Raw genomic sequence first — 230,686 nt, 5'->3', positions numbered from 1 at the left:
ACCGTAGAGAAACAATTCTCAAGAACCTAACACTCGCAACCTCTCCGCCGATAAAGCCCCCATGCTCTCAAAGCCGAAGTTCTCCGACGGAAGATTCTGCCCCCACTGCAACACCGAATCCCTGCATCGCTCCCACCGCCGAGGCTGGGACTGGTTCTTCCACTACCTGGCTCTGCGCCCAGTTCGCTGCACCGGCTGCTGCCAGCGCTTCTATGCCCGCCGAACTGCCTATGGCCCCCACATCCGCCCCCATACAGGTCATTCGCGATAAACTAGAAGGGACATGATCCCTACCCTCGAATGGCTCCCCACCGGCGTTAACTTCCTCGATCAAACCAAGCTGCCCCTCGAGGAGACCTACGTCCTCGCCACCGACTACAAGCAGGTCGCCACCGTCATCCGCGACATGATCGTCCGCGGAGCCCCAGCCATCGGCGTCTCTGCCGCCATGGGCATGGCCATCGGCATCGACCGCAGCACTGCGACCACCCTCCCCGCCCTCACCGAAGAGGTCGCCCTCATCGCCAAAACCCTCGCCGAGACCCGCCCCACTGCCGTCAATCTCTTCTGGGGCATCGACGAGATCCGCAATCTCTACATCGCACTCGCCGCCAAAGACACTCCCATCTCCGAGATCAAGTCCGCCATAGTCGCTAAGGCCCGCCGCATGTACGACGAGGACATCGCCGCCTGCAAGCAAATGGGCGCACACGGCGCATCGCTCCTTCCCAAAGAAGGCACCGTCCTCACCCACTGCAACGCGGGAGCCCTCGCCACCTGCGGCTACGGCTCGGCCCTCGGCGTCATCCGCGCTGCAATCGAGCGCGGCCACAAGATTGATGTCTTCGCCGACGAGACCCGTCCCTTCCTGCAAGGCGCCCGCCTCACCGCATGGGAACTCATGAAGGACAACATCCCCACCACCGTCCTCTGCGACAACATGGCCGCCTCGCTCATGCGCCAGGGCCGCATCCAGGCCGTCATCGTCGGTGCCGACCGCATCGCCGCCAACGGAGACGTCGCCAACAAGATCGGCACCTACGGCGTAGCCATCCTCGCCAAAGAGCACAACATCCCCTTCTACGTCGCCGCCCCCTGGTCCACCCTCGACCTTCAAACCGCCACGGGCGACCTCATCCCCATCGAGCAGCGCGACGCCCGCGAAGTCACCCACTCCAACGGCAAGCAGATGACCCCTCACGGCGTAGCCATCGAGAACCCAGCCTTTGACGTCACCCCCGCAAAGTACGTCACCGCCATCATCACCGAGCGCGGCGTCCTCACCTCTCCCTACAACGACTCCATCCGCGCTATGTCCAAACAGCCTGAACCCGAGCTCACCGCAGTATAAAAATCTCACTGCGACTAAAGTTGCCATCGGATGAACCAGCAGACTCCTCTGGGTGTGTTCCCCTCGCTTGGACACACCCAGTCATCACCACAACCAACTCCGCAACGATCTCCCGCCATTATTGCAATCAGCTTTTGCCTGCATCAAAAATGAAGCTCAGGCAGGCCACTGCCGCTCCTCCCAAAACTAGCGCCAAACTCCGCACGCTCGTATCCTTAAAACAGACACACCCTACGTGAAATATCCCCTCTTCAATCCGCGTGTCCACTCTCTTCTCCGCGGCAGCCTTCTGGTACTCCTCAGCCTCGCCGTAGCTCTCCTCCTTTCCGACTTCCCCCACAACCGCGCCACTCCCCTCCTCATCCTTCCCGTCCTCTTCGCCATCGCCGGCACCGCCGACACCGTCCGATGCATGCAGCGCCGCTGGAGCTTCTATCACGCCGGCGTCATCCTCTGCATCTACATGGACCTCATGGCCCTCTGCATGATCCTCTTCTTTCTCCTCTACCCTTACGCCCGCTGGATAGCATCTTCCCAATAACAAGCCTCCTCCCAATAGCCAACCCCAGCTCCTCCCCCCTCAACTACCCTCTAGCCTTTAAAATCTCCTGCGGTATACTCCCCGCACCGGAACAAGCAGCGATCAACGGTTCCATGCACGATCAAACTAGGAGATTGACCTCATGTTCAAAGGATTCCGCGATTTCATTCTGCGTGGTAACGTCGTCGATCTTGCCGTCGCCGTCATCATCGGAGCCGCATTCACCTCCATCGTCACCTCGCTGACTGAGAAGATCATCAATCCCCTCCTGGGCGCAGTCATCGGCAAGCCCAACTTCGGCTACCTCATCGCCCACGTCAACGGCGGCGAGATCCGCTACGGCGACTTCATCACCGCCATCATCAACTTCCTCCTCATCGCCGGCGTCGTTTACTTCTTCCTTGTACTGCCCATTCAGTACCTCCTGAAAAAATTCCACCCCACAATCGCCGAGCCACCTGCCACCAAGCCCTGCCCCCAGTGCCTGGGCGACATCCCCATCCCCGCCACTCGCTGCAAGTTCTGCACCCAGCCCGTATAGCTCTTCGCTCAAAAATCCATCGCAGCGGCTCACATCCATCGTGAGCCGCTTTATCGTGTCCGCAACAAATCACTGAGACTCAAAATCTTCGAGGGAACCCTCCGCCAGAAACCTCTGTCCACAGAACCTCCCCGGCAAAGATCCTGCCCAAACTCAATTCTGCGATACCCTGATATCTCGACAACCCACATCGAGGCCCACGACTTGACTCGTCTCCGCACCGTAGCCTGCCTGCTCCCCCTCGCCGCCCTCACACTGGCCCAGTCTCCCACCCCCCAGGTCTTCGGATATCGCGACTTCGCCCAGCAGTCAAAGTGGGACAAAATCTTCATGGCTGTCCCCGACGCCGCACTCGCAGGCCAGCACCTCAAGACCCTCACCGCCGCCCCCCACTGGGCCAGTTCACCCGAGGACTACGCCACCGCCGTCTACGTCGCCGACAAGTTCAAAGCCGCCGGCCTCGAAACCCAGATCGTCCCCTACAAAGTCCTCCTCACCAAACCCGTCAAGATCCTCATCGAAGCCTTCGATGCCGACGGCAAAAAACTCATGTCCGGTCCCACCCCAGAGCACGTCGACCCCAGCAAATTCGGCGGCGACCCCTTCCAGGACGATCCCCGCATCCTGCCCGCCTTCAACGGCTCCTCCCCCTCGGGCGACGTCACCGCCGAGGTCGTCTACGCCAACTACGGCACCCTCGCCGACTTCCAGCAGCTCACCAAACTAGGCATCAGCGTCAAAGGCAAGATCGTCCTCGTCCGCTACGGCGAAAACTTCCGCGGCATCAAGACCTACATTGCCCAGCAGTACGGAGCCGTCGGCGTCCTCATCTACTCCGACCCCGCCGACGACGGCTACTTCCGCGGCGACATCTACCCCCGCGGCCCATACCGCCCCGAGACCGCCGTCCAGCGCGGCTCCATCCAGTTCCTTCCCATCTACCCCGGCGACCCCACCACTCCCGGCATAGCCTCCACACCCGACCTCCCCGACTCCAAACGCATCCCCGTCGACAAGCTTCAGAACAATCAGCCCACCATCCCCACTAACCCCCTCTCCTACCACGACGCCGCCCCCATCCTCAAAGCCCTCGGCGGAGCCGAATCCCCCCGCGACTGGCAGGGCGCACTCCCCTTCACTTACCACCTAGGAGCCTCCAGCAATCTCGGAGCAGGCGGCACTCACGGTACGCCTCCTAAAATCACTGTCCACATGCACCTCGATCAGGACATCGCCCTCCGTACCATCTGGGACGTCACCGGCACCATCGACGGAACCGACTCCACCCAGAAAGAAGACTGGGTCGTAGCCGGAAACCACCGCGACGCCTGGGTCTACGGCGCCGTCGATCCCAACTCCGGCACTGCCGCCATGCTCGAAACCGTTCACGGCCTGGGCGAACTCCTCAAGCAAGGCTGGAAGCCACAACGCCGCATCGTCCTCTGCAGTTGGGACGCAGAAGAAGAAGGTCTCATCGGCTCCACCGAGTGGGCCGAGCAGCACGAAACCCACCTCGCCCACGCCGTAGCCTACTTCAACACCGACGTAGGCGTAGCCGGCCCCAACTTCGACGCCGCCGCCGTACCCTCGCTCAAACAGTTCGTCCGCGAAGTCACCAAAGAAGTCGCCAGCCCCAAAGGCGGAACCGTCTACGAACAGTGGAAGGCCGACCAGGCAACCGCCCCCACGCGGCGCACACACAAGCCAACCGAATCCACTGACTCCGACGTCCACATCGGCACCCTCGGCTCCGGCTCCGACTACACCCCCTTCATCCAGCACCTCGGCGTCCCCTCCACCGACATCGGCTCCGAAGGCCCCTACGGCGTCTACCACTCCGTCTTCGACAACTACAACTGGTTCACCAAATTCGCCGACCCCACCTTCGTCTACGAGCAGCAACAAGCTCGCGTCTTCGGCCTCGAGATCCTCCACATGGCCGACGCCGACGTCCTTCCCTACGACTACCAGCTCTACGGCAAAGAGATCGTAGGCTACCTCGAGGCCGCGCAGAAACAAGCCACCGCCAAGAACCTCACCCTCGACTTCACCGCTGCCCAGGCCGCCGCCAACCGCTTCGCCGCCGCCGGCACCGCCATCCGAGCCACCCAGGCCGCGCCGTCATCAAACCCCGTCGCACTCAACAAATCCCTGCGCGAAGCCGAGGGCGCTCTTCTAAACCCCGAAGGTCTCCCCAAGCGCTCCTGGTACAAACACACCATCTACGCTCCAGGCGAGTTCACCGGCTACGCCGCCGTCGTCATCCCCGGCGTGAACGAAGGCATCGACGCCCCCGACGCCCCGAGAGCCCAATCGCAGCTAGCCGCCTTGGCCGCCGCCCTCAACCACTCCGCCGCCATCCTCGAAAACGCAAACAAACAAGCCACCAAATAACCACCAACCCACCACAGACCACCATCCTCAACACCATAAGCGCTAGCCTCCGACCAACGGGAGGACCACCCGAAGGGGGTATACAAGTCACGAAGTGACCGCCCCACGCGTAGTGGGCCCGTCCGGCAGGACCTGAGCATTAAAAAGAAAAACCATCCCCCAAAAGACGCATCTTTGCTTCCCGAAGTGGGATGTCCCCATTTAGTCACCTGCCGCATGATTACTCTCAAGACGGTCAAAGCCGCCCAAAGGAGACTCCCCAATGGTCCACGATCTCGTTCTAGCTTTGGTTTTTCTCGCAATGATTATTGCTCCTGCACTTCTTGCCATGCGATCTGACAAACAGGAGAAAGATATTCTCTAGACTCACCGCTGTGCTGCCGCCCCACGGAGTAAGTTGTTGCCAGCCCACACCAACCCGCATCCTCCACCGCATCGCGGGCATGGCCTTCAACTTCAGCGCTGACCAATTCGAGCCGTCCTTCGACTCCAGCTCTGAGCTACCCCTTGCCGCCCCGCAGCGCAGTACCATTCGCCCCCAACGCAACAGACTCCCAGCTAACGCTCCGAGCCAACCGAAACCAGTTTCCTCCCCAAAGAGATAGGCCGCCTCCCAAACCAGGGACACGGCCTTTTTCTATAAACCACCAATACCCCTTGTCATTCTGAGCAACGCGAAGAATCCCCGTATTTCGCATTTGCTCTTGTCTTTGCCGTTGCTGTTGCCTTCACCGTACAACCGCACTTCCGGCAACCGCTACCCCCGCAACGCCATCTGCTCCGTAACGATCTGCGTCAGGTCCTGCTTATGCAGCCCATGCTCCTTCGCATTGAACTCGTCCACCTTGCTCGACCAGTTCATGCTGCAGAACTTCGGCCCGCACATACTGCAGAACGCCGCTTCCTTGTAGTAGTCATCCGGCAGCGTCTCGTCATGCATCCCTCGTGCCGTCTCCGGGTCAAGCGACAGTGCAAACTGCTTATCCCAATCAAACGTGTACCGAGCATGCGAGATCGCATCATCCCGATCCCTCGCGCCCGGCCGATGACGAGCCACATCCGCCGCATGCGCCGCAATCTTGTAAGCGATAATCCCGTCCTTCACATCCTTCTCATTCGGCAGTCCAAGGTGCTCCTTCGGAGTTACATAGCAGAGCATCGCCGCACCATGCCACCCAATCATCGCCGCGCCAATCGCCGACGTAATGTGGTCATATCCAGGCGCGATATCGGTCACCAGCGGTCCCAGCACATAAAACGGAGCCCCATCGCACAACTCAACCTCTTTATCCACCTGTAGCTTGATCTGGTCCATCGGGATATGCCCCGGCCCTTCGATCATCACCTGCACATCGCTCTTCCACGCCTGTCGGGTCAGCTCACCTAGCGTCTTCAACTCCGCAAACTGAGCTTCATCGCTCGCATCCGCCAGACACCCCGGCCTTAGCCCATCGCCCAGCGAGTAGCTCACGTCATACTTCACCATCACCTTCGTAATCCGGTCGAAGTTCTCATACAAAAAGTTCTGCTTATGATTCGACGTCATCCACTGCGCCAGAATCGCCCCACCCCGGCTCACAATCCCAGTAATCCGCTTCGCTACCAGCGGCACATACTCAATCAGCACGCCCGCATGAATCGTAAAGTAATCCACTCCCTGCTGCGCCTGCTCCTCAATCACCTCAAGGTAAAGATCAATATTCAGATCCTCCACCCTCTTCACTCGCGAGAGCGCCTCATACAACGGCACCGTCCCAATCGGGACCGGCGAATGCCGCAGAATCTGCTCCCGAATCATCGAAATATCCCCACCCGTCGACAGATCCATCACCGTATCCGCGCCAAAGTGCACCGCCGTATGCAGCTTTCGCAACTCCTCATCCACATTCGACACCAGCGCCGAGTTCCCGATATTCGCATTGATCTTGCACAGGGACTCCACCCCAATCGCCATCGGCTCCAGCTCCACGTGGTTGATGTTTGCCGGGATAATCATCGTCCCCTTCGCCACCTCGCTCCGTACCAGCTCCGCCGAAATCTTCTCCCGTCCGGCGACATAGGCCATCTCTTCGGTGATCATGCCCTTCCGCGCAAAGTGCATCTGGCTCATATTCATATCGCCAGTCCGCGCCGCCTCGGCCTTGCGCTTCACAATCCACTCCGCCCGCCCCGTCGGCACCTTGTAGTCGTTGCCGTGCGAGTGCGCCCCACTGCCATTGCCGTTTGAAGCCGCCCCGTTCCCGTTTTCGCTCATGTCTCTCCCCTACCCGTTCAGCCGTCTTACGAGTAATTAGCCGTGTTATCGAGTAAGTATACGATGCACGCAACTTCGCCAAAGCTTCTCGCAAACTTTGCGCGCTAAGCTTCCCGCTCACCAGCAATCTCGAAGGCCGCGAAACGCAGCCCCAGAATCAGCCCGCTTCAAGCAGCACCCTTCCAGCATCCCGAAGTGTTAAGCGTTACTTAAGATCACCAGCATCACCATCGCAAATCCCGCTTGCGCCTCGAAAAAAACCCGCACACAGGCCCTCTTCCAGAGGCTTCTCACTCCATTCACCCGATAGGAATTAGCTAAACCTCCCAGCCAACCCTGTCTGCAACCTCGCATCCTACTCAGCAGAACGCAGAACGACCGTGAGCACCCCGGCTTGAACGTTCGCCGCTCTCACCCACACCTTCCACGCTGCACCAAATGGCGCCTCTGTGCGCTAACGAGACATCTCGCGAGTTTCCAAAGGAGCCACACCCATGAAGCTATTCTCCGAAAACATCGAAGACCTCCGCACCCTCTATATCGCCAACCTCAAAAAGGCCCTCGACATGGAGCAGAAGATCACCAAAGCCCTCCCCACCATGATCGAGAAGTCCACCGACCCCCAGCTCGCCTCCGCCTTCCGCAACCACCTCACCGAAACTCAAACCCACGTCGCCAAAGTTGAAAGCATCCTCCGCGACGCCACCAACGGCAACGCCGACACCTCCACCTGCAAAGCCATCTCCGCCCTCGTCACCGAAGCCGAGGACAACATCAAGGACGCAGCAGACACCAGCATCCGCGACATCACCCTCATCGCCTCCGCGCAGCAGGTCGAGCATCATGAGATCGCCGTCTACGGCACCCTCCGCACCTGGGCCGAACTCCTCGGCGACGACGACGCAGCCGATCTCCTCGACAGCATCCTCGACGAAGAGAAGAACGCCGACGAACTCCTCTCCACCATCTCCGACACCGTCAACACCACCGCAGCCGAACCCAAAACCGTAACCGCCACCAGCGTCTAGTTCTGCTACATAGCAACCGGCGCTCAACTAAAGAGGCGGAGACTTCACAGTGTCTCCGCTTTTTACTGTTCAAAGGTGCATCAGAATCACTGCCATTCTGAGCGCAACGAGGACCACGGTCGCTTTTGTAGCTGCTGCTGTTGCTGCTTCTGTCGCGGTTGCTGCTTCTGTAGCCGTTGCCTGTTCCTTTGCTTGTCATTCCGCAGGGATCTGCTGTTGCTTCTGCCGTTGCATTTATTTTTGCTCTACTTCCTCTAGCCTGTCATTCTGAGCGCAGCGAAGAATCTCCGCATTTTGCCCTTGCGTCTGCCAGTCATCATCCATCCACCGCGAAGATAACCCTTACGGTTTCCCAGCCCGATCCGCCTCAAAATAAACATTGCAAACCGAAAACACCAGCCGGTCGCTATCCTTCATCATCACCACATCACCCGGCATCTCCATACTGCCGCCAGCCGACCCGTCCTGGATTGTGACGTCTGGATGCTCGATCGTGATCTGCTGTACAGTTGGCGTCGCGATGCCCAACTGACTAAAATCCACCTGAGAACTCTGGCTGCCCCTACCCGAGTTGTCTTCAGCAAATTGCTTCGCTTCGACCGTTGCCGCCGTACTGCCAAGGTTCCGCACCGTCGTCGTCTTCCATCGCAGGCTATCCGCCTTGTACTCCAGCTCAGTGCCTATCATTGCATCGGCCTGCTTCTGGTCCCAGCACGCGATCGTCTTCGTAGGAAGCACCTTCTTCACCATCCATTGTCCCCTAATCATCTCAGGAATCGGACTGCCCGCCTTGGCCGCGGGATCGTTCTGCTTCACCTGCGTCTCAAAGTAGTCGGCGTGCGCCTTCGTCGCCTGCGTCAAACACCCAGCGTCCTTCCCGCACTGCTGATCCCGCTGCATAATCCAGTCGCGCTCCTGCTTCCGCAGCGCCGTCAACCCCTTCGGATCGGCCCGCAGCTGCGCCACTCTCTGTTGATACACACTGTTCAAACGGCTGTCTTCCTGCACCAGAGTCTTGTCCTGCCCATTCGCATCCTGCCCCCACAGAGGCGCAGCCACGGCCACCACCAGACCAACACCTATCAACCTCCGCGCTATAAACATAAGCCAGCCTCATGTAGCAAAATTTTAATCCACGAAGCAGAGATTAGTTCCACGAAGGGCGGAGACATTCAAATATGCCGCCTTCCGTTGCGCCTCAAATAAACTTCGTACACCGAGAACAGTCTTTGTCCAATCGCACCATTTGACCTTAGTTGGCTGGGTCTCCAACCGTTTTATTCGCGACGCGAATACTCGGCCGCAATTTCACCGACATCGTGTGGTTTGGAACGCCGTTCGCACTTGAAGGAGCCTTCAGGAAGGCTCCAGCCTGAACATCGTGTTTTAGATAAAAGCCTAGGAACGCTCTCGTGTAGCGCATCACCCAGGAATATCCGACTAAACCGTCTGCACGGTTGTAATCTGCCACTTGTAGATTCGGAAGCTCCTTTTCCCATAGCTCTTCATTTCGATATGCAATTGAGCAGAACTCAGGATGAAAGAGTCCCAACATCCGAATGGTGATCAGATCCCCATGTACCCACTGATTGAGTACACTCGGTCCATCCGCGTGAAAGCGACGATTAAGTAGATCCTGATCTTCCAGCGATTGGTCGCCCTCTTCGAAGTAGATTAGCGGAATGGTCATTTGGTCGGGGTGAACAGTCTTGGACGCTTCAACCAAGCCCGGAAAGTAGCGCTCGCTACCATCAAGAGAGACCAACGCCTTGATTCGATTGTCTCTCGAAGCTGCGAACAAGTCGGCCAGTCCTCCCCAGCTAAAGCCAATGGCAGCTACCCCCGTCATGTCGGTGTCTGGAAGTGAGGCCGCATACTCGATCAGAAACGATACGTCACTGGCCTGAGCGTTGACTCCCGACAGATCATGAGTAGATTCACGAGACTTCTCTCCCATGCCTGGACTTGCAACCACGACATAGCCGTTGCTCGCGAGATATTCACACAGATCAACATTCTCCCAAGACCAGGAAGTGAAGCTTGGAGCGTAGATCACCACCGGAAACCGGCCCGTCTCAAGGCCCGCATCCCGTACAGCTGACATCGATTGTCCAAGGGATGCTTGTAACCACGCCTTTAGTACATCGCCATCTCGCGTTCTCTGGGGTTTACCGAAGCTCACCTCTGTGTCCATCAACGCGACGTAATCCCCCATGGTCATGGTCTTCCGACCAGTCCTCTGCGCGGGGTACCAGACGAGCGTCTGCAACGGCCGGCCACGTTCAGTTTGGGTCGCTGGGACAGTTTTTTGATCAACTGCCGATCCAAAGTCGCGCGCACTGTCATAGTGCTCGACGACTCTGATCCCGACTGCGTGCGGTCCCGGTTTTTCGAGGAAATTCACCGCGGCATAGTCTTCAGCCAAAGCGAAGTTGAGCGCTCCGAGGATCACGTAACAAAGTAATGCTAGTTGACGCAAAGGCACGCTAGACCTCACTTCCTGCATTTAGCTGCTTGCGTTGCTTTACGTCCAACTCGGAGGACTTGTTCCGTCGTATTGAAATCTCTCAAATATCGCTTGTCTTCAGAGACGCTGATCAAACCCGGTTTCGTAACAGCCTCGAATCTCCCAGAACCTCCATCGTCCTCCTTTTCCACCTATCCTGAATCCTCACATTCGGGTGTTGAATCGATATCAAAAATCTCAAATGCCCGAAGTCGGCCAAAAACCTAACCGAACGATAGTTCAGCCGTGCTGCCTTGAACGAAACCTGCTTGTCTCAATTATTGAGCTACCCAAATTCTCTGCCGTTAAATCTTGTCAAGCCCCAAAGTGGCTAAAACCCACGCCCAGAGCGGCTTTTGTCGTGGCGTATTACCCCCCGCCAATCGTCTAAAATAGAAGTAACGAACAGAAATCGAACAGACACACACCATTCACACGACAAGGAGTGTAACTGCAACAAATCAAATATTTTGCACGTAAGCCCTTTGAATGCAATATTTTACAGACACACCCCCTCTGTAAACCACTCATTAAATAGGCTTACGCCCAAGATACCCAAGGGGGGAGGGGGGGTATACCCCAACTCGTTGACTATCCAAATCGAACCCGCGAACGTAGACTGAAAGACGAACAACATGGCAAACGCACCCCAGAAGAGCCCGGTCAAATTCATCGTCGCCACTCTCATCATTGTGGCCACCATCGCCTATCTCTCCTTCACGGGCGGCCGCGACAACAAGAGCTACTACGTCACTATCGGCGAGCTTCAGGGTATGGGGAACAAAGCCTACGTCCGCCACCTCCGCGTAGCCGGCAACGTCGCCCCCGGAAGCATCCATCGCGCAGGCACCAGCGCCACCTTTGACCTCCTCGAACAAGGCCGTAAACTCTCCGTGGTCTACCAGGGCTCCGAGCCACCCCCCGACACCTTCAAGGACGACGCCCAGGCGCTCGCCGTCGGCACCTACGGCCACGACGGCGTCTTCCACGCCACCCAGCTCCAGGCCAAATGCGCCTCCAAGTACGCCCCGGCCCCCGCCTCTGCAACCCCGGCCACCACAGCTGCCGCAACCCTTCCCGCAACCCGCTAACCGCCGCGCACGAAAAAATATGACGCAGACGGCAGAGACAACTCGCAGCACTCCGACTCCATCCGCTGCCGGCAGGGACTGCATCGCGCTCGACTCCGTCTCCAAGATCTACGGCACCTTCGCCGCCCTCCGCAACGTAACCACCAGCTTCTGCACCGGCTCCTCGACCGTCATCCTCGGCGAAAACGGAGCCGGAAAATCCACCCTCCTCCGCATCATCGCCGGCCTCATCACGCCCACCCGCGGCCGCGTTACAGTCTTCTCCGGCTCCCCTCACCAGCAGCGCCGCCGCATCGCCTACATGAGCCACTCGCCCATGCTCTACGACGAGCTCACCGCCATCGAGAACCTGAACTACTTCTCCTCGCTCCATCGCGAAGGAGGCTGCGCCTGCGTAGGCAACCCCGAGATGGCTCTCCGCGCCGTAGGCCTCGACCCCAAGCTTAACCGCCCAGTCGGCCAGTACTCCCAGGGCATGCGCCAGCGCACCTCCCTCGCCCGCGTCCTCCAGACCGACCCGGAGATACTCCTGCTCGACGAGCCCTTCTCCAACCTCGACGCCGCCTCCGCCCGCCACATGGTCGAGCTCCTCGCCGACTTCCGCACCTGGCCTGTAGCTCCGGTCAACGGAGTATCCGGTGCCCGCACCATCCTCCTCACCACCCACCAGTCCACCCTCGCCGAACCCATCGCCGACCGCACCCTCACCATGCGCAACGGCCAGATTCTGGACACTCACTGGCAGACTCCCCGGACCACGGACTCCCCAGCCGAGGCCGCTGGGTGAAGACGCCCGCCCCAGCCAAGACCAACGCCGCCCGCCTCCTCGACACCCTGGGCATCCCCTACGAACTCCGCCCCTACGAGGTCGACCCCGACGACCTGACCGCCATCTCCGTCGCCCGCAAGATAGGCCTCCCCCCCGAGCAGGTCTTCAAAACCCTCCTCGCCCACACCAACACTATCGCCGGCGGCCCAGCAGGGATGGACCACGTCTTCGCGGTCATCCCCGGCGACGCCGAACTCGACCTCAAAAAACTGGCCCACGCCGCCGGAGCAAAAAAAGCCGACCTAGCCTCCCTCAAAGAAGTAGAGCCGCTCACCGGCTACATCCGTGGCGGAGTCACCGTCATGGGAGCCAAAAAGCCCTTCCCAGCCTTCGCCGACGAGACCATCGAACTCTTCGACCAGATCTCCGTCTCCGCCGGCCAGCGAGGCCTCCAGCTCCTCCTCGCTCCCTCAGACTATCTCCGCGCCGCCAACGCAACCCTGGCCGATCTCACCAAGGATCAACCCAAGGCATGAAGTATCTCCATCACGTCTGGGACCACCTCCGCAAAGACCTCCGCCTCGAGTGGCGCTCCCGCGACTCCATCAACGGGATGCTCTTCTTCTCCCTCCTGGTCGTCGTAGTCTTCGGCCTGGCCTTCGACCCCACCAGCTACCCCACCATGGCCCGCCAGATCTCCGGTGGAATCCTCTGGGTGGCCCTGCTCTTCGCCTCCATCACAGCCCTCAACCAGTCCTGGACTCGGGAGCAGCGTAACAACGTCCTTGAAGCCCAGCGCATGGCCCCCTCCCCCGCCTCCGCCCTCTTCCTCGGCAAAGCCCTCGCTAACATGTTGTTTGTCTTGGCCGTCGAGGCGGTCTTGGCTCCTATCTTCATCGTATTTTTCAACCTCCACGCGCTCGGCAACGTCTGGCTTCTCGCTGTCATCCTGCCGCTTGGAACTTGGGCGCTGGTTGTCAACGGCACCTTCTTCGCCGCCTTGGGCCTGCGCGCCCGCAACCGCGAACTGCTTCTCCCACTGCTTCTCCTCCCCATCTCCCTCCCCGCCCTCCTGGCCATGGTGCAGGCCACCACTGGCGTACTCACCGCTGACCTCGACCCCATCCAGATCAACACCTGGATCAAGCAGCTCCTCGGCTACGACATCATCTTCACCACGGTCTGCATTCTGCTCTTCGAGACTGTCCTCAACGCCGAATGACGGCATTCGGGATAAACTAGATCCATGGAGCAGCGCACCCCCACTCTCCGCAGCGTCGCTTGGCTCTGGTTTGGCATCAGCATCGCTGTGCTCGCCGTCGGCTTCCGCCAAGCCATCTTCCTCGTCCCCACGGACGCAGCGCAGGGCAACGTCGGGCGCATCTTCTACTACCACGTCCCCATCGCGATGTTGAGTCTGATCTTCCCCTACATCAACTTCGTAGCCTCGCTCTTCTATCTCTACTGGCGACATCGCGAACCGCTCAAGGCCCTTGCCGCAGATGCCTTGGCGCTTAGCACTGCCGAAGTGACAGTTGTCTACTCCAGCATCTGTCTGCTTACTGGCATGCTCTGGGGCCGCGCCACCTGGGGCATCTGGTGGACCTGGGACCCCCGCCTTACCAGCATGCTCCTCCTGTGGCTGCTCTATGTCAGCTATCTGATGCTGCGCCGCTTCTCGTCTACTGGGCAGACCCACACTCTCGCCGCAGTTCTCTCAGTGTTTGCCGCGGTGGACGTTCCCATCGTCTACATGTCCATTCGCTGGTGGCGCACCCAGCACCCTGCGCCGGTCTTCGGGGGTGGCCCCGACTCAGGGATTGACCCCTCCATGCTCCCCGCCTTCTATTGGAATCTCGCCGGCTGGACCGTGTGGGGTATCTGCATCGTTCTCTTCCGTTTCGCCCTCGAGCGTCGTCGCCAACTAGCCGAGCAGGAGGCCGCCCTGCAGGCCATCGAAGCTTCTTTGGAGATCCCGCAATGACCTGGCGTTCTTTCTTCGATCTGAGCACCATGCCTCACCGGCACCTGCTCTTCGCCTATGTGGCTGTATGGGTTATTCAGGGAGGGTACTTCGCATGGACTGCCTGGAACTGGGTTCATGTGCGGGATAGCCGCCGCTAAAAATCAACGAAGCCGCAGGGGGACCGCAGCTTCGTTGTCCGAGTAGGAATTGCACGTGATGCTGTAAATCGTCCTTCGATAAATCAGCATCGTCAACTTAAACACCAAATGGTATACAGAAGTTTCTGCGAATAGCGAAAAACTCTTCGCGGGCTGCACTCCCCTTGCCCCCCTTGGAACACCTCGATAGACTCCGAACAGTGCCCACGCCCCACCCTTATTCCTTTCGTTTTGTCACGCTCGCAGCGTTTGGGCTCCTTAGCCTCTCAGGTTGCCGAAGGAGCAGCTTCCCCGACGTTCCAGTCGGCTACCGAGAGTATGCCTACATCAGCAACGGGGGATCGAACACAGTCACGGTGCTCGATCTCGTTTACCTGCGTCAGGATCGCACGCTTCAGGTGGGCGCGAACCCAACCAATCTGGCCGTTAATCCGGCTCGAAACGAGATCTACGTCGCCAACGCTCAGTCCGGCACCATCTCGGTAATCGACGCTGAGGTCAACCGTGTCGTCGCGACGATTTTGGTTCACCGCCAGCCATCCTTTATTACCGTCGACCCTACTGGACACCGGGCCTACGTCGCCAACTACGGCTCCAACAGCGTAAGCGTTCTTGATCTTGATCGCCGACGCGAGGTTTCTGTGGCAGGCGCCGGCGAACAACCCGTCCAGGCGCGCATCTCGCCGGATGGCCGCACGCTTGTTGTGACGAATCATGGCAGCGGCAGCGTGTCTCTCTTTGATGTAACTCCTTACGACTCCACCAAGCCGTCATCTGGAGCCACCCTGCATCTTCGTTCGACATCTTCCGGTTGTCAGGGAGCTTCGGACACCGTCATTCTGCCTGACTCTTCGAAGGCCTTTGTGGCCTGCTCTGCGGGACATCAGGTGATGGCGGTTGGTCTTGCGGCAGCGCCTGGATCGTGGGCGGCTAAACAAAATTCGTCACTAACCACGGACCATATGCTGGCGTTGCTTGATGTTGGAAAGACGCCGGTTCATCTTGCGATGAAGCCGGATGGTGGGGAGATCTTCGTTTCGAACTTTGATTCGGACAGCTTCTCTGAGATTGCTACGTGGACTAACGAAGTGGGGGGGACTTATGCGATTGGCAACAGGCCAGCTCAAGGGATTGTGAGCGGCGATAACAGCATGCTCTGGATCTCGAATCAAGGTGCTGACTCTATAGGGCTTTACAGCATCGACGATGGCAAGCTGGCGGGCAGTGTGCGTACGGGCTCTGGGCCGGGTGTGCTTGCGTTTTCGGAGGATCAGCATCTTTTGCTGGCGGCAGATACACATTCGGGCGATGTTGCGGTGATTCGGACGGCAGGAAAGCAGGGGCCGGCGCTGTTTACTATTCTTCCCGCTGGAATCTCCCCCAACTCGATTGCGATTAAAGCGATCCATAAAAAATAGAAATCTCCGAGAAAAAATTTGGCGTGGTGGGCGGCTGGATTTCTGTTGTGTTGCTGGGTTTTTTGAGGGTGTTTTGGAAAAAGTGCGTGTTTGATCGTGGTTTTTTGCTGGTGCGATCGTGGTGGAATGCGTGGTGGAGATGGTGTGCTGACAACGTGTTTTTCGTCGGTGAAAAATGCGCCACGTTTTTCAACTATTTTTTAGGAGACAGCGTCCTGCCGGACGGGCGCCCTGCGCGGGCGGCGGTCACTTCGTGACGTGTATACCCCTTCGGTTGGCGTTCCCGTTGGTCGCGGGTAGATCTCGTGCCGACCAACGGGAGGACCGGGCGAAGCTCTAAAAAGGCGTGCGAACGCCCGCCCTCCGCGCAGGAGGCCCGTCCGGCAGGACAGCTTCTTTTGTCAGGTCTTGCGGGCCAGGACGAGGGTGATGTCGTCGGGTTGCTCTTCGGCGCCGATCCAGGCGTCGAGCGCCAGCATCACCTGGCCGGAGATCATGTGCAGGGGCTGATCGCGGTAGCGCGCGACGACCTCCATCATGCGCTCCTCACCAAACTCGCCAAAGTCGTTCTCTGGCTCGGTTACGCCGTCAGAGTAGGCGACCATGATGTCTCCCGGCTGCATGTGGAATCGGTCTTCCTCGTATTGCATGCCGTCCATGAGCCCCACCACGGTGCCTCCCTTGTCGAGCCGGCGGATCTGACCGTCGCGACTGAGGACCAGAGGCGGAAGCTGACCGGCGTTCGAGTAGGTCATCATGGCCGTGGCGACGTCGTAGTGCGCGAGAAACAGGGTGGCATACTTCTCCGGCTGCGTGCTGCGATAGAGGTGCCGGTTGAGCAGGGAGAGGATGCGTCCCGGCGATTGGAACAGCTCGTCGCAGTCTCCGCCGCGGCCTTCCCTGCTGGCCATGAGCCCGGCCACACTGGATTCGCTGTAGACGAGCTCTTCGCTGGCGAAGCGGTAGGCCCGCACTGCGGAGTGGAGGGTTGCCATGAGCAGCGCCGCGGAGATTCCCTTTCCGCTGATGTCGCCGATGGCGATTCCGACACCGGTCTCGCGGCGGTTCATCATGCCTGCATGGGCTTCTTCGTGGAAGACGAGGAAGTCGTAGTAGTCGCCGCTGACCGAGCGTGCCGGCCGGCAGACTCCGTGCAGATCGAGCGTCGCGAGTCCCTGGGCGTGAAGCGGAAAGAGGTTGGCCTGCACCTCCTGCGCGATGGAGATCTCGTTCTGCAGGCGCTCTTTTTCCTTCTGTTCTTCAAGCAGGCGCTTCAGCGATCCCGACATGGTGTTGAAGGATCGGCTGAGCTCGGCGAGCTGGTCGTCGCTCTTGACGCCGATGCGATAGTCCAGATCACCATCCTCGATGTGTTCCGTTGCGCTGTAGAGATCGGCCACCGACGAGGTGATGGTGCGGCTAAGAGCGATCGCCATCCACAAGGCCAGCATCTCAATGAGCGCGAAGAGCACGCAGAGCAGGATGATGGCAATACGCAGAACGCTGGTTACAATTCCGCCGAGCGAGGAGCCGAAGAGCTGGTTATAGAGCAGAGACGGCCGGGATTGAACCGCGATGAGAACGTTGTCCCGCTCTCCTGTATCCCAGTCGACAATCGGCTCGGTTGAGGTGAAGCTGACGCGGGCGTCGGCGAGGTTGACGGCGGGCGGCTCGGTGCCACCGACGACCCAGCTGGACCCGCTGTTGATGCCGTCGGCTCCTACGGCGAACCGGACCTTTTGACTCGATTTTTTCGCGGGAGCAGGCGCGCCGTTTTTGTTCTCCTGACTGATCTCGTTGGCGGTTCTTCCTGCGCGCTGGGGCAGCAGGCTGGCTTGTCCCAGGCCGTCAGAGGCCAGCTTCAGAAAGGCGCTGTCCACCGGCAGGCTCGACATCAGAGTGAAGATGCGTCCGCTGTCCCACTTTTTCTGGTGAAGCGCGACGAGGTAGAGATCGCGCCCATCGAGAACCAGACCGGAGAACTCCCCACCCGGCAGTTCCGTCGCCCAGGGAGGAAGGCCGAACGGGGCTTTACCGCGATAGTTGGGGCCAAGGTCGATGGGAGCACCATTCATGAAGACACGGGTCTCGCGATGCAGCCTCATACGAGGCATGTCGAGACGAGCTACCTCTCCGGCGCTTTCGATGTTCTGGACTGCACCGCCGATCTGCTGCGCTGAGTCCTTGGGGCGTTCGGCGACGAGGGCAGTGGTGAGGTCGGCGCGGTGGCCGCTCTCGTTTCTCATCTGGATCAGCTCAGCCTGCAGCCGCGAGTCTGTGAGGTGGATGGCGAACTGCCCCGCGGCGACGTAGGCCAGAACTCCGACGAGGGTGAGGAACAAGATCACCGGGGCGAGACCGATGAGCAGATAGGTGAGCACCAGTTTGTTGCGCAGGCTCCACAGCAGATTCCGGCGCACGAACTGCCAGGCAAGGGGAATTGCGACTGAGATCAGCGCAATTCCAACAAAAAACTGCAGCACTCCAAGGAAGGTTCCGAATCCGCCCGGAATCCAGCGGCGGACGAACAGCACACAGAACCACAGTCCAAGCCAAGCTGCGGCGCCGGCAAGTCCTGTCGGCAGCCGTTCTCTCAGCAGGCTGAGAACGCGCGGCCGGGTAGGGCTATTCGGGTCTTGCATCGTTCGCAGCCTCCAGGTCCGCCTGCCGTGCCAGCTTCAAGGTATAACGGGTTGCGGAAAAATGGGCTCCTGCCAGCAAGAGCAGGCCGGAGAGAAACGCCCACATCATCAACCCTACCGAAATATAAAACGGTCCGTAGACGGACTGAAAGTCCAACCAGGGAAGAGCCTTGATATAGAGGTACTTCGCCAACTGCCAGAGCAGGCCGACGACGATGGCTGTAGGCACCACTGCTCGCGCCGGAATCTTTCTGTAGGGCAACACCCAATAGATTAGAAAGAACATCAGGATGCTCGCAAGCCCGGCGCAGAGCTTGAGGAAGGCGAAGGAGATGAAGTGGAAGACGACATTTTCGGTGTGGCCGAAGAAGACCCAGGCGAGGATGGTCTGCTGGCTGGCAGTGGATGCTACCGAGGCCATGGCCAGGACGCCGACCGCGAAGGCCAGTCCGAGGGATACGGCCTGGTTGTGAAGATAGCTTCGATTCTGGCGAACTCCCCAAACCCGGTTCAACGCAACCTCGAGCGGTAGAAAGACACCTGTAGAGGTGATCAGCAGCATGACCAACGAGAAGAGCTGGGTCCCCTTGTGGGGGTGGGCCAGCAGCTGCATGTTGCGCATGACGAAGTCCTGGCCGACAGGGAGGAGGTTCTTCATCATGTCGCCGACGATGGCCTCCATCGAGCGCGAGTGGAAGACGCTGCGGCAGAGGGTCAGCAGGAGCACGATGAACGGAAAGAGCGAGAGGATGACGTTGGCGGCGACGCTGAAGGCGTAGGTATGGACCTCGGTGCGGCCCATGTAGCGGGCTAACGCGACGATCTGTCCTGAGAGGGTGTCGTCGCAGACTACGGGTGTGACCTCCTCGATCGGCTTCGGCGGCAGATCCGGGTGGCTGGTGTTCGCGGTCGTGTGCGCTTCGGGTTTGTCGGGAAGAGTTGACGGCATAGGAGAGTTCGATGCAAGATCCGGCGAGCGGCGGCCGGGCAATTCACTCCCGATGCTAGCAGAGGGTGTCGGTTTTCGGTGGCTGTTGATGTTGGCCTAGGAGGGCTGGGGGGTTGGAGTGTTGGTGAGGCCGTGGATGCGCGCGATGGCCCACTGCGACGACTCGGCAAGCACGGGGTCTTCCGCTGCGCTCCATTGCTCCAATTGTGGGAGGAACTGCGCTTCGCCGCTGTTTCCCATGGCGATAGCGACGTTGCGATGCAGCCGCTTCAGGCGCGTGCGTTCGAGAGGCGATCCCTTGAACCATTGCTTGAAGGTTGCGGAGTCCAGTTCGGCGAGCCAAGACAGCGATGGGTTGACCAGCTGTCTTCGTGGGAGCATTCCGTCGCTCTGCGAGATGGGAGAGCGGCGGTTCCAGGGACAGACGTCCTGGCAGATATCGCAGCCGAAGACCTGGCGGCCCATCGGTTCTCGCAGCTCTTCAGGGATTGTGCCTTTTTTTTCGATGGTGAGATAGGAGATGCAGAGCGAGGCGTCCATCTGGTGTGGCGCAACCAGCGCGTCGGTGGGGCAGGCATCGAGGCAGCGAGTGCAACTGCCGCAGCGGTCCACAGCGACTTCGAGCTCGAACGTGGGGGAGACCGGGATTGACGTGACGATGACGCCAAACAACAGCCAGGAGCCGAGCTTCTGATCGAGGACGCAGGTGTTCTTGCCGACCCAGCCGATGCCGGCCTTTGCGGCTGCGGCTCGCTCCACCAGGGGGCCGGTGTCCACATAGCAGCGGGTCTGGCAGGCGAGGCGCTCGTGGAGTTGTGACTCGATTTTTTTGAGGCGGCTTAGCAGCTCGTCGTGATAATCGGTGGGGGCGAGTTCGCCGGGTTTGGCGGGGTCGGTGCGGCCGCTCCAGGCGTAGCGGGCGATCCATCCGGTGGCGGGTGAGGATGGGTCAATGGAGAGTGGGGCCGCGGCGTTGTAGTTCAGCGCGCAGACGATGACCGAACGCGCCCAGGGCATTGCGATCTGCACGTCGCTTCGCAGCAAGACTCCGTGCTCGTCACGGCGCTTGAGGTAGTCCATCTCGCCTGCTCGGCCGGAGTCGATCCAGGCTTCGAATCGTTGCGCGTCGAGTGGCTTATCGTCTTCGGGATTGCCTGTGGCGACTGGCGCTACTCCTACGGTGTCGAAGCCGGAGTGCGCGGCTGACTCACGCAGCCATTGCCTGAGGTCGGAGGTCCATGCTGCGGCGGGTTGTGTTGTCTGCGCCATTCGGCTTGTTATCCTGCTCTGCATCCTTGCTGAGAGGAACGCTTCCGGTCGAATCTAAAATGCCGGTGGGCTTGCAAGGATCGTCTCGTACTGGCCGATCTGGTCGAAGGTGTAAGCCTGCATGTCAGCGCCTGCTTCGTGCGCCTTGTACCAGCGGACGAGCCAATCGAGTGCGTCGGAGAGATGGAGGCGGGGCGTCCAAGCCAGGTCTGCGCGAGCCCGGCTCGCATCGAGTTTGAGATAGCCGGCTTCGTGCACGCTGGGGTCTTCGTCGAGAACCCATGAGGCGCCGTCGCCCCAGGTGCGCGTCATGCGCTCTGCGATCCAACCTACGGGACGTGCGTCGTCGTCTGCCGGGCCGAAGTTGTAGGCTGTCGCGTACCTCGCGGGGTCGGCGGAGAGCAGCTTTTCGGCGAGGCTCAGATAGCCGTGGAGCGGCTCAAGCACATGCTGCCAGGGACGTATCGCGTGCGGACGGCGGATGGGCACGGGCTTGCCGGAGAGAAAACCTCGGACGAGGTCGGGGAGCAGGCGGTCGAGCGACCAGTCGCCTCCGCCGATGACGTTGCCGGCACGTGCGGTGGCGATGGCTACTCGGTGACTGGCGATCTTGTCGACCGGGAAGTATGACTGGCGGAAGGCGGCGGAGACGATCTCAGCGCAAGCCTTGGAGCTGGAGTAGGGATCGTAGCCGCCGAGGGGATCGGTCTCGCGATAACCCCACACCCACTCTTTGTTCTCGTAGCATTTGTCGGTCGTGACCGAGACTACGGCGCGAACCGACGGCGTACGGCGAACTGAGTCCAGCACGCGCGCTGTGCCGATGACGTTGGTCTCGTAGGTGGTGATGGGATCGTCGTAGGAGAGACGCACGAGAGGCTGAGCGGCGAGGTGAAAGACGACCTCCGGGGCGAAGTCCTTCATCGACTTCTCCAGGTGGGCTGCGTCGCGGATGTCGCCGCGAATGTCTTCTACACGGCTGCCTATGCGTGCTGCGTCGAAGAGGCTGGGGATCGTGCAGGGATTGAGCGAGTAGCCTCGCACCTCTGCGCCCAGACGAGAGAGCCACAGAGCGAGCCATCCCCCTTTGAAGCCGGTATGCCCAGTGAGAAAGACGCGCCTTCCGGCCCAGAACTTCGCATCGTGCGACATGAAACCTCCGCGTCTCCTGGTTTAAGCTTCTTGGTTCTAAATTCTTCGCCTCTGATTGCAAATTCGCAGAAGGGCAGTGAGCTTGGTGGTGGTTGGCGAGCGATCTACCAAGTCTTCCAAGGTGCCTTGCCCGTCTGCCAGAGCTCTTCCAGATGCTGCTTTTCGCGGAGGGTATCCATCGCCTGCCAGAAGCCGCGATGGAAGAACGCATGCACCTCTCCTTTGTTGACGAGCATCTCGATGGGCTCCCGTTCGAACATCTGTGAGTCATCGGTCACCGCATCGATCGCCGACGGTTCGAGCACGAAGAAGCCGCCGTTGATCCAGCCTCCCTCGTCAGACGGCTTCTCCTGGAACGAGTAGATCTGCGTGTTGTTGAGTCCCAGTGCGCCGAAGCGGGCGATAGGCTGAACACTGGTGAGAGTGACAGCTTTCCGGTGCTGCTTGTGAAATGCGATCGACGCAGTAATATCGACATCCGCGACGCCGTCACCGTAGGTCATGCAGAAGGGTTCGCCTGGATCGAGGTACTGCTTCACGCGACGTAGCCGGCCGCCTGTTCCGGTCAGATCCCCGGTATCGACCAGCGTGACGCGCCACGGTTCGGCGACCGAATTGTGGACCTGCATCTTGTTGGTCTGCATGTCGAAGGTGACGTCAGACATGTGGAGGAAGTAGTTCGCGAAGAACTCCTTGATGACATAGCCCTTGTAGCCGCAGCAGATGATGAAGTCGTTGATGCCGTGCTGGGAGTAGATCTTGAGAATATGCCAGAGCATCGGCCTGCCGCCGATCTCCACCATCGGTTTGGGCCGAAGCGTGGTCTCCTCCGACAGCCGTGTTCCAAGTCCACCCGCGAGGATGACTGCTTTCATGCTTTGATTTCCTCTTTTTGTCGACGCAATATGAATCGATAGCCTTCGTGACCAAGTGTCGTGCTAAGTATCTATGTTGTCTCTATGTTTCGCCAAGTTACGCTCAATTCCCTCTAATTCCCCGACAAACTATTTGTAACCGTGGGCGTCAAGGATAGGTTATCCCCGGCCGTCACCCCGGCCACATCTTCAATGATCGTGAGAGGTTGCTTCTTCAATTGTTGATACATCCGGCCAAGATATTCACCGATGATGCCGAGGAGCATCGCATTGATACTGATGGAGGCCAGGCTGAGAGCTGCCAGCGTGGCAAAGCCCGCCGGCCATTGCGAGCGGAAGATCAGCTTTGCCGAGGTGTAGCCGATGATCGAGATCAACGTGATCACCGACACAACGAGCCCGAAGTAGGTGGACAGGCGGAGCGGCACCACCGAATGGTTCAAGATTCCATCGAGCGCGAGCGACACAAGCTTCGAAAACGGAAATTTACTCTCTCCGCGAAGCCTGGCATTGCGGCTGTACGGTATTCCAACCTGTTTGAAGCCCATGGTGGCGATGGTGCCGCGCAGGTAGGGTTGAGCGTCTTCGAAGCTTTTGAGCAGATCGATGATGCGCCGGCTAATCAGGCGAAAGTCGCCCGCATCGACGGGAATCTTCTCTTCGCTGAGACGGTCGATCAGACGATAGAAGATGACTCTTTGCAGATTGAGGAGCCAGGACTCCTGCCGTTTGATGCGAACGCCGTAGACGACATCAGCTCCCTGCCGCCACTCCTCTAAAAAAGTAGCGATCAACTCGGGAGGATCCTGAAGGTCAACGTCAAGCTGGATCGCTGCGTCGCCACGTGCGCGTGTGTAGCCGGTCATGATCGAACGCTGGAATCCGAAGTTTCTCGAAAACCGATAGGCCTGAACCCGGCTATCGCGCGCGGCGAGATCCCGCAGGAGGGGAAAGGTCTGATCGGAGCTGTGATTGTCGGTGAAGACAAATTCGAACCGGTATAAGTCCGCCAGTTTTTCTGTCTCAACGCACACCGCGTCGTAGAAAGGAAGGATGTTCACCTCCTCGTTGAAGACAGGCACTACGATTGAAATAAGCGGTTTTACCGGGATCAAAGAGGCTCTCTTCCTGCTCTCTACTTTAGTGTGGTTTCAGCTAAAGTCAACAATCTCGAAGGGCCTCCCAGGTTTTTGCAAGGCCTTCTTCGAGAGAGATGGCAGGCCGCCAGTTGAGAGCCGAAAAGGTTCTCTCTGCAATCGGTTCGTAGGAAAAGATCTCGCCTGTCTTATACGGAAGAGCGCCGTAGCGAATGAGCCCGTGGCGGCCGGTGATGCGCTCGATCCGCTCGAGACAATCTCTCACGGTCACCACCTCGCCTGATGCCAGGTTGAAGGAACGACCCTCGACGCCCTCGCTGACAAGAGCGTGGACGACGCCCCTGGCCACATCTTGTACGTGAATAAAGTCGCGCGTCTGCCTGCCTTCTGTGACGGAGACCGCTTTCCCTTCGAAGAGAGATTGCAGCACCTGCGGGATGAGCATGCGGGGAGCCTGGAAGGGCCCATAGACGACCGAGGGCCTGAGCACCACGACGGGGAGTTGAAAGGCGCGATGAAACATCCGGGCATACGCAGTGACCGCTGCCTTGCTGGCGCCGTAGGGCGAGGCAGGATCCGGTGCGGTGTCTTCATCGAAGGGGCCGGTGACAGGACCGAACTCCTCTCCTGAGCCGATGAGAATGAGCCGCTTCACCTGCATCTCTGCGCAGGCCGTCATCAGATCGAGCGAGGGCAGCAGGTTCGTCTCGAGCGTGCTGCGAACCGCTGCCGCGCTGCGGTTTGTCGTCACGGCTGCGTGAAGATGGACCACGTAGTCGGGTTTCGCGGACTGAACCGACTGTGCCAGCTGATCCGGTTGGTCGAACCAGAGCGTTTCGATGGATCGAGTGGGATGTTCGGGACGACGAGCAATGCGACTGCGGTCGGCGACGGCAATGGTGGTTGCGCCGGCTCTCTGAAGTTGGTCGACGACATAGCCTCCAAGGAAGCCGGTTGCCCCGGTAACGACAACTCTCTCTCCGGAGAGGTCTTCACTTCTCAATATCTGCCTCCACCGACTATGGCTTCGAAGATTTCTAAAAGGAGGCCCATCTGTATCTCCACGCTCTCACTTTGCACACTCGCACCATATTAGATGAACAGATGCTATGCACCTGGGCGGAAGCGATGAGATAAGGCGGCATTGCACCAGACCCGCCTTTGCCGGTAGACTTGTTCTAGCTGGGCAGGATCTCCGAACCTTTCTGAGAGATGCCCGGTCACAGATCACTATCGATGAATATGCTCTTTTGCATCGCACGCCTGCTGATGTTGCGGGTGCCACCGATAGGTTAGTTGCAGTTCCTCAGACTGCAATTAACGCTGGCACACCTCTGCTTTGGCCACGCCAAAAACAAGGGTCCAGGCTGATTGAAAATGCGGAGAGTTGGCAGAGCCCGGTTGAATGCACCTGACTCGAAATCAGACATAGGCGTAAGTCTATCGGGGGTTCGAATCCCTCACTCTCCGCCATTCAACCTTCCAGAGGTATCACCTAGATCTCCGAAGTTTTAGATTTTTCTCGTCTGCTAGTTTGACGGTGCAGCAACAGTGGCCGACACATTACTGATGACTGTCTGCTCAGTGAAATCGCCGGTTGATGCCGTGAAGTAAAGATAAGCGACAGGGGGGACCGTGACGCTGCCTGAAAAAACCTGCAAGCCATCGATCGTGACAGTCATCGCCCCCTGCACGACGGAGACGACGTAATCATGCGATACCGTCGCTCCCGGCGTGGCAAGGGGAGGGACATTTGTGTTGAGGAAGAAGTACGGGTTGCGGAACAGGTTGGTCTCTCCCCTGGTCACGGCGATGTAAGGAACGGGTGGATCGTTAGTATCGTGGTAATCATCGAAGACGACCACGACTCCAGGAATACCTTGAGCGCCCAGACCGCTTCCAAAGGCACCGTTCTTGCTCAGCGTTGCTCCGAGAGATGGGTCGCCCAGGACCATGGCATAGCCGTCCGCAGGGGGAGTGGTTGCATTACTGGTAGCAACCGTAAAACTGATCCGAAGGTTGCCCGTAGGAATAAGGCTCGGCCAGACAATCGCGCTGGTTTGATTGTTTGAAGCTGTGGCAAAAAATTGAATGGCGCAGGGTGGAGGGGAAGGCGGTTGCGCACTGCCAACTGCGGTCCAGCCAGTGCAAAGATTGCCGATAGTAGGCAGAGCTCCGACAAATAGCGAAGCGGAACTGCTGGTGACAGACGCAGTGGATCCGTTGCTAACCACGACACGAAATACCGAGCCGGAGTCCGTGGTGGCAGTAGAAGCCTGCGTGTAGGTCGCGCCCGTCGCCCCTGCGATTGCGTTGAAGACGGTGGTTCCGGGAGCTGCCCTATACCATTGATAGGTCAGTGGGGCGGTAGAAGTCGCGGTTACGGATAAGGTCGCCGACGCTCCCGCGCTGACGTATAGGGTGACTGGCTGCTGCGTAATTACGATTCCAGCGCCAATCGCAAGGATGGCTGATTGAGATACAGCCTGCCCGTAACTGTTCGAAACAATGACATAGTAGCCGTCCTGGTCGTTGGTGGCAGTAGTACTTGTCGCTGGCACAGTGTAGGTGGCAGCGGTTGCGCCCGAGATTGGAGCGGCGCTCGCGGTGCCGGTGGTGCTTCCCGCTGGAATGCGATACCACTGGTAGGTGAGCGTACCAGGCCCGACGGCGGTCACGCTAAACGTTGGGGTGCTGCCAACGGCTGCGGTCTGGCGCACAGGCTGCACGGTGATGGTGGGCGGCACATTGCCCGCGGTGACCGTGAGAGTAGCCGAGGTGCTGGTGAGAACGGTCCCGCAAGTATCCGTCACCGTCACGTAGTATTGCGAGCCGCTGGAACCAAGTCCCTCTACCGGGGTGGTATAGGTGCTCGCGGTGGCACCGGCGATCGCAGCTCCCGTCGAACCGCCAGGAGTAATTATGTACCACTGGTAGCTGAACGGAGCATCTCCCGCTGCCGCGACGGAGAATGCGGCGGTCTGGCCCTGAGCAATCGAAAGGCTGGCAGGATTCGACGTGATCGATGTTCCTACCAGGACTGTGGCCGCCTGCGAGGTGACGCTGCCCGCAGCATTTGTAACCGTTACGGTGTAACTACCGGCATCGATTGCGCTGGCGCTGGCGATAAAGTAGCTAGAACTCGTGGCGCCCGTAATCGGCGATCCGTTGAGAGACCACTGGTAGGTACCGGCGTTGGTTGCTGTTACAGAGAGCGTCGCCGAGGCGTTATCGCAAACATTCACGCTCACCGGCTGGGTCGTAATCACTGGCAGGCCAATCGTCACCGTAAGCGTGGCAGGATTGCTGTTGGCCGATCCAGAAGAATTAGATATAGTCACCGTGAACTTCGAGCTGTTGTCTCCGATCGCAGTTGCAGGAGTGGTGTAGGTGCTTGAAGTGGCTCCCGCGATCGCTGTTCCGTTATTGGACCACTGATAAGTGAGTGGCGCGGTTCCAGTGGCGGTAACGCTGAACGTAGCTGTTTGTCCCACAGTCACGGCCTGATTCGCGGGCTGCGTCGTAATGGTGGGGCTTTGAGAAGAGTTGCTACCCCCTCCTCCTCCGCCGCAGGCTGTCATCACCAGCAGCACCAGGGTGGCGGTCAGAAGCTGGATGCATCCCGACCGGAGCATACCCAAGCGGCTTGATCGTGGTGCACTCCCCACCATGACGCGGCGCGAAGGAAAGAGTGACGAAGCGATAAGCGAATCAAAAGATGCTGCTACTTTTTGCATCGAGCTCCTGGATACAATTGCAAATTTTCAGCTCGGGTCCATCATCTCTGATGGGCCGCTCGACAGATGCAGAAAGGCGAGCAAGCATACCAGCCGGCCCCAACGAATGAGGAAAAGGGTGAGTCACTCCAAGATATCTGTAAAGATTCGTAAGTGTACTACACCTTTCGTGCTATCTCGCCATCCAGATCGCGGAGCACCGCCATCGCAGCATTGCGCCCGTTGATGCCGATCACACTGCCGCCAGGATGGGTACAAGCGCCGCAGAGGTAGACGCCCTTCATCGGAGTTCTCGCGGCGAGGCGCTTGCTCCACATATAGGCAGGAAGGCACTCGCCCTGGAAGATATGCCCGCCGGTGAGGCCGACCTTCTGCTCGATGTCAGGTGGTCCCATCACCTGCGCGTCGACAACGGCGTCTTGCAGATTGCTGCAATAGCGACCAATCGAGCGCAACGCCAGAGCCTTTGCCACGCTGCGACGCTCCTCCCAACTGCCTGACGCAAACTTGTAGGGAACATACTGCGCGAAGACGCTCATGGTGTGCAAACCTGATGGAGCTACGGTCGCATCGTGCACACTCTGGAAGTAAAGTTCACACCAGAGCTGCTCCGGAAAGGATCCCGCACGAGCTGCTGCATAGCCGGCCTTCCACTCCGCTTTCGTCAACGGAGCGTTGATCTGACCGTAGTGATGCGGCTCGTCAACTCCCGGTCGAGCGGTAAAGTTCGGCAGTTCGCGAAGCAATACGTTCAGTTTGACGGTGCATCCTTCGATCGGCACCGAGCGCACCCTGGCAGCCCAGGCTGGGTCTGCGCCGCTATCCAGCATTCGTAAGGTGCGGATCGGGTCTGCATTGGATACGACCACCCGCGCGGTGATGCGCTCTCCACCTTCCAGCAGTACGCCCTCGCCGGGAAGAATCTGCGCCACGTTGACGCCCGTGGCCACTACGGCTCCAGCCTCGCGGGCAGCATCGCAGAAGTAAAACGACACCATCCCCATGCCACCCTTCACATAACCCCACATCCCCGGCATGCCGCCGAGCCGACCGGAGGAGTGATGGAACCGAATGGAGGCCGTGCCGGCATCGAATGGACTCGCGTTGGTGCCGATCACGCCTTGCCCCAGATACGCCGATTGCAACCGCTCATCGACAAGATAGCGCTCGACAAACTCCGCCATCGACCAGCTGAAGAGTAGATGGTGCGCTTCGGCGTCACCCTCGAGCAGATCTTCGAGTTGCTCTTGTGTGGGCGCATCGCCAATCCACAGATCGCGCCCGCCCGCGGATGGATTGTCGCTAAGGATGCCGTCTGCCGGACGAAGCGCATCTCGCAATCGACGGACTACGTCGTTCATCGCGCGCCAGCCTTCAATGTCGCGCGGCGAGAAGCGGCGAACCTCTTCTTCACATCGCGCGTCATCATCCCAAAGCTGAATGCTGCTGCCATCCAAAAACGGCACAAACAGTCCGTTGACGGCGGGCGTCCACGTAAAGCCGCGGCTCGACAAATCGAGTTCCTCGATCACCAGCGGATGCAGCAGCCCCGCAAGATACGCACAGGGGGACATGCGGACACCGGGAAATGGCTCTTCCACCGTGCAGGCTCCCCCGACTCGCTCGCGGCTCTCAAGCACAAGCACGCGCTGACCTGCCCGCGCCAGGTACGTCGCACATGCCAACCCATTGTGGCCCGCCCCTACAACGATTGCATCCCAGTGACGCGCGGCAATCTCTTTGAGCGGCAACGGAAGCCCGACTTTCCCCAAGATAGCCGCTGTCGCAGACATACAGGCCAGTATCCACTTCGCAGTTCTAATAGCAAAGCAAAAACAGATCGGTGCTCTGACACAGTCCGCGAGCTGCAACCAGCCAGCGCAGCCATGGAGCATTCCGCTTCCCTGGTCTCCCCTGCGAGACAAAATCTTTAGCGGAGAATATGGTTGCAAGTAGTGGTCAACTTCATCATGCGAGGACAGGGGCACGTGTTGAACCGTAGAAATTTCCTGAAGGCCGCGGGAACAGCAACCGCGGAGACGTTGCTGGGGTCGAAGTTGCTGGAATCAAGGATGTATGCGCTCACAACAGCTCAGACCAGCCCCGCCGCGCCGGTTCCAGCCAACGATCACATCCAGTTCGCATTGATTGGGGCGGGCATTCAGGGTCAAGGCGATACAAAGACCGCCGTGCAGGTTCCGGGCGCGAAGCTGGTGGCAGTAGCAGACTGCTACGACGGCAGGCTCGAGCGCAGTAAAGAGCTATGGGGCAGCGATCTCTTCACAACACGTGACTACAAGGAGATCCTGGCCCGCAAGGATATTGACGCCGTCCTCATCGCCACACCGGACCACTGGCACAAGCAGGCAGCCGTCGACGCCATGAACGCGGGCAAAGACGTTTACTGCGAGAAGCCGATGATTCACCTCTACTCCGACGGGCCCGAGATCATCGAGACCGCCCGCAAAACAAACCGCATCCTCCAGGTCGGAAGCCAGCGGGTAAGTTCGATCATCTACGCGAAGGCCAAGGAGCTTTTGGCTTCAGGCGCCATCGGCCAGCTCAACATGGTCACTGCGCGCTGGGATCGCAACTCCTCCATGGGTGCATGGAACTACACCGTGCCGCTCGACGCATCGACCGAAACCTGCGACTGGCAGCGCTTTCAGGGGACTGCGCCCAAAATCCCTTTCAACGCCGAGCACTTCTTCCAGTGGCGTAAATGGAAGGCCTACGGCAGCGGCGTAGCCGGCGATCTCTTCGTGCACCTCTTCAGCGGCACTCACTTTATCACTGGCTCACATGGCCCCACGCGAGCGATGGCAACCGGTGGCCTGCGGTTCTGGAAGGATGGCCGCGACGTCCCCGACGTGATGCTTGGCCTCTTTGACTACCGGGAAGGATTCAACCTCAGCCTCCGCGTAAACTTCGTCGACGGCGGCGAGGAGAGTGAAGGCCTGATCTTTACCGGATCGGAGGGCACCATGGAGATCGCAGGAAACACCGTCAGCGTCAACCGAGTGCCTCTCCAGAAAGAACCCGGCTATACGATCGGAACCTTTACCGATGCGATGCAAAAGCGCATCCTTGAAGACTACCGGCAGAAGTATCCGGTCACGCATCCATCAGGCGGTCCATCCGCTGGGTTTGAAAAATTTGTAGCTCCCGCCGGATACAGCGACAGCTACGACCACTTCAGCAACTTCTTCTCTGCGGTTCGCACGCGGAAGCCTGTCGTGGAAGATGCGGTGTTTGGCTTCCGCGCAGCCGGCGCTGCCCTGCTGAGTAACCTGAGCATGGAGCGCGGCGAAGTCGTGAAGTGGGATCCGGAAGCGATGAAGCTTCTATAAAGTCAATCTTAAACACGCGAATCCTTTGCAAAAAGATGACAAGCTGAAACGTTTTTATAGGGCGAAAACAGTCAACACTCCTTGATTGACAAGCGACTGAAGCCAGACTATTGTTGCCGGCGCAATCCACCCCATGCGTACGGAGTTGCCAACGTGACATACGGAGCAAGCAAATCTATCCCTGCGAAGCCAGCCTTCGCCCGCCTCATCGGAACACTTCTTTTAGCCGCAGGTGCACTCACCAGTTCAGCCGTCGCTCAGAACACATCCAACCTTGGCCCCAACGTTTACGTCTTCGACCCCAGCATGTCGACGAGCCAGATTCAGGCAACGGTTGACTCCATCTCCAATCAGCAAATAAGCAACCAGTTCGGAACTCAGCGCTATGCCCTGTTATTCAAGCCCGGTGTCTACGGCAGCGCCGCCACGCCCCTCAACTTCAAGGTAGGCTTCTACACTGAGGTCGCCGGATTGGGCGCTTCGCCGGACGATGTGGTCATCAACGGCTCCATTGATGTCTACAATCAGTGCGACAGCAATGGCTGCACCGCACTCGACAACTTCTGGCGGTCGCTATCGAACCTCGCGATCAACGTCAACACGCCGAACTTTGGCTGCTACTCCGGCGAGTTCTGGGCCGTATCGCAGGCCGCCCCGATGCGTCGCGTCCATGTCACCGGCAACAGCACGCTCATGGACTACTGCACAAGCCCCTCGTATGCGAGCGGAGGCTTCATCGCCGACTCTGAAACCGGCTCCATCGTCAATGGGTCTCAGCAGCAGTTTTACGTACGCAACAGCAACATCGGCACCTGGTCGAACGGAGTCTGGAACCAAGTCTTCTCCGGCGTCACAGGTGCGCCGGCGCAAAGCTATCCGAATCCTACCTACACGACCCTTCCGAGCACGCCGGTCAGCCGCGAGAGACCATTCCTCTACAGCGACAGCGACGGCAACTACAAGGTCTTTGTTCCCAAGCTGCAGAAAAACTCGTCCGGTGTCAGCTGGTCGAGCGCAAGCACGCCCGGCCATTCAAGGTCCATCAACAACTTCTTCATCGCGACTCCCTCGACCAACGTAGAAGCTATTAATCTCGCACTACTCTTTGGCAAAAGTCTCATCCTCACGCCGGGCGTCTATCAACTCAAAGACACCATCCGCGTCCTCTATCCCAACACCATCGTGCTTGGCCTCGGCTTTGCCACGCTTGTTCCGCAGACTGGTCGACCAGCGCTCACCGTCACGGATGTAGATGGAGTCGAGATCGCCGGTCTCATCGTCGATGCCGGTCCCGTCAACTCCTCCGCGCTGATTCAGTTAGGCTGCTCCCGACTGAGAGATTTGGATGACCGCTTCGGATTTAATCTCTTCGGGAATCACGCTTCAAATCCGTCGTCCTTGAGCGATGTCTTCATCCGGATCGGCGGAGCCACCGTTGGAAGCGCCACTACCAGTATCGAGATCAACAGCAACGACGTTCTGCTCGACGACATCTGGGCATGGCGCGCGGACCACGGCAATGGCGTCGGCTGGATCGTAAACACCGCGGATCACGGCCTGGTCGTCAACGGCGATAACGTCACCGCAACCGGCCTCGCCGTGGAGCACTACCAGAAGGAGCAGGTGCTGTGGAACGGTAGCGGCGGCGAAACCATCTTCTACCAGAGTGAACTGCCCTACGATCCGCCGAGCCAGAGCGCATGGACCGATGGCACTGCCAATGGCTATCCGTCCTACGTCGTCTCCAACTCAGCGACCACCCATCAGGCGTACGGCCTGGGCATCTACTCCTTCTTCAACCAAGGGATCAACATCATCGAAGACAACGCGATGACCGTCCCCGACAAAAGTGGAATCGCGATTCATGACGTCGGGACCGTCTTCCTGAATGGCAGCGGGCAGATCACCCATGTCATCAACGGGCAAGGCGCAACCGCCAACAGCAGCAATGGAGGCAGCCTGAATCCTGTCGTGCTCTACCCGTAAGCACAAAAGCACAAACGTGCATCCATCATTCTTGAGGGGCAGCAAAGTTCATGCTGTCCCTCAAGTTTTTGTTCCTTCGCATTATCTAAAAAAGTGCAGCTCTCACAGGCTCAGGCGTCGAAGAAAATTATGTACTCACTTCCAACTCGTCGAACCTGCGCCACTTGTAGAACCAGATCGAGACGATCCAGCTCAAAGCAAAGAGTCCGATGATGACGTAGCCTAGTGTGCCAAAGTTTTCATTGAGAGTGCCGACCCAGGACCAGAACGTCCCATGAAAGTGAAACTGGTCCGCCATCAGTCCGAGCGCTTCGATGCCGCCCACCATCATTGCAACGATCACCGAGATCAACGTGATCGTCATGTTGTAGTAGATCTTGCGAATCGGCTTCACGAAGGCCCACCCATACGCGCCCAACATCAAGATATTGTCCGTGGTGTCGATCAGAGACATGCCCGCCGCAAACAGCGCAGGAAACACCAGAACCGACCACAGCGACAGCCCTCTGGCGGCCTCGGAGGCCGAGAGGCCAAGCAACCCAATCTCCGTCGCGGTGTCGAATCCAAGGCCAAACAGAATGCCGAGCGGATACATGTGCCAACTGTGCCGGATCAACGCAAACATTGGCCGAAAGAGACGAGACAGAAATCCGCGGCTGCCCAGCAGCAGATCGAAGTCCTCCTCAACATAGCGCTCCCCTCGGCGAACCCGCCGAAAAGCAAGATACACCGACCGCAGAACGGCCATATTCACGATCGCGATTCCGAAGAGAAACAGCGTCGAGACCAGCGTCCCAACCACTCCGCCGATATGTCTCGCGGCATCCAGCCGATGTTGCAGCGATAGTGCTGTAGCCGAGATCGCAATCGACCCCAGAACTACAATCGTCGAGTGCCCGAGCGAGAACATGAATCCCACTGCGACAGGACGTTTGCCCTCCTGCATCAACTTCCGCGTTACGTTGTCGATCGCTGCAATATGATCGGCATCCACCGCATGACGAAGGCCGAAGCTGTAAGCCAGAAACGCCGTACCCAGCAACACCGGATAGTGTCGAAACGCAAGAAAAGCCCACATCCAGGCGGCAACATTCATCAGCAGCAAAAGGCTGTAAATAGCGAGGACCTTGCGCCTGGTATTGGCCGCAATATGGTCAAGCACGCCGCTAAGCAGATCTTTCATTCAGTCCTTATCAAACAATAGAATCACGGTACAACATCAGATAGAGCAGCGTCTCATCCGCCGGAGAAAACATCTTCAAAGAGAGAATCCAACTCAGCGAACAACTCTAGTTAAAGCCGTAATCTCCTCAACAAACTCGGGCCACGCTTCACACAGCTCCTTACGTTCTCCGGCGTCATAGTCCTCGAACTCAAATCCGGGGCTCACGGTACACCCCAGCAGCGCCCAGCGTCCTCCCGCTACCAGGCGCGAGCCTTGCCACACGCCACGCTCCACCACCACCTGCGGCCTTTGGCCTCGCAACAGATCGTTCCCGATCACGACTGTCTGGCCCTTCCCCTTCTCGACCAGCTGCAGCATCTCCACCGCGTCCCCGGCATAAAAATGAAACACCTCATCCGACTTCAGCCGGTGCATCTCGCTGAACGTCTCCGGCTCCAGCAGATAGTAGATCGCAGTTCCAGTCCGTCGCGTCCCTGCATATCTCTTATCGCCAAACGCTTTGGCGTCCACCTTCTCCGTAGCTTCGTACGTCCTCACGTACCACCCACCCTCGCGCGGATGCGGCTGCAACCCAAGTAATTTCTTCACATCCTCTGCTGTCATCCAAGCCCTCTCACGCTATGCTGGTACTACTCCATCCATTCTAGTTTCCCGCCTCACAGGAGCCCTGACCTGATGCACCTCCGCACTCGCCTGGAGCACTACTTCGGCTTCTCTGCACATGCGACCAACTGGCGAACAGAAATCCTTGCCGGCCTTACGACGTTCATCACGATGGCGTACATCATCTTCGTGAACCCATCGCTGCTCAGCAAAACCGGCATGCCGCTCGCCGCCGTCACTACCGCCACCTGCCTCTGCGCGGCCTTCGGCAGCATCCTCATGGGAAGCATCGCCAACTACCCGCTCGCCCTCGCGCCCGGCATGGGCCTCAACGCCTACTTCACCTACACCGTTGTCCTCGGCATGGGAGTCCCTTGGCAAACGGCACTCGGCGCGGTCTTCCTCTCGGGCATCATCTTCCTCGCCCTCACCTTCACTGGCATCCGGCAACGCCTTGTCGCAGCCATCCCTCATCAGCTGCACGCTGCAGTCGGCGGAGGCATCGGCCTCTACATCGCCTTCATCGGATTTCGCAACGCGGGCATCATCGTTCCCAGCGCCGCCACCACGGTCACCCTCGGAGATCTCCGCTCTCCAGGCACTGCGCTGGCAATCTTCGGCCTCTTGCTCATCGCAATCCTGCAAGTACTCCGCGTGCGAGCCTCCATGCTCATCGGCGTCCTCGCCACCACGTTCCTCGGCATTCTCTGCCATCAGGTCCACTGGGAACCGACGCACTACGACCTATCCGCAATCAAGTCCACGGCTTTCCACCTCGACATCCTCGGCGCGCTCCACATCGGAGCCTTCGAGATCATCTTCGTCTTCCTCTTCGTCGACCTCTTCGACAACATCGGCACGCTTGTCGCCGTCACCCAGCGCGCCGGCCTCATCGCCCCCGACCACACCATTCCCCGCCTCAACCGCATCTTCCTCGCCGATGCCAGCTCCACCATCCTCGGCTCCCTCGCGGGCACCAGCACCGTCACAAGCTACATCGAGTCCTCCGCAGGAGTCGCCGCAGGAGGTCGCACCGGCGTCACAGCTATCGTCACCGGCATCCTCTTCTTTCTTTCGCTCTTTCTTGCACCACTCGTCGGAGCCATACCCACCTTTGCCACAGCGCCCGCGCTCATCCTCGTCGGCGGCCTCATGCTTACCGGCCTTGGCGAGATCGAGTGGGACGATCCGCAGATCGGCATCCCCGCCTTCCTCACCGTTGCGACCATCCCACTCACCTGGTCCATCGCCGACGGCCTCAGCTTCGGCCTCACCAGCTACGCCCTCCTCCAACTGCTCACCGGCCGCGCCCGCCGTCAGGACTGGATGCTCTATCTCCTCGCCACACTCTTCCTGCTCCGCTTTGTCTTTCTCATCCGCAAATAAGCCACGCCTGCCAGTCACAACCCTTTATCTCTGGCTCCACTCCTGCGAAAGAGTCGAGACAGAAGCTGAGGAGAAGCTGATTCGTAGACGAGCGAGCCGGAGACGTTGAGCTCTACCTCCGTCCCGGCACCAGCCTCACTCCAAACCGCCAGCCGCGCGCCAATCCGCTTTGCACGCTCTCGCATTCCAGGCAGTCCCCAGTGGCCCGCGCGCTCTCCCTGCTCCAGAACCTTCCGGTCGATTCCCTTCCCATCGTCGCGAATCCGCACGCGCAGCAGCCTCTTCCCATACGTAATCTCCGCTTCGATCTTCTGCGCCTCACTATGCTTGAAGGAGTTCCGCAGCGCCTCTCGAACGATGTGGTAAATATCGTCCCGGAAGATCGAATCCAGTGGCTTTGCAGTACCCTCCTCGACGACAGAGAACCCAGGCCTCATTCCCTCTCTGAGACTGCCGCCTAACTCTTCTCCCAGCGCCGTGATCATGTGCGCGAGATCGTGGTCGACCAACGTAGAGGATCGTATGTCATAGATTGCGTTTCGCCCCTCCACCATCGCCTGGTCCGCGCTCTGCAGAGCCGAGTCAAGATTCTTCTCCGCCTCCGACGGATCTCTCGGAATCAGATCCCGGGCGGTCTGGAAGTGAAGAATCAACCCCTGAAAACTCTGCAGCAGAGTATCGTGCAGCTCGCGAGCAATTCGCGTTCGCTCCGACAGCCGCTCGATAAACTGCAGGTCCATCCGCGAAGTCACCTGTCCGACATGCCACTGATAAACAGCCCAAGCCACGGCTGCCACCGCTGCCGCGCACAACAGCAGAAACCAACTCGTCTGGTAGAACGCCGGAACAACCGTAAGATCCAGCGATGGCCCATCCAGATTCCAGACCCCATCGCTGTTCGCGGCGATTACGCGAAACTTGTAAGACCCCGGACCGAGGTTGGTGTAGAAGGCATCCCGCACTTCGACCGGCTCACTCCAGCCTCGATCGAATCCATCCAGACGATACCTGTATCGAACCCGCTCCGGCAGTGCAAGATTTACACCGGAAAAACCGAACGTAACCCGCTGGCGAGCCGAGGGGATACGAACCGCTGTCTTGATATCAACCAGATCTCCATCGACAGCAACGGCATCGATCTTCGCCAGAACCAGCGCGGCGCCCCGCGCAGCTCGAATCGGATCGACGACCGAGAGCCCGTGGTTCATCGAAAACCAGATCCGTCCCAGCGAATCCTCGACAACGGACCGCTGCCTCTTCACCCCCTCGACTCCATTCAGGCCATCGGTCGTCCCGTACTCCCGTTCGTCGCCCTCCGCGATCGAACCGTTCAGCAGCTTATCCCGCCTCACTCTCAGAACGCGATTTGAGGTCGCAACCCACAACCATCCGTTGGTATCCTCCGCCACTCCGAAGATCTGCTCCTGCAACGCCACCGGCACATTGCGTGGAATATGGCCCGCACCGCCACTAAAATACGCGAGGCCCGATGTCGTCCCAACCCACAACACGTGATTCGAATCCTCGAGCAGACAATTGATATCCGGTGAGGGCAATCCCTCCGTCTCTGTGTAGGTTCGCAGCTGGCCATGCAAGAGCTGAGTCAGGCCAACCGGCGTTGCGACCCACATGCTTCCGTCCGCCCCCTCCGCCATCGCTGTCACCGTATTCGAGGGCATTCCATTCGCCGTCGTGTACGAGGTAAACTTGCCGTCCCTCAGCTCACTGACCCCGCCGCTGAGTGTTCCAGCCCACACCGATCCGTCGCGGTTCTGATGAACCGCGTACACGCTGTCCTGAAGCAGTCCGTCCGCATGCGTGTAGGTCTTTGTCTCGAAGCCGCCCTTGGCAACACGCAGCCGCGTAAGTCCGCCCCGTTGTCTGCCCACCCACAACTCATCCTGGCTTCCCGTGATGGAGTAGACCACATCTCTGTCCAGACCCCCTGCCGTAACCTTCTCGGCCACTCCATCTTTCAGCCAACGCAATCCGCCGTCGAGAGGAGCGAACCAAGTGCGTTCCCCCGAATCGATGTAGACCGGACCACCGCTGGTCGATCGCAAATCTTCGTCAACCGCAAAGCTCACAAAAGTGCTGTCGCGAAGCCTCTCCAAACCTCGTGGCGTCCCAATCCACAGATCCCCCTCTCTATCCTCAAAAAGAGAGTTCACCGCCAGATTGGAGGCCACCGTATCGTCCTCATCGGAGGAGACACCGCGCGCGTTGAATCGAAGCAGTCCATGAGACGTGCCGATCCAGATGTTTCCATCCCTGTCGCGAATCGCCGACAGAGCCGACACCTTCCCAAGCTCCGAGGGCACGCCTTCGCGAGTAACTTTCGACCCCGTCCAGCGCAGAACGCCTCTGTCGGTTCCAATCCACAGCTCTCCGTTCTGCATCGGAAGCAGGCAGTTGATCCTTCCCTCTACCCGAGGTGCTATGTCGTGAATCTGCCCGCCTCCTAGGTAGAAGAGACCTTTATCGGGCGTCCCCAGCCACACAACGCCATCGCTGGTCTCAGCAATCGCCGTCACCGAAGTATTCGGCTTGGCGAATCGATGAGTCGCCACGCCCGTTGCCCAGCTTAACCGGCTCGAAAGTTCATCGTTCATCACCGCCGCCTGAGCAGGATCGGTCCTCCCCGGCGCCTGCGCTGCAGTCAGCACATCGAACTTACCTGCGTGATATCCAAGCGGCCCCAGGGCCAACGACGAGAGAAGCGCCGAGCCATCCCTGCGCCGCCCAATCGATGTAATTCCAACCTCTGCTTGGCTGTGCCCAGGGTCGAACATCCCGGCGTGATATCGCAGGATCGTAGTATTCGTCAGCAGTATCCACAGATTCGATTGAGAGTCGGTAATCAGCTCTTGAACAGGTCCTATCGGAAGCGCCGTCGGAGCCTGTTGCTGAAACTCCTGAAAGCTCATCCCGTCGAAGCGAAACAGACCCTTCTCCGTCCCGACCCACAGATACCCATCAGGCCCCTGGGCGATCGAGCTTACCGCCCCCCCGATAAAACCTCTCTCAAGCCCCCAGTTCTCCCGCATGTACTGCGAGATAGCCCGATTCGGATCGACCGCATAAACCGTCCGGGCAAAACACATCGCAACCAGCACGGCCACCAATTTTCCGACCAGCCGATAAACTTTCATAGCCCCATCACGGAAGATACTCGAACTTCTCCAGAACAACTTCGCTGTCCTTCTGCATCGGATACTTATCGCTCGCAACCACGTAGAACAACAACTGCATCTTCTCGTGGCCAGGCGACGGCACGCCCGAGGTAAAGACATGCTCCGCCACCGGAGCGCCTTTGTCAGCTGAGTCTCCGCGCACCGTCACAAACTTCACGCGCCCAGGCTCCCAGTGAAACGAGTGAGTCAACTTCCCCGCAGGCTCCGTGAACGGCGCCACATTGCCCGGAACATAGAAAGGCTGAATGCCGAACTGCGCATTTTCCTTGCTCGTCCCATCGCCCCACTGACTCATCTCAACATCCACCTCACGGTAGTTCTGCTCTCCTCCAAAATCGTCGAAGGTGTTCAAACTCAGAACCGCAGCCGGCTCCAGGTGAGCCGTGTCTCGCACCGTAAAGATATACGTTCCATATCCCAGGCTTCGCGCCATCTCCACCTCCGCGCAAGACCACTTGTTCCCCTTCTTTCTGATGCGAAGATGCAGCGCTCCCTCCGGATCGACCCATGCGTTATCGCCCTCATACGGAAGATTCAGTCCTCCGCGATCCGATGCAATCGTTCGAACTCCCCAGTCATAGCCGCTGAATTTAATCGGCACCGTCGGCGCAATTTGAGCTTTGCCTACACCATCGACAATTGCCAGCGCCACCACTGAACCGCCGGCCGCCGGAGCTACATCCATCGTAGGCGCTGGCTGATATCCCGGGTCCACCAGCATCGCGGCATACTTGAACCCAAGATGACTCGTCGCACTCCACGTTGAGTCGGCCTGGATAGGAATAAACGGCTGATCCGGCCACGGCTGAACCCACCACGGTCCGCTCATCGCGTAGATGACGATCCGCTGGCCAGGCCGCGCGCCATGGACACGTCCCGAGACTGTATCGACCCGTTCTCGGCCGCCCTGCGCGGCGGGAGGAATCTTCGTAAACTCCACCGTCGGACCCGCAACGCCCTGCCCGGAGCGGCACCCGGTCAGCAAAAGCAGAGACACCGTAAGGCAAATCGCATAGCCCATCACAACGGACAACACCGCGCCAGAGCGATATCCCGGAAGACACCGGAAGAAAAAGCCATCTCTGAAAGCGATCGCATAAGACTGGCCCACTGGAACCCCCGGGGATTATTCTTCGTTGAGATAGCAATGATAGTCCATCCCCCTCTCCCCTCCCACACAGCCGGTGCGATCTTCCTTGCACGCACCCCAACACAAAAAACACCACAATTTCATGGCCTCTCAGGGCGCAAACAGCCTCGGCAAGTGAGGATTTCGGACCAGCGAAAGCCCACCCTCGCATGGTGTAAGATATGGTCTTCCGCCCACGTAGATGCGGTTGGATCGTTGTAGAAGATCCGCAGCTTCGACACGAAGCGGATACAGTTTATGCACCAAAGTGCCTTCGGGCAGCGTTCCACGGCACGCACCTGAAACACCACCCAGGGCAGCCACCTCACTTTCGTAAACAAAACCGGAGTTCTTCACATGGCAAAAGGCGTCAACAAAGTCTTCCTCCTCGGCAACGTCGGCAAAGACCCCGAGATCCGCGCCACAGCCGGCGGCATGACCGTCGCAAGCTTCTCGCTCGCCACCGCCGACCGGCAAAAAGACGCCCAAGGCAACTGGGCCGACAAGACCGAGTGGCACAATATCGTCTGTTTCCAGCGCACCGCAGAGGTCGTCCGCGACTACGTTAAAAAAGGCTCGCAGATCCTCATCGAAGGCAAGATCCAGACCCGCTCCTGGGACGATAAGACCAGCGGCGAGAAGAAGTATAAGACCGAGATCCTCTGCAACGAACTCACCCTGCTCGGCGGCAAACCCGCTGGCGAAGGTGCCTCCGCCGGCGGCTACTCCAAGTCCAACACAGCCAGCTACGACCAGCGCACCCCGTCCAGCCAGCCCGACTACGCCGACGTAGGCATCACCGACGACGACATTCCGTTCTAAAATCGCTTCTTCGCTGCACCGCTCCTCCCAAAGAGGAGCGGTGCAGGCCGGTTCGTCCTTCTCCATACGACTTCACATGATGCAATTAAAAGACTCGCATCTGACCTCCTGCTGACAACTCCCCTCCCCGCTCTCTCTACTCTTCAACTTGACCGGACCCGTCTTCACCGGCAAGCAATTCTGCCTCACGCAGAGAAAAGAGAAAGATCATGCCCAGCAAATCTTGTTCAACGGCCCCTGCCACAAACAAACTCACCTCGCGTCGCGGTCTTCGCACTCAAATCCGATCGAACGTAAAAAATCTTCTTGCTCTTCTCCTCGCAACCTCGTCTCTTACCGTTGCGGCCTCAGCACAAACCGCAGGCTCTTATCAAACCACCAACATCCTGTCCGACGGATCGGTAACCGCCACCGTTACAGATCCACAGTTCATCAATCCCTGGGGCGTCTCCATCGGGCCCGCGTTCTGGATCAACACCCAGGCAACCGGGCTCGACTACCTCGCCACAGCGACCGGAACCATCCCCTTCAAAGTAACCATCCCCACCGGCGCTGGCACCGGCACAGGCTCTCCCACCGGTACTATCTTCAGCACCTCTAAGACCAACTTCAAGCTGCCCAACGGCTCCGCTGCCGCCTTCCTCTTCTCCACCATCGACGGAACCATCAGCGGCTGGAACTCCGCTCTCGGCACCACCAACAGCGTTGCCCAGATCGCTGTCAATAACAACGCAGCGGGCGCCGACTACACGGACATCGCCCTCCTCACCAACACCACAGGAACCTTCCTCCTTGCTGCAAACTTCGGAGCAGGCTCTGACATCGAGATCTATGACACCAACTTCCACGCCGCCAAACTCGCCGGCGCCTTCACCGACACCAACCTCCCCGCCAACTACGCGCCCTTTGCCGTGCACGTCATCGGCAACCAGGTCTTCGTCACCTACGCCCTTCGCAGCACCAACACCTCTTCCCCTGCTTCACCCACTCCAGCACCCGCCCCCACACCAACCCCAACTCCCGCACCTGCCCCTTCGCCAATCGTCGGACCCTATGCCGTCTCCGCCTCCGGACCACGCGCCGCGGCTACCAGCTACGTCCAGACCGTAGGCGCGGGTAACGGCATCGTCGACGTATTCGATCTTAACGGCAACTTTGTATCCCGCGCCGTCACCGGCGGCAACCTCAACGCGCCCTGGGGCGTCGCCATCGCTCCCACAGGCTTCGGCGTCTTCGGCGGCGACCTCCTCATCGGCAACTTCGGCGATGGCCTCATCAATGTCTACAACCCCACCACCTTCGCCTTCCTCGGCCAACTCACCGACGCCAACGGCAAGGCTCTCTCCTTCCCATCCCTCTGGGAGATCGTCTTCGGAGAAAGCAACGCAACCCCTGCAGGCGCAGGCGATCCCAACACGCTCTACATCGCCGCTGGTCTCACTAACGAAATCCACGGTCTCTTCGCCGGTATCGCCAACACCACAGCCTCCACCGCCCCCGCAGCCTTTGGCTTCAGTGCTTCAACCTCTGCCGCCACTGTCACTGCGGGCAAATCGACTACGGCAACCATCAGCGTCGTTCCAACCAACAGCTTCACCGGCAACGTGTCGTTATCCTGCAGCGGCCCGGTCGGCGTCACCTGCACCTTCTCCCCCAGCACTCTCTCCGTCACGCCCGCGGCAGCAGCTACCAGCACTGTCACCATCCAGACCGCAGCCAGCATGGCGCATCTCCAGAAGCACACCCCCTGGACCAAACACACAACCGGCATCACGATTGCATTCCTCCTGCCCTTTGGCTCTCTCCTTGTCTTCACCCGCAGACGCGCCCTCGGCAACTCTCATCCCTTGCAGTTGCTGAGTCTCTTCGCGCTTCTTATCCTCTCTACTGGCGTCGTCGTCGGCTGCTCCGGCTCCTCAAACGCCGCCACGACACCGGTCGCCTCCGCACCGGCTCCCACCGCGCCAACAACTCCGGCAACGCCCGGCACCCCGTCTGGCTTGCAGATGGTGACCATTACGGCCACCTCCGGCAGCCTCACACAAAACACGATCATTGCACTCACCGTGCAGTAGTCAACAGAGGTCCTTCCTCACGGCCGCCTGCACATTGGGCGGCCGATTTTTTGTCCGCTCGTTCTGAAACTGTCTTCCCTTCTACGCTGCCTTGGCTTAATCGGTACGCAGCGCCGTCATCGGGTCAATCCGTGTCGCTCGTCGCGCCGGAATATAACAGGCCACCAAAGCCACTCCCATCATCACCACAACTACGACGAAGAAGGTCCACGGGTCATAAGGCCGCACCCCATACAGCAATGAGGAACCTGCGATCGTCCGAGTCAGCGCCAGCGCAACGATCAATCCACACCCGGCGCCGATCAGCGCAAGCCTGCTGCCGCGCCCCAGCACCCATCGAAGCACATCCCTGCGATCCGCTCCCAGCGCCATGCGTATCCCGATCTCGCGCGAACGTTGTCCCACAAGATAAGAGATCACGCCATACATCCCAATGCTCGCCAGCACCAGCGCTGTACCTGCAAACACCGCCAGCAGAATCATCGCGAACCGCCGCGTAGCAAGCGTGTCGGAGATAACGTCTTCCATCGTCTCCGGGTTATAAACCACCTGCTCCTGATTCATCTGAGTTACCGATCTCTCGATGCTCTTGAAGCTCGGAGTACCACCGGACTTCGAACGGACCACCGTGTCCATTCCGTGGACAACCATACTCAACTGGACCTCCGACAACTGCAGCATGGATTGGTACGTCTCGGCACGAAGCGAACTTGCCAGGTCGCTATCAAGCCCCCATTGATTCACATGCCCCACAACTCCCACCACCAGCGCCGGATCATTAAACTGATCCAGAGCAATGCGCTTGCCGATCGGATCGGCATCCCCGAAAAACTTCCGCGCAAACACATCATCAATCACAATCACACGCTCCGATTTCTCATCATCGGTGTCCAACAGAAATCGGCCCCGCAGCAAAGGAATCCCCATCACCCGCAGATAGTCGGCTCCAACCAGATACCGTATCGCCGAACGCATCGTATTCTGGCTTGCCGGCTTCGGCTCTCCCTCCAGCCAGAAGAACTGCTCATCATCAGACATCATCGGCAGCGCGGCCCATGAAAACGATACCGCTTCAACATCAGGCGTAAGAGCGATCCTCCGCCGCGCCTCGCGCAGATAGGCTCGCACCGCATCGGGGTTAGCGCCCTTCATCTCCGGCGCAGCCTCAAGACCAAACGTCATCACGCCCTTCGACCGGAAGCCTGGGTCTACGTTCGACAGCTTCACCATGCTGCGAATCATCAACCCCGCACCGATCAACAGCACCAAAGCCGAAGCCATCTGAAGGATGACCAACGAGTCCTGCATGCGGTGGCTTGCGACACCTGTCCCGCGTCCCCCGGACTTCAGCGCGCTCTGTACATTCTGTTTAAACATCCTCATCGCAGGCGCAAAACCAAACAGCGTCCCCGAAGCCAGCGAGATCAACGCCGTAAAGCACAGCACCAGCCAGTTCAGATGAATCTCCGCAGCTCGCGGCAGTCCCTGCGGCACCATCTTCACTAGCACATGCGTTCCCACAGCAGCCAGCACAAGGCCCAACCCTCCACCCAGCACGGAAAGAATTAGACTCTCCGTCAGCAACTGCCGCAGCAGCCGTCCCCGGCTTGCTCCCAGAGCCGACCGCACCGCAAACTCCTGTGCGCGGACATTTGATCTCGCCAGCAACAGGTTCGCAACGTTGACGCAGGCAATCAGCAGCACAAACACGACAGCCCCCATCAAGACCACCAGCAGCGGGCGTACTTCGCGTACCAGCGACTCCTTGAACGGCACCAGCCTGGCACGAATCCCCTGATCCTCTGCCGGGAAAGCCGCCTCAACGCCTCGCGAGACTCTCTCCATATCCGCCTGCGCCTGCTCCAGCGTCACTCCAGGCTTCAGCCTCGCGATACCGTGTATGCCAAGCCCCGCGGCCCGATCGCTTAGCGCAGGATTTTGAAACTGACCGATCGGCACGTAAATATCACTGGCACGAAAGTTATTGATCGCAAGGTTGAAGCTCGCAGGCATTACCCCGACAACAATGTAGTCACGTCCATCCAGCGTGAGCGCCTTCCCGATCGCATCAGGCCGCCCTCCAAGCTTCCGCTTCCAGAACCCCGCGCTGATCATAGCCACAGGACTCTGCCCAATCTCATCCTCATGGGGAGCAAACAGCCGCCCCGCCACCGGCTTCACTCCCAGAAGAGAAAAGAAGTCCGAAGAGACAAGCTCTCCTCGCACCTCCTCCGAAGCGCCTGTACCAGTCAGGATGTACCCGGTGCCCCGCGAAACAGCCAGCGCACTCAAGGTCTTGTTATCACGCTGCCAGTCGCGAAAGTTCAGGTAGGAGATGGAGCCTTCATTGAAGTTCTGCTTTGCTGCATGGACTGTAAGCAGCTCCTCCGCGTGAGGATAAGGAAGCGGATTCAGCAGCACCGCATTGATAACCGAAAACAGAGCCGTGTTCGCTCCTATTCCCAGCGCCAGCGTCAGCACCGCCACGACCGTAAATCCACGACTCTTCCCCAGCACACGCAGGCCAAACCAAACATCCTGCCACAGCGTCTCGACACCAGGTAGCCCCTGTCTCTCGCGATAGGCCTGCCTCGTCTGCTCCAATCCCCCAAGCCGAATCAAAGCCTGCCGTCGCGCCTCCTCTGACGACATCCCAGACCGGACATTATCTTCGATGTGCATCTGAAGATGGCTCTCCAGTTCGTCGGCCAACTCCGTGCCTCTACCCCCACTTCGCAAAGCCCCAAAAACCCTCATCCAGAACGCGCGCAGCCTTCGCATCAAACCTCCTCCACAATAGAGAAGCAACCTGAGACCAGAGCCAGTGTGCACTGTCCTGCATTTATCGTAGTCTTGCTGACTCTCAATGGACCGCTCCTATTGCCAACCCATACATATTCTCACTTCCCCTATGGCATAGCAATAGGTATCTCAAAAAGACTGCGGGAAGACCCTCAAATTCAGAAGCCTCTCTGCAAGCAAATCATAAGACTGATAAACACTGCTACGATAGAAGCATGGGAATGAGGTCTCCCAAAACCGCCGTAAACACCCGGCTGATGACCTCTGCCAATTCGATCTTCGCAATCTGAGGAACAACGAGGCAGACGATGTCCTATCTCTGGGTCACAATCGGCAGTGCACTGGGTGGCCTGCTGCGTTACGCCATCACGCGTCTCACACTCACCTACAGCATCGGATTTCCCTTCGGCACGATTCTCATCAATGTGCTCGGGTCATTCGTCATCGGCTACTTCGGTACCCTCACCCTGCAAAGCGGCCGCTATCCTGCATCCGAGAACCTCCGCCTCTTCGTCATGATCGGCATCTGCGGAGGCTTCACCACCTTCTCCTCCTTCAGCCTGCAGACCTTCGACCTGATGCGATCCGGTGCATGGGGCCGAGCCCTCGCCAACATCTTTCTCTCCGTTATCCTGTGCGTCGCCGCTGTAGCCGCGGGCCATCTCCTCGCCCACCGCACCGTCCCGGCCCAGGCCATCGCCGAAACAGCCCGGGAAGAGTACACCGGCTAAAAGAAAGTACACCGGGTAAACTAACCTCATGATCGACGAAGCCACCTTCCGCCGCGAATCCGACAAAGCCCTCGAGTCCCTCAAGCAGTCCCTCATCGCCGCAGAAGACGACGGCGCCGGCTTCGAGTTCGAAGACAACAACGGCGTCATGAACATCATCTTCGAAAACGGCTCCAGCAAGTTCGTCATCACGCCCAACACGCCCATCCGCCAGGTCTGGATCTCCGCGCAATCCACCAGCTTTAAACTAGACTGGGCCGAAGCCACCGCCGCCTTCACCCTCACCAAAACCGGAGAAAACCTCAAGACCCTCACCCAGCGCCTCCTCCGCGAGCATCTCAAAGACGCCACCATCACCCTCCCCTGAGAAGTAGAAAAAATGAATCTCCAACTCGCAAAAATCGTAATAAACTAAACCCTTCAAGCGGCCATCCCGGCCACTGAGCATAAAGCACAACCAGAGATCTTCGCTCCCGTACTTGGGAGGATGGGATAGCCATCATGACGCCGAAGCTGTCCGTAGCGATCATCACGCTCAACGAAGAGGCCAATCTGGCCCGCACCCTCGCCAGCGTTCAATTCGCCGACGAGATCATTGTCGTCGACTCCGGCTCCACCGACCGCACCCTCGAGATCGCCGCCGAATTCAAGGCCAAGCTCTTCCTCGAGCCCTGGCAGGGCTTCGCCGCACAGAAGAACTTCGCCATCGAGCGCTGCACCGGCACCTGGATCCTCTCCCTCGACGCCGACGAAGCCCTCACCCCCGAGCTGCAAGCCGAGATCAGCGCTCTCCTCGCCGCCTCTCCCACCGCCGACGCCTACCTCCTCCGCCGACGCAATCTCTTCCTCGGCCGCTGGATCCGTCACGGCGGCTTCTATCCCGATCCCCACCTCCGCCTCTTCCGCCGCCACTCCGCCAACTTCGCGCCCCCCGCCCGCTTTACCGATCGCCCCGTCCACGAGACCATCGCCCTCGACGGCATCACCGAGACCCTCAAACACGACATCGTCCACCACGCCTACCCCACCCTCGAGAGCTACATCGAAAGCCTCAACCGCTACAGCACCCTCGGCGCGCAGACCGTCATCGAAAAGGGCCACACCAGCTACTCACGCCTCGCACTCCTCCACAACGTCCTCATCCTCCCCACCCTAACCTTCTTCCGAAACTATCTCCTCCGCCTCGGCTTCCTCGACGGCCGCGAAGGTCTCCTGCTCCACCTCTACCACTCCACCTACACCAGCTGGCAGTACGCCAAGGCCTGGCAGACCGCTCGCTCTCGTTAGCCCCGCGCGCTCTGGTGTAAAACAAAACCATGCCCAAACGCATGACCCTGGCCCTCCTCGCCATCTCCGCATTTTTTTATGCAGCTATTCCGGTTACAATCTCCGCGCAGACCATCGCCGCCAAGACCTCCGGCATGAAGCACCTCGACGGCTACCTCCCGCTCGACTGGGACGCCAAAGCCGGCAAGCTCTACCTCGAGATTCCCCACCTCGATCCCTCCGGCCGCAGCCCCGACCTCCTCTACACCCACTCCCTCCCCTACGGCACCGGCTCCAACGACCTCGGCCTCGACCGCGGCCAGATCTCCTCCGGCGAGATCCTCCACTTCGAGCGCACTGGCCCCAAAGTCCTCCTCGTCGAACCCAACCAATCCTTCCGCTCCAGCTCCACCGACCCACTCGAGCAACTAGCCGTCCGCCAATCCTTCCCCGAGTCCATCCTCTACGGCTTCAAAGTCGAGGCCGAAGACCCCAGCGGCGCCGTCCTCATCGACGCGACAGACTTCTACCTCCGCGACGCCCACCGCGTAGCCGAAACCCTCACCACCACCAAGCAAGGCACCTACAAACTTGACGCCGACCGCTCTACCATCGCCCTCGACGCCACCAAAGCCTTCCCCAAAAACACCGAAGTAGAATCCATCCTCACCTTCACCACCGACGACCCCACCAAAGCAGAGTTCGTCACCAACGTCACGCCCGACCCCCACGCCATAACCCTCCGCGAACACCAGTCCTTCATCGAACTCCCCGGCCCCGGCTTCACCCCTCGCCGCTTCGACCCCCGCGCCGGCTACTTCCCCACCACCTACAGAGATTACGCGGCGCCGTTAGGCGCGAATTTAGACCAGCAGTTCATCATCCGCCACCGCCTCATCAAAAAAGATCCATCCTGCAAACAAAGCTGCGAAGCCGTCACCCCCCTCCAGTACTACGTTGACCGCGGCGCCCCTGAGCCCATCCGCACCGCTCTCCTCGAAGGCGCGCGCTGGTGGGATCAGGCCTTTCAATCCGCAGGCTGGGCTAAAGGCACTTTCCGCGTCGACATCCTCCCCGCCGACGCCGACCCCATGGACATCCGCTACAACATCATCCAGTGGGTCCACCGCTACACCCGTGGCTGGAGCTACGGCTCCGCCGTCGCCGACCCACGCACGGGCGAAATCATCAAAGGCAATGTCACCCTCGGCTCCCTCCGTAGCCGTCAGGACTACCTCATCGCCGAAGCCCTCCTCAGCCCCTACGTCAACGGCAAGCCACTCCCACCATCAACCGATCCCATGCTGGCAATGGCACTAGCCCGCACCCGCCAGCTAGCCGCGCACGAGACCGGCCACACCCTCGGCCTCGCGCACAACTTCGCCGCAAGCTCCTTCCCTCACACCCCCGAAGAGTCCGTCTCCGTCATGGACTACCCCCATCCCTACATCACCCTCAACAAAGAAGGCATCCCCAGCCTCACCGAAAGCTACGGCGTCAACATCGGCATCTGGGACAAGGTCGCCATCGACTACGGCTACCGCGAATTCGATACCAATAAACATCCGACCGAAGACCCCGCCGCTCTAAACAACATCCTCGAAGCCAGCGAAAAGACCGGCCTCCTCTACATCACTGATGAAGACGCGCGCCCCCTCGGCGGAGCGCACCCCCATGCTCACCTCTGGGACAACGGCATTGATCCCGCCGACGAACTCGACCGCATCTTAACCATCCGCACCGCCGCCCTAGCCCGCTTCAACGAGAACGCCATCACCACGGGCACCCCCATGGCGCAGCTCGAAGACACCCTCGTCCCCCTCTACCTTCTCCACCGCTACCAAACCGAAGCCACCATCAAAGAGATCGGCGGCCTCGACTACCGCTACAGCCTCCGCGGCGACGGCCAACCCAACCCCGGAATCGTCTCCTCCGCCGAGCAGAAGAAAGCCCTCACCGCCGTCCTCAAAACTCTCTCCCCCGAGACCCTCACCCTGCCCGAGACCCTCCTCAAAATCCTCCCACCACGCCCACCCGGCCTCCCCCGCACCCGCGAGTCCTTCCCCTCCGAGACCGGCCTCACCTTCGACCCCATCGCCCCCGCCGAGTCCGCCGCCGACCTCACCCTAAACGTCCTACTCGACCCAGCCCGCGCCTCGCGCCTCGTCCAGTACCACATGCGCCTCGCCGACGCCCCCTCACTCCGCGGCGTCCTCGAAGCCATCTCCAAGACCACCGCCGAGCGTCCAGAAGGCGGACACACCATGTCTTCGGAAGTAGAACGCGCCGTAGAGTTCCGCGCCCTCGAAGCGATGCTCTCTCTCGCTGTCAACCCGCAAGCCTCCACGCAAGCTCGCGCCATCGCCCGCTCCCACCTCAACGATCTCCTCAAGCAGTGGACCACCGCGGCCCCGCTACCCGACACCGCCGAAGCCATCCACCGCGCCGCCCTCATCGACCGCATCAACGACTTCAACCGCGACCCCGCCAAGTTCATCCCCGCTAAACCCATCGAAGCCCCACCCGGCATGCCCATCGGCGACGAAGACAACTTCTAGTTCAACCAGACAACTTATCTCAGTCATGCGCCGCATTGTCCAATCTTCGCAACACACAGATATACTCGCTCTTTAATGCCTAACAAGCCTCCAATCCGCGTTCTCGTCGCAAAACCCGGCCTCGACGGCCACGACCGCGGCGCCAAAATCATCGCCCGCGCGCTCCGCGACGCCGGCATGGAAGTCATCTACACCGGCCTCCGCCAGACCCCCGAGATGATCGTCTCCGCCGCCATCCAGGAGGACGTCGACTGCATCGGACTCTCCATCCTCTCCGGTGCCCACAACGTCATCGTGCCCCGCATCACGGCTCTCCTCCGCGAGCAGAAGGCCGAAGACATCCTCCTAGTCCTGGGGGGCACCATCCCCGACGAGGACCAGCCGAAATTAAAAGAAAACGGCGTCTCGGCCATCTTCGGACCGGGAACGCCGCTTGAAACCACCATCACCTTCATCCGCGAAAACGTAAAACCTCGAACTTTTGCACTCTGAAAAACTTGGTCGCAAACTAGAGTCAGTGCCGACCAACGGGAGGTTCCGCGCCGATAACCTGCCCAAACAAGGTATACACGCCACGAAGTGGCCGCCCCACGCGCAGTGGGCCCGTCCGGCAGGACAAAGCACCTACCAGGGCAATGCCTTGCCAAGGTGAAGGAACTCACCATTCGGCCCGCTGTCCTGCAGCGTCGCCAGCTCGACCGAGGTCTTGGCACCGGTCTCGATGTCGAGCTGTGCGCCCTCGCCGCCCATCTCCGTCTTCACCCACCCCGGATGCGCCGAGTTCACCTTGATCTTCGTATCTTTCAACTCATGCGCAAGGTGAATCGTAAACGAGTTCAGCGCCGCCTTCGAAGCGTCATAAGCAAACGTCTTCGCATCGTAGATAAACGATCCTGGCGTTGCATGCAGCGTATTTGAACCCAGGATGCTCGAAAGATTTACGATCCGCCCACCCAGACTCTTCTTCAACAGAGGAAGCAACGCCTGCGTCAGCCCCACCACTGCAAAGAAGTTTGTATTAAAAGTCTTCTGCAGAATCTCCTTCGAGGTCTTGGTGGTCTCATTTCCCTTCCGACCGTCGAGAAAAATACCGGCATTGTTGACCAGAATATCCAGCCGTCCATAGTCCTTCTCGATCAACTTCGCCACAGCCGCATAGTCCGCCGAATTATCCATATCAAGCTTCACCGCCCGCGCTTCGACGCCATCCTTCTTCAGCTCTGTAACCGCAGCTTCACCCTTAGCTTCATCGCGAACGCCAATCAGCACCGTAATCCCAAGCTTCCCAAGCTGCCGAGCCGTCTCGAGGCCAATTCCCTTATTCCCACCCGTAATCAGCGCAATCTTCTTGTCAGTACTCATCCAACCTCACCTCATCACCGATCTGACTGCAAACCATCTACTCCATCGGATGCATGAGCCTTAAGATAAGCCGCAAAACGTTCCGCATACTTTGGCGGCAGACCTCTCTTCTTCATCTCCTTGCCCACCACCACATGCACCGTTTCGCCCTCGCACAGCAGCGTGCCATCTCCAATCCGCAGCACCCTATACCCGAACTTGATCACCGCTCCACGAGCCGCCACCAACCTCGTCTCCACCACCAACTCATCGTCATACCGGGCCGGCGAGCGATATCGCACATGCACGTCCACCACCGCAATCCCGCAGCCCTCTTCCACTTCCATCCGCTTATAGTCCAGCCCCATGCTGCGGATCAGTTCCACCCGCCCCACCTCAAACCAGATCAGGTAGTTCGAGTGATACACCACGCCCATCTGATCGGTCTCGGCATACCGAACCCGTATGCGGGCCTCCCCCACACGCTTCTCTGCAACTACTTCAGTCATCCAGACAGTCTACCTAATCTGAACGACAATTCAGATCGACGAACCTCCAGCGGGCAGCGGCTGGGATCCCCACACTATCAGTCCCTGCCCCAAACCGGCTTCCTCTTCTCCAGAAACGCCGCCACACCCTCGCGAAAATCATGCGTCCCTCTGGCCTCCGCATTCGCCGCCAACGCCTCCGCAATCGCCGCATCGAGCCACGGCTTATTCTGCGCCCTCAGCAGCCGCTTGGTTGCCGCCATCGCCTCCGGACTATTTGCCCGCAACATCCCCACCAGCTCCAGCGTGCGCGCCGTCAGCTTCTCCGCGTCGACAACCTCATTCACCAGCCCCAGCCGCGACGCCTCTTCGCTGGTAAAGATCCGCCCCGTCAGCAGCAGGTCCCGAGCCGGCTTCTCCCCAATCTGCAACACCAGAAAAGCCGACACCACCGCCGGCACAAATCCAATCTTCACCTCCGTATATCCGAACTTCGCCCCCGGCACCGCCAGCGTGAAGTCGCACATCGTGGCCAAGCCGGTCCCACCCGCAATCGCCGCTCCATGCACCGCCGCAATCGTAGGCTTCGGCAGCTCATACAAAGTCCGAAACAGCCGTGCAATCCGCTCCGCATCCGCGGTATGTTCCGCAGCGGACTTATCATTCATCCCCTGCAGCGCGCTCAAATCTAATCCCGCACAAAACGCATCTCCTGCGCCAGCGAAGACTACCACGCTGCAGTCGCTAGAGGCAGCCTCTTCCATCGCCTGAATCAGCTCCTGCTGCATCTCGGGCGTCATCGCATTGCGCCGCTCCGGACGATTCAAAGTAATCATCCGAACCCCGTCCACATCAGCAACCAAAATAGTTACATAACTCACAAAACCTCCTAACTCTACTCGATCAGGCTGCTGACGCTGACTTGCTAACTCGCTGACTCGCTGCCCTACTGCACTCTCTCCCCATACTTCCGCAAGATCTCCGCGCTCGCCGCCAGCAACCCATCCAACGGCCGCAGCGGCTCCAACTCAGCACCCAGCCCCTTCAACTCCGCCAGCAACACCTCCGTCGCGACATTCCCCACCAGCGCATCCTGGGCAAACGGACACCCGCCCAGCCCGCCAATCGCCGCATCGAACCGCCTGCACCCAGCCTCATACGCCGCCCGAATCTTCTCCGCAGCCTCCTCCGGCCTCGCATGCAGATGCACCCCAATCTCAATCCCCTCATGCACCGCCATCACATCCGCCACCAGATCGCTCACCTGCTTCGGTGTCGCCAGCCCCACCGTATCCGCCAGCGAGATCTGCGTCACGCCGTTATCCGCCAACAGATCGCAAGCCGCCACCACCTCGTCGATATCCCACGCCTCGCCATAAGGATTCCCAAACGCCATCGAGATATACGCCACCACATCCATCCCCGCCTTGTACGCTAGCGTGCCAATCTTCTCTAGCTCCTCCAGCGCCTCCTCCGGCGTCTGCCCCTGATTCCTCTGCAAAAACGTCGGCGACACCGAATAAGGAAACCCCAGCGTCTGCACGCTCCCCGTCTTCACCGCCCGCTCCGCACCCTTCGCATTCACCACGATGCTAATAATCTCCACATCATCCGGAGGGTCCAGATACTCCAGCACCAGCTCAGAGTCCGCCATCTGCGGCACCGCCGACCGAGAAACAAAGCTCACCGCATCGATGTGCTTGAACCCCGCCGCAACCAACACCCGCAGGTAGTCCGCCTTCACCTCCGCCGGCATATTCTTCGGCAGCCCCTGCCAGGCATCCCGCGGACACTCAATAATCTTTACCATTAGCTCTCAACTTTCGAACATCACTGTGACACTACTTACACCGAAAATGCCGATGACCTTGAGCAATTCCATGGATTTGATCCCTTGAAAAATTGTTAAGCTGCTTCCATACTCGGCAGCGCGAACAAACTTTACTGTCGATTCCATTCTTTCGAACGATTTCCATAAGCACCCCTACATCCGCAACAACCACGATTCGATGAGTGTCGCAGTCTCTGCTGAGAGATAGATGGAGTCATTCCAATCATGAACAAAGAACCCATAGAAAGTATCGCTGTCTAAACCTCTCATGTTCGGTACGCTCAGTGAATCTTCAGTTGGTTTGAATCCCTGAACCTTCATCCAGCAATTTAGATTTGGGTAATTTTTCATGCTTCCAAAACTGGTCAGATGGATTCCTCGAAGCCCTTCCAGCTGTATAGCGATCTCTCTATACAAAACACCTGTTTCTTCTTCCGTGTCCGGAAGACTCGTTAGTATCTTCAACCTCAGTGTCGCGCTAGAAGTGAGGAAATCTACTGCGATACTGCCTATTTGTGCGTCATGAAAGCCGTTGGGCAAAGTGTCTTCTAGTTCTTTGAGAGTCATCCTTTACCTCGCGAAATCACGTCTGCAAAACCCCCGGATTAAACCGCGCCACCTCAGGATTCAAACTAGCCGCTTCCAGCGCCGTCATCAGCACCTCCCGCGTCTTCACAGGGTCAATAATCGAATCAATCCAAAGCCTCGCGGCCCCATACCTCGGATCAGCCTGCGCATCATACGACGACTTGATCTCGTCATGCAGCGCCTTCTTCTCCGCATCCGACAGCACTTTTCCCCCACGCTCCATCTGCTTCGCCCGTACCTCAGCCAACGTATTCGCCGCCGAAGCTCCGCTCATCACCGCATACCGAGCCGTAGGCCACGCAAACAAAAACCGCGGATCATAAGCCTTCCCGCACATCGCATAGTGCCCCGCCCCAAAGCTCCCGCCTACAATCACGGTTATTTTGGGCACAACCGAAGTACTCACTGCCGAAACCATCTTCGCGCCAGCACGAATAATCCCGCTCCACTCCGCATCCTTCCCCACCATGAACCCATTCACATCATGCAGAAAGATCAGCGGCACCAGACTCTGGTTGCAATCCATAATGAACCGCGCCGCCTTCTGCGCACTCTCCGTATAGATCACCCCGCCAAACTCCGTCCTCTTCTCCCCAGCCTGCGGTCCCACAGCCACCGTCTGCGACTGGTGCACCTTCTGATTCGCCACAATCCCCACGGCCCGCCCGCCAATCCGCGCATATCCACACAACACCGTCCGCCCAAAATCCGCCTTATACTCATCAAACTCCGAGCGATCCACAATCCGCGCAATCACCTCGCGCATGTCGTACACATTGCTCGCAGCCTTCGCCGGATCGGGATCGATCAACCCATACAAATCCTCCGCCGCATACTTTGGAGCATCCTTCGCTGCGTCGTACCCCACAACACTAAACGGAGCCTTCGCCGGCGAACCAATCTTCCCTACCAGAGAACGTAACCGTGCCAGGCACAGATGATCATTCGGCTCCTTGAAGTCCACGGTGCCCGAGATCTCCGCATGCATCGCCGCCCCACCCAGCTCCTCGGCGTCCGTCTTCTGCCCAATCGCCGCCTGCACCAGCGACGGCCCCGCCAGAAACAACCCCGACCCCTCCGTCATCAACACCGTATCCGTCATCACCGGCAGATAAGCCCCACCCGCCACGCACATCCCCATAATCGCCGTAATCTGCGGCACCCCCAGCGAACTCATCACCGCGTTATTGCGAAACACCCTGCCAAAATCATCCGTATCCGGAAACACATCCTCCTGCAGCGGGAGAAACACCCCCGCCGAATCCACCAGATACAGCGTAGGAATCCGGTTCTCCAGCGCAATCGTCTGCGCCCGCAGCACCTTCTTCGCTGTCATCGGAAAAAACGCCCCTGCCTTCACCGTCGCGTCATTCGCCACGATCATGCACAGCCGTCCACTCACCCGTCCCAGCCCAGTCACCACCCCAGCCGCCGGCGCACCGCCATACTCGCCATACATCCCATGCGCCGCCCACAGCCCAAGCTCCAGAAACTCGTTGCCCTCATCCAGCAGCAACGCCAGCCGCTCCCGCACCGTCAGCCGCCCCTTGGCCTTCTGCGCCTCCGCTGCCTTCGCCCCACCACCCAGCCGAATCTCGTCCTCCGAGACCCGCAAAGCCGCCATCAACACCTGCAACGCTGCACAATTCGCACCGAACCGCGCCGCCTTCACATCCAGCTTCGAACCCAACGAACTCTCCAACTTCCATCCTCCGATAACCGGCCATTCACAAAATCGCGCCAGCCTAGCATCTTAGCCGCACAATACGTTCACCGTCTCCTCCGAACCCGTGTACCCTATCTTCGAACTGAATCCAGAGATAGTTCAGACCTCTACCACGGAGACACAGAATGAACCTCCGAACCAAACTCGTACAACTAATCCTGATCTCCGGCGCACTTCTCCTGCCAGCCCGCGGCATCGCTCAAACTCCCACCACGGAACTCGACAAATCCATCGACCTCTCGGTCGGTAGCCACGCCAAAGTTCAGCAGCTTCTTTTCAACCTCCAGCAAGCCGTCGCCCAGCACAACCCAGCCGCCGTCGCCGCACTCGTTCACTATCCCATCAAGGTCAACCCCGGAAAGCGTCCCATCACCATCAAATCCCCCAAGGCCTTCGTCAAGGACTACGACCGCATCATCACCCACGATATCTCCTCGGTCATCCTGAAGCAAAAATACGATGCTCTCTTCGTCAACTCCCAGGGCGTCATGCTAGGCGACGGCGAAGTCTGGATCACCGGCTTCTGCCTCGACAAAAACTGCAGAAGCTCCGACATAAAAATCGGCACCATCCAGGACACCACAAACCTCAAACCGTAAGCATGAGCGCTGGCAGCAATGTCAGACTCATCTTCATCTTCGATGACGCCCGGGTGCCCCATATCTCGATTTTGAGATGTGGCATCGTCCGCAGGACGGCCGTACTCATCCCTCGTTGCACTACCATCAAGTCACGATGCAACTCCAACCCACCGACGCCCTTCTCGTCATCGACGTTCAGAACGACTTCATGCCCGGCGGCGCATTGCCCATCAAAGACGGCGACGCCGTAGTCCCAATCATCAACGCCCTCGCAAAAAACTTCGACCACGTGATCCTCACCCAAGACTGGCACCCACCACAACACATATCCTTCGCCACCACCCATTCAAATAGACAACCCTTTGAAGTGATCGAAGCCCCCTACGGCCCGCAGGCCCTTTGGCCCGAACACGTCCTCCAACACACCGACGGCGCAGCCTTCCATCCCGCTCTTCACATCCCCCACGCCGAACTCATCCTCCGCAAAGGCTTCCGCCGCCACATCGACAGCTACTCCGCCTTCCTCGAAAACGACCACACTACCCCCACCGGTCTTGCAGGGTATTTAAGAGAACGCAACCTCACCCGCCTCTTCCTCTGCGGCCTCGCCTACGACTTCTGCGTCCGCTACTCCGCCCTCGATGGCCACGCCCTCGGCTTCGAGACCATCGTCCTCGAAGACGCCACCCGCGCTGTCAATCTGTCAGCCTCCGTCGCCGAAACTGACGAAGCCCTTGCCGTCGCCGGCATTCCGCGCATCACATCTAACAATCTGTGACCAAGCAGCCTGCGACCGACCAACCCTGGATCGCCACCGAAGCAACCGTCACTGCTTGCCGCTACCAGTCTCCCGGCCTCAGCACTCTCGCCTTCGGCTTCCAGACCGGCGAAAAGTTCCGCATAGCCTTCGACTATTACGCGCACGGCCGCCTCTACTCCGACGAGTTCCAATCCCCTACCGCCATCCCCCAGAACGAGCACATCTCTATCACCTACAACACGCTACACCCCGAGCAAAACAGCCGCGGCCAAGGCTCCGGGACCGCATTCAAAACAACCCGGCCGCTAATCCTCATCATCGGCATCATCGGTTCTATCTTCCTATCGCTCCTTTGGCTCGTCGTCCTCCATAGCTGCCGCTAGACAAGCAGGCCGAAGACGGCAATGACACAAAGCTAACCCTGGCTGGCCTGGCCCTCCAGCCCCAGCTCCCCCGCCCGCGCCTGCATCGCCCGCAAGCAATTCCCCACATGCTCCTCCACACTCAACCCCAGCAGCTCCGCACCATCCGTAATATCCTCCCGCTTCACCGCCCGCGCGAACGCCTTATCCTTCATCTTCTTTTTCACCCCCGCCACCTCAACCTCATGAATCGACTTCGAAGGTTTCACCAGCGCACATGCCGTCAAAAAACCAGCAAGCTCATCGCAGGCAAACAGCGCCTTATCCAGGTGCGTCTCCCGCGGCGTTCCCGAGTAGTCCGCGTGCGCCAGAATCGCATGCACCACCTCCTCCGGCCATCCCAGCTCCCGCAAATGCGCCACTCCAACAAACGGATGCTCCTCCAGCGAAGGATGCCGTTCATAGTCCATATCGTGCAGCAGCCCCGCACTCGCATAACGCTCCACAAACGACGAAGCCTCTTCCCCTGCAAGTCCCAACCGCGAAGCCTCCATCACTCCATAAGCCTCCGTGCAAACCGATACCGCCAGCCCATGCTTCCGCAGGCTCTCGCCCATGGTCCACTCCTCCAGCAACACCAGCGCCTGCTCTCGCCCAAAACCATCGCTCATGCAAAACTCCTCTTCAACAATCTAACGCGATCGCGAACTATCGCCTTCCCGCATGGTAAGCAAGTTACCAACTTGGTTCCTATTCGGTTTTTTTAGGTCTTTCTGTGTAAATCTGCGGCTTTCTTCTTGACTCACACTCGATACGGGTGTCAATCTAGGCACATCATATGTTCCGTTATCGGACATGTGCTGGGTCCTTGCTCTGGGTCCCTTCGCAACAACACAACTTATGGCAACCATGATGGCACCTGTCGAACAACGTGAGGTACTACGTTGCGACCACTGCAGTTTGGTGCAGTTTCGGACAGCCAATGCGCTGTGCCGCCGCTGCCACAAATGCCTCGAGGTCGAAGAGCCCGAACCAGCTCCCGCACCGCTGGCGCTGGTTCCCCCACCATCAACCCAGGAAGGCGGCCTGCAAGTTGCCCACGCCGTGCGAGACCTGCGCCATGTGCGCAATCTCTCCCAGCGCCAGCTCGCAGCTCGCATGGGAGTGCCACGCACCTACATCTCCAAGATCGAGAATGGCAAGGCCATGCCGACCCTGTCCTCCCTCGATCGCCTCGCCCGCGCCCTCCAGGTTGACATCTCCGCCCTGCTGCGCGACTCGAACACTCGACATCGCGACGAGACCGCAGTCCTCATGACCGATCCCTTCCTCGCAGAGATCGCCATGTACACCTCGCAGCTTGACGAACTACAGCGGTCCATCTTCCTGAATCATGTTCGGGAGTTGGCAGCGGGACGCCGTCGTACTGCGTAAATAGCGTCCCTGCAACACCGGCCCGTAACACCGCCCCACGACCTCCAGGGAGGCGTCAGCACTCATCGTGACGCCTTCCTCTCCTTCTTCCCTCAACTCCTCGCCTCTCACGCACGAAAGATGTATAGGGCGTTCATTGCGCGCCCCCCAGCGGTGTGCTAGCGTCAATATCTGCGAGGTCGCTTTGCGCGCATCAACACCCCTACCGAACTCCAGCCGCGTCCCCAATCGCAGCCATGAGCTCTCTGCCGAAGAGCAGAGCGTCTACCGGCAGCTGGATCCAGCCAAAATTCCGCAACACGTCGCCATCATCATGGATGGCAACGGCCGTTGGGCCGGAAAACGCGCCCTCAAGCGCTTCCTCGGCCACCAGAAGGGCGCCGAGTCCGTTCAGTTTGTCGTAGAGACTGCCTCGCGCATCAACCTGCCTTGGCTCACCCTCTACGCCTTCTCGCTCGAAAACAATCTCCGCCGCCCCAAATCCGAAGTCAGCTTCCTCATGAAGCTGCTCAAAAGCTACCTCGTCGGCAACGTCAAGCGCATGAACGATAACAACGTCCGTATGGCCTACATCGGTCGCACACACGACCTGCCGCAGGAGGTTCAGGACACCATGCAGTGGGCCTCCGAGTCCACCGCCAAGAACACCGGCACCACCCTCACCCTGGCCCTCAACTACGGTGCCCGCTCCGAGATCGTCGACGCCGTCCGCACCATCCTCACCGACCTCACCACCGAAGCTCACACCCGCGGCTGCTCCGTAGATGACCTCCTCGGCGCCGGCGCCCTCGAGTCCCTCGACGAGCCCACCATCGCACGCGCTCTCTACACCGCGCACATGCCCGACCCCGACCTCGTCATCCGCACCTCCGGCGAGCAGCGCATCTCAAACTTCCTCCTCTGGCAGATCGCCTACTCCGAGATCTTCGTCACCGACCGCCTCTGGCCCGACTTCAACGGCCTCCATCTCCTCGAAGCCATCAACGCCTATCAGCATCGCGAGCGCCGCTTCGGTGGTCTGGGCGAAAGCTTCACCGACGAAGACCTCAACAACCTCGAGCCCGCCGAAGAGGTAGCCGCCGAGATCAAGGACCACCTCATCCCCAAATCGGACGCCAAAGCCGAGAGCAAATCAGAAGCAAAGCCCGACGCCGTCCTCACCCGCCGCTAACAGCTAACAATAGTCTTGGCGCATCTCCCCCGACCAAGGGAAGGACCACGCGAAGCAGTAAAAAGGCGTGTGAACGCCCGCGCCGCGCGTAGCGGGCCCGTCCGGCAGGACACACGCTCCGCATCCCCTAAGCCTAAAGCAACCGACCCGGACCGTCAGAACCAACGGTCTCAGGCTGCTGCCTCAATTCACGCACAAACTCCCCCAGCGCCGGACGAATCGTCGCAAACATCGGGTCGTTGCGCTGCATCAGCGCCACCTCCGAGAACAACTTCAGCCCAACTCCCAGCGACGCGACCGTATCGTTATCGAATGGCAACCGCGTCTGCATCCGCTCCACTATCCCTAGAATATCGTCATGATTCGCCGCCTCGAACGAGAGCGTCCGTCCTTCCACCGGCTCTCCCTTCGCGCCGGTCAGCGCTTCAACCGTAATCTTGTACCGGTAAGAGTTCATCTCACGCCCTCTCAATCTGCTTGGCAGCAGCGTCAATGATGTCTGTGATCGCGTGAGTCTGTTCGGTCGTCAACGGACCCTTCTTCATCCGCAGCGCCATCCGAAAGTTCTCCACCGCGCGTTCGATCTGAGGAGAACGACCACTCCCCTGCTCACTTCGAGCATGGTCCATCCTCGCGAAGATCGCATCTACCATCGCCTTGTTCTCAGCCAGCGACTTGGCCCCTTCCTCCGTGATCGTATAAAGCTTCCTCGCGCCCTCGGAGACCACAGTCGCATGTCCCATCTCCTCCAGCATCGTCAGCATCGGATACACCACGCCCGGACTCGGCGCATACATTCCGCCCAGCCGCTCCTGGATCGACTTGATGATCTCGTAGCCATGGCTCGGCTTCTCCGCAATCTGCTGCAGGATCACATAGCGAAGGTCGCCGGCCCCGAAGAATCGCATCGGACCTCCGCGCCCCCCGCGAAAACCATGCCGGCCTCCGCCAAAGTCGCCAAAACCGCCTCGTTGATCGTCCCTGTGTCTCTCACCACGGCCTTCTTCTCCGCCGTGGCAACCTCTGTAATGTTCGTGTAAATGTTCATGTAGTTTTCTCATGCCTGAATAGTACTAAGATATATCTTGATAAGTCAAGATATGAAATAAAATAATCTTCTCTTACCCAATATGTAGCCCGATATATCCTGTTCAGGACTTCATGAAACGCATTCTTACTGCCTTAGTTCTCATCCTCGCTGTCTTCGCCCTCATCTTCTTCGGACAGCTGTGGATGATCACCCTCTTCAGCGCCATCGTCGCAGAACTCGCCGCCTACGAGTACCTCAAGCTGGCCGCAGTAGGGGCCGAAGCCCACGGCGCCAAGCTCCGCATCCCCACCTGGTGGATGATCCTCGGAACCGCCCTCGCCTTCGTCGTCACCCTGCCTAACTTTCCAGTGGAAGCCCAGCTCCCCGTACTCAGCGCACTCACCCTGGTTCTCTTCGCCTGGAACGGCTTCCGCGCCCCCCTCATCCAGGTCCTGCCAGACACCGCCCAGGGCCTCTTCGGCCTCATCTACATCGCCTACCCGCTCACCCTCGTGCCTCTGCTCTGGAAGCAGGAAGACGGCCCCGCCCTCGTGCTCTTTCTGATGGTCTGCGTCTGGGCCGGCGACATCGCAGCCCTCTACATCGGCCGAGCCTTCGGCAAACGCAAGCTCGCCCCCCGTCTCAGCCCTGGCAAGACCTGGGCCGGCTCCATCGCCTCCATCGCCGGCAGCATGATCGCCGGAGGCATCGTCATCGCCATCGCCGACACCCTCACCGCCCACGGCAACACCCTGCTCCACGTCTCCGAGCCGATCTGGCAATCGCTCCTGCTAGCCGCGATCCTCAACATCGCCGCCCAGCTAGGCGACCTCCTCGAGTCCGCCATCAAACGCGGAGCAGGCGTCAAGGACTCCGGCACCATGCTCCCCGGCCACGGCGGCATCCTCGACCGCATCGACGCCCTCCTACTCGCCGCCCCGGTCCTCTGGTACATCCTTCTCCTCAAGGACTACTTCGGCCTAGGCCGCTTCTAACCCCCAAAACGGTTCTGTCCTCCAGTAGTGGGTCAGTTTGAAAGTCCGGGGCAACCAGAGTTACCTACAACCCCGTTTTTCAAGGAACTACGGAACGCCACTTGTCCGATAAGCCGACTATTTAGACAAGTAAAATTCCGCGTATTTGTAGGTGAGTGACTTGGCGATAATTCACTCATTGACACCCTGTGGAAGATCGAAGGATCGCACTTGAGCTTTACTTCTTGGGCCGCGACTCCGGCGGCACAAGCCCTGCGAGGCGGTAGTACACAACGAGCTGGCCGTAGTGTTCTCCGCTATGCTCGATGATGCCGTATGCAATATCGATAACGCGAGCTTTCTGCTGAGGGTAATAAACAACCTTCGTCATCAGGCCCCAAACCGGCTGTTTTTTTCTGAGAAGATCGGCGTCGCGCAACACCAACCAACCCCAACAACCCCGTTCCAAACAGGCTTATAGAAGATGGCTCAGGTGTAACTTGAGTGATCGAAAGAGTGGTGGAGCCATCTACTGTGCCATTGGGGGTGACATCTTCGCCATTATATGTGCCGAGAGAGGTAAGAAGAGTGCCATACTCTTCTGCTATCCCGAGACCATCGGCAAAGCCAACTTGCACGCACCCGAAAGGATCTGACGTTCCAAGAGCCCCGCATCCAGTTTCACTTACAGGATCGAGGATGAGATCAATAATTCGCGCGCCGGCGAAAACCTCCGTGGTAGTCAAAGAAGCCCCCGAAATCTCGGTCGTCGTAGTCAGGATGGATGGTTCGACAAATGTCGCAGTCCCGTTAAACTCAGATAGAAGAGTTCCGGGGGCACCTGAGATCGTAAAGGTATAAAGAACGTCTGCTTGAGCGACAGTGTTTATCGCAAACAAACATACAGCGACAAGAAAAAGACGCAAGCGCATAACCCCTCCCAGGATAATGATCCACGTGCTTGTACTTGCTGGACGGCAACCTATGGTGGCCCCGTCCCGAGTTCGTGTCAACGGGAAAGAAAATATCCCGGCGCGTGCAAGATTGTGCACCTATGGATTGACGGCCTTACCTCGCACGGCTTCTATGGCACGACTAGATGGTTGTCAATGAATTACTGCCCTTGATTGAGGCGTATGCGCGAACTCTGCGTGTGGCGCGAAAAATTGATTCTTCGCGGCTACTTCTATTCGAGACCGATCTGTTGAATGGTGCACGTAAGAGATGGAGGATTGACGAGCAGGATATGAAGTAAGAGAAGCTGACCTCGGAGTGTCAACTGGCGACAACAGGCCATAGCACTCATTGACCTAATCAGAGCTATCTGCCTCTTGCCAAGTGGCCGGTGAACCGGCTTTTCGGAAGTTGATTCCGAGCCTCCCCGAAAGCCATTTTCGGCAACCTCAGTCATTACACTCCCAACTGAACCACTACCTGTACTTCAAGCCAAATCCTGTCAACCCCCAATGCCCCTAAAACCCGCGCCAATCAGGAGAATTCGCGTGGCGTATTAGTTTCCCTCAACCAGCTATACTTGAAGTAGTTTTGAAAGTCGCTCCGAAGCAAACATTGACGTTTACCAGGGATGCGACGTAACTCCTTTGTTTGGAATAATCTGCAAGTAACCCTTTGTATATGAATATTTTACGAGACGCCACGACCTCCATCTCCATGCAAAGAAAAGACTTACGCGCCGGTAATAGGAGGGGGGGGGCCGCCCTCCTCCGGCCAGCCGTGCTGCACGCCGCCAGCCACCTTGAGTACCCGAAGTACCCCATAGCCCCCGAGGCCCACGCCTCGTGAAAAAGCTCGCAATCCTCGGCTCGACCGGCTCCATCGGCCACAGCACCCTATCCATCTGTGAATCCTTCCCCGACCGCTACCAGGTCGTCTCCCTCGCCGCAGGCACCAACATCGACGACGCCTTCGCCCAGTGCCTCCGATGGCGCCCCAGGGTCATCTCCCTCGCCACCGAAGCCCTCGCAGCCACTCTGCTGACGCGCCTGAAAGCCGCAGGCATCACCAACATCGAAGTCGTCCACGGCAGCGCAGGCACCATCCACGTTGCCACCTTGCCCGAGGTCGACTTCGTAGTCTCAGCCATCGTAGGCGTAGCCGGCCTCGAAGCCACCTACGCCGCAGTCTGCGCCGGCAAGACCATCGGCCTGGCCAACAAGGAGTGCCTCGTAGCCGCAGGCGAGCTCATCCTCGCCGCCGCCAGGCAGCACAACGTAGCCCTCCTCCCCATCGACTCTGAACACAACGCCGTACATCAGTGTCTGCGCGGCGGCACCGCAGCCGAAGTAAAGCAGATCTGGCTCACCGCATCCGGCGGCCCCTTTCGCAATACGCCCCTGGCCGACTTCGAGCACATCACCCCACAACAAGCTCTCAAACACCCCACCTGGGTCATGGGCCAGCGCATCACCATCGACTCAGCCACCATGATGAACAAAGGCTTCGAGGTCATCGAAGCCTGCCGCCTCTTCAACCTCCCGGCTGCCCAAGTCCGCACCACCATCCACCCTCAATCCACGGTTCACTCCCTGGTCGAGTTCGTCGACGGCAGCATCCTCGCCCAGATCTCAGTCACCGACATGCGCCTCCCCATCCTCTACGCTCTCGCCTACCCGGAGCGGGTCGCCGTGACTGAAAAAGAGTCCCTCACCTTCGACCTCACCACACTCTCGCAACTCGACTTCTCTCAGCCCGACCTCACCCGCTTCCCCTGCCTTCGACTTGCCTACGAAGCAGCCGAAGCGGGCGGAAAAGCATGCATCGCCCTCAACGCCGCCGACGAAATTGCCGTAGCCGCATTCCTCGAAGGACGTATCCCCTTCCTCGGCATCCCGCGTACAATAGAGGCTGTGCTGCAGCTAACTTCCGGTCAATCTCCAGCGTCTATCCTCGATGTGCTTGATGCAGATCTTGCCGCGCGCGCCTCTGCCCGCGAAGTGATTGCCCGCCAACTCACCGGCGCCCAACGGTAAGTCTGCAGCTAACCAGGTAACGAGGTCCTTCCGAACTTCATGGCAACAATCGTCCAGCTCCTCATCGTCCTCGGCATCATGGTTCTGGTCCACGAGTTCGGCCACTTCGCCGTCGCCAAGCTCTGCGGCATCCGCGTCGAGGTCTTCTCCATCGGCTTCGGCAAGCGCCTCTTCGGCTTCCGCCGCGGCGACACCGAGTACCAGATCGCCGCAGTCCCCCTCGGCGGCTACGTCAAGATGGCCGGTGAGATGGGTTTTGCCGGCAATGAACTTACCCCCGGCAGTGTCGCCCCCACCGATCCTGGTGACTTCAACGCGCACCCCCGTTGGCAGCGTATCCTCGTCGCACTCGCAGGCCCGTTCGCCAACTTCCTGCTCGCCCTCGGCCTCATGACCGGCGTCTCGATGCTCCACAACGAGGTGCAGGAGTTCATCGACGGCCCCGCCTACACCGATTACATCACCCCCAACACACCCGCAGCCCGCACCGGTATCCATAGCGGCGACACCATCATCCACTACGACACCATCGAAAATCCAACATGGGACCAAGTCGGCACCCGTTCTCTTCTAAACCTCAACCAGACCGTTCCCTTCTCCTTCCTCCACGACGGTCAGCGTGTCGACACCAAACTTTTTGTCGAAAACAAGGGCGCTCCAGACGACTTCTCCCTCGACAATCTGGGCATCATTCCGAAGATGCAGACGACGCCGGTTCAAGTCGACTCGCTTGAGCCCAACATGCCTGCAGTTCGCGCCGGCCTCAAGCCACACGACAAGATCGTCAGCATCGACGGGCTCCAGATGCACTCTGTTCCTGCGCTACTGTCCTACCTTCAGGATCAGGCTGGCAAACCCGCAGACCTTGTGATTGAACGCACTGCCGCCGATGGCGCAACGCAGACGCTGCCGATTCAAGTGACTCCGGAGCTAGCGGAGACGCCTGGAGGACCTAAGCAAAAGGACTATCGCCTAGGGTTTGTTGCAGTGCAGCCACCTGTTAAGGTGGAGCGGCTGCCGCTAGGTAAGGCGATGGTTGCTTCGTGGGAGTTCAACAAAAAAGGTTCCTTGCTGATTGTTGAAGTGCTCAAGCGGCTGTTTACGCGGCAGGTTTCGGTGAAGAGTCTGCAGAGCCCGATTGGGATTGGACAGCAGATTCATCAGGCGGCGCAGATGCCCGGATGGATGCCGCTGATTGGGTTGATGAGCTATATCTCATTGAATCTTGGGATCTTCAACCTGCTGCCGATTCCGATTCTCGATGGCGGAATGATCCTGTTTTTGTTGATCGAGACGATCATGCGGCGGGATGTGAATCAGCAGATCAAGGAGCGCGTGTATCAGGTTGCGTTTGTTTGCCTGCTGGCGTTCTTTGCGTTTGTCATCTTCAACGACCTGACAAAACTCAACCTGTTTACGAAGCTTAAACCTTAAGAATTTAGAAAAAATAAACCCCGGAGCGAGCATGGTTCGCTCCGGGGTTTTGTGTGTTTTGCTGATGTTTTTGAGGGGTGTTTTAGAAAAAGAGCGGTTTTGGCGTGGTATTTTGCTGGTGAGAACGTGGTGGAATGCGTGGTGAACGTGGTGCGTTAGCCGTCACTTTTTCGCGACCGAAAAATACGCCAACTTTCTCAACTATTTTTTTCATGCCCGGTGGAAGCTGCTTGCAGCTCAGCCACGATCTCGCCGACGGCCTTTCGCGCTTCGTCTTCCCGATCAGGGGGGAAGCTGATTGCGCCTACACGAGCGTGTCCGCCGCCGCCATAGCGCTCGCAGATGGCAGCGAGATTGACCAGTTCGGAGGTCATCCGCTTGGTCCACGGGTTAGTGCCAACCGACACCTTGGTACGAAAGCTCGACTTGCTAAGTCCCACGTTGTAGGTTGCGTCGGGATGCATATAGTACGGTATGAACTTGTTATAACCCTCGGTCGGCTGGTCGGTGATGTCGAAGGTGATCACACCATGGTCGACGGTGGCTCGCTGTTTGATCAGCTCGAGCGCTGCCCAGTGGCGGTCCATTAACGGACCCAACAGCGCCTGCACGATCCCTTGGTCCAGTACCTGTTGCAGACTCATCTCGGTCAAGATAGGAATCAGTTTCGGCACCAAGGTCGGGTCCGAGGAACTTTCGATCACCATCGTCAGCTTCATCGCCGGGGCGGCCATCTCTACCGCAGCCTTGGCGCTCTCGTACCGTGCACCGTCGACGATGTCGGCCCACTGGATCAGCTCCAGCACGGGGGCTGTGTTGAAGCCGAAGTTTAGCTGCGCGATGTCTGCGATCAGGCTGGTGCAGGAGATGTAGTTCGCGTTGAAGAACTTTCGCATACGCTGCGATCCATCGGCCTGTCCTGTTTCAAAGTTCTTCTGGTCTTCTGGCGTCAAAAACGCGCTCTGGTGATGATCGAACCACCACGTCACTTTGGGTGAGGCCGAGTATTTGAAGTCCACGATTGCATTTTCGCCGCTGCCGAAGTCGCCTTCGTCGAACAGCGCGCCGGTCCGGTGCACGAGTCCGTGATAGGAGTACGTGGTCGCCGTCTTCACGCACTCCCGGTGGAACCGCGTGAACAGCGAAGCCGAACAGGCTCCATCGAAGCACTTATCGTGATAAAAGATCTTGCAGTCCAAAATCGGCTCTCTCCCGCGCTTAACACCTTTCCGGAAGGTGTGAAGAGTCCAGCATAGCGCACCTGAATGACTGCTGATACCTATCGCTTCGCGGAACTTTTCGCGAGATCTTCTCGTACTTTAATCCATCTCCACGAGGATTCCCTTGCAGACCGATACCCAGTCTCCATCGTCCGACAATCCGCTGCCTCCCAGCCCGCAATCTACGATCGAGCGCCCCTCGCCAGCGCGCCATGTGTTCTTCGGCACCGACGGGCTTCGCGCCGGCTGGAGCATCCTGCTCTTCATTGCTATGTTCGCGGCGTTTATGTTCGTTGCGCACCTCATTGCAGTGAAGATTCATCCACCGACACATCAGAACTCACCAGACCACACCATCCCTTTCTACTTCATGTTTCTGAACGAAGCCGTTCCGCTGTTGGGAGTTGGAATCGTTACCTGGGTCATGTCGAAGGTGGAACGCCGCCCGGTTGGCGTCTACGGGCTTGGAGGCACCAGGAAACTTCCTCACTTTGTCGCGGGCCTCGCCTGGGGCATCATTTGCCTTACGCCGTTCATCCTCATCCTCTGGAAGGCCGGTTTTCTTGTCTTCGATAGCCGTCTTCTTTTTGGCAGCGACATACTGCGTTACGGTGCGCAGTGGCTTGCCATGTTTTTTGCGGTCGGCCTGCTGGAGGAGTACGTCACTCGCGGCTATCTGCAGTACACGCTTACTCGAGGGTTGGCCGGCCTCTTTCGATCGGTCTTCAAGACCGCGCACAGCAACGTGCTCGCCTTCTGGGCTTCGGCACTTTTCTTTTCGATTCTCTTTGGCCTGGTCCACGGCAGCAACCCTGGTGAGTCGCCCGTCGGACTGCTGACTGCCGGGCTCGCTGCGATGATGTTCTGCCTTGTGTTGTGGCGCACGGGCTCTCTCTGGTGGGCGATCGGCTTCCATACCACCTGGGACTGGGGCCAATCGTTTCTTTACGGAGTAGCCGACAGCGGCATCATGATTAAGCATCATCTGCTCGCTACCCATCCCGTCGGCAAGCCTCTGCTGAGTGGAGGCACGACGGGTCCTGAAGGCAGCATCCTCATTCTGCCGATCATCGTGCTCATCGTTGCCGTCATCGTGTTTACGCTGCCTCGCACTAATGCGGGCTATATCAGGCTGCCGGAGCGATCCGCCGAGTCATAAAATACTGTCCTGCCGGCCGGCAGGACAGCTTCTACGCGATCGGCGTTCCCTGATATCGCGTCTCTGCAAGGTCGAGCTCGCGCTCCATCGTTCGGAGCACATCGTCTCCAATGCGTCCGTTATCCCGCAGAGAGATGAGCGTGCGTCGCTCGGCCTGCAGGGCATCTTCCATAATGCTTCGCAGTCGCGTCATCGTCTCCTTATCAACAGCCTCCAGATCCCCCTCAGCGCCGCCGCCGACGGCTGCGAGTTTGTGCCGGTAGCGATGGATCAGGTCGTCGTATAAATGCTCCGCATCATGGCCATCACGCTTGCGCCCTTCTTCGAGATGGTGAACAGCCGCCCGTAGAACGATGCGCCGCGCCTCCTTCTCCTCAGGATCCATTCCCGCGTTTCCTGCAAGGCCCAACACTCGAATCAAAGCGGGCAGCGTGAGACCCTGCAGTACCAGGGTGACGAGGATCACGCAGAAGGCGAGGAACACGATCAGGTTTCTCGTCTCGGACCTGCCGTCTCCGAGTATCTCGGGAACTGAGATTGCAGCTGCCAGCGCGAGTACGCCGCGCATTCCTGTCCAACCCACCACGAAGACCTCGCGCGGCTGTAACTCCTCTTCCTTGTGTTTCATCCAGCGCCGATCGACAAAGGCTGCGATCTTGAAGACCGGGAAGACCCATACCATTCGCAACACGATCAGCACGATGCTGAAGACGGCTCCGTAAAAGATCAGCGTTCCCTTGCTGAACCGTCCGTGGATTCCGGCCAGCACATAGGGGAGCTGCAGGCCGATGAGCACAAAGACCAGCCCATTCAACATGAAGGTCAACGCATCCCACGCCCCAACGACCTGTAACCGCACTGCCGGCGAGAAGAACTCTGTACTCTTGCGGCTCATGTAGATTCCGCACGCGACTACAGCTAAAACTCCCGATGCCTTCGCGTGCTCTCCTGCGAGGTAGGCTGCGTAGGGAACGACGAGACTGACGACCAGCTCGACCGGGCCGTCGTCGATGAACTTCTCCAGCCAGCCGACGATAATGCCGATCAGCAGGCCGATGAAAAGCCCTCCGATGACAAGATACAGCAGTCTGAAAAGACCGCCGCCGAGAGTTGGCGTCTGTCCCCCCTGGATGATGCCAATGCCTATCTCGAGGGCGAGCAGGCCGGTAGCATCGTTGAGCAGACTCTCCCCTTCGAGGATGTCGACGATGCGTCGGGGAAGGCCGATGGACTTTGCGATCGAGGTGGCTGCGATCGCATCCGTTGTGGCGACCACGGCGCCGAGCAGAAAGCCTGCCTTCCAGTCGAGCGCGGTGATGAAGTGGTCGGAGAAGAAGGCGACTCCCCAGACGGTGAAGCCGACCAGACCGAACGCCAGCAGGCCGATTACTACTCCGTTGCGGCGAAACTCGCGCCAGGACATCGACCAGGCGGAGGAGTACAGCAGCGGCGGCAGAAAGACGACGAAGACAACGTCGGGATCGAGCGGAACGCGTGGCATGCGTGGCAGGAAGCTGATGATGAGCCCCGCCAGCACCAGCACGATGGGATAAGGCACTTTGAGCCGCCGCGCCATTGCCGCAAAGCAGGCGACCAGCATCAGCAGCAGCAGAATGACCGTCTCGACAGCATGAAGACTCGATCCAGCTTCCATGACACCCCCGTTCATGACACCCCGGTTCCAGGCCCGCACCGCGTTCCAAACCAGATCACATCTCGTGTTGATGTAGCTGATGCTAAGTAAATCAGATTAAATGACGTGCGCAGTGATCTGTCGAGTTTGCGCGTCGATCCCGCTCTCCATTTACACTTCGATCAAAGCTATGAATCCGTACGAATCGATCGCCGCAGCCTCCCCGGAAGAAGCCCGCACAGCCCTGCAGGTTCGACGCAGACGGATTTTTTATCGACTTGTGGTTATTTTTACTTTGCTTGTATTGATCTTCGGCCTGGTTGGTTTCTTCTATGCGCGGCACTGGACGCGCAAGGCAATGCGGGATGCTCTGCCGCAGGTGGATGGAGCGATCTCTGTCGCGGGGTTGTCCGCGCCGGTCTCGGTCGAGCGCGATGACCACGGAGTTCCGCATCTTCGGGCGAGTTCGCTGGACGATCTGGTGATGGCGCAGGGGTACGTGACGGCGCAGGATCGGCTGTGGCAGATGGATGCGCTGCGCCGGCATGCGTCTGGCAGTCTTGCGGAGATACTTGGAGCGACGCTGATTCCGCATGATCGGGCGCAGCGTACTCTGCGGATTCGCGCCTCCGCCGACCGTGCACTTGCTTCTCTTCCAGCTGATCAGCTTCATCTGCTGGAGCGGTACTCCGCTGGCGTGAATGCGTCCATCGCCGACCAGAGCGCACATCTGCCGCTGGAGTTTCGCCTGCTGCGATACGAGCCCGCGCCGTGGACACCGCGGGACAGCCTTCTGATTGGGCTGGTGATGTTTCAGGATCTGACCAACAGCTTTCCGCAGCAGCTGAATCGCGAGGCGCTGACTGCGCGGCTTCCGTCGCATCTGGTTGGGGATCTCTATCCTGTGGGCTCGTGGCGCGACCACCCGCCGGCTCTGCCTATGGTTGATCTCACAGCGCCGCAGCAGGATATTCCGGACATTCCGCTTGATGAATCGCAGACGAAGCTTCGCAGGCCGGAGCTTTCTCCGGTGAGTGCGGAGGATCTGCTTGCGCTGCAGGAGACGCTCAAGAACCCCGTCTGCGAGGGCTGTTTTGCAGGGTCGAACGACTGGGTTGTCGCGGGCGCGCATACGGCTACCGGCAAGCCACTGCTCTCAAATGACATGCATCTGACGCACAATATTCCGGGGATCTGGTATCAGGCGGATCTCGAAGCGCCTGCGCCTAATGGAGATCTTCACGTCTCCGGCGTCTCGCTGGCAGGGGTCCCGTTTATCATCGTCGGCCACAACGCCCATGTTGCGTGGGGGTTCACGAATCTCGGCGCCGAGGTGCAGGACGTGTATGTCGAACACACGCGTGGCAGCGGCGACGCGATGGAGTATCAAGCGGCAGACAACAGCTGGCATCCAGTGATTCATCAGCAGGAAATTATCCATGTCAAAGGCGCGAAGGATGTTGTTCTTGATGTGCCTGCCACGCAGCATGGCGGCGTAAAGACGCCGATCATCTCGGGCATCTTTCCCAGCGAGAAGCGCAGCCTCTCCCTCCGCTGGACGATCTACGACCCTGCAAACATCACACCGTCGTTTTTGGCCATCGATACGGCGACTGACGGCGTCGGCCTGGTCGCTGCTTTCTCCAGCTTTGGCGGCCCTGCGCAGAATCTCGTCTATGCGGACGATCAGGGTCACATCGGCTATCATGCCGTCGGAAAGATTCCGATTCGCGGCAACATCGCGACACCAAGCCCCATCAGCCCGGTTCCCAGCGACGCGCTTGACGCTACGCAGGACTGGGCCGGCACCATTCCCTACGAGATGCTTCCGCGTGCGGTGGACCCGCCCAACGGCATCCTCGCCACCGCCAATGCACGTGTCACCGGCGACGACTACCCCTATCCGATCACCCTGAACTGGGCCGCTCCTTATCGCAACGAACGCATCTGGAAGGTTCTTACGGCACGCGCCGCCGAGACGAAAGACCACCTCACGGCGGCCGACATGCTGGCGCTCCAGACCGACGTCTACTCTGACGTCGATCACGTCATCGCGCAGCGTCTTGCCTACGCCATCGATCACGTCACCAAGTCCGAGTTCACCACAGAAAAGACCGCCGCGAAGCGTCTTCATCAGGCGGCGGATCTCCTCCGCGATTGGAACGGCAACGTCGATGCGGACGCCGCAGCTCCCGCCATCGTGGTCGCCACTCGAGCCGCGCTGTGGTCGCTCCTGCTCGACCCGCAACTCAGCGCGCAGCCTCAAACCAAATCGGATCTTCAGCCTGGCGGCCCTCGCACCGGAGCAGCTCTCTATACCTGGGGCAACAAGGCTTACGCGGAAGAGTGGCTCATCATGCACACGCCCGGCCGCTGGCTTCCCCCGGCGTATCCCACCTGGGATGACCTGCTCACCGCCGCCGTCTCAAAGGCCCTCGCCGACAACCACGCTCCCGTCGACCTCGCGAAGTGGCGCTATGGTCAGTTCCGTCCCATCTCCATCGAACATCCTATCTACAGCCAGTCCCCGATCCTTCAGCGCGTACTCGGCCTCCCCACCAGCCCCGGCATCCAGCCCCAGAGCGGCGACGACGTCACCGTCAAGCAGGTAGGCCGCAGCTTCGGCCCCTCCGAGCGCTTCACCGCCGACCTCTCCGACCTCGACCACAGCACCTTCAACCTCGTCCTCGGCGAGTCCTCTAATCCGATGAGCGCCTGGTTCATGGATCAGTGGCCTGCCTGGTACCACGGCACCACCTTCCCCATGCCCTTCAGCCACGCCGCAGTCGATGCGGCCACCACCCACACCCTGACCCTCACGCCAAGGTAATGCCGCGCCTATTTCCCCCGACCAACGGGAGGACCAGCATCGTCCCCCCAACCAAGAAAAGGTACACAAGTCACGAAGTGACCGCCGCCCGCGCAGGGCGCCCGTCCGGCAGGACCTTGGAACGTTGTTGCCACACGTCTGTCGATCGTCTCCGAGTTAGCTCTTCGGCACCTTCTAACCGCAGACGAACCCGTCATACACTAATCAGCAGATGCGATCCTCTCACCTTTTTCTGGCCCTCACTCTGACGACTACACAAGCTGCAAGCTTGGCCTACGCACAGTGGGATATCGAAGAGTCCCACACCACGGCCAGCCTGCGTGGCATTCACAACGTCGGCGGAGGAGTCGCATGGGCCAGCGGCAGCAACGGCACAGTGCTCCGCACCGAAGACGGCGGCTATCTCTGGCAGACCTGCACGATCCCGCCCGGCGCAGACAAGCTCGACTTCCGCGGCGTCCAGGCCTTCGACGAAAACACCGCCATCGTCATGTCCAGCGGCCCCGGCGACCAATCCCGCCTCTACAAAACCACCGACGGCTGCCAAACGTGGAAGCTGGTCTTCACTAATCCGGACAAAGATGGTTTCTGGGACGCGATTAAGTTCCAGACAAATTCCTGGGGATGGATACTCGGCGATCCAGTGAACCATCAGTTCATCCTGCTCGCGACCTTCGATGGCGGTCTTCACTGGCAGTCCGTGAAACAGCCCGGGCTCGCCGAACCGGAGGGCGGAGGCGGAGCCTTTGCTGCCAGCAACTCCTTGCTCGTCGCTCAGCTGCCTCTCCTATTTGGTACAGCCCGTGGATGGCTCTATGGCGGCGGCTCTACCTGCACGATGGGCCTCGTACAAGATCATCCTCAGTCCTGCATCGATCTCTTCGATTTTCAGAAAGCGCGCCTACCCATCGCTCATGACAGCGACTCTGCAGGTATCTTCTCTCTCGCAGCATTCAACTGGACACAGATCGCTGTTGGTGGTGACTACAAACTACCTGATCTCTCCGTAGGAACCGCCGCGTTCTCTCCAGACCTTGGTCAACACTGGCATCCCGCCCAGACTCTGCCCCACGGTTACCGTTCAGCCGTAGCCTACGACGCCACCCAAAAACTATGGATCACCGTAGGCCCCAACGGCACTGATATCTCCACCGACGACGGAAAGAACTGGCGTCCGCTTACACCCTCATCCACTGATCCTGCGGATGCTGACAAGAACTGGAATGCGCTCTCGCTTCCCTTCGTCGTAGGTCCGCATGGACGTATTGGCCGCCTGCGCGCTATCGATCAAAAGACAATCGTGACAAAGAAACCGTAGTCGCCGATGACGACGATTCCCGGCCCGCCATCGAGCCGCAAAGAACTACTGAGGCTGTTGTGGCGTAGTCGGCGTCGTTGTTCCACTCCCTTGCGTACCCGAAGTCGGAGACGATCCGAAGCTCGAACCCGACGACGATCCAAAGCTTGAGCCTGAAGAAGAGCCGCCAGTAGAAGAGCCAAACGCCGAACCTGAAGAAGATCCGAAACTCGAGGAACCAGACGAGCCGAAGCTTGAGGTTCCCGTCCCTGCACCTCCAACCCCGGAGTTCAGTGAACCGGCAGATCCCAGACCCTGATTCCCTCCGCCCAGCAGCCCCGCTGCCGCCTTCATCTGTTCAATCCGGGGATCGTAGATAAACTCCCACGTGTTGTACGATGTCTGCTCATTCAACACCTTGATCGAGGTCCCTTCTTTTGGAATGCCTACGCCGACGAACGGCGCGCCGCCTCCCGAAAACCCACCGGACGACTGGCTGGCAATCCCGGCTGCCGACCCCAGTGTGCTGGGAGCACCCGTCCCAGTCGAGGCCGTTCCTGAGTTATCCGTTGACCCGGTGGTCGCTCCCGTCGCCGTGCTCCCTCCCGCGCCTGAGCCAGAAGCTCCAGCTCCCGCCGTACTCCCCAAACTCGCTCCGGCGGAGCTTGAGCCTCCTAACGTAGATCCGGAAGAGCCACCGAAGGCGCTCGACCCGCTCGACCCGGACGAACCGAATGCGCTTCCACTCGACGAGCCAAAGGCGGAGTTCGAACCAGCGGCCCCTGCACCAATACCTCCCGTCGAGGCCTGTCCCGCCGCCGAGCCCAACCCAGGCGCAAGGCCCGTCAGCGGCTGGCCAAAGAATCCCTTCACTGTCGTCTTCGCCTCGCCCACGTGAATCAATCGCCAGTCCGACTTGCCCGTAAAGGGGTCTACATACTCCTGACGCAAATACTTTACGGGAGTGCCCTTGGCCAGCGCATCCATGGTGCCGGGATACGTGTTGTTCTTGCGATAGTAGAGCTGGATCGCGCGCACATACTGGTTTCCGCGATGCACGGCCTCCACCTCTTTCTCGCGGCGCAGCCCCTGCACCGCCTTTGGAGCGGCAATACTCAGCACGAGCAGAATGATGAAGATCGCGACGATCAGCCCCACCAGCATAAAGCCCTGTTCCCCTTGCCGCTCGTCGGCGCACACAACATCCTGCGCAAGATCGCGCGGGATACGATCCTCGAGAAAAAACCGGGAGCAAAGTCTCTTCATCACATCTACCTCAGGCGTCAGCAGCTTCACCGCGCCAGCAGTGGCAATGTCTGCGTGTTGTTATTCGCCATGTCCTCAACGACTACCGAGTTGGCTGAGATCGTCACAACCTTATACCGCCGCTGCACGATGTCGCCATCGGAGGCCAGGAACACATCCTCTCCATGCAGAAGAAACGCCCGGCGGGTTCCATTCGCGGCAGTCGCTGTGCCGAAGAACTTCAAGTCGATTGGAGGTGGCGGTGGCGGCCCTGGAGGCGGTGGCGGTGGACCCGGCGGCGGAGCCTTTACCGCTCGCACCGACGCTATCGGCTTCGGAATCTCCACCGGCGCCGAGTTCGCCGAGAAGATATTTCGTCCGCTGCCCGAGTACACCAGCGACTCAGTCACCAGCATCGCATCCATTCGCAGCGTCGGATCAAGCTGTGCCGAGGTGGTCCCAAGCTTCTTCGCCGCCGCTCCCGCGATGTTTCCCGACGGCAGTGCGACGACCGCTCCCGCAGCAGGAGCAGATCTCGCAGGAGCCGTCACGACAACAGGCGGCGCGACCGGCGCAGGGCTGTCGTCACGCAGCTCGTAGTACAAAATTCCTGCCGCAACCAGCACGAACGCGCCGATGATACCGCCCTTCTTCTGTTGATCCGCAGTCAGCCCCATCATCGCCGGCCTCCCGCAGCAGTACCTTCCGAGGCGCTGTCAGCCGCCTTCTCCTCCGCACCCGCCAAAATCTTCTCCGAGCCTTCGGTACCTACCGGCGACCGCAGATACGTCGTCAGCCGCAGCCGCAGCCCCACTGTCCCGCTCTGCTGCCCGGTCAGCGTCAGCCCGGTGATCAGGAAGAACATCTTGTCCCGCTCCAGCGAGTTGATAAACACCACCAGCGGCCGGTAGTCTCCGCTCAAACTTGCATCCATGCGCGCCTCGGTCAGTGCGCCGGCGGTCCCATCCATCACCGGAGAGTAGGCATACTGTACCCGCGTTAGCTTCACCCCTTGCTTCTTCGCCAACGCACCCAGCTCGCCGGCCACCTCGGAGTTCGCAAACGGCAGGCGCTGTTTGTAGAACTTGTCTGCATCCTTGGTGGCCTGCGCCAGCTTCTCGTCCAAACCTTCCAGTGGCTGCTTCGCAATCTCAGCTGTCTTCATCTGCACAGTCTGGTCCGCAAGCGCCGCTGCATCTTCGCTGTTCGCTGCTCTCCACGCAAACGCCATATGTGCCAGCAGGTATAGATTCACCAGCCCCAGCACCACCGCTCCCGCGATGTGGAAGTTCTTCAGCGTGCCCAGACGGCTTGCCTTTTCGGCCCACTGCTTGGCCGCAACTGCGGACCGTTTCTTCTCGGCTACCGTTGTCATCGTGGCGCTCCCTTCTGCGTTGGAGCCTTCACGCCGGTCCTTGGAGATGCGGCAGGAGAAACACTCTTCAGAGCTCTCTTCTTCTTCACGCCCTCCGCAGACGAACCACTCTCTGCTGTGCCGCCTTTGACCTTAGCTGCAACATCTTTCGTTGATTTTTCCGGCAGCGGGTTATATCCGCTCAACACATCAAACTGCACCGCGCCCGGAACCGTCACCTGCGCCGCACTCCGATTTCCCTCCTGCGTCTGCGCCTGCTCCGACGCCAGCCTCGGCGACAGGAACCGTTGCGACGTCTCCAGATTCCTCACCAGCTGCACTGCCTTGTCGCGATCCCCACTGACCCGCAGCCGAATATTCACATCGCCTTCCTTCGTAATCACAGGATCGATGCTCGTCACCTGCACCCCAACCGGAAGCACACGTTCAAGATCCATCATCACGGCCGTCCAGCTGAAGCTCTTCTCCGCAAATATCTCATTCAGATATCGCGATCGCTCCAGGACTGCCATATTTTGCGGCTGCCGCATCCTGGCCTCGTTCGCCTGACGTTCCTGCTGGAACCTCTGCGTCTTCGCCTTCAGCGCATCCATCTGCGACTGCGCCACCTTCGCCTTCGCATTCAACGAGTGCAGCGCAAACCCCAGCCCCACCGCCAGCAGAGCCAGCACCACCATCGCCAGCCGCAGCTTCGCAAACAACGGCCTCAGTTCAATAAACGGTCGATTCGCAAGATTGACAGAGATCCGCATCAGTTCTTCAGCGCTCCCCGGACGCCGGCCAGCCAGCCTCGCGGCACACTCGCCGTCACCGCTCCCGCCTCCATCATTCCTGCGTCCATCATCTCGCGCACCCGAAGGCCCTCCAGCCCATTCTCTTCAGCCGCCGTCGTCAGCGTCCCCGCATCCAGCGTTCCCGCCATCAACAGCTGCTCCGGTGCCGACTGCAACGAATCCTCAAAGTAAGCTGCCGCCACACTCACCGCCTGCGCCACCTCTCGCGCTGCCGCCTGGGCCTCAATCTCCCGCACCAAAGCCGAGTTCATCACCGAAGGCGGCATCGCAGACGGCGCATCAAATTGCTCCCATCCCTCCGGCCCCAGCGGCTCTTGCCGCGCCCACTCCTGCACCGAACTCTCCCGGTCCACCAGCGGTAACGCACTCCCAACAAGCTCCATCGGACCACCAGCCCCCGCGCCCAGATCCACCGACCGATGCAGCAGCAGAACTCCCGCCTGCACGATCGCCGTCGTCACCGAACCCAACCCAGCATTGACCACCAGCACCGGCGACGGCGTCTCATCGAGGCCAGCCAGCGCGGCCAGCGTACTCGGCAGCACCGCGCCCGGCAGATACCCCGCAGCCAGCACCATCGCCTCATACTCTTCAAGCACGGCCTTCGGCATCGCAACCGCCAGCAGCCGGATCGTTCCCTTCTCGCTGGACATCACCTGGTAGCTCACCATCGCATCGTCCGCATCGAAGGGCAGCAGCTTCTTCAAACGAAACCGCACCAGCGGCAGCGCCTCGGCCGCCTTGGTAGGTAGTTGCTCGAAGTCCAGAAACAGCACCCGCACCGCCGAATCCGGCACAATCAGGGTCACATCGCGCAACCGGCCCGCACCTCGCTCCGCCCGTTCCACCCCACGGCCCGAGACCGTATCGAGCGCCTTCTTCACCGCAGCAGTCACCGAACTTTTGTCGACGAGATTGCCCGCCTTCAGCCCCGGCGCAACCACACCATTCGCCAGATCCACTCGTGCCACAGAGGTCAGCAGAGCCGCCGCATCCTCGGCCCGCGCCGCCACAACGCCCTCTGCGCGAACCTCAACCGCCAGCCGCGGCCGCGTGCCCAATGTCTTCGGTAAAATTTCCATTCCGTCCTAGACTACCTTGCTCTATCGATTGTCACTACGTCACCAACATGGTGCGCTGTGTCAAATCGTACTTCGCGGCCCGCCTGTACCGTCCCGCCCTTATCTTCCCGCCCTACCGTCCTGCCTCGATAAACGTAACCTTGTTGATCTCCTTCAGCGTCGTAATCCCGTCCCTTACTCTCTCCAGCGCCGAATCCCTTAGAAAAGCCATCCCTTTCTGCTTGGCCTTCTTGCGAATCTCGCTTCCCGGCTTCTTCGCCAACAGCATCTCGCGAATCTCGTCATCCAGCTCCAGCAGTTCGTGGATCGCCGACCGACCGCGATACCCCGTCCCGCCGCACTCAATGCAACCCGGTCCCTCGCGGAAGTTGAACCCGCGCCACTCGTGCAGATCCAGACCGCTCGCCAACAGTTCGGCATCGCTATAGTGCACGTCTCTCACGCAAAATTCACAAACCTGCCGCACCAGCCGCTGCGCCAGAATGCAGTTCAACGCCGAAACAAAGTTGTAAGGCTCAACACCCATGTTCAAAAACCTGCCCAGCACATCGACCACGTTATTCGCGTGCACCGTTGTAAACACAAGGTGTCCCGTCAGCGCGGAGTTGATGGCAATCTGCGCCGTCTCCGCATCGCGAATCTCACCGACCAGAATCTTGTCCGGGTCATGCCGCAAGATCGACCGCAACCCTCGCGCAAACGTCAGCCCCTTCTTCTCATTCACAGGAATCTGCGTGATGCCCCGAATCTGATACTCGACCGGGTCTTCAATCGTGATGATCTTATCTTCTTCCGATTTGATCTCGTTCAACGCCGCGTAAAGAGTCGTCGTCTTACCCGAACCCGTCGGCCCCGTCACCAGCACCATGCCATACGGCTCTTTGATGTACCGCCGAAACCGTTCAAGATCCTTCGCCGCAAACCCCACCACATCCAGCGACAGCGACTTAAACTTCTCCGACATCGACTCTTTATCGAGCACACGCAGCACAGCATTCTCGCCATGCACCGTCGGCATAATCGACACACGAAAGTCGATCAGCCTGCCCTTATAACGAACGCGGAAACGTCCATCCTGCGGCACGCGCCGCTCTGCAATATCCAGCTCGCTCATAACCTTGATACGCGAAAGAATCGTCTGATGATGCTCCCGCGCAATCGGAGCCATCGCCTGCTGCAGTACGCCATCGATGCGGTACTTCACCAGCAGCGAATCATCGAAGGTCTCGAGGTGAATATCCGAGGCGCGCCGCTCCAGCGCCGTAAAGATCGTCGTATCCACCAGCCGGATAATCGGCGAGATATCGTCCTCGCTGGTCAGCCGCTCAATCGAGATATTCGAGTCCTGGTTCTCATCGCCGTGCAACACATCGAACGCCAGACCCTCACTGGCTTCATCCAGCACACGCTGGCTCTGCTCGGTCTTCTTCAGCAGTTCGGTGATCTGGCTCAGGGTTGCGACCCGGGTCACCAGCCGCTGCCCCAGCAGACCCGAGATCTCATCCAGCACCATCAGCTTCGAAGGATCCGATACCGCAATCGCGAGCTTGCCCTCCATCTGCTCCAGCGGCACAAAGTTGTACCGGAACATCATGTCCACGGGCACACTCTTGAACAGCTCATGCGAGATCTTGAAGTTCTTCAGGTCCACGAAATCAGCACGATAGCGCCGCGCCAACAGCTGCGCCCGCTCCACCTCGCCCATCCCCGCTTCATTGATCGGTATTGCCAACGGTGCCATTGCCATATCCGTAAGACTCCCTTTGTAACTAACCGTCACTCACACCTTCGCGTCATTCACAGTGTGTTCAAACGGCTTTTTCTACGCGAACCGTTTCTACGAAAACTCCGTCCAAAATCCAGGACTCGTTCAAGACGAAAACTATGGCCCAGTCTTCTATTATTCAGCAGAATCACCTCTTATGGTATCCTCCGCCCAACTACGTTTGGGCTCAGCAACCTACGTCTTTTGGAGGACTACTCTATGAGTACCTACCCGCCGACCCTCTCCGCTCTCGCTCCAAAAGCCATCAACTGGTCCATCGCCCTCAGGATTCTACTGATCCTGGCCGGCCTCTTCGCGATCCTCGTTCCGCCCCTCTCCGGCCTCGCGGTCACCCTCATCTTCGCGTGGGCCATGATCATCAGCGGAATCACCCACTTCGTCTTCGCCTTCAAGACCCATACCACCGGCGGCGTGCTCTGGGAGCTGCTCGTCGGCGCCATCTACCTCTTCACCGGAATCTATCTTCTGCTGCACCCACTCGACGCGCTCATCGTCCTCACGCTGATCCTTGCCGTCTACCTGGTCTTCGAAGGAATCGTGGAGATCATCCAGTCGTTCCAGCTTCGCCCCCGCCACGGAGCGAGCTGGCTGTTGTTCGACGGCGTCATCACGCTGATCCTCGCCATCATGATCTGGCGCTCGTGGCCTGCGAGCACGGTCTGGGTCATTGGAACGCTGGTCGGCATCAGCATGATCTTTAGCGGCTTCTCGCGCCTCATGCTCTCGCTCGCTGCCAAACGCGCGCTTAATCAAAGCCTCTAAAAGATAGCGTCCTGCCGGACGGGCCTCCTACGCGGAGAGCGGTCACTTCATGACGCGTGTACCCCTTCGGTTGCTCCTCCCGTTGGTCGGAAGGAAGATGACGCCGAGCATCGCGAGGCTCCCATGCTGATGATCCTGCCAGGACCGGTATACAAGTCACGAAGTGACCGCCCCACGCGCAGTGGGCCCGTCCGGCAGGACATCATCTTTTAAGGCTGATCCGCATTCAAAGAATTAATCAACGTATCCGCCTGCGCAATCGACGCATCCAGACTCACCATCAGCACATCTACATCCGTCGACATCTGAGCCGAAGTCCCCTTCAACGACCCAATCGCCCGCGCATTCAAATTGTGCTTCAAAAACGTCACCTGATCCCGAAACGCCGTAATCACCGGCGTCATCCGCGCCTCCGTCTGCCGCATCGACTTGATATACCCCGCCTCACTCAGCCGCGACTGCCGTAGCATCACCGCCGACTGCGCCTTCAGCTTCTTGTTCTCCATCCCATCGATCTCCTTCTGCCACTCCTTGAAGAGATCCCCCGAAACCTGATCGATCGAGTCGATGCGGTTATGCAACTTCTGCGCACTATCCGCAGCCTTTTCATACTCTCCATTCAACTTCTTGTAGTTCTTCTCGAGCGACCCACCCTGAAACCCGGTCAACGCCTGGAACGACTCCATCGTCGTCTTGATCTGTTCCTTCGCCTGCTGTTGATCCTTCTTCGAGTCCTTCACGCGCGACACCAAAATGTCCCGCTTCTCTTTGCCAAACGTCTTCATCGCCTTGTAGTACGAGCTCGTACACCCACTCAGCAACATCAGCGGAGCCACCGCCGCCACGCCTCGCAACACCCAACGCCGAGAGATCACAGTCAACTCCTCCACCCGTCCAAGCTTGACGAATTGTAACCTCTCCCCCGAATCCACCCGAATCTCTTGAATCAACGGAAGATCAGCCCGAATCAATCTCTAACCTGCAACAGGAAGCCGATTGCCCCTCGAGCGCAGCCACAGTTCGATAGCAATCGTGTTGATCGAAAATCCAATCCAGAATGCAATGCCGAAGAACTGCGCCGGCTCGAGATGCGTCAACCGGCTCGTCGCAAAAAACACACCCATCACCGGCCGCGTGGTTGCAATGCCAAGAAGGATCGCAATCGCTCTCAACATCCAGCGCATCTTCACAAGCGCCTCGCCCCGCCTCGCCGCAACAAAGGCCATCCCAAGCGAAAACAAAAAGAGGCTATTGAACAGCAGCACCGCGGATCGCTCCACCCAGCCTCCCACCGGATAAGCACTCATCGCATACGCGGTCACTCCCACCCAGGCTCCCAGCGGAAAGAACAGCCGCTCCGCCCACATCGCACCGTCCCGTTGCATCAGCACAAACGGAGTCAGCAAAACGAACGCCATCGCCGGAACAATATGCGCAAGCGTCAAAGCAGCGTGCGACGCAAACACCGCATCAAGGGCTGCCGTAGGCGACAATCCACCAGACCCACCCTGCCCAGGATGAGCAAGCACCGCCACTCGACGCAGCACCACCGCAACCGCAATCACAACGCAGATCCAGAAGCCCACCTTCAGCCACGCAGGATAGACACCACGAGCCACCCCTTCTACCGGAGCATTAGCGCTCATATGCCCTCCTATCCTTGAGCTACAAACCCCCGCGCAGACTTGCGAGGGCAACCAGAATACGCAGCGAAGTACCTTCAGGTGCGCCCTGCGCGGGCAGCGGTCACTTCGTGACGTGTATACCGGCTTCGCCCTAGACCTCCCGATGGTCGGCACATAGATTTCAAGCGACCACCGGGAGCAGCGATCCAAAGGAGGTATACCCGTCACGAAGTGACCGCCCCGCGCGTAGCGGTCCCGGCCGGAAGGCCAAGATCATCTACTGGCCGCCCGAACCACCCGCACTCAAACTGAAGATCGGCAGATAAAGCGCAATCAAAATCGTCGTCACCACCAGCCCCATCATGATCAAGATCAGCGGCTCAATCAGACTCATCGCCGCCGTCAGATTAGTCTGCACATCCTCCTCAAAGAACTCCGCCACCGAGTTCAACATCTGCGGCAGCGCACCAGTCGACTCGCCCACCTCGATCATCTCGATCGCCAGCTCCGGAAATACCTTCGTCGCCTGCAAGCTCACCGACAAGCCCTTGCCCTCGCGAACCGTCTCCACCGACTTGTAAACCGCACTCGCAATCTGCCGCGAATCAATCGACTTCGCCGCCGTCTCAAGCGAAGGCACCAACGGCAAACCACCCGTCAACAGCGTAGACAGAGTCCGCGAAAACAACCCCACCTGATACTTCAGCCATACACTGCCAAACACCGGCAGCTTGATCCGAATCTTATCGATCAGGCTCGCCCCAGCATCCGTCTTCGACCACCGATAAAGCAAAAATCCAACCGCCCCCACCACCACCGCAACATAAATCCCGTAAGCCTGCGCCTCCCGCCCCAGGTCCAGCAGAAACGTAGTCAGCGCCGGCAGCTTCGTCCCCAGCTGGTCATAGAGCTGCGCAAACCGCGGCACCACAAACGTGATCAGAAAGATAAACAACCCAATCACCATCACTACCAGCAGCGCCGGATAGATCAAACTCGCCTTCAGCTTCTTGCGGAACGTCAGCGACACACGCTGAAAGTCCAGAAACCTCTGCAACACCTCTTCCAGATTTCCCGACCGCTCCCCCGCCAGCAGCGTCGTCGTATACACAATCGGAAATCCGCCCTGCGCCTCAAACGCCTGCGAGATCGACTCCCCCGTCTTCACCCGCGCCGCCACGTCCTCCAGCTGCGCGCGAAAGTGCGGAATCTTCTGCCTCTTGCCCAGCAGCTCCAGCGACCCCAAAATCGGCAACCCAGCCTTAATCAACGTCAGAAACTGTTGATTGAAGACCAGAAACGTCTCCAGCTTCACCTTCTTCTTGCTAGCCCCCAGCGCGCTCTTCGCCTTCACGGAATAGACGAAGTATCCCGCATGGGTAAACCGCGCCTTCAGCTCCTCCGCCGTAGCCGCCGCATGGCTCTGCTCCATCACCCGTCCACGCTCATCCGCCAGCTTGATCACAAACTCAGTCATAAACCCTACGGCACCCGTCTCCGCTCAAAGCTACTCGTCCATCTTAGACGTTCCCGCAACCAAAACGCGTCTCCGAAGGACACACGTTACTATCCCCCAAACAGGTCACAAGATTCTCAACGACCGCAAACCCCGCTCCTGTATTATCTGGGATGACATTTCGTCGCCATAAATAAACTTTTTGGCGGCATGACGCCGCATAAACGCACAGTACGAGCTTCACAAACCCGTTCCCGCTGAGCATCTTTTGAAGGACATGCCACAATGACTGCGACCCCTTGGTGCAAGACCCCCTCCGGAGCCCGATCGCTCCTCGCCTCTCTGATCGCCATTCTCCTCACCGTCCCCGCCATCGCTCAGACTCAAACTCCCATCTTCCCAGTTCTTCCGTATAACTTTGCCCTTTCCCCGCAGCCCAATATGGCCCTGGGCGACTTCAACGGCGATGGTCGAATCGACGAAGCTACGTCCAACGGCATCAACGCCATGGGTATAAGTCTGAACAACGGCCCGACGTCGTCACCAACTCTTACAAGCATCCCACTGTCATGCACCCCGCAGTATGTTCTGGCGTCAGATCTGAACAACGACACTAAGCTTGATCTCGCATTCTCGTGTGGAGGTGGATACATCGGCGTGCTGCTCGGGAACGGCGACGGCACCTTTCAACCGGCGTCCTACTACGCTGTCACAATTCCAGGCGCGGCTGCTCCCATCTTGACCCAGGTAATTGCCATCGACCTGAATGGAGACGGCTATCTTGATATTGCCGTTATCGCGAACAGCGACGAAGTTGGTGTACTGCTGAACCAAGGCAGCGGAAAACCAGGATCGCTCTCTTCGTCCGTCTTATATTCCGCCCCAACAAATGTCACCTTCAGGTTCATCGGCGCCGGTGACTTCAACGGTGACGGCAAACAGGACATCATCGCAGGCAATGCGCAACTAGCGGTCTACTACGGCAAGGGAGATGGGACATTAAACTCTCCACAGCTTATAACCGCGAGCGTCGCTACAAATTCAATAGGCCAGAGTTTCGTCACTGGAGATTTCAACCGAGACGGACTGGCAGATGTTGCATATCTCAGCTCGGACCCACAGAGCCAGGACCCGTCAGCTCCTGCCATATCACTTCAGATTTTACTTGGGGATCCAAGTAAAAACTTTACGACTGGCGCGACCCTTGCTCTCAACCCGTCCATGAATTATGCGCAGATCGTTCCCTTCCAGAACACAACTACGAGCAGCGTCACGAACTTCGCCCTGGTCGGCGGTGTTACCTCCATCGCTATCACTGACGGGAATGGTGGCCTCTCCATGGGAGAGAGCTATAGCTTGTCCACCTATGCCGTAGCCTTGTCGGGAGCCAACGGCAATATCAACCTCTACTTTCAGTCAAATGTAGAATCGGTAACCGCTGTCGGCAACGGAAACGGCACCTTTCAAGCATCCCCAGCGACCGTTCTGCCGTACGCATCGACATCGACACAACAAATCGGAACTCCTATCACTGCGGATCTTAACGGAGATGGCCTCACCGATGTGCTCGGTGTTGACTTTGGCGGAAATTTGATAGCCGCCTTGGGGCGCGGAAACGGGAGGTTCGCGGTCACCACGCAAAATACCGGGAGCACCCAACCGCCGCAATATATAAAGAACCCGCCAGTCATCGTCACAGGAGATTTCGATGGCGACGGCAAGCCGGACGCGATCATCATCCTGCCCGGATCACTTGACTCCCATGGGGAAGTCATTACCGCAAACGCACAGATGTTTTTTTACAGCGGTAACGGCGACGGCACCTTCAAGGCGAGTCCCGCCCCAGCAGCTCTGAGCTTCTATGGGGCAGGCACACCTGCAGTCGGCGATTTCAACGGCGACGGCAAGCTCGACCTTCTTGTACCTTACGGCGGACTCGACGCCCACGAGAACCCCGCTTTTCCCACAGGAACTTTCTTTTTTGCAGGCAAGGGAGACGGAACCTTCGCCGCTCCCATAGCGGTTTCGGCACCCCCGGTCGGGTACGATCAATCCACTCTTGGACAAGTCGTAGACGTGAATAACGACGGGAAGCTCGATATCATTGGCGGCAATACCCTCAGTTTGGGAAATGGTGATGGCACCTTCCAGGAACAGCCCTGGCCCACTGGAGGGGTTGTTACAAGCGATCTGAACGGGGATGGGATCCCCGACCTGCTTGCCGGAGGCGGGATCTATGCCGGAAACGGTGACGGAACCTTTCAGACGACGCCCTTCTTTACAAAAGCTGGCTTTGGCACAGCGGTCGGCGACCTCAACGGAGACGGACACCTCGATCTGCTCAACCCTGCGACAGGTGGCCTAAATTCATCTGTCACCATTTATTTCGGAGATGGTAAAGGCAACTTCACTGCTGACCCGAACACCTATCCTGTCAATGTCGGTCCTCTCGGTCAACTCGCCCGGTTGAATAATCAGGCGCCAAACCTGCCAGGCGACAACAAATTGGATTACCTCAGTTTCAGTGGCCAAGCATACTCGCTTGGCCAAGCCGTGTACTCGCTCCTGAACCAACTCAACCCTGCGTCGACTCCTCCAGCACTACTTCCCTCCAAAACCACACTCGCGGCCTCAGATAACAGCGCAGCACCCGGTCAGCAACTCACGTTTACCGCCACGGTCACAGGAGCCACACCAACTGGCACGGTCTCCTTCGCCAGCAATGGCAAAGCACTCGGAACAGCGTCCATTATCAACGGAAGTGCCACACTCGCCACGTCCTTCGCGACGGCAAGCACTTACCCCGTCATCGCCAACTACACCGGAGACACCAACAACACATCAAGCTCCTCAAACGCAGTTTCGATCGTCGTCGCTCCGGTAAGCTCGACGAACACTCTCTCCGTCTCTGCGGCGAGCGCCGGAACGAACCAACAGCTCACCCTCACCGCGTCCGTCTCAGGACTCAATCCGACCGGAACGGTAACCTTTGCCTCCGCAACCGCGATCCTTGGCACAGCTCCTGTGACCAACGGAGTAGCAGTCCTGCGCTTCACCTTCACAGCCGCTGGCATTTACACCGTCACAGCAAGCTACGCAGGCGACATTGCCAACCTGAGCAGCGTCTCCGCACCGGTCACCGTCACCATCGCCGCTCCGGACTATACCGTCACCGCCTCCCCGTCCTCCGCAACCATCAAGGCCGGACAATCCGCCACCACCACCCTCACCGTTACCCCTGTGGGTGGCTACACGGGCACGGTCAAGTTCTCCTGTGGTACCCTGCCCACCGGAGTGACCTGCAACTTCGCTCCATCCTCCATAACGCCGTCCACCGGCTCGGCAACCTCCACTCTAACCATCACGACAACCGCACCACCGACTGCCTTCCTGCGTAACCTATCCGGTCCGCTACAAGGGATCGCCTGGGCCAGTCTCCTCTTGCTGACCCTATCCCCCCGCCGCGTATTCGGATTCAATCGCCGCCTCGCACGCGCAAGCCTGCTCACACTCTTGTTGGCCGCTGGTCTGCTGTCGTTCTCAGGCTGCAGTTCTTCCTCACCCTCTAACCCTCCCACCAATCCGGGCACCCCAGTAGGTGTCCAGACCGTCACCCTGACCACGACAGACTCCTCCGGCAACCTTTCACACGCCATCAACTTCCAGGTGACGGTCCAATAACCGGCACCTGATCGACAGCGAAGAATAAAGTCGCCACCAAACCTCCGCCAAAAAAAATCCCCGAGATTCAATCGGGGATTTTTCCTGTCCACGAATCGCCTCATCACTCCGCCACAATCTGACCCAGCATGATCTCAAGCCCGTCCCTCGCGTCTTGTACCGCCACCCGATTCCCTTCCAGACGGCTGATCATCAATGCGCCTTCCAACGTCGCAATGATCACGTTCGCAACCCGCCGAGGCTGAACCTCACCCCGAATCTCCCCATCCGCAATCCCATCCTCCACAATGCTCGCCAGCCGAGCCTTCCACTCCTTCATCGCAGCGCACACCAGGCTCCGCAGCAGCGGATTCCCATCATCCGCATCGATCGCCGTATTCATCAGCGGACACCCCCCCGGAAAGATTCCCGGAGTCTCCGCAAACCGCCTCACCGAGTACCTCAGCTTCTCCACCGAACCCGGAATCGCATCCTGCCCTTCCCGCCGCGCCTTCGCCACCCGCGCCCACGCATACCGAAACGCCTCCGCCGCCAGCTCCTCCTTGCTCTCGAAGTGACGGTACACCCCACCCTTCTCCAGCCCCGTCGCATCCAGCACATCCTGCATCGAGCACCCAGCAAACCCCCGCTGATTAAAGATCGGTGCCGCCTCTTCAATGATCCTCTGCCGCGTTAACTCCCCTTTTCCCATATCTCTATCCTCACCCTCGCGCCCGCCCCGAAATCCTACAGCAACAAAACGAATCAAGCGGCGCCTCTCCTGAATCAGATGCTTAAAGAAACCGTTCAGTCTCTTTTTTGAGACCGCACCCCAGAACGCCGTCCCAAACCGAGAGGAGATCCAGAAGTCCATGGCCACCGCCACCCTCATCGAGCCAGTCCAGGCCGCTCCCCGACAGCCTGTAAAGTCCGCCGCCCAGCGTCCAACCCGTCCCCTCATCAACCCCTGGGTCGTCGCCCTCACCGTCACCCTCGCCACCTTCATGGAGCTGCTCGACACCTCCATCGCCAACGTCTCCCTTCCCTACATCGCCGGCGGCCTCGGCCGCTCCTACGACGAAGTCACCTGGATCCTCACCACCTACCTCGTCGCCAACGCCGTCGTCCTGCCCATGTCCGCGTGGCTCTCCCGCGTCTTCGGCCGCAAGACCTACTACATGGCCTGCGTCACCCTCTTCACCATCACGTCCTTCTTCTGCGGAATCGCCCCCACCCTCGGCATCATGCTCCTTTCGCGCGTCCTGCAAGGCATCGGCGGCGGCGGCCTCGCCCCGGTCGAGCAAGCCATCCTCGTAGACGCCTTCCCTCCCGCCAAACGCGCCTCCGCCTTCGCCCTCTACACCGTCGCCATTGTCACCGCCCCCGCCATCGGCCCCGTCCTCGGCGGCTGGATCACCGACAACTACAACTGGCGCTGGGTCTTCTTCATCAACATCCCCGTCGGCATCCTCTCCCTCTTCCTCACCAACCGCTTCGTTCACGATCCCGAGGGCTACGCCGAAGAGCGCAAGACCGTCCGCGGCCCTGCCCTCAATGGCAAGCCCGGAAAACTCCGCGTCGACGGCATCGGCATCGCCCTCGTCGGCCTCGGCTCCGCAGCCCTCGAAGTCCTCCTCGACCGCGGCCAGATCGACGACTGGTTCGGCTCCCCCTTCATCATCTGGTGCTTCGTCATCGGTATCGGCTGTCTCACCGCTGCCGTCTTCTGGGAGCTCCACGTTCCCGACCCCATCATCGACTTCCGCCTCCTCAAGATCCGCAACTTCGCCATCGCCAACTTCTTCTACTTCATCTTCGGCTTCGGCCTCTTCGCCTCCACCACCATGATCCCGCAGCTCCTCCAGTCCCTCTACGGCTACCGCGCCATCGACGCCGGCCTAGTCCTCGGACCCGGAGCCTTAGTCATCACCTTCCTGGCCCCCGTAGGCGCGCAACTGGTTCAGCGAGGCATCGTCAAGCCCCGCATCCTGCTCTTCGGAGCCGTCATGATCGTCGGCATGTCGTTCCTCCACTACAGCCACTTCAACCTCGACACCGACTACAAACACTACGCCCTCGCCCGCGCCCTGCAAGGCCTCGGCTACGGCTTCTTCTTCGTGCCGCTCTCGGTCATCGCCTACTCGCAGCTAAGCCCGGCACAAAACAACAAGGCCTCCTCCCTCACCAACTTCTTCCGTAACTGGGGTGGCAGCTTCGGCATCGCCTTCATCACCACCATGTCCGACCGGCGCCAGAGCTTTCACCAGGAGCGCGTAGGTTCAAACCTCGCCTCCTCCAACGGCACCCTGCAGCAGAACATCAACCAGACGGCCTCCTACCTGCAATCTCACGGCTTCTCCCCAGCAGACGCCATCAGCGCAGCCTACGGACGTGTCTACGACCAGCTCCACGCCCAAACCCAGCTCCTCGCCTTCATGGACTGCTTCCACATCATCGGCATCATCACCCTCATCGCAGCCCCGATAGTCCTGCTCACCAAAGCCTTCAAACCCAGCGGCAAGTCCGAAGGAGCCCACTGACCTAGTCTTGGATCGACAACAATTTCGCATAGCTCCTGCCGGCTTGTCGGGACTCCTCAGTGGCATGGAACCAGGAACCGGGCGCAAGAGTCGCTATCTGAGGAACTAGGCAACTGGTAGTTCCCTGATTCGCCGACGCCGGCCACAGGAGCCCACCATGAAGAGTAACTCCGCCCTGTGTTTAAGTCGTGACGACTGCCCGGGGCACGCCGCTGCTGCCGTGCCTCCGGACTATAAGACACCTACTGACAAGGCAACTCTTTCGATCTCTCCTCGTCCGCTAATTTGACGGTGCGCCAACTGTGGCTGAGAAGTTGCTGACGGTTGTCTGTTCATAGTATCTGCCGGTAGCTGCGCTGAAGTAGAGGTAGGCGACAGGAGGAACAGCGACGCTGCCTGAAAACAGCTGCTGGCCATCCATCGTGACAGTCATCATCCCCTGAACGATGGAGACGACATAATCATGTGAGACCGTGGCCCCTGCCGTGGCAAGCGGAGGGATATTGCCATTGATGAGAGTGTACGGCTTTTCCCACAGCGCGCCCTCTCCTCGACCCACGGCGATATAAGGAACGGCTGGATCGGGGCCATCACGGTAATCGTCGAAGACGAGCACGACTCCGGGAATTGTCTCAGCTCCCAGGCCGCTTCCCGCCGTTCCAATGCTGCTGGTCGTTGCTCCGAGAGAGGGGTCTCCCAACGTCATGGCAAAGCCATCCGCGGGCGGAGTGCTCGCATCGGTGGTCGTGAACGTGAAGCTGAGTTGAAGGTTGCCCGTGGGGATAAGGTTCGGCCAGACGATTGCCGAGCTTTGATCGTTCGCAGCTGAGGAAAGTTGGACCTCGCAGTTAGCATTAGGGGTAGGGGTAGTTGTACTGCCAGCCACCGGTGCCCATCCAGAGCAAAAATTGCTGATACCTCCTAGAGGTCCAACGGAAAGTAAGACAGAGGTGCTCGTGACAGGAGTAGAAGACCCGTTACTGACGACCACATAAAAGACCGAGCCGGAGTCGGTGGTGGCTGTCGTAGCCTGCGTATAGCTCGCACCCGTCGCCCCTGCAATCGCGGTGAAGGTGGAGGTTCCAGCCGCGGCTTCAAACCATTGATAGGTCAGGGGCAGCAAAGAAGTCGCCGTTACGGAGAAAGTAGCTGGTTGCCCCGCGCTGACGTATACGCTCACTGGTTGCTTCGTTATCTGAATTCCATTGCCAATCGAAAGAATGGCTGTCTGGGATGTGGCCTGTCCGTAACTGTTCACTACGATGACATAGTAGCCATCCTGGTCGTTGCTGAGGGCAGTACTCGACGCAGGAACTGTGTAGGTGGTGCCGGTTGCGCCAGAGATCGCTACCCCGTTGATCATTCCTGCCGGAATGCGATACCACTGGTAGGTAAGCGTTCCAGGTCCGCTAGCAGTCACTGTAAAGGTTGCAGTGCTGCCACTGGCGACCGTTTGGCTAACAGGCTGCGTGACGATGGTGGGCGGCACATTGCCCGTAGTCACTGTCAGGGTTGCCGAGGTGCTGGTAAGAGCATTCCCGCAGGTATCGGTCACCGTGGCGTAGTAGTTTGAGCCGCTGGAACTAACGCCCTCTACCGGGGTCGTATAAGTGCTCGAGGTCGCACCGCTGATCGCAACTCCACTCGAAGTGCCGGAAGCGATAAGGTACCACTGGTAGCTAAACGGAGCCTCGCCCGCAGCCGCAACCGAGAATGCTGCAGTCTGACCCTGGGCGATCGAAAGGCTCATAGGATTCGTCGTGATCGACGTTCCTACTGAGACCGTGGCCGCTTGCGAGGTGACGGTACCCGCAGCATTTGTAACTGCCACGGTATAGCTGCCGGCATCTGTTGCGGCGGCGCTGGCGATGAAGTAGCTCGAACTCGTGGCGCCCCCAATCGGCGATCCATTGAGGAACCACTGGTAGGTCCCTGCGTTCAGCGCCGATACAGAGAGCGTTGTCGAAGCATGAGTGCAAACATTCACGCTTGTTGGCTGCGCCGTAATCGCCGGCGGCACGCCAGCCGTGACCGTAAGTGTGGCAGGATTGCTGGTAACCGACCCGGAAGTATTGGATACAGTGACGGTAAACTGAGAACTATTGTCTCCAGCCGTCGTGGCAGGAGTGGTAAAGGTGCTTGAAGTGGCTCCGGCGATTGCGGTTCCCTTATCGAACCACTGATAGGTTAATGGCATGACCGTCGAGGTCGCGGTAACGCTAAACGTAGCAGTCTGTCCAACAGTCACACTCTGATTTGCAGGCTGCGTCGTAATCATTGGCAGGCCAACCGTCACCGTAAGCGTGGCGGGATTGCTGGTAGCCGACCCGGAAGTATTGGATACAGTGACCTTAAACTGAGAACTATTGTCTCCAATCGCCGCGGCAGGAGTGGTGTAGGTGCTTGAAGTGGCTCCTGCGATTGCGGTTCCGTTATCGAACCACTGATAAGTGAACGGCATGACCGTCGAGGTCGCAGTAACGCTGAACGTAGCCGTCTGTCCTACAGTCACACTCTGATTCGCAGGCTGGCTCGTAATGGTGGGGAACTTAGCGAACGGGTCTTTCGCACTCTTGCCGCAGGCTGTCATCACCAGCAGCAAGGTGACCGCCAGAAGCTGGCTGCACGACCAAAGCATAGCCGAACGGCTTGATCGTCCTCCGCCACCTGAAATGCCGCGGGGCGAAGGGAAGAGTGACGAAGAGGTGAGCGAATCAACATACGCAGCTGGTTTAAGCACGGGGGCTCCTGGACGGAACTGCAATTTTTAGCTTGGGCCCATCCCCTTGGTATATGGCTCAACGTCCAATGAGGAGCGAAAGATGAATCTCTAGCCAAGATAGCCGCAAAGATCTTCGAGATTACTACACCTTCCGTGCTATCTCATTACCCCAATCGGAGGGTTCCGCCGACTGCTCTTTCTGGCTTTCTTGGCCGCTTCCCGACCGATACCCCGAGATCTGACTCGAGCTCCTCACCCCAGAAGACCCTGAAAATAAACCTGAAAGCCGTGGCGTATTTTTCGGACCTCAAAATGTGACTGCTAAAACACCATCTTCACCACGCAAGCCACCACATCTACACCATCAAAACACCACGTCGAAACACCGCTTTTTCCTGAAACACCCTCAAAAAACGCCCATTAAACGCAGAAAAATCCCCGGCACCAGCCGGGGATTTTTTTCTTACCTTTTTCTAGAATTTCAGGTGAGTCTTATTAGACGCTGAAGCTCGAACCGCAACCGCAGGTGCTCTTCACCGCGGCATTCTCAAACTTGAAGCCAGCCGCCTCGAGCGTCTCCACATAGTCCACTGTGCAATTCTGCAAATACATTGCTGAGGTCGCGTCCACAAACACTTTTAGATCCTCGAACTTATAGACCTTGTCCATCATCCCGCTCTGATTTTCGAACGACATGGAGTACTGGAAACCCGAGCATCCGCCGCCAACCACACCAATCCGAAGCCCTGCAGGAACCGGGGTTTGCGTTGCCATAATCTCCCGAACCTTATTGATCGCAGCCGGGGTCAGGGTCACAGGCGTAGTCGAAACTGGCGCTCCAACAACAACTTCGGGGGTAACGGATGCAGTAGCCATCAGCAAATCTCCTTGTCTCATTCAGACATCTTTAAGTGTATGCGCCCGCCACCGCTCCGGCAAGCCCTTGTGTATAAGATGCGTCGCAGCTTGTTCCGATTCAACTGCTTGCCTAAGAATCCTGCAACGATTCCCCGGTAATTCCATCTAATCAATGTGAAGCTCCTCCTCTTCATCTCGAACGCTTTCATCAACACCATGGGCATCACCCAGCCCTCTCCCAAGGCTGCAAATCGTGCAGCATGGTTCATCTTCCTCATGCTGTCTGCCGTGCTCACTGTAGTTGTGACCATTGCACTTCTGGCCATCCGCTGGGCCTCTCAGCACTAACGTTTCAGGCTCGTTATAAGTTAGTCTCCCCCCGAAAAACCCTGTCGAACCGCACCCTCCAGAGCGTATGATTGCGGCGGACGGCCTGCTCCGAAACATCGGGAACCATCGCTCCATCGGAACGCATATCGCCCGAAAAAAGAACGTCGGCCCTGTAACAGGGCGGAGGAACCGCTATGAGCGTTTTACCTGTTCTCCTAATCGTCTGGGCGGTGTTTTCAGCCTGTTTCCTCGCGCTTCTCGCCTACAAGGGACAGCTCACCCGCTATGAAGAGGACCAACTGTTCCTCAGTGACGGCGTCTCGGCTCACTCTCAACAAATGCAGACCGAGATTGTCCGCAAGGTTACTAAAATCGCCCCATTTGTTCGCGTCTTTGGCGTTGCGGCAGCCGTTATGACCGCAGGCATCATCGGCATCTTCACCTTCGACGCCTGGCAGCACCTAAGGTAGATCGCCAACACACATGCCGACCCGTCCCGCAAGGACTGTGTCGTCCTCTCTGTCGCCAGCCAGCTAAATGCCTTGGAAAATCGTTCCAGAAACAACGGGAGGTAGAGCCTTTCCTGTAGGAAGCTCTACCTCCCGGCGGCTGAATGTGTGTCCTCAAACGCCTACTACATACTTTGCGGCAACGAGCCTACTTCCCTCTCACTGCAATCACTTCTATCTCAATCAACGCCCAGGGAGCAGCCAGTGCCGCCACCTGAAAAGCACTCCTCGCTGGCTTATTCGGCTGATCCTTCGTGCCGAAGAACTGGGTATACGCCGCCTGCAGACCCGGAAAATCCAGCTTGCCGCCCTTCTCCGGATCTCCCGCCAGAAACACCGTCATCTTCACGACATCCTTCATATCCAGCCCCTGCTCTTTCAGTAGCGCCTGAATTTTGTTCAACGCGCTCAAGGCCTGCGTCTTCGTATCGCCGTAAACCGCAGCAGTTCCCTTCGCCTCATCCGCAGGTGTCACCGGCGAAGCCAGCTGCCCGCTCAAGTAGAGGGTATCGCCAGCCCACACGCCATTCGCGATAGGCGACTTCTCATTTGGCTGTAGATGCTTCACCACAACCTGTGCCTGCACTCCACATGCAACAGCCATCAGCGCTGCCGCCATCACACCAGTCTTAAGCTTCATCAATCACTCCCTATGCTTGCAGAAAAATTTAGCTGAGCACTGCACCAGTGGCAGCACCGGCCAGTCTCGCTGACTTCACTTTTTCAGAGATCATTCCAACCGCACGACGAGCACTCAACGCCGCACCCTCCTGCCATCCCACAATGTGGCTGGCCGTGTCGCCGGCAAAGTAGATCGGCCCATCCGCCTGGATGATCACGTCATACCCGCTCTTGCCGCCGCCATATTTGTTGATCCACGAGCCCTCATTCCAAGGCACTCGACTCCATCCACAGAACACGGGATTCATCAACTCTTTTCCATGGCCCGGATGAATCTTCTCGATCGAAGCTCGGGATGCCGCAAATTTTTCATCTAGAGTCATATCGTAGAACGGTGTATTCAGCTCATCTGTATAACCCGATACCACCACACCCGTCTGGTGCATCAACCGCGACGACGGATACCAGATCGGGCTTGGACCCTGCATCAGATACGACAGCCCACCGTAGATGTTGTAGTCCTGCTCCCAGAACCTTCTGCTCTCCCACGCAATCTTGTAGGCGCCGCCCATCGTGCTCTCGTCCACAACCCTCTTGAACGCCGGGGACAGGTCATTCGGAGTCTTCTTCAAGATTGAAAACGGCATCGCGATAATACAGTAAGAAGCATCCACCTGCTTCGTCTCGCCGCCCTGCGTATACGACACGCGAACGCCATTCGATGTCTTCCGAATCTCGGTCACCGGCGAGTTGTACTGCACCACCGGTCCCAGCGCCTTCGCAAAGGCATATGGGATCCGATCCATCCCGCCCACCGGCTGCATCATCGTCGCCTGCCAGTCCCAAGCTTCTTCCGTAAACAGATCAAACCAGAAGTTCTCATCCAACAACACCCGCATATCCATCGGTGCTTCCGGCACAGACACCTGAGACCCCGCCCCCGGCGGCGTCTTATATCCTGCCCTGTCGGAACCCGTATACGCACCCTTATCGTTCAGCGGTCCGTAGACCTTCAGAAATGCCGTCATCCGTTCACGGTCTTCCTTGGTTAACTCCGAGTCCAGCGCCCCATGCGCAATGCACTTCGAAAGCAGCTCCGAAACATGCCCGCGCGTATCGTTGATCGCCTTCCTCTGCGGCACTGGCTTCCCATCATTCGCCCGGTCGTTCTGAAGTAGGGTGGAACGCGATGTATTGATCTCCACCTCCATCGGAACGCCGAGCTCGCGACAATATCCAAGCATCGTCCAATGAGTGCTAGGCAGCCGCGCGGGGCCGAGGTTCTGATAGTTTCCCTCTTCCCAGTTGATCGCCTGTTTGCTTCCATCGCAGAAACAAACCTCCTGTCCTGCCCTCCCAGTCCAGTTACGCCCGCCCGGACGCTCGCGTGCCTCCAGCAAAGTCACTTCGTATCCCAACTTCTGCAGCTCATAGGCTGAGACCAGGCCCCCGATCCCACCGCCCAGTACCACCACCTTCACGCCCTTGCCGGACCCAGCCGCCGCCTGAATCGGCTCAGCCTCCGCGCCCTTCATCGGCATCAGCCCGAGAGACTGCATCGTTGCAAACGCGGCACTGTAGCCACCCACCTGACCCACTCGCATCAGAAAATCGCGTCGGGAGATTCCCATCATGCCACCTCTTTCTTCCAATGAATTCAACTCCTGATGCAGCTGCAAGAGAACGAACATCCTGGCGGAACGGAAAGGAATGGAAGCTCCGCAAAGACTTCGCGGAAGCCGCATCGCCTGAAGCACGGAGCTAAAGAAACCAGTTTTCGAAAAGATATGTCTACTCTATCGCAAAACTTCGATACTGGTCAGCAAATTTCAGCAATGAATGTAACGCCGCAAGCGCCACATGCGACAAAGATGATGATCGTCATAAAATATCATCCGAACTTCAATCAACTTCAGGGTCGATCTTCGATGAGAGTAAGCCGAATCCAGGCAGCGCAGAACCGCGAACGAATCCTTGACGTTGCAACCAAACTCTTTCGAGAGCACGGCATCGACGGTATTGGGGTTGCCGATCTCATGAAGAGCGCCGGTCTCACCCATGGCGGATTCTACGGCCACTTCAAATCAAAAGAAGATCTCGTCGCACAGGCGTGCGGACGCGCTGTCGCCCGGATGCGTGACAACTGGATCCGCACCATGGATCACTCGAGTGCTCCCCTAGAAACTCTCGCGAATGAGTATCTCACTGCCAAACATCGGGACAACGCTGGCCGGGGCTGTCCCATAGCCGCCCTCGGCTCCGAGATTGCACGTCAAGGTTCGGTCGCGCGACACGCCGTGACCGAAGAACTGAAGCCTTTCATCAACTACCTCTCCGAAATCGTTCAGGGCAGATCTGCAAGTCTTCGTCGCGAACGCGCCATCGCACTTTACGCCAGTCTCGTCGGCGCTGTCGTCATCGCCCGCGTCGTCGACGATCTCGAATTTTCCAACGAAGCCCTTCATGCCGTGGCTAACGCGATCCACGGAAGAGGACGAAACGGAACACTCCGGCATCTCGGATCCCCGCGCCAAGCAGTAAGGAAAAAATTGTCTCCCGCGCTCTTCGCGAAACAAAAAAGTAGTTCACGCATCGATGCCCTCATTCTCAGAAAGGAGTAGGCCAGCCTCCGGTTGCGAAAGTGAGATAACTTGAAGCTCGGCAACATATAAGATAGGGCCATCGCAGCTTCGACAGTGAGGTTTCATGGCTTCCTCTACCTTCCCAATTCCGTACGCTGATAGTGCGAAGGCCGCGAGCGTTCCCTGGTATATCTGGTGCGGCGCGCTTGCCGTCACCTCCTCCTCGATCGGCGGAGCGTGGGACGTCTCCTGGCATCGCTCCATCGGCCGGGACAGCTTCTGGACTCCAGCACACATGGCTATCTACGCCTGCGGAGTTCTGGCCGCGATCATTTGCGGCTATCTCATGTTGGTCAATACGTTCGGGCGCTCTTCACGAGGGAGCGCAGCCTCAGTGAATGTTCTCGGCTTTCGCGCCCCTCTTGGCGCCTTCATCGCCGCCTGGGGTGGTATCGCGATGATCACTTCGGCCCCGTTCGACAACTGGTGGCACGCCGCGTACGGCCTTGATGTCAAAATCGTCAGCCCACCCCACACGCTGCTGATTCTCGGCATTCGTTGCGTCGCAATCGGCATACTTTTTCTGATTCTCGCCGCAATGAATCGAGCCTCCGCTGAAGAATCGAGCGAGCGCACCTTCAAAACTCTCCAGCGTCTCTTTCTGTATGTCGGCGGACTATTCATAGGCGGCCAGATGTTTTTCCTGATGGAATACACCTGGGACGTGAAGCTTCACTCGGTAAGTCCTTACGTCGCGATGGGAATCGCTCTCCCAGTTATCTTCGCAATGCTCTCGCAGGCGTCGCGGTACAAATGGGCCGCGACCTCAACCGCCGCTGTGTACATGATCGTCGCTATCTGTGAGATTCTCATCTTGCCTCTCTTCCCGGCGCAACCGAAGCTCGGACCTGTTTTCTATCCAGTCACGCACATGGTTCCTGCGAAGTTCCCTATCCTGATCGTTGTTCCTGCACTCGCACTTGATCTCCTCTGGCAACGCACCCGCGAATGGAAGCCCTGGATGGTCGCTCTGGTCTCCGGCTTCTTATTCATCGCGGTCCTCATGGTTGTTGAATGGCCGTTCGCAAACTTCCTGCTATCCAAAGCATCGGAAAACCGGTTATTCGGCACCGGCTACTTCGACTACAACTCCCGTCCCAATGGCGTCGACCGCATGCGCATCTTCTTCGAGCCTGACCATGGCACCGTCCTATTTGGCGGTCTGCTGCGCGCTGCTGTCTACGGTTCCATCGGAACCTGGATCGGACTGAGCTTCGGTCGCTGGATGCGGAGCGTGCAAAGGTGAGCCCTTTGTCCAGCCCGGTTCGCCTTCTCCTGCTCTCGATACTTTGTCTCTTTGCCGCTCCTCATTTAGCCCACGCCCACGTCGGCAGTAAGGACGTCTTTGAGCAGATCAACGCCGGCCCTTACAAGCTCTTCGTCACGATTCGTATGCCGACTGTGATACCCGGCGTGGCCTCGGTCGAAGTACGTTCCAGCGGCGCCACCGTCAGAAACATTCACATCACGCCGCTTCCCATCACCGGCGAGGCATCGAAGCATCCTCCAACATCAGACCCGATGACGAGCTCTACTGCTGATCCCGCGTTCTTCACTGGCAGCATCTGGATGATGGCCTCCGGTTCCTGGCAGGTTCGCTTCGAGATTGCAGGAGATGCCGGAGATCAGATCACGTCGGTTCCCGTGCCAGCTGTCGCCATCTCGACTTTGAAGATGCAGCACGGCCTTGGTCTCACACTAGGAATCCTTGGCCTCTTTCTAGTTGTCAGCATGGCGGGTATCGTTGCTGCGGCCGTCCGTGATGCGCGACTTGAGCCCGGCGCATCTCCATCGCCTAGTCGAAGACGAAAAGCCATTCTGGCTACTGTCGGCAGTCTCGCATTCATGGCTCTTCTGATTTGGGGCGGCGCGATCTGGTGGAACGTCGAGGCCGCAACCTATTCCTTGAATGTCTATCACCCCATGTCAGTCGAGACAACGCTTTCTGGCAATCTGCTCAATCTCAAGGTAGTCGCCGACGAGGGCGGCAAAGAGCGAAGCTCGCGCTCCAATAGGGATCTTCTCCTCGATCACGGCCACTTGATGCATCTCTATGCCATCCGTGAGCCTGAGATGGATGAAGTCTTCCACTTGCATCCCGAACTAACAGCACCAGGAGACTTCCGTATTGCATTGCCCTCAATGCCAGCTGGAGATTACAAGCTCTATGGCGACATCGTCCACGCTAATGGCTTCCCTGAAACGTTAGTCTCTGCCATCACCGTTCCTCTGAATATGCCAGGCGGGCCACTTGGTCCCGATGATGCGAATGGCTCTCCTACGCCTCTGAGCCGCGGCGAGCTTGGCAACTCATACAAACTACCCGATGGATACGTGATGGTGTGGGATTGCCCCTCAACCATCAGCGCGAGCACTGCATATGCTTTTCGATTCCATCTGCTGGACGCGAATGGTAGACCCGCTCCGGATGTCCAGCCTTACATGGGCATGGCAGGTCACGCGGCATTTGTTAAGACGGACGGCACCGTCTTTGCTCACACTCATCCTGAAGGGTCCGCTGCGATGGCTGCGCTCATGCTCGCGAACGGTAGGGACGCAAGCGGCCACGGAGATATGAGTATGGACATGAGTACGGACATGAGTACGCACAACGAGCCGCTCTCCAACATCGTCGTGTTCCCGTATGGGTTTCCCTCCCTTGGCCGCTATCGAATCTTCATCCAGATGAAGCACGGCGCGACCATCGAGACCGGAGCCTTCGACGTCATCGTTCCATAAGCGCTCCTCGATCTGCATCCAGCCGCAAACGCTAGAAGTTCAATCGCAACTGGAACTCCGTGCTCCGAGGCCCACCGATGTCTGATGTGCCTGAACCACGCTGGACGCGATTTTGATCATGATCACTAAAACTATTAGGCCCATTTAGCAGGCCGCTCGAATTGCCAGTGGTGGTATTTGCCAAAGTGCCGTTTTGATAGTCTTTGAAGTTCGAGAAGTTAGCGACGTTGTAGAACGCGATGCCGGGCACCAGGGACAGACCCTCCCGTATGCGAGTGAGACGAATCGGATAGGAGAAGTTAACATCGAGGGCACGGTAGGACGCGTTCTCGGGCCCATGAGCCTCCGGCACTGGGACGATAGGCTGCTGTGTCGCTTGGAGAGCAACCAACTGCTGCTGACTAAATAGCCCGGCTGCAACGAGAGCCTGTCCAGCTGGTGTCAACTGACCGGCCTGCGTCGCGTTGTATTGGCTAATCAAATTATTGAGGTTCGTGCCCTTGTACTGGTGCATGAAGTATCCGGGATTCGTTCCGGGTACAAGATCACCGATCGTGCCGTCACCAGTTACGTCGGACTGGAAGATACCAGCCGTTGGACCGCCGCCGGTTCCGCCATTATCAAGATTCAGATCGGTGGCCGCCGCGGAGTAAAAGTGACCGATGATGCCGACCTGTGGTCCATACTTCAGTGTTGCCGAACCGCCAAACGAGATCGCGTGCGTGTGATCCAATCCATTCCGGCCTATATATTGCGTAGGATTGTCCCAGTCATACGACGGCGAAGCAAAGAACTGGTCCCCCACACCTGTGTTGCCGTTGTTGATGGCAGGGTTTGCTGTCGAGACGATGCGGGAAAGTGAGTAGGAGATCTGCAGATTAGAGGACATAATGCCAGGAGCCGGATGGGCCTTCTGCTCACGGAAGACCACCTGCAGCGCATCATAGCCAGATCGCCCGACGGGTAGCAGAAAAAGCCCCTCTCCCAGCAAAGGATTGGCACCGGGAAACGCCGCCCCGGTATCGGGGGTGAGTCCGTTGTAGGATGCCGGGTTGGTGTTGTTAAAGGTTCTCCCCGAATCGACACCGTTCCCCGCGAAGTCCAGGATCGAAGCTCCCGCTCCGATGGAGCATGTGATTGCCGCGCTTGTGGATCCGCCAGCGCATCCGAAGCCGTTGGTGGTCGCTGCTATGGCGTGTCGGGCTGCGGCGGGATTGAGATAGCGAGCAGCCCCGACATGATTCACATCAACCTGTTGAACGATCTTAAGGGTTGAGTTATGAATGTAATCGACTGAGAGGATGCCGCCCTTGAAGAGCTCCCGCTGAATACCGCCGTTCCACTGTTCGGAGTACGGCGTACGGTAAGGCGCCCCATAGATGGCAGTAGCCGTCAGTGTATTTCCGACAAATTGACCATTGTTGGCAGGCCCTACAGATGCGGTCACCTTCTGGAAGAGATTCGAAAGATTGAGGAAGTGCTGACCTGCTTGACTGATTGGTTCTGTGCAAAGAGTGGCGATGGAAACGCCGCCATCGCTCGTAACCACGCTTCCATCCGGAAGCGTCAGCGAGTTGGTCCCGCCGCAGATCGTGTGGTTTGCATCGTTGAAGAGACCCTTTTGGAGAAGTGGGCCACGGGAGTTGAGAGTATTGTTGAAGACGTCACTTTCGTAGAAGATGCCGAATGCTGCACGAAGCACTGTCTTGTGGTCGCCAGGGCTGAAAGTGAATCCAAGCTGAGGACCGAAGTTTGCATCCGGCTGGTGAACCTTCTTACCAAGCCCAGGCTGAAACTGATCGAACAGAGGGGCGTTTCCGGAGCACGGTGACAACAGCCCAGGAGCGACATCCGAGCACAGAGGGGTCGCCAGGTCCTGGTTGGCCCGGCCGGTATCCACACTCCAGCGAAGACCGCCTGTAAGCGTGAAGCTGGGACTGATCTTCCAGTTATCCGAGATATAGGCTCCCTGGCGCCAATCAGTGAGGCCGCCACCCGGAAGGTTAAAACCAGGATTCTCCGTGGAAAAGCCCTCTCCGTTGCCAAAACGCACACTGGAAGGGAAGTACCCATTCACGGGATCAGAGGGGCAGGTTCCGGGGGTGCCAGTCCCGCAATTTGCGACCAGATTGCCGGCCAGGAGACTCACACGAGGAGAATCCTGAAAGAAACTGGCGAATCCGCCACCAAGAATACGATTCAGGCTATATCCGTACCGGATCAGATGGGAGCCTCTGGTCCAGGATCCGTCGTAGCGTATTTGTTTATCCGACTGGTAGGTATTCTGAGGAGCATCAACGTTCGGACCGGAGTATAGACCTAACGACGCAAGACGGAAGTTTAGGTTCTGTCCGTTCGCCCCTTGGAATCCGTTATATACGCTGGTGTTTCCCGCAGTGCCGTCGACCAAAAGATTATGAAACTTTTCATAGCTGCCACGGAAAGAGTGAGTGAAGTGTCCCGTCGTGAAGTCCGCGCCACCTGCAAGACCGGGCGTATTGTCGCGGTTGTTGTAGATCTCATAGCCCGCACCAAAGTTTGAGCTGGACTTGTTGACATCATAGTTCGCACGAACAAAGTAGTGCACGCTCAAGGGTCCGTTGTAGTCCAGGCGAACTGTCGAATACGTTTCACGATAAGGAGAAGGAATGGTAGGGTGCGCCTGCTGAATCGCAAGGAAGATTGGGGCCATAGTGATCGAAACGGGAGACTCCTGCTTGATGCGCTCCGCATTTCCGAAGAAGAACAGCTTGTTCTTAATAATCGGTCCGCCGACGCTTCCACCGTACTGGTTACGCTGGAAGGGAGTATCAATCCCTCCAGCAGTGTTCGCAAACAGCGCCCGGTGATCTTGGAAGTTATAGAAGGCCTGCCCGTGAATCGAGTTGGTTCCGGAGTTTGTCGATACCAACACCTGGCCGGTAGACGTCACGTCACCCGAGACATCCTGCGTCGAGCGGTTCAACTGAAAGTCGCCGATCGCACCTTGAGAGACGTTGAAGATCGTAGTTCCAACATTCTCATCCGTGATGTCCTGACCGTCGAGAAGGATACGCGTGGTGCGGCCCGAAACGCCGCTCGTCGAAATCGCGGAGTAGCCGGCCTTCGTCGGGTCAAACGACTCGCCACTCTGCAGGATGACCCCCGGTTCGATCTGCGCAAGATCGAGAAAATTGCGACCGTTGACCGGCAGCGAGTCTATCTGATCCTTCGTGATGACGTCACTAACCCCCGCCTGATCCGTGTTGATCTGAAGCGCTCCGGCGTTAACCTCTACCGTCTCGGTTGAGGAGCCGATCGCGAGCTTGAAATTTCCATTCGTCGCCGTTCCCGTCCGAACTACAGTCTTCACCGTAAGCTTCTCAAACCCAGCAGCACTTACCGTGACCGTATAAGGTCCGGGAGTCAAAGGCCCCAGGCTATAGAAACCACTGCTATCAGACTTCAGAGTCTTCGAGGAATTGGTGTCATTGCTGAGAATAAAAATTGTCGCATCGGGCACAATCGCTCCGGTGCTATCTGTGATAGTTCCTTGGATTGATCCACCGTTAACCGAGATCGCCTGCCCCGCTCCCATCACCGCAGTGGCAAAAAACAGTACTAGCAACCCACATAGTGTCTTCATGATTCGTCTCCTGTGCCTCGCAAAAATAATCAAAAAAAGGCGATACCGCGACGCATCACCGCGGATCGACAAACTAAATTTCGGCCGGCCTTTCGCAAATTCAACGGCAATTTACGCGGTCGTTTTTAGATAGGCATGTGTTCCATCACGTCCACTACGAAGGAATGTCGTTGACCGGACGGATACAGCCCCTACCGGACGCACTCTTCGCTCACGCACGAAAGATCTTTAATCCGAGATGGAATGGATCGTCATCACGCCTGGGATATCTATGCTGCAACGCTATGAGGGTGAGATTTGTTCAAGATGTACTGACATGTTGTGGAATCTTTTCGAAGAACTGCGGACCATATAATCTTCCTTCTAGATTCGGAATATTTGACGATACAGGTTCGCATTCGAAAATGTAGAAAGTCAGATTTGAAACACCCTTTAAGCCATAAACTACTTTGAAAATAATTGACTCGATACTTCGTACGACTGACTTTAGGGGAACGCGGTGGGATCTGCTATGGCCGCCTCTAAAAAGTTTTCCATAGCCACTCTTCCAATCTTCGCAATCAATAATTCAAGAAGCTCGCGAAGTGCGATGCGCCTCTCCGCGAGCTATATTTTTTTGTAGCAACCGCCATTCACCTAAGCGCATGCCTCAGAAAAAACTTGGACTGCCTCGGACGCTCAATGGCGCTTGCAAACTTTTGAGCAGCGATCTCCGATGCTGCTACATCAGAGTTAAGTGATCGACTACTCAGCTGCTTGAGTGGATCTAAATTTCGTTCATTGGTATTCGCTTGAGTTAAAAGCGGTAGCCGATGGAGAACTGTAGCTGACGGCCTGCGAGGGCTGCGGTGGGGTGCTCGAAGAGTGAGGAGCTTAGCGAGCCGATGTAGTTGGTGTAGTTGGTGCGGTTGAGGACGTTGAAGGCGGAGATGCCGGCGGAGAGAAATTTGGCTTTGTCTCCTTTTTCTTTGGTGAGGCGGAAGTCGTGGTTGTAGAGGAGGTCGAGCGAGGCGACGCCGCCGGCCTGGAGGGTGTTGCGTCCGACGCCCGGGGGGCGGGCGTTGCCGAGGCCGGTGTGGAAGTCATCGTTGCCGGTGGTTTCGGTGTAGGGCGTGCCGGTGTAGAGGGTGGCGATGACGCCGAGCGAAAGCCAGTGGTCGGGGTTGATGTTGCCTACGAGGTTGAAGCGCTGGCGGCGGTCGAGATCGGCGCGGCCCCATTCGTTATTTGGGTCGTACTGGTTTTGCGGAAAGGCGTTGATGCCTCCGGTGTTGTTGTCGTAGCGGGAGAGGGTGTATTGGGCCTGACCGGAGAACCAGCGTCCGGCCTGCCCGCGGAAGGAGAGGTCGAGTGCGTTGAGGAGACCGCGGCTGCCGGATTCGATCTGCTGGATCTGGCCGTAGTTGAGATTGGGGCGCGGGTAGTTGGCGGAGAGGTTGGGGTCGGGCGGGAGGATGGGGGCGTTGGCGTCGCGGGAGCGGAAGGACTTTACGCCGACCTGTCCGCGATAGGCTGCGGTGACGGTGACGGTCTTGTGGATCTGGCGTTCGACGCCGAAGCTGTACTGGATGGCGTAGGGTGTGCGGATGTTGGGGGCGAAGCGAACGAGGTTGGTGGGGATGGTGTTGTAGTCGAAGTTGGGCGGGAGGGGGTAGGTGGGGTTCTGGATCTGGATGGAGTGGAGGACGACGCCGTTGTGGAGGACGACGGTGGCGGGATTGTCGCCGCCGGTGCGATCGTAGAAGATGCCGGTGCCGGTGCGGAAGATGGTCTTGCCTTTTCCGGGGGCATAGGCGAGCGAGATGCGCGGGGAGAGGTTGTTGTAGTCGTGCAGGAAGGTCTGCCAGTCGTAGCGGAGGCCGAGTGAGGCCTGGAGATGCAGAGTGAGCTTGACCTGATCCTGGATGAAGGAGCCGAGTTCATTGATCCAATAGAGGCCGCGGCCGATGCCCTGCTGCGCGGTGAAGACGTAGGGGGTGTTTGCGGCGTAGTTGTCGAGGGAGGCGAATTTGGCGGTGCCGAGGCGGTTGGTGTGGTCGTCGACGGCGCGGCGGCTGAACTGGGGGAGTTGAACGCCGATGCGGAGGTAGTGCTTGCCGTGGCTCCAGGTGAGGATTTCGTTGAGGTGGATGGTGTTTTCGGTGCGTGCGATGTCGGCCTGCGCGCCGCCGCCGATGAAGGAGCCGCTGACCTGGACCGCGGGGGCATTTGTAACTGATTTGGTGACGTCTTCGTCCTTCTCGAAGGTGATGAGGAGCTGGTTGATGAGATTGGGAGAGAGGATGAGGCGGTCGTTGAAGATGACGTCGTCTTCGCGGGAGTTGAGGTTGTAGCCGGCCTCAGGGAGGGTGATGCCGCCGACTCCGGCGTTGGTGCTGGAGAAGCTTTCGAAGTTGTAGCCGATGGCGAGGCGATGGTTGGGGGAGTAGTCGTGGGTGAAGCGCATGGAGTACTGCGAGTTGCGGTTGGGGGTGAGGACGTTTTCGCTTATGGTGCCGTTGGGGCCGATGGCGTTGACGACGGAGGCGGTGTTCTGCTGGCGGTAGGAGGCGGAGGCTATGAAGCTGGTGTGTCCACCGTGTCCGACGGGGCCGCCGAGGTGGCCTTCGTAGATGCGGCGGGCCTCTGGCGGGCGGACTGGAGAGAAGTAATTTTTTGCGTTGAAGATGGCGTCGCGAAAGATGAAGTTGGCCTCGCCGTGGAAGATGGGGGAGCCGGGTTTGGTGGTGATCTCGATGCGGCCGCGGCCGGGGCGGGTGAACTCTGCGGAGTAGGGGTCGTTGTTGATGCGGACCTCCTGGATGGCGGAGGCAGAGACGCCGACGGACTTCATCTCGACGCCGTCGACGATGATGGTGGCGCCGCCGGAGGAGCCTGCGGAGGAGTCGAGGAAGGGGGTGAGGGTGGCGACGATGTCCTGATCGAAGACGGGGAGTTTGCGGAGGTCGTCGCCGGAGACTGCGACGGTGTCTTTGTTGGCGGAGGGGTCGGTGGAGAGGGACTGGTCGGTGTCGCCGACGTTGACCTCCTGATTGATGGACTGGGTGAAGAGGGTGATCTTGAGGTTGGCGATGCTGGTGGTGAGGTGGAGCGGGGCCGCGTGGGCAGCGAAGCCGGAGTAGGCGGGGACGCTGAGAGAGTAGTTGCCGGGAGAGAGATTGCTGAGGAGGAAGTTTCCGCGGTCGTCGGATGCGGATTGGGCGGCGAGGGTGCCGGTGGTAGTTTCGAGCTGCACTGCGGCTCCGGGGATGGCTGCGCCGGTGGGGTCGAGGATGGAGCCACGGACAGAGAGCAGGGTCTGCGCCAAGGAAGAGCAGGAGAGCGTGAGCAGAAGAAAAAGCAGCAGGTGACGCGGCGCCATCTCTCCATGTTAGTCAGTCAAGCTTAAGGATTGCTGAATGGGTTTCTTGAGGTGAGTCGCGGGCTGCCGAGCTTCTCTTAAGGTCCACTTAATGCCAGATTTGTAAGCTCTTCTTCATGGCAGATGCCAGCTGCTCCCTTTATCGAATCAACCGGGCTCTTCTCTTTTTCGTACTGAGTGTTGGGCTGCGCGGATTGGCTGGCACTAGCTTGCGGGCGCAGAGCAACGAAAGTCTTGAGAGTGTGGTGAGGTCGGTTGTCAGCGCGGAGCGAGAGGCTGCCTCGCAGAGACCGCCTTTTGTCTACACTTCGATTGAGACCTCCGACCGGACGAAGGGCCATGTGTGGACAGAGCGTGTCGCGGATATCTGGGAGGGGAGGCTGCGGTACCTGATTGCGGAGGATGGTCATCCGCTCTCTGCCAGCCGGCGTGCAGAGGAGATTGCACGAATCAGGGCGATTGCAGCTGACCTGACTTCCCTTCGAAACAGCAGACAGGACCAGCAGAGCGACGAGAACCGCGCGCGGCAGATGATTTATCTGCTGCCTCGAGCTTTCGTGTTCGAGGACGGCGGCCGCGAGGGGGATTGGGTTCGCATCAACTACAAGCCCAACCCGAACTACGTACCGCAGACCTTCGAGGAGCGGGCGCTCCATGGCATGAAGGGAACGCTGATCGCTGACAGCCGATCCCGGAGGCTGCATCAACTCAGCGGCGCGCTCGACGATGACGTTTCATTTGGATACGGTTTGCTGGGCACCATTCATCGAGGGACGAACTTTACGACGACGCGCGATCTTGTTGGGCCGAATGTCTGGAAGACTACTGTGCTGGACGTAAAGATCGATGGACGGATCGCAATTTTTAAAACGATAGGACGGCAGCAACACTCCATCCATCGAGACTTTCACGCGCTGCCTGTGGACATCTCGCTTCCGCAGGCGGTCGCACTGCTGGTGCAGTGAGGAGTTTGAGGTGATTCAGGATTTCGGCGTTACTCAGGGTGGGCGAGCTGCTTTCCCGTGGGACCGACCTGAACTTCGCCTTTGTGGTGTCCCTTCAGGGTTGCGGCTTCGTAAGCGACGAGAGTGCCCTGTTTGGTTAAGGATTCCACCTTGGTGATGTCTGTGCCTGCTGCTTTTTTTCGCAGAGCTGCCTGAACGTCGGGAGGGAGAGAGTCTATGGCAACTTCTTCTTCGATTTCGTTCAGGGTTCCATCCTTTGCGATATGGATGTCTTTGGTGTGGCCGTCCACGATCATCTCGGCTTCGTAGACGGTCTTTCCGTCTTCCCGCTCGGTGACAAATCGTTTGATGGTGGCTCCCTGGGATTGGGCTTGGACGGTCTTCTCAACGGCGGGTGGTAGCTGCGACCGGGTCAAGGTCTTCTCCTGTCCCAACCCGATGAAGGGTTGGAAGCGTTGCGATAGTCTTTGTATTGAAGTGGGTCTTCGACGCACAACCTCTTTGCGATTCGAGCGTCTTAATGCTCAGTTAAGTTTCAGAGTTCATCATGATGTATGAAGTTACGGAGCATGGATTTGCGAAAACTCCCCTTGTGCTCCCTGGCGTTTTTTGCCAGTGTCTGCGCAGCCCAAAGCATTACGGTTCCTGCAGGTACCCCTTTTCCGGTCCAGATTGAAGATCATCTCCCCATGCGGGTGGGCCAGGCGATAAGCGCAGAGTTGATCTACCCGATCTACATCGACAACACGGAGGTTCTTCCGGCCGGGACGGTTGTCTCCGGCATGGTGGTGGGTCTGCACGCGAACCACTCGCAACGGGTTAGCGCTCGCCTTCGCGGAGACTTCACACCGTTTCGAACTCCTGTGGTTCGTTTTACGGGCGTCACGCTGGCCGATGGGACGACGGTTCCTCTTGTGACCGGTGTCGCGACCGATGGCGCGCCGATCTATCGCCTGGTTGCGCCGCCGCCTCGTCAAGGGGGCTTTGTGCATCAGCAGTGGGACAACGGTAAACAGATTTTGAAGGACAAGCTTGCGATTGTGACTGGGCCGGATAAGGGCGACCGCCTGAAGCAGTTTCTTTATACGCAGCTTCCGTGTCACCCTCAACGAATCGAGAAGAAGACAGCGTGGACGGTTGAGACCTCCGAGCCACTATCTCTTTCGCAGACGGCTGTCGAGACGGTGGCCAAGGCGCAGCCTGTTGCGGCGACGCCTGCGCCGGCAGAGACGGACAGCAGGACGTGGATCATCCAGGCTTATCTTGGCGGAGGGCTGAGCTCGGCTACGTCGAAGTCCGGTGAGGCAATCGAGGCGACGGTGGCCGAGCCTATCTACAACCCGGACCACACGATCGCCGTGCCCGAGGGGGCTACCATCGTGGGAGCGGTGACGGAGGCCAAGCCTGCCCGCAGCTTTGGCCGTGGCGGAACGCTGCACTTCGACTTTCGGCAGCTGATTCTTCCCAGCGGGGTGACGCAGAATGTTCAGGCGTCGCTGACGGGAGCCGATTCTGCTGCGCCGGACAAGCTTGCGCTCGACTCAGAGGGCCAGGTGAAGCCAAAGCCGCAGGATAAACTTCTGGTTCCCTTCACGCTGCTGGTCCTTGCTGCGCGGCCGCTTGATGTGGACAAGGGTGAGGGAGCGGGCGGCGGGTTCGGCAAGAATGCAGTCGCCTCCAATAGTCTTGGCGCTATCGGTTTTATTGTCGGAACTGCTTTGCAGCAGCGAAATGTGGCGGCAGGACTCGGCTACTATGGCGCGGCGATTTCGATCTATGAGCGGTGGATCAAGCGTGGGCGGGATGTTACGTTTGCTCGCGATACCCGGCTGGTGCTTCAGACTACGCCGCGCAATTCGACGATGCTTCCGTCGCCGAAGTTGTGAGTTGCGTGATTGAGCTAGTCAGCGGAGTTAGCGTGCCAGCGAGTCAGTGGCGGGGGTTCCGGTGTTGGGTTCGGTCTATTCATGGGTGGTTTCGCGAGGGTTGGGAGGAATGTGTACTTTTTAGGTGTGTGCGGGATCGGGAGAATGCGGTTCGCGTGGCGCGAATACCCCACCCTATCGCGCTGAGACTGCGAAAGGATGGGGCACCCGAATTCATCACACCCCGATTCATCACCACCCGGATTCGTCACCACCTGGATCATCACACCCGGATCATCGTTGGCTGCTGTAGGGATAGATGTCTAGTTGACGGAGATGTTTTAGTTGACGAAGTTCATTCGCTGGAGGAGGAGGTTTTGGAACTTCGGGTTGCTTCTTAGATTGTCGAATCGGGGATCGACGTCGAGGAAGACCATGCTGTTGGAGCGGTCGGCGTAGGCTTTCTCGAGCCACTCCATGGTGTGATTTTCATCTTTCAACCCTGCATAGACGAGGGCGACATAGAAGGGAGAGACGTATCCAGTGCTTGATTCGGACTGGAGCTTCTCGAGAGTCTTGCGGGCGTCTCCGGCTCTGCCTGCAACGGCGTAGACGTGTCCGAGAGCAGCGATGACTGGGGGACTCTGGTGCGACATGATCGCAGTCTTCTCCAGCTCGGCGATCGCCTTCGGGTAGTCTCCCTTCTGCTCGTAGGTCTGTCCGAGGACGATGTGGGGGAGGACGAAGGATGGATCCATCTCGATGGCATCGTTGAGCTGCACGAGGGCGCGATCGTACTCACGCGCCATGTAGAGCCGCCATCCGAGGCTGAAGTTCATGCTGACGGAGAGCGGGTCGAGAGAGCGGGCGCGCTCCATCTCCTGCAGGCTTTCGCTGCGACGGCCCATGGCGGTGAGGTAGAGGGAGTAGCGCTGATGGGCGGTCGCGTAGTTGGGGTTCAGCTCGATGGCCCTGCGGAAGCCCCTTTCGGCGGCCTTCCAGTCCCACTTGTAGTTGAACTGAACGGTGGCGAGGGTGGTCTGGGTCTCGGCGAGAGAGGAGTCGAGCTCGACGGCCTTCATGGCGGCGGCTTCGGCTTTGGGTGCAACGTCGATGGTAGGAACGGTGCCGACGATGGCTGCGCCGAGGATGCCGTAACAGTCGGCAAGACCGGCGTAGGCCAGGGCGTACTGCGGGTCTTTGACGATAGCCGATTGGAAGTAGTCGATGGCTTTGAGGAGATCTTCGCGGGAGCGCTTGTTCCAGTAGAACAAGCCTTTGAGGAAATCCTCGTAGGCGTCAGGTTTGACGAGACGTCTGCTGGCCAGACGGCTTTTATCCTGCGAGGTGAGCTGGATGCGGATCTGCTCCACGATGGCCGACGCGACGCGGTTTTGCAGGGTGAGCACGTCATCGAGCGGGCTCTCATAGGTGTCGGCCCATAGATGCCTGTCGGTGGAGACTTGAATGAGTTCCGCGGTGATCCTGACGCGATCGCCGGAGCGAAGAACGGTGCCTTCTACGACGGCATCGACGCCGAGGTCGCGCGCGATCTTTCCGAGCGACTCGTGAGAGTCTTTGTACTCCATGGCGGTGGTTCGAGAGAGCACGCGGATGGAACTGATTCTTGCCAGGCTTGCAATGAGTTCGTCGGTCATGCCGTCGGCGAAGTACTCCTGGCTCTTTTCGCCTGAGAGGTTTTCCATTGGCAATACGACGAGAGAGGTGATGGGCTTAGAGGAGGCGTAGGAAAAGATGCTGTTGGAGCGGAGTTTGAAGAAGATCGATGAGACGATGGCCGTCAACAAAACGAGAACCACGACGAAGATCAGCGCATGAAACAACGAAATCTGAAGATTTTTCCTGATCCAGGCGACAGGATGGGTGGTGTCTTCGCTAGTGATGGGATCGAGGACTTTCGATTCGTTTGCCGGCGGAAGAGTTGCATGATTGCCGTCCGGAGTGGCGACGGAGTCGGTTGCGGTCTCGGGCCTGACCAGGTGCACCGGAGCGACGAAACGGTATCCCTTTCGCGGTACGGTTTCGATGAAGCGGGGATTCTCGGAGGAGTCGCCGAGGACTTCCCTGAGCCGCATCATGGCGGTGTTGAGGCTGTGGTCGAAGTCGACGAAGGTGTCTGGCTGCCAGAGTCGATGACGCAGCTCTTCACGTGTTACGATCTCGCCGGGCCGCTCGATGAGCACTCGTAAGATATGCAACGGCTGATCCTGAAGCTTAATGCGTAGGCCCTTCTTCCGAAGCTCGCAGGCTTCAAGGTCGACCTCGAAGAGGCCAAATCGGACGATGCGGAAGGGTGCTTCGACTTGCTCGGAGATCATGAGAGATAAGCCCGCGTTTATTAAAACTTGGCGACAGCGTCGAACTATAAGCTCCCGTTCTGTGCCATGTCAATTAGAAACGCGAGGCCAGCGGGCTGTTACCCTCCGCTGAAACTTACTCAATTCAAAGGAGTAGAAGCGTTATCTCCAAATGTTTCGCAACTGATACGCAAGCTATTGCCTATGTGAGACCGAGGGTTCAATATTCACGCACTTGCAGAGTCCTGAACTGTGCCGCGAGCACAGAAATTTACTTTCTCAATGAGGCAGTTGGAGGCGCTATGACGTTTGGAATCGACTTCAGAAAGTTTGGGTCACGTTTGCTGGTGGGCGTGTTGAGTGCACTGATCGCGTGTGGAGTTTTTGCGAAGCCGGCAGCGGGACAGGTATCGGGGGCGACACTTTCGGGGGAGATCTCTGATAACTCGGGCGCTGTGGTGCCGGGAGCGCTGGTGACGGCGCAAAATAGTTCGAACGGGGCGAGTCGATCCGCCACAACCAACGATGCCGGGTTCTATGTGATCCCGAACCTTCTTCCAGGGGATTACACGGTGAAGGTCGAGGCGAACGGCTTCAGCACAGTTCTGCAAAAGGGGCTGGTGCTGACCGTGGGCGCGCAACAGACCTACGATGGCAAGCTGTCGGTCGGCAAGATCTCGCAGACGGTGGTTGTAACGACGATTCCACCTTCGATTCAATCGTCGTCGTCCGGGCTGAGCGCGACGGTGGATTCGAGGACGGTGCGGGAGCTGCCGCTGAACGGCCGAGACTGGACCTCGCTGGCGACGCTGGAGCCGGGAGTTGTCAGCATTCCGAATCAGGCGACTACCGGCTTCAGCGCGAACAAGGGAAACCGTGGGTTTGGTAATCAGTTGAGCGATGGCGGGCATCGCGCCAACGAGAATACCTACCGGGTGAACGGCATGGTGACCAATGACTACTCGAATGCGGCACCGGGCGGGGCGACGGGAGTGAATCTTGGCGTTGATGCGATCGGCGAGTTCTCGGTGCTGACCGCGAACTATACGGCGGAGTATGGGCGTACCTCTGGCGCGGTTATTAATGCGATCACGAAGTCTGGTACGAACGAGATTCATGGGACGGCGTACTTCTTCGATCGCGATAGCATCTTCGATGCACGCAACTACTTTGATGGTCCCAAGATTCCCTCGTTCCGCCGGCTACAGTTTGGCGGTTCCGCGGGCGCGCCCATCGTCAAAGACCATAGTTTCATCTTCGTGGACTACGAGGGGATTCGGCAGAGCCAGTCGAGCTCGGGCACGATCCATGTCCCGGACGCTGCCTCGAGAGCAGCCGCGGTGCCTGCGATTGTTCCGTACCTTGCGTTGTGGCCGGTGGCTCCTGCGGGCGCGCCTGACTTGAACGGGATTCAATCGCTCAATGTGTCGACGCCTACGCATGCGTCGGAGAACTATGTCATCACCCGCTTCGATCAGAAGATCTCTAATCGTGACAATCTTGATGCGACTTATTTCTTCGATTCGGGGCCGCAGACGCAGGCTGATCCGCTTAATAATGCGGTGCACAGTGTCTTCTCCCGGAGGCAGCTCTATACCGCGGAGGAGACTCACGTCTTCAACCCTTCGTTCGCCAACACGGTGCGAGGCGGCGTCAGCCGGATTATCGGTAAGATCAATACGCCTGTCTCCGGCAACGCTGTAGCGACGGACGCTGCGCTTGCGATTGCGCCGGGGTCGAAGGCGCCGCCGCAGCTGCCGGTCGCCGGCCTTACGACGGCTTACGGGCTGAATGGATTTAATAAGTTCAACCACGCGTGGACTTCAGGTCAGATCTATGACGACGCGTTCCTGACGAAGGGCACTCACTCGATCAAGCTGGGCTTCGGGTTTGAGCGGATGCGGTACAACGTGCTCGAACAGCTTAGCCCGAATGGAAGGATGAACACGTATTCCACGCTGGCGAAGTTTTTGAGCAACCAGGCGGATCAGCTGAATGCGCTTGCTCCGGGTGGATCGACCGAGGTGGGTCTGCGTGAGAGTCTTTTTGCTGGCTATGTTCAGGACGACTGGACTGTAAGCAAGAACTTCACTCTGAATCTGGGACTGCGCTACGAGGCGACGACCAAACCCACCGATGCGAATAAGGTACCCGGTTACACGGTGAATGGTTATACGGTGGCGTCCGCGGGCTTCCAGGAGATTACGACGCTGGTCAACTGCGGTGCCAGCAGCACGGCGTGCGGACCGGTGGGCGTGGACAGTCCCATCTCGTCGAACCCGACGACCAAGAACTTTGAGCCGCGCGTGGGATTTTCGTGGGATCCGTTTCGCACCGGAAAGACAGCGGTGCGTGGAGCCTTCGGAATGTTCGACGTGCTCCCTCTGCCTTATGAGTTTGGGTTGAATACGGCCGCGACCGCTCCCTTCCAGATTATTGGCGCCGATCCGAACGCAACGCTGGGGACTGGTGTGATCGACGGCAATGTCAACTTCAACCAGCAAAAGATTCGAAATCGTTACATTGACATTCATCCAAAGCGCGCAGCCGTTTATAACTGGAACGTCAATGTCCAACAAGACCTGGGGCAGGGGTTCATGATGACCCTCGGCTATGTGGGCTCTCGCTCGCTCCACCTGTCAGCGGCAGCGGACGATGTCAACCTTGTACCAGGGACCGTGGTGAGCGGGGTCGGCATCGTCTTCCCCTGTGACCCGTCTTCTCTAGGCGCAGGAGGTACTTGCTCCAGCAGTCAGACGGGCACGCGGGTCGACTCCAACTGGGGCGGCGGCGCTGGGATTCGTCCTGTGTTGTTCGATGGGGCAGCTAGTTATGAGGCATTTCAATCTCAACTGAAGAAGGCGGCCGATCACGGCATCCAGGGGCAGTTGTCTTACACGTTCAGCAAATGCCGCGACCTTAGCTCCGCTCCGGTTACGGGTGACACCTATTTGAATTCGATCGCTGTTCCTCTTCTGTCTTTCAAGCAGGCGAGGGTTGGGGCTTGCGACTTCGACATCAGACAGGTGTTGACTGGCAACTTCATCTGGGAGATTCCAGCGCCGAACTTCTCTTCTTCTTTTGCAAACTTCGCAGTCCACGGGTGGGAGATTGGAAGCATCGTTACGGCTGAGACGGGCGCACCTTTCACGGTAACCGTAGGAGGAGGAAATGACCCGCTCGGAACGGGCTTCAACGGCGACTACTCCATGGACTTTGCGGATGTGCTTCCCGGTTGCAAGCCAACCGGCGGAAAGGGATTGGCCTACATCAATAACAACTGCTTTACGCCACCGACGGCGCCGTTATCGCTTGGAGTTGCGACTGCTGCGAATCCTCTGGGATGTGCGCCTAACTCCTTCCTCAACTATTCCGGACCTGCGGCTCCTTCGGGGCGTCAATTCTGCTCTAACGTTGTCGGCAACTCGGGGCGCAACAGCTTCTATGGTCCGCATCTGACGACTGTCGATTTTTCTCTCTTCAAGAACACCAAGGTGCCGCGAATATCGGACGCCTTCAACGTGCAGTTCCGGGCGGAGTTCTTCAACATACTCAACCACACGAACTACCTCTCTCCCGGCTTCTTGAACACCTTCGGGCAAAACAACTCTGTCTACGACTTTGATGGAAGCTCTCTTCCCACGGCTCTCAATCAAACCTCTTCTAGCTCCCGGCAGATTCAACTTGGAGCGAAGTTTGTCTTCTAACCCTAAGCGCGATGGCGGACACGAGACGCCGTCGCGCTTTTCTCTTCGATGGTTTTCTCCCCATCCTCTGTTCCGAGTAGAAAACGCAGTTTTAGCATAGAAGTCTGCTGGGGTACTGCAGACGCCGGCAACATCCATGCCAGCGAGGGCCTTGCATGCATATTGAAGACGAGTTGACCTATTCGCAAGAGGAGCAAAGCACGCCCGGCTGGCAGTTCGCGGTGGCCTCCGGCCTGCTTGGTTGGGTGCTGGACGCCTTCGACTTTTTTGTCATTGTCTTTCTGTTCGACACTCTGGCGAGCCACTTTCAGGTGGAGAAGAGAGCCATTGTCTTTACGATTTCGATCACGCTGGCGATGCGTCCGGTGGGCGCGCTGATCTTTGGAGCACTGGCTGACCGGTTTGGACGCAGGAAGCCGCTGATGCTGTGCGTCGTCTACTTTTCGATTGTCACGGTTCTGAGCGGATTCTCTCCTAACTACGGATTCTTTGTCGCGATGCGAGCTCTGTATGGGATTGGCATGGGCGGTTACTGGGGCATCGGGGCTTCGTTCGCGATGGAGAATGCGCCGAGAAAGCTGCGGGGTCTTCTCTCCGGCATGATGCAGGGAGGCTATCCGTTCGGATATCTTCTGGCGGCAGTGGGGATGTTGACGATAATGCCGCACCTGGGCTGGCACGCGATGTTTCTGGTGGGGACGTTGATGGCGGCGGTGATCGTTGTGCTGACACTGCTGTCGCCGGAGTCTGAGGCGTGGAAGCTGCACCGCATGGGCTCGGTCACAACGATCTTCAAGACACTCTTTCAGCACATGGGGAGTTTCTCGTATCTCCTGCTGGTGATGGTTGTGATGTCGTGCCTGTCGCATGGAACGCAGGATCTCTATCCCGACTTTCTGAAGAGCATTCCTTCCATCGGGAGCTCGCTGGTGCTGGGCATGAAGCCGCTCTATGGGATTCCGATTATCTACAACATCGGAGCTATCACGGGAGCGGTCTTCTTTGGGTATCTCTCGGAACGCGTAGGCAGGCGGCGTGCAATTATGATCGCGCTGGTTGTCAGCCTTGCGGCGATTCCGGCTTGGGCGTTTGGCGGGACGGTCCTGGTGCTGGTGGTTGGATCGTATCTGATGCAGACCGGAGTGCAGGGAGCCTTTGGGGTGATTCCGGCACACCTGAACGAACTCTCTCCGGATTCGGTGCGCAGCCTGTTCCCTGGCTTTGTGTATCAGCTTGGGGTGTTGATCGCGTCGCCGGCGGTGTCGATCGAGTTTCTCCTGCGCGATCACCTGGGGTATCCTCTAGCACTTACGATCTTTGAAGTTTTAGTGATTGTGATGCTGCTGTTTATCTTTGCTCTAGGACCGGAGAGACGTGGAAGAAGCTTCCGCGCCAAAGCCGGTTGATCGGCCTGTACGCTGTCGAAAAATCACTTGCCGAGGGACAGCTTCAGGCTGTCTTAAGCTTTATGTGTTGAGATCTATTCATGCGTGTCCTACTGGTTGAAGACGAGATTCGCCTGGCTGAAAACGTGGCGCATGCTCTGCGCGATGGGCCGGGCTTCGCGGTGGACCATGCGGAGGATGGGCAGACGGGGCTGGATCTGGCTGAGAATGCCTGTTACGACCTGATCATTCTCGATCTAATGCTGCCGGGGCTGGATGGCATGACGGTGCTTCGCCGGCTTCGCGAACGAGGCGATAGCACTGCAGTACTGATTCTGACGGCGCGCAGCGAACGGTCTTCAATTATTCAACTGCTGAACAGCGGAGCGGATGATTATTTGAGCAAACCCTTCGACCTGGGAGAGGTGATTGCGCGGGCAAAGGCGCTGATTCGCCGGGGCAAAGGGATGGCGAGTCCTGCGCTGCGGCTGGGCGATCTGGAGCTGCACACCGGGGACCAGAGCGTCTTTCGTGCGGGCAACCCGATTGTGCTCTCTCCCATGGAGTATCGGATTCTCGAGTACCTGATGCATCGGCCGCGCGCAATCGTCTCCAAGCGAGAGCTGTTGGAGCATATGTACGACTTCAACTGGGTGCATCACTCCAATGTGATTGAGGCGCATGTTTCGAATTTGAGACGGAAGCTTGGAGAGGGGTCAAATCCGCCCACAATTGAGAATCTGCGCAATCGGGGTTATCGGCTTGTGCTGGAGTATGGCAGCTTCAAGGACGCCGGGGACGAATCGGCATGAAGGCCTACTCGCTGAGGCGCGGGGAGCGTGTTTGTGGTTTAACTGGGCGGTAGAATCCAGTTTTTTCTGCGCGAGGATATTTTGCGATTTTCCTAGGGGTTTTGGAGAAATCGGGTGTTTTGACGTGGTGTTTTGGTGGTGAAGCTGTGGTGTTTTGCGTGGTGGATGTGGTGTTTTAGCAGTCACTATTTCGGGCGCTAAAATTGTGACACGGATTTGAGATTTATTTGGGGCTTCCCACTTCGGGGGAGGTTTCGGTGAGTTTTGGTATGGTAGTGCGACCGGGCCCAGAACACAGTTTGTGTCTTTGGAGGCGTTCATGGAGAAGGTCGATGTGGTCAATGCCGTTACTTCCGCGCCGGGGCTGCCGGCCAGTCCTTTTGGAGCCACCGGGTCACCCTCGGTCGCAGTGCCAGCCGGGGGGCACCTGGTCGTCGAGACGCTGAGTCTCCAATTGGATGTGACTCCACCGGGGAGCAAACTTGAGGCCTTCGTGAACTACATCTGCGGGGGCGTGAGTGTCACTTTGTTTGTTCCGCTGACCTTTGCGTACGCCCAGAGTTCCAATGGCTATGACTTTTATGTCGCTCTGCAGGCGGTCCGCCTGTACGCCGATCCGGGGACAACGATCTCTGTAACGGCGACCAGTCCGCCGGGTAGCTCAACGGGTACGCTGTTTGTAACGGTGTCGGGCTATCTGGCCTAGCCCAAGTGCTCTACAGATCATTTCAAAAATGAAATGAAAACTTTCACACGCTTTGTGGATGCCTGAAAGGCAGGCGATCTATACGGCAAATGCCCACCCCTGCGCCTCGGTGGCAGGGATGGGCATTCCTTGTTTGAGCTGAATCACTCTACAACTTCCCTACAGCTTCTTTTTCAGGTCGTAAGCCATGTTCTTGTGGGCGGCTACGGCTGTCTTTCCTTTGATGACCGCGGCGCGAAATTTCACGTCTTTGGTGTCTTTTGCTTCGGAGGTAAAGGCGCTTAGCGCTTTTGAGTGATCGGTCACTATCTGGCTCATGTACTCCTTATCGAAGTCATTCCCAGAGAGACCATTGAGCTTATCGAGTTCTTTCTGGTGGTCAGCATCGGGGCCGCTCGGAGGTGTAAGGCCCCACGAATCGGCGAAGGGTTTCATACTTTCGGTCATGTTCGTGTGTTCTTTGACCATCTTGCCGGCGAATGCTTTTACCGCGGGATTTGTGCCCTTCTGGTCCGCCAGCTGGCTGAGAGCGATCTCATTCTGGTCGGACTGCGCGGCGGTCGCGAGGAACTTCTTGTCGTCGTCTGTTGCGGCTTTGGCTTTGGCTGGAATAAGAGTTGCCGCAAGGCCCAGCGTCGCACAACAGATCCACTGCGTGGTGTTTTTCATCGGTTCTCCATGTTGCGGCTTAGCCGCGAGATTCGTTCACGGTGTGAGAGGCCGTTTCAGGCTTCGACGTTGTATATAGATGCGCCGTGGCAAGACGGGACCTTGATGTGTTCAACAAAAATTTTGTGACTCTTTCAGTAACTCATTTCTCTGCAACACTGGCGTTAGCGACTACTAACTTCTCGATGGTGGCAGGATGAAGTTAGCGGATGAGCTTTAGCATGAGTTGCTCGTGAACGAGCTTTTGCGATACGAGCTGACCGCTGGGCCCCATGGTCAGGACTACGACCCAATCGTAGACGTCATCGGGCCAGCGGCCATTGGGGAGGAGTTTATCCGGCGATGCTCCGAAGGCGGTGAGGAGGGCGGGCATGTCGCCGTGACGCCAAGAGATGAGCGGGCAGTGGCCGTGCGGATGAGATCTGAGTTCGGCGACGAGGGCGGCGGAGTCCTTTGAGCTGATGGAGGAGTTGATGGGGAGGTTGGTAGCTTTGCTGAGCGGCTCGAGGGTTAGCCTGGGGCGGATGCTGCTTTTGGAGTCGGCTCCGGCGTAGAGGCTATCGACTTCGATGGGCGGCTGCTGATCCTGAAAGGGCTGGAAGTATTTGATGTAGAGGCGAGCGCGCTCTTCACCCTGGGCGGATAGACCGTTGCCGGTCTCGGGCTTCTCCGAGTGACGGATGATGAGGACCGTGTTGTTGGCGAGATGGTCCTGGAGATGGTCCTGGGGCTGCTGCACCGGCGCCGGCTGGAAGGAGACAGAGCTGAGAGCAGAGATCGCGAGGAGAACTACCGAGAGAGAACGCATGGGAAGTCCTTTTGAACTGCTTCCATTTTATGGCGAGCGAAAGGGCAAAGTTGAATGGTGATGAAAAAGAGGCCGTGCCGGTTGGAGACTCGCCGACACGGCCGTGATGGAAGCTCTCGTTGAAGTTGGGAAGGAACCTTAGTGCTTTGGAGAGTAGCCAAAGATCACGGAGAGGATGACGCTTCTTCCTGGCATAAGGGTTGGGTTGTCGGCGAGGTTGACTCCGTTGGCGAAGCCGGTGGGCGCTCCCGAGGGGAAGGCGGTGGAGGTGGTGGTGGTTGCGTTGAAGGGATCGGTGTACTTGAAGCCGCCGGAGGTGAAGGTCTTGGTGACGAGCGCTCCACCCAGGGTGTCGCTGGTCTGGTTGTGAGAGTCGAAGAGATTGGTGAAGCTCAGCCGAAACTTAGTCTGGTTGAAGCGTGACTCGTTGCGGATGGTGTAGTTGATGTAGGCATCGGTGCCGGAGAAGGCGTCGACGCGCTGCTGGTTGTGGTAGGCACCCTTGTCCTCCCACTGCGAACCGACACGCTTGTTGAAGATGCTGAGATTCCATTGATGATTCTGATAGGTGACGCCTTCGGATTCGGTGTCAGAGGGTGTTCCGGCGACCCACAGACCCGAGGGAGCCTGGACGACGAGCGGATTTAAGGCGGAGCCTGCAGGACTGTTGACCGTGAGGCTGCCTGTGTATTTGGCTGTGCCTCGAGTGGCGTTGAGATAGGCGCTGAGTCCGAGACCGAGGTAGAGGTTGCCTTCGAACTCGACGCCCTGGGTGACGGAGTCGGGCGAGGCAAAGTAGATGGTTTCACCAGTCTGTGCATCGCCCGAGTTATCGACGGTGGAGGAGAAGCCGTTTTGGAAGTGAATGTGATAGTAGTCGGCGTCGAAGGTGACACGCTTCAGCTTGAGTACCGTTCCGGTCTGATAGGTGGTGTTGGTCTGCGGCTTGGGTGGGACGGCGACCTGTCCACCGGCTACGTCGAAGACGCTGGTGGGAGGGATGACACTGCCGGTGGCGTATTGACCGTAGACAGACCAGTTGGGCAGGATGCGATAGTTGCCGTCAACTGAAGGGAGCCAGGAGGTGTAGTTGGCATGGTTGAAGATGAAGGGTTTGCCGCCGATGCTGCCGATCTTGCCGCCATTGTCTGCGTACTGCTTGAATCCCATGGTGTAGTACGCGAACTTGAGACCGGCGGTGACGGTGAGCTTGCGGGTGGCGTGGAATTCGTATTCGCCGTAGGGCTGGAAGGCGTTGGTCTGGTAGGTTTCGTTGAAGTTGGGGAGAACGTCGTCGACTTTGGTGAAGGGATTGGAGGGAGTCTGATGACGATTGGTGTTAGCCCACTCGTACCAGAGGCCGGTGCGGAAGACGCCGTACTTTGAGGTCTGGCTGACGGCGGAGGTTTCGCCGTACTTGCGGTAGCTGTTGTACTTGTCGACGGCGCAGGGGCTGATGCCCTTGGCCACGGTCGAGGTCTGGGCACAGTTGACGGGATTGATCGGTGCACCGCCCTTGGGCTGCTTGGAATAGTACTCGGAGTTGTCGTAGTTGTAGGTGTAGGGTTTGACGTCGACGCGCCAGCCGCGGCCGAGCTCGGAGTCTACGCCGACGTACTCGAAGTCGGTGGGCACATGGTAGTAGTTGTAGAGATAGTAGTTGGCCTGGGTGGTGTCGGTCTTCTGCAAAAGGTAGTTGTCGCCGTGGGTGATGAGTTGTTGACGGGTGGAGGCGAGGTTGGGGGTGTTGGCATCGACCCAGACGACACCGCTGAAGCCGGTGAGGACGGTCTTGGCCGAGAGCTGATATTGATACTTAAGCGAGCCGGCGTTTCGATTTTGGAGGTTCAGGGTCTGGTAGCCGTCGGACGAGGTGTGGTGCACGTCTACGAAGAGATTTGACTTTTTGCTGTCACCGCCGAAGTTGCCGGAGTTGTATGCGCCGTCGAAGAGGAAGGTGTTGAAGGAGCCGTAGGAGACGCCGCCATGGATGTTTTGATTGGTGAAGAGATCCTTCGAGAGAAGGTGGATAGAGCCGCCGAAGGGCGTGGGTCCGATGGTGGAGGCTGAGCCGGGGCTGCGGTCGAAGTCGATGCTGCCGATCCACTGCGAGGGGAAGAAGGCCCAGGAGTGGTGGCTGGGAGTGTTGGTGTCGAAGAAGGGGACGCCGTCGAAGTCGATGTCGAAGTTGCCATCGGGGAAGCCGCGGAAGGTCGTGGTGCTCTGGCCTAGGCCGACGCCGTTCTGGCTCTGGGTGAAGGTGCCGGGGACCATCTGGGTGAGCTCGCCGAAGTCGGCGATGGGCGAGGCGTAGTTCTGAATGTAGGTGGAGGAGATCTCGGTGCGCGCGGAGGTGGCGCTGAGGAGGGCGTCGAGCGGGGCGTGTTGCGCGGCGAGCGAGTTGGAGGCGTTGGCTTCGACGTTGACCTGCTCGGAGACGTTGCCGATGGTGAGCGCGAGGGATAGATCCTGCGACTGGCCCTCTGCAAGCTGCAGGCCGGTTCGTGCGGCGGAGGCAAAGCCTGGCGCCGTGACCTGGACGTTATATTTGCCGGCGGGCAGACCGCTGACGGAGAAGTGACCCTGGCCGTCGGCGGTGGCTTTGTGAGCTTGCGTAGAGGCTTCACTGGTGACGGCGATGAACGCGCCGGAGACTACGTTTCCCTTGGGATCGAGAATTGTGCCGGTGATGGTTGCAGATTGCTGCGCGTAGGAACGCGGGGAGAGCGTGGTTAGAAGAAGAACCAAGGATAGTTTTGCGGCCAAGCGTTTCCAGGAGAGGAATTGGGTGCGTTTCACGTGTTGCCTCCAGTGCAGGTCAAGAATTGAGTTGTCGTTTTGCTGTTGCAATTTGTTCAAGAGGGCGAGACGGCGGTGGGAAGCCCGAGGCGGGAGCGCGTCTCTTCGCGTGCGGCTGCAAGCTCTTTCTGAAACTGCGGGTCGGCGAGCATGTATCCGAACATGAGATAGGCGATGTCGCGTCCGGCGTCGAGGTCGCTGGGGTAGTGAACGCCGCAGACGATGCGGTTGTGGGCGTAGTCCTCGGCGCGCTTCATGATCTGCGCCTGCTTCTCCGGGACGATCTGCATGAGGGTGAAGGCCATGAGGTATCCGGAGATGGTGTGGCCGCTGGGGTAGGAGTTCGGCTCCTTGCTGAGGGCGCAGACGGGTTTGAGCGTGCTGTCGGATTGGAAGGGGCGGGGCCGGGCGAAGGTGTTCTTGAGCGGTTTGGTGACGACGCCTTCGTCGTTGTGAATGTGGCGGGAGAGAGCGGCGGTGAGAGGCAGCTTTTCGGCGGTGAAGTCCTGGCCGAGGGAGTCTTTGAAGATGAAGATGTCCTGCTCCTGATCGTCTGCGCGAGCGGCTGCGATCTGCTGGGCGGTGCGGGTCTGTTCGACGCGGTGGATGAGGGCTAGCTCGGTTTGAGTTGTGGTGGAATCGGGTGCTGGAGGCGGAGCAAGGAGCAGAGCTACGTCGAGCGTGGATGGGGTGGCGAAGTAGGCGGCGTGGGGAGCTTTGCTCGATTGCTGTGGGATAGGATCGGACTGCTGCTTCTGAGCGCCGATGAGCGAAGGCGTCAGAAGGAGCAGGAGCATCCCTGCAGAAGATTTATGTCGCATAATGGAAACCGAGCTTAGGGTCGGTTTGTGAACTTAAGGCTTCTGGCCTGTTACTACAGCGTGAATATGAGGCCTAAATGGCCCGCATTTCCATTTTTTTGTTGATATTAAGGTTTCTTTAAGGCTAATTTCAGCAAACTTTAAGTTCGTAGTTTGGGTGGTTCAACGCGATGCGTGAACGGTGGTTGCAGGGTTAATTTCAGACATGATGGGGAAGCGGATCTGAAAGGCAGAGCCTCTTCCCGGGGTGCTCTCGACGGTGAGATCGGCGCCGTGGGCGTCTGCGATCCATCGGCCGATGGAGAGGCCGAGGCCACTGCCTGCTTTGGATTTTCTCTCGCGGAGATCTGCCTGATAGAAGCGGTCGAAGACGTGTTGGCGCACATCCTCGGACATGCCGACGCCTGTGTCGCGCACGGTTACGATGGCGGCGTTGTCGAGGAGGAGGACCTCGGCGCGGATCTGGCCGTGGGCCGGGGTGTAGCGGATGGCGTTGTCGAGGAGGATGCCGAGTAAGCGCTGGAGCAGGAGCTCGTCGCCCTGGATGAAGGCCGGTTCGGGGGGAAGGTACCAGTCGAGCATGATGTCGCTGGACTCGGCGAGGTCTTCGACGCGCCGGCAGCCGCTGACCAGGAGTTCGCAAAGATCGATCTCCTTGAAGGCGACCTCGTGGATGAAGTTGTCGCTCTGGGCGAGGGCGAGAAGTGCGTCGAGAAGGGTGGAGGCGGTGCGGCACTCTGTGACGATCTTGTCGAGATCTTCGCGGTACTCGTCCTCGGAGCGGCGGCGATGAAGCGAGAGCTGTGCCGTGGCGAGGATGACGGTGATGGAGGTTCTGAGATCATGGGAGGCGTCCGCGGAGAACTGGCTGAGGCGGGAGACGGCGGCGTCCAGTCTGGCGAGGAGCTGGTTCCAGGCGATGGCAAGCTGTTGGATTTCGTCCTTGGCCTTCGGAACTGGAAGCCGCTCGGAGAGATTGCCGATGCCGATGCCTAACGCGGCGCGGGTCATGCGGTCGACGGGTTTGAGGGCGTGGCCGCTGAGGAGGTAGCCGCAGAGAGAGGACAGGATGAGCAGGCCGGGCATCAACAGCAACAGGGCGTTGCGATATTTTTTGAGGATGTCGACCTCTTCCTCGAGCGATCCACCGATGTGAAGACGCACGGGGTGGCCGTCGAGCAGGATGATGTGGCACATCATCATGGCTGGTTGGGGGTCGAGGATGGCAGAGCGAAAGACCGGGTGGGCGCAGTCTTCGCCTTTGGGCAAGGGCCAGTCGGGAGCAATGCTCTTCGAGGGAAAGAGAGGGGTGCCGTCCAGGTTATGGATCGCGAATAGATTTCCTTCGTGGGTGACGAGCGCATAGTTGCGGAGTTCTTCTTCGAGGCTGACGGGATCTTTTCTTGCGTTGTTTTCGCTGAGGAGGCTGAGGAGGCGGTCTTCCCTGCCCTGCAGGTGGGTCTTCTTCGCTTGCAGCAGCGTGTACTGCAGCACGCCGAAGCTCATAAGCCCGAACAAGAGAAGGCCGGTAAAGGTGACCAGGAAGTAAAGGAACATCAACTTCGCACGGACAGAGAGAGCGTGCATGCGGTCAGGTCGCCTCAAACATGTAGCCGGTGCCGTGGACGGTTCGGATGAGAGGCTCGCCATGATCGAGCGGGCTCTCAAGCTTGGCTCTGAGTCCGTGGATGTAGACGTCGAGGGTATTCTCTTTGACCTCGGAGGCGCGTCCCCAACCGGCTTCGATGAGCTGCTCGCGGGAGGTGATGAGGCCGCGGCGCTCCATCAAAAGATTCAGGAGCTCGAACTGTTTGCGCGTGAGGGGAATGTCTTTTCCGTGGCGGGTTGCGAGGCGGCGGCTTGGGTTGAGTGTGACGTCGCCGACGCTGACGATGACCGGTTCGGGCCTGGCGACTCTTCGTGCGATCGCGGTGACTCGTGCCAGCAGGATTTCGAGGATGAAGGGCTTGACGAGGTAGTCGTCGGCACCGAGATCGAACGCGTGCAGGATCTTGGGAACGGCATCGACTGCAGTGAGGACCAATACGGGGGTCTTGCAGTGCTTCATGCGGACTCGGTGCAGAACCTGGAATCCGTCGATGCCGGGAAGCAGGATGTCTAAAAGTGCAGCATCGAAGTTTCCTGCGATTAGTCGGTCGGCGCCCTCCTGACCATCGTGGGTGAGAGTGACTCTGTGACCGTCTTCCGTCAGGGCACGTTCGACAAGGGCCGCAATCCGCTTGTCATCTTCGATGACTAGTACATTCATGAGTGCAGCACTTAGGCTACAACTGGTGGTGGTACTAGAATGTGAACAGATGATTACATAACCAGATTCATCGGGACTCGCGGACGATGCCTGAACTATTAGGGACTACGCCCTCGAAGCGTGATCGTTTTATCTTCATCCCGACCCAAAACAAAACCCTGGATACCGGAGACGACGTCTTTCGAGAAAAAGCTGCTTAGATGGTTAAGAATCAGTTATCCGATGTGCTGCATGGGAGCAGTGAATGAACCGGGTCGAACTGACGTTCGATCTCTTCGAGAGTCTTTCCCTTGGTTTCGGGAAGAAAAAATGCCGCGGTAATGAAATAAACGACTGTGCAGCCCGCCCAAACCAGAAACATCAGGTAGTAGCCATACGTCGAAACCAAAGGAAGGAACACGCCAGCGATGAGAGTGGACACTCCTTGATTGAGGAGCAACGCGATGCCCATTCCCGCAGAGCGGATGCGAGTCGGCATTAGCTCAGATAAGGTAAGCCAGACAACCACACCCGGGCCGATGGAAAAGCAGGCAATAAACAGTGCGAGCCCGAAGGTGATGAACCAACCGGTACGCTCTGCAGGAACATGGCTCAAGAAGGCGCGTTTGATATTCAACTGTTGCGTGGGAAATCGGGGGTCAGGAACTAACGACAGAGTTTCGGCGTAAGTGCTGACCAGGGTTGCCATCCTGTCGCCGGTGCCGTAGGAATAAAGAACCGTCAGAGCCGTTGCGCCCGATTCTTGAGGCGACCAGGTTTTAATATCACTCGAAGGCAATTTCAGACTGTTTTCACGAACCTCCCTTTGCACCTCGGCGGTGATGTCCTGGCGATGAGATTCGAATCCGTAGAAGAAGAAGGCTATTGCCAATAGCGCGAGGACAATACCACCTGTCCCTAGAGTGAGCAAAAACTTTCTGCCCTTCCTGTCGATTAGCGCAATGGCAACAATGGTCATGACACAGTTGAGAAGCTTGACTGCCAGATCCCCTTGCGCGGCATGATTCGCAGACATGCCAGCCTGCTTCAGGATAACGATCAGATAACTGAGAACCGAGTTGATGCCCGTCGCCTGATTACAAGCCAGGATGACACACGCCAGAACGAATGGAACGACATATTTACGTTGCAAGAGTGACCCTGTGTGCGTAGCAGCCTGCGTGTTTTCAAGCGCAAGCTCTTCCATCTCACGCATCTCCCGTTGGGATTCCGCTTCCGATGAGGCACGCCGTAGCGCGATATTCGCCTCTTCTATGCGGCCCTGACGGAAGAGCCAACGCGGGGTTTCGCTCAGGAAGAATGCACCGGCAAAGAAGATAACGCCAGGGTAGATGACCGACAGAAACATCCCGCGCCACGCATGGTCTTCAGCCGCCCGGACCAGCGCGGGATCATTTGCGGCTACATGAATCGCCGCCTCAGCCTGATGGATATAAAACCAGCCGATGAAAGCTGCAGCGAGAATGCCAAAGGTGAGCATGAATTGAAAGACCGCTGATCCCCTGCCCCTGGTGTTTGCGCTCAAACATTCAGCTAGATAAAGCGGAACCACGACAGCAATCACTCCACCGCTAAAACCTTGCAGCAGTCGCCCAAGAAGAAGAGAAACAAAACCATGTGAGAGCACGATGAGACTGACACTCGATACGAATAACAGACCGCTCAGGATAACCATCTTCTTACGGCCAAACCATTCGGCGAAGAATCCGGCGATCAGCGACGAGAGCATGCTGCCACCGAGCACGGCCGCGACGATTGCCGATGTCTGACGGACTGTCAGATCAACAGTCTTGCCCAGATAGAGCAAAGCTGCGGAGATGATACCTATATCGATTCCGTAGAGCAGGCCGCCCAACCCGGCGATACACAGGAGAAATCTATTGTAAAAAATGGGGCTAGTTTTTACTGAAGAAGCTGGGTTCATGGATTCCCTTGAGAGAATTTGGACAGAATCGAAAGGCTTGAGGTAACGACTTGAGTAGAACTCTCTTCCAAAGAACCACCATAACGGACTCTTCGCTAGAGAGCTTTGTTAGACTCACATTCCTTTTTGAAACGACAGCAGGAGTGCCTCTGGGCAGAAATGGCTCGTTGAACATCTTGACGAGAACCAACTGGAGTTGTAGTGTAATCGAAACAAAACGTAATAAAAAGATACAAATCGATTGAGGCTATGGTGAAAGGTTCTGAAGGCACCTCGGACAAGTTCGTTAGCATGGTAAGCGCTACCGCAGAGGTGGATCTGCGTTTGAGCGATTTTCATCCACGTTCCACTTTGAACAGCAAGGTGCATAGGGTGGAACGCGCTCGATTTCCGGTGATCGACTATCACAATCATCTCGACTCCATGAACCCTCATGACGTTCTCTCCATCATGGATCAATGTGGTGTAGAGCATGTAGTCAACATCACCATGCAGGTTGGTCAAAGAGCATTGGATATGATGGACCGATATCATGCCGCTGCTCCAACGCGCTTCTCGACGATTGGATGGATGGATTGGAGCGGTGTAGAACGCAACGATTTTACTCAGGTAACCCTGGACAGGCTGCATCGGATGATCGATCACGGCGCATGCGGAATCAAGTTTTGGAAAGACCTCGGACTAACATTGCGCGACAGTGACGGTATTCTATTGCGCATTGATGATGAACGGTTTTCTCCCATCTTTGACGCGTGCGGGAAGCTCGGTCTCCCTGTGATGTTTCACACCTCTGATCCCACTGCATTCTTCGAGCCGATCGACGCCGAAAATGAACGATACGAAGAGTTAGCTGCACATCCTGACTGGGGGTTTCATCAACTGCCGGTCACGAAACGTGATCTGCTTGAACAGCGTAACCGCGTCATCGCGCGGCATCCTTCTACTACTTTTGTTGGTGCGCATTGCGCGGAAAGCGGGGAAGATCTGGAGTATCTAGCTGAGCAATTGGATGCTCTTCCCAATCTACAGATCGATATCAGCGCCCGCACTCCCGAGCTTGGAAGACAGCCTTATAGCGCGCGCGCATTCTTCCTAAAATATGCAGACCGTATTCTGTTCGGCACAGATCTGCTGCCTGAGCCTGAAATGTATCGCCTCTATTTTCGTTTCCTTGAGACAGCGGATGAGTATTTTGAGTATCCCTCGCATGCCTCCAGACAAGGACGCTGGAACATCTACGGCTTGTTTCTACCGGAGGAGGTTTTGTTGAAGGTCTATCGAGAGAATGCTCTTCGACTACTGCCGCGGCTTCAATAGTCGAAGCCGCTTCCAGTGTCGCAGATTGGTCCGGCAATGCTACAAAGACATTTCAATTCAAAACTCTAATGAATACTGGCAAAAAGCTTTGAGTATGTTTTTAGAAATTTCCACCGCTGTTTTGGGAGAGAAATCGCTCTCTAAGATTTTTGTCTCGGAAAGCCTCTGTACCGCCCGGTGCAAGTGTAGAGAGTGCGCCCGTTACATTACCCATATGTGCCGCTTCATTTACCGATGCGCCGCGGAGATAAGCGCTTAGGAAGCCCGCATTAAAGCTGTCCCCTGCTCCTATTGTATCGACGGGAGTTACAGTAAGCCCCGGGATGTGCTGCCGGATGACTCCATCCTGCGCAAGAGCTCCTTTAGAGCCGCACTTAACGACAACCACGCGAACCCGACGGCCAACGATCTCCAATGCCTCTTCAACGGTGGAGACTCCAGCAATACGGATCAGCTCATCTTGACTGGGAAGAAAAATATCAACAAGATCAAGGATCTCATCGAGCACACCTGCCCACTTATCCTCCGGATCGTCATTTGTATCTAGAGAGATGGTTAAACCAGCTGACTTCAATTTGCGAAGCAAGTCGGCGAGACCGGGTTGCAAGCCACGCTGGAGATACAACGAGGACAGGTGAAAATGGCGGGACGAAAGTAGGTATTCCATCGGAAGGTCCTCTACGGTCATCTCCGCGATGGTCCCCAGGTACGTCAAGATATGACGCTCTTTCCCATGAGGCAGAAGAACGGTCACTCCGGTACCGGAAGATCCGGATTGAACCTGCGACAGATCGACTCCACTTTCGGCCAGCCTGGCAAGCGCCAGCTTCCCAAGATCATCGGGGCCAACGCGTGTCACAAATCCAACTTTTACCCCAAGTGAAGCGAGATTGTGGGCGACAATGGCAGACGAACTTCCAAGGGTTAAGCGGAAGTCCGAGGCCAATAGCTCTCTCTCAACCGGCATTTCCTTAGCTAACCCATAGAGAATAAGATCCAGGTTGATCTCACCTGCAATGGTCACATCGAAGCGCGCTTGCGAAATCGATCCGTCAACAATCATCTCAACCTTATTTACTGCTTTCATAATTAGTTTTTATGTTACTATTCCTTGTGTTTTGTTTCTTTTGTTTTTCTATTTTAGTTTTATCTGGAGGACTGATCCCGTGGGTGCCCTAACAACTTTGCTTGATCTGCCGACCTCCGAACAGGAGTCGCGAGGGCTGATTTTTACGCCGCGCGAGATCGCGCAGCAGCCTGAGACCTGGCGCAAGACAGCGCTGTTCTTCGAGGCACAGCAGGAGCGGTTTCGGACTTTCCTCGAGAAGACGGGAGTAACCGGTCCCCTCGAGAAGCGCCCGATCGTAATGCTTATTGGCGCGGGCACCTCTGACTTCATCGGAGAATCTCTTGCACTCCTGCTCAGGCAGCGCTGGGGTTGTGAAGCAACGGCGGTTGCGAGCACAGATTTGCTGCCTGGTATGTCGGAGTATGTCATCCCCGGACGCCGCTATCTTTGGATCTCATTTTCACGCTCTGGCGACTCTCCCGAGGGGGTCAATGTTCTCGAGCAGGCTCTGGAGATCTATCCCGAGATCTCGCACCTGGTAGTCACCTGCAATCCTAACTCCCGGATGGCAGGACTTGCTGCAAATCATGCCCATGTCTGTACTGCGGTGCTTGACGATGCCGTCAACGACCGCAGCCTGGCCATGACCAGCTCCTTCACCAACATGGTGGTTTTGGGGCACTGCCTGGCGCATGCCTGGAGCTTTGCGGAGTACAAGCCTATTCTCGACGGCATGATCGATGCGGCAAACAAGTTCCTGAGCGATTCTGCTGAGCTTGCGCAAAAGATGGCCCGCCGCCACACACAGCGTATCTGCATGATTGGTTCGGGATCGCTGGCGGCTGTCGCCCGAGAAGCCTCGCTCAAGGTACTGGAAATGTCTGGCGGCCAGGTCAAGACCATGCCACAGACTTCACTGGGGCTTCGTCACGGCCCAATGGCTGCCCTTGATCGTGATACCGATCTGATTTGTTTTCTGTCGTCGGAGCGAACTCGTTTCCGTTACGAAGCTGACCTGCTCCGTGAGATAAAAGCGAAGAACATCACCGCAACGTGTGTCGTTGTAGGTTTGAGATCGTCCGAACGGGAAATTGCTCCTCTTTGCGATACATATCACGCTATCGATGGACTGTTCCCTGACGCCTATCGGCCGCCTGTAGATGTCATCTTCGGACAACTTCTCGGCCTTTATTATTCCATCGCTTTTGGTCTGAGACCAGACGCACCAAGCCCGGCAGGTGTGATCAACCGCGTCGTGAGCGACTTCACGATCTACCGCTAAAGATGTCTTCTATTCTCCAGAATCACCTCAGATTGCGGGAAGATGGAACTCGATCGGGGATTTACTCAGTATGTTCGGCACATCCGCTTGTCTTGCGTGCCGCTGCGGAACAGGCCGTAGCAGATCGAAGTCTTTTGCTAATAGAAGCGACGAGCAATCAGGTTAATCAGATGGGCGGATACACCGGAATGCAGCCTTCCGATTTCCGTCGCTTTGCCGAAACGATTGCAACTGCCGCGCATCTTGAGCCACAGAGACTTGTCCTCGGTGGAGATCACCTCGGGCCGAATCCGTGGCGACATCTGCCAGCATCTGAAGCGATGCAGTACGCAAAAACCATGGTGTCCGCCTATGCCAAGGCCTCTTTTAGCAAAATACATCTAGACGCGAGCATGTCGTGTCTAGATGATCCCGCCATACTCAGTGATGAAGAAGTTGCGCATCGAAGTGCAGCGCTCTGCACCGAAGCAGAGGCAGCGTATGCTGATGAAATAACCAAGCCGGTCTATGTCATCGGAACTGAAGTTCCTACACCTGGCGGGGCTACACATTCGCTCAATAATCTCTCGATAACTCCGCCTAAGTCAGCGTCACGCACTTTATCAATTCATCGACAGGTTTTCATGAAGCATGGTCTGGGAGACGCGTGGAAGCGTGTGATCGCGATGGTCGTGCAACCGGGTGTGGAGTTCGATCATGACAGCGTAGTTCACTATCAACGCTCGAAGGCAAAAGCGCTTGTTGAATGGCGACAACAAGAGAACAGCGACATCGTCTTTGAAGCACACTCAACCGACTATCAGCTCCCACATGCTTACGGTGAGTTAGTACATGACGGATTCGCCATTCTAAAAGTCGGCCCTGCAATGACTTTTGCTTTACGCGAAGCAATGGACGCATTTGCTGCGATCGAGGAGCTGTTGATTGCACCTGAAGAGCAGTCAAAGTTATTGCAGACTCTCGAGCAAACTATGATCGCCAACCCTCAAGAATGGCGCCCTTACTACGAAGGAAGTCCTAGCCAGCAACAACTTCTTCGGCGCTTTAGCTACAGTGACCGGGTTCGGTACTATTGGCACAATCCTGAGGTTGTAGCTTCTGTAAGCCGGCTCATTCGCAATCTCGAAACAACGAAGATTCCTGAGAGCGTTCTCAGTCTTTTCATGCCCGCTCAATATGCGCGTCTACGGCTTGGGCAGATACCCTACGATCCAACATCGCTGATCGTAGACAAGGTCAAGGATGTCCTGCGCGTCTATGCTAAGTCTTGCTCACCAGGTCGCTGAGCCTAACTGGAGAGGCAACTCCACTTTCGATACCACGAACGAAGGTTTCTTCGCTGATCACTTCAGTGAGTCCGGCAATTAGAAATTCAATAGTCCAGGAACGAGTTTGATTGGCCTCAAGCACGGGTGCCACCTTATCGCGGATCGCGTTCTCAAGAGAGCCCCGTGCGGCGACGGTAGGCTCGAGTGCGATTGCAAACTGGCGTCTCTCGGAATCATCTGGCCATCCACCGTAGCAGAGCCACAGACCCAGATAAGGCAGTTGTGCATGATCGAAATGAAGCACAACGCCTCGACCAACTGCAGAGCGAAAGAGGCCACAACGTCCGTACGCCAGTGGCCCCGTATAGAGCATGTCGGCAGTATTAGCGATGGAAGGCAGCGTCACACTTAAATCGATGGGGCCCGATGCATCGTGTGTGATTGGCCAAGAGATCGAATCACCTTGATTGCCCAAGCGATTGCGGGCGGAAGACTCTACCCGTAAGGACGAAACACTCTTCGGTAAGACGATGCGGTCCCCTACGTCAATCGAAAGCAAAGGGTGACACGCATAGAGATACTCGACAGGCTGTGAGCCTAAATTCTGAACTACATAATCAATCCGCAGAGACGTTGGATAAACCTCAAGCCGCTTCGTAAAACGCAGCGGTCGGCTGGTCCCATCAGCTGTGATAGTGACAGAGTGTGCAGTGGCTGGCTCCTGGAGTGTCCACGGAATTGCCCAGAAGTCTCCATGATCGGGTACTTCAAGGTCTGGTATGCCAATTCCCGATCTCGCAACTGTCGGAAGACACTCGTCGATCCCTGAACAGGCCCCATCCTGAAAACTTATGCCTGGAGTCATCCGCTCATAAGGGTTGCGTGGACCGGAATCCACCGACTGGAGCAGGAATTCAAACCCCGCGCCTTGCAGCGACTCGATTCTGCCGCCGCTGCCCGGCAGCAGAACTACTTTTATCGGACCGTTCTCCAAAACAATCCGATCGTTGTCTGTGTTCATGCTGTGTCGCACCAATTCTAGTTCGACCGCGTTACTAGACCTGCGTCGCGATTGCCGAGACCTTTCGCTCCCGCCACTTGCCTCGCGTGAAGTCGGGAAATTCCATCGGTGCACTACCGCGACTCACAGAAGCAATACTAAGCGGAGTTACCGAGGACCATGCAGCGGCATCGTAAACATCCATATCAGGCGGCAGACCCTCGCGGACACACTGGAGCAGGCGATAAAGCATGATGTAATCCATGCCTCCGTGACCTCCAATTTTTTTGGCGATCTCTCCTTCTTTCTTCCAGAGTGGGTGCTCATACTCCTTCCACGAGTCGATTGGTTCCCACGATTCGTCTTTGTTCTGACCGTCGAGATAGATACGTGGAGGATAGTCTTCGAAGATCCCCTTCGTTCCAGCTATGAGATTAATGCGGTCGTACGGATGCGGAGTAGAAACCGTGTGCTTTACCGTAATCGTCAGACCATTAGCTGTCTTGATCAATGACGTGTTCATATCGCCTGTGATGTATTTTTCTGTCATTCGAGGATCGCTCGCCTGCAGGTGCTCTTTACGGTATGCATCCAAGCCGCGCTGAGGAGTGCTCATCGAAACGATATAGCCAAAACGGTCGCCACGCTGAACTCCCATGTAATTCGCCACGGGCCCGAGGCCATGGGTCGGATATAAGTTACCGTCACGTTTGGTATGCTCTGTCCGTCTCCAAAGCCCCTCGCCAGCGTTAGAAAACAACTCTTCTCGAAGATCGTGAAGATAGGCGCCTTCACCATAAAGCAGATCACCAAATTTACCCGCATGCACCATGCGAAGAATCAGCGTCTCGTTGTAGCCATAGCAGCAGTTCTCAAGCATCGTGCAGTGTTTGCGGGTCTCTTCTGATGTTTTAACGATCTTCCAACAGTCCTCGATCGTCGTGACGGCGGGCACTTCCACAGCAACATCCTTGCCGTGTTTCATGGCAGAGACAGCCATCTCTGCGTGCCAATTCCACGGGGTTGCCACCACAACCAGATCCACGTCCTGTCTGCCTAACATCTTTTCGAAAGCGTGCGGGCCATCGGTATATAACTCGGGGCTCTTTTGACCTGATCCCACAACCAACGAAGCGGCGTGTTCGGCCTTCTCTTTTACCACGTCACACAGCGCTACTACTTGAGCATCCGCGGCCAGCAGATTTTCAAGGAGATTCGTTCCGCGTCCGCCTGTGCCGATCATAGCGATCCTTGGATTACGCTTTTCAAAAGGAACGTCGATCATGCTGGCCGATCCGCCCGCTTCTGCCTGTGCCAGGCTTCCAAGGCTTGCACTTACGGCACTGGCTGCGCTTATCTGCACAAATCGGCGTCTAGTCCACGATCCCAATCCGGTAACCTTTTCGTCGAAACTCATGTGAATTCTCCTTGGATTTCAGATCGCAGAGCATTGCCTGAGTTAAATCAATTCGCAAGCAATCGAAATGTTTAATCTTTCACATCAGAGTATTTGAATTAGACATTGAGTGTCAAAGCCATAATATGTCGCCGCAGTGAAGATATATGAAAGATAATGAAGCCTATTCGTGCTAGAATCGGCACACCGCGACACACCAGTAAACCTCTTGGCGTCTGTCGCATTAGAAAATGACTCCGGGAGATCCCGCTTATGGGTGCATCTGTCGACATAATACCGCCGCAGCGTAACGTTGCCGTCGATGCCTATCGCGGTCTTGTCATGCTTTTGATGATGGGCGAAGTAATGCAATTTGAGACAGTTGCCCACTCCTTCCCAAACAGCACCCTATGGCGCATCCTTTCCTTCAATCAGACGCATGTCCAATGGGTAGGGATGGGGCTTCACGACATGATTCAACCATCTTTTACCTTCCTTGTCGGCGTCGCGCTTCCCTATTCTTTGAGAAGCCGCCACCGAAAAGGTGAAACATTTCAGCGGATGGTCGGCCATACGATTTGGCGAAGCTTTCTTTTGGTAGCGCTCGGGATCTTTCTGAGGTCCATCCACAGCGAAATGACGAACTTCACCTTTGAAGACACTCTGACCCAGATCGGTCTTGGATACACCTTTGCATTTCTCCTTACTTTTGTCCGACCTCGCTGGCAGTGGACCGCCTTTGGAGTGATCCTGTTTGGCTACTGGTTGGCATGGGCTCTCTATCCGGCCCCTGGACCGGCCTTCCCTTATGCTTCTGTCGGAGTGCCTGACGACTGGCATCAGCATCTCTTGCACGGATTCGCTTCACATTGGAACAAGAACAGCAACCTTGGTCAGGCCTTTGATCTATGGTTCCTGAATCTGTTTCCGCGGCCAAGTCGGTTCCTCTTCAATGACGGCGGATATCTCACTCTCAGTTTTATTCCTACGCTCGGCACTATGTTGCTCGGCTTGGCCGCGGGCCGTTGGCTGATTGCGGACAAACCGAATGTCCCATTGCGCAAGTTTTTGACCGCAGCTGTCATCCTGATAGCTGCGGGCCTCCTGCTGCACTTCACAGGAATTTGCCCCATTGTCAAAAGAATTTGGACGCCTGCATGGACACTTTTTAGTGGCGGAATGTGCTTCCTTTTTCTTGCCGCGTTTTCATGGATCGTGGACGTCAAGAAACATACGCGTCTTGCATTTCCTCTTGTCGTAATTGGCATGAATTCAATCGCAGCTTATCTAATGGCTCATCTTTTCGAGGATTTCGTTGAGAGCAGCTTCCGCATCAATTTGCGCATGGCGACGCTCAATATCTTCGGCACTGCTCTCGAGCCCGTCACACTTGGGCTCCTTACGCTCGCAGTTTACTGGCTTATACTTCACTGGATGTTCCGGAATAAAATATTTCTTCGCATCTGATCACGAGGGATGCTCAAGCTCTTTTGAAGAAAATGACCTGCCGTGGCCCGGGTTGTCTCCGATATGCTGTACTTATTATTCCGGCTTCGATCTCGCGTAGACTTTGCACTGAGAGCAGCGCGGCATCTTTCAGGAGAGCGGAGTGGGTGAAATGAAGAGAGAAGTAGCTGAAAACCATACAGGCGAGTCGCGCGTAGAGGAGCCTTTGCAGGAAGGAATGATGGCAGAGGAGCGCCGAATGCAGATTCTCCAGATCCTGAGGTCTGAGGGCCGGGCAAAAGTAAACGAACTCGTGCGCCGCTTCAATACCTCGGCGGTCACCATCCGCAGCGATCTCAATGAATTAGATCAACGAGGCCTTGTGCAGCGTTCACACGGCGGCGCGGTCATCCAAGACACTGTATTTCGCGAGTCTCCTGTACACGAACGCATCAAGAGCCAGTCAAAAGAGAAACAACGCATTGGCGCAATGGCGGCTACGCTCGTTCGAGAGGGCGAGACGATCATCCTCGATTCAGGCACCACAACGCTCGAGGTCGCTCGGCATCTCAAGAATATCCCGCATCTTCAGGTCATCACAAACGGAGTGAATATCGCAGCCGAACTTCTTGGTTCACGCAACACCCAGATCATCATGATGGGTGGCACTGTACGTAACGATTCAGCCTCAATCGTTGGTCGGGCTACCGAAGATATGCTTGAACAGTTCTCAGCGGACAAACTATTCCTGTGCGGCGCAGGCTGCGATCCCGACTTCGGCGTGAGCGGCACAAATCTGGAAGAGACAATGGCCAATCGCGCAATGCTGCGTGCGGCACGTGAGATCATCGTGGTCGCCGATGCTAGTAAGTTCAGCAAGCGCAGCATGTCCTTGATAGCCTCATTTTCAGAGGTTGACATGGTTATCAGTGATGTAAGCTTGCTACCTGAACTTCAGGAAAGAATTCGATCTTTTGGTTGCAAACTGATTCTGGTTTAAAAAACGTTGATTAGGTATGCTCTGCGCTGGTGCAGATAGAGTTCTTCTACCCATTTTGCTAAGTTACGTAAAAAGACCGCGTCGATTCAACTTTCGCGGTCTTTTCTCATTGCAAAGAGACTAGTAGTAGAACTTCGCGCCAATCTGAATAAGCCTTGGGTCTCGCGCTGCGGTCACAACACCAAAGTTTGTTGAACCGAAGGTAGTAGCGTTATTGGAATTCTGTGGACCTGGGGCCGCAAAGAGAAAGTTCGGATGATTGAGCGCGTTGTAGAACTCCCCACGCAGTTCAAAGCGGCGAGCCTCTCCGACAGGAATTGTTTTTAGCACCGAGATATCCCAGTTCTTCACGCCTGGACCGTTGACTGTGTTAAGCGATACGTTTCCAAAAGATCCGAATGCAGGATCCTGAAAGGCACATGTATTGAAAAACGTACCAGCAGCGCACGGTTTGCCGGAGGCTTTCTGCCCGGGGACAAAATCAGGTCGTTGTTGCCCATCGGAGTTTGCAAAGTTCGCATTGGAGTCGGTAACCGTGTACCAGGTGCCTGAAGATAGCGTGGCTATACCAGACAGCTGCCAGTGCCCAATAATGTAATCCAACGGACGTCCGGCCGATCCGGCGAACTCTTTCCCTGTCCCGATTGGAAGATCCCACGAGTAGCCAGTCGTAAAGCGGTGCCGGACATCGAAGTCCAGATTTCCATACTCACCTACAGTCCTGCCGTCACGGAAGGAGTCGTTATTCTGTGCCCCTAAATTGGCGTTTGAGGAGTTGCCAAGACCGTGGCTGTACGTATAGTTAACGATCGCAGCTACGCCATGACTCAAGTGCTGCTCGAGTTTAAGTTGGCCGGAGTTATAGTTGGTAAAGCCATTCGAGCGCAGCCATCCAATCGACGTGTCCAGCGTCGGAAAAGGACGGCGTGGGGCAGACGGAGCGGACGAGTCTGCAGTAGGTGCAGCCTGATTCACGTTTGCAAATGTATAGAGATGCGTTCCCTTGGATCCGACGTATGCCACTTCGATGGTTGTGTGTGGAGTGATCTCATGTTGCACCGTCAAATGCCATTGTGCTACGTAGGGTGTCTTCAACTTATCTTCGGAGAAGAGATTAGGTGTATTCGGGTCGCTAAGAGCGTCAGATGGGAAGCCATCCGACAACGTGCGTAGGCCTGGAATCGAACAGTCCAGCACGGACGCATACGATGCGAGACTACAAGGCGCAACATAATTCTGCGAGGCGAAGTAAGGTGGGTTAAAGCCGGGACTTGGGTTACTGTATGGCCCGCTCTCTTCCCCATTGAAGAAAAGACCAGTACCCGCACGCAAGACCCACCCTTGCCAAAACTGAAGCGCCAGACCGAAGCGCGGAGAAACATTGGTATAGATTGGCGGAATCAATCCGTTCGAAGCCGTTCTATTCACAGTAAGCAAACCTGCAAGCGTAGGGGTTAGCACCGCGTTGTTACTGCGAGGGATGTCGAGTTGACCTGTGATCGGATTGAAGTTGGCCTGCGAATTATGACGTTCGAGTATGGCGGAGAAGAAGTCGTAGCGAATTCCCGCATTGATCGTCAGCTTCGGTGTGGCACGCCAATCATCCTGCAGGAAAATCCCGAAGACCTTCCTGTTGTAGTCGACGTTGTTGAGGTTGTTAATCCCACCACCATCCGGCTGTCCGGTGAGCAGGGTAGCAAAACCACTTCCACCAGTTCCCTGCGCGGCCGGATTATCTGTGAACTGTGTCCCAAAGGTTAAGGTCCCACGTGGTGCTGCAGGTTGGAAGATTGTGAACTCTTCCGGCCGTATCTCACCGCCAAACTTAATGCTGTGATCATGCACAATGAGAGTAAAGGTGTCGGACAATGAATAGGTGTTCTGAATTTCATTCGAAGGAAGATAAGTAGGGCTTCCAAGGGTCGCCACATCATTGAAGAACATCTGTGGCAATCCACCATTGTCCGTGCCTGCCTGATACGGGACTCCAGGAAAGCCAACAGCCGCTGAAACATTGGTATTAGAGTTGAACTGAAATCGGTTCGTATGAAGCCGGTTATAGCCAATGCGGATTTCGTTTACGCGCGTCGGAGAAAATACATGTGTTTCACTCACTGCAATGGAGTAGGCACGATTATCTCCCACCCCTGTAAAGAAGCCGCCGCCGTCCGCAATGCCGGGGAATGTAGCTGGAATCGTTGAAGGTGCACGGCTTATGCTGAACCGGTAAAAGATATTGTCACTATGCGTCATTACCTGATCGACTCGAACATCACCCTGATTCGCGTTTCGTATCAGCTTGGGATTCGAAACATAGTTGTAGCCTGAGCCGTTCGCGTTTGGCGCGGGGTATAAAGCGGCCAACTTGGCTCCTAACGGATCGATAGCTGAATTGGGAATCACGTTTGACGGTGTGCCATCCGCGTTATAACCAAACGGAACGCCGCAATAACCAGTCGGACTCGCCGCCGAAGCCTGGGTTTTTTTGGTATCGAAGAGCTCTCCGTTATAGGTTGGATTGCCGTTACAGTCATTTACTCCCGTGGCCGAAGTAAGGTCAAGCTGACTCGAAAAATCTCCTGCAGTCTGCGCGGCGGTTGGGACCAGTGCAGTGTAGGTCTGTCCCTGCGACAATCTCAGGCCTTCATAGTCAGCGAATAAAAACAACTTGTTGTGAATGATAGGAAGACCAATGGTCGCTCCGAACTGATTCTGATGATAAGGAGGCAACGTTTGATCGAAATAGTTACGCGCATCAAACGCCTGGTTACGCAAGAACTCATAAAGGACTCCATGAATATGATTCGATCCACTCTTGGTCGTAGCATTCACAACAGCGCCAGTAGCGCGGCCGAACTCAGCAGAATAAGAATCAGTCTCAAACCTGAACTCTTGAAGGGCATCCACTGACGGCATCACTACATAGTTTGCTTCGTTCAAGAGATCTGGCAGGTTCGAGTTATTGTCTATGCCATCCAGCAAAAAATTATTTTGCAGCGACCGCGCACCATTCGCGCTGAAACCGTAGCCCTGTTCGTCGCGGGCACCCGGCTCGCTGACCGTCACGCCTGCGGACAACTGCGCAAGTTGAACCGGATTTCTTCCATTGAGTGGAAGGGTTTGCATCGTGCGGCTGTCGATGAGTTGGCTGCGCTCTGAAGTGGCCGTCTCAAGCACTGGCGCAGTATCCGAGACCTCAACAACTGCGCTCACCGAACCAGTTTGCAACGCAAGATCGAACTGCTGCCGCTGTTGAACACTCAAGGTGAAAGGGCCGGCAACTGCCTGGCTGAATCCCGTCGCGCTAATTGCCAATCGATACGTGCCAATATGAACCGGGCTAATCGTCCACTCGCCGTTTGCAGAACTCTTGGCGTGATAAACGAAGTTAGTTTCAGTATTTGTGACTGTCACATCTGCCATTGGAACAGTGGCTCCGGTCTTATCGGTGACTCTGCCCGCTACGGTTGCAGTATCGATCTGCCCCTGCAAAAGCGGGACCGCGGCCAGAAAGATCACAAGCAGAATGAAACCTGATACCTTCACATTCCTTCGCATCTGCATATGAGCTTCCCTTCAGCTTCATGAATTTTCATTTGTTTACGTATTGTTGTGAATAATCAGGGAAGATCAATGAATTGTCAATCTATTTATGTTTCCCCGAACCCGAGAAGACTTCCAATATGCGAAGTCGGGATTTGATCAGGTTCATGATCGCAACAGATCGTTGAAGACTCTAAAAGTAACGAGATCATTGCCTCGACCGTCATTTCCGGACTTGTGCAAAGAGCAAAATACAAGGAATCGTCTTGGTATTCGCGAGCTTTGTTTCTTTCGGTGACCGTGGTCAGTCTGAAGGCAACATAGACTTCGGAGGGCTACTTTTAAAACCGATGCTCGTTCGGAATGGCCAGGTGTCTTAGGCGTGACGGCAGGCCGGATAGCTTGTCCTGACGGATTTTTACCTCAGGCCAAGAGACCGGATGAGATTTTCGAGGAAGAATTACACGCCTGACGCAGATTCGGCTTCGACCTACACAGGGCTACGGTACCCTACCTGACAAGTCTGACCCTACACCCAAGAACGTCAACTGATGTAATAGATTGTGGGTTATTGGTGCCCGGAGGGGGACTTGAACCCCCACGACCTGATAAGGGTCTGCGGATTTTAAGTCCGCTGTGTCTGCCGATTTCACCATCCGGGCTTGCGAGAGATTATGACCCGCCTTCATCATCTTAACGCATTCCCGAAAGATCTCCCGCCAGGGAACCTCCGTTGGCATCTTTGCGTATCTGCAAAGAGTTTGCATCCTATCCCGGGTCGGTTACTCCATGCCTCTCCACGAAATCCTGATGCAAACCTTGTCTGCTCTCTGGGACACCAAGCTCCGCAGCTTTCTTACAATGTTCGGCATCGTCTGGGGCATCACGTCGGTGATCCTGCTCGTTGGCCTTGGCATCGGCTTCAACGTGGATCAAAAGGAGCATCTCCGCACGATTGGCACCGACATCGCAATCATCTTTGGCGGCAAGACCGGTGCCCAGGCGGGAGGATACGCCGCAGGCCGAGACATTCATCTCACCGTCGATGACGCCATCGCGATCCAGCAACAAGCGTCTCTGGTAAAGACCGTAAGCCCCGAACTCCGCCGCAGCGTCGCCGAGGTCAGCCAGTGGAATGCAGCAAACCGGCCCGTGCGTGGCGTATGGCCGGAGTATCAACGATTCCGCTCCCTCACCGTTGAACAGGGACGGCTCATGACCGCGCAAGACGAAACCGAAGGGGCACGCGTCATTCTACTTGGTGCCGAAGCAAATCGGCAGCTCTTCCCTGGCAAGCCAGTCATCGGACAGCCGTTGATGGTTAGCGGTTATGAATATACCGTCATCGGTGTGCTTGCAAAAAAGAAGCAGAATGGCAGCTACGGCAGCGGCCCCGACAACACACAACTCTTCACAACCTATTCGGCCATGGCCCGCGACTTCCCGCCAACCGAAGGTCCCGGCGTCATCCGCGGATACGTCAACAACATCGTCGTCGAGCCCGTATCCCCCGGCATGCACGAAAGAGCCCTGGACCAGGTATCGCGAATCATCGCAGAACGTCACCACTACGATCCCAACGACAAAGAAGCTCTCTGGATATGGGATACCCTCGAAGGCTCGAAGTTTACCGAACGCATCTTCAGCGTCATGACATTTTTCTTCGGCGCAGTAGCGCTGCTGACACTCGCCCTCGGTGGTATCGGCGTCATGAACATTATGCTGGTCGCAGTCACCGAACGCACTCGCGAGATCGGCGTTCGCAAAGCCCTCGGCGCCACTGCCATCGATATCAAACGCCAATTCCTCGTCGAGTCCGCAATCATCACCCTGGTCAGCGGACTCGGCGGTCTGGCACTTGGAGTCGGAGTCTGCGTCGTTATGCGTTATGCCCCACTTCCCGACTTTGTGCCGCACCCAGTAATCTCTCCAATGGCCATTGCCGCATCGCTCACCACCCTGGCAGCCATCACTGTCTTCGCAGGAATGTACCCTGCTCTTCGCGCCGCTAATCTTAGCCCCATGGAATGCCTGAGGACAGAGTAGAGATGAGCCTTCTTGAAATCATCCGCCAGAGCCTGGACTCGCTCCTCCGCAACCGGCTGCGCTCTGGCCTCACCATGCTCGGGATCATCTGGGGACTTGTAACCGTCGTTCTTCTGCTGAGCTATGGCAAGAGCCTCGGCGAAGGCGTACTCAACGGCTTCATGGGCCTCGGCGACAACGTCATCATGGTGTGGGGCGGTCAAACCAGCATGCAGGCTGGCGGCGAACGATCCGGTAAAAAAGTAAAGTTCCTCGATGGCGACACCGAAGCAGTACGCGACGCGGTTCCCTTCCTCAAAGCAGTCAGCTCTGAGACCGACGACGGCTTCAGCTTCAAGTACGGCTCCAAGGTCGTCAACATCCAGAGCAAAGCAGTCGACTTCCCCTACGGAGGAATGCGTCGGCTCAACGTCGATCAAGGCCGCTACTTCGAAGCAGCCGACTTCACCGATCATCGCCAGGTCGTCATCTTCGGCCCGCACGCCGCACAAAAGCTTTTCAACGGCTACCCTCCCGTCGGCGAGTCGGTCCAGATCGAAGGCCACGTCTTTCAAGTGATCGGCGTTCTAAAAAACAAAATCCAGGACTCCTCCAACAACGGCCCCGACAATGAAAACGCTTTCATCCCCTTCGACATGATGCGCCTACTCCGCAATCAGCGCGACCCAGACAGCATCGTCTTCCAGCCCAGCGCACCCGAGCTCCATCTCAAGGCACTCCAGGCCGTTCGCGCCGTGCTCGCCCAGCGACATCATTTCGATCCCAAGGATGACAAGGCCGTCCCCAGTTGGGACACAGTCGCCGACTCAGCCGAGATCATGCAGTTCAGCACCGCGCTCGACCTTCTCCTCGGTATCATCGGCGCCATGACCCTTGGCGTCGGCGGAGTCGGCGTCATGAACATCATGCTCGTCTCGGTCACCGAGCGCACCCGCGAGATCGGCCTGCTCAAAGCTCTAGGAGCACGCCGCAAAGACATCCTCACGCAGTTTCTCCTCGAAAGCCTGACCCTGACCTTCCTGGCAGGCATCGTCGGAATGATCGTGGCCGTCGTCGTCGCCTACCTTATTCCGCCGATGCCGCTCTACTCCGACATCTACAAGACAGCCAACCACGAGGGCGACATCCTCCTCCGCGCCTCCCCAACCATCATGCTCGTCTCGTTCGGGATCCTCGCCTCTGTAGGTGTCATCTCCGGACTCCTCCCCGCAGTACGAGCCTCGCGCATGGACCCCGTTGTTGCCCTCCGCCACGAATAGCCCGGTCCTCACGACCAACGGGAGGACCAGCACCGTTCACTCCGCCGTAACAAGGTAGAGGAGTCACGAAGTGACCGCGCGAATCGGGGTCCCCCCGAACAAATTTTCGTTCGTGGGGGCAAGCGAAGTGGGCCCGTCCAGCAGGACACACGCCCTAACTAGCCAGCCGATACCGAATCGCCTGATCCTCAAGAAAATACTCTGCCGAGCAGTCCAAAGCCCCACAGATCATAGCCTCCAGCCCAGCGCACTGCTGCTTCGTAATCAGCCCCAGCGATCCGCACGACGGACACGCCAGCACCGCCCAGTAAGGGTTATCCGCCTTACCCAGCTCGCCCGCTTGCTCCAGCAGAAACAACGTGCCCGGCTGCATCTGCTCCGGGATCCACACTTCAAGTAGGTTCAATTCCGCTACCATGCTTGCCTCTTCTCCCAACGGTTGTCTGCGATTCACGACTCACGCGTTCTAGCGCCAATACCGAATTGTCACGCTGCGGAAGAGACCTCCTGGATGACTTTATGTCATGTCGTCCTGTGCACTACTTCTGGTGCACAGAATAACGGAATTCCCGCTCCTGTCAATCCCGCATTTTGCACAATAAGAAGAAAAGAAGACAGCGTGGTTCGCCGCCCTACTGCACCGCATACAGAGCGCGATAGATCTCACGGTTGCGCAGAATCGCCTGCACATACTCCCGCGTCTCACTGTAAGGAATCGACTCGACGAACTCGGCGATATCCTTGTAGTCTCCGACCTCCATCCATTGCCGCACCGGCACGTCCCCTGCGTTGTAAGCAGCCAGCGCATACTCAGCCTGTCCGCCGAACCTGTCCATCACCTCGCGCAGGTTCAGTGTGCCCAACTGTAGGTTTGTCGCCGGGTTCAACAGCATATTCGCATCGAAGTGTTTGATCCCCTGCTTCTTCGCCGCCGCCTTCCCCACCGAAGGCAGCAGTTGCATCAGCCCCCAGGCGTTTGCATGACTCACTACACCTGCATTGAACTCCGACTCCTGCCGAATCAGCGACGCCACCAGGAAGGGATCCAGACCGTTCTTCCGAGAGCTCGCCGTCAGATCTGCCCAGTAAGGCTGCGGAAACAGAAGCTTCCAATACACCGTCGGAACCTCATCCAGCGGCAGCGAAAAAAAGGAGATCCCGCTATGCTTCATCGATTGAATCGCCCGCGTCGTCTCCCCATACGACGCGTAGATCTCCGCCTGGGCCAGAGCGCCCCATTCGCTCGAGGTTTCGCTCGCCTGAATCTCCGGCCCGATATATTCATTCAGCGCCGCATTCGCCAGCAGCCGCGCCTTGATCAGATGAGGCTCGTTCTCCGGCAACTCCCCAGTCAACTCCGGAACCACCGGCACATGCACCGCGCTCAAAGCCGCGGCCGGAGCGACACTCGCCGTCTGCGTCTTCAGCACATTCAACCGTTGCCTTGCCAGCCCTGCATAGTACGAGTTGATATACGAGCCACTCAGCGCACGATAGTAGTTCGCAGCCTGCCCGAAGTTCTTTTCTTCATCCTCATAAATTCGCCCGCGCCAGTAGAGAGCCCCAGGAATTTCGATCCCCCCGCCAAACATCTGGATCTGCTCCTCCATCAACCGCGCCGCCTCAGCATAGTTATGCTGCCGATAGTTCATCCACGCCGCCCGCCAGTGTGCCGAAGGCGCATATAAACTCTTCGGAAACAACTTCACCAGCAGCGCATAGTGATAGGTCGCCTGCTGCGCATCATGCTTCAGCAGATACATATTTCCGCCTGAATACAGCGCCTCCTCCAGCCACCGGCTCGTCGGAAAATCTCTCACCATCTGCGCGATCAAAGCGTCATGCGCGCTTTGATCATTCTCATTACGCGACAACTCAGCCAGCAGATACAACTTCAGAGCCGCACTATCGTCTTTTGTATCCGGCAGCTTCTCCACCTCTCGCCGGCTGATTTTCTTCAACCTCATATCGGATGCCGCGGCATAGATCAACAGCGCATCATGGTCCGCCACGCTCAAACCCGAACCATCCCGCTCGATCGAGTGATACTCCTCTCCAGCCTCCGCGTATCGCTTCGCGTTGAACAGTTGGTCCGCGTGAACCTTACGTTCTGCAGCAGTAGGAGGCGTATTCATCGCCTGCAACTGCGTACGCGCCTGGGAAGCCTCAACGCTCAAAGGAAACCCAGCATAAATTCTGCTGTAAATGGAAGCCGCATGTGCCGTGTCACCCGAGGCCTGGTAAGCCCGCGCCAACGCATAACGAAAGTCGACATGCGACGCCTGCGCCGAATCCACCAGCGGCACCAAAACCTTCAGCGCGCCCTGCGGATCATTTTGTTGCAGATGAGCATTCGCCAGCAACACCGGCGCACTCGCGTCGAAGATGCTCTCAGGATGCCGTTCCGCGAACCGATCCAGTAACCCATACGCATCCGCCCCATGCCCACCCTGTATCGCCGCCTGCGCCCCTAGGCAATCCGCGTAGTCATCCAGCGCCGTGCCGCTCACATTCGCCTGTCGATAGCTGCCCACCGCATCGTCATACCGATGATCCAGCATCGCAGCATGCCCCAGCGCCAGGTAAGCCGCAGCCGCGCCCTCTCCTGGATGCTGCCGCGCATAAGCCTCTACCCCGCTATAAGCCGCTGCCGACCGAGTCGCCGCCAACTGCTGCGCCATCGGACGAAGCAGCTCCGAAGCCTTGAACGCGCTCGTCAACCGAATCGTCTGCGCCGTTGGCTTCCGCGAGACCACGTGGCGCTTCCGGCTCGCAGTACCCTTCTTCCCCGTCGTCTTACTGCCCGACGTCTTGCCAGATGCCCCCGCCCTCGCCTTCCCGCTCGCCCCCTTCGTCTTCGATCCCGAGGCCTTCCCTGCGCCTGCAGAGGATGTCCCGGACTTGGGCGGTGTCTTCGGCGCCTTCTTAGACTGCGGTTTAGATTGCGCCGTCGCCGGTGTTGTGGCCTGTGCCTGCCCGACCGTGTAGCCCGCAGAACACGGCACGCTCATCCCAATCGAAGCAGCGGCAACCACCGCCAACCAGACCTTACCGCCGATGGTCACCATCGTTCCCTTGTTTCTCCAACCCACATCTCCACTCTAAGCTGAGCCGCTCCGGCTCCGCAGCACCAATCGACCGCGAACCACCCCAGATACCACTCCAGTTACTTCATAGGATGCGTCCGACCTGCGCCTCCTGCCCTTTTATCGGCGCCGAGCGCTCCTGAGATTACTAGTTGCCGGTCTTTTTTCACGAGAAGAGTAAAGATCTTCCCCTCAAGGCCGAATAGACGAATAAGACTGCAATATGCAGGTAAGTGCGTACGCATATCTCACTCATGTTGTCCCGCGAATGCATTCTCTCCCTCCAGAAAGAGTCTCCAGATTGCCTCTGAGGAAGTACGAGGAATACTATGCGCTTAAGCCTGCACGCCCTTGCCTCTCTCCTTGCCCTCGCTTGCATCCCTCTCCTCGCCGACCCTATCCCCTACGCAAACGTCGGGCAACTAGCTCCGGACCAATCGTTTACAGCAACCGGCAACGGGATAGTAACCGCCTACTTCTACTCTTCCAGCGCCAGCAACGACGACAAGATCATCCTCTGGGACAAGACCTCCGGCACACGCACCGTCCCCTCTCTCGACAACCACACCTCCGCCGGCGGATCCTCTGTCTCACTATCTGTCAAAGCCGGTGACTCCCTCATCTTCGTCTTTGACGACGTCACAACCGACCAATACTTTAGCTCAGTCGACTACTTCGGCACAGCCTCACCCGCAAACTACAACGACGACGGCTACAACCACGCCTACTCCACCGCCTCCTCCGGCGGAGTAGGCGGTATTCCTGCAGGCATCTATATCGGGATGGAGGATCTCGGAGCCACAGGCCTCAAGCCGCTCACCCTCTCCGACCTCGACTACAACGACGACAGCTTCATCGTCACTAACGTCACCACCGCACCCACTCCCGAGCCAAGCACCATCATCCTCTTCGGCACCGGCCTGGTCGCAGCAGCCAGCGCCCTCCGGCGAAAGTTCGCCCGCGGCTAAGTCCCTTCGCCATCAACGTTCGGCAACACCATCGAGCATGATCCGTCAAGCCGTGTTCTCCGGGAACCTCGCTTCGGGAACCGCCTCTTCCGGCAACAAAAATTCCTCTCCGCAGATCTCTTCCAATCCATAACTTTGCTCTCTGCCTCACCGACATTTACTATGTTGTAGATACTGATCTCAGCCCTCCTTCAACCGGACGATTTCAGTACCTGTTTTCCGCACCTTTTCACTCATGCCCGCCATCCAATCCCCAGCCACGGAAGAGGTACACCCCGACGTAGCGCTTGTAGCGCGCGCAAAGGCGGGGGATACCGCAGCATTCGAGCAACTGGTTCGTCAGTACGAGCGCCAGATCTTCCGGGTAGCGCAGCATATTACTCAAAACCGTGAAGACGCCGAAGACATCACGCAAGACGCATTCCTCAAGGCCTACGAGAAGCTGGAGCAGTTCCAGGGAAACTCCAAGTTCTCGACGTGGCTCGTCCGCATCGCGGTCAATGAGAGCCTCATGCGGCTGCGCAAGCGCAAAACCAGCAAGACCGTCTCCATGGACGAAGACGTTCGGACCGAAGAAGGATCTATTCCTCGCGATTTTGCCGAGTGGCGGCCAAACCCCGAGCAGCAGTACAACCAGGCTGAGCTCGCCGACATTCTCCGCAAGACCATTCAGGGTCTCCCCCCAGGATTCCGCACCGTCTTCACTCTCCGCGACGTTGAAAATCTCTCCACGGAAGAGACTGCGGAGGCACTCGGCTTGAGCGTCCCCGCGGTGAAATCAAGATTGTTGCGTGCGCGGCTTCAACTGCGCGAACGTCTCAGCCGATACTTCCGGCAGAAGCAGGAGGGCCAGCCAGCATGAACTGCACGGACCTATTGAGCCATCTTTCCGACTACTTCGACGACCAGCTCACTACCGAGCTTCGCGAGGAGATCAGCGAACACACCGCTGGCTGCCAGCACTGCCGCGTCGTTCTCAACACCACCCACCAGACCATCGAGGTCTACAAGGGTAACGAGATCTACGAGGTCTCTCCCGGACTGCGCGAACGCCTTCACTCCGCCATCATGGCCAAGTGCCTCGCCAAAAGATAGCCCCATTAAAACATCCGTCATCCTCGCCAAAGATAATCCCGTTAGACATCCGTCATTCTGAGCGCAGCGAAGAATCCCCGCATTCTTCCGAAGTGGCACACCTCTCTCTTAGAGCAATTTGCCTGTTGGTGCAGCGCTCCTCCTTTTTGTTGTCATTCCGCAGCGTAGCGGAGGAATCTGCTGTTCGCTTCACCCACATCAAACAATCAGCCTGAGCGTCCCAACCACCCACTAAATCCGCCCCGCCGCTCTAAGAGCACCAATCTCCACATCCGTGAACACCCTCGACCGGATCAGAAACCGTACCCCTTCTCCGTTCTCCAGCGAAAACATCCCCCCGCGTCCCGGCACCACATCTAAAATCAGCTGCGTGTGCTTCCAGTATTCGAACTGGCTGCCGCTCATATAAAACGGAGTCTCCCCCAGCGTCGCCAGCAGCACATCGCCATCTCCCACTAAAAACTCCCCCCGCGGATAGCACATGGGGGAGCTGCCGTCACAGCAACCTCCCGACTGATGAAACATCAGCTCCCCATGTTTGTTCGACAACCTGCCCATCAACTCCTCAGCAGCAGGCGTCGTCACAACCTGTTCCGGTAAACCCATCTTTAACCCCATGTCCTGCCGGACGGGCCCACTGCGCGTGGGGCGGTCACTTCGTGACGCGTATACCGGTCTCGGCAGCACTAACAGCATCGGTCCTCCCGTTGGTCGGAGATGATCGTTCCCGACCAACGGGAGGAACCACGGAACTCAACCCGCCAAAGAAGGGTATACAAGTCACGAAGTGACCGCCCCACGCGCAGTGGGCCCGTCCGGCAGGACATCTCCTCTAAAAAAATCCCATAGCATTCGGGCTATAGCTCACCAGCTGATTCTTAGTCTGCTGATAATGCTCGAGCATCATCTTGTGATTCTCCCGCCCAACACCCGACTGTTTATACCCGCCAAAGGCCGCATGAGCCGGATACAAGTGATAGCAGTTCGTCCAAACCCGTCCTGCCTCAATCTCCCGCCCAAAGTGGTAAGCGCGATTCATATCCCGAGTCCAAACTCCCGCGCCTAACCCGTACAACGTGTCATTGGCCAGCGCCAACGCCTCCTCCTCATCGTGGAAGGTCGTCACCGAAACTACCGGCCCAAAGATTTCCTCCTGAAAGATGCGCATCTTGTTGTTACCTTTGAAGACAGTCGGTTCAATATAAAATCCCTCGGCCAGATCGCCACCCTGCGCAGCGCGCTTCCCTCCTGCTAGCACCTCCGCACCCTCCTGCTTGCCGATGTCGAAGTAGGAAAGAATCTTCTCCATCTGCTCGCTCGAAGCCTGTGCTCCAATCATCGTCGTCTTATCCAGCGGATTTCCCTGCCTGATCGCACCGACGCGCTTCAGGGCACGCTCCATGAACTGGTCGTAGAGCGTGTCCTGAATCAGTGCGCGTGAAGGGCAGGTACACACCTCGCCCTGGTTCAATGCGAACATCGTAAAGCCTTCCAACGCCTTGTCGAAAAACGCATCATCCGCGCTCGCCACATCTTTGAAAAATATATTCGGACTCTTCCCCCCAAGCTCCAGCGTCACCGGAATAATGTTCTGCGAGGCATACTGCATAATCAGCCGCCCCGTCGTCGTCTCCCCTGTAAACGCAATCTTGTTGATGCGCTTGCTCGAAGCCAGCGGCTTCCCAGCCTCCAACCCAAACCCATTGACGATATTTACCACTCCCGGCGGCAAAATATCCTGGATCAACTCCATCAAAACCAGGATCGACATAGGAGTTTGCTCTGCCGGCTTCAGCACCACGCAATTTCCTGCGGCCAGCGCCGGCGCCAGCTTCCACGTCGCCATCAGGATCGGAAAGTTCCACGGAATAATCAGCCCAATCACACCCAGAGGCTCATGGTAGTGGTACGCCACCGTATCCTTATCGATCTCCGAGATCGAACCCTCCTGTGCACGAATCACCCCGGCGAAGTAACGAAAGTGATCGACAGCCAGAGGCATATCCGCCGCCATCGTCTCGCGAATAGGCTTGCCGTTATCCCACGTCTCCACCGTCGCCAGCATCTCCAGATTGTCTTCGATCCGCTGCGCAATCTTCTCCAGCATGCGTCCGCGCTCAGTTGTTGAAATCTTTCCCCAGGCCTTCTTCGCCGCATGCGCCGCGTCCAACGCTCGGTCTACATCCGCCGCATTCGACCGCGCAATCTCGCACAGTACCTGCCCCGTCACCGGCGTCACATTCTCAAAGTATTGCCCAGACAGCGGTGCGACCCACTCCCCGCCGATGTAGTTCTCATACCGTTTCTTGATCTGAACCGGAAACCCATAGGTCCCTGGCTGAAGCGCAGTCATCGTAGCCATAGTGTCCACTCCCTCGAGATCCTTACCTTCACCGCGCTCGAAATTGTAGTCCTCCTCGCCGATTCCTGTCACAGCGAATCAGGCAACCCAGATCGTCCGTTCTGTTTACTGAACAAATGAATATAGGCATACTGCAACAGCATGATGGTCTTGCCGTCCGCGATTTCACCCCGCCCGATCGCCGCCATCGCATCTTCAATCGAAAGCTCCAGCACCTCAATATCCTCCCCCTCGTTGAAGTTGCCGCCTCCCTGCGCTACCCGACTCCCGCAGTTATACTCCGCTAGGAAGAAGTAGAGCTTTTCGGTCACCGAGCCTGGACTCATAAAGGCTTCAAAGATCTTCCGCACATGATCGACGCGATACCCTGTCTCCTCCTCCACCTCAGCCTTGATTCTGTCTTCAGGGCTCGCTTTATCCAAAAGGCCGGCCGCCGTCTCTATTAGCATCCCGGAGTGTCCATTCACAAAAGCCGGAAAGCGAAACTGTCGTGTTAACACAACCGTTCGCCGCTCAAGGTTGTACAGCAGGATCGTCGCGCCATTGCCCCGGTCGTAGGTCTCCCTGCTCTGCTGCTGCCAGGTTCCATCGCTCCGTTGCAGTTCAAAAGTAGTCTTCTTCAACACATACCAATCGTCCGAGAGCGTCTCGACCTTCGTGATCCGCACGCGCTCTTTCATGGAAGGCGCTTTAAGAAATTCAATCATGCTGAAACGTTATCGTGCATTTTCGTGCAAAGTCAAGTAATATCGTGAACAATGCTAACCGATCACAGAAAACAACAGCTCCTCTCGATTCTCAAAAAGAACGGACAGATTATCGCAAAAGAAGTCAGTCGCGCTATGGGTGTCTCAGAAGACACCATCCGACGCGACCTGCGGGAGATGGCCCAGCAGGGACTTCTTCAGCGCGTCCACGGCGGAGCCCTCCCTGCCTCCCCCGCGGTGGCAGACTTTGCCGGACGGGAACGAATCGCTTCTGATGGAAAAGTAGCAATCGGTCGCGCTGCGGCAAAGATGATTCAGCCCGGACAAGTCGTAATCCTCGATGGCGGCACCACTGCAAGGCAGATTCCACGCCACCTTCCCTTAGACCTCAAAGCGACCATCATCACCCATAGTCCGACCATCGCTCTCGAACTCATCCACCACCTTAACGTTGAAGTGATCCTTATTGGAGGACGCCTCTTCAGGCACTCCGTCGTCGCCGTCGGGGCTGCAGCCATCGAGACAATTGCTCAAATCCACGCCGACATCTACTTCATGGGAGTAACCGGCATACACCCAAAAACCGGCCTCACCACAGGCGACTACGAAGAGGCGGCGGTAAAACGCGCATTGAGCCACGCCGCGGCAGAGACCATAGTGCTCGCCTCCTCCGAGAAGCTCAATGCAGCCTCTCCATACGTCGTCGTCCCTTTCACGGAGATCAGCGGCATCGTCACAGAACGGTCTATAGAAAAATCAGTCTTACGACCGTATGAAAAACTCGGAATCACCGTAACTCGCGCATCGTAGGCGCACACTATTCGCCGCTGAAATAGAAAAGCCCCGGAATCACCGGGGCTTCTTGCGTCGTGAAAGGGCTACCTGCCGACGACTCTAAAGTCATCCGGTTCATGAGCAAGCGGCGTATCCCACCCGCAGCACGGAACGATATTTTTTCCAGCTTCTGGCGGTCCCCACGTATGCGGCTCGTAAACATAAACCGGCGTGTCCTCCTTAAGAACAGGATCAACAATACGCCAGGCTTCTTCAACGTAGTCCTGCCGCGCGAAGAGCGTTGCATCACCCGCGATCGCATCGGTCAGCACCCGCTCATAGGCCTCCATCTCCTGTGGGCTCGGATGGCGGCTGGCAATCAGTTCCACCGACTCGCGCCCAGTGCCCTCCAGTTCGTTCGCGATGGAAACCGACATCGCAACCGTCATCTCGGGACTGATGCGGAAGCGCATATAATTTTGCGCCGTATTCGGCTCTGTGATGTTCGTCGTCGGTGGTTTGCGAAACCGCGCCATCACCTCCATGCATGTCACCGGAAGGTTTTTCCCCGCACGAATGTAAAAAGGAACGCCATCCCACCGCCACGATTTAATCTCAAGCTTCAGGCAAGCAAACGTCTCGACTTTCGAGTTCGGCGCAACGCCCTTCTCCTCCAGATAGCCGCGAAACTGTCCACGAACCAGATCCTTCGCTTCAATCGGAGGAATAGCCTTTAATACCTTCACCTTCTCGTCGCGCATCGATTCCGCATCACCGCGCGCAGGACACTCCATCGCAAGATTACACATCACCTGAAAGATGTGGTTCTGAATCACGTCGCGAATCGCACCAGTCTGGTCATAGAAAGCCCCGCGCCCCTGCACGCCAAAGTCCTCCGCCATCGTGATCTGAACACTCTCAACATAATCGCGGTTCCAGATAGGCTCCAGGAACGTATTCGAAAAGCGAAAGGACACCATATTATGGACCGGTCCTTTCGCAAGATAGTGATCGATGCGAAAGATTGAAGACTCTGGAAACGCCGAGAGCAAAATCCGGTTCAGCTCTTGCGCTGAAGCCAGATCATGTCCGAACGGCTTCTCCACAATCATTCGAGCGCCCTTCGCCGAGCCAGACTTAACAAGTTGTTCGACTACCTCCTCGAACAAAGAAGGAGGAATCGCCAGATAATGAGCTGGCCGCTCCGACGAACCGAGAGCCTTCCGCACTGCAACAAACGTCGACGGATCCACGTAGTCCCCGTCGACATACTGCAGCAGCGCACTCATCTTCGCCCATGCGTCAGGATCCAGTCCCCCGTGCTTTTCGAGACTGTCTTGAGCACGCGCTTTGAACTGATCGAGATTCCAGCCAGCCTTTGCAACACCAATCACTGGAACATTCAGCGTGCCCCGCTTCACCATCGACTGAAGCGCAGGAAAGATCTTCTTGTAAGCGAGGTCGCCGGTCGCACCAAAAAATACCAGTGCATCGGAATGAGTTTGACTCACGAGTTTTCTCCTTCAAGTCCAGACTATTTTTCGTGCGGCTTCTCAAGATGGCCGCCAAAGGCAAAGCGCATCGCAGACAAAAGCTTATTTGAGAAGTCAGCTTCTCCCCGCGAACTGAACCGCGAATAAAGAGCCGTCGTCAGCACCGGAGTTGGAACGCCTTCATCGATCGCAGCCTTGATTGTCCAGCGGCCCTCACCCGAATCCGAAACCCTTCCGCCATACTTCGAAAGCTCAGGGTCCACAATCAGCGCAGACGCCGTGAGATCCAGCAGCCATGAAGCAATCACGCTCCCGCGACGCCACACCTCGGCAACATCAGGCAGGTTGAAGTCGTAAAGATAGTGTTCAGGATCGCGCAACGGTGTCGTCTCAGCATCGATCTCTGCCGTGTGCTTGCCGATATTGGCAGCCTTCAACACGCCTAATCCTTCTGCGTAAGCCGCCATCATCCCATACTCAATTCCGTTATGTACCATCTTGACGAAGTGTCCGCCGCCGCTTTCACCGCAGTGCAGATAACCCTGTTCCGCCGTCCCCCCAACCTTCTCACGGCCAGGGGTCTTCGGAATATCGCCTATACCAGGGGCAATCGTCTTGAAGATCGGGTCAAGATGCTCCACCACCGACTTTGGGCCGCCGATCATCATGCAGTAGCCGCGCTCCAGGCCCCAAACGCCTCCGCTCGTGCCCACATCCACATACTGAATCCCCTTAGGCTCAAGCTCTTTGGATCGCCGAATGTCGTCAATGTAGTACGAGTTTCCACCGTCAATCAGGATGTCGTCCTTCTCAAGATGCGGCACGATCTCCGCAATTGTCTGCTCGACCACTCCCGCAGGAATCATCAGCCAGATAGCGCGCGGCTTGGATAGCTTGCTCACAAAGTCCTCAAGCGAACTTCCCCCCGTGACGCCCTTCTCCTTCGCAAGATCAGAGACAGCCTGTTGCGACCTGTCGAAGACAACGCATTCATGCCCATTCTTGGCCAACCGCTTCACCATGTTGGCTCCCATTCTGCCCAGGCCTATCATTCCAAGTTGCATTTAACGCTCCCTCCAATAGTTATTGGTTCACTGAACATCAAAAACGGTGCAGAGTTTTCTTGCAACCGCAGCCGCCGGGCCTTATTTGTTCTTCCTATATCTCCGAATCAAATTCGTCGTAGAAGTATCATGCGAAAGCGCGGGCTCCGTCTTGCTCTCCAGCTCTCCAATAATCTTCTGCGCCAGCACCTTGCCAAGCTCAACCCCCCATTGATCGAACGAGTCGATGCTCCAGATAGTACCCTGCGTGAACACCGCATGCTCATAAAGAGCGATCAACTTACCCAGCACCTCCGGGGTCAGTTGATCCGCAAGAATCGTATTCGACGGACGATTGCCTTCGAACACCCTATGCGGAACCAGCCAGTCCGGCGTCCCCTCAGCCTTGACCTGCTCCGCAGTCTTGCCGAACGCCAGCGCCTCAGCCTGCGCGAACACGTTCGCCATCAGCATGTCATGATGCTGGCCCAGCGGATTGAGCGTCTTATAAAATCCAATAAAATCGCAGGGGATCAACCGCGTCCCTTGATGGATCAGCTGATAAAACGAGTGCTGTCCGTTAGTCCCAGGTTCGCCCCAGTAGATCGGCCCAGTCACTGTAGCAACGCGCTCTCCATCGAGCGTCACGTGCTTGCCATTGCTCTCCATCGTCAACTGCTGTAGATACGCCGGAAACCTTTTCAGGTACTGTTCATAGGGCAGAACCGCAACCGTCTGCGCATCGAAGAAATCCGTATACCAGACCGTCAGCAGCCCCAGCAAAACTGGCAGATTGCTGGCGAAGGGTGCGGTGCGGAAGTGCTCATCCATCTGATGAAACCCATCCAGCATCGCGCGAAAGTTATCCGGTCCGATCGCCAGCATCGTCGATAGCCCGATCGCCGAATCCATCGAGTAGCGGCCGCCGACCCAATCCCAGAACTCAAACATATTCGCCGTGTCAATGCCGAACTTCGCAACCTCCTTCGCATTCGTCGAGATCGCGACAAAGTGCTTTGCAACAGCTTTCTCATCGCCACCCAGTCCAGCCAGCGACCAATCCCTCGCCGAATGCGCATTCGTCATCGTCTCCAGCGTTGTAAAAGTCTTCGAAGCGACGAGAAACAGCGTCTCATCTGCATTCAGATCCTGCACTGCCTCGACGAAGTCCGTCCCATCCACATTTGAGACAAACCGGAAGGTAATATCGCGCTGGCTATAGTGCTTCAACGCCTCATACGCCATCACCGGCCCAAGATCCGAACCGCCAATCCCTATATTGATGACGTTCTTGATTCGCTTGCCGGTATGCCCCTTCCACGCCCCACTCCGAACCCTATCCGCGAAGGCCGCCATCTTGTCCAGTACCGCATGAACCCCCGGCACAACATCCTCACCATCAACGACGATCTTCTCACCCTGCGGCGCGCGCAACGCAACATGCAGCACAGCCCGGTTCTCGGTGATATTGATCTTGTCCCCGCGGAACATGGCGTCGATCCGCTCCCTCAACCCCGACTCCTCCGCTAACTGAAGCAGAAGTTTCAGCGTCTCGTCCGTAATGCGATTCTTCGAGTAGTCGAGAAAGATGCCCGCAGCCTCAAGGGTAAACCGCTCTCCCCGCCCAGGATCCTCCGCAAATAGTTGTTTCAGCTGCGTGTCTCCAATCTTCTGATGATGCGCACTCAGCGCCTTCCATGCCGAACGCTCGCTAAGCGGCGTCAATTTCGTCGTCATCTGCATACTCCTTGCATCGCTGTTTGTTCCCGCCAGACCAGACTACTATTCATTCCCGTTACAGATATTGCGCTGAGGAGTGAAGGTCGAAAAACCTTCAACATTCCTACAATTTTAACGAAGATCCCCGGCAGCTTACACAAATCTATAGTTCCAACACCAGCCTCTCTGCTATTGATGTTCGAAAGACAAACAGATATTCCAGAAAAAGCTGCCCTTATTCATCGCTCATCAGACAAGTTCGGCGGCATAAAGTTACCACTCTCCGGAAGAACCCTCAAACCAGCTCGGGTTACTAAACTTCTCGCCGCAATTGGTTAGATCCAGTCCCTCAGATCCCGATCTCGGTCCTTATCGCGGCCGCAATCGTATCGGCATGATGCCGCATCAGAGGCTCAGATTCCGCTTCGATCATCACGCGAGCCAAAGCCTCGGTGCCGCTATAACGAATCACCACTCGGCCCGAATCAGCCAGTTCGAACTCGGCGGCGCGAATCGCTGCAGCCACATTCGGAATCTCCTCAAGCGGTCTCTTCTCGCGTACTTTGACGTTCACAATCACCTGCGGAAACACCTTCAGATCTGCTACAAGCTCGGCCAAAGACCTCCCGCTCCGATGGACGACATCCAGCAACAGCAGCGCCGTCAGCAGCCCATCCCCCGTCGTGCTGCGTCCGCTAAAGATAATATGGCCGGACTGTTCTCCTCCCAGAGCCGCACCGGTCGCAATCATCTGCTCAAGAACATACTTGTCGCCTACCGCGGCACGTAGCATCTCGATCCCGCTGCGTTTCAGCGCCGCCTCAAGCCCCATATTGGACATCGTCGTCGCAACCACCGTCGAGTTCGTCAAAAGTCCGCGGCGTTGCAGATCGCGTGCCGCCAACAGCAGGACGGCATCCCCATTCACAACCTGGCCATGCTCATCTGCAAAGAGCGCTCGGTCGGCATCCCCATCAAACGTAATCCCCATCGACGCCTTGCAGTTCTTCACCTGTTCGGCAACAATCTCAGGATGCAACGCCCCGCAAGCCTCATTGATATTTCTTCCGTCGGGACTGGCATGAGTGATCAAAACCTCTCCGCCCAGGTCGGAGAATAACTGAGGCGCGACCGACGAAGCAGCTCCGTTGGCGCAATCGATCACGATCCGCTTCCCATCCAGTGACAACTCAGGAGCAGACGCCAGCAGATAGCGGACGTACTCTGCGCGATCGGTCTCATTCACCGCAGGCGGTTCAGTCCTTTGCGGAGCATTCGTTGACACAGCAAGTTGACGGAAGATCTCTTCTTCGATCGCAAGCTCAACCGCATCCGGGAGCTTATAACCATCCGGCCCAAAGAGTTTGATGCCGTTGTCCTGCCACGGATTGTGCGAGGCCGAGATGACGACGCCAGCTGCAAAGCCATGGGTATGTGTGAGGAATGCAATCGCCGGAGTCGTAATCACACCAGCGCTCTCAACAGATGCTCCGCCCGCGTCCAGCCCGGCAGTCAGCGTTGCGGCAATCCACCCGCTCGACTCGCGAGTATCCATACCGAGCAACACGCGGGGTCTCGGAGTCTTCACGCCAAGAATATGCGCCAGGGCAAGCCCGATAGCGTATACCGTGGTCGCATCGAGGGGTGACTGCCCAGCGACAGCGCGGATGCCATCGGTTCCAAAGAGCTTCTTCATAACTTGCCGGTCTCCGTTACTTCGTCCGTATCAGTTTGAGTTATTTTGGCTTTTAGCGTCCCATGCGCAAGCCGCGCACGTATAGTCTGGCCCGGCGTAGCATCTGCAGAAGAACGCAGCAACGTGCTGTCTCCAGCGCCGCTTTGCAGGTACACCAGGGCATAGCCGCGTGACAAAACGGCGAGCGGCGACAGGACATCAAGCCTCGTCGAAGCCCTTTCAAGCCGTGTACGCCGGCCGACAATGCTCTCCATTGCAACACGCTGCAACCGCAGCGTGTCAGCCAGCAAATGATTGCCCGTAGCTGCGATTCGAACGGAGATATCCTGGCGGCGGAGTCGGTCGCTCACCACATTCAGCCGTTGGGCGGGAACACGAAGACGTTGTTGTACAGCGGCGTCAAGACGAAAGCGGAGTTCGTCGAGCCGCTGATCCCTCCGGCTGACAGCATCTCGCAGTCTATTTAACACTGCCTCCGCTGAGAGTCGTGCGTAGCGCTGCCGCGCATGCATCAGATGGAATCTTCCGGCCCGCAGCACTCTTGCGCCCAGCGCAGCGACCTGGTCTTCGATGCGATGTTGAGCGGAAGTAATCAATTCAGCAGCAGCCGACGGCGTCGGCGCCCGAAGGTCCGCGACGAAATCAGCAATCGTGAAGTCGGTCTCGTGGCCAATTGCCGAGACCACAGGAAGTGCGGACGCCGCAATCGCGCGCGCCAGCGCCTCGTCATTGAAGCCGGCAAGATCTTCCATTGAGCCGCCACCCCTGGCAATCACAATCGCATCAACCAGCGAGGAGTTGGCGTTGAACCAGCGGATTCCCCCAACAACAGATTCCGGACTGGAAGCACCTTGCATCGTAGCGGGATATATCAGCAGATTCAGCCGCGCATGACGACGGCGAACGACCGTAACGATGTCACGAATGACCGCGCCGGACAGCGAAGTAACGATGCCAATGCACTTCGGAAACGAGGGCAGCTGGCGTTTACGCGCCGCGTCGAAGAGTCCTTCTGACAGCAATCGCGCCTTCAGTTGTTCAAACGCAAGCTGCAGCGCACCGGCGCCGCGGGGCTCCATCGTCTCCCCAATGAGCTGGAGCTGCCCTCGGCTCTCATACACTGAGACACGGCCCCTAACCAGAACCGCAAGCCCATCTGCAGGCCGGAAGCGCAACAGTCCTGCCTGGCGGCGAAAGAGCACTACCGGCAACTGAGCCTCGCCATCCTTCAGCGTAAAGTAAATGTGGCCAGAGGGTGCCGGCCTGCAGTTGGAGATCTCACCTTCGACCCAGAGATCGCTATAGGTCGTCTCAATCTGCTGTCTTGCGTTCATCACCAGCGCGCGAACGCTCCAGATATGGCGCTCCATCGCTGGTTCGCTCACGCCAGAGATTCTTCGCCGAGCTGGCTCTATCGCAATCTTGCCAGACTCTTCGCTGCCAGAAACCGGCTCAACAGAAGCAACCGCTAACGCACTGTCTTCTTCATAAAGGGAGAATAGCTCCGATTGAAACAACGTATCCGGCACCGGAATTGTCGAGGCCTTCGACGACGACCTTCTTTCGGTCCGAACCTTCCCTCGCCGCGCTCGCAGGCTGGCCAGTGTCGGCGGATTGTCTTCCCTTTCGGACATCTTGCCTGAGTCTAGCATCGCAGCGCAGCCAAGTAGACTGTCAGCGGCGCAGCCGTCCCATGACCCAAAGAAGTACGCTTAAAAGAACACTAATCAGAATTGAAGTTGCAATTGGAAATGAAACCGACCATCCCCTCCCCCGCCAGCTAAAGTCACCGGGAAGACGCCCAAGAGGAAGATTCAGGCGATTCAACCCAAGGATGAGGGCACCTGCCAAAGCCAGCAGCAGCCCGAGGATGACAAGAGTACGGCCCAGCTCAGACATGCTGCACCACTCTCAAGCAGTCGCCAGCAGCGCGGCAGCCTCACGCAGAAGCTCCGAAGGCTGACACGGCTTGGTAAGAATGCCTACAGGCCGCGACAAAGTACTGGCCCGCTCCCGCACACTCTTCAGATTGGAGTAAAAACCGGTCAGCATAAGGATCCGACATGCCGGCAACTCCCGCGTCACATCGTTCACCAGCGAAAGTCCATCCCGCCCAGGCATCGATACGTCGCACAGAAGAAGATTTGGCTCAAAGTCGCGAGAGTATTCCAATCCCTGATCTGCGGAGTAAGCGGCCTTTGCCTTGAAACCGCTCCTCTCAAAGATGAGAGTCAGCGTATCGGCCACCAAACGGTCATCATCAACCACCAGAACTCGCTTCATGGGGCCCTCCGTGCGAATCGTTCGGGTTGCGTGCGTTCACATGCCTGGCAAACCTAGACTAGGCTTCAAAAAGCATTTTTGTCGAATCAAAATTCAATGATTTCATCTCTGAACATTAGACTCCGCTTTTCAGGCGGAGTCACAGATAAGGCTGTGCAAAAGAAAATCTGCGAACCAACAACCTGTGACTTCATCCACACAAAATCGCAACTTCAGTCTCTGGTAAGGTTTACGACAGAACGCTGACTCCGAATCAATCAAGGACATCACCTTGCACGTCGCCGCATTCATCGCCGGTCTGCTCTTTTGCCTGGGAGTCGCCCTCGACGCCTTTCAGACCATTATCCTTCCACGCCGCCCCACCGGACGATTTCGAATCACCCGCATCTTCTTCATCGGCACCTGGGTCCCCTGGGTGCTGATGGCCGAACGCGTCGCCAACAAGAAACTCCGCGAGCAAATCTACAGCATCTACGGCCCGCTCTCCCTTCTTCTGCTTCTCCTCTTATGGGCGCTTCTTCTCATCTTCGGCTTCGGAATGTTTTATTTCTCCATGCATTCCCCTTTTGGTGACGCCATGATGACCCACACCAACAGCCCTCTGGCTCAGTTCGGCACCGACCTTTACGTAAGCGGAACGACCCTCTTTACCCTCGGCTTGGGAGACGTTGTCCCCCACAGTCTTCTCGCTCGCGCCTTCATCATCTTCGAGTCGGGCGTAGGTCTCGGCTTCGTTGCCCTCGTTATCGGCTATCTACCTGTGCTCTATCAGGCATTTTCCCATCGCGAGATCAGCGTTGCCCTCCTCGACGCGCGCGCCGGCTCTCCGCCTAATGCCGCCGAACTCCTTCGGCGCCACGCCTTCGAAGGAAGCGAAGAAGCCCTCATCGATCTGCTGGAGGAGTGGGAGCGCTGGTCCGCCGAGATCCTAGAGTCGCACATCTCCTACCCCATTCTCTGCTTCTATCGTTCGCAACACGACACCCAAAGTTGGCTGGCTGCCCTTGTCTCCATCCTCGACACCTGCGCCCTCCTGATCTCGGTCATTGAAGGCAGCCATTCCCGCCAGGCCCAGCTCACCTTCGTCATGTCCCGCCACGCCCTTATCGACATTGGGGAGGTCTTCGAAGTCCTCGAACGCAACCCAGGGAAGCCTCGAACCGACCCCGACCGACTCCCGTCCAAAGACTTCTACCATCTCTGTGAGGCGCTCGGCGAAAATCAGCTCCGACTCTGTGGCGATCCCGCAGCGGCGAAACGCCTCCACACCATCCGTGCTCTCTACGAACCTCACGCTCACGGCCTATCCGAGTACCTGCGGATACCACTCCCGGTCTGGGTTGCGCCGCCAAAAGTAAACGATCAGTGGAGCATCCTCACCCGAATGCGAACCGACGCCGCGACAGCAATGAGATCCACAGGAGACGGCATGCCCTTCTTTCCCGACGAAGACCACGGTTAATCCACTCCCTAACGCAGATTCGGGATGCAAGGCGTACAGCCCTCGCATCCCGAACTCTTTCCAAATCTGTATCTAACAGGCTACTGACCTGCAGGTCCCGCAGGCGCAGGATTCAGCTTCTGAGCAGCCAGCGTCCCCGCCGCGCCCTTAGCGTCTTTATCCTTTAACTGCGCATAGATCTTCTTCGCCAGCTCAGGCTTCCCCTGTGCTTGATACAGCTCCGCAAGCTGTAGTTGTGCCAGCCCGGAGGGTACCGTCGTTGTTGGCTTTGCAGTCAGCTCGTTATATATATCCACGGCCTGGGAATCGCGCCCTGTCTGCCGGTAAAGCTGCGCCAGCGAGAGCTTCGCGAGCGCCGCAAGATCCCCATTCCAACCACCTGCCACCTGCTTCAGCGTGCTCTCAGCCGGGCCGTTCTGCCCTTCTTCCATATAGGTCAGCCCGCCAAAGTAGCGAGCCACCTTGCCGTCCGGTGTCATGCTGTATTTGTCTGCGACGCCCATGAAAAGATCATTAGCAGCCTTGGCCCGTTCCGTTGGAGACGCATACGTCTTCACCCCCGCAGGCACCGGCTGTCCGGGTGCTGCCAGCGGAGTCTGATAGGCCTGCATCGCTGCGCCAAAGGCCACTGACGCCTGATTCGCGCGGCTGTTATAGATCAGAAAGCCACCTACCACCACCAGGATCGCCGCAAGGACAATGGCACTGGTAGCGATTACGGAGCGGCGGTTTTCGCTGGCCCACTCAAGGCCATGCTGTGTGGTATCGACGAACTGGTCATGCTTTAGAGCTTGTTTGGTCTGCTGGTCCACTTTGTCTTGTTCTTCCTTTTTGCTCGTCACGGTCGTGCCGCGTTGAGGAAACTGGTAGCGCGAAGTCACAGCGCAGAACTTTAAGTCTATCAGCGCGGTAATCGAAGTGCGACTGGTTCGCACCTGAATCGCCTCAAAAATCAACAACCCATGCAAAATGAACCAATTCGAGCGCACTCCACGCAAAGCTCCGTTTTCTGCGGCCGCTTATCGCCGTATACCATCTACGGAGGGTTGACAGCCCCACAGTAGAGGCGAAGACTTGTACCCGAAGGAATTGCGCCCACTTATGAAGACCGTAGCCGTCGAAACTGCCATTGCAGCCCCGCCCACTACCAACAAACACCTCATCCGTTGGGTCGAGAAGATGGCCGATCTCTGCCAGCCCGACCGCATCCACTGGATCGACGGGTCGCAGGCGGAGTACGACTTCCTCTGCAACCAGCTTGTCCACGCCGGCACCTTTACCAAGCTCAACGAAAAGCTCTGGCCCGGCTGCTTCCTCGCCCGCTCGGCACCTAACGACGTCGCCAGAGTCGAAGATCGCACCTTCATCTGCTCCCTGTCGAAGGACACCGCGGGTCCAACTAATAACTGGGAAGATCCCTTCGTGATGCGTAAGAAGCTCAAGGCCCTCTTCAAAGGAGCTATGCGCGGCCGCACCATGTACGTCCTTCCTTACTCCATGGGCCCCATCGGCTCGCCCATGTCGCAGATCGGCGTTCAGCTTACCGACTCCGCCTACGCCGTAGTCAACATGCGCATCATGGCTCGCATCGGCGCGCCCGTCTTTGCCGAGATCGACAAGGACGAAAAGCGCGTGGTTCCCTGCATGCACACCGTCGGCGCGCCTCTCGCCCCCGGCCAGCAAGATGTTCCGTGGCCCTGCAACGATGAAAAGTACATCGTCCACTTCCCCGAGACCCGCGAGATCTGGTCTTACGGCAGCGGTTATGGCGGCAACGCCTTATTAGGCAAAAAGTGCTTTGCCCTCCGCATCGCCTCCAACATCGCCCGCGACGAAGGTTGGATGGCCGAGCACATGTTGATTGTCGGCGTTGAATCGCCCAAGCGTCCCGACGGCACCACCGAGAAGACCTACGTCGCTGCTGCCTTCCCCAGCGCCTGCGGCAAGACTAACTTCGCCATGATGATCCCACCCGCCGGTTTCGAGGGCTGGAAGGTCTGGACCGTAGGCGACGATATCGCCTGGATCAAGCCCGACAAGGATGGTCAGCTTCGCGCCATCAATCCCGAGGCCGGCTTCTTCGGAGTCGCGCCTGGCACCAGCACGAAGACTAACCCCAACGCAATGGCCACCCTGGCCAAGAACACCATCTTCACCAACGTTGCGCTCACCCCCGAGGGTGGCGTCTGGTGGGAGGGCATGACCGACACCCCACCCGCCGAACTCATTGATTGGCGCGGTAATCGCTGGACCCCGGCCATCGCAAAGGAGACCGGCACCCCTGCCGCACATCCAAACGGACGCTTCACCGCGCCTGCTTCGCAGTGTCCTACTATCGACCCTGACTGGGAGAATCCCAATGGGGTTCCCATCTCCGCGTTCATCTTCGGTGGCCGTCGGCCTACCACCATGCCTCTTGTCTATCAGGCGTTTAACTGGTCGGCGGGTGTTTACATCGGGGCTACGATGGGGTCGGAGACCACTGCTGCAGCGGGCGGCGCCATCGGCAAGGTGCGGCGCGATCCTATGGCCATGCTGCCCTTCTGCGGATACCACATGGGCGACTACTTCCGGCACTGGCTTAAGATGCAGCGCAACCTCTCGGCTACGCCTCGGGTGTTCCATGTCAACTGGTTCCGCAAGGGTCCTGACGGGCAGTTCCTCTGGCCCGGGTATAGTGAAAACATGCGTGTTCTCAAGTGGATTGTGGATCGGGTGCGGGGCCGCGCGCTGGGCAAGGAGACCCCCATTGGCTGGACGCCCCACTTCGACGACATCAACTGGAAGGGGCTGGAGTTTCCGCGCGCGACCTTCGATGTGCTTCAGACCGTGGACAGGGCGCAGTGGAGACAGGAGGTCATGGGACATGAGGAGCTCTTCCTGCTGCTCCACGACCACCTTCCTCCCGAGATGATCTACGAGCGGGAGCTCCTAATCTGCAGACTTTAGGAGCTCCCGGTACGGTTTTTTTCTGCGTGGTGGCGCATGCGTTTTTGCAGGGGTTTGTGCGAAATCGTGGTGCCAAAACGTGGTGTTTTGGATGGTGCAACGTGGTGAGATGGTGGTGAAATGCTGGCTGAAAACACCACGATTTCCGATCACGAAAGATACGCCACGTTTCAGCACTTTATTTTTCCTCTCCCGTCAGGAACCAGATTCTCCCAAGAACCGGTTTCCTTTGAGCCGTGATTCACCATCAAATAAGTCTCAAGGAAAGCAGTACCCGAGAGAGTGAAGCAGGATCTATGTCGAATCAGCACGCAGCACCAATCAACCCTAACCCGCAGCCGTCGGTGGCTGAGCCCAGCCACGCTGAACGCGCCCGCACGCTGCTTCACCAAGCCAGCGTTGCCACGCTTTCGACCGTCTCCCGCAAGCAACCGGGCTTTCCTTTCGGCTCGCTGATGCCGTATGCGCTCGACGCTGGGGGCCGGCCCCTGTTCCTGATCAGCACGATGGCGATGCACACCCAGAACCTGAAGGGGGACCCACGCGCCAGCCTCTTCGTCACGCAGCCGGCCGTCGATGGCGACGTGCTTGGCGCGGCACGAGTCACCCTGGTGGGAGCGGTCCACCAGATCGTTGAGAAGGAGAGGGCGGGGGCTCGCGAGCTCTACCTGAAGGCCCACCCGAACAGTCACTACTGGGTGGACTTCACCGACTTCTCCTTCTTCCGTCTGGAACCGATAGACGTGTACTACGTTGGTGGCTTTGGCGTCATGGGTTGGGTAACTGCGGCGGACTACGCCTCAGCCTCTCCTGACCCCCTTGCCGGGGCAGCGCAGGGCATTCTGGACCACATGAACGCCGATCACGGCGACGCGCTCGTTCTGCTGACGAAGACACACGCCCAACTCGAAGCCGACTCGGCGACGATGACCTCGGTCGACCGGCTAGGGTTCCATGTTCGGGCTGTTACGTCGGCAGGAGTCAAGGGTGCGCGCATCACTTTTTTACGTGAGGCGAAGACGGCTGGCGACACACGTTCCATTTTGGTCGAGATGGTCAAAGAAGCCCGTCAGAAGAGCACTCTGCCCACAAATGCCTATTGACTCCTATCCCCTTTCCCTTTATGTTTAATGAGTGGCAAGACTCCCTTCGGGTTGAGTCAGTCATAACGAAGTCCACCCACTTCGTTGCTTTACTGGAATACCCACGCAACAGCCCCCACCGCGCTGCGTGGGTTTCCTTTTTAACATCCCTTTCGTTGTTTTGATTGTTGTCCTGGCCCAAGGCCAAATGGAAGAGCAGATCCCGCTTGCGGAGGATATCTCCCGGCTTCCGGCTTACCTACATATCAAGTTCGAGGGGCCGACTTTGCAGAACTACCAGATCGTCTCCGTCGGGTTTCTGGACGCGTGCCGGTTTGCTTGCTCGCTCCGTAACGCAGGCCATCCACCAGCAGTTCGACCATTTTTCGTGCATAGACGGGCTCTTCGTCGTGAGATCCGCGGCATAGGGTTGCGACTGCTCGCAGCAGATCGCCGGCTTCAATACCCGGGCGCACTTCTCCCGCTGCAACGGCCGCTTCGAGCAAAGTTTTGAGTGCCGGCATGAGGCGTTTATTGAAGTAACCCGGCAGAGCGCTGTAGGCCGGATCGCCTGAGTGGAGCGCTGCTGCAAGCCCTCGCTTGGTAGAGATAAAGTCCACGAAGCGTTGCATCCAGCGAGCCAATGCCTCACCGGGCTCGTACTTGCCCGCGAGGACATAGGCCGCATCCGCGCAGGCATCCACGTGGGTCTGAAAGACGGCCTTGATGAGATCCGAGCGCTGCGGGAAGTGACGGTAGACCGTGCCCAGGCCGACGCCTGCCTTCTCCGCAATCTCACGGACTGGTGCGTCTACTCCTGACTTTCGAAAGACCTCCATCGCTGCCTGGAGCAGTGAAGCCATCTTGCGCTGTGCATCGGCACGCATGGGGCGAGGCGTGGCGTCTTCAGGCTTCTGGTCGTGCGTTCGTTCTATGACTTTTTTTTTCATATGCAGGCCTTGCAATCGGAACAATGTTCCGTTTACTATATGGAACATGGTTCCGGTTGTCTTTCAAGCATAGCAGGATGTCAGCAACACACAACATGTCCGCAACACAACATGTCAGCAAAACAACATGAGGAGAGCAAAATGCAAAACAAACCCGTCGCCCTGGTCACCGGGGCTAATCAAGGAATTGGTCTTCAGATCGCAAAGGATCTCGTGGCCCATGGCTTCACGGTACTGGTCGGGTCGCGCAATCTCGAGCGGGGCGAGGCTGCGGCTAAGGAGATTGGGCCAGACGCTCTCGCGCTCCAGCTCGACGTGACGGATCAGGCTTCGATCGCCGCGGCGGCAGAGCGCGTCCGAACGGAGCTTGGCCGCCTCGATGTGCTCGTCAACAACGCGGCCATCTCGAATACGAGTAAGCTGCCCGGCCAAACTATCGCAGAGTACGCCAAGTTTACCCGCGCGAGCAACGTGTCTCTGGATGAGGTGCGCGCGGTGTGGGAGACTAACGTGTTCGGCGTGCTCGCCGTGACCCAGGCGCTGCTGCCGCTGCTGCGCGAGGCGCCGGCAGCCCGCATCGTCAACGTGTCGAGCGGCGTGGGCTCGCTGACGGAAAACTCGGATCCGGCCTTCCCCTATCGCTCGATCTTCGGCCCTTGCTACTCTGCGTCCAAGACGGCTCTCAACGCGATGACGCTCGCCATGGCGATCGAGCTGGAGTCGACCGGGATCAAGGTCAACGCCTGTTCCCCGGGCTTCATCAAGACGAACCTGAACAACTATGCAGGCACGGGAACTGTCGAGGAGGGTGCTCGCGAGCCGGTGCGCCTCGCGCTTCTTGGCGCGGATGGCCCGACGGGCACCTTCTCCCGCACAGAAGGTGTGATTCCGTGGTGATGTAGTCGCCAAGCGCATTCCGGCATCGACAAACGCCGGCTCTTACACCAATCGCAAGGAAGAGAGCGTCAGTTCGGGACTGACACTCTCTCCCTTGCGGATACGGATTAATTCCGTGCAGGCCTGTGCGTTTTAGAAATTCAGCTTGAGGGCCAGTTGTATTAAGCGCGGATTGTTGACGGTTGAGGTTACTTTTCCGAAGGAATCGGAGACCTGGCCCTGAGGCGGTGCAGCGAAGTTGATGTCGGCGATTGGCGATCCGTATTGCGGATGATTGAACAGGTTGAAGAATTCAGCGCGGAAGTTCAAGCCCATCTCCCGAGGAAGGCGAAATTGCTTGATGAGTGAGAAGTCCGTGTTGACGAAGTCGGGTCCCGAGACGGGAACACGATTGGCATCGCCAAGTTCGCCAGCAGCCGGGAAGGCGAAGCACTTAGGGTTGATCCATAGGTAGTTGGGTGCACTGTGACTTGCGTGCGTATTGCAACCGGGAATCTGGTCGGGCCGGTTGTAGTTGTTGCCGTTGCCACCGGCATTGAAGCCAGCGCCCGACTGGTTGCTGCTGTCGATCAGAGGAACCGGGAACCCTGAGGAGATTCTTTCAATCAGCGTGACCTGCCAGTTGCCGATAAGGGTGTCACCGACAGTACCCATATTGCTTCCGAACGCTTTGCCCTTGCCGAAGGGCAGGTCATAGATGATGCTTGCAGTGAAGCTGTGATTCAGGTTGATCTGCGAGAGGCCCCAGTCGAGGTTTTCCCAGTTGGGCAGAGGGAAGTACGGGGCGCTTAGCAACGAGCCCAGGCCGTCGGTTAGACCATTGTCGTATGTCTTCGAGTAGGTGTAAGCGATCAGCGCGTAAAGACCGTGTTTGGGCGTCTTGGTCTCTGCTTTGATCTGCAGCGAGTTGTAGTGGGTCTTGCCAACGTCGCCAAAAAGCAAGATCGCGTTGAACGGAAGGTTGTACGGAGCGATGTAGGGTGCGCCGCCAGGCAGGCAGCCGAGCGTATAGCTGGATGTTCCGACGCAAGCAGAGGGACTGCTGACGTTGAGGTCATTGCCGCTTACCAGGATGTGGCCGCCGACTGCGCCGGCATAGCCAGCGGTGAGCAGAACATCGCCCGGCAGCTGGCGTTCCACGTTGACGTTATATTGACGAACCCTGCCCGGCTGGAAGTTGCGTGGCTGGTAGTAGAACGTGCCTTCGAAGTTGCCCACAGTCGGCGGCGTGGGCGGAACGGCAAAGCCGGTGGAGAGGTAAAAGGTTCCCGAAGGTGTCTGGCCGTGAGTAGCACAGTATGAAGTTGCAAAGGCGCAGCCTGCGCCGGCGAATTGATCGGTCTCGCCGAGGTTTGGCGGATTTTGCCACAGGCCCTGCGCACCCTGGCTCCAGACCGAGTCGTGATAGATGCCGAAGCCGGCGCGGAGCACCGTCTTGTCACTGCCGGCAACCTTCCATGCGAGGCCAAGGCGGGGTTCGTACGCGCCCCCGAACTGATTGATGCCTGCCGATCGGCTTACTCCGTTCTGGCCGGCGATCTGAAGCTCTCCGGTCGATGGGATGTAGTTGGCCATCCGATTGTGGACCTCGGTGATCGGAGTGGTGATGCCCCAAGCCAGGCCCAGATTGAGGGTCAGCGAGGGGATGATCCGCCAGTCATCTTCGACGAAGGGCCTTATGATCTTCCAGCGGCGGCCGGTGACTGCGCCATCGTAGGTCTGGTCGTGGATGGCGCCTCCGCTAATCCCCATCAGAAGGTCGGCTTCGGGATCGCCGGGCGCATTGACGCACGCGCTCGAGGCGTCCTTTGGGCAGGTGAAGCCGCTGAAGTTTCCGGTGGCACCCGGGAGCAGGAAGCCGGAACTAAAGGCTTCTGTACCCACATTCATCTGATTGGCACGGAGATCGATGCCGACGTGAATATCGTGTTTGCCGCGGATGAGGTCGAGATCGTCTTTGAAGGAGAAGATATTGGTTCCACCCTGGAAGGGAGAGTAGCCGCGATCGCCGAGTGCCCAATATCCGCTGGTGGGCAGGACGGAGACCACACCTTGACTGTAGGCGCCTCCGGCAAGAGGGGTACCGCTGGCCGAGCATCCGAGATCGGCATTGGGAATGCCCAGAAGGGCCGATCCACAGCTAGAGTTACCCAGCGAATTGATGTAGTTGAAGATGCGATCGTACCCGAAGGAGGCCTGGTTGAGCGTGGTGGCCGCGAAGACGTGGCTCCAGCCGATGCCGACATTGCGTGCGTGGTTGACCAGGTTTTCATTGCTGCCGAAGGCATTGGCTTCGGCAAGGGTGGGGGCGCCGCCGGGCGCAAAAGAGAACGCTTGGTCGTAGCTGAAGCGGCCAAACAGGTTGTCGTTGGCCGTGAGGGTCTCGTCCAGTCGCACATCGAATTTGGTCTCGTTCAGGATGCGGACAGGCTCGTTGACATAGTTGTAGCCACTGCCGGAGGCGTTGGGCGCAGGATAGATATCGAGCAGGCCCTGGCCGGCGCTGTTGATCAGGTTTTGCGGAATCTTGCTGCAGTTGGTTCCCGGTGCCTGGCTGCCGTCGGGGTTGGCGGTTATCGGATTGCCGGAGGCATCGCATTGGAAGTAAGGGTTGGATGAGCCGAACACATTAGGGTTGGCGATGCCGAGACCTGTGGGTGCGGGTTTACCGAAGGCGTCGGCCGAGAAGTCGCCGTTGCGCATGGCCAGGGAAGGAACCACACCGGTGAAGGTGATTCCCTGACGCTGATACTTCTGCTCGCCATCGACGAAGAAGAACAGTTTGTTGTGGAGGATGGGCCCCCCGATAGAGCCGCCAAACTGGTTCAGATTGAACTTCGGGGTTGTCGTGTCAAAGTCGCCTTTGGCGTCGAAGGCGGTGTTGCGGACGAACTCGAAGAGCGATCCGTGGAAGTTGTTGGTGCCGGATTTTGTGGTGACCAGAACGGTGGGGCCCGCGCGGGAGCCGTATTCCGCGGAATAGCTGTAGGTGAGCACCTTGAATTCCGCGATATCGTCGATGGAAGAAAAGACGCCAATTCCGCCTGCCGTCAGTTCGTTATTGTCGACTCCATCGAGGAGCCAATCGGTGCTGTTGGGCCGGGAGCCGCCGACCGACAGAGAGAAGGACCCGCGCGCGGCCACCTCGCTGTCTGTGCCGGAGGTGAAGAAGCTGTTGGGGTTGGTCTCTGCCGTGGCGCCGGCGGTGAGGGTAGCGAGTTGGACGAAGTCGCGACCGTTCAAGGGAAGCTGCGAGACCTGCTGCGAGGTAATGACCTGGCCGAGAGAAGGGTTATTGGTCTCGGCAGTTACGGCATCACCGGAGACTGTCACTGAAGTGACTACTGTCGCAGTTGCGATGGAAAAATCGAGTTCACGGGCTTGATCAACATCGAGTTTCAGATTCCTGGACTCTGTGCTTTGAAAGCCCTGCATGTCGACGCGCACGGTGTAGGTATCGACAGGGAGCAAAGGAATCAGATAGTGGCCGGCGCTGTCGGTCTTCGTGTCTCGACTGAGGCCGGTTGCCTGAGACGTAGCTTTGACGGTGGCTCCAGAGATGCTCGATCCGGATTTATCGAGGACATTGCCGGAGAAACTTCCAACGGCCTGGGCGTGGAGTGCAGGCGGGATCGCCAGTGCGAGGACACAGATAACAAGGAAAAGTAGTTTGTGGGATTTCGTATCGGCGGGGCCTGCCACCGATTTCGGACACGTCGCGCCGACCATCGTGAGTTTCATAATTAAACCCTTTCGACAAACTAGGGTGGTTCTTGCATCGACTGCGTTGCGTTGGCTTGGATGAATAGACTGTAAGAATTGGTCAATGGAAAGTCAACGCAAGTTTTGCGGTTTCACAGATTTCGAGGTTTTCCGGGAAGTTTCAGCGTCAAGAGTACCGCGGAGTTGGCTGGCTGAGCCGAACTGGCTGGATCCGCTGCATAAAAGCGCACGAAGGATACTATCGACTCGCGGGTTCCGTAAACTAGTCGTAGCGATGCCACTTGAATCTCCCAATATTGTTGCTGAGCCTCCGATCGTGGACAAGTCCAACGGCTTCGCTCCGCTGAAGATTCCTTTGTTTCGGGATCGCTGGATTGCGAGCACGGTCTCTTCGGTAGGGACGTGGATGCAGGATACGGCGGGTACGTGGCTGATGACCTCGCTTACGACGTCGCCGCTGCTGATTGCGCTGATGCAGACCGCGGCGAGTCTGCCGGTGCTGCTGCTGGGGCTGCTGGCTGGGGCTACGGCAGACATCTTCGACCGGCGCAAGCTGCTGATCTTCTGGCAGGCGTGGATGCTGGCTTCGGTAGGCGTGCTGGCGGTGTTGACGTTTGTGGGCTATATCTCGCCCTGGGCTCTGCTGGCATTTACGTTTCTGCTGAATATCGGGTCAGCGATGAACAACCCCGCATGGCAGGCGATTGTGCCGGAGCTGGTGCCTCGTGAACTGATTCCGGATACGGTGTCGCTGAATGCTGCGAGTAATAATCTGGCGCGTGCGGTGGGGCCTGCGCTTGGCGGATTGATGGTTGCAGGGTTTCAGCGGGTTTATACGGGTGCGGGATCGGTGTTTGCGCTGAATGCGGTGTCGTTTGCGGGCGTGATCTGGGTGCTGGTGAACTGGAAGCGGATTCCGCTGTTCAAGTCGGCGCTGCCGTCGGAGCGTATTGCGGGTTCTATCCGGTCGGGGCTGCGGTATGTGCGATACGCGCCGGATCTGCAGTCTTCGCTGGTGCGCGCGTTTACGTTTACGTTCTTCATCTCGGCGATCTGGTCGCTGCTGGCTGTGGTGGCGAAGCGTGACTTGAAGCAGGGTCCGCTGGGATACGGAATTCTGAACGGCTCGCTTGGGCTTGGAGCGGTGATCGCGGCGACTACGCTTCATCGGGTTCGGCAACGATTTTCGGCAGACCAGATTCTGGCGACTTCGACGCTGTACAACGTGGTTGTGCTGCTGGTAATGGCGTTTGTGCGCAGCCCTTCGATATTGATCGCGACGCTGATCTTGTCGGGCGCGGCGTGGACGAGCACGATGTCGACGATTAATGTCTCGGTGCAGCTGTCGGTTCCGGCATGGGTGCAGGCTCGCGCGTTGGGCACCTATATGACGACGTTTCAGGGGGGCATGGCGCTCGGGGCGATTCTGTGGGGATACATTGCGGAACATACTTCTACGACGATCGCGCTGACTACTGCGGCGTGTGGCTTGTTGATTACGTTTCCATTTGCGCGGCGGTTTCATATCCTTCAGGGTCCGCTGCCTGACCATACGCCTTATCAGGCGAAGCATCCGGCACCGCAACTGGCGCTCGATACGGATCCTACGGACGGGCCGGTGCGGATCTCGGTTGACTACCGCGTGCCGATTGAAAACTATGCGGAGTTCACCACTGCGATTCACCAGCTTCGCGGCGTACGTCTGCGTGATGGGGCGATACGATGGGGCATCTATCGCGATGCGATCGATCCGACGCAGTTGAACGAGACGTTTGTGATGGAGTCGTGGCTGGATTACTTACGTTCGCGCGAACGCATTACCGCGGCGGATGAGGTGATTCGCGCTCGTGTGCGAGCGTTACATCAACATGACGAGCCACCGAAGACGACATACCAGATCTATGCGCGGGAGGTTGCGAATCCTGTGCCGTCGCACTCGCCTGCGAGCGCCATTGAAACGAAGCCGTAATACTCAACCCCAGAGTTTTCTTTTGTCCCTGCAGGTTTTTGCGGTTATTTGCGAGATGGGAGATGAAGTTCCTAAGAGGCCAGTCCGCAAATCTTTGAAAATAATGGCATGGTGTTTTCGGGAGAGCCGGAAAGGTGTTTGGCCGTCGGCTTGCTACTTACTCCGGCGGGCCCCTTCATTGAAAAACTTTCCCGAGGTCTCACAATGAGGTTAACGCTACGTGTGTTTTGCGCTACATCCTCGTTGGTCGTTGCGTTATTTTTTGCGAAATTCGCTTCTGCCGACACCATCCCTAACCCGCTTCTCGAGATACAGAACAACATATCCTCAGTGCCGCCGCAGATAGGCAGCGGCTCGATAGTAACTTACTCCGTATCAAACGGCTCCGTCAGCCATAACGCTTCCAAGGGATCTCTCGAGACGGAAGATTCTTTCCTTCCGCTCTCTGAGGAAGACTACGATGACGCATTTGTCTTGAAGGCGGCTGCTCCTGCTGCACCCGAGACGCGCAACTTTGTCTTGCTGGGGAGCGGGCTGCTGACCGCTGCGGGCTTTATTCGCCGCAGAAAGGTCGCGGTACAGGCCACCGAATAAACTTCGTTACCAGAACGACCGACGGGCACAGCGGAGATCATGGCTGTGCCCGTGGATTTTTTTAGCATCGATGATGGCGATTTGCCTGGTGATTTAGAGACTGCAGACGCAGATTCCCTTCGGGAATGACAAAGAGAAAAGCGAAATTGACTTCACACTAACTGCAGCGTTGATCAGACTGCGGCGTTGTTAGACTGCGGTGCCGAGTGCCAGGTCGATGAGGGTTTTTTCTTCGATCTCGTGCGCCTTGGCTGAGCCGGTTGCGGGGGTTGCGCTGGCGCTGCGCTTGACGCTGAGGACTGCGCGGTCGCCGGCCATGCGGCGCAGGAGCGGCATGACGTAGGAGAAGGCTCCCATGTTGGCTGGCTCTTCCTGGACCCAGATGATCTCCTGCGCTTCCGGATGTTGGTCGAGCGCGGCCTGGAGCTCCTGCTCGGGCCAGGGGTACATCTGCTCGAGGAAGATGATACCGACACTGAAGTCTTTGCGCTTTGCACGCTCGACGCGGAGGTTGTGTCCTATCTTTCCGCTGCAGACGAGAAGACGGCGGGGATTTTTTACGTCGTTGTCGGGAAGGACGTTCTGAAAGTGTTCAATGGCAAAGTCGGCGAGGGTTGAGGAGGCATCGGGGTGGCGAAGCATGCTCTTCGGGGTGAAGAGAACGAGTGGCTTGCGCCACGGCCGCAATGCCTGCCGGCGCAGGAGATGAAAGTACTGCGCTGCGTTGGAGGGTTGGCAGATCTGGATGTTGTCGTTGGCGGCGAGCTGGAGGTAGCGCTCGATGCGCGCGCTGGAGTGCTCAGGGCCCTGGCCTTCGTAGCCGTGCGGGAGAAGCATGACGAGGCCGGAGAGGAGACCCCACTTGGCTTCGCTGGCGGCGATGAACTGGTCCATGATGATCTGCGCGCCGTTGGCGAAGTCTCCGAACTGCGCCTCCCACAGGACGAGGGCTTCGGGGTAGTCGCGGGAGAAGCCGTACTCGAAGCCTAGGACTGCGGCTTCAGAGAGAAGCGAGTTGTAGACCTCGAACTTACCCTGCTTGTCACTGAGATGGGCGAGGGGGATGTAGCGGACTTCGGTTTCGGTGTCGACCATGACGGCGTGGCGCTGGTTGAAGGTGCCGCGCTGCGAGTCCTGTCCGCTGAGACGGACGGGAACGCCGGCTTCAAGGAGTGACGCGAAGGCGACCAGCTCGGCCATGCCGTAGTCGAAGAGGCGTGAGCCTGCGCCCATCTCCTGGCGCTGCTCGAAGAGCTTCTTCACCTTGGGATGGATGTGGAAGTCTTTGGGGTAAGAGGTGAGCGAGGTGACAAGCTGGTTGATGCGCTCGGCAGGGAGGCCGGTGGAGACGTTGTACTCGGGCTCGCATTCACCGCCTTTGTAGGGGTCCCAGTAGGCGGGAAGCTGGGCCAGGTGCGGCTTGTGGTCGGCCTGGGTCGCGGTCTTTTGATCGTCGAGGAGCTCTTGCTGGATCTTCTGGACTTCGGCGGTGGGGTCGACGCCGATCTGTTTTGCGTAGAGCTGATAGAGTGCGGGGCGATCCTTGATGATGGCGTAGCGGCGGGGCTGGGTGACGGTGGGATCGTCAACTTCGCTGTGCCCGTGTTTGCGATAGCCTACGAGGTCGACCACGATGTCGGAGTGGAAGCGATTGCGATACTCGGCGGCGATGGTAGCGACTCGCACGACCGCGTCCGGATCTTCGGAGTTGACGTGGAAGATTGGGATGGGAAGGCGCTTTGCGATGTCGGTGGCGAAGCGTGAGGAGTTCGACTCTTCGGGGAGGGCGGTGAAGCCGAGGAGGTTGTTGACGATGATGTGGATGGTGCCGCCTACGTTGTATCCGTGCAGGGTGGCCATGTTCAAGGTCTCAGCGAGGATGCCTTGACCTGCGAAGGCGGCGTCGCCGTGAATGATCAGCGGCAGAACCTGGTCGTTGCCGTGTTTGCCGATGCGTTCCTGCTTGGCGCGGGTGCGTCCGAGGACGACGGGATCGACTGCTTCGAGGTGGCTTGGGTTCGAGGCGAGATGGAGCGAGATGGTCTTTCCGTCGGGCGAGTGGTATTCGCCGGTTGCGCCGACGTGATACTTCACATCGCCGCCGCCCATGGTGCTGCGCGGATCGACGTCTTCGAACTTGGTGAAGATCTCGGAGGGAGAACGGCCGATGGTGTTGGTCATCACGTTGAGGCGGCCGCGATGACTCATTGCGATCATGCCCTTGGTGACACCGGTGCCGGCGCTGACGGCGAAGATGCGATCGAGGAACGGGATCAGCGCAGTGATGCCTTCAAGCGAGAAGCGTTTGGTGCCGAGGTAGCGTGATTGAATGACCTGCTCGAAGAGGTCTGCGTGGATAAGCTGCGTGAGGATGAGCGCTTGATCGGGCTTGGCTGGGATCTGTTCGATGCGCTCCTGGAGCCATTGCCGCTGCTCGTTGCTGGGGATGTGCATGAACTCTGCGGCGATGGTTCCGCAGTAGTAGCTGCGCGCTTCTTTCGCGATGTCGCCTTCGGGTGCGGGAGTTGGAAATGGCTCGGGAGGAAGATACTGGCCGAGAGGGTCGAGGGATGCCTGGAGGTAACCCCAGCGGCGGAAGATATCGAAGATTGTCTCTCGTTCGTGTTGTTCCATTGCAGGAGTTGTTGCAGTCAGTGCCTCTGCCTTCGTGGCCATTGCTTCCTCACTTCAGGTCGATTCGCGGGTGGTGCGCGTCCTTTTCTATGCTAGACCTTTCGGAGGTTGGGTGCACACTCTTGAGCGGCCTGCGGGGGCTTTGACCATAAAGTTGCACCTCTCAATTGTGGTCGTTTTGTGTTGGAAGAGCTGCAGTAAACGCTTCTCCTTCTCGAAGGTTTTGTGGGCTTTTTTTGTAGTGGGTTTGGGGAGGATTGCCGATTATCGGACGGGCCTGGAGGAGCAGAGTCGCGAAGGGCCGCTTATAGTGGGAAGTTATGGTGGTTGAGGCTCGCAGGGTTCTGGTTTTGCTCGCTGGGATGGGATTGATGGGTTTGCCGGAGTGGTCTGCTCTGCCTCTTCAGGGTCAGGCTGGCTCAGTCACTCAGCCTTCGGGCGCGGATCCGGCACTACGGCAGCCTGCACCACAGGAGCCAGTACAGAGTGTTGCGCCTTCTGCTGCGGCAACGCCTTCTGATCCAGCATCAGAGAACGTGGCTGGGGAACGTTCGCTGCCTGATGTTGCGGCTTTGATGCATGACGTTGAGACGAATCAGAGAGCCGCGGAGGCGATTGAGAAGGACTATCTGTACCGGTCGCTGGTGACAGAGCAACAGCTGGATTCGCATGGTGGACTAAAGAAGACCGAGACCAGGGAGTTTGAGGTCTTTTGGGAGAATGGGGTGCCGGTGGGCCGGCTGGTCAAGAAAGATGGGAAGGAACTGAGCGCGGAGGAACAAAAGAAAGAGAACGAACGGATTGATAAGGACTCCGAGAAGGCCAAGGAGAGACGACAGAAGGCCGATGAGGAGGGAAAGGAGTCCGATGCGCGAGGGCATGAGTTGATGACGGCCTCGCGGGCGCTGGAGTTGGGGAGCTTTACCAATCCGCGGCGAGTGCAGCTGAATGGCAGGGATACGATTGTGGCGGACTATGCGGGTGACCCGAAGGCAAAGACGCGGACAAAATTCGAAGAGGTGGTTCGGGACATGATGGGCACGGTTTGGGTGGATGAACAGGACCGTGTGCTGGTGAAGGCGGAGGGACACTTCGTCAATAACTTCAAGATTGGCGGAGGGCTGGTGGCGAATATTCAGAAAGGGACCAGCTTCGGCATGGAGCAGAGAAAGGTGAATGGCGAGGTGTGGTTGCCGGCGAGATTTGAAGGACAAGGGTCTGCACGAGCCTTGCTGTTTCTGGGTTTCAACGGCCGCGTGGAGGCGGTGGAGTCGGACTATCGGAAGTTCAAGGCAACTTCGAAGATTGTGCCGGTGGAGAGCCCGGGTACTCCGGCGTCGGTGCCGAAGTGATCTTCAGGTTTTGGCGGGGTCGGTGCGTGATTTGCCTAAAAGATGGTCGATGCCGACGAGAAGAAGTCCCAGAATCCAGAAGCCCAGCAACAGGAGAGCGGTGTTGAGGAGTGCGCGTGGATAGCCAAGGATGGTGACGTCGGCAAAATGATAGGGGTAGAAGCCGGTGAGTGCTCCGCGAAGGATGCAATAGGCAACGTAAAGGAGAGGATAGACGAGCCAGAGAAGGGGTAGGTTCCAGCGCAGGGTGCCTTTGGGAACGAAGAAGAACCAATAGAGGACATATAGGACCGGCGTCACATCGTGTAGGGCCGTGTCCAGGACTGCATTGAGACCGGTTGGACTCCAAATCGCGCGAAGCAGGAGCGTGTAAATAAGCCCCACAACGAAGATATAGAGCGCGACAGCCGACTGCGTGGAGGGACGGGTAAGGAGAGAGTCAGCGTCCCCGCGAAGAAAGCATGCGGTCGTTACCATGGCGACCAGTAGGTTTGTGAGGATCGTGAAGTAGCTGAGTGTGTTGACGACCCCGAGGATTAGGGAGCGGCCATCGGCGACCGTTCCTTTTGCCGCTGAAACGATCTGTATGAGGACGGCAAGCCACGCGATGACGGCTATGAGGATGAGGGAGGCCTGTTTGAGTGTTCCCGTCTTCGCCATCGCGCCACAACGATAGCAGAAAGGGGAAGGAGATCTTTAATTTTTCAGAAAAGCATGGGTCAAAAACGCGCAAAGGGATAGCCGAGGCCATCCCTTCCGCAAAACTTGGTTGTTGCTGTAGTCGTAGTGCTAAAGATTAGAGAGGCTGAACGTCAGACGCCTGCCAACCCTTGGGTCCCTTTACCACGTTGAACTGTACAGCCTGGCCCTCTTGAAGGCTCTTGAAACCGTTCGAATTGATCGCCGAGTAGTGTACGAATACATCCTCGCCGTTCTGACGGCTGATAAAGCCAAACCCCTTGGCATCGTTAAACCACTTCACTGTTCCCTGTTCCATATCCGTTATTTCCTTATTGCTGTTGAATTTGCCGCTAGATCCAAATCGGGGTTCGTACAGTACGAGCTTTGCAGAAAACCAATCTGTTTCAAACGATGTGTGAAGGTTAGCACAGTTGCCAAGTTTTTTTTACATATTCTCCTAAATAGTTACATTTGCACTATTTGTAGTGCAAAATATGTGAATTTTCCGGTCTAAATGAGGATATTGGGGTTCAGCGGATTCGACAAACGTTGGTCCACAATGCTAGTTATCACGCAGGGTCATGCTTTGAGGTGGGTTCGAACGATCTCTTCGGCCTGCTGGAGCACCTCAGCGAGGGTCATTGAGGTGGAGTCGAGGATGACGGCGTCGGTGGCGGGCCTGAGGGGTGATTCGGCCCGATTGCGGTCGCGGTAGTCGCGGTCTTTCAGCTCGCGAAGGACAGCCTCCTCATTAACACGCTGCTGTTCGGCGGTGACGGGATCAGGAGATTGACGGCCGTTTTGGCTGTCGGTGGGCTCGGCAGAGTTCGATGTGGGAGCGGCCTGGCGGTAGCGGCGATTGCCGCGAACTTCGGGGGCAGCGTCGAGGAAGATCTTGACTTCGGCGTCGGGAAAGACGGCGGTGCCAATGTCGCGGCCTTCCATGACAACTCCGCCAGCCTGGCCGAGCAGGCGCTGCTGGTGGACCATCCAGGCGCGAAGTTGCGGGTGGACGGAGACTTTAGAGGCGGCGTTGGTGACGTCGGTCTCGCGAATGCGGCGAGAGACATCCCGACCGTCGAGCAGGACGCGGTTGCCTTCGAGTTGCGGCTCGAGGGTGATGCGGGTGTGGGCGGCGAGGTCCATGAGGGGCGCCTCTTCATCGAAGTCGTAGTCGTTGTCGATGGCTTTAAGGGCGAGCGCGCGGTACATGGCACCCGTTTCGAGATTGAGGAACCCGAAGCGGCGGGCGAGATGGGCGGCGAGGGTGCTTTTGCCGGCGCCGGCGGGCCCGTCGATGGCGATGACGGGGCGCTGGCGCTTGTTGGTTTCAGGCGGCGTTGCGGGTGCGGAGTCCTCGTGCGGCTGCGTCATCCGGCTTATTCCCCTTCCTCACGTTTGAACTTACGGGCGGGAGGCCGATTGCCAAAGGGCTTCTTGTTGCCCTTGAACTTATCGAAGGTGCTGGCGGGTTTGCCGATTCCGGCGGCGGATTTGCTATAGGACTTCTTGCCGGCAAAGCTGCCAGACGCCGATTTCCCGGCGAAGCTGCCGCTGGATTTGGTATATGGCTTCTTGGCTCCGAAGCTGCTGCCGGTTTTGCTGTAGGGCTTTTTCTCGCCGAAGCCTCCGCTGGGTTTGCCTTCGAAGTCGCCCTTGGGACGCGGGGTGCGGGGGGCGTCGAACTTGCGGAAGGGGGGACCGTCGGGACGTGAGGCGCGGCCCTCTGTGCGGCGGGGACGGGCTTCGGAATCACGGGTGGCTGGGGTGTCACGAGAGAAGTTCTTGCGCGGGGCGAAGCCGTTGGTGCGGTCGCCGCCGTCGAAGCTGCGTTGCGGGCGGGCGGAGAAGCTGCCTGGCTTGCGTGGGCCACCGAAGCTGGGCTTGGCTCCGAAACTCGGCTTGTCGCCGTAGGTACGGCGTGGAGGACGAGCGTCACCGGAGTCTGCGTCAGGACGGGGGGCGAAGTCGCGGCGCGGGGGGCGAGTGTCGCCGTAGTCGCGGCGGGGCGGGCGGGAGTCGCTGCTGTCGCGACCGAAGCTTGGCTTGCCGGCGAAGCCTTCGCGCTTGCGGCCGAAGGTGCCTGGCTTAGAGAAGGTCTTGCGGGGACGGTCGCCTTCGCCTGCTGAGGCATCGTTGTAGGGGCGCGGAGTGTATTCGCGGCGGGGTGGTCGGCTGTCGGTGGAGTCTGCGCTGCGGCGGTAGGTGGGGCGGTCGCCGCTCGCGGAGGGTCGATCACTGTCATAGCGGGGCTTGCTGCCGAATGATGGCTTGCTGCCAAAACTGGGGCGGCTGCCGAACGACGGCTTCGACCCAAAGGCTGGCTTCGATCCAAATGACGGCTTTGAGCCGAAGGATGGTTTCGAACCGAAGGAGGGTCGCTTCCCTGCCCGGTCGGAGCTGGGCTTGCGGTCGTAGGTGCGAGGAGCTGCGACGCTATCGCCTTCATCAGAGACTTCTGAGGAGGACTTTGCTGCTGCGAGGCGGTCGGCCTTCTCTTCTTCCCAGGGCTTGGTGAAGCTGGGGCGGTCGGAACGGTTGGATTCGCGGGTGAAGGGCCGGCGCTCGCGCGGGGAAGGCGACGATTCCGAACTGCGACCAGGTTTGGTTACAAATCCGGTGCCGACCTTGCGGGGCTTGGGGATGAACTTCTTGATCCGGCCAGTCTCCTCGACGGATTCGGTGCCGTCGCCTTCAGTGGTGGCGGCGATGGAGTCGACGTCGTCCGGTGTGGGGGCGGCGATTGCGAGGAAGGCGGGAAGTTCGCCGGTGACGTGGAGGACGGTGCGGCCTTCTACTGCGATGGTCTCCAGTTGACGTGCTGAGATGAGAGCGTGGACGACGTCGCGGATGCGCGAACGGGCGGCGATGGGCGAGAGGAAGGTTTCGATGTCCTCTTCAGAGGCTACGATGGCCTGGCCGAGGTAGAGAGAGATGAGGGCCGAGAGGGCGGTGGGCTGTCCAGCGTTAGCTCCGGCTTTGATCTGCTTGGTGAAGCGGGTGGTGGTGAGCTCCCAGAGGGTGGCGGCTCCGTCTGGCTGCGGGACGGGGATGACGCGGAGGTGCTGCCAGAGCTCGGTGAGGGAGCGGAGGACGGCGGTCTCGGTGACCTCTTTGCCGAGCTGGGTGGTGAGGTCGTAGGAGCTCATGCCGGTGGCGTGATCTTTTGCACGCTCGCTAAGGAGGGTGTAGGTGTTGAGGGCAAGCGGAGAAACCTTGGTGGTTCCGCTGGTGGTGGGTGGCTGCTTCCAGGCTTTGTCTCCGCGCAGGGTGAAGATGTAGGGGAAGGCGAGCGGGGAGACGATGAAGTCGGGGGTCTCGCTGCCGGTGCCGGTGGGCGAACCGAGGAGATTGAGGGGAATGGCGCCGCCGTCAATGATGAGTCGGGAGAGGAGGCTGCGGGACTGGTCCGTGTCGGCGAGGGTGGGAGCTGCGTTGGGGGTGCCGAGGATGGCTTCGACGAAGGATGGCGCGGGCGCGGGGAGCTGTGCGGCGCGAGGCGTGAAGAAGACCAGGCCTGAGGCGTTGAGCCAGTCTCGGAGCATGTTGATGGTGAGGATGGGATCGGTGTTTTGATGCCAATGCGCGAGGCGGGCGGCGGCGAGCTGGTCGGCCGTGGGAGTGCTTGGGTTCGGCTGGCTTTTCAAGGGGGTGTTGCCTTCCTGCTGGGCGGAGCGGGGCTCGCGCTACAACATATCCTTAGCCTGGGCTAAAAGGATGACACTAAAAGATTGGATTCGAGCGATGAGCGGCTAGATGCGCTGAGATGCTTTTTGTATGTCCTTCTAAGAATACCGCAAAGCGAGAGTGTTCCGTGAAAGGGTGAGGAATTGGTAGTGGGTCAAATTGAAATCCGGGTAGCCAAGTTACCTGTAAATCCTGTTTCAGGGAATCAGGTTGCTACTGCCCAGAAGCCGACTTGTCGTTACAAACTCGTCCTTTATGAGGCGTCTGCCGTCGTTGCGATTCCCTCGGGGGTGGACCGGATCTCGATCCAACTGAAGTCTGTCGTCATTTGCTCTCATCCGATTCGAGATTGTTCAGCAATCTGAAAGAGAGTTCAGGGAAAGCTCTACCGAGAAATTGAGGCAGACGCGAGAGGCCTACTACGATCTCGGTTTCATTCTTCAACAGTCGCCGATGGATAAATCTTGCCGCATGCTCCGCACTCATCTTGGAGCCCTTGTAGTGCGAAGCCATTTGAGTATCCACTGCCGGTGGCATCACTTCTACAACTCGAATGCCTGTATCCCGTAGCTGATATCGAAGTGCTTTGGTCATTACATGCGAAGCAGTTTTTGTCGCTGAGTACGGTGCGGTTCTTGCGCTGGGAACGAAGACATAGCCCGTTGTTACGTTTACGACCACCGCGCTCGGTTGAGCCTGAAGTCGGGGAAGCAAATTGCTGTGAGGGACAGCGGGCCAAAGAAGTTTGTCGCAATCTCGTTTTGCAGTTGGAGTAGATACGCCGGATCGGTCAAATCACAGACTTTCAACGTTCCGGCGTTGTTGATGAGCACATTCAGATTGGGAAGCTCTGCATCCATCGTCTCCCGCAACCGCTGTCGATCGTCTTCCTTGCTTATGTCGGCGACGATTGTTCGGAGTTGTGGAACTGAGTGGTTTGCTGCTTCCAACCGATCACGATCACGTCCGCAAATGGCAACCTGATTGCCGTCTGCGACGAATAGCTTTGCGAGCTCCAGGCCTATGCCTGTCGCTCCGCCTGTTATCAGAATCTGATTCCCGCCTCGGAGCATTAGCGTCCACCTCCTGTGTGGAGTAGCCCGTTGGGAGCACCTGCCGCCAGATCGTTGATCGCCTGGCGCATTCCATCGTCAATCTGCTTGCGGAACAAGAATCGATACACCCACGCGGCCGGACCATTCACTGTAATGCCGTGCGTGATGTGTGTGACGTTGTCCTGAACAGAGACGACGTGTGTCGCTTCCAATGTGGCTAACGGTAGCCGAGACGTCTCGGTGTAGGACTTGTTGACGGTAACTTGCGTCAAAGTCCAATGCATGACTGGCCCCGAATACGGAATGTTTTCCCCTTGCGTGTTAACCTCGAACGGCCCGTGCGCTATCACCTGCTTGACGAGATGATCCCATTGGGGAACGTCCGGGGTATCTATATACCAGGCCCATATCTGTTGCGGGCTTGCGCTACTCACCGTGCTCGCCGTTACCGTCCATGAGGGAACGATTAGGTATCCAACAACGCCAACTGCGGCGAGAAATCCCGCAAACAAAAGAAAACCCTTCACAACTTGTTTCCACTTCACCAGAGGCCGTCCTTTCAGAATCCTATAAAGCGAGGATACCCTCGCATTTTGTTAAAGTAGAGGAATCACTCGCATTTCGTCAACTCAAGCGAACGCGCGAGAATAAGAAATGGTGATGCAGAAGAGAGCGAACAAGCCAAACGCGACATTACGAGCTCGTCCCCAGCAGAAGCGCGGCGAGTTGAGGGTCGACCTGATTCTGGATGCTGTCGAGAAGATCTTGATCGACGAGGGCATATCCGGCTTGACACTCACTGCCGTCGCAAGCCGCTCAGGCTCTGCGGTTGGTTCAATGTATCGCTTCTTCTCCAATAGGGAGCAGATCATTGAAGCCCTTGTAGTGCGATTGCGGACTTCGCTCGAAAGAGACTGGGCCGAGCAGATGAGGACGAAACCCTACAGCGTCGATACGGAGGCATTCGTCCAGTGGTATACGACAAATTTTCGCCTGCTGGTCGAGCGGCACCCGGTGTTTCCAGCAGTTGTGCGTCACTTGAGCGAACACTGTCAGCCCCTTGAACAATTGGCGATGCAGCCTTTGGAAGAGTTTCTTTCGGTGAATGCCCCCGCTATGCCCCAAACCAAGAGAGCCGTTGCATGCAGACTGATGCTCGCGATGGCAACAGACTCGTTGCAGATGTGCGGGAAGCTGGGGGCAATACCTCAGAAGTACATATGGGAAGGCCTCCGGATTGCTCTGTCTCTGCTCCTGAGGGGTTATATCTCGCAGAATCAGTCTTCATAGTTTCCCAATCGATCTCGCGGATTCGAAGCAGCCCAATGCACCCACTAAAAGGGATTGCATCGGCTTGGAGAGTTCCTCCCCATAAACGCCATTTTGTATAGTAACGACTAATGATTCCCGCAAAGCTCCCTTTTCGGCAAACAGTCGTTTACCAAAGTGACCCACTATCAAGGAATCCAAGATTCTGTGTGGCGTAAGAAAGCAGTCTTATCCGCACCTTGCTTTCTCTGGCGGATAAGACGGCTGGGATGACTTGGTTAGGGGATTGGCTGGCCGGCTGCTGTCATCTGTTGGAGTTGTTGGCGGTCGTAGTCTTTGACGCCGTCGGGAAGTGGGGCGTAGTTGAGTGTGGCCGCGGCGGCTTGGCCGTCGGTGATGACGTACTGGACGAAGTTTCTGAGGGCCGTTCGCTTTACAACGTCGGGGCCATCCTTCGGGATGATGAGGAAGGTGAGGGTGGAGATTGGATAGGCGTCAGGTGCGGAGGCGGGGGCGTTGACGATGGGGGTGCGCGGGTCTTTCGAGAGCTGATCGGTGAAGGCTGCTATGGCGGCGGTGGTGCTGGAGGTGTCCGGCGGGATGTATTTGCCAGCGAGATTCTTGATGGAGGCTACGGGTAGCTTGTTCTGCTGGGCGAAGGTGAGTTCGACGTATCCGATGGCTCCGGGCGTTTGACGGACCTGGCCGGTAACGCCCTCGCTTCCCTTTCCGCCCATGCCGACGGGCCAGTTGACGGAGTTGCCCTGGCCGACCTTCTGCTGCCACTCCGGACTGACGGCGGAGAGGTAGGTGGTGAAGGCGTTGGTGGTGCCGCTGCCATCGGTGCGGTGGGCGACGAGGATCTTGGTGTTGGGCAGAGCGACGCCGGGGTTGTCTTTGGCCAGGATGGGATCGTGCCAGGTGGTGATCTTGCCGAGGAAGATGCCGGCGATGGCGTCGGAGGAGAGCTGGATGGGTTTGTTGAGGCCGGGGAGAGAGTAGGTGATACAGACGGGTCCGGCGGACTCCGGGATTTGAAGCATCGGCTTCATGCCATTGAGCTGATCGTCGTTGAGCGCGGCGTCGGAGGCGCCGAAGTCGACGGTGCCGTTTTTCACTTGCTGAACGCCGCCGCCGGAGCCGATGGATTGGTAGTTGATGCGGACGTTGGAGTGGGCGCCGGAGAAAGAGGACGTCCAACGGGACATGACGGGGTAGACGAAGGTGCTTCCTGCACCGTTGAGTTCGACGCTCTGGGCTTCGCTGCCGCCGGAGCTTGATTTGCAGCCCGCAAGGGAGACGAAGAGAGCGGAGGCAAAACAGACGATGTACGCTGACCGGAAATAAATGCGGGAGTTATCGATGAATTTGCGCAATGGTCTCTCCAGTGGAACGAAGATTGATACAAGTTGGTTGCAGAGTCATGGAGAGATGGTTGCCGCCGTGCGACATATTCGCGGATTCTTCACAGAGTCAGATGCGCTGGAAGGCCTTCGAAATGTCCTTGTAGGAGTACCGCAGAGCGATGGGTCTGCCGTGGGGGCAGGCTGTGGGGTGCTCGGTCTTTCCCAGCGCGTCGAGCAGCCATTCGATCTTTGAGTGTTCGAGGGGCTGATTGATCTTGATTGCGGCGTGGCAGGCGATGGAGGCTGCGATACGGCGACGGCGGGCCTCGGAGTTCTCGGTCTGGCGATTGCGGTCGGGGATGGCAAGGACTTCTTCGAGGAGGTGCTCAAGCTCGCGGCCCTCGAGACCGATGGGTGCGGCCTTGACTGTGAGAGTCCTGGGGCCGAAAGGCTCGGCTTCGAAGCCGTTGCGCTCCAGTTCTTCGGCGATCTCGGCGAAGGTGATCATCTGCGCGGGGAGGAGGTCGATGAGCAGAGGCATGAGCAGGCGCTGGCGCTGGATCTGTTCGGTGTCGCGCTCGCGGAGAACTTTTTCGAAGAGGATGCGCTCATGAGCTACATGCTGGTCGATGATCCAGAGACCCTCTTCGTTGGTGGCGAGGATGAAGGAGTCGCGGAGTTGACCGAGCGGCTTGAGGGTAGAGAGCGCAGTGAGCGTGTCGGCTTGCTGGGGTGAGGCTGCGTCGTAGATGGATTCGGTGTCGGTGGATTCGTAACCGATGGGGATCGAGTGTCCCGAAAAGGCGAAGCGGCCGGGAGAGGGTGGCACTATGGGAGCAGCAAGGTGGAAGGTGGGGGACTTTATGGTTTCAGCTGAAGTAGGACTGTCCCATTGCGCGGTCTGGGAGTAATTCGAAGACTCGGAGCCATTCGAAAAATAGAGGGCACCTTCCCCTTCGACGCTCAGCGGTATCGCGTGACCTTCTTCGAAGGTGGATGGGGGATACGTGGGGTCGAAGACTGGCTGAGGAATAGCATCGCCGCCACCTGGAGGGCCGGGGAGCGGGCTTACGTCGATAAGGAGAGAGCTTGAGATCCCTTGCGGGCCATTCTGGAGCGCTGTGGCAAAACTGGCGGCGGGACGGGCCTGGATGAGCGTGGTTCGGATGGTGTCGCGGACGAAGTCGTGCACGAAGCTGGGCTGGCGGAAGCGGACCTCGGTCTTGGCTGGATGGACGTTGACGTCGACCTCTTGCGGCGGCATCTCGAGATAGAGCAGGACGACCGGATAGGAGGTGGGCGGAAGGATGTTGCGGTAGGCCTCGGAGAGCGCGTGGAGGATGAGCTTGTCGCGGATGAGGCGCTGGTTGACGAAGACGTAGATGGAGTTGCGGTTGAGCTTTTGCAGTTCGGGCTTGGAGACGAAGCCGGTCATGCGGAGGAAGCCGGGATCCGGTGCGACGTAGTCTTCTTCGCGCTTCCAGGGCGGGAGCTCGGGGAGGCCGGCGCGGGTGAAGTCGAGTTCGGCGGTGGTGGGGAGCATATAGTTGCTGGTGTCTTTGCCGAAGATCTGGAAGAGGCGTTCGGCAGCGTTGGCGACAGCTGGGGCGACCAGGAGAGCCTGGGTGGAGGAGTGGAGCTCGATGTGTTTTGTAGGGTGGACGAGGGCGTAGTGGGTGACGAGGGCGGCGATGTGAGAGAGCTCGGTCTGCTCGGACTTGAGGAATTTTCGGCGGGCGGGGGTGTTGAAGAAGAGGTCGCGGAGGGTGATGGTGGTGCCAACGGGAAGGCCAGCGTCTTCAACACGGAGTATATTGCCGCCTGCGATCTCGACCAGGGTGCCTGAGGACTCTTCGGCGACGCGGGTCTCGAGTTGGAGGCGGGAGACGCTGGCGATCGAGGGCAGGGCTTCTCCACGAAAGCCCAGGGTGGAGATGGAGAGGAGGTCGTCGGCGCTGCGGAGCTTTGAGGTGGCGTGGCGCTCAAAGGCGAGGAGGGCGTCGTCGCGGACCATGCCGTGACCGTTGTCGGTGATGCGGATGAGCTTGCGGCCGCCGGCTTCGACCTCAATTCGGATGCGGGTAGCGTGCGCGTCGAGAGAGTTTTCCAGGAGCTCTTTGACGACGGAGGCCGGTCGTTCGACGACTTCGCCGGCGGCGATTTGATTGGCCACGAGATCGGAGAGAATGCGGATTCGGCCCATAGCTCGATTGTAAGGGGAACAGTCTTGAGATGTTGTTGAGGCGTATCGAAGGTGTCTCTTGGACGTCCGATCAGGTAAAAAATTCCGAAGCGAGTGGTGAAACCGTGACCACTTTTGAGCCTAATGAACTTCTATCAAGAGATAGAGGGTATTGTCATCTCCTTACTTGAGAATTTTATTTCCACTTTACACGGCAAAAATTTGCACATAATCGAAATGACACTCTTACCTTTGCGCTCAAAAGACCAGCTTTTACGGGCTTTTCGGTGGCCTCTGAAGTGGCTATCAGAATGCTAACTAATGGTTTGGAAGCGCCTTCCTTTCGGCCTTTATGGAGTGTTATGAGACTTAGAACTGTTGGACTTTGCATCCTTGCCCTGGCTGTTGCTTGCGCGTCAGCAGCTCACGCAGACACGTTCTCCTTCAACTTCACCGGCTCAGCTTTCAATGGATCGGGGACCATCACGGCGTCCGCAAGCGGCAGCGGCGTCTACACCATCTCCAATATATCGGGAACCGTTGATAATCAGGCCATCAGCAAACTGCTCAGCGTCAACGCCTTTGATAACAACGACAACCTGCTCTACAGCCCTGGTTTCCTGTTTGGAGCCTATAACTTCGATACCCAAGGGGTCTCGTTTCAGCTTGGGAGTGGGGGAGACAGGGTCAATATTGGACAGGGTGGCTTCCTCAATTTATTTGAAGTCGCCGACCTGGACCCTTCGAAGAGCAGTTGGGATGTCACTGAATACATCAACATCGACGTAGAAAAGATCGCATCCACCTCTCCGGTTCCTGAGCCGGGTACGCTTGCCCTTCTGGGCACGGGGATCCTGGGAGTAGCTGGTCTCATGCGTCGCCGTCTTACGGCCTAAGCCTTGTACAGACAAACAAAAGCCACCGTATGGCAGGTGGCTTTTGTTCGTTAAGGGCTAAAGCACCCGTGGCCTAGGGTCACTTTCTTTTTTTCGAGGCCCTCGCTCTGGAGACCTCGGTATCGCGATCCCCAACCATATGTAACCGCATGAAGTTGGTGGCTCCGGATTTGGTCCTTGTACCGGCGACGATGCCGACGATCTGACGCTGGTGAACATGACCTTGCGTCTCCAGGATCTGTTCGGCCATGTCGACTAGCTTGTCCGTATCGCGAAAGCGAGCGCAGAGGATAGGGTACGTGCCCCAGAGAAGCATGCAGCGGTTGATGACCTTCTCGAAGGGCGAGAGCGCGAAGATGGGTGGGTCGGGGTGGTACTTCGAGAGAAGCCGTGCGGTCATACCGCTTTCGGTGAAGATGGCAATAGCGGCTACGTCGAGGTCGTCGGCTGCGTGGGACATGCACTCGCAGATAGTCTCCGCGATGGAGAGGCGAACGCTGGGGTGATGGCCGAGGGCGGGGCGAGGATCGAGGCGAATCTGGTGCTCAGTCTCGGTGATGATCTTGGCCATCATGGCAACGGCTTCTACGGGGTACTTGCCTGCGGCGCTCTCGGCGGAGAGCATCACGGAGTCAGTGCCGTCGTAGATGGCGTTGGCTACGTCTGAAGCTTCGGCGCGGGTGGGGCGCGGATTGTCGATCATCGACTCGAGCATTTGAGTAGCGGTGATGACGGGTTTGCGGAACTCAGCGGCACGACGAATGATGTGCTTCTGAATTGCCGGAACCTTTTCTGGTGGGACCTCTACCCCCAGATCGCCGCGGGCGACCATGATGGCATCGGTGACCTCGAGAATGCTGTCGAGGTGCTCGATGGCCTGCGGCTTTTCGAGCTTGGCGACGACCCATGCGTCGGATTTAAGAGCGGCCAAACGATTCTTCACGTGACGCACATCGTCGGCGGTGCGAACGAAGGAGACGGCGACGGTATCCACACCTTGACCGATGGCGAAGATGAGGTCCTCTTCGTCCTTCTCGGTGAGGGAGGGGACGTTGACGGCGATGCCGGGCAGGTTGATGCCCTTGTTTTCGCCTAGCATACCTCCGTTGATGATCTCGCAGGTGACGTCTACGCCTTTAACCGTCTCGACGCGCAGTTCGATGAGGCCGTCGGAGAGCAGGATGCGGGAGCCGGGCTCGAGGTTTTCCGCGAGCGTCTTAAAAGTGGTGCCGACCAGAGCGGCGGTGCCTTCGATCTCTCGCGGAGTGATGGTGAGGCGTTTGCCGGCGATAAGCTGCACGGGCTTATGGCCTTTGAGCTTGCCGGTGCGAATCTTTGGCCCCTGCAGGTCGGCGAGGATGCAGATGGGCTTGCCCTCCTCCTTCGAGATCTTGCGGACCATGCGAATGAGTTCTGTCTTTTGCTCGTGGGTGCCGTGAGAGAAGTTCAGGCGTGCGACGTCGAGTCCAGCGCGGACAAGCTGGCGAAATATCTCCGGCGTACTGGAGGCGGGGCCCAGGGTAGCGACGATCTTGGCGCGGCGACCACGCTCCATTGCGGCAAAGGGGGCAACGTTGGGCATTGATTTCAAAGATTTCTTCATGGGTCGCTTGCGGAAACTTTCTCACCATCGCGAAAGCATGATGGTATGACCAGTGAGTTTTAACTGCCGTGGCAATTCTAACCGGGCAGAAGGGTGTTTGGGGGCGCGGGCTCGGAATGAGATGGATGCGGGTGGAAAAAGCGGGAGTGGAACTCGGCGTTGAACTCGGCTCCGCACAGAACACAGAGCGAGATGATGTAGAGCCAGAAGAGAAGGGCTATGCCAGCGCCGAGCGAGCCGTAGACCTGCGAGTAGTTGGCGAAGCGTGTGACGTACCAGCCAAAGACGACAGTGGCAAGAAACCACATGGTCGTTGAGACGAAGGCCCCGGGGAGGGTACGCTTCCAGGACTGCTGCATGGGAGTTCCCATGTGATAGATGAGCGCGGTGACGCCGATGCTGCCGGTAAGCGCGACGCTCCACCGGATGAGCAGAGCAAGGATATAGACCGGGGTACGGGCGGAGGGCGTGATGTGCAGGGCGAGCCAGGTCGTGATGAAGTGACCGAAGACTACCAGCACGCTGGCGAGCACGAATGGGATGAGCGAGAGCGGGACCAAAATGATTGCTCGCAAGCGACGCTGCCAGAAGGTCCAGCAGTCGAATGGAAGGTCGTTTGCACGGCGCAGGCCCTCCATGATGGTGGCCAGAACGCTGGAGGCGCCGATGAGGCTGACGAAGGCTGCAACCCCCACGGCATGGGTGGAACGGATGGTCTGCGGGGAGGTGACAAAGTAACTTTGCAGCAGGGGGCTGACGTCTGGTGGGAGAATGCGGTCGAAGAAGAGCGCCAACTGGAAGCGTAGGGGAGTTGTGTCGGGAACCATGCTGATAAAAGCGGCGGCGACGATGAGGGCTGGAAAGAGGGCCACCATCGCCGAGTAGGCTGTGGACTGGGCGAGGTTGAGGCTGTCGTGCCTCATAGCCCGAAGCAGCGTTCCATGAAGGATCCTGGGGAGACGCAGGAGTCTTCTCATAGGAGCAGTCCGGGAGACGAAGGAGACGGACTACGCCTTCCACCGGTTGAGGAAAGCGGTGACGGCTTCAACGCTGGTGTGCTCGAACTCCTTCTCGTGTTCGGCGTAGAGGAGGTTGCCGTGAGCGTCGATGACAGCGAGAGAAGGAATGCCATGAGCGATGGGAACATGATACTTCCTTGCCACATCGACGTTGTGGTCTACATGGCCGGTATCGATGTGCACAACAAGGAAGTGCTTGGCGAGGATCTCCGCATTGGGACTCTGGCGGTAGTAGAAGTCCAGAACCTGGCAGTCGCCGCACCAGTTCGCTCCGAAGTCGAGGATGATGCGTTTGTGCTCGCGGCGGGCGGCGACCATTGCGGCGGCGATGTCGGCACTGGCGTTGGCGGTCTCGGAGTAGAGGTGCTTATTGACTGTAGGTGCTGCAGAAAACTGTGCAAGCACATGACCGGCTGCGCCAAGTACGAGGCCGAAGAGGCAAAGAGTGGCAATGCCGGTAGTGTGGTTTCGGGATATCGAGAACATCTGTGTGACCTTCCGGGAAGCGCATCGTGACAAGCACCGCCATAGAGATGATGCACGACGAGAGTTTATGGGCGCAACCAATGATTTGTGGCTACGTATCGTTAGCGGCAGTAAGATCATAGGGATCAAGCCGCGAAGCCAGTGATTGAGTTCGACATTCCCGACGGGCCCCGGGGAGAGGATGATTACGGCTTTGCCGCAGAGCTAAGGCTGCGGCGGCCTTCGATGCGGAAGGCTTTGTTTACTGCAAATCCATTTTTAGGAAGACAAAAGATGGAATATGCCGGATGCGCACGGACCTATCATCGCCTCTTGAATCCTTATCTCGCTGTTCTTTTTGTTTTGACGATCTGGCGGCTATTTGACGTGAAGGATTCGCGCGCGCGGTGGACCGTGGGCGACTGGCTCATCAACTATGAGGGCGGATTTGTACGCAGAGGATTTGCGGGCGAGGTGTTTCTTTACATGGGGCGCGTGCTGCATGTGTCTCCCGTGTGGCTGGCACTGTTGTTGTCCCTGGCCTGCTATGCTGTCATGTTTTTCGCGGTGTGGAAGCTGCTCCAGGTTGCGAGTTGGAACCTCTGGATTGTTGCGCTGGCAGTCTCTCCGGTTACGCTGTCGTTCGGGATATTGAACATTGGAGGATGGGGCAGAAAAGAGATCCTATATCTCGCCGGGCTTGGAATATTGCTGCTGATGCTTTTACGAGCGAAGGTACAGGATTGGCTTTTGATCGCTGTGATGACGTTGATCTGTCCGTTAATGGTTCTTTGTCACGAACCCTTGATCTGCTTTTTTCCTTATTACTTCGGGGCGCTTGTTATCGCCCGCCATAGCGTCAGGAGCGCGATAAAGATCGCCACGCTGCCACTGTTGTTTTCGACGGTGGCTCTGGTGCTTGTTATTCATCATCCGGGCAACGCTACGACCGCCGCTAAAATCTGCGACTCTCTCGGGCCGCTCAAGCAACACGTCTGCGGCGGGGCGATCGACTACCTCGCGAGTACCAGTGCAGGCGCGCGGACGTTGGTGGCGGAGAACATCCAGGCATATCACTACTACGGGCTGTACACCATCTGGACGATTGCGGGGAGCGTTCCCATCGTCATGGCGTTTGCTTTCTTGTGGCGTTATGCGAAGGTCCGTTATTCGCTGATAGTTCTTTTAATTGCGACTGGCGCCTCTTGTGCAGCTTCTTTGGTGTTGTTCCTGTATGCGGTGGACTGGGGAAGATGGATTTATATCCATATCTTCAGCGTCTTCTTCCTTCTACTGTTCATTGATTATCGGCACCAAGAGAGGGAGCCTTTGGGGAGCGAGGTTCCTCTGCCGTCAAAGTGGAGATCGCGCTGTGTGGGCTTTGCTTTGTTCCTCTACGCTACGTCGTGGAGCATGCCCAACGTGCCGGACAAGATTGAAGGCTACGGTTATCTGGGCTTTCCGATACGTATTCTCAACGCGCATTTACACGGTTCGTAACAGGGCAGTGGCATGGAACTGCTCCTTCGGCTGGAACGCATCGTTGGGAAGCCACGTTGTTGGACCAATTGCATGGCCAGATGGATCCTAGCGTCTGCTCTGGCCGTGAGCTACTTGCCGGCGTAGTAGCCGCCACGGGTCTGGACGACGAGGCCTTTCTGGTGAACGTCTACAGAAACCTGATGGTAGCCGCTGGAAGCTGCGTCCTGGGTGGGGGTGTAACCGAGGCGGTACTGCGCCCGAAGCTCTTCCGCTATCTGGTTATAGATCTGGGCGACGTCTTGATTTTTCTTGACCTCGAAGAGGCGGCCGCCGGTCTCCTGTGCCATACGTTCAAGGATCTTCTTTCCGTCTACATGGCTCTGGCTGGGATAGTTCCCCCCATTACCTCCGCCATTGCCTCCCCCTGGATAGCCGCCACGACCGCCAGGATAGCCGCCCCCTGGGTAGCCACCACCAGGGTAGCCCCCGCGGCCGCGCTGCTGGTTATTGTTCTGTGGATGGCTCTCTTCGCCCTTGAAGTAGATGGCGTAGATGATGGTATCGGCCCGCTGCGCGGCTTCGATGGATCGGACGAGATTCTCCCGGCTGTTCCGGTCGACGCCATCGGAGAGGATGATCAGAGCTTTGCGGCCGGTCTGCTTGCTCATCAGCTCGTCGGAGGCGAGAAAGAGAGCGTCGTAGAGGACTGTCCCTCCCCGGCTGTGGCTCCGGCTGTCGCTATCGTCGTCGACGGCGCCGGGACTTGGAGTGTCGATCTCTTTGAGAGCTTTTTGAAGAAGCGGGCGCGAGGTGGTGAGATCCTGCAACAGCTCGGTTTGACGGGCAAACTGGATGATGAAGGCCTGATCCTTCGGGTTGGTCAGCATCTGGTCGAGGAAGGTGCTGCTGGCGGTGCGTTCTTCGTCCAGGACGCTGCGCTGAGATTGGCTGATGTCGACGAGAAGACCAAGGGTGAGCGGGAGGTTGGTGTCTTTGTCGAAGTAGCGGATGGTCTGAGGCTTACCGTCGACCTGCAGGGTGAAATCGTCCTTAGTGAGGTTCTGGATGAATGCTCCCTTTTTGTCGCGGACGACGACGGGGAGATTGACTAGACGGGCGTCAACAGCGATGGTTCCCGCAGTGGGTGCAGGAGACTGACCGGACGGAGAGTTTTTTTGCTGCGCGGCAAGGCCGGTAACGTACAGGGCAGAGATAAGCAGAGCAACGGCCAGCAGAAAAGGCCGAAAGGAGGAGGGGGCGGTCATGTGGGTTTAGACGGTCCCGGTCTGACGGGGTTTCAAATCCAGGCGGACTGACCCGACGTTTTTGCTGACGGAGAGATCGATGACTTGCTACTATCGAGTCATCGTTTCAATCTGCTCCTGCTTTTACTATCTTCGGTTCAAGCGGAGTCTTTGAGTGAATTCTCGGCCCGTATGGGTCGTTGCAGGTCGTTGAACGCTGAAATGGTCACAGCCGCCCCGCAGCCTTTCGCGATTGTGAGCGGAGATGCTGAGTAAGCCGGGCGAATGATAGGCAGGGTTGCTTCGCGCTATAACCTGTTGACACTCCCATTGCAGTATTCTGAGTGGGTTTGGAGACGCCAGAAAATAGAGTGCAATGGACATAAGCAAGACTGTTGGCGAAGCGTCGCTGGAGGTGGAGTTGGCTCATTGTGCTGCTCCTGAAGCCACTTATGCCAGATCGCGCTCTGAGTCCATCCGGTGGGGCCACCTGACCGCGACGTTCTTCACTCTGCTCCTATTTTCGTGGCTGGGAATCGTGCTTTCGCGACAGTCGGATGGGGTTGCGACGATTTGGTTTACGAATGGCCTTTTGTTTGCGCTGGTGGTGACGCAGCCGAAGAAGACCTGGATCCCTTATTTCATTGCGGGCTTTCTGGCCGATACGCTGGCCGATGTCCTTTATGGCGATCCGCTGCGGCTGGCGGTCGGCGTGTCCGTTGCCAACTCCGTGGAGGTCATTACCTCGTCCGTATTGTTGACACGGTGGTTTGGCAGCCCTCTGCAGTTGACGAAGCGCCAGCCCTTGCTGGGCTTTCTCGGCGTCGCGGTCGTTGGGGCAACAGCTGTGACTAGTGCCTTGGGTGCTTCGTGGACGATGCTTTTTGTGAACGCAGGCCCCTGGTGGATGCTGTTTCGTACCTGGTACCTGGGCGATGTGCTGGGCATGGCGATCATCGCGCCGCTGGTCTTTATCTTGCAGCGGCCAGGTTTTTTTACGATGCTCAGCAGCCAGGAGCTGCCGAGAACGCTATTGTTGCTAATGGTTCCTGCGGCTGCGACAGCGTTGGTGTTCAGCCACAGCAAAGACCCGCTCATCTTTTTTATCTTTCCTGCGCTGTTGCTGGTGGTGTTCCGGTTGGGTTTCCCAGGCACGGTGCTCGCCGTGTTTGTGATCGCACTGATCTCGATCTGGTTTACCGTCACTGGACATGGGCCGTTGATGCTGATCACTGGCACGAATCTGCTTCACAAGATTGTGATTGAGCAGATCTTCCTTGCGGTGGCTCTGTTCACCTTCTTCCCGGTGGCGGCTCTGCTCGAGGAGCGCAAGGCGCTGGAGATTTCGTTGCAGAAGAGCGAGCTGCGATACCGCGAGCTGGCCAATGCGGATGCCCTGACTGGCCTGGCAAACCGGCGAGCGTTTGATGAGCGGCTGGAGCAGGCATGGTATCGGGCGATGCGCGAGGAGCAGTCGCTGGCTCTGCTGCTGATCGATGTGGATCTCTTCAAGGCGTATAACGACCTCAATGGACATGTTGGCGGAGATGAATGTCTACGCTGCATTGCGAAGGCGATTGCCGGTGCGCTGCAGGGCAAAGCAGAGATCGCAGCACGTTTCGGGGGCGAGGAGTTTGCTGTGATCCTCCAGAACATGAATATCGAAGTTGCCATGCAAGTCGCTGAAGACGTCCGCGAGGCCGTCGCCTCCTTGAAGGTGCCGCACGGGGGAAATCAGTTCGGAATCCAAACCATCAGCGTGGGTGTCGCGGCGGAGGTACCGAACCGCAACACCACGGTGATATCTTTGCTGACGGCCTCCGATCACGCGTTGTATCGTGCCAAGTATCTGGGACGAAACCGGGTAGAGTCGGCAGCGGCATTGATGCCAAAAAGCGAGATGTTCACTGCGGATTCGACGGTCTGAGCCGCGAATCCGCCATCTCGTGTTGTTGCAGTGGCGATGGATTGGGAAGATGAATTTTGACGGGACGATGAGACCACTTCTTTGGCTGACAGTCGGCTGTTTCTGTGCGCTGCCTGGAGCGGGTTGCGCCTCAAACTCGGCGACGGCAGCTACCTCCGCACACGCCATCGCTGACGCAACCGTGACGAAGCCTCCGATGGGATTTGCAAAGACCATCGTGCTATGGCCGAACGGAGCGCCAGGTGCGTTGGGAGGAAGCGAAGGCGACATTCCAAAGATGTATGTGTACCCAGCGCCGGGTGCCGGAGTACATTCTGCGGTGATCGTGATGCCTGGGGGCGGATATGTTCATCTGGCGATCGAAAAGGAGGGTGGGGAGGAGGCGCGCTGGCTGAATGCGCATGGCGTGACGGCGTTTGTGCTGGAGTACCGGCTGGGACCGCGATACCACTTCCCTTCTCCGATGCTGGATGGCGCACGGGCGATGCGCTATGTGCGCAGCCACGCCGCAGAGCTGGGAGTGGCGAAGGACAGGATCGGGCTGTGGGGCTTCTCCGCTGGCGGTCACCTGGCAGGTTATCTTGCTGCGGTAAACGATAACGGCGCCACGGGCGCGGAGGATCCGATCGATAGGGTGAGCGACCGGCCCGACTTCGCCATTGTTTCCTATGGGCGGTTTACCATGGACGCCACGATCCCCAGGAAGACGGACATGGAGGGACTGCTGGGCAATCATCCGACGAAGGCAATGCTGGACTCGATCTCGGTGGTGAAGCTGGTGACGAAGAATACCTCTCCATGCTTCATCTTCTCGACGACTGCTGATCAGCAGGTGAGTCCACTCAATGCAACAGCGTTTTACGACGCGCTCAAGGAAGCCGGCGTGCCTGTGGAGTTGCACATCTTCGAGCGCGGGCAGCACGGAGCGGGAATGGCGCAAGGGATGAAAGGAATGACCGAGCTAGCCATCTACCCTACTCTGCTCGCGAACTGGATGGAGATGCACGGCTGGATGTCGCAGGAATAGTGTGCCGGAGAGATTGTTGCTCTTTACCGACCCGTGGACTCAAAATAGTTGATCCCCGGCTGCGAGGAACGAATAGACTGCATTTGGTATTGCTGCGAAATAAAAATCGAAAGCAACCGTTTACGTACGCAAACAGCACCCTTTTTGACAGCGAAATAGTTGCTTCATTCGGTTACGGCGTTGACGGGGGTAGAGAAACACGATGCTGGCAATATCCTGGCTTGTACTTCGAGGTACTTCTTGAAAGCCTCTGTGCTCGAATCCCAGCGATCCTGGGTTTGGAAGACGATCCTCTCAGCAGCGCCGGTTTCGCTGGTGGTAGCAGGGCTCTGGCGAATAGAGCATGGGGCTGAGTTCGGAAGGTTGAGCACGGTCTTAATTGCGATCTCTGGCACTGCTCTTGCATTGTGGGCACTGTGGCACGAACGCGGCCGAGAGAAGCTAAAAGGGGCTCAGCAGGCGCATTCTCAATTTTTGGCAGCCGCTGAGACGAGCCTGGATGCCTTTGGGCTCTTTGAATCCTTACGAGACGAAGAAGGCAGAATCGTGGACTTCCGGATTCTTTACGTCAATGCCAACGTCGAGAGGCTGGTAGAACGATCACGCTCCGAGTTGCTGGGACAGACTCTGTCCTCAGTAACTCCGATAAAGGCAACGGGATCGATGTTCGCCAGGTTTTGCAGAGTTGTCGAGACCGGGGAGTCACTTAACGAAGAGTTTCCTCTGAGCTACGCGAGTGTAAAGGCGACTTGGTTGCGAACCCAGGTGGTCAAGCTCGGGGATGGACTGGCCATTACCTTCAGCGATATCAGCGAAGCTAAGGTGACGCAGGAGCGATATGCTCACCTGGCGGAGTTTACTGGCTCCGTCTTTCAGAACGCTCCTTTCAGCATCGTCGCAACCGATATTGCCGGGATGATTACGGCAATGAACGGGGAGGCAGAGAGGCTGACGGGATATCGGAGCGAGGAGTTGGTGGGAAAGTCTTCGCTGACGGTGTTGCACGACGAGCGCGAACTTCTGGGCAGGGCGGTCGCAATTGATTCCTCCGCGACACTGGAAAAATATGGCTTCGAAGTTCTGACGACGAAGGCGTCCCAGGGAGAGATGGAGGAGCAGGAGTGGACTCTGATCAGACGCGACGGCGGACGAACGCCGATCAATCTGGCCATGAGAGCCGTGAAGACCGAGGCTGGAGAGGTAACCGGCTTCGTAAGCATTGCATTTGATATTACGGATCGGCGGCAGATGATGGAGTATGTGACTCATCTGGCCACGCATGATCAACTGACGGGGCTGACAGGCCGCGCGCTCTTGCAGGACAAGACCGTCCAGACGGTGGAACTGGCGCGACGTTACGGGACAAAGGTCGCGGTCTTTGTGATCGATCTGGATCACTTCAAACGCATCAATGACTCCCTGGGACATTCGGCGGGCGACCAGATTCTGGTCGAGGCTGCCCATAGATTGCGTCGCTCTGTGCGCAGCACCGATGTGGTGGCGCGGATAGGCGGGGATGAGTTTGTGGTGGTAATGCCGGACATCACCACCGTGGACGACGTCGAACAATGCGCAGTCAATCTGGTAGCCACATTATCGCCGGAGATCTCGATCGAAGAACATCTGGTGCACGTGACCGCGAGTGTCGGGGTCTGCATCTTTCCCGACTTCGCAAGCGATGCCAAACATCTGCTCAAACGGGCAGATTCGGCGATGTACGCGGCAAAGGAGAACGGGCGGAATCAGTTTCAAATCTTCAGCGAAAGCATGCTGAAGGAGACGGCAGAGCGCCTGACGATGGAGCATGCGCTGCGACATGCGTTGGCGAATAAAGAGCTCAGTATGCACTACCAGCCGCAGATCTCACTGACCACCGGAGCTGTGACCGGAATGGAAGCGCTGCTTCGATGGACAAATCACAGACTAGGGAGCATCTCGCCGTCGCAGTTTATTCCGTTGGCGGAAGAGACGGGGCTGATTGTACCCATCGGGGAGTGGGCCTTTATGACCGCATGTTGCGAGGGAAAGGCGCTGCAGGACGAGCTTGGCATGGATCTGACGGTTTCAATTAATCTATCGCCGCGGCAGTTTCAGCAGAAAAATCTCGTTCCTCTGGTTGAACACTCGCTGTCGAAGAGCGGCCTGTCTCCAGAAAGACTGCAGATCGAGATTACGGAAAATATGCTGATGGTGAACTCTGAACATGTTCTGGAAAAGCTGCAGAAGATGCGGGAGTTGGGAGTGCGTATTTCTATCGACGACTTCGGCACAGGGTTTTGCAGTTTCTCGTATCTGCTGGAGTATCAGGTTGATCAGTTAAAGATCGATCAGAGCTTTGTGAAGAAGGCTGGAACCGACGCCAATGCTGCAGCAGTGGTTCGCACGATCATCGCAATGTCTCACGGACTCAACATCAAGGTCGTGGCAGAAGGTGTCGAAACCGATGAGCAGATGCGTTTCCTGTTGAGGAGAAAGTGCGACGAGGCACAGGGCAACTTTATCGCGAAACCGGTGGCCATGGCGGAGTTTGGCGATGTGGTGCGGCAGTACGCCGAGGGCCCTGCTGCTCGTGCGTCAGAGTCCGCAATCGGGTTGGTTCGGTAGAAGACTCATTAACACAGCTATGATTACGACAGGGATATCCCGTCGGGCCGCGTCAACTGCTGTATATCCAAAACTTTCTTCTAAGTTGTTGCTCGACTGCGTCGAATAAGGTTGTAGATACCTAGCAGAATAAGGGCGCCGACAAGCGACATAAGAAAGCCGGCGGATTGATCAGGCTCATAGTGACCGATCGCGCGCCCGAGGAAGGTCCCGAGGAAGGACCCTGCTATACCGATCAGCATGGTAATGAAGATGCCGCCAGGCTCTTTCCCTGGCATGATCAGTTTGGCGAGTGCGCCGACGACAAGACCGATGAGAGCCGTCCAAAGCAAATGAAGCATCGCTGTTCCTCCATGTTTGGTTTCCGGGGCGGCCGGATACGTCTCGATTGATGGAAGAAGAATACTCCTAATTGGTGCAGATGCAAGAGGTTGATCTTGCGGGATCCGTTAGATTCCCTTCTGCGCCGGCCGCGACGCAGTGGCGAAGGATGACCTAAGCGTTGCGGACGATCAGGTCGTTCTTCCAAAGAGCTAGAACGACGTCCATCTGGCAGTTATGGGCGATGTCTTCGCCGTCGGTAACCTCGGCCCAGAGTGTGTTGACAGTCTTGTGCGTACCCGCGTTGAGTAGCGCAACGGCACGAAGAGCATAGGCTTTGGCTTTGTTGGATGGAGCATATTGCCCGGCGGGAATGCCCTTAACCAGGCCGGCTTCACAGAGACTTAAAAAAGCGAACCTTGGGCCTCCCTTTCGCTGAGCCGAAGGACTGGTCGGATAGAGTTTTGCGGTCGCCTGTTCCCAGCGAGCTGCAGGTGTGATGAACTTGCCGTAAGTATCCATGCGGGCCGCTATGAGAGCGGCTTCGCCATATTTGTTAGCCATTGATGTCTCCGGTAAGAGTTTTTTAGATTACAGGTGGGTGCGATCTTTGGTAGATGGCGTCGCTGCGCTCGAAGACGTTCAGATGCAACAAGGGATCGTCGAATCGCCCTTCGGTTGTTCGCTGGGTGTTCAGGACTTTGAAGATTTAGCCACTGCGCTTGTCTGTTTGGAAGAAGCGGGGGCGTCCTCCCAGAGTTTGATGCCACCGTCGATTGCGTTGGTGTTTGCGCCCAGAATCACATGATTGGGGAGCGACTTCATGAGTTTCGCGTTGCCGCCGCCGAGAAGAACGGAGTCGCAGACCATTCCGGCCTGGAGGCGACTAATAATGTCGAGGACTGACTTCCTCCAGCGCTTGACGCCACGACGTTCCAGGCCCACGAGACCGATGTACTGTTCGTAGGTGAGCCCTTTCTTATAAGGCAAATGAGCGAGTTCGAGCGGGATGACGATACCATCGAAGATCATTGCCGAGCCCAGGCCGGTGCCGGTGCCGAGGAAGAGCATGCGGCCACCCTTGTAGCCGCCAAGAGCCTGCATCGCAGCATCGTTGATGAAGCGAAGGGGCTTTCCAAACTCTTTTTCGTAAGGAAAATCGATCCAGCCTCCGCCAAGGTTATGAGGCTCTGCGATCGGGCGATGGTGGACCACAGGACCTGGATAGCCAATGGATACGCAATCGTAAGTCCAGCCGGCGGTGGCAGCGAGGACGTCCTTTGTCATCTGTTCAGCGGTCATGTTAGGACCGGACGGGATCTTGACAGGGACGCGCATATCTGTGGAGGCGACTTTTACGTTGGTACCTCCGATGTCGATGACTAAAACTTTCATTGAATTGCATGTTAGCAGTGTTGGGGAGGCGGCTGGGTCTCGACCGCAGTTTCTTTGGCAACGGCTCGATGGAGCTTTTCACACGGTCCGCAGGCTGGAGCTTCCCGGATCTAAGACTCAATCTTCGGAGACATTTCTGAGGTCTGATGCCGGGAGTCCGAGTTCACGATAAGGCCGGAAATTTCAGATGTCTTCGCTGCGCCGGAGCGAAAAATAACGAACACGTAAATTTATTTAGCTGGTTATTTTTCTAATGCGGCAAGGGATCTCGAACGTAAAACAGCTGATGATAAATGGGTTGTTTTGTTTTTTATTATCTTGTTGACAGTAGTATTTCGAGTGGATTATCGTGATGTTGGGAACATTTGCCCTAGAGATAAATATTATGCGTCGAATCATTGTGGCCGCCCTAGTCCTGTCCCCCATGTTGCTTCACGCTCAGGCAAATTCGCCTGCAAAAACTCAGACTGCTGCGCCCAGCCTGCGCTCTGAATTGGTTGCCCCCACGTTTACTGGCTCCGAGTCGGATCGAGGGTCCACGTCAGCTGCTCCTCTTCGGATCTCCACCGGTGTCAATGCTCCCAAGCTGATTTACACCGTCGCGGTCGAATCGGACGCCGACTTCGCTCCAACGGCCCAGTTTGATAGAACTGCAGTTGTTGCGATGACAGTCGACGCGAGCGGCAAACCTACGGATCTAAAGATCATTCAGTCGGTCAACCCGATGATGGACCGCAACGTTCTGAATGCGGTCAGTCATTATCGCTTCACTCCGGGTACGCTGGACAACCAGCCCACTGCTGTTCCGGTCAATCTGGCTGTTGTTCTACGCGGTGGCCGCTAGTTTCCTATTTGCATGATGGGCCTTCGCGGCTTACGTCGATGTTGGCTTGGATCAAGCTGAAAAGGCAGACTCTTTCGAGTCTGCCTTTTTTTGCTTGCGTTACGAAAAATGCGTCATTGCGATGCAGCGGGAGGAGCGGTGGGGCTGGTTTGGCTCTTGCCGCTGGGATTGGGGCGCAGGATAAGGAAGAGCGCGATCACTCCGACAACGACGCAGGTGATGACGATCAGCAGGAGGGGGCTGCAGAAGGCTTGTCGTTTCTCGGGCGGCGGGGTGGGGGAGGAGGACATGTCTGTTGGATGCAGGATGCGAAGTTCGTGAATTTTTATTGCGTGGTAAATGAGTGTTTTTCAAGGTATTTTTGCGAAAACGTGTTGTCTGGACGTGGTTTTTTGATGGTGTGATCGTGGTGGAATGCGTGGCAAACGTGGTGACGAAACACCATCAAAATCGGCTCCTAAAAACACGCCACTTTCTTCTGATTTATTTTTCGTTCTGATCTGTTTTCGTTCATTGATTCTTTTCGTTCGTAGTTCCTGCGTTCTGTGGTTGAGATTCCATGGCTCAGAGGTTTTGTGATGGATTGATTCTGATAGTGGGGCGGCTGCGGCTGGTCGGCTGCAGAGTTCGCTGCTCTTTGCAGGGTCTGGGGACGTCGGTGGAAGGACCGTGGCATGCGATTTCGCTTGATTGGCGGGGGTATGAGTGGGATACTGCGGTGAAAATGCAGTGAATCGACGTGTACGCGATTCTGGGGCCAAGGACGAGCGAGTGCTTCTGGAGGAGTCATGGCGAGTGTGGCTGGAGTGAATCCCGATGAGGGCGTAATCGCGCCTGGTACTCCCGAGGAGCTGGCTGGGCCGGCCCAGGTGGAGTTGAACGCAACCCGGCCTGTGGGTCGCACGGAGCGCATCGGCAGCATGGATGTGCTGCGCGGCTTTTCGCTGATGGGCATCCTGGTGATGAACATCTGCGACTTTGCTTATGGATATCACAACTACCTCTACCCGCTGAGCACGGTGAAGCCGGTCTTCAGTGGGCCTCACTGGAAGATCAATACGACGATGTGGTTTTTGCGCTGGATCTTTGCCGAGGGCAAGATGCGGGCGCTGTTTTCTATGCTGTTCGGGGCTGGCGTAATCCTGCTGACGGAACGGGCACTTGCGCGAGGGGCGGGAATCAAGGCGGCAGATATCTTTACGCGCCGTAATATGTGGCTGGTGTTAATCGGGATGATTCACGGCTACCTGATCTGGGACGGCGACATCCTGTTCTACTACGGCGTGGCAGCGCTGCTGTTTCTGTTTCCCTTTCGCAATGTTCGGGTGAAGCGGCTGATGTGGACGGCGGGTATCATACTGTTTCTCAACTCAATCCTGATAATGGGCGCGACGTATGGCGCCTCCTACAGTGCGAAGCAGGCGGCGGCAAAGGCCAACGCGAAGCTGGCGCAGCACCAGACTCTGACCGAGGATGAGATCGGCGATCTGAAGAAGTGGCAGAAGACGCAGGACAGATGGCGTGCACCCGACAAGAAGAAGTACGAAGACATCGCCGCGATGCAGAAGGGGTATTGGAAGGCGCAGGGGCATGTGGCAGGGGACGTGTTGATGGGGGAGTTGAAGGGCGCGTACTTTGGATTTGGGGACTGGGTGGGGCTGATGCTGCTGGGCATGGCTCTGTACAAGAACGGTTTTTTGCCTGGCCGCTTGAGCATGAAGACGTATGCGTGGATCGCGGTGATCGGTCTAGCAGTGGGCTGGTCGGTGACCGGGGTGGGCGCGTACAAGGCCTGGGCGGGACACTTCGATATGTTCAAGACCACGCTCTGGATGCAGGCTCCGTACGACATCGGCAGGATCGCGGGGGCGTTGGGGAATGCGGCGCTGCTCTTGATTCTGGTGAAGGCTGGAGTGTTTCGATGGCTGCTGGCGCGGATCGCGGCGGTGGGGCAGATGGCCCTGTCGAATTATCTGCTGACGAGCCTTGCAATGAAGACGATCTTCGTGTGGGGTGCGTGGCACTGGTACGGCTATGTGGAGTACTACAAGATCTACTATGCCGTGGCAGGGATGTGGATCTTCAATATGGCGTTCAGCTCGATCTGGCTGCGGTACTTCGAGTTTGGGCCGATGGAGTGGGTGTGGCGCTCGCTGACTTATTGGAAGCGGCAGCCGATGCGCATTCCGGCGGTGGCTCCGGTGGTTGCCGATGTCACTGCCTAGCGGTGTTGCAGCGCGGTGAAAACGGTTCGCGCGGAGTGCGAATGCCCACTCATGGCATAAGGCGCCATGAATGGGGCACCCACACTCTTGGTACTAAGAACTTCATCTGCGGGCGCGCCGCCAATCTGATCCGCTATCTTTCGTCGATGCTGAGAGAGGCGGTTCGGCGGCGTCTGTTCCTCGTGTTTACGTGATGGCTGGAAGTACTATGGGTCCGGAAGTACTACATGGCCAGGAGCAGGCGACGTGACCACACATTCCAACGAGGTTCACGCTCAACTTGACACTCAACTCGGCGGTGCGGCCGTCCGGATGTTTGCGGCTAACGATCGCATGAACCAGATGCTGATCGAACATCTTGATGCTGCGGCGTGGAGAGCTAAACCGCTGGGAAAGACGCGCACCATTGCTGCGATCTTCACGCATATGCATAACGTCCGCTGCAAGTGGGTCCGGCTTACGGCTCCGCACCTGAAGGTTCCTGCACTGCTGAACCGTGCGCGCTGCACGCCGGAGCAAGCCCGTGGTGGTTTGGCCGAGAGTGCTGCTCGCTGCGGGGAGATGCTGGCAGAGGCGCTGCGCGAGGGTGGCGGGAGCATCGAGAGGTTTCGCCGAGACGGCTGGGCTCCGTCGTGGCCGGTTGGCGTGGAGATGCTGTGCTACATGCTGGCTCATGAGGCGCATCATCGCGGGCAAATTTGTATGCTGGCGCATCAGGTGGGATCTCCTCTACCGTATGAGGCGTCGGACGGGATCTGGAACTGGGAGAGGATCTGGAAGGAGTGCGGGGCGCGTGGTCCGGGATACGGCTCGTGATTCGTGCGTGAGTACGAATTTGATTCGCCTATGCCGATGGTTTCGAAAAGTAACCGTAGTAGGCCTAAAACTCCACTATTTTATGCATACTTTTGCACACAAGACGGGCGTCTTGCCGCGCTTTCTTTTGTATTGAACGCGTAACTTTGGCATGCTACGTGCCTTGAATGCTGGCAAGATGAGTCTCCTCCCCATCTGTTGTAGAGGACTTTATTAATGCGAATCACCTGGATGTTTGTAGCGGCTGCACTTTCGTTCCCTGTACACGGCGCGTTGGCGGATAGTATCCAACTGACCGTTCATTCGAGCGCCACCATCGATGTGTCCAGCCCCAACGATAACTTCTTCGGCCAATACGATCGTGTTCAAGGACAGCCGTCCCTGAATGACCATCCCAGCATCTCGACGAACGTCCTCATTCCATTTTCGAATGTGTCGGTTCTGTTGCCGGCGGGGAGCGTCTTCGAGGATGCTTCGGTCGGGATCGCGGGGCCGAGCACACATGTGATCGGGACGGGACACGAGTTCGCGGGAGCACCATTTGGCACGGTGATCAATCACTCGCTTCCTTCGGTTGCGCCTACGTTCAGCACAACCGGGATCTCCGATGCGACGGTCGACCTTCTCTTCCTTGGCGGGACATCGGTCAATGGGGAGAAGGTATCGACGAACATTCAGGATCTGAATTTTCTGCTCACGGGATTTATTCAGTCTGCACTTCTGAATCCGGGGTCCAACTGGGCGGGATACCTGGGAGGCAGTGGGCAGGTGGTGATTCCCTATACGGTGCAGTTGACGGTGGACTATTCGCCAGTGCCTGAACCTTCGAGCCTTGCGCTGTTTGGGATAGGGCTGCTTGGGTTAAGTGGGGTGGTTCGGCGGAAGCTTCGTTCTTAGTCATCCTCTAGTGAGTTTGCGGCTTGCCTCGGACCTTCGGGCCGTGAGCATAGGTGCGTGAGAAGACGCCTCGGTGCCGGTCATGCGACGATACAACTCTACAACGAGATAAACTCTTTTTTCGATCCGCTAATGCCCGCGGCTGCATCGAAGGGTTTGTCGACGATCTGTTGCGCGAAGGCGAGACCGGGGAGAAGCAGGCTGCCCGATATCAAACGTTTGCAACAATCGTGATTGGGCGTTCCCAGGAGGATTCATGACAACAGCTGTCGCAGCACGAACGATGAAGGTGGCGCAGGTATCGGCTGCCGGGGCAGATTTCCAGATCGTGGAGCGTGAGATTCCTGAACCCGGTGCGGGAGAGGTGCGGATCAAGGTGCTGGCGTGTGGTGTCTGCCACAGTGACGCACTGACGAAAGAGGGCGGGTGGCCCGGAATTCAATATCCGCGCGTTCCCGGGCATGAGGTGGCCGGCGTTGTCGATGCGGCGGGTGCCGGCGTTTCGGAGTGGAAGAAGGGGCAGCGGGTCGGGGTCGGCTGGCATGGCGGGCATGATGGCACCTGTCTCTCGTGCCGGCGAGGGGATTTTGGCAACTGCCAGAATATGAAGATTCCGGGCATTAGCTATGACGGTGGATACCAACAGTACATGGTGGCTCCTGTGGAGGCTCTGGTAGCGATACCAGAGAGTCTGAGCGACGTTGAAGCGGCACCTTTGCTCTGCGCCGGAATTACGACCTTCAATGCGCTGCGGCACAGCGGTGCGCTGCCGAGTGACCTGGTTGCGGTGCAAGGTATCGGCGGCCTGGGTCACCTTGGAATTCAGTTTGCGAGCAAGTTCGGCTACAACGTTGCGGCGATTGGACGCGGACCGGAGAACGAGGCGCTCGCAAAGAAGCTCGGAGCAAATGTGTACATCGACAGCAAATCTACGAATGCTGCAGAGGAGTTGCAGAAGCTGGGCGGGGCAAAGGTGATTCTGGCGACTGCTCCCAACTCGAAGTCTATGTCTGAGCTCATCAATGGCCTGGGGCCGAACGGCAAGCTCATGGTGATCGGCGCCACCTCTGATCCGATTGAGGTGACACCGTTCCAGTTGATTAGTGCGAGTCGAACGATTCAAGGCTGGGCCTCGGGAATACCGACAGACTCGGAAGATACACTGCGCTTCGCCGAACTGACCGGCGTACGACCCATGATTGAAACCTATCCGCTTGAAAAAGCGGCCGAGGCTTATGCGCGAATGATGAGCGGCCACGCACAGTTCCGCGTGGTTCTCACGATGTGAAAGATGGCGTCACTGACGGTTTTGTCACCAATACTTCCACGCTAAATCCGGGACGCGAAGCCTCTCCTGCCGCTGGCGACTATGGATGTTCCGCGGCTGCTTTCAGATTGGCGAGCCCCTTGTCGAAGTCGGGACCGATCATCTTGTCCATGGTGGTGAAGACGCTCATAAGTTTGCCGGGGAAGAGGTTCATCGGGCCGTTCATGATCCAGTTGACGCGGGTTGCAGAGCCTTGTGGTTCGAGTTCGAAGTCGGCGATGTTGTGACCTTCGAAGGGCTTGAGGAAGTCGATTTTGACGGTGGTCTTTGCAGGTTCAACGGAGAGGATCTCCATGCGGCCCTTGCCCACTTTGCTGTTCCCTTCCCACTCGTAGATGGAGCCGACACCGCTGGGCGGGCCGGAGTAGGTGGTCTTCATGTTGGGGTCGAGCTTAGCCCAGGGCGACCAGGCGTCCCATTGATGAAAGTCGTCGATGAGGGAGGAGATCTTTTCGGGTTGTGCGGTGATGGTGGTGGAACGCTCTACTCGGAAGGTGCTCGGCTTGGTGAACGCGAGAAGAAGAACGACAACGACAGCCAGAACAAGGATGAGACCAAGGGTTTTGAACATAATGGCTCCTTACGTTTCCTGGGAAGTGAGCCGCCAGTATAGAAGTGAAGAGGCGGTTCGCGCCAGCGTGAATGCCCACATCAGGAAGTCGAGATAGGAATCGAGATATGGGCACCCGGGCACGTTCGTTGTGTCTCTCATGCGCGATTCGCGCGCCAAGCACGCTAGATCATTGCTTCGAGGCGCACGTAGCTCGCTTCCATACCGTGCTCCATGCCTGACGCCAGCATAGTTGCTCGCGTTTTCTCATCAGGCAGTGTCATCCGGATCGTCATCAACGTTCCTTCCCCGTCGCGTTCGAAGGTGGTTTCAACGTGGTTGTCCGGTGTTGGCTCCGGCAGGAACATGCGTTCGACATGCACGATTCTGCTGAACGGGTTCACTTCAAGATACTCACCGGTGATGTGGAATCCTGCGCCTTTGCCGTTCGTCCACTCGTAGCGAAACTTCCCTCCGGGCTTCGCGTCATTGATGCAGACAGGCATGCTCCAGCCTTCAGGGCCGAGCAGCCACTTTTGTAACAACTTCGGATCGGTGTGGGCGCGATACACCGCTTCCGGCGTGGCAGCAAAGCGCCTCGTCACGATTACATGCGTATCGCCTTCGGTCTTCAATGTCATTTTGCTCATCGCTTTTTTCCTTTCTTCTGTGTGTTGGTACCGGCTAGAACGCTGTCCAACCGGTCGTAGTTTTTCTCAAGCGCAGTGTGGAGCATTCCAAGCCATTGATCCATAGCTTCGATACCCTCTTTTGCGAGACGGCGAGGGCGCTTTGTACCTTCGACCCGGCAAATGATCAGCCCAGCTTCTTCAAGCACCTTGAGGTGTTGCGAGATCGCCGGTTGCGACATCTCGAAGGGACTTGCCAGTTCGTTGACAGTAGCCTCTCCCAGCGAGAGTCGCGCCAGGATCGCACGACGCGTTGGATCAGCTAAGGCGGCGAATTTGGTATCGAGGCCTTCCATAGTCAATAATTTATATAAGTAAACGCTTATTGTCAAAGATAGAGTTTTTGGCGTGTGCCGCGAATGTTCCTAGTAAGTTTTATGTATGGACCACTCGCCCTCCCACGATCAGGTCATTTCAGCTATCGACATTGATGGATATACTTCGCTTGCAACTCGTGAGTCATGTTGAACTCAACGCCCCGACATAAGGAACCTGGTGACCCTCTTTCGCTGCTTCACGTCATTGCTCGTCTTGCTGCTCCTCTTTGTTCCAAAACAGAATGCCATTGCGCAGACATCAATCTACGGATCGGTCGCGCTTGTCGATTATGGCTTCCAAAACAACAACAACTATGCGGCGAAGAGTGACACAGCTGGGTTCGTCGGTGGCGTCTTCTATAATTTCCCGATACAGAGTCGCCTGACTGCGGGAGTTGATGTCCGCGGCTCCTACGGTGTTGGTTCGCGGGGAGGAGCCTTAGCGGCGGCGGCTTTACGAATCGGGTTCGTGCCGGAACGTGTCGTCCTTCGCCTTATTTCCTGCTCGGAGGCGGAGTGGTCACCTCGACTTTCAAGGTCAACGACATTACGGGCCCTGCTTCCGAAGATCTCACTCCACAACCCACACAATTTACCAGTGGCGGCGTGGAGTTCGCCGGCGGCCTTGATGTCCGCCTGAGTGACTCCTTCGATCTTCGGGCCGTTGAATTAGGAGCAGTCGCGGGTGCTTCAAATCAAGGTGTCGGTTCCGCTTTCCTAGATGCAGGCCTCGTATATCATCTCCACCGCTCCCACTAGCTCTGAAGTTTTGTCACTCGTCCATAGCTGTACCTGGCTAAACGGCTGCTAAAGCGGTTCGCGGTTGGCGCGAATGCCCACTCATGCGATGAGACTGCATGAATGGGGCACCCGATGTATACAAGGATTCATGTATGGGCCACCCGCCGTGTGGGACACCCGCCACGTTATTTAGAAGCAACCGTTCCCGTCATCTTTGCACTGCATGCTGGATTGAATTTGGTTTTCCAGGTCAGAGCTCCTTCATCCCAAGAAGCGGTTGAATACGGGGCTCCGATACTTGCATAGTCTCCTTCAAGACGTTCGTCAATTGCGGTGAACTTTAGTTCAAATCGCGTGGCGACATCAGTCAACTCACCGATAGTCTGAGCTCTAACACGGTCATCTCCAATGGCATTCATTTCCCGCAATTCTTCAGCGGTGACAGGAATCTCGCGAGGATGTGCTCCTGCCTGATCATGAGTTGTAACAAATTTTCGGCAAACGCCTGAATATTGAGTAGACGCTTCTGGTGACACCGCCGCAAAGATAGAGGTAAATCCGAATCGGACTCCATCCCAAGTTACAGTTGGCTTCAAAACGTATGTCTGCCCGTCTATCTTAGTCATGACGAAGAGCTGAGAAACCACGCCTGTATAGTCTGGTTTCGCTCCCGAGTTGCGATAATGACCCCACATGGTTTGAGCCCACTGAAGTCCCCACGCGTCAAGCTGGTCGTAGGTCGGATTTTCCGGTAACAACTTCATTGCTGCCTGAGCCTGCTCAAGCGCATTCCAATGATTAACGTCATAAATTGAATCCTCCACACCCGTTGCTGCTAGTAGAACTTTTGGGCGCGCAAGAACTACCTTACAACCTTCTTTATGACCGAGATATTTTCCATTCGAAGTCAGCGTCATGCGACTGTCAATGACGAAAGCCATCTTCTTGTCTGTGAAGACACCAACAGCACAGGTGCCGTGCTCAGTTAGCTGACTGGCTATGTTGTTCGAAGCACGAATATCCGTCGTCTTGGCAGGTTGGCTAAGAATCAAGCTGGAAGAACACATAAGTGTAGCGAAAATAAATACCCTACTAAGCATTTTGAAATGACTGATCCCACAGCTTATTACTTGACTAGTCCGCAATGTTCTGTCTCTCTCGACGATCACAGCAAGCCTACCAGACCATAGGTAATTCGGTGATGTTTAGAAACAAAACGGCAGAGCCGAAGCTCTGCCGTTGTTTGTTTTTGCGCGAAGCGCTTTTCGCCGTGACGCGAAGTCACTCGGCGGCTAGTTCTTCTTGTTCGCCTTCCATGCGCATCTGTTCTAGTTCGCGCTCTTCGGCTTCGATGGCGGATGCCACTTCCTGCTGGACCTGGGCTGCCGCTTCCTCTAGCTCTGGGGAGAGCTGGACGTTGCGGTAGTACTCCATGCCGGTGCCGGCGGGGATGAGGCGGCCTACGATGACGTTTTCCTTGAGGCCACGGAGCGTGTCGATGGAGCCGTTGATGCTGGCTTCCGTGAGGACGCGGGTGGTCTCCTGGAAGCTGGCGGCCGAGATGAAGCTGTCGGTCGAGAGCGACGCCTTGGTGATGCCGAGGAGGAGCGAACGGCCGATGGCAGGCTTGCCGCCGGACATCAACACGCGCTGGTTTTCGGCGTTGAAGCGGAAGCGGTCGGTCTGCTGATCGACGAGGAAGGTGGTGTCGCCAACTTCTTCGATCTTGACCCAGCGAAGCATCTGACGAACGATGGTTTCGATGTGCTTGTCGGAGATGGTGACGCCCTGGAGCCGGTAGACTTCCTGGATCTCGTTGACGAGGTACTGCTGAAGTGCGCGCTCGCCGAGAACTTCCAGAATGTCGTGCGGGTTGCGGGGACCGTCGATCAGAGCGTCACCGGCACGGAGGCGTTCGCCTTCCTGCACGTTGACGTAAGTACCGCGGGGAACGCTGTACTCCTCTTCCTGACCGTTGTCCGCGGTGACGTAGACCTTACGCTGCCCCTTGGAGACTTCGCCGAAGCGAACGACACCATCGATCTTGCTGATGATTGCCGGGTCGCGTGGCTTGCGGGCCTCGAAGAGTTCGACGACGCGTGGGAGACCGCCGGTGATGTCCTTGGTACGCGTGGTTTCGCGTGGGATCTTGGCAAGGATGTCGCCGGGGAAGATCTCGTCGCCGTCGGCCACCATGAGGTGAGCGCGTGAAGGCATGAGGTAACGCTTGTTGCCTTGAGCGGACTTGATGATGATGGCGGGCTGACGCTTCTCGTCGGAGGAGTCGGTGACGACAAGCCGGCTGAGGCCGGTGACTTCGTCGACTTCTTCGTTGAGCGTGAGGCCTTCCTGGAGGTCCTTGAACTGAACGGTTCCGGCGATCTCGGTGAGGAGGGAGAAGGTGTAGGGGTCCCACTCGCCGAGGCGCGTACCCTGGACGACCTGCTGGCCCTCTTCGACCTTGAGCTTGGCACCGTAGACGACAGCGTAACGCTCCTTCTCGCGGCCCTTCTCGTCGACGATGGCGAGGGAGCCGTTGCGGTTGAAGGCGACCAGGCCGCCGTCCTTGGAGCGAACGGTGACGAGGTTGATGAAGCGCACGGTGCCGATGTTCTTGGACTCGAGGTGCGAGGCGTCGGATACGCGCGATGCCGTACCGCCGATGTGGAAGGTACGCATGGTGAGCTGAGTGCCGGGCTCGCCGATGGACTGCGCCGCGATGACGCCGACGGCTTCGCCCATCTCCACCATCTTGCCGGAGCCGAGGTTACGGCCGTAGCAGAGGATGCAGACGCCGCGCTTGGACTCGCAGGTGAGGACCGAGCGGATCTTGACGCGCTCGATACCCGCGGCCTGAACGGCGCTGGCGAGATCTTCATCGATCTCCTGGTTGACGTCGACGATGGTCTTGCCTTCGAAGTCCTTCAACTTCTCGAGTGAGACGCGGCCGATGATGCGGTCGCGCAGAGGCTCGATGGTCTCGCCCGCCTCGATGATCGGCGTCACGTAGATGCCTTCGACAGTGCCGCAGTCGTTGTGCGAGATGATGACATCCTGCGCAACGTCGACCAGACGGCGGGTGAGATAACCCGAGTCAGCGGTCTTGAGTGCGGTATCGGCGAGGCCCTTACGTGCGCCGTGGGTCGAGATGAAGTACTGCAGCACGGTGAGACCTTCGCGGAAGTTCGCCGTGATGGGGGTTTCGATGATCTCGCCGGAGGGCTTGGCCATCAAACCACGCATGCCGGAGAGCTGGCGGATCTGCTGTTTGGATCCACGAGCACCGGAGTCGGCCATGATGTAGATCGGGTTCATGGCTCCTTCCTTGTCGGCACGCTTCATGTTGTTGAACATCTCGTCGGCGACGCGCTCGGTGACTCCCGACCACATCTGGATGACCTTGTTGGAGCGCTCACCGTTGGTGATGGCTCCGTCGAGGTACTGCTGCTGCATGGCGAGAACGGTCTTTTCGGCTTCGCCGACGAGGGTGTACTTGGAGTCGGGGATGACCATGTCGTCCAGCCCGACCGAGAGGCCGGAGCGGGTGGCATAGGTGAATCCAAGATCCTTGACGCGATCGAGGGTCTTGACCGTAACTTCGAGGCCGAGGTTCAGGTAGCAGTAGTTGATGAGCTGGCCAATGCCCTTCTTCTTGAGAAGGCCGTTGACGTAGGGCATGCCCTCGGGGAGCGCATCGTTGAGGATGGCGCGGCCGACGGTGGTCGAGATGAACTGGTTGTTGAACTCGACCGGCTCGGTGTGGGTGAGGTCCTGATCGTCGTACGCGGTGGTCATGTCGAGGACAGGGCCGGTGTAGCGCAGACGGATCGGGGTGAGGGTCTCGACCTGCTTCGCTTCGAGGGCCATGAAGACCTCTTCGATGTTGGCGAAGACGCGGCCTTCACCCTTGGCGTTAACCTTCGCCTTGGTGAGGTAGTAGAGGCCGAGGACGAGGTCCTGCGTCGGGACTGTGATCGGTTGCCCAGAGGCTGGGGACAAGATGTTGTGCGAAGCAAGCATGAGAACGCTGGCTTCGATCTGAGCCTCAGGCGAGAGCGGGATGTGAACGGCCATCTGGTCGCCGTCGAAGTCCGCGTTGAAGGCGGTGCAGACGAGCGGATGGATCTTGATCGCCTTACCTTCGACGAGCACGGGCTCGAAGGCCTGGATGCCGAGACGGTGAAGGGTTGGAGCGCGGTTGAGGAGTACCGGGTGATCCTTGATGACCTCTTCAAGGATGTCCCAGACGATTGGCTCCTGCATCTCGACCATCTCTTTGGCCTGCTTGATGGTGGTGCAGTGACCGGTCTGCTCGAGGCGGTGATAGATGAAGGGCTTGAAGAGCTCGAGCGCCATCTTCTTGGGAAGACCGCATTGGTGCAGCTTCAGCTCAGGCCCGACTACGATGACCGAACGGCCGGAGTAGTCGACGCGCTTACCGAGGAGGTTCTGACGGAAGCGGCCCTGTTTGCCCTTGAGGGTGTCGGAGAGCGACTTCAGCGGACGGTTGTTCGCGCCGCGGAGAACGCGACCACGACGGCCGTTGTCAAACAGAGCATCGACGGCCTCCTGCAACATACGCTTCTCGTTGCGGACGATGACCTCAGGTGCATGGAGGTCCATCAGCTTCTTGAGGCGGTTGTTACGGTTGATGACGCGGCGATAGAGATCGTTCAAGTCGGACGTGGCGAAGCGTCCGCCGTCGAGCGGGACGAGGGGGCGAAGCTCGGGTGGGATCACGGGGATCACGTCGAGGATCATCCACTGCGGCAGGTTGTCGGACTTGCGGAAAGCTTCGACGATCTTGAGACGCTTGGAGTACTTGAGCTTCTTCTGCAGCGAGGTCTCGGTCTTCATGCGCTCGCGCAGCTCAATGGCGAGCTCGGTGACTTCCACGCGCTTGAGGAGTTCCTTGATGGCCTCAGCGCCCATCATGGCTTTGAAGCCGGAGGGGCGGTACTGCTGGTCAAGTTCGCGGAACTTGGTCTCGTCCTTGATAACTTCGCGCTCTTTGACCGGCGCATCGCCTGGATCGACGACGACGTAAGACTCGAAGTAGAGGACAGCCTCGAGCTCACGCAGGCTGATGTCGAGCAGGTGGCCGATGCGCGAGGGCAGGCCCTTGAAGAACCAGACGTGCGAGCAGGGGCTGGCGAGTTCGATGTGTCCAAGGCGCTCGCGGCGAACCTTCGAGAGGGTGACTTCAACGCCGCACTTGTCGCAGATGACGCCGCGGTGCTTCATGCGCTTGTACTTGCCACAGAGGCACTCCCAGTCGGTGATGGGGCCAAAGATTCTTGCGCAGAAGAGCCCGTCGCGCTCGGGCTTGAAGGTGCGGTAGTTGATGGTTTCGGGCTTGGTGACCTCGCCGTGCGACCAGCTGCGGATCTTCTCAGGGCTGGCGAGCTGGATCTTGATGGCGTCGAAGTCGGCGATGGGTCCGGTCAGTTCAAAGGGGCTGGAGCGAAACATATTTGGCGTCTCCGTATGCAGTGTCTGGCGTTTTTTGCGCCTTGCTGCTGGTTACTGCTGCTTTACTTCTGCTGGGCGGTGGGTGGTTAGGTCCGTCGCCTGCTTCTCTTTGTTGCTCTTCCCTTTTGGCCGGCCCTTCGTGAATGTTGAGCGTAAGCCTCATTCAGAAGGACCGTGCCTGGGGTGGAGCGGTATCGACTAATCTGCTGCGGCGATGGCTGGCAGCGGCTGCTTCTTCTGGTCGGCCTGTTTGATCAGTTCGACGTCGAGGCAGAGGGACTGCAGTTCGCGGATAAGAACGTTGAAGGACTCTGGAACACCCGGCTCGATGGCAGCTTCGCCCTTGACGATGGCCTCGTAGATCTTGGTACGGCCGAAGACGTCGTCAGACTTGGCGGTGAGCAGCTCCTGCAGGATGTAGGCGGCGCCGTAAGCTTCAAGGGCCCAGACCTCCATCTCACCGAAGCGCTGTCCGCCGAACTGCGCCTTACCACCCAGCGGCTGCTGAGTGATGAGCGAGTACGGTCCGATGGAACGAGCGTGGATCTTGTCGTCGACAAGGTGCGACAGCTTGAGCATGTAGATGTAGCCAACGGTGGCAGGCTGTTCGAAGGGTTCTCCGATCATGCCATCGTAGAGCTGCGACTTGCCCGAGCTGGGGAGACCAGCGGCCTTGAGGAGCGCCTTGATCTCGGTCTCGCGTGCACCGTCGAAGACTGCCGTGCCGAACCAGATACCGCGCTTCATGCCGGCGGCAATGCGCAGAGTCTGCTCGTCGTCTAGGTCAAGAAGCTGGTTGAGTGCGGCGGTACCGGCGAAGCGCGCCTTGAAGAGCTCGCGGACTTCGTTGGCCGACTCCATCGTGGCGGCAAGCTCGGCGATCTGCGCGCCAAGGGTGTGTGCAGCCCACCCAAGGTGTGTCTCAAGGATCTGACCGACGTTCATACGCGAAGGCACACCGAGCGGGTTGAGCACGATCTCCACCGGCGTTCCATCGGGGAGGTACGGCATGTCTTCCTCAGGAAGGATTCGTGCGATAACACCCTTGTTCCCGTGGCGGCCGGCCATCTTGTCACCGACAGAGAGCTTGCGCTTCATGGCGATGTAGACCTTGACCATCTTGATGACACCAGGCGAGAGTTCGTCGCCCTTCTGCATCTTGCTGATCTTCTCGTTGGTGATCTTGCGGAGAACATCGATCTGACGTGAGGTCATCTCCTCGATCTCATCGATCTGCTCGTTCACACGCGGATCCTTGTCAGCGTAGCGGATGCGCTTGAGGTTACGAGTGCTGATGAGCTCAATGGTGTCGCGGTCGAGGATGTCGCCCTTGTTGAGCAGCTTCTTGTTGGTGCGCTCATCGTGGAGATCAGCCAAAACTTCTTTGGCTCCCAGGATCGCTTCGAGACGTTTGAGACGTTCGTCGGTGAGAATACGAATCTCGTCGGCGAGGTTGCGCTCGAGCTTCTCGATCATCTCCTGCTCGATCTGCTTGGCGCGCTCGTCCTTCTCCTGACCCTTGCGGGAGAAGATGCGGACGTCGACGACAGTGCCTTCGATACCCGGAGGGCACGTCAGGGAAGCGTCGCGAACATCGCCGGCCTTTTCTCCGAAGATGGCGCGGAGAAGCTTCTCTTCCGGCGTCAGCTGAGTTTCACCCTTCGGCGTTACCTTGCCGACGAGGATGTCGTTGTGACCGATCTTCGCTCCGATGCGGATGATGCCTGAGTCATCGAGATCGCGCAGTGCGTGCTCGCTGACGTTGGGGATATCGCGCGTGATCTCTTCCGGTCCAAGCTTGGTGTCGCGGGCTTCGATCTCGAACTCCTCGATGTGGATCGAGGTGTAGTAGTCCTCGCGGACCAGCTTCTCCGAGATAAGGATCGCGTCCTCAAAGTTGTAACCACGCCATGGCATGAAGGCGACCAGAACGTTACGGCCGAGGCCGAGTTCGCCCTGCTCAGTGCAAGGACCGTCGGCGATGACCTGACCCTTGATGACGCGATCGCCCTTGCGAACGATCGGTTTTTGGTTGATGCAGGTGTTCTGGTTGGAGCGCTTGAACTTCGTGAGCTGATAGATGTCCGAGCCGACCTCACGCGAGAGCTGCGTGGGGTGGTGCTCGCCTTCTACGCGCACGATGATGCGCTCGGAGTCAACTGAGTCGATGATGCCGTTACGCTTGGCCAGGATGACGGCGCCGGAGTCGCGGGCGGTGACGCCTTCCATACCGGTACCGACGAACGGAGCCTCAGCGACGAGCAGAGGAACCGACTGCCGTTGCATGTTGGCACCCATCAGAGCGCGGTTGGCGTCGTCGTGCTCGAGGAACGGGACAAGCGATGCGGCTACTGAGACAAGCTGCTTCGGCGAGACGTCGACGTAGTCCACCTCGGACTTGTTGACGAGGACGAAGTTGCCTTGGCGACGAGCGTCGACGACATCCTGCACGATGTTCAACTTCTCATCGAGCTCGATGTTCGCCTGCGCGATGGTGTGGCGATCTTCTTCCCAGGCCGAGAGGTAGAAGCTGAAGGGGGCGAGGTCCATAGTGCGCTTGCCGGCCTTCTTCAACTCTGCGTTCTTGGCGCGGGCCTCTTCGATCTCGAGGTAGTCGCCTTGACGCAGACCGGACTCACCGGCGTTCGAGACGGAGACGTAGTCTAGCGCACGGCCTTCCTTCACGCGGCGGTAGGGAGACTCGATGAAGCCATATTCGTTGATGCGCGCAAAGCAGGAGAGCGACGAGATGAGACCGATGTTCGGGCCTTCCGGTGTCTCAATCGGGCAGATGCGGCCGTAGTGAGTGGGGTGCACGTCGCGGACTTCAAAGCCGGCGCGCTCACGGGAGAGACCACCGGGCCCAAGGGCGGAGAGGCGACGCTTGTGCGTGATCTCCGACAGGGGGTTGGTCTGGTCCATGAACTGCGAGAGCTGCGAGGAGCCGAAGAACTCACGAATCGCGGCCATGACTGGCTTGGCGTTGATGAGGTCATGCGGCATCGCGGTCGACATCTCTTGGTAGACCGACATCTTTTCCTTGATGGCGCGCTCCATACGGACGAGGCCGATGCGGAACTGGTTCTCCATCAGCTCACCGACGGCGCGAACGCGGCGGTTGCCAAGGTGGTCGATGTCGTCGACGACACCGATGTTCTTGCGCAGCTTGAGCAGATAGCGGATGGTGCCGTAGAAGTCCTCGGGGGTCAACGTGCGCTTGTCGAGGCCAGACGGATCCTGGTTCTCGTAGAGCTTGATGTTGAATTTGAGGCGGCCGACGCGCGAGAAGTCGTACTTACGCGGATCGAAGAACATACCTTCGAAGAGCGCAGTCGCGGTGTCGAGCGTCGGTGGGTCGCCGGGACGCAGCTTGCGGTAGATCTCGATGAGAGCTTCCTCAGGCTTGCGCACGGAGTCGCGACGAAGGGTGTTGGTGATGATGTTGCCCACGTCGTCGCGCTCTGGGAAGAAGACCTCGATGCTGGTGACGCCGGACTGGATGATCTTGTGCAGCTTGTCGGCGGTCAACTCCTGGTTGGCTTCGTAGAGCAACTCGCCGGTGGTGAGATCGACCACGTCAGCGGCGGTCATAGCGCCATCGAACTCGCTGGTCTCAACTTCGACCGAGTCGATCTTGTGGCTGCGCAGACCCTTCATGGTGTGAGCAGAGATCTTGCGTGTGGCAGGAGCGATCTCTTCCCCTTTGACGGTGACGGCATGCGCGGGACGGGTGCCCTGCAGGTTGCTGAGCTGACCTTCGGGAACGACCTTCCAGTGCAGCTTGCCGTCGGCTACGTTGATAGTGTCGACGGTGTAGAAGGTCTTGAGGATCTCCTCGTCGGTACGCAGGCCGAGCGCGCGCAGGAAGATGGTGCCGAGGAACTTGCGCTTGCGGTCGATGCGGACGTAGAGGGTGTTCTTCTGGTCGTACTCGAATTCGACCCAGCTGCCGCGGTACGGAATGATCTTGCCGAGGAAGTAGGTGCGGTTGTTTGCGGTCTCGAAGAAGACGCCGGGCGAACGGTGGAGCTGCGACACGATGACGCGCTCGGTGCCATTGACGATGAAGGTGCCGTTCTGGCTCATCAGCGGGATGTCGCCGAAGAAGACTTCCTGTTCCTTCATGTCGCGCAGGCTCTTGACGCCGGTCTCAGGGTCCTTGTCGTAGATCTTAAGACGGATGGTGACCTTGAGGGGTGCAGAGTAGGTCATGCCGCGCTCTTCGCACTCTGCCTGGTCATACTTCAGTTGCAGGCCGACAGGGTCGCCGCACTTGGTGCAGAAGTCAGGGGTGTTCTTGTTGTAAGTTCCGCAGAAGTTGCAGAGGACGTCGCCCGGGTGGAAGGGGTCGGTGATGACCATGTGGCCGCAGTTGGTGCAGGCCGTGCGCAGGTGGTTGAGGCCCTTGAGGTAGCCGCACTTGCACTCCCAGTTGCCGATCGAGAAGTCGACGAACTCGAGCTCGGAGACGTTGCGGAAGTCGGTGATGGGGAAGACTGAGGTGAAGACCGACTGCAGGCCGTTGTCTTCGCGCTCCTGCGGGAGCTTGTCCATCTGCAGGAAGCGCTCGTAGCTGCGGCGCTGCACTTCAATGAGGTTAGGGATCTGGATGGATGTGGGGATCTTGGAAAAATCAAGACGGCTTCGGATCGCGCGCATTTCGCTGTTGTTGGACTCGCCAGACATGCTCTCTCCTGAAAACTGACCTTCGAGGCCTCCCGAGTGCGTCTGCCGGCATCGTATTGCTGGCTTCACTCGTTAGGGGAGGGCTTCGGTCAGGCCCTCCGGGTTTGCTTCTGATCGCGCAGTGTTTAAGATCTTCGGGTCTTGCTGTCCTCGATGGCAGCGAGCCCCGTGCGCAAAATGTCTTGCCGTAATGGTCCGCGGCACGGATAAATCTTGAAACTTTTACTACCTACAGGCGTTCGAAGCTGCTATAAAGAACGCGTGCAGCGTACTGTTGGCTCCTTTAGCGGAGACAATGCCGATAAACACGGCAAAGCGCTCGCGGGGACAGCATGCCCCATGAGCGCAAAGGTCGACTTGTGCACTGTTTCTATATGAGTAGTGTTAATGCCTGCCGCCATTGAGGTTCGCCTACCCCAAAGTTGCGCCGCTCGCATGATTCTTATTGCACTATGCGCATCCGCCGCTCGAAGCGTATAGTGGCCGGTTCCTTAACCTGTGAAGACAGGATGATCCGGGTACAACGAAGTTTTTTCTGGGTACCGCTGGCCGCCAATGAGCACGTCAAGGCGGAACGAATTTTCTCTAAAGTCAAGAATATCGCGTTCCGCCTTATAGTGCAAGCTGGCAGTTAACTACTTGATTTCGATGGTTGCAACGCCTTCGAACTTCTTGGCGATGGCAGCTGCATCATCCTTCGAAATGTTCTCCTTCAAGGGCTTGGGAGCGGCGTCGACCAGATCCTTGGCTTCCTTCAGCCCAAGAGCGGTGACTTCGCGTACAGCCTTGATGGTGTTGATCTTATTCGCGCCGGCATCCTTGAGGATAACGGTGAACTCGGTCTTCTCTTCGACCGGAGCCGCTGCCGCTGCTCCGCCGCCGGCTGCCGGGGCTGCAACTGCCGCTGCTGCTGAAACGCCGAGACGCTCTTCGAGCTTCTTGACCAGAGCCGAAGCCTCGAGGAGGCTGAGGCTAACGATTGAATCTTCCAACTGCTGGATGTCTGCCATGTTATTTCTCCAATTAGAACTGAACTTTGTGGTGCCTATTGCTCTTCCAAAGCCTGACTGCGCTTCGGCTGCCTATGCCTTCCAGGGTTTCCGTTGCGCCCAGACCAGCGCCCCCGGGAAGACCAGGCGAAACTTGTTTAGCCTTCGACCGGGTCGGTGGTCGCGGCTTCCCCACCCTGCGATGCGGTGGAGTTCTCGGGCTGCTCAGCGGTGGCATCGGCGCCGGGAGCTTCGACGGCGTGCGCCTCGGCTACGAGCTGACCTTCAGCGGCGGGAGCCTCAGCAGCAGGAACTTCAACGACTGCGGCCTCTGCGACAGGAGTCTCTTCAACCTTGGCCTCTGCTTTAGGAGCTTCGACAGCTTCTGCTTTCGTCGCTTCGACAGTTGCCGGAGCGGCTGCGCCTGCAAACTTGCCCTTTTCTACGCCCTGGTTGATTACAACCGCGAGATCGCGGCCGGTAGCGTTGATGACCGTGGCCAAACGCTGCGCAGGCGACTGAATGAGGAAGAGAAGCTTAGAGAAGAGCTCTTCCTTGCCCGGCATGGTGGCGAGATCGCCAATCTCACGAACGTCGATCACCTTGCCGTCGACGATGCCCAGCTTGAAGGTGAACTCAGCGTTGTCCTTGACCCAGGTCGAAAGCGCCTTAGCCAGAGCAACAGGATCGCCCGAGGTGTAGGCAACAGCCGATACGCCCTTGAGACCCTGCAGCGCCGACTCGATCTTGGTGCCTTCGCTAGCGCGTGCAGCCAGCTTGTTCTTCACGACGTGATAGTTTCCACCGGCGGCGCGAACGGTCTTACGCAGCTCGAAGTCCTTCGAAGCGGTGAGGCCCTTGAAGGTGCCGATGATAGCGGAGGTCGAGTGCTCGAGCTCGGTTGCGAGCTGCTTCACCTTCTCCGTCTTTGATGCTCTGGTCAATGCCATGACTGAATCCTCTTCGCTTTCGCTCGCCCGCTCCTCGCTTCCGCGCCAGAGGGGGTTTCGTGCTAACTAAAAATTGATTAGGCCTTGCCTGCTAGTTCAGCAGCGGCGTAGTCGAGTTGAATGCCAGGGCCCATGCTCGAGCTCAGCGTGACACCCTTGATGTACTTGCCCTTGGCGGCCGACGGCTTGGCCTTCACGACACTCGTAATCACAGTCATCGCGTTATCGACCAGCTTCTGCGGATCGAATGAGAGCTTGCCGACTGGAACGTGAACCAGCGCGGTCTTGTCGGTGCGGAACTCGACCTTACCGGCCTTAATCTCCTTGACCGCAGCGGCAACGTCAGTCGTGACCGTACCCGTCTTCGGGTTGGGCATCAGACCCTTGGGGCCGAGCACCTTGCCGAGACGTCCAACGGAACGCATCATGTCGGGGGTCGCAATCAGAGCGTCAAAGGCAGTCCAGTTTTCTTTCTGGATCTTCTCGACTAAGTCCTCACCACCGACGAACTCAGCGCCGGCAGCCTCTGCTTCCTTGATACGATCGCCCGAGGTGATGACGGCAACGATCTTGGACTTGCCAAGGCCGTGCGGGAGCACCACCGTGCCACGAACCATCTGGTCCGCGTGGCGGGGATCGACGCCCAGACGCATGGTCAGATCGACGGTCTCGTCGAACTTCGCGTACTTTGCTTTTTGCAGGAGCGGAACTGCGTCCGCCAACAGATAAGGACGGGGCTCGACGAGCGCACGCGCCTTTACTAGATTCTTAGAGAGCTTCCTTGCCATTTTCCCTCGTCTCCCACCCCTCTGGAGTTGAACTCTCCGGGCGTGGTTCTCGACTGACCTCAACTGGACATTGAGGCACTCTTATAAGTATGCCGGAAAGACAGTATCACGTCAAGGATTACCCGGTTCCAACCCTGGTTTTCGCCGCAAAACATAGACCCCACGATAGAGAAATGGCGTCTGCTCGTAGAGTGGATCTTTTAGGGCCGCCCTCTCCCATTTCAGTGCCGGTGTATGCATCACGATATAGTCCGGCTTGTCTTCAGCCACCCAGGAGACCCAATCTCCGTGAGTTACGTGGTCGGCGTTCTTGGGCGTCGTTAGGCCCATTATATCGAAGATATATCGATGGCTGCAGTAATAGCCGAGTCGCCCAGTCTCCACGGCTTCGATCGTTGCCTCTTGAGGAGTATTTCGATTCAACCATTCGGCCAATACCCGGTAGTCGGTTTCCGGCGTTTCGTTGAATCTCTGCACAACAAAGGCGTTTGTAAGGGCGACTGCAGCTATAACGACGGCTGCGACGGAATATCCAACTCGACTCCGAGGGATGCCTTCGGCTCCGTAGACCAGGCCAAAGAAGATAAACGGGGCGAAGTACCAGCGATACCCCGGGATATTCAATAAAACATAGAATGCAAGGAGCAGCGCGCAGAAGGGTAAGACCGTTTCATTCAGGACCGTTCCGCGCAGACGTTTCATCCCGACGAAGGCAAGTACCACCACCGCCAGCACGAAGTAGATCGTCGGTTTGAAGTCCTTATCCAATTGCCACACCATCCCGAAGAAGGCCGTTGGCCAGGGTCCTAAAGCACCAGAAAGACCCTGTCCGATCTTCGCAGTGGTTGAAGAGGGAAGAATCTGACCATAGACACGATAGTTCAGAAGAAGAAAACCGGCCGCAATTGCCAGAGGCGGAAGAAACGACGATAGAGCCGGCCAGCGTCGACGACGAAAAAGATGCGCGCAAACCACCAGAAGCATCATGCCGCCTTCAAATCGTGTGAGCACTAAAAGCGCCAAGACCGAGGGCAGCCAATTGTACTTTTCCTCCCGGCAGAGCGTGACCGTGAGTATCAACATGAAGAGGAACAACGCAGTCTCCATGCCCACCTGGACATAAAAATATCCCACGATAGCTATCAGAAAACCGGCAACCGGGACCATGCGCTCGGCAAGAACACTTGCGAGGAACAGAAATATCGCAGAGATGAGAGCTGACGCGAGAATAATGTTGCCGTGAAGCATCCATGAGACAGCGAACAAGAGATAGCAGAACAGAGGAGAGGTAAGCCCATTCACCTTCTCTCCTAGATTGAAGACAAAGCCATTGCCCCATAAAGCGTTGTTGATGTAACGCGCGTAGATCAGTGCATCGTCGATCTGAGCGTAACGAGCTCGATAAGACAAAAAGACGACGAGCGCAAACAAAAGAACGTACTTCATCTTCCGCCATGCCAACTTGTCGAGCATGTCGGAATTCTACAAACATCCGTATCTTCTGCAAGATGAATATTGGCCAGAAAAATCGCCTTATTTCGTTTGAACAAGAGGCTACTACACACCAAACTTGGTGGCTTTGAACCTTCTCAACCGCCGATTTCGAGCTGTTGGCGAAGAAACATGCTTGACGAAGGATAAGACGCGAGCTATATTTGCCTTTCAATAGGGCGAACAAATGGCGAAACAAGACAGCACGTCCCTCTTCCCAATCCTTCCCCCAAGCCCTGTGGGAATCGCCCGCATGGCAGCTGAGGCAGAGCACGCCGATGATGGCCACCTGATTGAATTCAAGATGTTGAAGGTGCGCAGCATTCTGAATAAATCGGTGTCGAGGCGGCAGCTGTCCCTGGCCTACAGCATCAACCCGTATCGAGGATGCGAGTTCGGCTGCAAGTACTGCTATGCCCGATACACGCATGAGTTCATGGCTCCAAAGACTACGGAGGAGAGGGGCGAGGCGTCGGCGAACGCGATTGATATGCGAGATCCTTTGTCGTTCGAAAGAATGATCTTTCTGAAACAAAATGCGGCGTGGCTGCTGGAGCAGGAGTTGAAGAAGATCGACCCTGCAGATGAGGTGGCGCTGGGCACCGCGACCGACCCCTACCAACCGATCGAGCGGCGGGCAAGGATTACGCGCAGTCTTCTGGAAGTGTTTGCGCGAAAGGAAGGGTATCGGCTCGGAATTGTGACGAAGTCGCGGCTGATCGAGCGCGATATTGATCTGCTGGTGGAAGTTGCTCGACGCAATACCCTGGTGGTGCATGTGACAATTACCACGCCTGATGCGAAGCTTGCGCGCTTGCTGGAGCCTCGCGCGCCTCGACCGGATCTTCGCTTTCAGGCTGTCAGGCGCATGCGAGAAGCAGGGATCATGGCAGGGGTCTTCGGCTCGCCGCTGCTCCCCGGAATTACAGACAATCAGGAAGCGTTGGATGAAATGGCGCGACGCTCTGCAGCCGTTGGAGCGAGCTTTTTCGCAGCTCATCCACTCTTCCTCAAGCCGTGCTCACGTCCTACCTACCTGAGCTTCGTTCGTGAGCACTTCCCTGCCCTCCAAGGCGACTATGCCAAACGCTTCGCCACTGCCGACTTTGCCGGAAGAGAGTACCGCGAACGTTTGGCAAAGATGGTCGATGGTGCGTGTCGTCGGTACGGCCTGGGAAAGCGTTCGAGCGACGCTTTGCTGACTCGGAACGAGGAGGGCGGAGGCAAAAGGCCGACTCAAAATGTGGGAACGGGTGCAAGACAGCAAAGACTCTTTGCGTAGAAGGCAGAATAGAGCAGGAGTGCGAGCAGTAACTTAATGAGGAGAAAGGACGCCTGGAGATCATCGTCGACTGACATAGTCGGTGATGATTCCCTGCGTCCTCGCTTGTAGAAAGCTCATTCGGTGCAACTGCTTTGAGTTAGCCTACGACTTCAATGCCCATCGAACGTGCCGTGCCGCGAATGCTCTTCGCTGCTGCCTCGACCGTGGTCGCGTTCATGTCCGGCATCTTCTGGGTGGCGATGGCGATGATCTGCTTCTCGGTCACCTTGCCCTTCTTCTCCTTGTTCGGAGTGCCGGAGCCCTTCTCGATACCAGCAGCCTTCAACAGGAGCACCGGAGCCGGAGGGGTCTTGGTGATGAAGCTGAAGGTGCGGTCTGCGTAGACGCTGATGACGACGGGGATGGTGAGTCCGGCCATATCAGGCGCCTTGGTGCGCTCGTTGAACTGCTTGCAGAACTCCATGATGTTGACCTGGGCCTGGCCAAGCGCAGGGCCG

Annotated in this window: 180 protein-coding genes, 2 tRNA genes, 1 pseudogene and 1 riboswitch (1 of these 184 running past the window's edge); of the genes and pseudogenes, 79 read left to right on the top strand and 104 right to left on the bottom strand. The window is 57.8% G+C overall.

The genetic code is table 11. From position 1 onward, the window contains the following. Nucleotides 1-67: 67 nt before the first annotated feature. Nucleotides 68-262, bottom strand: coding sequence for a hypothetical protein (locus RBB75_RS14950; RefSeq protein ID WP_179637523.1), 195 nt, complete (start codon nucleotides 260-262; stop codon nucleotides 68-70). 21 nt (nucleotides 263-283) lie between these two features. Between RBB75_RS14950 and mtnA the strand changes: the two genes are divergently transcribed. From mtnA to RBB75_RS14930, 4 genes are all read left to right on the top strand, one after another. Further along, nucleotides 284-1,351 carry an S-methyl-5-thioribose-1-phosphate isomerase gene (gene mtnA / locus RBB75_RS14945; protein ID WP_353068532.1) on the top strand — a complete coding sequence of 356 codons (1,068 nt, stop codon included), beginning with the start codon at nucleotides 284-286 and terminating at the stop codon, nucleotides 1,349-1,351. 235 nt (nucleotides 1,352-1,586) lie between these two features. Further along, nucleotides 1,587-1,892, top strand: a complete 306-nt coding sequence (locus tag RBB75_RS14940; protein ID WP_179637521.1) for a permease — start codon at nucleotides 1,587-1,589, stop codon at nucleotides 1,890-1,892. 142 nt (nucleotides 1,893-2,034) lie between these two features. Then, the gene (gene mscL / locus RBB75_RS14935; protein WP_179637520.1) at nucleotides 2,035-2,433 is read left to right on the top strand and encodes a large conductance mechanosensitive channel protein MscL; all 399 of its coding nucleotides are present in this window, start codon (nucleotides 2,035-2,037) and stop codon (nucleotides 2,431-2,433) included. A 204-nt stretch (nucleotides 2,434-2,637) separates the two neighbouring features. Next, a complete protein-coding gene (locus RBB75_RS14930) occupies nucleotides 2,638-4,827 on the top strand; it encodes a M28 family metallopeptidase (protein WP_353068531.1) in 2,190 nt (729 codons plus the stop codon). Between the two features lie 757 nt (nucleotides 4,828-5,584). On the opposite strand, the gene thiC is transcribed toward RBB75_RS14930, so the two are convergent. Beyond that, on the bottom strand, nucleotides 5,585-7,081 hold the full coding sequence (gene thiC / locus RBB75_RS14925) for a phosphomethylpyrimidine synthase ThiC (RefSeq protein WP_179637518.1): 1,497 nt from the start codon (nucleotides 7,079-7,081) through the stop codon (nucleotides 5,585-5,587). A gap of 494 nt (nucleotides 7,082-7,575) precedes the next feature. Between thiC and RBB75_RS14920 the strand changes: the two genes are divergently transcribed. Continuing rightward, nucleotides 7,576-8,109: a ferritin-like domain-containing protein gene (locus RBB75_RS14920; protein ID WP_179637517.1), complete on the top strand. Its 534-nt coding sequence runs from the start codon at nucleotides 7,576-7,578 to the stop codon at nucleotides 8,107-8,109. Nucleotides 8,110-8,451: 342 nt separating this feature from the next. Here RBB75_RS14920 and RBB75_RS14915 read toward each other — a convergent pair whose 3' ends face one another. After that, nucleotides 8,452-9,213: a lysozyme inhibitor LprI family protein gene (locus RBB75_RS14915; protein ID WP_353068530.1), complete on the bottom strand. Its 762-nt coding sequence runs from the start codon at nucleotides 9,211-9,213 to the stop codon at nucleotides 8,452-8,454. Between the two features lie 148 nt (nucleotides 9,214-9,361). After that, complete coding sequence (locus RBB75_RS14910; protein WP_353068529.1) at nucleotides 9,362-10,534, bottom strand: dienelactone hydrolase family protein; 1,173 nt, start codon at nucleotides 10,532-10,534, stop codon at nucleotides 9,362-9,364. 716 nt (nucleotides 10,535-11,250) lie between these two features. On the opposite strand from RBB75_RS14910, the gene RBB75_RS14905 reads away from it, so the two are divergent. From RBB75_RS14905 to RBB75_RS14875, 7 genes are all read left to right on the top strand, one after another. Next, entirely contained in the window at nucleotides 11,251-11,706 is a 456-nt protein-coding gene (locus RBB75_RS14905; RefSeq protein ID WP_353068528.1) for a cytochrome c maturation protein CcmE, read from the top strand. Between the two features lie 19 nt (nucleotides 11,707-11,725). Next, nucleotides 11,726-12,493, top strand: a complete 768-nt coding sequence (locus RBB75_RS14900; protein ID WP_353068527.1) for an ABC transporter ATP-binding protein — start codon at nucleotides 11,726-11,728, stop codon at nucleotides 12,491-12,493. After that, complete coding sequence (ybaK, locus tag RBB75_RS14895; protein ID WP_353068526.1) at nucleotides 12,490-13,011, top strand: Cys-tRNA(Pro) deacylase; 522 nt, start codon at nucleotides 12,490-12,492, stop codon at nucleotides 13,009-13,011. Before RBB75_RS14900 ends, ybaK begins: the two co-directional genes overlap by 4 nt. After that, nucleotides 13,008-13,697: a heme exporter protein CcmB gene (locus RBB75_RS14890; protein WP_179637511.1), complete on the top strand. Its 690-nt coding sequence runs from the start codon at nucleotides 13,008-13,010 to the stop codon at nucleotides 13,695-13,697. Before ybaK ends, RBB75_RS14890 begins: the two co-directional genes overlap by 4 nt. Nucleotides 13,698-13,721: 24 nt before the next feature. Further along, on the top strand, nucleotides 13,722-14,459 hold the full coding sequence (ccsA, locus tag RBB75_RS14885; protein WP_179637510.1) for a cytochrome c biogenesis protein CcsA: 738 nt from the start codon (nucleotides 13,722-13,724) through the stop codon (nucleotides 14,457-14,459). Continuing rightward, nucleotides 14,456-14,599: a hypothetical protein gene (locus RBB75_RS14880; RefSeq protein WP_179637509.1), complete on the top strand. Its 144-nt coding sequence runs from the start codon at nucleotides 14,456-14,458 to the stop codon at nucleotides 14,597-14,599. Before ccsA ends, RBB75_RS14880 begins: the two co-directional genes overlap by 4 nt. A 200-nt stretch (nucleotides 14,600-14,799) precedes the next feature. After that, the gene (locus tag RBB75_RS14875; RefSeq protein ID WP_353068524.1) at nucleotides 14,800-16,017 is read left to right on the top strand and encodes a beta-propeller fold lactonase family protein; all 1,218 of its coding nucleotides are present in this window, start codon (nucleotides 14,800-14,802) and stop codon (nucleotides 16,015-16,017) included. A 401-nt stretch (nucleotides 16,018-16,418) separates the two neighbouring features. On the opposite strand, the gene RBB75_RS14870 is transcribed toward RBB75_RS14875, so the two are convergent. The 7 genes from RBB75_RS14870 to RBB75_RS14840 all read right to left on the bottom strand — a co-directional run bounded on the left by RBB75_RS14870 (nucleotide 16,419) and on the right by RBB75_RS14840 (nucleotide 25,004). Further along, complete coding sequence (locus RBB75_RS14870; RefSeq protein ID WP_179637507.1) at nucleotides 16,419-18,659, bottom strand: PP2C family protein-serine/threonine phosphatase; 2,241 nt, start codon at nucleotides 18,657-18,659, stop codon at nucleotides 16,419-16,421. Beyond that, nucleotides 18,643-19,608 carry a YihY/virulence factor BrkB family protein gene (locus RBB75_RS14865; RefSeq protein WP_179637506.1) on the bottom strand — a complete coding sequence of 322 codons (966 nt, stop codon included), beginning with the start codon at nucleotides 19,606-19,608 and terminating at the stop codon, nucleotides 18,643-18,645. The genes RBB75_RS14870 and RBB75_RS14865 overlap by 17 nt, the downstream gene beginning before the upstream one ends. 96 nt (nucleotides 19,609-19,704) lie before the next feature. Next, on the bottom strand, nucleotides 19,705-20,877 hold the full coding sequence (gene queG, locus RBB75_RS14860) for a tRNA epoxyqueuosine(34) reductase QueG (RefSeq protein WP_179637505.1): 1,173 nt from the start codon (nucleotides 20,875-20,877) through the stop codon (nucleotides 19,705-19,707). A 54-nt stretch (nucleotides 20,878-20,931) separates the two neighbouring features. Further along, nucleotides 20,932-22,029 (bottom strand): CDP-glucose 4,6-dehydratase, encoded by a 1,098-nt coding sequence (gene rfbG / locus RBB75_RS14855; RefSeq protein ID WP_179637504.1) that lies wholly within the window; start codon nucleotides 22,027-22,029, stop codon nucleotides 20,932-20,934. A 104-nt stretch (nucleotides 22,030-22,133) separates the two neighbouring features. After that, nucleotides 22,134-22,904, bottom strand: a complete 771-nt coding sequence (rfbF, locus tag RBB75_RS14850) for a glucose-1-phosphate cytidylyltransferase (protein WP_353068523.1) — start codon at nucleotides 22,902-22,904, stop codon at nucleotides 22,134-22,136. Between the two features lie 113 nt (nucleotides 22,905-23,017). Next, entirely contained in the window at nucleotides 23,018-24,019 is a 1,002-nt protein-coding gene (locus RBB75_RS14845; RefSeq protein ID WP_353068522.1) for a glycosyltransferase family 2 protein, read from the bottom strand. Nucleotides 24,020-24,065: 46 nt separating this feature from the next. Continuing rightward, complete coding sequence (locus tag RBB75_RS14840) at nucleotides 24,066-25,004, bottom strand: NAD-dependent epimerase/dehydratase family protein (protein ID WP_353068521.1); 939 nt, start codon at nucleotides 25,002-25,004, stop codon at nucleotides 24,066-24,068. Nucleotides 25,005-25,382: 378 nt separating this feature from the next. On the opposite strand from RBB75_RS14840, the gene RBB75_RS14835 reads away from it, so the two are divergent. Then, nucleotides 25,383-25,474 (top strand) — tRNA-Ser (locus RBB75_RS14835). 56 nt (nucleotides 25,475-25,530) lie between these two features. On the opposite strand, the gene RBB75_RS14830 is transcribed toward RBB75_RS14835, so the two are convergent. Both RBB75_RS14830 and RBB75_RS14825 read right to left on the bottom strand, forming a co-directional pair. After that, nucleotides 25,531-27,738, bottom strand: a complete 2,208-nt coding sequence (locus tag RBB75_RS14830) for an immunoglobulin domain-containing protein (RefSeq protein ID WP_353068520.1) — start codon at nucleotides 27,736-27,738, stop codon at nucleotides 25,531-25,533. 158 nt (nucleotides 27,739-27,896) lie between these two features. Beyond that, entirely contained in the window at nucleotides 27,897-29,531 is a 1,635-nt protein-coding gene (locus RBB75_RS14825) for a phytoene desaturase family protein (RefSeq protein WP_353068519.1), read from the bottom strand. 195 nt (nucleotides 29,532-29,726) lie between these two features. Between RBB75_RS14825 and RBB75_RS14820 the strand changes: the two genes are divergently transcribed. Both RBB75_RS14820 and RBB75_RS14815 read left to right on the top strand, forming a co-directional pair. Beyond that, a complete protein-coding gene (locus RBB75_RS14820; protein WP_434557157.1) occupies nucleotides 29,727-31,088 on the top strand; it encodes a Gfo/Idh/MocA family protein in 1,362 nt (453 codons plus the stop codon). A 153-nt stretch (nucleotides 31,089-31,241) separates the two neighbouring features. Further along, complete coding sequence (locus RBB75_RS14815) at nucleotides 31,242-33,074, top strand: hypothetical protein (protein WP_353068517.1); 1,833 nt, start codon at nucleotides 31,242-31,244, stop codon at nucleotides 33,072-33,074. Nucleotides 33,075-33,201: 127 nt separating this feature from the next. On the opposite strand, the gene RBB75_RS14810 is transcribed toward RBB75_RS14815, so the two are convergent. Both RBB75_RS14810 and RBB75_RS14805 read right to left on the bottom strand, forming a co-directional pair. Beyond that, nucleotides 33,202-34,257 carry a HoxN/HupN/NixA family nickel/cobalt transporter gene (locus tag RBB75_RS14810; protein ID WP_353068516.1) on the bottom strand — a complete coding sequence of 352 codons (1,056 nt, stop codon included), beginning with the start codon at nucleotides 34,255-34,257 and terminating at the stop codon, nucleotides 33,202-33,204. A gap of 93 nt (nucleotides 34,258-34,350) precedes the next feature. Beyond that, nucleotides 34,351-34,848 carry a cupin domain-containing protein gene (locus RBB75_RS14805; protein WP_353068515.1) on the bottom strand — a complete coding sequence of 166 codons (498 nt, stop codon included), beginning with the start codon at nucleotides 34,846-34,848 and terminating at the stop codon, nucleotides 34,351-34,353. An 87-nt stretch (nucleotides 34,849-34,935) separates the two neighbouring features. On the opposite strand from RBB75_RS14805, the gene RBB75_RS14800 reads away from it, so the two are divergent. Continuing rightward, nucleotides 34,936-36,249, top strand: a complete 1,314-nt coding sequence (locus RBB75_RS14800) for an NCS2 family permease (RefSeq protein ID WP_179637497.1) — start codon at nucleotides 34,936-34,938, stop codon at nucleotides 36,247-36,249. A 14-nt stretch (nucleotides 36,250-36,263) separates the two neighbouring features. Here the strand turns inward: RBB75_RS14800 and RBB75_RS14795 are convergent, their stop codons facing one another. Together RBB75_RS14795 and RBB75_RS14790 are read right to left on the bottom strand one after the other, a co-directional pair. Beyond that, nucleotides 36,264-39,401, bottom strand: a complete 3,138-nt coding sequence (locus tag RBB75_RS14795; protein ID WP_179637496.1) for a sensor histidine kinase — start codon at nucleotides 39,399-39,401, stop codon at nucleotides 36,264-36,266. 7 nt (nucleotides 39,402-39,408) lie between these two features. Next, nucleotides 39,409-40,479 carry a hypothetical protein gene (locus RBB75_RS14790; RefSeq protein ID WP_353068514.1) on the bottom strand — a complete coding sequence of 357 codons (1,071 nt, stop codon included), beginning with the start codon at nucleotides 40,477-40,479 and terminating at the stop codon, nucleotides 39,409-39,411. A 450-nt stretch (nucleotides 40,480-40,929) separates the two neighbouring features. Between RBB75_RS14790 and RBB75_RS14785 the strand changes: the two genes are divergently transcribed. Both RBB75_RS14785 and RBB75_RS14780 read left to right on the top strand, forming a co-directional pair. After that, nucleotides 40,930-41,394 (top strand): single-stranded DNA-binding protein, encoded by a 465-nt coding sequence (locus RBB75_RS14785; RefSeq protein WP_179637495.1) that lies wholly within the window; start codon nucleotides 40,930-40,932, stop codon nucleotides 41,392-41,394. A 209-nt stretch (nucleotides 41,395-41,603) separates the two neighbouring features. Next, nucleotides 41,604-43,469 (top strand): TIGR03118 family protein, encoded by a 1,866-nt coding sequence (locus RBB75_RS14780; RefSeq protein WP_353068513.1) that lies wholly within the window; start codon nucleotides 41,604-41,606, stop codon nucleotides 43,467-43,469. A gap of 96 nt (nucleotides 43,470-43,565) precedes the next feature. Here the strand turns inward: RBB75_RS14780 and RBB75_RS14775 are convergent, their stop codons facing one another. Continuing rightward, nucleotides 43,566-46,250, bottom strand: coding sequence for an ABC transporter permease (locus tag RBB75_RS14775; protein ID WP_353068512.1), 2,685 nt, complete (start codon nucleotides 46,248-46,250; stop codon nucleotides 43,566-43,568). A 229-nt stretch (nucleotides 46,251-46,479) separates the two neighbouring features. Beyond that, nucleotides 46,480-46,545: riboswitch (Fluoride riboswitch) on the top strand. Nucleotides 46,546-46,579: 34 nt separating this feature from the next. Here RBB75_RS14775 and crcB point away from each other — a divergent pair. The 5 genes from crcB (at nucleotide 46,580) to RBB75_RS14750 (ending at nucleotide 51,318) form a co-directional block, all read left to right on the top strand. Further along, nucleotides 46,580-47,002: a fluoride efflux transporter CrcB gene (gene crcB / locus RBB75_RS14770; protein ID WP_353068511.1), complete on the top strand. Its 423-nt coding sequence runs from the start codon at nucleotides 46,580-46,582 to the stop codon at nucleotides 47,000-47,002. Nucleotides 47,003-47,030: 28 nt separating this feature from the next. Further along, nucleotides 47,031-47,369, top strand: coding sequence for an iron donor protein CyaY (cyaY, locus tag RBB75_RS14765; RefSeq protein ID WP_179637491.1), 339 nt, complete (start codon nucleotides 47,031-47,033; stop codon nucleotides 47,367-47,369). A gap of 134 nt (nucleotides 47,370-47,503) precedes the next feature. Further along, on the top strand, nucleotides 47,504-48,289 hold the full coding sequence (locus RBB75_RS14760) for a glycosyltransferase family 2 protein (protein ID WP_179637490.1): 786 nt from the start codon (nucleotides 47,504-47,506) through the stop codon (nucleotides 48,287-48,289). A gap of 29 nt (nucleotides 48,290-48,318) precedes the next feature. Beyond that, nucleotides 48,319-50,826, top strand: a complete 2,508-nt coding sequence (locus RBB75_RS14755) for a zinc-dependent metalloprotease (protein WP_353068510.1) — start codon at nucleotides 48,319-48,321, stop codon at nucleotides 50,824-50,826. 75 nt (nucleotides 50,827-50,901) lie between these two features. Then, a complete protein-coding gene (locus tag RBB75_RS14750) occupies nucleotides 50,902-51,318 on the top strand; it encodes a cobalamin B12-binding domain-containing protein (RefSeq protein WP_353068509.1) in 417 nt (138 codons plus the stop codon). 132 nt (nucleotides 51,319-51,450) lie between these two features. On the opposite strand, the gene RBB75_RS14745 is transcribed toward RBB75_RS14750, so the two are convergent. The 6 genes from RBB75_RS14745 to RBB75_RS14720 all read right to left on the bottom strand — a co-directional run bounded on the left by RBB75_RS14745 (nucleotide 51,451) and on the right by RBB75_RS14720 (nucleotide 56,764). Further along, entirely contained in the window at nucleotides 51,451-52,188 is a 738-nt protein-coding gene (locus tag RBB75_RS14745; protein WP_353068508.1) for an SDR family oxidoreductase, read from the bottom strand. 14 nt (nucleotides 52,189-52,202) lie between these two features. Continuing rightward, on the bottom strand, nucleotides 52,203-52,676 hold the full coding sequence (locus RBB75_RS14740) for an acyl-CoA thioesterase (RefSeq protein WP_179637486.1): 474 nt from the start codon (nucleotides 52,674-52,676) through the stop codon (nucleotides 52,203-52,205). 77 nt (nucleotides 52,677-52,753) lie between these two features. After that, a complete protein-coding gene (locus tag RBB75_RS14735) occupies nucleotides 52,754-53,536 on the bottom strand; it encodes an enoyl-CoA hydratase/isomerase family protein (protein WP_353068507.1) in 783 nt (260 codons plus the stop codon). A gap of 65 nt (nucleotides 53,537-53,601) precedes the next feature. Beyond that, entirely contained in the window at nucleotides 53,602-54,465 is an 864-nt protein-coding gene (locus RBB75_RS14730; RefSeq protein WP_179637485.1) for a hydroxymethylglutaryl-CoA lyase, read from the bottom strand. A 174-nt stretch (nucleotides 54,466-54,639) separates the two neighbouring features. Then, nucleotides 54,640-55,053, bottom strand: a complete 414-nt coding sequence (locus tag RBB75_RS14725; protein ID WP_179637484.1) for a hypothetical protein — start codon at nucleotides 55,051-55,053, stop codon at nucleotides 54,640-54,642. Nucleotides 55,054-55,069: 16 nt separating this feature from the next. After that, the gene (locus tag RBB75_RS14720) at nucleotides 55,070-56,764 is read right to left on the bottom strand and encodes an acyl-CoA carboxylase subunit beta (RefSeq protein ID WP_257030875.1); all 1,695 of its coding nucleotides are present in this window, start codon (nucleotides 56,762-56,764) and stop codon (nucleotides 55,070-55,072) included. Between the two features lie 161 nt (nucleotides 56,765-56,925). On the opposite strand from RBB75_RS14720, the gene RBB75_RS14715 reads away from it, so the two are divergent. From RBB75_RS14715 to RBB75_RS14705, 3 genes are all read left to right on the top strand, one after another. Beyond that, a complete protein-coding gene (locus RBB75_RS14715) occupies nucleotides 56,926-57,399 on the top strand; it encodes a hypothetical protein (RefSeq protein WP_353068506.1) in 474 nt (157 codons plus the stop codon). 76 nt (nucleotides 57,400-57,475) lie between these two features. After that, a complete protein-coding gene (gene pncA, locus RBB75_RS14710) occupies nucleotides 57,476-58,159 on the top strand; it encodes a bifunctional nicotinamidase/pyrazinamidase (protein WP_353068505.1) in 684 nt (227 codons plus the stop codon). Then, nucleotides 58,156-58,524 (top strand): hypothetical protein, encoded by a 369-nt coding sequence (locus RBB75_RS14705; RefSeq protein WP_353068504.1) that lies wholly within the window; start codon nucleotides 58,156-58,158, stop codon nucleotides 58,522-58,524. Before pncA ends, RBB75_RS14705 begins: the two co-directional genes overlap by 4 nt. A gap of 32 nt (nucleotides 58,525-58,556) precedes the next feature. On the opposite strand, the gene RBB75_RS14700 is transcribed toward RBB75_RS14705, so the two are convergent. Next, nucleotides 58,557-59,174: an HD domain-containing protein gene (locus tag RBB75_RS14700; RefSeq protein ID WP_353068503.1), complete on the bottom strand. Its 618-nt coding sequence runs from the start codon at nucleotides 59,172-59,174 to the stop codon at nucleotides 58,557-58,559. Between the two features lie 292 nt (nucleotides 59,175-59,466). Here RBB75_RS14700 and RBB75_RS14695 point away from each other — a divergent pair, with 292 nt between their 5' ends. Further along, nucleotides 59,467-59,937, top strand: coding sequence for a helix-turn-helix domain-containing protein (locus RBB75_RS14695; protein WP_353068502.1), 471 nt, complete (start codon nucleotides 59,467-59,469; stop codon nucleotides 59,935-59,937). Between the two features lie 184 nt (nucleotides 59,938-60,121). Then, nucleotides 60,122-61,108 carry an isoprenyl transferase gene (locus tag RBB75_RS14690; protein WP_179637479.1) on the top strand — a complete coding sequence of 329 codons (987 nt, stop codon included), beginning with the start codon at nucleotides 60,122-60,124 and terminating at the stop codon, nucleotides 61,106-61,108. Between the two features lie 133 nt (nucleotides 61,109-61,241). Here the strand turns inward: RBB75_RS14690 and RBB75_RS14685 are convergent, their stop codons facing one another. Genes RBB75_RS14685 through RBB75_RS14675 form a run of 3 tightly spaced genes read right to left on the bottom strand, consistent with a single transcriptional unit; the run spans nucleotide 61,242 to nucleotide 62,156 of the window. Then, on the bottom strand, nucleotides 61,242-61,565 hold the full coding sequence (locus tag RBB75_RS14685) for a DUF3861 domain-containing protein (RefSeq protein ID WP_353068500.1): 324 nt from the start codon (nucleotides 61,563-61,565) through the stop codon (nucleotides 61,242-61,244). A gap of 1 nt (nucleotide 61,566) precedes the next feature. Continuing rightward, nucleotides 61,567-62,016: a PadR family transcriptional regulator gene (locus RBB75_RS14680; protein WP_218884497.1), complete on the bottom strand. Its 450-nt coding sequence runs from the start codon at nucleotides 62,014-62,016 to the stop codon at nucleotides 61,567-61,569. Continuing rightward, nucleotides 61,980-62,156, bottom strand: a complete 177-nt coding sequence (locus RBB75_RS14675; RefSeq protein WP_353068499.1) for a hypothetical protein — start codon at nucleotides 62,154-62,156, stop codon at nucleotides 61,980-61,982. The genes RBB75_RS14680 and RBB75_RS14675 overlap by 37 nt, the downstream gene beginning before the upstream one ends. A 113-nt stretch (nucleotides 62,157-62,269) precedes the next feature. On the opposite strand from RBB75_RS14675, the gene RBB75_RS14670 reads away from it, so the two are divergent. Continuing rightward, nucleotides 62,270-63,133, top strand: a complete 864-nt coding sequence (locus RBB75_RS14670) for a phosphatidate cytidylyltransferase (RefSeq protein ID WP_353068497.1) — start codon at nucleotides 62,270-62,272, stop codon at nucleotides 63,131-63,133. A gap of 296 nt (nucleotides 63,134-63,429) precedes the next feature. On the opposite strand, the gene RBB75_RS14665 is transcribed toward RBB75_RS14670, so the two are convergent. Then, entirely contained in the window at nucleotides 63,430-64,044 is a 615-nt protein-coding gene (locus tag RBB75_RS14665) for a PEP-CTERM sorting domain-containing protein (protein WP_179637475.1), read from the bottom strand. Between the two features lie 867 nt (nucleotides 64,045-64,911). On the opposite strand from RBB75_RS14665, the gene RBB75_RS14660 reads away from it, so the two are divergent. Beyond that, nucleotides 64,912-66,102, top strand: a complete 1,191-nt coding sequence (locus RBB75_RS14660; RefSeq protein WP_179637474.1) for a 1-deoxy-D-xylulose-5-phosphate reductoisomerase — start codon at nucleotides 64,912-64,914, stop codon at nucleotides 66,100-66,102. A gap of 39 nt (nucleotides 66,103-66,141) precedes the next feature. Continuing rightward, nucleotides 66,142-67,536 (top strand): RIP metalloprotease RseP, encoded by a 1,395-nt coding sequence (gene rseP, locus RBB75_RS14655; RefSeq protein WP_179637473.1) that lies wholly within the window; start codon nucleotides 66,142-66,144, stop codon nucleotides 67,534-67,536. Nucleotides 67,537-67,733: 197 nt separating this feature from the next. Here rseP and RBB75_RS14650 read toward each other — a convergent pair whose 3' ends face one another. Continuing rightward, a complete protein-coding gene (locus tag RBB75_RS14650; protein ID WP_353068496.1) occupies nucleotides 67,734-68,735 on the bottom strand; it encodes a DHH family phosphoesterase in 1,002 nt (333 codons plus the stop codon). A gap of 145 nt (nucleotides 68,736-68,880) precedes the next feature. Here RBB75_RS14650 and RBB75_RS14645 point away from each other — a divergent pair, with 145 nt between their 5' ends. After that, nucleotides 68,881-69,915, top strand: a complete 1,035-nt coding sequence (locus tag RBB75_RS14645; protein WP_353068495.1) for a CPBP family intramembrane glutamic endopeptidase — start codon at nucleotides 68,881-68,883, stop codon at nucleotides 69,913-69,915. A 31-nt stretch (nucleotides 69,916-69,946) separates the two neighbouring features. Here the strand turns inward: RBB75_RS14645 and RBB75_RS14640 are convergent, their stop codons facing one another. Continuing rightward, nucleotides 69,947-71,584 (bottom strand): Na+/H+ antiporter, encoded by a 1,638-nt coding sequence (locus RBB75_RS14640; protein ID WP_353068494.1) that lies wholly within the window; start codon nucleotides 71,582-71,584, stop codon nucleotides 69,947-69,949. A 154-nt stretch (nucleotides 71,585-71,738) separates the two neighbouring features. On the opposite strand from RBB75_RS14640, the gene RBB75_RS14635 reads away from it, so the two are divergent. Further along, entirely contained in the window at nucleotides 71,739-74,378 is a 2,640-nt protein-coding gene (locus tag RBB75_RS14635) for a penicillin acylase family protein (RefSeq protein WP_353068493.1), read from the top strand. A 211-nt stretch (nucleotides 74,379-74,589) separates the two neighbouring features. Next, complete coding sequence (locus RBB75_RS14630; RefSeq protein ID WP_179637469.1) at nucleotides 74,590-75,696, top strand: WD40/YVTN/BNR-like repeat-containing protein; 1,107 nt, start codon at nucleotides 74,590-74,592, stop codon at nucleotides 75,694-75,696. Between the two features lie 45 nt (nucleotides 75,697-75,741). Here RBB75_RS14630 and RBB75_RS14625 read toward each other — a convergent pair whose 3' ends face one another. The 6 genes from RBB75_RS14625 to RBB75_RS14600 all read right to left on the bottom strand — a co-directional run bounded on the left by RBB75_RS14625 (nucleotide 75,742) and on the right by RBB75_RS14600 (nucleotide 81,918). Further along, the gene (locus RBB75_RS14625) at nucleotides 75,742-76,941 is read right to left on the bottom strand and encodes a type II secretion system protein (RefSeq protein WP_353068492.1); all 1,200 of its coding nucleotides are present in this window, start codon (nucleotides 76,939-76,941) and stop codon (nucleotides 75,742-75,744) included. Between the two features lie 26 nt (nucleotides 76,942-76,967). Continuing rightward, nucleotides 76,968-77,600 (bottom strand): hypothetical protein, encoded by a 633-nt coding sequence (locus RBB75_RS14620; RefSeq protein WP_353068491.1) that lies wholly within the window; start codon nucleotides 77,598-77,600, stop codon nucleotides 76,968-76,970. Then, on the bottom strand, nucleotides 77,597-78,295 hold the full coding sequence (locus tag RBB75_RS14615) for a hypothetical protein (RefSeq protein WP_353068490.1): 699 nt from the start codon (nucleotides 78,293-78,295) through the stop codon (nucleotides 77,597-77,599). Before RBB75_RS14615 ends, RBB75_RS14620 begins: the two co-directional genes overlap by 4 nt. After that, nucleotides 78,292-79,047, bottom strand: a complete 756-nt coding sequence (locus RBB75_RS14610) for a PilN domain-containing protein (RefSeq protein WP_353068489.1) — start codon at nucleotides 79,045-79,047, stop codon at nucleotides 78,292-78,294. Before RBB75_RS14610 ends, RBB75_RS14615 begins: the two co-directional genes overlap by 4 nt. Then, the gene (locus RBB75_RS14605) at nucleotides 79,047-80,171 is read right to left on the bottom strand and encodes a hypothetical protein (RefSeq protein WP_353068488.1); all 1,125 of its coding nucleotides are present in this window, start codon (nucleotides 80,169-80,171) and stop codon (nucleotides 79,047-79,049) included. The genes RBB75_RS14610 and RBB75_RS14605 overlap by 1 nt, the downstream gene beginning before the upstream one ends. A 112-nt stretch (nucleotides 80,172-80,283) precedes the next feature. Then, entirely contained in the window at nucleotides 80,284-81,918 is a 1,635-nt protein-coding gene (locus RBB75_RS14600) for a GspE/PulE family protein (RefSeq protein ID WP_353068487.1), read from the bottom strand. Between the two features lie 237 nt (nucleotides 81,919-82,155). Here RBB75_RS14600 and RBB75_RS14595 point away from each other — a divergent pair, with 237 nt between their 5' ends. Next, on the top strand, nucleotides 82,156-82,719 hold the full coding sequence (locus RBB75_RS14595; protein ID WP_353068486.1) for an HdeD family acid-resistance protein: 564 nt from the start codon (nucleotides 82,156-82,158) through the stop codon (nucleotides 82,717-82,719). 209 nt (nucleotides 82,720-82,928) lie between these two features. On the opposite strand, the gene RBB75_RS14590 is transcribed toward RBB75_RS14595, so the two are convergent. From RBB75_RS14590 to RBB75_RS14580, 3 genes are all read right to left on the bottom strand, one after another. Then, nucleotides 82,929-83,690 (bottom strand): DUF2959 family protein, encoded by a 762-nt coding sequence (locus RBB75_RS14590; RefSeq protein WP_179637462.1) that lies wholly within the window; start codon nucleotides 83,688-83,690, stop codon nucleotides 82,929-82,931. Nucleotides 83,691-83,693: 3 nt separating this feature from the next. Continuing rightward, nucleotides 83,694-84,365 (bottom strand): DUF2306 domain-containing protein, encoded by a 672-nt coding sequence (locus RBB75_RS14585; RefSeq protein ID WP_353068485.1) that lies wholly within the window; start codon nucleotides 84,363-84,365, stop codon nucleotides 83,694-83,696. A gap of 256 nt (nucleotides 84,366-84,621) precedes the next feature. Continuing rightward, entirely contained in the window at nucleotides 84,622-85,821 is a 1,200-nt protein-coding gene (locus tag RBB75_RS14580) for a type II secretion system F family protein (RefSeq protein ID WP_179637460.1), read from the bottom strand. 264 nt (nucleotides 85,822-86,085) lie between these two features. Here RBB75_RS14580 and RBB75_RS14575 point away from each other — a divergent pair, with 264 nt between their 5' ends. Then, nucleotides 86,086-89,481: an FG-GAP-like repeat-containing protein gene (locus RBB75_RS14575; RefSeq protein ID WP_353068484.1), complete on the top strand. Its 3,396-nt coding sequence runs from the start codon at nucleotides 86,086-86,088 to the stop codon at nucleotides 89,479-89,481. 103 nt (nucleotides 89,482-89,584) lie between these two features. Here the strand turns inward: RBB75_RS14575 and RBB75_RS14570 are convergent, their stop codons facing one another. Then, nucleotides 89,585-90,229, bottom strand: a complete 645-nt coding sequence (locus tag RBB75_RS14570) for a TetR/AcrR family transcriptional regulator (RefSeq protein ID WP_353068483.1) — start codon at nucleotides 90,227-90,229, stop codon at nucleotides 89,585-89,587. Nucleotides 90,230-90,332: 103 nt separating this feature from the next. On the opposite strand from RBB75_RS14570, the gene RBB75_RS14565 reads away from it, so the two are divergent. After that, nucleotides 90,333-92,000 (top strand): DHA2 family efflux MFS transporter permease subunit, encoded by a 1,668-nt coding sequence (locus RBB75_RS14565; RefSeq protein ID WP_353068481.1) that lies wholly within the window; start codon nucleotides 90,333-90,335, stop codon nucleotides 91,998-92,000. 280 nt (nucleotides 92,001-92,280) lie between these two features. Here RBB75_RS14565 and RBB75_RS14560 read toward each other — a convergent pair whose 3' ends face one another. Together RBB75_RS14560 and RBB75_RS14555 are read right to left on the bottom strand one after the other, a co-directional pair. Further along, nucleotides 92,281-94,740: a beta strand repeat-containing protein gene (locus RBB75_RS14560; protein WP_353068480.1), complete on the bottom strand. Its 2,460-nt coding sequence runs from the start codon at nucleotides 94,738-94,740 to the stop codon at nucleotides 92,281-92,283. Nucleotides 94,741-95,217: 477 nt separating this feature from the next. Then, entirely contained in the window at nucleotides 95,218-95,598 is a 381-nt protein-coding gene (locus RBB75_RS14555; RefSeq protein ID WP_179637455.1) for a HesB/IscA family protein, read from the bottom strand. 156 nt (nucleotides 95,599-95,754) lie between these two features. Here RBB75_RS14555 and RBB75_RS14550 point away from each other — a divergent pair, with 156 nt between their 5' ends. Together RBB75_RS14550 and RBB75_RS14545 are read left to right on the top strand one after the other, a co-directional pair. Then, on the top strand, nucleotides 95,755-95,928 hold the full coding sequence (locus RBB75_RS14550) for a hypothetical protein (protein ID WP_179637454.1): 174 nt from the start codon (nucleotides 95,755-95,757) through the stop codon (nucleotides 95,926-95,928). A gap of 176 nt (nucleotides 95,929-96,104) precedes the next feature. Continuing rightward, the gene (locus tag RBB75_RS14545; RefSeq protein ID WP_179637453.1) at nucleotides 96,105-96,380 is read left to right on the top strand and encodes a hypothetical protein; all 276 of its coding nucleotides are present in this window, start codon (nucleotides 96,105-96,107) and stop codon (nucleotides 96,378-96,380) included. 187 nt (nucleotides 96,381-96,567) lie between these two features. Here the strand turns inward: RBB75_RS14545 and RBB75_RS14540 are convergent, their stop codons facing one another. Together RBB75_RS14540 and RBB75_RS14535 are read right to left on the bottom strand one after the other, a co-directional pair. Further along, nucleotides 96,568-97,059, bottom strand: a complete 492-nt coding sequence (locus tag RBB75_RS14540) for a RidA family protein (RefSeq protein WP_179637452.1) — start codon at nucleotides 97,057-97,059, stop codon at nucleotides 96,568-96,570. A gap of 28 nt (nucleotides 97,060-97,087) precedes the next feature. Continuing rightward, nucleotides 97,088-98,674 carry a flavin monoamine oxidase family protein gene (locus RBB75_RS14535; protein ID WP_373563123.1) on the bottom strand — a complete coding sequence of 529 codons (1,587 nt, stop codon included), beginning with the start codon at nucleotides 98,672-98,674 and terminating at the stop codon, nucleotides 97,088-97,090. Between the two features lie 153 nt (nucleotides 98,675-98,827). Here RBB75_RS14535 and RBB75_RS14530 point away from each other — a divergent pair, with 153 nt between their 5' ends. From RBB75_RS14530 to RBB75_RS14520, 3 genes are all read left to right on the top strand, one after another. Beyond that, complete coding sequence (locus RBB75_RS14530; protein ID WP_218884495.1) at nucleotides 98,828-99,661, top strand: TetR/AcrR family transcriptional regulator; 834 nt, start codon at nucleotides 98,828-98,830, stop codon at nucleotides 99,659-99,661. A gap of 85 nt (nucleotides 99,662-99,746) precedes the next feature. After that, entirely contained in the window at nucleotides 99,747-100,928 is a 1,182-nt protein-coding gene (locus RBB75_RS14525; protein ID WP_257030873.1) for a hypothetical protein, read from the top strand. Then, the gene (locus RBB75_RS14520; protein ID WP_353068479.1) at nucleotides 100,925-102,421 is read left to right on the top strand and encodes a hypothetical protein; all 1,497 of its coding nucleotides are present in this window, start codon (nucleotides 100,925-100,927) and stop codon (nucleotides 102,419-102,421) included. The genes RBB75_RS14525 and RBB75_RS14520 overlap by 4 nt, the downstream gene beginning before the upstream one ends. A gap of 31 nt (nucleotides 102,422-102,452) precedes the next feature. On the opposite strand, the gene RBB75_RS14515 is transcribed toward RBB75_RS14520, so the two are convergent. Further along, nucleotides 102,453-106,046: a TonB-dependent receptor gene (locus RBB75_RS14515; protein WP_353068477.1), complete on the bottom strand. Its 3,594-nt coding sequence runs from the start codon at nucleotides 106,044-106,046 to the stop codon at nucleotides 102,453-102,455. Nucleotides 106,047-106,842: 796 nt separating this feature from the next. Next, nucleotides 106,843-109,407 (bottom strand): TonB-dependent receptor, encoded by a 2,565-nt coding sequence (locus RBB75_RS14510; protein WP_179637450.1) that lies wholly within the window; start codon nucleotides 109,405-109,407, stop codon nucleotides 106,843-106,845. Nucleotides 109,408-109,523: 116 nt separating this feature from the next. Here RBB75_RS14510 and RBB75_RS14505 point away from each other — a divergent pair, with 116 nt between their 5' ends. Further along, nucleotides 109,524-110,372, top strand: coding sequence for a hypothetical protein (locus RBB75_RS14505; RefSeq protein WP_353068476.1), 849 nt, complete (start codon nucleotides 109,524-109,526; stop codon nucleotides 110,370-110,372). A 29-nt stretch (nucleotides 110,373-110,401) separates the two neighbouring features. Here the strand turns inward: RBB75_RS14505 and RBB75_RS14500 are convergent, their stop codons facing one another. Next, nucleotides 110,402-110,788: a hypothetical protein gene (locus RBB75_RS14500; protein WP_353068475.1), complete on the bottom strand. Its 387-nt coding sequence runs from the start codon at nucleotides 110,786-110,788 to the stop codon at nucleotides 110,402-110,404. A 153-nt stretch (nucleotides 110,789-110,941) separates the two neighbouring features. Between RBB75_RS14500 and RBB75_RS14495 the strand changes: the two genes are divergently transcribed. Continuing rightward, nucleotides 110,942-112,258 (top strand): hypothetical protein, encoded by a 1,317-nt coding sequence (locus RBB75_RS14495; RefSeq protein WP_353068474.1) that lies wholly within the window; start codon nucleotides 110,942-110,944, stop codon nucleotides 112,256-112,258. A 320-nt stretch (nucleotides 112,259-112,578) separates the two neighbouring features. Here RBB75_RS14495 and RBB75_RS14490 read toward each other — a convergent pair whose 3' ends face one another. After that, nucleotides 112,579-114,576 carry a winged helix-turn-helix domain-containing protein gene (locus RBB75_RS14490; RefSeq protein ID WP_353068473.1) on the bottom strand — a complete coding sequence of 666 codons (1,998 nt, stop codon included), beginning with the start codon at nucleotides 114,574-114,576 and terminating at the stop codon, nucleotides 112,579-112,581. A gap of 281 nt (nucleotides 114,577-114,857) precedes the next feature. On the opposite strand from RBB75_RS14490, the gene RBB75_RS14485 reads away from it, so the two are divergent. The 4 genes from RBB75_RS14485 to RBB75_RS14470 all read left to right on the top strand — a co-directional run bounded on the left by RBB75_RS14485 (nucleotide 114,858) and on the right by RBB75_RS14470 (nucleotide 121,165). After that, nucleotides 114,858-118,262, top strand: a complete 3,405-nt coding sequence (locus tag RBB75_RS14485; RefSeq protein WP_353068472.1) for a TonB-dependent receptor — start codon at nucleotides 114,858-114,860, stop codon at nucleotides 118,260-118,262. Nucleotides 118,263-118,417: 155 nt separating this feature from the next. Then, the gene (locus RBB75_RS14480; protein WP_179637444.1) at nucleotides 118,418-119,668 is read left to right on the top strand and encodes an MFS transporter; all 1,251 of its coding nucleotides are present in this window, start codon (nucleotides 118,418-118,420) and stop codon (nucleotides 119,666-119,668) included. Nucleotides 119,669-119,748: 80 nt separating this feature from the next. Continuing rightward, nucleotides 119,749-120,459, top strand: a complete 711-nt coding sequence (locus RBB75_RS14475; protein ID WP_179637443.1) for a response regulator transcription factor — start codon at nucleotides 119,749-119,751, stop codon at nucleotides 120,457-120,459. A gap of 319 nt (nucleotides 120,460-120,778) precedes the next feature. Next, the gene (locus RBB75_RS14470) at nucleotides 120,779-121,165 is read left to right on the top strand and encodes a hypothetical protein (RefSeq protein WP_179637442.1); all 387 of its coding nucleotides are present in this window, start codon (nucleotides 120,779-120,781) and stop codon (nucleotides 121,163-121,165) included. A 159-nt stretch (nucleotides 121,166-121,324) separates the two neighbouring features. On the opposite strand, the gene RBB75_RS14465 is transcribed toward RBB75_RS14470, so the two are convergent. The 7 genes from RBB75_RS14465 to RBB75_RS14435 form a co-directional block, all read right to left on the bottom strand. Further along, a complete protein-coding gene (locus tag RBB75_RS14465; RefSeq protein WP_353068471.1) occupies nucleotides 121,325-121,834 on the bottom strand; it encodes a DUF4142 domain-containing protein in 510 nt (169 codons plus the stop codon). A gap of 202 nt (nucleotides 121,835-122,036) precedes the next feature. After that, nucleotides 122,037-122,642, bottom strand: coding sequence for a hypothetical protein (locus RBB75_RS14460; RefSeq protein WP_218884494.1), 606 nt, complete (start codon nucleotides 122,640-122,642; stop codon nucleotides 122,037-122,039). Nucleotides 122,643-122,780: 138 nt separating this feature from the next. Continuing rightward, a complete protein-coding gene (locus tag RBB75_RS14455; RefSeq protein ID WP_353068470.1) occupies nucleotides 122,781-125,441 on the bottom strand; it encodes a TonB-dependent receptor in 2,661 nt (886 codons plus the stop codon). 56 nt (nucleotides 125,442-125,497) lie between these two features. Beyond that, complete coding sequence (locus RBB75_RS14450) at nucleotides 125,498-126,238, bottom strand: acid phosphatase (protein WP_353068469.1); 741 nt, start codon at nucleotides 126,236-126,238, stop codon at nucleotides 125,498-125,500. 186 nt (nucleotides 126,239-126,424) lie between these two features. Beyond that, nucleotides 126,425-127,849: an ATP-binding protein gene (locus RBB75_RS14445; RefSeq protein WP_353068468.1), complete on the bottom strand. Its 1,425-nt coding sequence runs from the start codon at nucleotides 127,847-127,849 to the stop codon at nucleotides 126,425-126,427. Nucleotides 127,850-127,853: 4 nt separating this feature from the next. Further along, on the bottom strand, nucleotides 127,854-128,531 hold the full coding sequence (locus RBB75_RS14440) for a response regulator transcription factor (protein ID WP_353068467.1): 678 nt from the start codon (nucleotides 128,529-128,531) through the stop codon (nucleotides 127,854-127,856). Between the two features lie 211 nt (nucleotides 128,532-128,742). Continuing rightward, nucleotides 128,743-130,455: an MFS transporter gene (locus RBB75_RS14435; protein ID WP_353068466.1), complete on the bottom strand. Its 1,713-nt coding sequence runs from the start codon at nucleotides 130,453-130,455 to the stop codon at nucleotides 128,743-128,745. A 249-nt stretch (nucleotides 130,456-130,704) separates the two neighbouring features. Here RBB75_RS14435 and RBB75_RS14430 point away from each other — a divergent pair, with 249 nt between their 5' ends. Next, nucleotides 130,705-131,772, top strand: a complete 1,068-nt coding sequence (locus RBB75_RS14430; protein ID WP_179637436.1) for an amidohydrolase family protein — start codon at nucleotides 130,705-130,707, stop codon at nucleotides 131,770-131,772. A 100-nt stretch (nucleotides 131,773-131,872) separates the two neighbouring features. On the opposite strand, the gene RBB75_RS14425 is transcribed toward RBB75_RS14430, so the two are convergent. Beyond that, entirely contained in the window at nucleotides 131,873-132,859 is a 987-nt protein-coding gene (locus tag RBB75_RS14425) for a carbohydrate kinase family protein (protein WP_353068465.1), read from the bottom strand. 31 nt (nucleotides 132,860-132,890) lie between these two features. Here RBB75_RS14425 and RBB75_RS14420 point away from each other — a divergent pair, with 31 nt between their 5' ends. Both RBB75_RS14420 and RBB75_RS14415 read left to right on the top strand, forming a co-directional pair. Beyond that, nucleotides 132,891-134,123: an SIS domain-containing protein gene (locus RBB75_RS14420; RefSeq protein ID WP_257030870.1), complete on the top strand. Its 1,233-nt coding sequence runs from the start codon at nucleotides 132,891-132,893 to the stop codon at nucleotides 134,121-134,123. Between the two features lie 2 nt (nucleotides 134,124-134,125). Then, nucleotides 134,126-135,409 (top strand): D-tagatose-bisphosphate aldolase, class II, non-catalytic subunit, encoded by a 1,284-nt coding sequence (locus RBB75_RS14415; RefSeq protein ID WP_179637435.1) that lies wholly within the window; start codon nucleotides 134,126-134,128, stop codon nucleotides 135,407-135,409. Here the strand turns inward: RBB75_RS14415 and RBB75_RS14410 are convergent. Together RBB75_RS14410 and RBB75_RS14405 are read right to left on the bottom strand one after the other, a co-directional pair. Then, complete coding sequence (locus RBB75_RS14410; RefSeq protein WP_179637434.1) at nucleotides 135,384-136,412, bottom strand: aldose epimerase; 1,029 nt, start codon at nucleotides 136,410-136,412, stop codon at nucleotides 135,384-135,386. The two genes, RBB75_RS14415 and RBB75_RS14410, sit on opposite strands and share 26 nt — an antisense overlap. Before the next feature lie 34 nt (nucleotides 136,413-136,446). Then, nucleotides 136,447-137,808, bottom strand: a complete 1,362-nt coding sequence (locus RBB75_RS14405) for a Gfo/Idh/MocA family protein (protein ID WP_179637433.1) — start codon at nucleotides 137,806-137,808, stop codon at nucleotides 136,447-136,449. Between the two features lie 252 nt (nucleotides 137,809-138,060). Between RBB75_RS14405 and RBB75_RS14400 the strand changes: the two genes are divergently transcribed. Together RBB75_RS14400 and RBB75_RS14395 are read left to right on the top strand one after the other, a co-directional pair. Continuing rightward, nucleotides 138,061-139,254, top strand: coding sequence for an acyltransferase family protein (locus RBB75_RS14400; protein WP_353068464.1), 1,194 nt, complete (start codon nucleotides 138,061-138,063; stop codon nucleotides 139,252-139,254). A 151-nt stretch (nucleotides 139,255-139,405) separates the two neighbouring features. Beyond that, nucleotides 139,406-140,233, top strand: coding sequence for a DeoR/GlpR family DNA-binding transcription regulator (locus RBB75_RS14395; RefSeq protein WP_257031042.1), 828 nt, complete (start codon nucleotides 139,406-139,408; stop codon nucleotides 140,231-140,233). A 120-nt stretch (nucleotides 140,234-140,353) separates the two neighbouring features. Here the strand turns inward: RBB75_RS14395 and RBB75_RS14390 are convergent, their stop codons facing one another. Continuing rightward, nucleotides 140,354-143,797 (bottom strand): TonB-dependent receptor, encoded by a 3,444-nt coding sequence (locus RBB75_RS14390; protein WP_353068463.1) that lies wholly within the window; start codon nucleotides 143,795-143,797, stop codon nucleotides 140,354-140,356. A gap of 551 nt (nucleotides 143,798-144,348) precedes the next feature. After that, nucleotides 144,349-144,438, bottom strand: a tRNA-Leu gene (locus tag RBB75_RS14385). 148 nt (nucleotides 144,439-144,586) lie between these two features. Between RBB75_RS14385 and RBB75_RS14380 the strand changes: the two genes are divergently transcribed. Both RBB75_RS14380 and RBB75_RS14375 read left to right on the top strand, forming a co-directional pair. Beyond that, nucleotides 144,587-145,822, top strand: coding sequence for an ABC transporter permease (locus RBB75_RS14380; protein WP_257030869.1), 1,236 nt, complete (start codon nucleotides 144,587-144,589; stop codon nucleotides 145,820-145,822). A 2-nt stretch (nucleotides 145,823-145,824) separates the two neighbouring features. Further along, entirely contained in the window at nucleotides 145,825-147,081 is a 1,257-nt protein-coding gene (locus tag RBB75_RS14375) for an ABC transporter permease (protein WP_179637416.1), read from the top strand. A 154-nt stretch (nucleotides 147,082-147,235) separates the two neighbouring features. Here RBB75_RS14375 and RBB75_RS14370 read toward each other — a convergent pair whose 3' ends face one another. Both RBB75_RS14370 and RBB75_RS14365 read right to left on the bottom strand, forming a co-directional pair. Beyond that, the gene (locus RBB75_RS14370; protein ID WP_179637415.1) at nucleotides 147,236-147,499 is read right to left on the bottom strand and encodes a hypothetical protein; all 264 of its coding nucleotides are present in this window, start codon (nucleotides 147,497-147,499) and stop codon (nucleotides 147,236-147,238) included. A 214-nt stretch (nucleotides 147,500-147,713) separates the two neighbouring features. After that, nucleotides 147,714-150,173, bottom strand: coding sequence for a transglycosylase SLT domain-containing protein (locus RBB75_RS14365; RefSeq protein WP_353068462.1), 2,460 nt, complete (start codon nucleotides 150,171-150,173; stop codon nucleotides 147,714-147,716). Nucleotides 150,174-150,496: 323 nt separating this feature from the next. On the opposite strand from RBB75_RS14365, the gene RBB75_RS14360 reads away from it, so the two are divergent. The 3 genes from RBB75_RS14360 (at nucleotide 150,497) to RBB75_RS14350 (ending at nucleotide 152,230) form a co-directional block, all read left to right on the top strand. Further along, nucleotides 150,497-151,135, top strand: a complete 639-nt coding sequence (locus RBB75_RS14360; protein WP_353068461.1) for a PEP-CTERM sorting domain-containing protein — start codon at nucleotides 150,497-150,499, stop codon at nucleotides 151,133-151,135. Nucleotides 151,136-151,370: 235 nt separating this feature from the next. Continuing rightward, a complete protein-coding gene (locus tag RBB75_RS14355; RefSeq protein WP_179637413.1) occupies nucleotides 151,371-151,997 on the top strand; it encodes a sigma-70 family RNA polymerase sigma factor in 627 nt (208 codons plus the stop codon). Continuing rightward, complete coding sequence (locus RBB75_RS14350) at nucleotides 151,994-152,230, top strand: anti-sigma factor family protein (RefSeq protein WP_179637412.1); 237 nt, start codon at nucleotides 151,994-151,996, stop codon at nucleotides 152,228-152,230. Before RBB75_RS14355 ends, RBB75_RS14350 begins: the two co-directional genes overlap by 4 nt. Before the next feature lie 231 nt (nucleotides 152,231-152,461). On the opposite strand, the gene RBB75_RS14345 is transcribed toward RBB75_RS14350, so the two are convergent. From RBB75_RS14345 to RBB75_RS14335, 3 genes are all read right to left on the bottom strand, one after another. After that, entirely contained in the window at nucleotides 152,462-152,836 is a 375-nt protein-coding gene (locus tag RBB75_RS14345) for a DUF779 domain-containing protein (RefSeq protein WP_179637411.1), read from the bottom strand. Between the two features lie 226 nt (nucleotides 152,837-153,062). After that, the gene (adh, locus tag RBB75_RS14340; protein ID WP_218884492.1) at nucleotides 153,063-154,592 is read right to left on the bottom strand and encodes an aldehyde dehydrogenase; all 1,530 of its coding nucleotides are present in this window, start codon (nucleotides 154,590-154,592) and stop codon (nucleotides 153,063-153,065) included. Nucleotides 154,593-154,660: 68 nt separating this feature from the next. Then, the gene (locus RBB75_RS14335) at nucleotides 154,661-155,299 is read right to left on the bottom strand and encodes an NUDIX domain-containing protein (RefSeq protein ID WP_353068460.1); all 639 of its coding nucleotides are present in this window, start codon (nucleotides 155,297-155,299) and stop codon (nucleotides 154,661-154,663) included. A gap of 51 nt (nucleotides 155,300-155,350) precedes the next feature. On the opposite strand from RBB75_RS14335, the gene RBB75_RS14330 reads away from it, so the two are divergent. Continuing rightward, nucleotides 155,351-156,109 carry a DeoR/GlpR family DNA-binding transcription regulator gene (locus RBB75_RS14330; RefSeq protein ID WP_179637410.1) on the top strand — a complete coding sequence of 253 codons (759 nt, stop codon included), beginning with the start codon at nucleotides 155,351-155,353 and terminating at the stop codon, nucleotides 156,107-156,109. A gap of 68 nt (nucleotides 156,110-156,177) precedes the next feature. Here RBB75_RS14330 and zwf read toward each other — a convergent pair whose 3' ends face one another. From zwf to RBB75_RS14295, 7 genes are all read right to left on the bottom strand, one after another. Then, nucleotides 156,178-157,584: a glucose-6-phosphate dehydrogenase gene (gene zwf, locus RBB75_RS14325; protein WP_179637409.1), complete on the bottom strand. Its 1,407-nt coding sequence runs from the start codon at nucleotides 157,582-157,584 to the stop codon at nucleotides 156,178-156,180. Between the two features lie 23 nt (nucleotides 157,585-157,607). Continuing rightward, the gene (gene gnd / locus RBB75_RS14320; protein ID WP_179637408.1) at nucleotides 157,608-158,630 is read right to left on the bottom strand and encodes a phosphogluconate dehydrogenase (NAD(+)-dependent, decarboxylating); all 1,023 of its coding nucleotides are present in this window, start codon (nucleotides 158,628-158,630) and stop codon (nucleotides 157,608-157,610) included. Between the two features lie 81 nt (nucleotides 158,631-158,711). Then, nucleotides 158,712-160,346: a glucose-6-phosphate isomerase gene (pgi, locus tag RBB75_RS14315; RefSeq protein ID WP_179637407.1), complete on the bottom strand. Its 1,635-nt coding sequence runs from the start codon at nucleotides 160,344-160,346 to the stop codon at nucleotides 158,712-158,714. A gap of 331 nt (nucleotides 160,347-160,677) precedes the next feature. Beyond that, nucleotides 160,678-162,024 (bottom strand): phosphoglucosamine mutase, encoded by a 1,347-nt coding sequence (glmM, locus tag RBB75_RS14310; protein WP_179637406.1) that lies wholly within the window; start codon nucleotides 162,022-162,024, stop codon nucleotides 160,678-160,680. Beyond that, entirely contained in the window at nucleotides 162,021-163,658 is a 1,638-nt protein-coding gene (gene xseA / locus RBB75_RS14305; RefSeq protein ID WP_353068459.1) for an exodeoxyribonuclease VII large subunit, read from the bottom strand. The genes glmM and xseA overlap by 4 nt, the downstream gene beginning before the upstream one ends. A gap of 40 nt (nucleotides 163,659-163,698) precedes the next feature. Then, nucleotides 163,699-163,923: a DUF2905 family protein gene (locus RBB75_RS14300; RefSeq protein WP_179637404.1), complete on the bottom strand. Its 225-nt coding sequence runs from the start codon at nucleotides 163,921-163,923 to the stop codon at nucleotides 163,699-163,701. 12 nt (nucleotides 163,924-163,935) lie between these two features. Then, complete coding sequence (locus RBB75_RS14295; protein ID WP_179637403.1) at nucleotides 163,936-164,307, bottom strand: response regulator; 372 nt, start codon at nucleotides 164,305-164,307, stop codon at nucleotides 163,936-163,938. A gap of 271 nt (nucleotides 164,308-164,578) precedes the next feature. Here RBB75_RS14295 and RBB75_RS14290 point away from each other — a divergent pair, with 271 nt between their 5' ends. Then, a complete protein-coding gene (locus RBB75_RS14290) occupies nucleotides 164,579-165,769 on the top strand; it encodes a potassium channel family protein (protein WP_179637402.1) in 1,191 nt (396 codons plus the stop codon). An 80-nt stretch (nucleotides 165,770-165,849) separates the two neighbouring features. Here RBB75_RS14290 and RBB75_RS14285 read toward each other — a convergent pair whose 3' ends face one another. Next, entirely contained in the window at nucleotides 165,850-166,704 is an 855-nt protein-coding gene (locus tag RBB75_RS14285; protein WP_353068458.1) for a tetratricopeptide repeat protein, read from the bottom strand. A 166-nt stretch (nucleotides 166,705-166,870) separates the two neighbouring features. Between RBB75_RS14285 and RBB75_RS14280 the strand changes: the two genes are divergently transcribed. Both RBB75_RS14280 and RBB75_RS14275 read left to right on the top strand, forming a co-directional pair. Further along, nucleotides 166,871-168,718, top strand: coding sequence for a phosphoenolpyruvate carboxykinase (GTP) (locus tag RBB75_RS14280; RefSeq protein ID WP_179637401.1), 1,848 nt, complete (start codon nucleotides 166,871-166,873; stop codon nucleotides 168,716-168,718). Between the two features lie 296 nt (nucleotides 168,719-169,014). Then, nucleotides 169,015-169,821, top strand: a complete 807-nt coding sequence (locus RBB75_RS14275; protein WP_353068457.1) for a HugZ family protein — start codon at nucleotides 169,015-169,017, stop codon at nucleotides 169,819-169,821. A gap of 245 nt (nucleotides 169,822-170,066) precedes the next feature. On the opposite strand, the gene RBB75_RS14270 is transcribed toward RBB75_RS14275, so the two are convergent. Beyond that, nucleotides 170,067-170,750 carry a TetR/AcrR family transcriptional regulator gene (locus RBB75_RS14270; RefSeq protein ID WP_353068456.1) on the bottom strand — a complete coding sequence of 228 codons (684 nt, stop codon included), beginning with the start codon at nucleotides 170,748-170,750 and terminating at the stop codon, nucleotides 170,067-170,069. 141 nt (nucleotides 170,751-170,891) lie between these two features. On the opposite strand from RBB75_RS14270, the gene RBB75_RS14265 reads away from it, so the two are divergent. Next, nucleotides 170,892-171,647, top strand: coding sequence for an SDR family oxidoreductase (locus RBB75_RS14265; RefSeq protein WP_353068455.1), 756 nt, complete (start codon nucleotides 170,892-170,894; stop codon nucleotides 171,645-171,647). A 132-nt stretch (nucleotides 171,648-171,779) separates the two neighbouring features. Here RBB75_RS14265 and RBB75_RS14260 read toward each other — a convergent pair whose 3' ends face one another. Then, on the bottom strand, nucleotides 171,780-175,388 hold the full coding sequence (locus RBB75_RS14260) for a TonB-dependent receptor (protein ID WP_353068454.1): 3,609 nt from the start codon (nucleotides 175,386-175,388) through the stop codon (nucleotides 171,780-171,782). A gap of 256 nt (nucleotides 175,389-175,644) precedes the next feature. On the opposite strand from RBB75_RS14260, the gene RBB75_RS14255 reads away from it, so the two are divergent. Further along, the gene (locus RBB75_RS14255; RefSeq protein ID WP_353068453.1) at nucleotides 175,645-177,339 is read left to right on the top strand and encodes an MFS transporter; all 1,695 of its coding nucleotides are present in this window, start codon (nucleotides 175,645-175,647) and stop codon (nucleotides 177,337-177,339) included. 138 nt (nucleotides 177,340-177,477) lie between these two features. Further along, nucleotides 177,478-177,933 (top strand): hypothetical protein, encoded by a 456-nt coding sequence (locus RBB75_RS14250; protein ID WP_353068452.1) that lies wholly within the window; start codon nucleotides 177,478-177,480, stop codon nucleotides 177,931-177,933. A 189-nt stretch (nucleotides 177,934-178,122) separates the two neighbouring features. Here the strand turns inward: RBB75_RS14250 and RBB75_RS14245 are convergent, their stop codons facing one another. Beyond that, nucleotides 178,123-180,609, bottom strand: a complete 2,487-nt coding sequence (locus RBB75_RS14245) for a 2-oxoglutarate dehydrogenase E1 component (protein WP_179637394.1) — start codon at nucleotides 180,607-180,609, stop codon at nucleotides 178,123-178,125. A gap of 278 nt (nucleotides 180,610-180,887) precedes the next feature. Here RBB75_RS14245 and RBB75_RS14240 point away from each other — a divergent pair, with 278 nt between their 5' ends. Continuing rightward, nucleotides 180,888-181,919, top strand: a complete 1,032-nt coding sequence (locus RBB75_RS14240; RefSeq protein WP_353068451.1) for a hypothetical protein — start codon at nucleotides 180,888-180,890, stop codon at nucleotides 181,917-181,919. A gap of 3 nt (nucleotides 181,920-181,922) precedes the next feature. Here RBB75_RS14240 and RBB75_RS14235 read toward each other — a convergent pair whose 3' ends face one another. The 6 genes and pseudogenes from RBB75_RS14235 to RBB75_RS14210 form a co-directional block, all read right to left on the bottom strand. Next, nucleotides 181,923-182,579, bottom strand: a complete 657-nt coding sequence (locus tag RBB75_RS14235) for a Pr6Pr family membrane protein (protein ID WP_179637392.1) — start codon at nucleotides 182,577-182,579, stop codon at nucleotides 181,923-181,925. A gap of 136 nt (nucleotides 182,580-182,715) precedes the next feature. After that, the gene (locus RBB75_RS14230; protein ID WP_013581125.1) at nucleotides 182,716-182,916 is read right to left on the bottom strand and encodes a cold-shock protein; all 201 of its coding nucleotides are present in this window, start codon (nucleotides 182,914-182,916) and stop codon (nucleotides 182,716-182,718) included. 263 nt (nucleotides 182,917-183,179) lie between these two features. Then, entirely contained in the window at nucleotides 183,180-183,974 is a 795-nt protein-coding gene (gene cmk / locus RBB75_RS14225) for a (d)CMP kinase (protein ID WP_179637391.1), read from the bottom strand. 5 nt (nucleotides 183,975-183,979) lie between these two features. Beyond that, entirely contained in the window at nucleotides 183,980-186,247 is a 2,268-nt protein-coding gene (locus RBB75_RS14220; RefSeq protein WP_353068450.1) for a hypothetical protein, read from the bottom strand. Between the two features lie 525 nt (nucleotides 186,248-186,772). Further along, nucleotides 186,773-187,360: pseudogene (locus RBB75_RS14215) on the bottom strand (SDR family NAD(P)-dependent oxidoreductase); the annotation flags it as partial. After that, nucleotides 187,360-187,869: an SRPBCC family protein gene (locus RBB75_RS14210; RefSeq protein ID WP_179637387.1), complete on the bottom strand. Its 510-nt coding sequence runs from the start codon at nucleotides 187,867-187,869 to the stop codon at nucleotides 187,360-187,362. The gene RBB75_RS14210 and the pseudogene RBB75_RS14215, both read right to left, overlap by 1 nt. A gap of 133 nt (nucleotides 187,870-188,002) precedes the next feature. Between RBB75_RS14210 and RBB75_RS14205 the strand changes: the two genes are divergently transcribed. Then, nucleotides 188,003-188,632, top strand: a complete 630-nt coding sequence (locus tag RBB75_RS14205; RefSeq protein WP_179637386.1) for a TetR/AcrR family transcriptional regulator — start codon at nucleotides 188,003-188,005, stop codon at nucleotides 188,630-188,632. Between the two features lie 257 nt (nucleotides 188,633-188,889). Here RBB75_RS14205 and pstS read toward each other — a convergent pair whose 3' ends face one another. Next, nucleotides 188,890-189,987 (bottom strand): phosphate ABC transporter substrate-binding protein PstS, encoded by a 1,098-nt coding sequence (gene pstS / locus RBB75_RS14200; protein WP_179637385.1) that lies wholly within the window; start codon nucleotides 189,985-189,987, stop codon nucleotides 188,890-188,892. A gap of 97 nt (nucleotides 189,988-190,084) precedes the next feature. After that, nucleotides 190,085-192,160 (bottom strand): DNA mismatch repair endonuclease MutL, encoded by a 2,076-nt coding sequence (gene mutL / locus RBB75_RS14195; RefSeq protein ID WP_353068449.1) that lies wholly within the window; start codon nucleotides 192,158-192,160, stop codon nucleotides 190,085-190,087. Nucleotides 192,161-192,501: 341 nt separating this feature from the next. Here mutL and RBB75_RS14190 point away from each other — a divergent pair, with 341 nt between their 5' ends. Then, nucleotides 192,502-193,035, top strand: a complete 534-nt coding sequence (locus RBB75_RS14190; protein ID WP_353068448.1) for a PEP-CTERM sorting domain-containing protein — start codon at nucleotides 192,502-192,504, stop codon at nucleotides 193,033-193,035. A 79-nt stretch (nucleotides 193,036-193,114) separates the two neighbouring features. Here RBB75_RS14190 and pyk read toward each other — a convergent pair whose 3' ends face one another. The 3 genes from pyk to RBB75_RS14175 form a co-directional block, all read right to left on the bottom strand. Next, nucleotides 193,115-194,590 (bottom strand): pyruvate kinase, encoded by a 1,476-nt coding sequence (gene pyk, locus RBB75_RS14185; protein WP_179638780.1) that lies wholly within the window; start codon nucleotides 194,588-194,590, stop codon nucleotides 193,115-193,117. Between the two features lie 125 nt (nucleotides 194,591-194,715). After that, nucleotides 194,716-195,561 (bottom strand): YihY/virulence factor BrkB family protein, encoded by an 846-nt coding sequence (locus RBB75_RS14180; protein ID WP_353068447.1) that lies wholly within the window; start codon nucleotides 195,559-195,561, stop codon nucleotides 194,716-194,718. An 84-nt stretch (nucleotides 195,562-195,645) separates the two neighbouring features. Continuing rightward, nucleotides 195,646-196,143: a thioredoxin family protein gene (locus tag RBB75_RS14175; RefSeq protein ID WP_353068446.1), complete on the bottom strand. Its 498-nt coding sequence runs from the start codon at nucleotides 196,141-196,143 to the stop codon at nucleotides 195,646-195,648. 141 nt (nucleotides 196,144-196,284) lie between these two features. Between RBB75_RS14175 and RBB75_RS14170 the strand changes: the two genes are divergently transcribed. After that, complete coding sequence (locus RBB75_RS14170) at nucleotides 196,285-197,622, top strand: hypothetical protein (RefSeq protein WP_353068445.1); 1,338 nt, start codon at nucleotides 196,285-196,287, stop codon at nucleotides 197,620-197,622. Nucleotides 197,623-197,732: 110 nt separating this feature from the next. Here RBB75_RS14170 and RBB75_RS14165 read toward each other — a convergent pair whose 3' ends face one another. Continuing rightward, on the bottom strand, nucleotides 197,733-198,869 hold the full coding sequence (locus tag RBB75_RS14165; protein ID WP_353068444.1) for a VWA domain-containing protein: 1,137 nt from the start codon (nucleotides 198,867-198,869) through the stop codon (nucleotides 197,733-197,735). 355 nt (nucleotides 198,870-199,224) lie between these two features. On the opposite strand from RBB75_RS14165, the gene RBB75_RS14160 reads away from it, so the two are divergent. The 3 genes from RBB75_RS14160 to RBB75_RS14150 all read left to right on the top strand — a co-directional run bounded on the left by RBB75_RS14160 (nucleotide 199,225) and on the right by RBB75_RS14150 (nucleotide 204,406). Next, nucleotides 199,225-200,775, top strand: coding sequence for a GGDEF domain-containing protein (locus RBB75_RS14160; RefSeq protein WP_179637378.1), 1,551 nt, complete (start codon nucleotides 199,225-199,227; stop codon nucleotides 200,773-200,775). A gap of 49 nt (nucleotides 200,776-200,824) precedes the next feature. Continuing rightward, a complete protein-coding gene (locus RBB75_RS14155; RefSeq protein WP_353068443.1) occupies nucleotides 200,825-201,802 on the top strand; it encodes an alpha/beta hydrolase in 978 nt (325 codons plus the stop codon). A gap of 240 nt (nucleotides 201,803-202,042) precedes the next feature. Then, a complete protein-coding gene (locus RBB75_RS14150; RefSeq protein ID WP_179637377.1) occupies nucleotides 202,043-204,406 on the top strand; it encodes a sensor domain-containing protein in 2,364 nt (787 codons plus the stop codon). A gap of 80 nt (nucleotides 204,407-204,486) precedes the next feature. Here RBB75_RS14150 and RBB75_RS14145 read toward each other — a convergent pair whose 3' ends face one another. The 3 genes from RBB75_RS14145 to RBB75_RS14135 form a co-directional block, all read right to left on the bottom strand. Next, complete coding sequence (locus RBB75_RS14145) at nucleotides 204,487-204,747, bottom strand: GlsB/YeaQ/YmgE family stress response membrane protein (RefSeq protein WP_179637376.1); 261 nt, start codon at nucleotides 204,745-204,747, stop codon at nucleotides 204,487-204,489. A gap of 154 nt (nucleotides 204,748-204,901) precedes the next feature. Next, entirely contained in the window at nucleotides 204,902-205,291 is a 390-nt protein-coding gene (locus RBB75_RS14140) for a DUF6979 family protein (RefSeq protein WP_353068442.1), read from the bottom strand. 129 nt (nucleotides 205,292-205,420) lie between these two features. After that, a complete protein-coding gene (locus RBB75_RS14135) occupies nucleotides 205,421-206,122 on the bottom strand; it encodes an ROK family protein (RefSeq protein ID WP_179637374.1) in 702 nt (233 codons plus the stop codon). A 385-nt stretch (nucleotides 206,123-206,507) separates the two neighbouring features. On the opposite strand from RBB75_RS14135, the gene RBB75_RS14130 reads away from it, so the two are divergent. Beyond that, entirely contained in the window at nucleotides 206,508-206,966 is a 459-nt protein-coding gene (locus RBB75_RS14130) for a TonB family protein (RefSeq protein WP_179637373.1), read from the top strand. A 113-nt stretch (nucleotides 206,967-207,079) separates the two neighbouring features. Here RBB75_RS14130 and RBB75_RS14125 read toward each other — a convergent pair whose 3' ends face one another. After that, nucleotides 207,080-207,256: a hypothetical protein gene (locus tag RBB75_RS14125; RefSeq protein ID WP_179637372.1), complete on the bottom strand. Its 177-nt coding sequence runs from the start codon at nucleotides 207,254-207,256 to the stop codon at nucleotides 207,080-207,082. A gap of 498 nt (nucleotides 207,257-207,754) precedes the next feature. On the opposite strand from RBB75_RS14125, the gene RBB75_RS14120 reads away from it, so the two are divergent. From RBB75_RS14120 to RBB75_RS14105, 4 genes are all read left to right on the top strand, one after another. Beyond that, entirely contained in the window at nucleotides 207,755-209,191 is a 1,437-nt protein-coding gene (locus tag RBB75_RS14120; RefSeq protein WP_353068441.1) for a DUF418 domain-containing protein, read from the top strand. A gap of 246 nt (nucleotides 209,192-209,437) precedes the next feature. Then, nucleotides 209,438-210,007, top strand: a complete 570-nt coding sequence (locus RBB75_RS14115) for a DinB family protein (RefSeq protein WP_353068440.1) — start codon at nucleotides 209,438-209,440, stop codon at nucleotides 210,005-210,007. Nucleotides 210,008-210,223: 216 nt separating this feature from the next. Continuing rightward, complete coding sequence (locus tag RBB75_RS14110; protein WP_179637370.1) at nucleotides 210,224-210,904, top strand: PEP-CTERM sorting domain-containing protein; 681 nt, start codon at nucleotides 210,224-210,226, stop codon at nucleotides 210,902-210,904. Nucleotides 210,905-211,160: 256 nt separating this feature from the next. Next, a complete protein-coding gene (locus RBB75_RS14105; RefSeq protein WP_353068439.1) occupies nucleotides 211,161-212,192 on the top strand; it encodes an alcohol dehydrogenase in 1,032 nt (343 codons plus the stop codon). 79 nt (nucleotides 212,193-212,271) lie between these two features. Here RBB75_RS14105 and RBB75_RS14100 read toward each other — a convergent pair whose 3' ends face one another. The 3 genes from RBB75_RS14100 to RBB75_RS14090 form a co-directional block, all read right to left on the bottom strand. Beyond that, entirely contained in the window at nucleotides 212,272-212,802 is a 531-nt protein-coding gene (locus RBB75_RS14100) for an SRPBCC family protein (protein WP_179637368.1), read from the bottom strand. 164 nt (nucleotides 212,803-212,966) lie between these two features. Then, a complete protein-coding gene (locus RBB75_RS14095) occupies nucleotides 212,967-213,431 on the bottom strand; it encodes an SRPBCC domain-containing protein (protein WP_353068438.1) in 465 nt (154 codons plus the stop codon). Further along, nucleotides 213,428-213,766, bottom strand: coding sequence for an ArsR/SmtB family transcription factor (locus tag RBB75_RS14090; RefSeq protein WP_353068437.1), 339 nt, complete (start codon nucleotides 213,764-213,766; stop codon nucleotides 213,428-213,430). The genes RBB75_RS14095 and RBB75_RS14090 overlap by 4 nt, the downstream gene beginning before the upstream one ends. 537 nt (nucleotides 213,767-214,303) lie before the next feature. Between RBB75_RS14090 and RBB75_RS14085 the strand changes: the two genes are divergently transcribed. Continuing rightward, entirely contained in the window at nucleotides 214,304-214,546 is a 243-nt protein-coding gene (locus RBB75_RS14085; RefSeq protein WP_353068436.1) for a hypothetical protein, read from the top strand. 167 nt (nucleotides 214,547-214,713) lie between these two features. Here RBB75_RS14085 and RBB75_RS14080 read toward each other — a convergent pair whose 3' ends face one another. From RBB75_RS14080 to RBB75_RS14050, 7 genes are all read right to left on the bottom strand, one after another. Further along, a complete protein-coding gene (locus RBB75_RS14080; RefSeq protein ID WP_353068435.1) occupies nucleotides 214,714-215,580 on the bottom strand; it encodes a hypothetical protein in 867 nt (288 codons plus the stop codon). A 229-nt stretch (nucleotides 215,581-215,809) separates the two neighbouring features. Next, nucleotides 215,810-220,000 carry a DNA-directed RNA polymerase subunit beta' gene (gene rpoC / locus RBB75_RS14075; protein ID WP_353068434.1) on the bottom strand — a complete coding sequence of 1,397 codons (4,191 nt, stop codon included), beginning with the start codon at nucleotides 219,998-220,000 and terminating at the stop codon, nucleotides 215,810-215,812. A 198-nt stretch (nucleotides 220,001-220,198) separates the two neighbouring features. Next, complete coding sequence (rpoB, locus tag RBB75_RS14070) at nucleotides 220,199-224,686, bottom strand: DNA-directed RNA polymerase subunit beta (RefSeq protein ID WP_179637361.1); 4,488 nt, start codon at nucleotides 224,684-224,686, stop codon at nucleotides 220,199-220,201. A gap of 635 nt (nucleotides 224,687-225,321) precedes the next feature. After that, nucleotides 225,322-225,696 (bottom strand): 50S ribosomal protein L7/L12, encoded by a 375-nt coding sequence (rplL, locus tag RBB75_RS14065; RefSeq protein ID WP_179585103.1) that lies wholly within the window; start codon nucleotides 225,694-225,696, stop codon nucleotides 225,322-225,324. Nucleotides 225,697-225,833: 137 nt separating this feature from the next. Beyond that, nucleotides 225,834-226,625 carry a 50S ribosomal protein L10 gene (gene rplJ, locus RBB75_RS14060; RefSeq protein ID WP_353068433.1) on the bottom strand — a complete coding sequence of 264 codons (792 nt, stop codon included), beginning with the start codon at nucleotides 226,623-226,625 and terminating at the stop codon, nucleotides 225,834-225,836. 77 nt (nucleotides 226,626-226,702) lie between these two features. Beyond that, nucleotides 226,703-227,413 (bottom strand): 50S ribosomal protein L1, encoded by a 711-nt coding sequence (gene rplA, locus RBB75_RS14055; protein WP_353068432.1) that lies wholly within the window; start codon nucleotides 227,411-227,413, stop codon nucleotides 226,703-226,705. A gap of 111 nt (nucleotides 227,414-227,524) precedes the next feature. After that, entirely contained in the window at nucleotides 227,525-228,886 is a 1,362-nt protein-coding gene (locus RBB75_RS14050; RefSeq protein ID WP_353068431.1) for a hypothetical protein, read from the bottom strand. A gap of 205 nt (nucleotides 228,887-229,091) precedes the next feature. On the opposite strand from RBB75_RS14050, the gene RBB75_RS14045 reads away from it, so the two are divergent. Then, complete coding sequence (locus RBB75_RS14045; protein WP_353068429.1) at nucleotides 229,092-230,186, top strand: SPL family radical SAM protein; 1,095 nt, start codon at nucleotides 229,092-229,094, stop codon at nucleotides 230,184-230,186. 139 nt (nucleotides 230,187-230,325) lie between these two features. On the opposite strand, the gene rplK is transcribed toward RBB75_RS14045, so the two are convergent. Next, nucleotides 230,326-230,686, bottom strand: partial view of a 50S ribosomal protein L11 gene (gene rplK, locus RBB75_RS14040; protein ID WP_179637356.1) — the 3' portion only. The gene runs 74 nt beyond the window's last position; only the last 361 of its 435 coding nucleotides appear in the window; its start codon lies beyond the right edge, outside the window — the gene reads right to left on this strand; its stop codon occupies nucleotides 230,326-230,328.

It is taken from the genome of Tunturibacter empetritectus (genome assembly GCF_040358985.1).
Lineage (GTDB): Bacteria > Acidobacteriota > Terriglobia > Terriglobales > Acidobacteriaceae > Edaphobacter > Edaphobacter empetritectus.
This window is presented reverse-complemented; position numbering and strand designations above follow the sequence as displayed.

Bases quoted from the DNA above. Each gene is read 5' to 3' on its own strand.
- RBB75_RS14240 (WP_353068451.1), top strand. From the start codon at position 180,888: ATGGTGGTTGAGGCTCGCAGGGTTCTGGTTTTGCTCGCTGGGATGGGA.
- RBB75_RS14125 (WP_179637372.1), bottom strand. From the start codon at position 207,256: ATGTCCTCCTCCCCCACCCCGCCGCCCGAGAAACGACAAGCCTTCTGC.
- ccsA (WP_179637510.1), top strand. From the start codon at position 13,722: ATGGAGCAGCGCACCCCCACTCTCCGCAGCGTCGCTTGGCTCTGGTTT.
- RBB75_RS14370 (WP_179637415.1), bottom strand. From the start codon at position 147,499: ATGGTAGCGGAATTGAACCTACTTGAAGTGTGGATCCCGGAGCAGATG.
- RBB75_RS14440 (WP_353068467.1), bottom strand. From the start codon at position 128,531: ATGAATGTACTAGTCATCGAAGATGACAAGCGGATTGCGGCCCTTGTC.
- RBB75_RS14600 (WP_353068487.1), bottom strand. From the start codon at position 81,918: ATGGCAATGGCACCGTTGGCAATACCGATCAATGAAGCGGGGATGGGC.
- RBB75_RS14265 (WP_353068455.1), top strand. From the start codon at position 170,892: ATGCAAAACAAACCCGTCGCCCTGGTCACCGGGGCTAATCAAGGAATT.
- RBB75_RS14045 (WP_353068429.1), top strand. From the start codon at position 229,092: ATGGCGAAACAAGACAGCACGTCCCTCTTCCCAATCCTTCCCCCAAGC.
- RBB75_RS14175 (WP_353068446.1), bottom strand. From the start codon at position 196,143: ATGTTCTCGATATCCCGAAACCACACTACCGGCATTGCCACTCTTTGC.
- rfbF (WP_353068523.1), bottom strand. From the start codon at position 22,904: ATGAAAGCAGTCATCCTCGCGGGTGGACTTGGAACACGGCTGTCGGAG.
- RBB75_RS14110 (WP_179637370.1), top strand. From the start codon at position 210,224: ATGCGAATCACCTGGATGTTTGTAGCGGCTGCACTTTCGTTCCCTGTA.
- RBB75_RS14715 (WP_353068506.1), top strand. From the start codon at position 56,926: ATGAACCTCCGAACCAAACTCGTACAACTAATCCTGATCTCCGGCGCA.
- rseP (WP_179637473.1), top strand. From the start codon at position 66,142: ATGGCAACAATCGTCCAGCTCCTCATCGTCCTCGGCATCATGGTTCTG.
- RBB75_RS14480 (WP_179637444.1), top strand. From the start codon at position 118,418: ATGCATATTGAAGACGAGTTGACCTATTCGCAAGAGGAGCAAAGCACG.
- RBB75_RS14050 (WP_353068431.1), bottom strand. From the start codon at position 228,886: ATGCTCGACAAGTTGGCATGGCGGAAGATGAAGTACGTTCTTTTGTTT.
- RBB75_RS14415 (WP_179637435.1), top strand. From the start codon at position 134,126: ATGTCTTCTATTCTCCAGAATCACCTCAGATTGCGGGAAGATGGAACT.
- RBB75_RS14675 (WP_353068499.1), bottom strand. From the start codon at position 62,156: ATGAACATTTACACGAACATTACAGAGGTTGCCACGGCGGAGAAGAAG.
- RBB75_RS14755 (WP_353068510.1), top strand. From the start codon at position 48,319: ATGCCCAAACGCATGACCCTGGCCCTCCTCGCCATCTCCGCATTTTTT.
- mtnA (WP_353068532.1), top strand. From the start codon at position 284: ATGATCCCTACCCTCGAATGGCTCCCCACCGGCGTTAACTTCCTCGAT.
- RBB75_RS14525 (WP_257030873.1), top strand. From the start codon at position 99,747: ATGGCTTCCTCTACCTTCCCAATTCCGTACGCTGATAGTGCGAAGGCC.
- RBB75_RS14670 (WP_353068497.1), top strand. From the start codon at position 62,270: ATGAAACGCATTCTTACTGCCTTAGTTCTCATCCTCGCTGTCTTCGCC.
- RBB75_RS14780 (WP_353068513.1), top strand. From the start codon at position 41,604: ATGCCCAGCAAATCTTGTTCAACGGCCCCTGCCACAAACAAACTCACC.
- RBB75_RS14335 (WP_353068460.1), bottom strand. From the start codon at position 155,299: ATGATTGAATTTCTTAAAGCGCCTTCCATGAAAGAGCGCGTGCGGATC.
- RBB75_RS14535 (WP_373563123.1), bottom strand. From the start codon at position 98,674: ATGATGGGAATCTCCCGACGCGATTTTCTGATGCGAGTGGGTCAGGTG.
- RBB75_RS14345 (WP_179637411.1), bottom strand. From the start codon at position 152,836: ATGGGTTTACCGGAACAGGTTGTGACGACGCCTGCTGCTGAGGAGTTG.
- RBB75_RS14145 (WP_179637376.1), bottom strand. From the start codon at position 204,747: ATGCTTCATTTGCTTTGGACGGCTCTCATCGGTCTTGTCGTCGGCGCA.
- RBB75_RS14515 (WP_353068477.1), bottom strand. From the start codon at position 106,046: ATGAAGACACTATGTGGGTTGCTAGTACTGTTTTTTGCCACTGCGGTG.
- RBB75_RS14435 (WP_353068466.1), bottom strand. From the start codon at position 130,455: ATGAACCCAGCTTCTTCAGTAAAAACTAGCCCCATTTTTTACAATAGA.
- RBB75_RS14230 (WP_013581125.1), bottom strand. From the start codon at position 182,916: ATGGAACAGGGAACAGTGAAGTGGTTTAACGATGCCAAGGGGTTTGGC.
- RBB75_RS14595 (WP_353068486.1), top strand. From the start codon at position 82,156: ATGAGTACCTACCCGCCGACCCTCTCCGCTCTCGCTCCAAAAGCCATC.
- RBB75_RS14105 (WP_353068439.1), top strand. From the start codon at position 211,161: ATGACAACAGCTGTCGCAGCACGAACGATGAAGGTGGCGCAGGTATCG.
- rplL (WP_179585103.1), bottom strand. From the start codon at position 225,696: ATGGCAGACATCCAGCAGTTGGAAGATTCAATCGTTAGCCTCAGCCTC.
- RBB75_RS14505 (WP_353068476.1), top strand. From the start codon at position 109,524: ATGGCAGATGCCAGCTGCTCCCTTTATCGAATCAACCGGGCTCTTCTC.
- RBB75_RS14165 (WP_353068444.1), bottom strand. From the start codon at position 198,869: ATGACCGCCCCCTCCTCCTTTCGGCCTTTTCTGCTGGCCGTTGCTCTG.
- RBB75_RS14245 (WP_179637394.1), bottom strand. From the start codon at position 180,609: ATGGCCACGAAGGCAGAGGCACTGACTGCAACAACTCCTGCAATGGAA.
- RBB75_RS14425 (WP_353068465.1), bottom strand. From the start codon at position 132,859: ATGAAAGCAGTAAATAAGGTTGAGATGATTGTTGACGGATCGATTTCG.
- RBB75_RS14395 (WP_257031042.1), top strand. From the start codon at position 139,406: ATGAAGAGAGAAGTAGCTGAAAACCATACAGGCGAGTCGCGCGTAGAG.
- RBB75_RS14260 (WP_353068454.1), bottom strand. From the start codon at position 175,388: ATGAAACTCACGATGGTCGGCGCGACGTGTCCGAAATCGGTGGCAGGC.
- RBB75_RS14725 (WP_179637484.1), bottom strand. From the start codon at position 55,053: ATGACTCTCAAAGAACTAGAAGACACTTTGCCCAACGGCTTTCATGAC.
- RBB75_RS14450 (WP_353068469.1), bottom strand. From the start codon at position 126,238: ATGCTCCTGCTCCTTCTGACGCCTTCGCTCATCGGCGCTCAGAAGCAG.
- RBB75_RS14410 (WP_179637434.1), bottom strand. From the start codon at position 136,412: ATGAACACAGACAACGATCGGATTGTTTTGGAGAACGGTCCGATAAAA.
- RBB75_RS14160 (WP_179637378.1), top strand. From the start codon at position 199,225: ATGGACATAAGCAAGACTGTTGGCGAAGCGTCGCTGGAGGTGGAGTTG.
- RBB75_RS14330 (WP_179637410.1), top strand. From the start codon at position 155,351: ATGCTAACCGATCACAGAAAACAACAGCTCCTCTCGATTCTCAAAAAG.
- RBB75_RS14640 (WP_353068494.1), bottom strand. From the start codon at position 71,584: ATGAACGGGGGTGTCATGGAAGCTGGATCGAGTCTTCATGCTGTCGAG.
- RBB75_RS14405 (WP_179637433.1), bottom strand. From the start codon at position 137,808: ATGAGTTTCGACGAAAAGGTTACCGGATTGGGATCGTGGACTAGACGC.
- thiC (WP_179637518.1), bottom strand. From the start codon at position 7,081: ATGAGCGAAAACGGGAACGGGGCGGCTTCAAACGGCAATGGCAGTGGG.
- RBB75_RS14615 (WP_353068490.1), bottom strand. From the start codon at position 78,295: ATGACAACGGTAGCCGAGAAGAAACGGTCCGCAGTTGCGGCCAAGCAG.
- RBB75_RS14255 (WP_353068453.1), top strand. From the start codon at position 175,645: ATGCCACTTGAATCTCCCAATATTGTTGCTGAGCCTCCGATCGTGGAC.
- RBB75_RS14140 (WP_353068442.1), bottom strand. From the start codon at position 205,291: ATGGCTAACAAATATGGCGAAGCCGCTCTCATAGCGGCCCGCATGGAT.
- RBB75_RS14495 (WP_353068474.1), top strand. From the start codon at position 110,942: ATGGATTTGCGAAAACTCCCCTTGTGCTCCCTGGCGTTTTTTGCCAGT.
- glmM (WP_179637406.1), bottom strand. From the start codon at position 162,024: ATGAAGAAGCTCTTTGGAACCGATGGCATCCGCGCTGTCGCTGGGCAG.
- RBB75_RS14760 (WP_179637490.1), top strand. From the start codon at position 47,504: ATGACGCCGAAGCTGTCCGTAGCGATCATCACGCTCAACGAAGAGGCC.
- RBB75_RS14800 (WP_179637497.1), top strand. From the start codon at position 34,936: ATGCACCTCCGCACTCGCCTGGAGCACTACTTCGGCTTCTCTGCACAT.
- RBB75_RS14270 (WP_353068456.1), bottom strand. From the start codon at position 170,750: ATGAAAAAAAAAGTCATAGAACGAACGCACGACCAGAAGCCTGAAGAC.
- RBB75_RS14610 (WP_353068489.1), bottom strand. From the start codon at position 79,047: ATGCGGATCTCTGTCAATCTTGCGAATCGACCGTTTATTGAACTGAGG.
- RBB75_RS14510 (WP_179637450.1), bottom strand. From the start codon at position 109,407: ATGGCGCCGCGTCACCTGCTGCTTTTTCTTCTGCTCACGCTCTCCTGC.
- mutL (WP_353068449.1), bottom strand. From the start codon at position 192,160: ATGGGCCGAATCCGCATTCTCTCCGATCTCGTGGCCAATCAAATCGCC.
- RBB75_RS14465 (WP_353068471.1), bottom strand. From the start codon at position 121,834: ATGAAAAACACCACGCAGTGGATCTGTTGTGCGACGCTGGGCCTTGCG.
- pgi (WP_179637407.1), bottom strand. From the start codon at position 160,346: ATGACGACGAAATTGACGCCGCTTAGCGAGCGTTCGGCATGGAAGGCG.
- RBB75_RS14635 (WP_353068493.1), top strand. From the start codon at position 71,739: ATGAATCCGTACGAATCGATCGCCGCAGCCTCCCCGGAAGAAGCCCGC.
- rpoB (WP_179637361.1), bottom strand. From the start codon at position 224,686: ATGTCTGGCGAGTCCAACAACAGCGAAATGCGCGCGATCCGAAGCCGT.
- RBB75_RS14180 (WP_353068447.1), bottom strand. From the start codon at position 195,561: ATGAGGCACGACAGCCTCAACCTCGCCCAGTCCACAGCCTACTCGGCG.
- RBB75_RS14475 (WP_179637443.1), top strand. From the start codon at position 119,749: ATGCGTGTCCTACTGGTTGAAGACGAGATTCGCCTGGCTGAAAACGTG.
- RBB75_RS14205 (WP_179637386.1), top strand. From the start codon at position 188,003: ATGCAGAAGAGAGCGAACAAGCCAAACGCGACATTACGAGCTCGTCCC.
- RBB75_RS14565 (WP_353068481.1), top strand. From the start codon at position 90,333: ATGGCCACCGCCACCCTCATCGAGCCAGTCCAGGCCGCTCCCCGACAG.
- RBB75_RS14810 (WP_353068516.1), bottom strand. From the start codon at position 34,257: ATGAAAGATCTGCTTAGCGGCGTGCTTGACCATATTGCGGCCAATACC.
- RBB75_RS14485 (WP_353068472.1), top strand. From the start codon at position 114,858: ATGACGTTTGGAATCGACTTCAGAAAGTTTGGGTCACGTTTGCTGGTG.
- RBB75_RS14360 (WP_353068461.1), top strand. From the start codon at position 150,497: ATGCGCTTAAGCCTGCACGCCCTTGCCTCTCTCCTTGCCCTCGCTTGC.
- adh (WP_218884492.1), bottom strand. From the start codon at position 154,592: ATGGCTACGATGACTGCGCTTCAGCCAGGGACCTATGGGTTTCCGGTT.
- xseA (WP_353068459.1), bottom strand. From the start codon at position 163,658: ATGTCCGAAAGGGAAGACAATCCGCCGACACTGGCCAGCCTGCGAGCG.
- RBB75_RS14135 (WP_179637374.1), bottom strand. From the start codon at position 206,122: ATGAAAGTTTTAGTCATCGACATCGGAGGTACCAACGTAAAAGTCGCC.
- RBB75_RS14825 (WP_353068519.1), bottom strand. From the start codon at position 29,531: ATGTCTGCGACAGCGGCTATCTTGGGGAAAGTCGGGCTTCCGTTGCCG.
- RBB75_RS14390 (WP_353068463.1), bottom strand. From the start codon at position 143,797: ATGCAGATGCGAAGGAATGTGAAGGTATCAGGTTTCATTCTGCTTGTG.
- RBB75_RS14665 (WP_179637475.1), bottom strand. From the start codon at position 64,044: ATGCGCTTGCGTCTTTTTCTTGTCGCTGTATGTTTGTTTGCGATAAAC.
- RBB75_RS14750 (WP_353068509.1), top strand. From the start codon at position 50,902: ATGCCTAACAAGCCTCCAATCCGCGTTCTCGTCGCAAAACCCGGCCTC.
- RBB75_RS14900 (WP_353068527.1), top strand. From the start codon at position 11,726: ATGACGCAGACGGCAGAGACAACTCGCAGCACTCCGACTCCATCCGCT.
- RBB75_RS14280 (WP_179637401.1), top strand. From the start codon at position 166,871: ATGAAGACCGTAGCCGTCGAAACTGCCATTGCAGCCCCGCCCACTACC.
- RBB75_RS14445 (WP_353068468.1), bottom strand. From the start codon at position 127,849: ATGCACGCTCTCTCTGTCCGTGCGAAGTTGATGTTCCTTTACTTCCTG.
- RBB75_RS14830 (WP_353068520.1), bottom strand. From the start codon at position 27,738: ATGCAAAAAGTAGCAGCATCTTTTGATTCGCTTATCGCTTCGTCACTC.
- RBB75_RS14700 (WP_353068503.1), bottom strand. From the start codon at position 59,174: ATGAGCGATGGTTTTGGGCGAGAGCAGGCGCTGGTGTTGCTGGAGGAG.
- queG (WP_179637505.1), bottom strand. From the start codon at position 20,877: ATGGCGCAGACAACACAACCCGCCGCAGCATGGACCTCCGACCTCAGG.
- RBB75_RS14130 (WP_179637373.1), top strand. From the start codon at position 206,508: ATGCGTCGAATCATTGTGGCCGCCCTAGTCCTGTCCCCCATGTTGCTT.
- RBB75_RS14375 (WP_179637416.1), top strand. From the start codon at position 145,825: ATGAGCCTTCTTGAAATCATCCGCCAGAGCCTGGACTCGCTCCTCCGC.
- RBB75_RS14890 (WP_179637511.1), top strand. From the start codon at position 13,008: ATGAAGTATCTCCATCACGTCTGGGACCACCTCCGCAAAGACCTCCGC.
- RBB75_RS14585 (WP_353068485.1), bottom strand. From the start codon at position 84,365: ATGAGCGCTAATGCTCCGGTAGAAGGGGTGGCTCGTGGTGTCTATCCT.
- rfbG (WP_179637504.1), bottom strand. From the start codon at position 22,029: ATGTCGCACGATGCGAAGTTCTGGGCCGGAAGGCGCGTCTTTCTCACT.
- RBB75_RS14430 (WP_179637436.1), top strand. From the start codon at position 130,705: ATGGTGAAAGGTTCTGAAGGCACCTCGGACAAGTTCGTTAGCATGGTA.
- cyaY (WP_179637491.1), top strand. From the start codon at position 47,031: ATGATCGACGAAGCCACCTTCCGCCGCGAATCCGACAAAGCCCTCGAG.
- rplA (WP_353068432.1), bottom strand. From the start codon at position 227,413: ATGGCAAGGAAGCTCTCTAAGAATCTAGTAAAGGCGCGTGCGCTCGTC.
- RBB75_RS14880 (WP_179637509.1), top strand. From the start codon at position 14,456: ATGACCTGGCGTTCTTTCTTCGATCTGAGCACCATGCCTCACCGGCAC.
- crcB (WP_353068511.1), top strand. From the start codon at position 46,580: ATGTCCTATCTCTGGGTCACAATCGGCAGTGCACTGGGTGGCCTGCTG.
- RBB75_RS14745 (WP_353068508.1), bottom strand. From the start codon at position 52,188: ATGAGTACTGACAAGAAGATTGCGCTGATTACGGGTGGGAATAAGGGA.
- RBB75_RS14680 (WP_218884497.1), bottom strand. From the start codon at position 62,016: ATGCGATTCTTCGGGGCCGGCGACCTTCGCTATGTGATCCTGCAGCAG.
- RBB75_RS14785 (WP_179637495.1), top strand. From the start codon at position 40,930: ATGGCAAAAGGCGTCAACAAAGTCTTCCTCCTCGGCAACGTCGGCAAA.
- RBB75_RS14235 (WP_179637392.1), bottom strand. From the start codon at position 182,579: ATGGCGAAGACGGGAACACTCAAACAGGCCTCCCTCATCCTCATAGCC.
- RBB75_RS14530 (WP_218884495.1), top strand. From the start codon at position 98,828: ATGTCTACTCTATCGCAAAACTTCGATACTGGTCAGCAAATTTCAGCA.
- RBB75_RS14920 (WP_179637517.1), top strand. From the start codon at position 7,576: ATGAAGCTATTCTCCGAAAACATCGAAGACCTCCGCACCCTCTATATC.
- RBB75_RS14555 (WP_179637455.1), bottom strand. From the start codon at position 95,598: ATGGCTACTGCATCCGTTACCCCCGAAGTTGTTGTTGGAGCGCCAGTT.
- RBB75_RS14775 (WP_353068512.1), bottom strand. From the start codon at position 46,250: ATGCGAAGGCTGCGCGCGTTCTGGATGAGGGTTTTTGGGGCTTTGCGA.
- RBB75_RS14865 (WP_179637506.1), bottom strand. From the start codon at position 19,608: ATGCCGTCAACTCTTCCCGACAAACCCGAAGCGCACACGACCGCGAAC.
- pyk (WP_179638780.1), bottom strand. From the start codon at position 194,590: ATGGAGCGTGGTCGCCGCGCCAAGATCGTCGCTACCCTGGGCCCCGCC.
- RBB75_RS14685 (WP_353068500.1), bottom strand. From the start codon at position 61,565: ATGAACTCTTACCGGTACAAGATTACGGTTGAAGCGCTGACCGGCGCG.
- RBB75_RS14350 (WP_179637412.1), top strand. From the start codon at position 151,994: ATGAACTGCACGGACCTATTGAGCCATCTTTCCGACTACTTCGACGAC.
- RBB75_RS14630 (WP_179637469.1), top strand. From the start codon at position 74,590: ATGCGATCCTCTCACCTTTTTCTGGCCCTCACTCTGACGACTACACAA.
- RBB75_RS14295 (WP_179637403.1), bottom strand. From the start codon at position 164,307: ATGAAGCGAGTTCTGGTGGTTGATGATGACCGTTTGGTGGCCGATACG.
- RBB75_RS14490 (WP_353068473.1), bottom strand. From the start codon at position 114,576: ATGATCTCCGAGCAAGTCGAAGCACCCTTCCGCATCGTCCGATTTGGC.
- RBB75_RS14540 (WP_179637452.1), bottom strand. From the start codon at position 97,059: ATGAAGCTTAAGACTGGTGTGATGGCGGCAGCGCTGATGGCTGTTGCA.
- rpoC (WP_353068434.1), bottom strand. From the start codon at position 220,000: ATGTTTCGCTCCAGCCCCTTTGAACTGACCGGACCCATCGCCGACTTC.
- RBB75_RS14605 (WP_353068488.1), bottom strand. From the start codon at position 80,171: ATGGAAATTTTACCGAAGACATTGGGCACGCGGCCGCGGCTGGCGGTT.
- mscL (WP_179637520.1), top strand. From the start codon at position 2,035: ATGTTCAAAGGATTCCGCGATTTCATTCTGCGTGGTAACGTCGTCGAT.
- RBB75_RS14915 (WP_353068530.1), bottom strand. From the start codon at position 9,213: ATGTTTATAGCGCGGAGGTTGATAGGTGTTGGTCTGGTGGTGGCCGTG.
- RBB75_RS14190 (WP_353068448.1), top strand. From the start codon at position 192,502: ATGAGACTTAGAACTGTTGGACTTTGCATCCTTGCCCTGGCTGTTGCT.
- RBB75_RS14730 (WP_179637485.1), bottom strand. From the start codon at position 54,465: ATGGTAAAGATTATTGAGTGTCCGCGGGATGCCTGGCAGGGGCTGCCG.
- RBB75_RS14905 (WP_353068528.1), top strand. From the start codon at position 11,251: ATGGCAAACGCACCCCAGAAGAGCCCGGTCAAATTCATCGTCGCCACT.
- RBB75_RS14275 (WP_353068457.1), top strand. From the start codon at position 169,015: ATGTCGAATCAGCACGCAGCACCAATCAACCCTAACCCGCAGCCGTCG.
- RBB75_RS14090 (WP_353068437.1), bottom strand. From the start codon at position 213,766: ATGGAAGGCCTCGATACCAAATTCGCCGCCTTAGCTGATCCAACGCGT.
- cmk (WP_179637391.1), bottom strand. From the start codon at position 183,974: ATGACGCAGCCGCACGAGGACTCCGCACCCGCAACGCCGCCTGAAACC.
- RBB75_RS14155 (WP_353068443.1), top strand. From the start codon at position 200,825: ATGAATTTTGACGGGACGATGAGACCACTTCTTTGGCTGACAGTCGGC.
- RBB75_RS14100 (WP_179637368.1), bottom strand. From the start codon at position 212,802: ATGTTCAAAACCCTTGGTCTCATCCTTGTTCTGGCTGTCGTTGTCGTT.
- RBB75_RS14870 (WP_179637507.1), bottom strand. From the start codon at position 18,659: ATGCAAGACCCGAATAGCCCTACCCGGCCGCGCGTTCTCAGCCTGCTG.
- RBB75_RS14400 (WP_353068464.1), top strand. From the start codon at position 138,061: ATGGGTGCATCTGTCGACATAATACCGCCGCAGCGTAACGTTGCCGTC.
- RBB75_RS14740 (WP_179637486.1), bottom strand. From the start codon at position 52,676: ATGACTGAAGTAGTTGCAGAGAAGCGTGTGGGGGAGGCCCGCATACGG.
- RBB75_RS14355 (WP_179637413.1), top strand. From the start codon at position 151,371: ATGCCCGCCATCCAATCCCCAGCCACGGAAGAGGTACACCCCGACGTA.
- RBB75_RS14120 (WP_353068441.1), top strand. From the start codon at position 207,755: ATGGCGAGTGTGGCTGGAGTGAATCCCGATGAGGGCGTAATCGCGCCT.
- pncA (WP_353068505.1), top strand. From the start codon at position 57,476: ATGTGGCATCGTCCGCAGGACGGCCGTACTCATCCCTCGTTGCACTAC.
- RBB75_RS14950 (WP_179637523.1), bottom strand. From the start codon at position 262: ATGACCTGTATGGGGGCGGATGTGGGGGCCATAGGCAGTTCGGCGGGC.
- RBB75_RS14575 (WP_353068484.1), top strand. From the start codon at position 86,086: ATGACTGCGACCCCTTGGTGCAAGACCCCCTCCGGAGCCCGATCGCTC.
- RBB75_RS14580 (WP_179637460.1), bottom strand. From the start codon at position 85,821: ATGACTGAGTTTGTGATCAAGCTGGCGGATGAGCGTGGACGGGTGATG.
- gnd (WP_179637408.1), bottom strand. From the start codon at position 158,630: ATGCAACTTGGAATGATAGGCCTGGGCAGAATGGGAGCCAACATGGTG.
- RBB75_RS14300 (WP_179637404.1), bottom strand. From the start codon at position 163,923: ATGTCTGAGCTGGGCCGTACTCTTGTCATCCTCGGGCTGCTGCTGGCT.
- RBB75_RS14460 (WP_218884494.1), bottom strand. From the start codon at position 122,642: ATGCGTTCTCTCTCGGTAGTTCTCCTCGCGATCTCTGCTCTCAGCTCT.
- RBB75_RS14380 (WP_257030869.1), top strand. From the start codon at position 144,587: ATGCAAACCTTGTCTGCTCTCTGGGACACCAAGCTCCGCAGCTTTCTT.
- RBB75_RS14620 (WP_353068491.1), bottom strand. From the start codon at position 77,600: ATGATGGGGCTGACTGCGGATCAACAGAAGAAGGGCGGTATCATCGGC.
- RBB75_RS14625 (WP_353068492.1), bottom strand. From the start codon at position 76,941: ATGAAGAGACTTTGCTCCCGGTTTTTTCTCGAGGATCGTATCCCGCGC.
- RBB75_RS14795 (WP_179637496.1), bottom strand. From the start codon at position 39,401: ATGAAAGTTTATCGGCTGGTCGGAAAATTGGTGGCCGTGCTGGTTGCG.
- RBB75_RS14545 (WP_179637453.1), top strand. From the start codon at position 96,105: ATGAGCGTTTTACCTGTTCTCCTAATCGTCTGGGCGGTGTTTTCAGCC.
- rplJ (WP_353068433.1), bottom strand. From the start codon at position 226,625: ATGGCATTGACCAGAGCATCAAAGACGGAGAAGGTGAAGCAGCTCGCA.
- RBB75_RS14470 (WP_179637442.1), top strand. From the start codon at position 120,779: ATGGAGAAGGTCGATGTGGTCAATGCCGTTACTTCCGCGCCGGGGCTG.
- RBB75_RS14095 (WP_353068438.1), bottom strand. From the start codon at position 213,431: ATGAGCAAAATGACATTGAAGACCGAAGGCGATACGCATGTAATCGTG.